A 230,686-nucleotide genomic window follows, 5' to 3' on the forward strand; every position below is an offset into this window, starting at 1 on the left:
TATACCGTTTTATTACCCTCGCGAACAAAATACCCTTTTTTATTAGCCTCTTCTCCTTTTTTTGCATCTCCTAAATAAGGTTTGTCTCTTGGAATGGTTAATGAAAAGGCCTCAACTTTTTTTACTTTGCTCATAATGTGAATTCTTTTTGAGTGTATTTTGAAAGGTTTTTAAGCTGAAAGTCTATTTCCTTTTTATCTAAATCATCTAATTCTGGAAGTGGCGCTCTTACAATAGTGTTTTTAAAAACACCTTTTCTCGTTAACACATACTTGGTAAGCCTCATTCTGTATATGGCCTGAATAATGAGCAATGGAAGTGATTGTGTATATATTTCTCGTGATGTTTCGATATCTCCAGTCTTAAAAGTGTTCCACATCATGACATGTAAATCGGTAATTTCTGCGGCGGGCATCGCCCCAATAACACCACGGTTCATTTCATCTATAATATATCTGGCTCCACCACCCCCGATAACACCTACTAGGTGTTTTGGAGCATTATCTATTAGTTCAGTAATTCTAGCTCCAGACGGCAGTGTTTCTTCTTTTATATATTTTACCTGCTCAATTTCAGCAGCAATTCTACAAATAGCCTTTGGCGATAGACCTGCTCCTATAGGTGTTGGTGCATTTTGAAGAATGATGCTTACTTTTGGAACTCGCCTTGCTATTTCGGACATAAAATCAAGTGCTCCTTTTTCGTCATTTGCGTATTGATTAGGAATTAAAATCATAGCTGCATGACAACCAAAAGGTTCCGATCGCGAAATGTTTTGCGCTATGGTTTCAGCATCTCCTTTGCCCCCACCACAAATAAGAGGCAGTCTGCCATTGTTAACTTCATGAATTTTTTTTAGTAAAGCTAATCTTTCTTCTGCTGTTAAATAGTCATATTCACTAGCAACCCCAGGAAATACTAGAGCACTTGCACCAGACTCGATACAAAATTCCGTTATTTTTATAATTGAAACCTTGTCAACTGTTCCATCTTCGTTATAAGGTGTTGGTATAACTGGAAGAATACCATTTAGCTCTATTCTATTCATTATTTACTATTATAATATTTGATTAACACTATTTTTTAATACTACTATTTTATTTTTAAAAGCTGAAGATTACAATTATTCTTCAAAACTAAAAGCCCCAGTTCATTAGTTCCGAGATTAATTTTTTTGACATTAATAACTTCTCCTTCAACAAAAAGACCGCTATCAATGTTAGCCAGACTTTTTAAACCATTCTTTTCCTGCAATAAACAAAGACCATAACCCGCATCTTGTCTCGGTGTTTCCACTTCAAAATCGTACATATTTCCAAAAAGAAGCGCATCTTGTAAGCCATTCCCATTCAAATCATGATTTATAATGTTCTTGATTGCTGTGGTTTGAGCTAACCCATCTAAAGGCTCTATAGAAAATGTTCCCTTTCCATCATTTAAAAGAATACTATTGGCAAACCAATAAGCATTATATTTTAAAGCGTCTTCAATATTATCAGAACCATAAACTTCTTCAAGTTCTGCCATTGCGAAAGAATGATAACTAGGGTATTTTTTCTTAATAAACGGCATTTGTTGCGAACTACACTGCCTCCCTCTTAAAGGGTAATTTTTTCCATTTTGATGATAGCCTAATACTATGTCTAAGGTTCCTGTTTCATCAAAATCCTTAGCATAAATTTGGAAAGGTTTCTCTTTTGAAGCTTGATATTTTGAGTTTAACCCCAAATTGCCCACTATAAAATCCAAATCGCCATCATTGTCAAAATCGCCGCTACTTAATCCAAACCACCAACCAACATAGTTCTCCAATGCTTTATTGCTCAAACTTTGCGATAAAACGCCGTTGTTATTCTTAAAAACGACAATAGGCATCCACTCCCCAACTACAACCAATTCTTTAGAGGTGTCAGAATCTAAATCTACCCATTGGGCATCTGTAACCATACCAATTTTTTCAAGGCCAAGGTTCTCAAGTTTTACAAATTTTAACTCATCCGTTGAAGAATCATTTCTAAGTAAATAGCTAGTTCCTGGCAGCGGGTATTGCCCTGGATTTTGTCTTCCTCCAATAAAAAGGTCTATATCTCCATCGTTGTCAAAATCATAAGGGCGCACTACAGAACCACTAAATCTCAATGTATTAGGAAAAGGTATTACAGCCTTCTTAAAAATGCCTCTTTCGTTAATGTACAACCTATCTATATAAAACTTTGACTCTAAATCGTATTCATTGCCGCCGCTGACCACATATAAATCTAAATCCCCGTCATTATCGGCATCAAAAAATAAAGCGTCTACATCTTCAAAATCTTCATCAGACTTAAAAAGTGCTTTATTTATTTTTGAAAAAGTACCACCTTTCTGTTGCAGGAACAATGCTCCTGAAAAACCTTTTGCTCCGCCAACATAAAAATCGTCAAAACCGTCATTGTTTATATCTCCAACAGCCAAGGCTAAATTTTCTTCAGACATTTTATGAGGTAATAATGATTCTCTTTTAAAATCATTAAAGTCATTTTGGGAAATAAAATGATTTAGTCCACTTGATCTTGTAATATCTTGAAACTTATATAATGGTTTTATAGGAGTCCTATCCCGTTTAGAAGCTTCATCATATTTTAGTATTACTGTTTGATTGGACTTAACATTATTAATTTCTTGCGAACTACCATCTGGCCAAATAACCTCCAATACTTCTATATTTCTCTCATCACCTAAACCAAAATGTAAAATGGAACTTACAGAAGACTGAAACCCTCTAGTAAAATATTGTTCCTGTGTTTGCTCTCCACTTGTAGTCTTTAAAACGATACGCGCTCCAATTCCAAATAAATTATTTTTGGCTCCTTTAAGTTTTACCTTTAAAAAATTTCCAAAACCATTTTCTACACTATTGTTTTTATAGATTGAAGCAACATCATCCATATTATTTGTAATGATTTCAACATCGCCATCGTTGTCTAAATCGGCATAAGTCGCACCGTTTGCAGCAGTTAATTTTTCTGAAATCCAAACATTGTTCTTTTTATGAAATGATAAATCTCCTAAATTCTCAAAAAAGTAGTTTTCCTTTTTTCTGGATGGCATTCTACGAAGAATTCTATCATCCCTTTGTTGCTCTAATAAAGGAATAACATTCTGAGGCGCCTTTTTTATTTTTTCTAAAAATTCAGATTCTTCTTTTTGACGGTAATGAATAAAATCTACATTCCTAAAATCTCTTTTAATTCCGTTGGATACAAATAAGTCTTTATCTCCGTCATTGTCCATGTCAAAAAACAGTGGCCCCCAACTCCAATCTGTGCTAGAAACTCCGGATAAAAAAGCAATATCAGAGAATAATGGCGTACTATCTCCTGACATGACACCATTGTTTAACTGAAGGGTATTGTACATATATTGATGATGGAAACCTTTCTTAACAAAGCTTTTAAAACGCTCTGGATTCATACCACTCATACTGGCTTTAATACCATAATTATCCTCCGAAACCATATCCAAAGTCATAAAATCCAACCAACCGTCATTGTTAAAATCGACTATATCATTACCCATTGAAAAGTTTGATGTATGCCCTGTTGCCTCTTTACAAACCTCTTTAAATGTGCCATTTTTTTGATTCAAGTAAATCCTATCACTAGAGGCAAAATCCTGACTTACCAAAATATCGGGCCAAGAATCATTATTTAAATCGCCTATTGCCAAACCTAGACCAAAACCAATTCCATCGTTAATAATTCCTGCTTTATCAGATACATCAATATACTTTCCCTCAACATTCTCAAACAACCGATCACTTGTAAAAGGAGATTTTCTTTTTTTGTAACCATCTAAATTATAAAGGACTTTGGTATCTGTATTATGATTTATTAAAAACATATCCAAATCACCATCTTTATCAAAATCAAAAAAAGAGGCTTGCGTTGAATAATGAGGTAAATTAAGCTGGTATTTTTTTCCTTGCTCTTCAAAAACAGGCACACCATCGTTGTTATTCCCTAAATTAATATAGAGTTTATTTTCTCTTGCCTGAGATTGAATAAAAGGTCCTGAACGGCAAACATAAATATCAAGTAATCCATCAGAATTTATATCAACAATTGTAGATGCCAACTCAAAACCAGGAAATCCTTGAACATTGGCTGTTTCGGTTACGTCTTCAAATTTTAACTGCCCCTTATTTATGAATAACTTATTACTACCTTGATTAGATATAAAATATAAATCAATTAAACCGTCGTTATTAAAATCACCCGCAGAAACGCCAGCACCATTATACATATAATCATAGTTCAAGGCATTCATTTCAAAACTCTCTTGAAGTTCATTAATAAATGAAACACCACTTATAGAGTCGCTTACAAATTGAAATAAGCCTGTTTTTACTTTAATTTCTTTGCCCTCCATTTTAGCAGGTAAACTGTTGTTTTCTTTACAAGAAAAAACTATTAGAAATAGAAAACCAATTACAATCCAATCTTTTTTTATCCTAAAGAATGTAACACCCATACTCTAATAATTAAACTTATAAATTAGATAGGGGGCAATAGTTGCCCCCTAATTACTTACTAACTAAAATCAAAATGATTTCTAAACAAAAAACTAACTTTTAATAATTTGGGTTTTGAGGCATTTGTAAGCCATTACTCTGAGCAGCCTGAATTTCAGCATCAGGTATTGGCCATAAATAATCTCTATCAGCATTAAATACCCTAACTTCCAACTCTCTATAGTCTAAATTACCTTTTTCAACTCTTGGTTGAGATGGAGCCCCAGGATAAGTCGCAAAATCATCTTGATCAATATCTGGAGTTAATCCTAAGTCCCCGCCAATTTTACTAAAACCATTAGCAGGACTTCCAAACGCGATAGTATTTAAAACTTTTTCTGCAATCCGCCACCTTCTAATATCAAATAAACGGAACCCCTCATCAGCTAATTCTACTTTACGTTCTCTACGAATTATTCTTCTAAGCTCGGATTGGTTCGTGGTTGTAACTGCGGGATATGTAATACCAGAACCTCTATATGCTCGCTCTCTTATTTGATTAATCGCGTCCAATACAGTTTGATCAATTTGATTGGCTTCAATTTTAGCCTCGGCATAGGTCAATAAAGCTTCTGCGTAACGCATTATAATAACAGGGTGTTCACCAACACCTGCCCATATTCCTGTTTCACCTGTTAATGTAGGTTCGTCAGAAAATTTCTTCCAAAAATAGCCTGTAAAAGACACAAAACGATTTGCTCCACCGGAGCTGTAACGATTGCCGCTAATAGGATCAACGATACTTACTCCTGCTGGATTAGTTGAGTTAGGGTTATACACTCGCTCTGTTTTAATTCCGTTCTCTACTTTCCATGTTGCTAAACTATCACTATGCGTTTCGATAACATGGCCAGACCAGACTTCTTGAGGTACTGCTATAGAGGCCTTTAATCTTGGGTCTCTATTTTCAAATGGGTGAGCAGGATCAAAACTTGGATCTTCATCTATGGGCAACCCATTTATGGTCTCGTAAGTATCAATTGTTTGTTGTGTTGGTACAAATTGACACCATCCTCCAAAACGACTGCCTTGTCTAACAGCTAATCCATGAACCTTAGTCCCTGTAACATACTGCAAACTTAACAACGCTTCTGAATCATTGATCCCATTTGCGCTAAACAAGGATTCGTAATCATTAGCTAATGTAATACCACTATCCATCACCAATTTCGCTTTTTGAGCCGCTAAAGCGTAATTCCCATTATAAAGAGCTATTCTTGCTGCAAGCGTATTAGCTGCATTTGCAGAAGCCCTTCCCGACTCGGCAGGGTTTAATGGTAAAACCTTAGCTGCATCATTTAAATCGCTTAATAAATTGGCTACTATTTCAGCCTTTGGCATTCTTGGTAGAGGGTCTTGAGAAGACACCGTCATTTCATTATGGAAAGGCACATCTCCGTACAACTCTATTAAATAACTATAAAACATTGATCTTAAGAACAATGCCTCACCACGAATTTCTTCAAATCTTACGGGAGCAGAATTATCTTCTGCTCGTTCCATATTTGCTAACAAAGAATTAGCTCGTTGAATACCTGCATAAAAACTATTCCAAAACCCACGAACTAGGTTATTTGTAGAGGTTAATCCTCCAGTTGTTACCGTCGCAGTTTCCGCTACGTTACCTCGGCTAAAACCTAGATCGGTAGCATGATCCAGAACCTGAGGAAACGGAGTGGCATTTACATAATTTAGTGATTCATAAACGCCAACCAACGCTACTTCTAACTCCGCTTCTGTAGAGAAAAAAGATGAACTATTGGGTGTTCCGGGGTCTTTTAAATTCAATACCTCGTCTGCACAACTCGCCATAGCTATAACTAAAAGGCAAAATGCACATAATTTTTTGATTCTTTTCATTGTTATAATCTTTTTTAATTATTAAAACCCAATGGTCAATCCCATTGTATAAATTTTCATTACCGGATAAAAACCACCATTAGTAAAGTCTGGAACCGTAGGATCCACTCCATCAGGCATTTTATCAAAAGTTAATAGGTTTTGACCAGATAAATACAATCTGAAGTTCTTCAATTTAATTTTATCTAAAAAATCTCTAGGAAGTGTATACCCAATCGTTAAATTTCTCAGCCTTGTATAAGCCCCATTAAACATGTAGGTTTCGTTTACCCTCCAGTTAGGAGAGCTACTATCTGCAATTGCACGTGGATAAGCCGCACCTGTATTTTGCGGCGTCCAATAATCTGTTTGCCACTGCTGAATTTTACCCGCGTTATAGAAAGACCAACCAGCATCTTCCAGCAACACTACATCCCTACCCGATTCTCCTATAAACGATACAGAAAAATCAAAATTCTTGTAAGCCGCTTGAAAATCAACTCCCCAAAAAGTGTTAGCTATTGTACTTCCTATTATTGCTCTATCATCATTATTTATGGTTCCATCTGGCATTCCTGTTAAGTTACCCTCCGTATCTCGTCCATTGGTATCAACATACTTTATGTCTCCTGGTTGCACTGTTCCAAATGCAGGAACTGGCAAATCACTATTCAATACTCCATCTGTAAAATCACTCTCTTGATACAATCCAGCCGATTGTAAACCAAAAATAGAATTCTGCATTTCCCCAACTCTATTTATTGTATTACCAATAACAGGTAGCTCTGTTAATCCATCAGCAAGACCAGTAACTTCATTATTAAACGTAGAAAAATTACCAGTAATACCATAATTAAAGTCTCCAATATTGTCTCTCCATCCTAAAGAAAAATCTATACCTGAATTTGTTACATCACCTGCGTTTCTAAAAGGGACGCCTAAACCTGCACTTGGCGCCACCGTACCAATTTCTAGGATAATATCCTTAGTAGTTCTTTTATAATATTCTGCTGTTAATTTTAATTTACTAGAAAATAAGTTAACATCCAAACCAACATTGAAGTTTTCTCCAGTTTCCCATACCAAAAGTGGATTAGCTAATTGTGTTTGTGCTCCACCAACCTGAGAAGCCCCTCCTAGAACAGTGTCAGCATTTCCTATTCCAAACTGACTTGCATAAATAAAATTCTCAGCTACAGGATTACCATTCGCGTCCGTGGTGAAAATTTCTTGATTACCCAATTGCCCCCAAGAAGATCTAATTTTCAAAAATGTTACGACATCGTTTTCAGGAAAAAAACCTTCATTTGAAATCACCCAACCAGCAGAAAACGAAGGAAATGTTTGCGCCCTGTTACTTGCAGCAAACCTTGAGGAAGCATCTCTTCTTACATTAGCTTCAAGTAAATATTTATCGTTATACGTATAGTTTAACCTACCAAAAACAGATTCTAAACCAAACAAAGTAGCTGAACCTCGGTTAGTCGCACTTTCTGCATTACCGTTGTTTAGGGTTCTAAACTCAGGAACCACAAAAGTTCTTCTAAAGGCACCCCAATTTTCCGATTGCGTTTTTATAGATTCATAACCAGCTAAAGCCGTTAAACTATGATCTCCAAAGCTCTTGTTAAAATTAACTAAGAAATTAAAGTTATCTATAAAAACCTCTGAGGTTGACTTATTTAAACTATTATTAGTAACTAGTTCTGTGTTAGGTTCAGCATCTGAGTTTTCTTTATAAATATAACCAGCAATAAAAGCATCCCGATCTCTGTCCGTATATTGAGGCGAATAAGAAAGTGATATTGCTAATTCATCAATAGGTTTATACGTAGCTTTTAAAATTGCTCTAAAATAATTAGTTATATTTCTATCTAAAGATGTTGAATTAACTATGGCTAGCGGATTATTTCCATTAAAACCAGGCCCCCAACTACCATCGTCGTTAACAGCTACAAATAAAGGCTGATATCTGTATGCTTGTCTAATTGTATTTTCTAATGCTCTTGGTTCATCTCTAATTTCTCTTCTAAAGTTTAAATCAAAAGCAACATCTAGTTTATTACTAATTTTTATATCTGAATTAAATCTACCTGAATACCTTTTAAATTCATACCCTGGCACATTACCCTCTTGATCGAGATAGGAAATAGACCCTCCTAATTTCAATTTATCTGTACCTGCATTAACCCCTACACTATGATACATTTGTAATCCTGATCTCGAAAATATTAAATCAACCCAGTCTGTATCCGGTAATTTCTCTGTACCTACTCCGCTGCCATTCCTATATTTTTCTAAGGTTTCCTCGTCAAAAGAACCAGGTATAGCATCATTAAAGGCCTCCATATACCCCAGAGATCCTAGGAAATCTAATTGTTGAGCAGGAGATTGAAATCCTACATAAGTATTATATGTTGTTGTCACTACTCCTTCTTTACCTCTTTTAGTAGTGACCAAAATAACACCATTTGCTCCCCTTGAACCATAAATAGCTGCTGCTGCCGCATCCTTTAGTACCGAAATCGATTCAATATCATTAGGATCGACACCATTTATATTATCAGGTATGCCATCAACTAAAACTAACGGATCATTTTTTCTGCCATTACCAAGTGTCCCAATACCTCTAATTCTCAAAGTTGCATCATCTGCACCTGGCTGTCCGCTATTTTGAGTTACTGTAAGCCCGGGAACTAATCCTGCAAGGGCTTGCGACGCTTGTGCCACTGGCTGCTTAGTTATTTCCTCTGCTTTCACAACCGATACAGAGCCCGTTAGGTTAACTTTTTTCTGCGAACCATAACCTACAACAACAACTTCATCAAGTTGCGCTGCGTCTTCAAATAAGGTGATTTTAATAGTTGTCTTACCGGCAGTACTAATACTTTGTTTTAGCATACCAATATAAGAGAATACTAAAATTGCGTTTTCTTCAACATTAATTGTAAAGTTCCCATCAAAATCAGCCTGAGCTCCATTTGTTGTTCCTTCTTCCAAGATGTTTGTTCCCGCAAGGGGAATCCCTTGTTCATCTATAACAGTACCAGTAACAGTTTTTTGTTGCGCCCATCCAGCAAAACAAAAACTCAATAGCACCATTACTATGATGTAATTTAGTTTCATAAATTTCTATGTTTAGTTAATTAATTGCGATTAAAATTAGACTTACCACAGCTTGAAAACTGATTTTTTGGAAAAGAAAAAAAAAAACCGTTTCCGAAACCGTTTCCGAAAACCGAAACCGTTTCCGAAATCAACATTTCATGAAAACATATGAAACTTCTAACCCTCTAACTTATATTTATATAGAACAAATAATTATCCTTAACTCAATTTACATCTGGAATTTATTAAGCCTCAATTTCATTTTGTAAGCCAGTTTTTAATCTAAAAAAAATAACATTTGGAATAGTTTTCGGAAATTTTAAAACTTTATGTCAATGATTGCGGAATTGGTTTGGCAAGTCCATAAATACTTATAAAAATGAAACACGTAACTATCAAAGATGTAGCGAGATGCTTAAACGTATCAGTTTCTACTGTATCTAGGGCTTTTAATGACAAATATGACATTAGAAAAGACACCAAAGAAATGATCCTAAAAACTGCACATGAAATGGGCTATTATCCCAATCCGATAGCTAAAAAGCTCAGTCAAAATAGGTCATTAAATATTGGAGTTGTAGTACCCGAAATCATGAATGGTTACTATTCTGAAGTTGCTATTGTTCTGCAAGAATTTTTTATATCTAAAGGCTATCAAGTCCTATTAATGCAGTCAGATGAAAATGAAGATCAGGAATTAAAAAATGTTAAAACACTAATAAACAATATGGTCGACGGCTTAATAATTGCACCTACCATTGGATACAAAAACGCCAGCTACTATATAGAAAAACACAATGAAGGCTACCCTATAGTATTCTTAAACAGAATTGATGAGACTTTACAAGCCTCTAAGGTCATTTTTAATAATGTTAAATGGAGCTTTTTTGCAACAGAACATTTAATTAGAGAAAAATATAAAAAAATTTATCACTTATCAGGTTATAAAAACCTCTGTGTTTCTTCTGAAAGAATCCAAGGATTTAAAAAAGCGATGAACAAACATAATTTCCCCAAAGAAAACTATAAAATAATTGAGACAGGACTTCTAGCCAAAGAAGGAATGGATGCCATTGAAGATCTTATCTTTCAACAAGATTTACCTGATGCCTTTTTCTGTGTTAATGACATGGTCGCCATTGGTGCCATGAAGAAGTTAAAAGACAATGGCTATAAAATACCAGAGGATGTTGCTTTCGTAGGTTTTACTGAAACCAGAATAGCAAAGCTTGTAACTCCAGAACTTAGTAGTGTTAAACAGCCAACATACGATATGGCAAAGAAGTCAGGCGAAATGTTATTATCTCGAATTAAAAACCCAAATTCCGAAATAGAAACAGTTATTTTTAATGGCGAATTTAATATAAGAAAATCATCTGTCAGGGATTCTTCAATTCCAGCTACATGAAATGATTACTTTACCATATAGTGTCTTTAAAAAATATTTTCTTTTAAAGTCATAAATATTTACACGTATATCAGTCTATTAAATTATTTTAAAATCTGTAATTATTGGATATCAAAACTTTACGATAATATAAATTTCAAAATTCAAGGATAAATCAATTCTAGTTGTAGAAAAAAGATATTACTTATAAAACAAAAAAGCCGAAGATAAATCTTCGGCTTTTCCTTTTATGAAGTGCGGGCGGAGAGACTCGAACTCTCACACCTCACGGCACTAGATCCTAAGTCTAGCGTGTCTACCAATTCCACCACGCCCGCAAAAGGACTGCAAATATAAACAAGATTTTTAAATTGCAAACTTTATAGTATTAAAAAACTATCTTTTTTATACTTTTGAGTACATCCTTAATTATACTTCAATGAAACATATTCAATCTTATATTTCAGAACATAAAGAGCGATTTTTAACTGAACTTATTGATCTACTTAAAATTCCGTCAATAAGCGCCGATTCTACATACAAAAATGATGTTTTAAAAACGGCGGATACTATTAAAATAAGTTTAGAAAAAGCAGGATGTGATTCAGTTGAAATTTGCACTACAGACGGATACCCCATTGTTTATAGTGAAAAAATAATAGACAAAAACTTACCAACTATTTTAGTGTACGGACACTATGATGTACAGCCTCCCGACCCAATAGCTCTTTGGGATTCACCTCCTTTTGAACCTGTTATTAAGTCAACAGAAAAACATCCCGATGGCGCCATTTTCGCTCGTGGTGCGTGTGATGACAAGGGACAAATGTATATGCACGTAAAGGCTATGGAGTTTATGACTTCCACCAATCAATTACCTTGTAACGTCAAATTTATGATTGAAGGTGAAGAAGAAGTAGGAAGTGCTAATCTTGCAACCTTCGTAAAAAACAATCAAGAGAAACTTAAAAACGATGTCATTCTTATTTCTGATACGGGAATGATTGCGAATGACGTACCTTCGATCACTACTGGACTTAGAGGTTTAAGTTATGTTGAAGTTGAAGTTACAGGACCTGATCGTGATTTACATTCTGGTTTATATGGTGGCGCTGTAGCCAACCCTATTAATATATTAACCAAAATGATAGCTTCTCTTCATGATGAAAACAATCATATTACTATCCCAGGGTTTTATGATAAGGTGGAAGAACTTTCAAAAGAAGAACGCGCTGAAATGGCAAAAGCACCTTTCTCTTTAGAAAACTACAAAAAAGCACTTAATATTGATTCAGTTTACGGAGAAGCTGGATTTACAACAAACGAGCGAAATTCTATAAGACCAACCCTTGATGTTAACGGTATTTGGGGAGGCTATATTGGTGAAGGTGCTAAAACGGTTATAGCAAGTAAGGCTTATGCCAAAATATCTATGCGTTTGGTGCCTCACCAAGATTGGGTTGACATCACCCAACTTTTTAAATCACATTTTGAAAGTATTGCTCCAAAAGGCACAACGGTTAAAGTAACCCCTCATCATGGCGGTCAAGGATATGTAACTCCAATTAACAGCATTGGCTATCAAGCCGCAAGTCAAGCTTATCAGGATACTTTTGGAAAAACACCAATTCCACAGCGTAGTGGCGGCAGTATTCCTATTGTTGCTCTTTTTGAACAAGAATTAAAGAGTAAAACTATTTTAATGGGCTTTGGTTTAGATAGTGATGCCATTCACTCACCCAACGAACATTTTGGTGTTTGGAATTACCTGAAAGGAATAGAAACCATTCCATTGTTTTATAAGTATTATACTGAATTATCTAAATAAAAAAAGGGATTGTATTTAAATACAATCCCTTTTTTTAATCTATTTAGTTATAACTTTCACAGCTCTATAAAGTCTTGAATCGTCGGGGCCAGCAACATTTTTTTGATATTCATCAAAGAAGCCATCTGGAAATGGTGTACCATCTTTATGTCTTGGGTTTAAGGCATCACTTAATTTAGAAAACAAATTATATGAATATGCTTTATAAGGAAATCTTTCTGATTTGGGTTCTAAAATAACAGCATTTCCCCAGCCCAATCTTTTTGATTTACCAGCATCCATATCTGCTTTAAATAAGGGTTTAATTTTATTAGCTTCAAATTCAAAATGCCATTTTAAATCCTTTACATTGTGATACTTTATTCTAACAAAATTAAAATCATCTCCTGTAGCACTTGGCGCTTGAATGTGATTGTTTAAATCTTTTAGTATAATCATATCCGTTGAAGTGCTCATACCTCTGGTTTCCATATCCTCCATTTTTACATCTGGAAACAGGTCTGTAATACCTCCCCAATTAATTCTTTTGTCAATATCTGTAAAGCCATTAACAATTAGAATATTTGGTTCATTTTCCAAATCTGTTCCACCTATACGAACAAAAACACCCCAAAAATCCATGTTTCCTTTATCAATTTCACTCTGGGCAAACTTACTCCAATACTCAACTTCCCTTTTTAAAACCTCTTCCATGTCTTGTTCAGCTACTCTTCTATGCATATGCACAGAGATACTTTGTGCCTTCATAAAAAGACTACTCATCATAAAAGCAAATAAAATAATAATTGATTTTCTCATAATAAATGAAATTTAGTTGGTTAAAAATTATTAATAACGATTAAAATATTAAATACCAACACATAAATTAATTATAGAAACAAGTCGTTTAAAAAAAGTGGAATAATTTAATTGCCAGTTTTTTTATATAATAACGCAAATAAGGAGCAACTATTAATACTTTAGTATTTGAGAGGGAATTATAAATATACTTTAAAAAAGAACACAAATAAAAAAAATACCTTAATAAATTAGTTAATAAAAAAGATAAATACCATTTTTTTGTTAAAAACGAAAGTTTTACTACTAGGTTTGGAGATTATCTTATTAGTTTTGAGCCAAAACGACTACCAGCCAAAAGCTAACCACTACTATCGCTAACACATGTTAGCTACAAAATATGAAAAACCAACACACAAAAAATATACTGGAACTTAGTTTTGCTACATTTCTAATAAGTTCTGCTGGAGTTTTAGGTAAATATATCGATATGCCCACAGCTGTTATTATATGGTGGCGTGCAATATTAGCTTTAGTTATTCTATATCTGTTCTGCAGATTAAAAAAAATTAATCTTACAATAAAAAACACTAAAGATAGAAGTACATTTTTCTTTAGTGCATTATTTCTAGGAGCACATTGGATTACTTATTTCTACTCCATTAAAATTTCAAATGTTGCCATTGGAATGCTATCCTTATATACTTTTCCAGCAATAACCGCCATATTAGAGCCTTTATTAACTAGAGCAAAATTTAATAAGGTACACTTACTTTTAGCTATATTAGTCTTTGTTGGAATCTACATTTTAGCTCCAGAGTTTAATTTTGAAAGCTCCTATTTTAAAGGGATCATTTGGGGTATAATTTCAGCTGTTTTGTTTTCTCTCCGAAACATCATTTTAAAAAGAGGCTCGACAGGATATAATGGTACTATGGTAATGTTATACCAGCTTTTAGTAGTTACTATTTCACTACTACCAGTTTTATATTTCTTTGATACTTCAAATATTAAAACACAATATCCGTACATTATTATGCTAGCTTTAGTAGCTACAGCTATTGGGCATTCTTTATTCCTTAAAAGCTTAAAACACTTTTCAGTTAGTACAGCAAGTATCATTTTAAGTACACAACCCATTTTTGGAATTATATTGGCATACTTCTTCTTAAACGAAATTCCGGCTTCAAACACCTTTATTGGCGGTACTTTAATTATTTCTACAGTTATTATTGAAAGTGTCAGGTCTAGGAAAGCATAAATATCAATAAATTTTGGTTCAAATTATGTAACAAAAAACGAACTTCGACGTTCTAATAGTCAATCATCAATCAAAATCAATCATTATGTTAAAGCAATTCTTCATTATTTGCTCAGGAGCAGACACCGATATTTTAAATCAATGCTCAAAAGGTGAACAAAATAAATATGCAGGCGTAGGAGCAACTGTTTTCTTCACTGCAGTTATGGCTTTTATAGCATCAAGTTATGCTCTTTTCACGGTTTTTGATACTCTGTATACTTCAATTTTCTTTGGTCTCATTTGGGGGTTACTCATATTTAATCTAGATCGTTATATTGTTTCCTCAATCAAAAAAACGGGACATGTTATGGACGAGTTGATACAGGCAGTACCTAGAATTATTCTAGCTATAATTATAGCTGTTGTTATCTCTAAACCTTTGGAGCTAAAGATTTTTGAAAAAGAAATTAACCAGGTACTATTAGAGCAGAAAAACGAATTAACACTAGCTAATAAAAATCAAATCGGCGAGCAATTCTTACCAAAAATTCAAGATTTAAAAAATGATATACTGAGGCTACAAACAGAAATAAATACCAAAGAAACTGAAGTTAACTCATTGTATGACACCTATATTTCTGAGGCTGAAGGAACAGCTGGAACAAAACTATTAGGCAAAGGACCTGTCTACAAAGAAAAACGAGAAAAGCATGACGCCTTATTAAATGAACTAAATCAGCTTAAAACTGATAACAGGTTAAAAATAATTGCTATTGAAAATCAAATAGTCCAGCTTAATGCGAATTACGACGCGGAGGTTGCTAACTCTCAACCCATAATTAATAATTTTAATGGCCTAATGGCACGTGTAAATGCATTGCAACGATTACCTTGGCTACCCTCATTTTTTATATTTCTATTGTTTCTAGCCATAGAAACCTCTCCTATTTTAGCAAAATTACTTTCACCTATGGGAGCCTACGACTTCAAATTAGAAGATCAAGAAATGGCGATAAAAACAAGTGTCTTACAAAACAAAAATCAGCGTGAAGCTATGCTTCAAACTGATTATGTTATAAACGATCGTATTTATAGCGATATTAAGGAGGAAGACGAATTATACACCTACAAGCGCAAAAAAGCGAGGGAACTTATGCAATTGCAGTCGGATGCATTTTACAAACGACAAAAAGATATACTGTAAAATAAATTTATGCTGCCGTACCAGTCTTAAAATGATCGTAAAGTTCTTTACAACCATAACCAATAATTGAAAATCTTTTATTTTTCATCAAAGCCTCTTCATGAAGTTGCGCAATGGCACTAACACCATATTTATCCATACTTTCAATATCTTTAATACTGATCGTAAGATCATTTACCTCGTCAAAAATATTATTAAACTTGTTTTGAAAAAGAGCAACATTACTTTTATTAAGAATACCTTTTACTTTAAAAAAACTGTTGCAGTTAGTGATTTCTAAATCCATAATTAAGTGATTTAAAGGGTTAATAGCTAAATTTGAGGGAGAACAATCATTTTTCGATTGCTTGATAAAAATAATAAAGTTAATAAGTTTACACACTATTTTTTCGACCAATAGATTTTTACTTTAGACAAAACATAATTTAATGTCAATTTCATCGATGATTAACTCAATAAAACAATATTTTGTTACATTTACTTCTTAAATTCATAATAACCTCAAAATTTACCCAATAAACATGAAAAAACTAATTATACTTCTTTGCATGGTTTGCGCATTTGGTGGTTACGCTCAGAATAATGAAGAAGCAGACATTAAAGCCATTAACAAGGTTTTAAAAAAGCAGCGCATAGCTTGGTCAAACAATGATCTTGAAGGTTTTATGAAAGGTTATTGGAAGAGCGACTCACTAAAATTTTATGGCGCAAACGGAGTAACCTATGGTTGGGAAAATACTTTGGAACGCTATCAAAAAGCTTACCCAACTGAAGACCATACTGGTAAGTTAAGTTTTAAAATTAATGATATTTCTCCAATAAGCGAAGGTGCTTACTATGTTTTAGGAGAATACCATATTAAACGAGAGGTTGGTAATGCCGATGGTATTTTCATGATTATCTTTAAGAAGATAAATGAGGAATGGAAAATTATTGCTGATACATCGTCTTAAACCACTTTTAAATTCGAATTTGCAGAAGAAACATGACTGCCAAATCTTAATACCCTCTGGAATCACTAAAACAATGTATATCTAATCAAGTAAGTGTAGACGATTTTAGTTTGGAAGTCATACTATCATCATTTTACACCATAGATTTAAAGAAAGGTAGCTATTTCCTCGAAGCTGGAAGTTTATGCAAAGAAATGGCCTTTATTGAGTCTGGATACCTAAGGATGTTTGATCTTATAGATGGTAAGGAAATAACTTTTTGGATTGGAAGTAACGGGAAATTTATAACCTCACTATCTAGTTTTGTTTTTGAAACCCCTAATTTTTGGAATATTCAGGCAGTCACAGATTGTACCTTACATGTTATCGATAGAGATACACATTCTAAACTTTGCAAAACCCAACCTAAATGGTTGGAGTTTGATAATATTTTACTTGCACACTCCTTTGCGCTTTTAGAACAAAAAATGCTATCTCAACTTCATACAACATCACAACAACGATTTAACACCTTATTTAAGGAACATCCACAACTCTTTAACCATGTTCCACTTCAATATATTGCCTCTATGCTTGGTATTACTCCAGAAACTTTAAGCAGATTAAGACAGCATTCAAATTGATATTATTTCTTGATATTTATCAAGTGTTTATTCTAAGTTACTTCTGAACTTTGTTTAAAAGAAACATCATGAATCAATTACAAAAATCTTTACGCATTAACGCTTATTTTTCTGGAATTTCCGGGATAATACTCATTATTTTCAACAAGCAATTCGCTGATTTATTAGGTATTAGCACTTCTCCTTTTTGGATAACTGGGCTTGTTCTAATCTTTTTTATGGGTACCATTATTTATGAAATAAAAAAACAAAGGAGACTCGCCATTTTATGGATTATAACTCAAGATTTAATTTGGGTATCCACGAGTTTATTTATTCTAATAGCTAAGCCATTTGGGATAACAAGAGCAGGTCACTATATTATTGGATTTATTGCTCTTATTGTATTGCTACTGGGGATGAATCAAATTATAGCACTGCAGAATGAACAAAAAACTAGTTAACTATTTACAGGCTTATAAACCACATTTGTAGACACCGGGTGTTTTTCAAGTAGACGTTCTGGGCGAATAGGTCGTTTTTCAAAACCACCTCCACAATTTGGACATACTTGATTTAATATGTGATCTACGCAATCTTTACAGAACGTACATTCAAATGTGCAAATCATGGCCTCCTCTGAATCGAAGGGTAACAATTTAGCGCAATTCTCGCATGTTGGTCTTATTTCTAGCATATTTATGTGTTGAAAGATTGAAAGGTTTTCTTTTTCATGCTTCTCTAAATTTCGAATTAAAGTCCTAATTTGAGCGATACTCGATACTTAATGAAGCACTAAAACGCATTGCATATAAAAAGATATAAAACAAAATCGGACCTATAGGTAACACCCAAATATTACAACTTTTTAACGTAATCTGTAATGATAACGATTTGTTGCACACCTACTTTTCCTTCTATATACTTCGCGTTTTCGCGATCCAGTCGAATATTTCTAACCGCTGTACCCTGCTTAGCGACCATACTTGAGCCTTTTACTTTCAAATCTTTAATAAGCACTACAGCATCTCCATTTTCTAAAATAACTCCGTTTACATCTCTATGGATAATTTTTTCACTTTCATCTTTATCTTCTCCCGTTGCTCTGGCTAAAGCTAAGACGGAATCATCGAGATACATCATATCCAGCAAATCTTTTGGCCAACCTTCATTTCTGAGTCTCTGTAACATACGCCATGCCATGATTTGTACAGCAACGTGTTCATTCCACATGCTATCATTTAAACAACGCCAGTGATTTGTATTCATTTCTACATGGCCTTCTACCTGATCTAAACAAATTTTGCAAATTAAGATATCATTCGCTACATTTTCGTTTAGAGAAGGCGGAATGGTATATTGCTTTAAATCTTGCGTTGAATTACATAATTCGCAGCTATTGTTACTTCTATCTATCAGGGTTTGTAATACACTCATCTACGTTTTTTTTAACTCTACAATAATACGCTTAAAAAAATTATTACAAGCTTGATTGGATGAAACAAAAAGGCACTTCTACTAAGGAAGTGCCTTTTTAAGCTTAATATTTCAATACCATTATTTATTGAGTCCAGCTACAAACTTATATACAGCATCACCATGTACACCTGTAAAATATTTATTAACTTTTTTCCATCTCGCCTTTCTTACCTCTTCGTCTGGCCATGCTTCTTTCATAAGATCTTCAAGCCCATCAAACATTTTATCTAAATCTGTCATGGAATCTAAAAAATAAGCCTCCATTATTTCTGTACCATCTTTTCCCCAAGCATGTCTGTGAGGGTAATATCCTTTAATTAACGGGTTGTCTTTTATTAGTTTATCAAAATTTTCACCCATTAACATTTTTATTTCGTCATTATCCCCATCATCAGGAAAAGCTAAATGTGAAGTGCGCACATAACATATCATATCTTTAGAAACATCTTGTAATGGTTTTACAAGCGGTAACGTTGCATAAATTTCATCTGAATGATCACGATCATAATAAGCATTTTGTTTCTTAAAAAAAGCCTCTCGATCTGCTTCATCGGGCCATGCCTCCTTGGCTAATTCTGCATCTCTATCACTTGCCTTTTCAATAGCATCCCAAGTATTGTATACCCGCACATAAACAAGTTCACGATTATCTGGTGTTAATTGATGCAAATAAAAAGACGAGGCGGCAACATGTTCATTCTTAGCTGTTACATTATCTAAATACTCCTTTTCAACAGATTTCCATGTATCCATATCAAAGTCTTCATAATCCATATTCCAATGCAAGGTAGTAAGCGTTAGGTATTGCGGACCTTTCTCTTCTTTTTCTTCTTGTGCAAAAATGTTACTGAAACTGAGTAGCAAGAGAGATAATACTATTGCTACAAAAAATTGGTTGGCTTTTTTCATAATCATTTAAAAATTAAAGTTAATATATTGGTTAATTAAATACGACTTTAAGATTTAAGGCTACTTTGATTATGCTATTAATAAGTGGCTGAAAAAACAATGAAATATAAATATACAACAAATAAATGACGTTTTAAAAGTTCGCTAAACTATTTCTCATTTTCTTAGTCATACCTTTTACTACCATATCATAAGAATGATCGATAAGTGTTTTAATAAATTCTGGTCTTAATTCACCTTCATGAAGATAAAGTGTATTCCAATGTTTTTTGCTCATGTGATATCCAGGACGGATACTATTATAATCTGCGCGAAGTTGTTCTGAATACTCCGGATCTGCTTTTAAGTTTATTACTGCTTCTCCACGCTCCCACCATTTTAATGAAGCTAAAGCAAACATTTTACCTAATACTTTAAACACTAAAGTATCGGCGTCAAAAGGAAAATCTTCTGTGGTTCCTTTTTTATTCAGGCAATAGGCTCTAATTTGCTCTATATCCATTATTTAAGTTTAGCTACTATACCTTCCTCTATTTTAAGATCTGAATAATCTAGTTTCCAGCCAATGGTTTCAACTATGGTCTCAATAAGTAATACAGTTTCTAAAGCCTCTTTTTGTGCCGCTTGAATAAGACCACTTTCAGGAATTTTATCTTTAATATGCAGTTTCGCTTCATTATGCAAACCTGTTAAATCGGCTGCATCAAATTTATTAAATAGACCATCAGACTTATCATAATAATTTAAGTTGGTTTCTATAGATAATACTTCCGGTTGTGGGAATTGTTCTAGAATAATTTTCCTTTTAGCATTATCCGCTCGTAGCACAATTTTTGATAAATCAAATCCTACATGCGCCTTCGCATTAATAACTACCAATGCTTTCTTTCTGCTAGAAACCAATTTTAATAGTCGCTGTTTTACATCTTGATAATGATATATTTCTGCAAAATCGCCTTCTACAGTAATCAATTTACAAACTGTTTTAATTTTATCTAAAAGTATAGTTGACTGTGAATCAACCAACTGTTTTCGTTTTAATGTTTGATAATAGGCAAATAATCCCCAACCAAATAAAACGCCTATTAAAATCCCTAAAATTGCATCCATTTATTCAATTATTTTATATAAAATAGGCTTACTTGGGGATGCATCATTTTCAAAAGGAGCGATTTGTAAATTCAAAAAATACTTACCATCATCCACTTTATTTGAGACATAAATAAGCTCTGTTATTGTCGCATCCATCCTTAATTTTCCTTTGGTATTCCAAAAGGCATTATGCGCAAGAAGTTCGCAGTTATCTTTCTCTTTGTCAATACTTGGCAAATCAATTAAAAGGTGTTTAACCCCCTTTTCTTTCAAATAAACAGCTGCATCTTTCATTAAATAAGGCGGATTTGTATTTGAATACTGCTTAGAAAACTTTTCTCTTCTTGTATTAGGAATTGTTCTAATTACTACGGCATCTCGCTTTTTGTTACCTAAAGCAAATTGTATTTGTTTTTTTGAAATAACCAAATCCTCATTGAAACGCTCTGGCGCAACGGTTATTACCTCTGCTAAAAAGAAATACTGCTTCAAATTATCATTTATAGAATGTACCTCCTCGGTTATATGACCAACACACTCGGTATGTGTGCCATGAGCGTGTGGGTTAAAAAAAATATTATTAAAATTAATACAAGCCCCTTCTTTTACACTAGCAATCCATTTACCGTCTTTTGCCGGTTCAATTTTAGGTTCATCAACATACCAAGCATTAACATTACTCTTTGAAGCCCTTAGCGGCATTGAAATATCAATAGGTTTGTTTAAATTAATTTGAAGTTTTCTTGAATTGTATTGAATAGCTGCGATCATACTCAAATATAATCAAATCAAAAATAATTCTGAAGCAATTCCATCAACTAAAAATTTTCCTTTTTTAGTTACTTTTAATGTACTAGTATGCTCCTCTTCTAAAAAATTAGTTAACTCAAGTAAATCTTGATTTATAAATTTTAAAGATGAAACTTTTAAATGCTGAAGGACATCTAAACCAAAATCAGTCTCGATTTTTTTAAATGAAACTCCCCAAATGGTGCGCAAACCGGTCATAACATATTCATTAAACTGATCTTGTTTTGAAAGCAACTCGGTAGTACTTGGCAATTTTCCTTTTTGAATAGATTGAATGTATTTGGTGTTATTCGAAACATTCCAACTGCGCGTATTACCATAAAATGAATGCGCCGATGGGCCAATCCCTAAATATGACTTCCCTTGCCAGTAACTCGTATTGTGTTTTGAAAAATAACCAGGTTTTCCAAAATTTGAAATTTCATAATGCACAAACCCATTCGTTTCAATTTTAGCGACTAAAGCGTTAAAATGTTGCAATGCCAATTCTTCATCAATTGGTGGATAAATTCCTTTTTTAACAAAAGTATCTAGAGCTGTTTTAGGCTCGACAGTTAAGGCATAACTCGATATATGATTCACTCCAAAACTTAAGGCCTTATCTAAATTTTTATTCCATTTTTCTAAACTCATATCTGGAATCCCATAAATGAGATCAATCGTAATATTATCAAAATACTTTGATGCATATTCCAAACATACTTGCGATTCGCGAGCATTGTGCGCCCTATTCATACTTTTCAAATCATCATCAAAAAAAGATTGTATACCAATACTCAATCTATTTATTGGGCTTTCTGACAATTCGATTATTCTGTTTTCGGATAAATCGTCTGGATTGGCTTCTAAGGTAATTTCTGGGTTTTCTATTACCGAATAATGTTTCTTAATACTTTCAATAAGTATTCTTAATTCTTTATTAGTTAATAACGACGGGGTACCCCCTCCAAAATAAATGGTTTCAATAACATTGTTTTCTAATTCATGACACCTGAGTTCAATTTCCTCTATTAAACACTTAATTAATGTATCCTTTTTCTTTAGTGACGTTGAAAAGTGAAAATCGCAATAAAAACATGCTTGCTTACAAAATGGAACATGAATATAAATACCCGCCATTATTAAATTAGGACTAGTCAATTTTTTTAGGATTCTGCTTTACAAACGCATCCCAACCAGAATAACTTTTACCAATATTTACGCGTCCTGAGTTATAAAAATGGCATACTGCAGCTGCCAAACCATCGGTGGCATCCAAATTTTTTGGTAACGTTTTAATCCCTAATAAACTCTGAAGCATTTTTGCGACCTGCTCTTTACTAGCATTACCATTACCAGTTATAGCCATTTTAATTTTCTTCGGCAAGTACTCTGTTATTGGAATTTCTCTGCTTAAGCCTGCCGCCATAGCAACACCTTGAGCTCTTCCTAGTTTTAACATACTTTGCACATTCTTACCAAAAAAAGGCGCTTCAATAGCTATTTCATCAGGGTTATGGGTATCAATGAGCTCTACAGTACGCTCAAAAATGAGCTTCAATTTTAAATAATGATCATCGTATTTCTTTAGATTTAACTCATTTAGTTGTAGCAAAAACATTTTTTTACCGACAACTTTTATAAGCCCAAATCCCATAATTGTTGTTCCTGGATCAATTCCTAAAATAATTCTTTCTTGCATTAATCTCGACAATAATAACAACCACTTAGCGAAATAGACGCACCTATAGTTACTGTTAACAAATTCCCATTGAATGATCCAAATCCATTTGATAATGGGCTAAATTCTTTTCCAAATCCTAAAACATAAGATGTATCTAAATATATTGATAACTTATCTGAAATGCCATAATGAAATTCAAGCCCTCCCATTCCGTTTAGATAAGAAGTTTTATTATCTCCATAATTCCCTAGAGGTTTTACAATGGATATACCTGGCCCAGCATGAGCAAACGCTCCTATTCTTCCTAAAAAACTTATGAAACCCGATAAATCGTAAACAAACTGACCATTTATGCGTGTATAATTTGTTTTAAAATCCAAAGAATTATCAGTATTTCCAAATCGATTGTAGCCAAGGTCTAATTTCGCTCCCATTTTAGAAGCAAACATATACTGAATACCTAAGTTAATTGTTGGGAAATTAATGGTATTTGCTTCAAATCCATCAACAAAACCCTCTGAAGAAGGATTATTAACTCCTAAAGCAAATTGAACTTTTACGGTTTTTGTTTCTCCTTGAGCTCCCCCTAAAAAAGAATAAGAAGCAAAAACCATTATCAGTATTAACTTCTTACAATTTCTTTTAATTTTTAATATCATTAAGTAATATTAGTTTAATTTGCAGCAATGGCTGCTCTTACCCTATCATACAAAACTAATCAATTATTCTTTAAGCTAATTAAGATAGGCATAGTCATTATAGCTTTTTATTTTATCTACTATAAATTAGTAAATAATGATGAAATAACACTTCCTGAACTCATCAATATCATTACAAGCCATAATATATTGTCGTTAAAAAACAGCCTTATTCTACTGTTACTAACTAGTATTAATTGGCTACTAGAAATAGTAAAATGGAAAACACTTATTAATCCAATTAAAAAGATTTGTTTTAAGGAAGCTCTAGAGCAAAGTCTTGGCTCACTAACGGCATCAATATTCACACCCAATAGAATTGGAGAATACGGAGCAAAAGCGCTCTACTACAAATCCAACTTTAGAAAACCCGTATTACTTGTTAACCTAATAAGCAACTTGTTACAGCTAACTGTTACCATTGGTTTGGGCTGCATTGGTTTGAGCTTTTTCTTATTAAAACACAACCTGGTTTCAACAAATTATATTAAGCTCATATCTTATATGTTAATTATTCTAGTAGCAATAATAATTGCGGTGCTAATTAGCATTAAAAGTAAATTCATTTTAAAAAGGTTTTCTGCAAAAAAATTAAAACAATTCATTATCAGCTACCCAAAGAGCATAATAGCAAAGGGATTGTTTTATTCTTTTGGTAGGTATATGACTTTCTCTTTTCAGTTTTATGTATTACTCCAGTTGTTTCAAATTTACATAGGTTATTTTGAAGCCATGACTGTTATAACAGGCATGTACCTTATTGCTTCTGTAATTCCTTCAATATTTATTTTTGATATTGTTATAAAGGGAAGTGTTGCAGTATATTTATTTTCATTCCTCGCAATTAACGAACTAATAATATTAAGTATAACGACTATCATGTGGGTTTTAAATTTTGTTTTACCGAGTATAATAGGCAGTTATTTCGTACTAAATTTTAAACTTGTAAAAAACACAGAGTCATAATGATGGTATTTGGTATACTTATAACCCTATTATATTTAACCTTAATAGGCTGCTTTGTTTATGGTTTCGATAAAATAAAAATGTTTCATTTAAATAACATTCCCTCCAAAACAAGGTTTTCAGTTGTAGTCCCTTTTAGAAATGAATCCGAAAATCTACCTTCATTATTGCAATCTATTCAAGAACTCAATTATTCCAAACATTTATATGAAGTGATTCTTATTGATGATGCCTCAGAAGATCATTCTATAGAAACCATAAAACCTTTTCTTGAAAATTCTAATAACTCCATCCAAATAATTCCTAATGTAAGACGGACAGAGTCTCCGAAGAAAGATGCCATTACATTAGCAGTTGCTCGGGCCAAGAATGAGTGGATTATTACAACAGATGCTGATTGTGTCCTTCCTGAATATTGGCTTGACAGTTTTGACGAATATATTCAACAGTCAAATGCTTTATGTATTGCTGCTCCAGTATCTTATAACAGTAAAAACTCCTTTTTAAATCGTTTTCAAATATTAGATATTTTGAGTTTACAAGGCGCCACTATAGGTGGATTTGGCATAAACAAGCCTTTTATGTGCAATGGTGCAAATTTTGCTTATCAGAAAACACTGTTCAATGAACTTCACGGGTTTCATGGCAATGCAAAAATAGCCAGTGGTGATGATATTTTTCTTCTGGAGAAAATAGTGAAGGCTTACGGAAAACAAGTACATTATTTAAAATGTTCTCATGCTATTGTTACCACCTCATCAGAACCTACTTGGAACACGCTAATATCGCAACGTATTAGGTGGGCTTCTAAAACCAAAGCTTACAATTGGTTTGGTAAGACCGTGGGGAGTATTGTTTTATTTATAAATTTATTTTTAGTCTTGGTTTTACCTTTCATATATGTTATAAACCTAAAAATCTTCATTTATATTTTGATTCTTAAATTTAAGATCGACTTCTTTTTGATATATAAATCGGCTATTTTTTTTAATAAAAGGGAAGCCCTAAAAACATATCCTTTAGCTTTTTTATTATATCCCTTTTTCACCACTTATGTAGCCTTAACATCTTTGTTTTATGGGTATACATGGAAAAATCGCCAATTTAAATAACAAATTAATTGACACTTATAATAATGGGCAAGTCAAATTCGGTAGTAACGGGCTGATTTCTTTTAATAGCAGCAAAAATTTTAGGCAAAGAATCTAAACTTTCCTGAAGTAGCTGTTCAATATTTGGAATTTCTTGTACAATGGCGCAATCTATATTAGCCTGCATCAACTCCAAATGCCCTAATTTATTTACTTGAAATTTCAAGAGTATTGTATCACTAATGTCTTGAGTAACAACAATGACTTCCTTTTGCAAATAACTAATAACATGATTTACTAAAGTATTTTGAAAACAGGTTTTTCTCTCCGTTTTAGTTTCTGAAGTATTGCATAAATCAAAACTTGGGTACTCATCAACGTCTTCCCAATTGAAGGTGTATAACTCTTCTTTTAAAATATCTTCAGAAGATGTTTTTTTTACATTAAAATACTCGCATGATACGAGCATCAAAATTATAATAAAAACATAAAGTTGTTTCATCGATTAGAACTGAAACCGAAAAGTACAATTTTTTTAGTTTTTAAATACTTAAAATGAAAAAAACCGAAGGTCGAGCTCCGGTTTTTCATCTTCAGAAATATTAACCTTATCATTTCCAATTTAATCTGCTACTTGAAAAACTATAGGTAATGAATATGGCACATTAACGGTTTTTCCCTTTTGCTCACCTGGTTTAAATTTTGGTAATGTTTTTATAACTCGAATGGCTTCTTCTTCTAGGCTAGGGTGAGGAGCCCTAGAGCGCACACCTACAACATCACCATTTCTATCTATTTTGAAAATAACATTAATGCGTTGTCTCCCTTTCAATTTAAGACTATCGGCTAATTTTGTGTTGAAATTTTTGTTTACATGGCTGGAAATATTTTTAGACATACAATCCCTTCGCTCTTCGTTAGTTGTTAATAATTCGCAACCTGGAAATATGGGAACGTTTTCAATAACAGAAAATGGAACTTCTATTCCTTCATTTTTAAATTCTTTTTTTAATTTCAAAGGGATATCCAACTTTTGTTTTTCAGTTTCTAATAACGCGCTCCTATTATCTAAATAATCCCTATAAAACTTGGCGTCTCTAAAATAAGATATACCCTCTAAAGAGTGAACTGAAAATAATTTAGGGTCAAGCCCTACAGGATATTCATCATTTATAGAATGGATACTATATGAAGTTGTTTTACTTTCTTCATCCTTTATCCCCCAACTTACATATTCTTTATAATTTGCTTTAAAAAAAGCTTCATGCTTACCTTTAATTGCTTTATTTTCTTCGGACATATTCTTTAGCTCTTCTCCAAATTTCAAAGTATAATTATATTGACTTAAATCTGAGGCATCAGCTGGATTAATTTCATTTTGATTTTCGCAAGACGTATAAACCAACATCCCAAAAACAAGAGGAATTAATAAAACATACTTAAATAAACTTACTTGTTTTGATTTTGATTTTTGTAACATAATGATTCGTTTTTTGATTAATGATTGTTTAAAAAATGGATTGATGAATGAGACGTTTCTGGTTTCAAAAACTTGAGATAATAAACTTTGATAGTATTGATTTTTATTGTGCGTTTTTACAGCTTCGCGATCTGCAATAAATTCATGAAGTGAACTTATCCTGTATTGATACATATAAACCAAAGGATTAAACCAAAATAAAACACGTAAAACTTCAAAAAATAATAGATCTAGACTATGCATTTGTTTTACATGAATGATCTCATGCTTTAAAATGGCTTTTTTCTCATCATGATATAATAAATCACCTAAAAACACAAAATGGAAAAATGAGAAAGCCACATTACTATTTATAATCTTTACGAGAGTTAATTTTCCAGAATTAGTTTTAGGGTTTTTAAATATGAGAAGTATGACTTTTGTAAACTTATATAAAAATATTAATACGGCTACTAATACACCTATGTAGAAGACAATTTGCCAGTACGGCAAATTAGTATTAATAACAGCAGGATCCTGTGCTACGAAAAGATCTGTATTTAATTCCGTATGTCCCAGGACCACTTCGGGAAGAGACACAATATAATCTTTAGGCATTATAGATTTAAGGCTATTTATTTTTATAAAAGGTAAAATAATAGATAATACCGCTGTGATATTTAAGTATATCCGATTCCAATTAAAAAAAGTTTCTTTTTGTAAAAACACATCATATATCAACAAGAAGAACAACTGAAATGCAATGGTTTGCAAAAAATAATGTAACATAATTTATGATTGTTTTTTATTAATCTCCTTAAACACAGACTCTAAGTCTTTTACACTCATATCATTTTTTTTTATAAAAAAAGACACCATACTCTTAAAGGAACCTTGAAAATAATTATCAACCAGTTTATTTATAGACTGATTACTATAATCATGTTTAGCTACTATGGGATAATACACATGACCTTTACCTGCTTTTTCGTAATCAACAAAACCCTTACTTTCTAAAATCCTAACAATAGTTGATACTGTATTATAAGCTGGTTTTGGTTCATGAAACTTTTCTATAATTGTTTTCACATTGGCTTTTTCTAATTGCCAAAGTATTTGCATAATTTCTTCCTCTGCTTTGGTAAGTTGTTTCATTTTATTATACCTTTTAATTATTCAACTAAACTTTTAGTTAAACTAATATAACTAAAAAATTAGTTTAAACTAATTTTTTAGTTTAAAATGTAACAGATTACATAATTTCACGTCTTATTTGTAAGTAAACTAAATAGATTATGGATATCGTTTTAATTATCATTGCAGCTCTAATTATGCTTTTAGGAATTATAGGTAGTTTTCTACCTATTATCCCTGGACCACTCACTAGCTGGCTTGGTCTTTTAATTCTTCATCTTACGGAAACAATACCAACTAATACATCTTTTTTAATAATTACAGCCATTATAGCCATTCTTATCTGGGTATTGGATTATATCATTCCTGCCTTGGGCACCAAACGATTTGGGGGCACTCGATATGGTATGATTGGGACTTCAATAGGATTAATAATTGGATTAATAGCTCCTATTCCTGGCGGAATTATTATAGGTTCTTTTGTAGGAGCCTTAATTGGAGAACTGCTAAACAAAAATGACACAAAAGCTGCAACTAAGGCTGCTTTTGGCTCCTTTATTGGTTTTTTAACATCAACCTTTATAAAGTTTATTGTTACATTAATTTACCTTGGACTTTTTATTGGCATCCTTTGGGATTATAAACAGGCTTTATTTCAATTTTAAAAAAGAAACCCTGCGGGTCTCTCACCTCCGCAGGGTATTGTAAATTGCTATTATCAACAAAAATAATTGAGGGATTAATTAATTCTTGAAGTGTTGATAATCAAATATAACGATATACTTTCTTTTGAAACTGCGGGAAACCCGTAACAACTTTACGGGTAAATAGTAGTCTGTAGCGGTAGCAAGACATTTGAGTAGCCAAAAAAATCATGTTTTTTTTAAAAAAACTACAACAAATAAAATTTAATAGTAATTGACTTACACAAAACCTTTTTTTCGGGCTTCGCTAAGCAAAGTTTCATCTTGACCATCTCCTACTTCAAATATTTCTCTAAGTTGTTTTTTACGCTTTTCGATAGCACTTAGAGAAATGCCTAAGTGTGCAGCCAAATTCTTTGTTTTAACTCCTTGCGATAACAAATGAAGTATTTTCCTGTTTTTATCATCAATAACGAGGTCACTTGTAATGGTTTTTCTAATATGACTATTAACTGTTCCACTATAAAATGGCGGGTTATTTAACACGGCTTGAAAGGCACTTGCCAATTCGCTTGATGTTAGGTCACTTTTTATCAAAAACCCCTCAGGATCAATGGTTTTAATGATATTGTGAATTCTAAATGATTCGTTAAACATCGTTAAAATAATAATTTTCGCATTTGGCAATATTTTTCTAGCGTATTCCGCTAAATCTTCTCCAGAACTCATAGAACCATCTGTAGATGGCGGTAGACTAATATCAACAAACAAAATATCATAAGGTATATTTACCTCAACCGATTTATCCATGGCCTTAATAGCCTCATCACAATTATTTGCTATATCAATTAATAATTCTTGACTCTCTTTTTTAGTAAAAAGTAATGTGTTTTGGTACCCTTCTATAATCATTGGGTGATCATCAATCATTAGTATTTTAATTTTCTCTGTCATCAATATGGGTTTACGCTATTGGGACTTCAATTGTAACTCTAGTACCAATACTTAATTCAGATGTTATCTTTATAGAGCCTTCTATTTCCTTGATTCTTGAGTTCATATTTTTTAAGCCAATTCCAGACTTAGCTTTAGCAACGTCAAACCCAGAGCCATCATCCTTAAGCATCAAGCAAATTACATTTTTTTTAAGTTTAAAACTAATATCAACATGTGAAGCATTGGCATGTTTATATATATTATGCAATGACTCTTGAACAATTCTATAGATATGAATCTTTTTCTTGTTAGATAACTCATCCCAGATTATAGCATCATCATGTTTTAAATCATAACTAAGACCATAGGCCAAAGCTTGAGTTTCTATTAAGGTTTTTATAATATCAATAAATCCAGAACCCGAAACAAAATCTGTATTAAGCTCATGAGATACTTTTCTAATATCTTCTTCAATCGTTTTTAGCCCATCAATATACTCACTCCGACTTTTTACAGCCTCGACACTATTATTCATATTTAAACTATCTAAACTTAAACGTGTACCAAATAACCGCCCTAAAACCCCATCATGTAATTCTTGAGAAATTCTCTTTTTCTCTGTAGCTCTTGCCTCTTCAATAACTTCATTTTGAGAAAGCATCAAGTTATAAATTTCTTCATTAGTTTCTTGTTGCTTTTGAACAAACTGTAACTCCCTATTCTTATTTCGTTGTGCAATTACAATATATAATAGAAAAGAAGCAATAATAACAACTACTGATATTATTAATAACCATGAACGCTCTTTCGCTATTTGAATATTTTCCTGCTCTATTTTTTCAGTTTCGTAATGAATTCTTGCAAATTTATTTCGTAAAACACGTTCCTTTTTTTGTAAACTATCACTTAGTTTTATGTAGGCATCATAATGCTTAACCGCAATACTATCATCCTCAATTTTGGAAAGAAATAATAAAGACAATAATAAATCATCTTTATAGTATTTTTGGGATACCATTTTTGCCCTGTAAGCATAGTATTTTGCCGAATCTTTTTTATTATTATCATTATAATACTCAGCCAGATATAAATTAATTGGTATTGACCTAGATTTACTATCTATACTATCACAAATTTTCAAAGCATCCAAATACAATTTAGGAAGTTGCTGATACTGTTTAGTCAAATAAAGTGTATGCGCATAGTTCGCTAACACTGAAACATATAAACCAGGATTTTTTTTAATCAAATTTTCAAAATCCAAAATCTCGGTATAATAATTCAGGGCTACATCATAACGTTTTGAATCTCTATAAACATTGGCCAAATTACTTTTCTGTCTTGCAACAGCCATACTTTCATCACCATACAATTCTGTATGAATGTCAATAGCTTTATTATGGTAGAAAATAGATTCTTTGCGTTGCTCTAATTGATTAAAAATCAAAGCAAGATTATTATAAAAATAAGATTTATATTTTATAACCTCCAGAGTTTCTTCCAAGTCATCTAATAAAGAAAGCCCATTAATAGCTGTTAATTCACTTCCTGTATAATCTTTGTCGTTATATTGTAATAAAGAAATATCCAATAACACGACTGCCCTATTAAATTTATCGTTTAAAATTCGAAATAACTTCTCTGCCTTAGAATTATAATAATATGCACTATCAATTATTTTGTCATAATAAAAATACCCCAATTTTTTATTTACTAAAGCCAATACCATAGAGTCATTAATCTTTCTTGCTAGTTTCAAGGATTTATGACTGTGCTTTAAAAACAAAGCATTTTCTCTGTTGCTAAAATAAGCCGATGAGAGATTTACCCCGCTCCGTAAAATTAAGGAATCAATTTTGAGTTTCTCAGATAAAGCTTTTGCTCGTAGCGAAAAATGAATGCTAGATTCTAAATTCTTCGATGTAATCTTTTTTGAATGATGCAAATAATATTGAATGCTGTCCAAGTCAGATTTAATATCCTTTTGCGAAAAAAGAACCATGCTATAACAAGCAAATAAAAGGAAAAATTTAAGATTCAATGTAATAAAACAGTTAGACTCTCAAATGTATCCATTATTTTTTAATTTAAACAACAGATAAAGCCCTTATCTTAGGATAAAGGCTTTAATTAATTTATTTTAGGATGATACTATCTGAACTGTTCCTCTCCAGCTTTAGCTTCGATTTCTGGGTTAACCAAAACATCATCTTCAGATAGATCTTGTTTTGTACAAGATGTTAATGTTCCGATAAGTACTGCTAGAATTAAAGTAATTTTTAGGGCTTTCATATTTTGCTGATTATTAGGTTAAACTATTTTTTCTCTTTGGTTTAAATAAATTCAAATACATGTTTAGAAGACTTTGAAAAATCAAAATCTTTAAACGAGGGAAAAAATGGATAATTAACTTAAAATCGAATGCAAACTATGCACACCAATTTTTATACTTTTATTTTTGAGGGAATATCGACTTCGTAATAAAGTCGTAAGGGATTAATTAATAATAAATAAACTTAAGGGAATAATTTAATATGGCGCTTATTTACAATGCGAAATAACCACTTAGGCTTTATTTCAATAAAAATAATCGACAAAGTGATTTATTTTATCGATGAAATGCATCGACGAAATACATATACTTCCCGATCTATAACGTTGATTTGTTTTTTATAAGGCTTGTTTTAACAATTTTCGTCTTCATATCTTGATCTGAAGATATGTTCTCAATTCTGTTGATAAGAAGATCGGCAGCATTTGCTCCAATAATTTTAGCATGCTGCCTTATTGTTGTTAATTTCGGAAACGTATGATTTGAATCTGATTTACTTGCAAAACCAATTACCGATATATCCTTTGGTATTTTCATACCCAAGTTAGCAGCCATATTAATTGCTATAATGCCAGAAGAGCTATCGGCAGCAACTACAGCATCTATCTTATTTTTTTTAAAAAAGGCCTTTATCTTTTTCTGATGATCATCCTTCTTCTTAATTTTTAAAACGATTGGATCTTGTTTTCCATCTTCCAGAATAGCTTTGTTATAACCACGTTCACGTAATTTACCAACACTAATATCATTAATATTGCTAAAAAAAGCTATGTTTTTTCTGTTTTCCCGTAACAAGTTTTTAGTTGCATTATATGTAGCATCAAAATCATCCACTATAACTTTATCGCACATCACATCATGTGCTACTCTATCAAACATCACTATTGGTAAACCTTGATTTATTGTTCTCTTAAAATGTTCAATCTCATTATTAACCTGAGATTCTTGTGCAACCGATAAAATAAAACCATCTACACTTCCACTGCCTAACAATTGCAAACTCTCTTTTTCTTTTTCTAATGATTCATTAGAGATACAAGTAATGATATTGTAACCGCGTTTTGTGGCTTCCCGCTCTATTCCAAAAAGCACTTTGGCTAAAAAGCGATTAAGAATATTAGGAATAATAACACCAATGGTTTTTGTTTTATTTTGCTTTAAACTTAAAGCCATTTTATTCGGCCTATAATTATACAAATCAGCAAGTTCCTTTACACGTCGTATTGTTTCTTCACCAATTTCATCACTATTATTTAGCGCTTTTGAAACTGTTGATATTGAAACGTTTAATTCTTTTGCTAACTGTTTTAATGTAACCATATTAATAATCCGCGTATTAGAGGAAATGCAATTTACAAAATAAGTGCGTCCAAGTAAAAAATAATTATAACCTAAATGATAAATACTTTTAAACTTGTATCAACACACTTAGTCTTACCAAAAATTAAACAAAACTAAATTATATATACATTTGCTTGCTTAAAATATAAAGGCGAATTCAAACCGAATAACTTTAAAATTATAATGAGACAATCATCAATACTTCTACTCTTTTTGAACCTAATAACCTTTTCCCTTTATGGCCAAATTACAGGCAAAGTTATTGATAGTTCTACTGAAGCTCCTTTAGAATACGCTACCGCTGCATTGTATAAAACATCCGATCGGTCATTAGTTTCTGGTGTTATCACGCTTGCAAATGGTAATTTTAATATTGATAATGTGGTTAAAGGCAATTATTATTTAGAAATTTCCTTTATGGGCTATGAATCAAAGACTATAAAATCTATTAATGTAAACAAGAGAAATTCACTTGTACATACTGGCACCATTGGTTTACTTTTAAATAACGATGAATTAGATGAAATCCTTATTAAAGCAGAAAAGTCTGCCGTTATTCATAAAATTGACAGACAAGTTTATGACTCAAAAGCCTTTCAAAATACTCAAGGCGGTTCAGCAACAGATATTGTAAGAAATCTGCCTTCCGTAACCATAAATAGTCAAGGAGAAATTAATGTAAGAGGCGATCAAGGTTTTGTTTTGCTAATTAATGGTAAACCAATTCAAGGTAGTCCTTCGGATTTTTTAAATCAAATCCCAGCTAACGCTATAGTACGCGTAGAAATGATTACAGCACCTTCTGCAAAGTATGACCCCGAAGGGCAATCTGGTTTGTTAAACATCATCACCAAGAAAGGCACTATTAATGGTAGTTTTTCACAAATAAACTTTAATGCAGGGTTTCCCTCCATTGAAGATTATGATAATAAAGAACCTATTCACAGGTATGGTATTGACGCTATTTATAACATTAAAAAAGACAAATGGAATATTTCTCTCGGAGCAGCTTACCAAAGAAAAGATATTAGTGGCAGACGAGAAGGCTTTGTTTACACTATTGTTGATGGCGTATACACTGAATTCCCATCTGATGGGGAACGAAGTTTTGATGAAGAAAACTATTCGGGACGTTTTACCATAGACTACACACCTAACGAAAATAATGATTTTTCTTTTGGTTTTTATGCTGGAAAAAGAGATAAAGCGCGCACCGCAGATATTATTTATAACAACCAAGCTTACCCTGTTGGAGACCCCGATAATAAAATATTTGAACTTACATACTTGAACGAAAATTTAAGAATTAGGCGTGGAGATTTCATTCTGGGAAGTCTAGATTATACTCATACTTTTAAAAATGAATCTAAGCTTTCTGCATCAGTATTATATGAGTACACACAACTTGGGGGACCTACCACCAACAGAAACTTGAACTATCCAGACACTGAAAATCTTATTCAAGATGAATATAACACCAATGACAATCCTTTAAATGGATTTAGAACTCAAATAGATTATGCACTGAAACCCTTTTCTTTTGGAACCCTTGAAACCGGCTACCAATTTAGAACACTAAACAATAGAGGTGATTTTTATTACGGAAGACGATATAATTATGATGATGATTTTGAGCGTGTTGATTTGTTTTCTAGTGATATTGACTTAAAAAGAAATATTCATTCTGGGTACATTCAGTTAAGTGGTACAAAAGACAAATGGGATTATTCAGCTGGCTTACGTTTAGAAGTATTAGATAGAGAATTAATACTTGCTGATAAAGCTGAAACCACTGAAGAAACATTAAATTATAATTATGAAAAATTATTCCCATCGGCACAACTACAATACAATTTAAATGAGACCACAGCTTTAAAAACTGCTTATAGCAAACGTGTAGATAGACCTAGTGCCTTTAAACTAAATCCGTTTAGAGAACGTGAGCACTCTGAGACTTTAGAGCAAGGTGACAAAAACTTACTCCCAGAATTCACAGATTTAGTTGAATTAGGCATAACTAAGAAATTAGGAAAAAACAACTCGCTCTTCGCAACTGCATACTTTAAACATGTCGAAAATTTAGTAAACCGTGTTAATCAGGTTTATGATGGTCCTCCTATTGATCCACAAGACCCGAGGTTTGATAATGTTGTGCTGGACAGGATATACTCTAATGTTGGAACTGGACAATCCTTAGGAGTTGAGTTTGGTTCTAACTTCAACATAACAGAAAAGTGGTCCAGCTTTTTAGGTGCGAATGTTTATAATTTTAAACTTGATGGTCAATACAATGGTAAAGTTGTAAAAGGTGATGCCACTCAATACTCTCTAAACCTGAATAGTAGCTATAATTTTAATGATACAGCTACTTTACAATTCACCTTTAATTATTTATCAGAAAGAAAAACGGCTCAAGGCGAAGATTCACGGTTCTACTCACCTAATTTAAGTTTTAAAAAGAGTTTTCTTGATAATCGGGTTGTAGCTACTTTGCAGTGGCAAAATATGGACCTAGGATTATTAAACACCAACGAACAACGTATTACAACAGCTGAACCAGGGTCTTTTTTCACGACTACAAATTATGTTTATGAAGTCGATATGATTATTCTAAACGTTGCATACACGTTCAGAAATACAAAGAATAAATCTAAATTCATCGATAGTGAATTTGGAAAAAAAGAGTTTTAGCTTACTGTAAACCCCGATTGCTCAACTTTAGCGAACAATTAACAATATAACTAAAAAGGCGCCTACATAATGTAAGCGCCTTATTAGCTATTAATATCTCTAATTCTAAGTAAGAATTTAGAACTACATAATTACGATTATTAAAAAAACCTTTATGTAACAATTGTTACATAGTGAATTGATCCCTTTCGTAATCATTTCAAAACTAAACCTTAATGAATATTTTTTTCTTATACATTAAATACGCTAAAAGCACATAACACAAAACAACTGATAATGCATAAAGCAATGAAGATAATTCTAGACTCATAAAATCATGTACAAAAACATACTTATATATGGCACTATGCAAATTAACACCTTCCTTCATCTCTATTAAATACATACATTTAGATATTAAACTGGATAAAAAATAAATAGTAATTCCATTTACTCCCACATATTTAAAAATCATTCCCCAACTATGCCCTTTCACATCCTTTAAGTAATAAATAATAGCCAACAAAAAGGTAGCCCAACCATTGGTTACCAAAACAAAACTGCTACTCCAAATAGATTTATTAATAGGGAAATAAATGCTAAAGACGTAACCAAGTATAAAAAATGCAATAGTAATTAGAAATAGATTTTTTAGTGGCTTAGTGGTATCCAACAATTTCCCTATTAAAATTCCCGAAATACAAGAAACTATAGCTGGCAAAGTACTTATTACGCCTTCAGGATCATAATCTGGCATCCACATATGCTTCCCCAAAATTTTCGAATCTATAAAATTAGACCAATTATTAGATGCTCTTTCAAAGGTTGGCATTAAACCATCTTCATTTGGAAAAGGCATAAAACCAAGAAACAACCAGTATCCTAGTAGGATAACAAAGCAAATAAAAATCAAAGTTTTCCAATGATGGTTAATGTATAAAATTGAAGACACAAAAAACACGACGCCTATCCTTTGTAATACCCCTGGCCACCTAATTGTTTCTAAATCTTCAATAAATGGAAAGTAAGGAAGAAATAGGTTTAAAAACACACCTAATCCAATAAGCTTTAAACTTCTAATAAGAATTTTATAGTAAACACTCCTAGATGGCAATTTATTCTTATAAGCGAAATAAATAGAAATCCCCACGATATAAAGGAAAAACGGAAAAATTAAATCTGTTGGAGTTAACCCGTGCCACTTGGCATGTAATAAGGGTGAATAAACATGTCCCCAATCACCGGGGGTGTTCACCAATATCATGGCCATAATAGTTAAACCTCTTAATACATCAACAGATTCAACGCGCTTTCTAATTTCCATATTAAATTAAACTAAGCCTTTTTAAGACCCACTTTATGACCATAAAAAGCATAATAAAGAATAATGACATAACAAGGCAATAAAATCCAATATCCAAAAGATGCTGCTTGTGCCGTTGCCGCAACTTCCTCTATCCCACCATTTATTAATTGTTGTTTTTGACTATCAACCATGGCACCATATAGAGGTGGAATAATTGCTCCCCCCGAAATAGCCATAATAAGTAATGCAGATGCCGTTTTAGTAAACTTCCCTAAGCCATTTAAAGCTAAAGGCCAAATAGCTGGCCAAACTAATGCATTCGCAATTCCTAAAGATGCGACAAAAAGTACAGATGTAAATCCGCTTGTAAAAACAATACAAAAAGATAAAATCACACCCAATATGGCACTAGCCTTTAGTGCTAGCGATTGACTAATATACTTGGGTATTAAAAACACACCTAGTGCATAAGTTGCTACCATAGCCATTAAAGTAAATAAAGTAAAAAACTTAGCTTCACTAGCTGGAATATCCAGCGAAATACCATAAGAAATAATGGTATCTCCAGCTATTACTTCAACACCTACATAAACAAATAAAGCTAGAACCCCTAACCATAAATGAGGAAATTGAAATATACTTGACTTCGTTTTTTCTCCATGTTCCGATTCTTCAATGGGTTTAGCTTCAACATGAGGCAGAGGTGCCTTTCTTATTAAAAAACCAAGTAATACCAATACTATAGCCATTGCTATATAAGGTGTTATGACACTATCGGCCATGGTGTTAAGCAAGTCTGCCTTTTCAGATTCGTCAACAATGCTTAATTTTTCTTTTATACCATCAATTCCTGATAACAAAATGGCTCCAAAAATCACAGAGCCCAATGCACCTGCAACTTTATTAGCAATACCCATAATCGCAATACGCTTTGCAGCTGATTCAATAGGCCCCAAAATAGTGATATACGGATTAGAAGCTGTTTGCAGCAATGTCATACCGGCACCTTGAATAAATATGGCGGTTAAAAACATCCAATAGGTTCTTGCATTAGCCGCTGGTATAAAAATTAAAGCGCCTAAAGCCATAATTATTAACCCTAGAGACATTCCCTTTTTATATCCTATTTTATTAATTATATAAGAGGCTGGCAATGCCATGACAACAAAAGAAATATAAGAAGCCGAAGCTACTAAATAAGACTGAGCATCCGTTAATTCGTTAATCGTTTTCATAAATGGAATTAAAGCTCCATTTATCCAGGTTACAAACCCAAAAATAAAAAATAGTCCAGCTATAATAAGTATTGGAACTAGGGTGTTTGTGGTATCTTTAGAAGGTGTTTCTTGATTAATAGACATAATTATTCTTAAATTCTGATGGGTTTATTTATTTTCTTTATCGTCGTTTATATTAAAAATACGCTCTTTGGCTTGTTTGGTATAGTTTCTTCCAATGGGTATTTTTCTATTAGAAATTTCAACTGTATTGCCTTCTAATGCCACTATTTTATTAATGGAGATAGTATACGATCTATGAATGCGCATAAAATTAGATTGAGGCAATTCTTCAGTAATAGCAGAAAGTGACTTATGTACCACATAATCGCCTAATGTTGTAAGAACTTTAATATAGTCTTTAAGACTTTCTATGTAAAGTATGTCATTCAAGTTTATCTTAATCAGTTTCTTATTAACCTTTAAAAAAATATGTGGTTCTTGCTGAAGACTTGCATCTGTAGACGCTGTATTCACATAAACTTGTTGGTATATTTTATTTACCGTTTTTAAAAAACGATTAAAAGGGATGGGTTTTACTAAATAATCTAGAATGTTTAACTCAAAACTTTTAACAGCATATTCTCTATAAGCCGTTGTAATAACAATAAGCGGCTTATAACTCAGATTGTCAATAAAAGCAAAACCTGTCATTTGAGGCATGTTAATATCTAAAAATATAACATCAATCTTCTCCTGCTCTAAAATTCGGTACGCCTTTAATGGGTTATTAAAGGTTTCAACAATCTCCATATGATCAAAATTCTTTAAATGATTTTCAATCACCGAAATAGCTAGAGGCTCATCATCAATAATAATGCACTTAATTTTCATGACACCGGTATTTTTAAAAACAATTTATAAACATCACCTTCAACACTTGTATCTAAGACATAATTATTAGAGAACAATAAATTCAGTCTACGTTTGGCATTTTCATTCCCTATACCATTGTTCTCCACACTTAAAACATCGGGGTTAAAATTGTTCGTTAACGTAAATTTTAGATACTCGTTATTAAGCATTTCAAAACTCATCATTATCTTTAATTTATCATTTCCTTTCATTCCATGTTTAAAACAATTCTCAACAAACGATAACAAGAGTAATGGTGGAACCTTAACATCGTCAATGGTTCCTGTAATATCCAATTCTGCTTCTACTTTATCTTTAAAACGTAGTCGTTCAATATCTATAAAGTTATTAATATGATTAATCTCTTCAAGTAAATTGGCTTTCGAACTTTTTACCTCATATAAAATATATTGCATCATATCTGATAACTTAATTACTAATCTTGGAGCATTGTCAGATTTTTGTAAAGTTAAAGCGTATAAATTATTCAAGGTATTAAAAAAGAAATGTGGCTGAATTTGAGTTCTTAAATACTTTAGCTCTGTACTCATTTGAAGTTTAGCTAAATCTTCGTTCCTCTTTTTTTCAATAGACCATTCAATAACAATTTTAATAGCAGTTACAAAACCAATCACATAGAGCTCTCCTAAAATAACAGCTATAATATGATTCAACTCCATAAATTTTGCGGGGTCCTCGGCTTCAGGCCAAATCTCTTTAGTTACTAATAAGTAGTTAAGCCCCGTTCGCACTAGATACACTAAAACTAACATCATTGCAAGAGATAATATATAGTTCCAGTATTTTTTTCTTAGAATAAACTTTGGGATGAGATAATAAATATTGATGTAAACTATAATAATATGAATAGGAAACTCTACGAGGTTTGATTTTAACGAATACCAATAATCATCAAAATAACTCCCCCATCTCACAAAATTAAAAAGGAAGTACCCCAACCAGAATACAATATGATATTTGATTGGAATAGTTAATGGTATTTTTTTGCTATCAGATGAGATAATTTTAAATTTAAGCAGGTTTTAATAGAAAAACCTTATTAATATTCAACAATTTTAGTGATATATTCATTAATTAACAATTAAATATACTATAGTTTATTTTATCAAAATCACTTATCGAACCTAAAATGTTGTCTATGTGTAAATCCATGTCGTTTATATAAATTTTTTCTAAACAAATTTTATAATAGATAGTTTGGCTCAACTAAAAAACAAAATGATCAAATTATGAAACAAAACTTACAAACACTTTTCTTAGTTTCTTTTCTACTCTTGACCGTTCAATTATCATTTGGACAAGAGAAAGAAATTACAGGAACGGTAACTTCAAAAGTAGATGGTATTCCACTTCCCGGAGTTAATGTAACAGTACAAGGAACCTCGAATGGTGCACAAACAGATTTTGATGGAAATTATTCCCTAACAGTAAATGTTGGTGATATTTTAAATTTCTCGTATTTGGGTATGACCTCTGCACAAATCACAGTTGGAGATTCTAGTGTTATTAACGTGCAATTAGAAGAAGACGCAGAACAACTTAATGAAGTCGTGGTAACGGCATTAGGTATTAAAAAGGAACGTAAAACGCTTACTTACTCGGCTCAAGATGTTAAAGGTGATGATTTAACAAAAGTTAAGCAGGTAAATCCAATTAATAGCTTATCGGGTAAATCGGCCGGTTTAACTATTACAAGAAGTTCCTCTGGAGCTGGTGGGGCAACTAAAGTTGTGTTAAGAGGTAATTCCTCAACAACCAACAACGACCCTTTATATGTTATAGACGGTATTCCCATGCTAAACAATGGTAACGGTCAAAACGGAGAAACACCAGGGACAAATGTATTTGGTAGTCAGACCGGAAATAGAGATGGCGGAGACATTACATCTTTAATAAATCCTGATGATGTAGAGAGTATGACCATACTAAAAGGAGCATCTGCTGCGGCACTTTACGGTAGTCAGGGTGCTAATGGTGTAATCCTTATAACTACCAAAAGCGGTAAGGAAGGTCGTGTAAAAGTTAACTTCAACACCACGTTAACGGTTGACAATGTGGTATCATTACCAGAATTGCAAACGCAATATCAATCTCTGTCTGTTGGCGAGCCTATTGCGGAAAACGGTAGAGTAGCTGATCCTAAATCATGGGGAGCTGCAGCAAGTGGATTATCAAATACAGTCGATGATTTTTTCAAAACTGGTTTTACAGCAATCAATGCGCTTTCATTAAGTGCAGGAAACAAAAAAGCCCAAACTTATTTCTCTTTTGCTAACACCAATGCAACTGGTGTTATGCCAGAAAACAGCTTAAATAGGAACGTTTTTAATCTTCGTGAAACAGCTAACTTCTTAGATGATAAAATACAAGTGTCTGCAAATATTAGTTTATCAGACCAAAGAATTCATAACAGGCCAGGTAACGGTTTGTACTCAAACCCATTAACTGGATTATATCTTAACCCTGTTGGTATTGATTTAAATGAGTATAAAAATAAATTTGAATATTTTAACTCAGACATCAATATGATGGATCAATACGCAACATCATTTGATGAAAATATTCAACAAAATCCTTATTGGTTAATTAACAGGAATCGTAGTAAAGATATTGTACAACGTGTACTAGCAAGCGTTAGCGTAAAATACCAAATCACTGACCATTTTGCTTTACAATCTAGAGGAAGTTACGACAAATCGTTCTTCACTTTTGATAAAAGACTTCATGCAGGAAGTGACCCTACATTTGTACCTGCTACAGGTCGTTATATTCTTGAAAAAACAGAAAACACACAACAATATTTAGACTTAATAGGAACTTATAATCGTGAATTATCTGAAGATTTTGATTTTGGATTAACCGTAGGTACGAGTTTAACAAAATATAAAATTGGTGATCAAATTCAGCTAGATTCTGGTCCTGAAGGCTTAAAATTCCCTAACGAATTTACTATTGCTAACTTCGAATCTACTAACGGTATAAGACAGCAAGTTGCAAATCGCGAAGTGCAATCTGTTTTTGGGGCGGCTAACATTGGCTACAAAAACATGCTATATCTAGACATTACTGGTAGAACAGATTGGTCTTCAACATTAGTGAATACAGATTCAAATTCATTCTTTTATCCTTCTATTGGTTTAACTGGCATTTTAACCGAGGCTTTCGATATGGGAGAATCGATCTCTTTTGCTAAAGTAAGAGCTTCTTATGCCGAGGTAGGTAAAGACATTCCTGTTTATGCCACAGTACCTTTAAGAACAATAGGAACAACAAATTCAGGCGGTACAATAGGATCTGCTAATCAAGCAACATTTGCACCAAGAGAAGGTGAAACATTAAAACCTGAGAGACAAAAATCTTTTGAGATAGGTACAGAATGGCGCTTTCTTGGAAATCGATTAGGACTAGATCTTACGTATTATGATTCAACAACCGAAAATCAAATATTCTTCATAGCAGCTCAACCTAATATTCAAGGATACACTCAAAATATTGTTAATGCGGGTGAAATTTCAAATAAGGGTATTGAGTTAGTTCTTAACGGAAAACCTATTATGAATGATAATTTAAAATGGAACACCGCCATTAACTATGCTTCAAATAAGAACAAAGTAGTTTCTGTGCATCCCTCACTTGAAAATGGTGAAGCTATTTTAACGGCTCCTGGAGTAAACGGTTATGGTTATTCTTTAGTTGAAGGTGAAGACTTTGGTAGTATTAAAGCACGCTCGATAATAAGAGACAACAATGGCACACCCATAGTTACTGACGATGGGAGTGGTAATTTAACTGTAGAAGCAACAGACTTTGAAACAGTAGCTCATGCACAACCAGATTTCACTTTAGGATGGAACAATACGTTCGATTTCAAAAACTTCACAATTAACTTTTTAGTAGATGGTAAATTTGGTGGAGACGTAGTAAGTGTTACGGAAGCAATAAATGATTTCTACGGAGTATCTCAAGCCTCTGCGAACACGAGAAACACTAACGGCGGTTTCGTCAATGTTGTTACAACAGATGGAGCTCAGGCACAAATGACTGCTCAAGACTACTATACAAAAACAGGTGGTAGAGCTGGTTTGTTAGGAGAATACGTTTACAATGCTACAAATGTAAGTTTAAGAGAGTTTTCTATTGGATATACCATTCCTAAACCAGGAGAATTCTTTGAATCTATTAAATTTTCTCTTATAGCAAACAATCTATTTTTCTTTTACAAAGATGCTCCATTTGACCCAAATATTGCATCTAGTACTGGAATAGGATTACAAGGTGTTGACATTTACGGTCAACCATCAACAAGAAGTATAGGATTAAACATTAACGTAAATTTCTAAGAAAATGAAGAATATATATAAATACGTACTAGCTTCTTTAATGGTAATTAATTTTGCTAGTTGTACCGATGATTTTGAAAAAATCAATACCGACCCTAATGGAATTACAGAGGAGAGCTTAACACAAATGAATAATAATGTAGGAAATGAGTTCCCTCCTATGTTTCTAAATGTTTTTAACGTAACTCCAGCTTGGAACTACCAATTACAACAAGGCCTAATGGGCGATGTGTTCTCTGGGTACATGACAGCACCAACGCCCTTTGCTGGAAACGTAAACAATCAAACATATGCATTGGTTGATGGATGGAATACTTTCCCTTGGAACAATGCTTATGGAAGTGTTATGCCTCAAGCTTTAAATGTTAAAAATGCAGTTGAGTTAGGAGGAGATCCTAATGGTATCAAATTTGTTCATCTGGCTAACATAATTAAGGTTACCGCAATGCATCGTGTGGCTGATATTTACGGTCCAATTCGTTACACAAAATTTAACGATTTTGAAACTACAGGAGAATATGATGCTCAAGACGTAGCATACAAAGCCTTTTTTGAGGACCTAACAACAGCCATAGATGGCCTTGAAGCCTATGAAGGTGATGTCCAATTTGTTCCTTTTGATATGTCAAACCTTGCCGGTGATATTGCTGCTTGGAGGCAATTCGCAAATAGCATTCGATTACGCTTAGCGATTCGCATATCTAAAGTAGATCCTGCTCTTGCTAAAACACAAGGAGAACTAGCACTTTCTGCTAGTAGCCCAGGGTTAATGGAAGATTCTGACATGGTAATCAACACAGGGTTCCCTCACCCAATAACCGTAATTAGTGGCTCTTGGGGTGATGTTAGAATGGGAGCTGAAATGGAATCTATTTTAACTGGATACGACGACGGTCGAATTGACACTTATTTCAATCCTTCGGCAGATGAAAGTTTAGCGGGAGATTATAAGGGCATAAGAATGGGTATTGACATTACAGCTAAAAGTGAATATGGAGATCATGCCTCTATAGGAAGTGTAATTGACGGAGAAACCTTAACATGGTTAACGGCTGCTGAAGTTCATTTCTTAAAAGCAGAAGCCGCTTTAAGAGGATGGGCTGGAGCAGGCGATGCAAAAGCAAATTATGAAGCTGGAGTTACAGCATCTTTTGCGCAGCATGGCGTTTCTGGAATTTCAGACTACCTTGCAGATGCAACAAGTACACCTGCTGATTTTGTTGACGCGCTAAATGACACTAATGATATTGCCTATGGCAGTGATGTGAAAATTGCATTCAATGATGCAGGATCTAATGAAGAGAAGTTAGAACAAATCATCACACAAAAATGGATCGCCATGTTCCCTGATGGTCAAGAAGCTTGGTCTGAATTTAGACGGACTGGCTACCCAAAACTCTTTCCTGTAGTTGTGAACAATAGTGGTGGAACTATTGATACCAACATACAAGTAAGAAGAATAAATTTTGTAGAAAGTGAACGAAATACCAATAGCGCTAATGTTGAAACGGCTATTGGATACTTAGGTGGTCCTGATAACGGAGGAACCCGACTATGGTGGGATACAGGAGCAGCTAACTTCTAAAATTTAAGTTGAATTAGTTTAGTTAGTTTGTAGTTGTGCAAGCGGAAAAATCGCTGTTTTCCGCTTGCTATTACTAAAGAATGAATAACAGAAAACACTTTGTATTGTGAAAATTGCAAGTCATAAAAATATAGCATATTCAAAAGCTGGGAAATTTGAAGAAACCAGATTTGAAAAAATACACAATGTTATTTTCAAAGACTCAAAAGAACCTTCTATTCTTGTTGCTCAGGAAATAGCAAGTTTAATAAGAGAAAAGGAAAAACAAAATAAACATTGCGTACTAGGATTAGCTACAGGATCGTCGCCTATAAAAGTCTACGAAGAACTGGTAAGAATGCATAAAGAAGAAGGTTTAAGTTTTGCAAATGTGATAACTTTTAACCTCGACGAATATTATCCCATGGAAAAAGGGAACTTACAAAGTTACTTTTACTTCATGCATGAACATTTGTTTAATCATGTTGATATTTTACCAGAACATATAAACATCCCAAATGGAACTGTGAGTTCAGAAGACTTATATCAGTATTGTATTGACTACGAAATGAAAATTAAAGCTGTTGGAGGTTTAGATTTTCAACTCTTAGGAATAGGAAGAACAGGTCATATTGGATTTAATGAGCCCGGATCTCATTTAAATTCTGGCACAAGAAGCATAACTTTAGACCATATTACTAGAGTTGATGCAGCTCCAGCTTTTCTGGGCATTGAAAATGTACCACGAAAAGCAATAACAATGGGTATTGGCACCGTACTTGGCGCTAAACGCATTGTGCTTTTAGGGTGGGGTGGCAATAAAGCTGAAATCCTTAAAGAAACTATTGAAGGTAACATAAATTCTGAAGTCCCGGCTACTTATTTACAAAATCATAACAACACTTCCTTTATAATAGACGAAGCAGCAGCCTCAGAATTAACACGAGTAAAAACACCTTGGTTAGTTACTAACTGTGTTTGGGATGACTCACTAAAACTAAAAGCTGTTGTATGGCTAAGTGAGTTAACCAATAAATCTATTTTAAAATTAACAGATAAAGATTACAACAATAATGGTATGTCTGGCCTTTTAACCGAAGAGGGTACTGCTTATGATTTAAACATAAAAATGTTTAACAAGCTACAACAAACTATTACTGGTTGGCCAGGTGGAAAACCGAATGCCGATGATTCAAACCGGCCAGAACGCGCAAATATTCCTCAAAAAAGAGTCATTATTTTTAGTCCTCATCCAGATGATGATGTGATATCCATGGGGGGCACTTTTGATAGACTCGTAGAACAGGGACACGATGTGCATATCGCTTATCAAACCTCTGGAAATATCGCAGTATCTGATGAAGAAGCTTTAAAGTTTGCAGAAATCACACAATCACTTTGCCCAGATTGCGAAGAAACGCAAAGCATCATAAATTTCCTAAAAATCAAAACAGATAATGATATAGATTCTGCCGAGGTTCGTCAATTAAAAGGATTAATTAGACGTAGTGAATCATTAGCTGCAACACGGTACTTAGGCCTAAAAGATGAAAATGTACATTTTTTAGATTTACCTTTTTATGAAACCGGAACGATTAAGAAAAATAATATTTCGCAAGATGACATTGATATTATGTGCCGTTTAATAGACACTATTAAACCTCATCAAATATATGCAGCTGGAGATTTAGCAGACCCTCATGGTACACATAAAGTATGTTTAGATTCGCTATTTGAAGCCTTAAAGAAATTAAAACCAAATGATTACATGAATGATTGTTGGGTATGGCTTTACAGAGGCGCATGGCACGAATGGGAATCTTTTCAAATTGAAATGGCGGTCCCCATGAGTCCAGACCAAGTACTAAGAAAACGCCACGCCATATTTTATCATCAATCGCAAAAAGATGGTGTTATGTTTCAAGGTGGAGATTCTAGGGAGTTTTGGGTAAGAGCAGAAGACAGAAACAGATTAACAGCAAAAAAATATAATGATTTAGGTTTAGCTGATTACGCAGCTATAGAAGCTTTTAAACGTTATCATTTTTAGTATTTATGAAATCAATCATTTTAATAGCCCTCGGCATCACCTGTATTTTAAGCTGCAAAAAACAATCCAATAAGATTGAAGGCACTTGGAAAATGGTATACGCCGAAACTATTGAAAATGATTCGTTAAAAATCAAAAACCTAAGTAACACCAAATTTATAAAAATTATAAACGACACCCATTTTGCTTTTTTTAATCAACAAGATGGAAGTAGTGAAAACTTTTATGGAGGCGCAGGAACATATGTGTTCGATGGATTTAATTACGAAGAAACTTTAAATTTCACCTCTGTTCTTGTTCTTCGGAATCATAAGTTTCCATTTACTATTGAGATAAAAGGAGATAGTCTAATTCAAACAGGGTTAGAACGAATTAAAGAAGCCGGTATTGACAGAAGAATTACTGAAAAATACGTACGAATGGATTAAGCTTCAAAAAAGACAAACCATGAAAAAAATCATATTTCTCATTTTACTAACTGGCCTTTTTGGGGTATTGAGCTTTGCTCAATCTCCTATGTCGAGCACATATGATTTAATGCCATGGCCAAAGGAAATAAAAAAAAACTCTGCTAAGTTTATTATTAATAGCGACGTTACGATCTCCATAAACTCTGAATATTCAGAACGGGTTCGTAATGCCGCTATTAATTTCTTAAGACGCTTGAGTCAAAGAACAGGTGTTTTTTTAAAAGAAGGATTTCCTAAAAAAAATAAAGATGCCACGATTCAAATCACTTATGAATCTATTGCTAAATTGGATGTTAATTGTGATGAGTCCTACACCTTAGAAGTCAGCAATTCTTATATTAAAATAGCGTCCAAAACTGATATTGGTTCGCTTAGAGCATTGCAAACTTTATTACAATTAACCAAAAATAATGATACAAGCTATTACTTCCCTGGAGTAATTATTAATGATACCCCGCGTTTTATATGGAGAGGATTAATGATAGATGTTTCTCGACACTTTCAACCTGTAGAAGTTATTAAGAGAAATCTTAATGCTATGGCATCGGTAAAGATGAATGTTTTTCATTGGCACTTAACAGACGACCAAGGATTTAGAATTGAATCAAAAACCTATCCAAAACTACAAGAACTAGCCTCAGATGGTCTCTACTATACTCAAGCACAAATTAAAGACATAGTAGTTTATGCCGACAATTTAGGAATAAGAGTGATTCCTGAAATTGATGTTCCTGGCCATGCTTCGGCTATTTTAAGCGCTTATCCAGAACTTGGTAGTAATGCAGATTATAATTATTCTATAGAGCGATACTCTGGCGTTTTTGATCCTACGCTAAACCCTACTTTAGATATTACCTACGAGTTTCTTGAAAACTTATTTAAAGAAATAACACCGCTATTCCCTGATGATTATTTCCACATAGGAGGCGATGAAAACGAAGGCAAGCATTGGTCTGAAAATAAATCTATCTCAAAATTCAAGGCAGAGCACAACCTAAAAACCAATCATGATTTACAGACTTATTTCAACATTAAACTTGAAAAGATCTTAAAAAAACAAGGTAAACAACTTATGGGCTGGGACGAAATTATGACTCCAGACATGCCTACTACAGCCGTGATACATTCATGGCGAGGAGAAAATGAAGGTCTACCCAATGGAGGCTCCCTTATTAGTGCGGCAAAACAGGGCTATCAAACAGTATTATCTAATGGATTTTATATTGACAGAATGTTACCTGTTGAACATCACTATACCATCGAACCTATTGGTAATATTGAATTAACCCATGAAGAACGTAAAAGAATACTTGGAGGAGAAGCCACTATGTGGAGCGAATTAGTTACGCCTCAAACTATTGATTCTCGAATTTGGCCTAGAACAGCAGCTATTGCAGAACGCTTATGGTCTTCAAGGACTGTCACTGATGTTGACAATATGAAGACTAGACTTAAAACTATTTCTTTTCAATTAGAAGAATTGGATATCACCCACATTAGAAACAGGGATGTCATTTTACGAAGTATGACTAACAATCAAGATATCTCATCACTTATTACTTTATCCAAAATTTGTGAGCCACTAAAAATTTATGCCCGCAACAAGGATGGTATCGAATACAAAACTTATTCACCATACGCATTATTTGCAGATGCCTGTGTTGTAGATGCAGAAGATGCATCTACTTTTAATTCGGTTGTATCAAATTATAAAAAAGAACAAACACCAGCCCTTAGTGACGCTATTCTATATTATTTACGGAACTGGAGTACTAATTATTCTAACTTTTCGAAGCTAAGAATGAATCCTAAAATAAGCACGCTTCAACCACTATCACAGAACTTATCAATAGCATCTAACATACTGCATAATAGTATTAAAAACCATAATATATCGAGTAATGAGCTTGAAGAATTAAAACATGCTATTGCTATTCTAAAGCAAGAATTTGTAGATATTGAACTAGCTATTATTAACAACTTAGAATGGCTTACCGGACATTGCGAAACAAATTTCAAAATCAATTAGAACATGGTAATTATAGCTGACAGCGGATCAACAAAATGCGATTGGATTATTTGTGATCAAAGTAAAAAAGAGCCCATAAGAGTTATAACCAAAGGCCTTAATCCAGCCATCCTAACCAAAAAGCAATTTGAAAAAGTTATTTCTGGATGTGAAATACTAATGTCTCATAAAGAGCATATTACTGATATCAAATTTTTTGGTGCAGGCTGCGGTACAAAAAAAAACCAGAAAAAGGTAAATACCATTTTAGAGTCTTATTTTGAAAACGCTATAGCATATACGAATGAAGACACCATGGCCGCTGTTTTAGCTACAACTTCAACACCTGCAGTTGTTTGTATTTTAGGCACAGGATCAAACTGCTGTTATTTTGATGGTAAACATATTCACTTAAAAACGCCAGCATTAGGGTATTCTCTTATGGACGAAGGAAGTGGTAATTTTTTAGGCAGAGCCTTACTACAGGCCTATTTTTATGAACACATGCCAAAAGATTTAAGGAGTTTATTTGAGCAAGAATATAATTTAAAGGAAAAAGAGATTATAAAAGGCCTATACAAATCAAAAACACCAAACAAGTATTTGGCTTCCTTTGCTCCCTTTTTATTCAAGCGTGAATCTCATGAGTTTTGTCAAGATTTAATTTATAAAAGCATGAAAATATTTATTGAAAATCATGTTCTTAAATACAGAGACACCTTAAAACATGTACCCATACATTTTGTTGGATCCATTGCCTACTATGCTCAAGACTATATAAAACGCGCACTTAAAGAAAGAGGCATTCGCTCTGGTAAATTTATAAAAAGTCCTATTGATAATATTATTGAGCAGCAATTTGAAGTATATTAAGGTATTACAATCAAAAAAAGATGCCAAACGTAAAGCATAACATATTACAAGTTTTATATAAATACCCTTTCCTTGTTATCCTCTTATTTTGTTTCAATTGTAATGAAACCGATAACAGCAAAACTGTAATAAAAACAAATACGCTTTTTACATTAATAGATTCGCAGCATAGTCATGTTAATTTTTCTAATCAAATCGAGGAAAATTTATACTTTAACTTTATAAACTATGCCTATATCTATAACGGAGGAGGCGTTGCCGTTGGAGATATAAATAATGATGGTTTAGAAGATTTGTATTTCTCTTCAAATCAACAATCCAACAAACTATACTTAAACAAAGGAAAATTCATATTCGAAGACATTACCAATCAAGCTAAAGTTACAGATGATACAGGTTGGACAACAGGTGTGTCAATGGTCGATATAAATAACGACGGTTGGGTAGATATATATGTCTGCAAATCTGGCTCATTAAAAAATCATGAACTTCGCAAAAACAAACTATATATTAACCAGAAAAACAACACCTTTAAGGAAGAAGCCTCAAAGTATGGATTAGATCATTTCGGTTTTTCGGTACAAGCCTATTTTTTCGATTATGATAATGATTCTGATCTAGACATGTATTTAGTTAATCATAGAGCAGACTTTCAAAACAATACAGTAATAAATCCTCAAATTCAAGCTCAAAAAGAGCCCTATTACTCCGATCAACTTTTTCAGAATAATGGCAATTCTTTTTCTAATGTTACAAAAGAAGCTGGCTTAGAAAATAAAGCTTGGGGGCTGAGTGCCAGCATTGGGGACTTCAACAGCGATAACCTACCTGATATTTATGTAGCTAATGACTTTTTAGAACCCGATTTCCTTTATATAAATCAAGGTAATGGCACATTTAAAGATGATATTTTATCTAGACTTAAACATATTTCTGCCAACAGTATGGGTTCTGATTACGCCGATATTAATAATGATTTAAACCCCGATTTAATTGTTTTAGACATGATGGCCGAAGACCACATACGAAGTAAAGAAAATATGGCTACCATGAGCTCCGAAAACTTTAACCTAATTGTTAAAAGTGGTTATCATCATCAATACATGTCCAACATGCTTCAACTTAATAATGGCAATGGCACCTATAGTGAAATTGGTCAGATAGCAGGAATAGCAAAAACGGATTGGAGCTGGGCGCCACTAATTGCCGATTTTGATAATGATGGATACAACGATTTGTTCGTAACTAATGGTATTGAAAACGACCTTTCAAATCAGGATTTTCGACAAAATATGCGTACCAACATCCAGAACAGAAAAAAAGTATCTCTGGATGAAGCCATAAATATGATGCCGTCGGCCAAATTGAGTAATTATATGTTTCAAAACAACCAAGCTCTAAAATTTAAAAACCAAACTGAATTATGGGGGCTAGATGAAAAAGTAAATTCAAGTGGAGCCGTATATGCCGATTTAGACAATGATGGAGATTTAGATTTGGTTACAAATAATCAAAACAGTAAGGCTTCCCTTTACAGAAACAATACTAAGAAAAACTATATACGACTTAGTCTTAATGGCCCTTCTAAAAACACAACCGGCATAGGCACTAAGGTTATTGTTTATGCTCAAAATTCACAGCAAGGAAAAGAACTTTATACAAACCGCGGGTTTCAGTCGTCAGTTACAAAAACCGTGCATTTCGGACTAAGTAATTATGGCCAAGTGGATAGTCTTTGCGTGACATGGCCCGACCAACGTGTACAGACCCTAACAAACATTAAGGCAAACCAGACTATTCAACTCGATTATAAAAATAGTCTAAAAAAAGGTAGACATAAACCTCAAATCACTCCCCTGTTTAAAGATATATCTCCCTCTGAACTTGGTATTCATTACAAACAAAAAGAAAATCTATTTGATGATTTCAGTCTTCAGGTTTTACTACCACAAAAGCAATCAGAAAAGAGCAATCAATTGGCAGTAGCTGACGTAAACAATGATGGTTTAGCTGATTTATATCTAGGAAATTCGGCAGGTTCATCTGGCTACATGTATGTTCAAACTATGGCAGGAACTTTTACCAGAACCAATACAGACTTATTTAAATCCGATAAACAATTTGAGGATATGCATACCTTGTTTGTTGATGTAGATAATGATGACGATATGGATTTATACATAGCTTCAGGTGGTTATGAAATTCCCAATAAAAGCGCATTATTACAAGATAGGCTCTATATTAATGACGGTTCAGGAAACTTTAAAAAAGGACAGCTTCCCCAATTACTAATGAGTACCCAAAAGGTAATATTCGCAGACATTGATAAAGACAAAGATCTAGATGCTTTATTAATTGGAGGTGTTATTCATGGGAAATATCCTTTAGCTTACAGTTCTAAACTATTAGTTAATAAAAGTGGAACCTTAAAGGAATTAGTCAATTCTCCAAATGAGTTTCCAAAATCACATTTGATTAACGACGCCATTTTTTCTGATTATGATTTAGACGGAGATCAAGATTTAATTATGGTTGGTGAATGGATGGGTATACTCTTTTTTGACAACACAAATGGCACATTCAAAAGAAAAGACATACCAGAACTAAATAATTTTAGTGGATGGTATCAAACCATTAAAGAAGTTGATTTTGACAAAGATGGGCATCCAGATTATCTTGTTGGTAACTGGGGTGAAAACAACAAATTTAAACCCTCTGCCGAAAAGCCATTGCACATTTACGCTGATTATTTTGATGGCAATAGTTCCTTTGATATTGCACTTAGTAAAGTATCCAAACACGGTAATTTGCTTCCTGTAAGAGGTAAAGAATGTTCTGCACAACAAACACCCTTCATAAATAAAAAACTAAAAACCTATAAAGCATTCGCAGCATCAACACTACCCGAAATATATGGCCTAGAAAAATTAAATAAAGCTTTTCATTTTCAAGCCTCTAACTTTAGCTCTGTACTGTTAAAAAACAATAGTGATGGCTCCTTTGAAATTAAGAGGCTTCCCGTTCAAGCTCAATTTAGCCCGACCTTAAGCTTTGAAGTTTTTGACTTCAATGAGGATGGTTATTTAGATGTATGGGGCGTTGGGAATGTTTATGAAGCAGAGGTAGAAACGATTCGATATGATGCATCAAAGGGCTATATCTTATTGGGTAACAACGATGGCTCATTCGATTATTTAAATGATCTGAGCTATCTTAATTCAAATGAAGCGCGATTGATAAAAAAGATTGATATAAACAATCAGACACACTTTATTATTCACAACAAGAATAGTGAGATAAAACTTCTAAAATTTAATAGATAAAAAGGAATATCATGTTAAGCATAATGACCACAGAAAATAAGATCCCACGACTTCAAAACTCGAATTATTTAAAGTTAGAGAGCACCAAAAAGATAACAAATAGATCCTTATTTAATAAGTATTTAAATTGGGTAAGTGGTGAGTTTGAGTTATACTTACAAGAACATTCCAACGGGTTGAAAGTCTATTTTCCTGGAGGCCTACTAATCATACAAAGCATAGAATCAAATTCGAATGAAGTCAAATTCAAAATTGTTGTTTCAAGCAAGAATAAACAAAACGCTTTGTCTATTAAGAATACTGCCGAAACTATTTTGTCTCACTTGATTTTATTGGAACAATTAAAGTAAAGATAAACGCTCTAAGAAGTTAAAACCGCCCTAAAACAAAAAAGCATCCCCATTTTCTGTAAAGAAAAAAGGAACCCTTATCCATTGGATTACCAAATTACTTTGGTAAACTACATCCTAGATCTCTCTAGGAACAACACAACTTCTTACTATTGCCAAAAAAAGCCCTAATTTCTCAGAGCTTTATTGTTGCAATTTTAGCGGTCTGGACGGGACTCAATATTCTTAAGAATTATCAAATATTTTTGCTCTAAGTTCTTTAATTATTTTAGTTCAAAAGCTGCTTTTTCTTCTTCAGTATTTTGCCTATTTTAATGGCTATACAGGGGATTTTATATTCAATTTGATTGGCATATTTTATTTATCTTTTTTATGGGCTTTATGAGCCTAGAATCCACATCTTTTATCATTTAATTTTTCGTTTTAATTCTAGTGTTAGGATGGTTTTTGTTTTTATAAGATTAATTAAAATAATGTATATATGCGTCTATATTATATATGAGATTTATTGATTTTTAGTTTGTGATAAATGTCAAAAACAAAGAGTTAATTAAGCCTTTTGGGGGAATCTTAAAAGAATACGAAAGGAAGCTGGTCTATCACAAGAGGATTTAGCTAATGACGCTGATATTCCATTATCCCAAGTTGGTAAGAGTGAAAGAGTGCAAATTAATACTACAATTTCTACTGTTTATGTATTAACAGAAGCCTTAAAGTTGAAATAATAGACCTCTTTAATTTTGATAAAAAAAGTTGACAACTTGACTTTGACAAGTGAATTCAAATCAATATAGTTAGTATACTTATCTAGGTGAATTCCTGATTAAAACTTTTTACTTCAATACACTTAAAATAAAAAAACCCACTCTATTAAGAATGGATTTATGATTTTATATAAACATGACTTTGAATTATAAAAGGAGATTATTTACCCATATGTAGGTGGTGTATCTTCTCCATCACAATCAGTCAAGTCAACTTTAAAATACATTGCCCAACTATTTCCCCCAAAATCTTCTCCCTCTGCCCAAGCAGTTTCTTCAGATAGTCCATCTACTTCAGCATGTCCAGCAAAACATAATTCACCTGTTATTTCTCCAATATCTATAATGTAAGTTACTTGTGTCGTGCCATCTTCATGTTCGCTTGCATAATCAAAATGACCTATTTTAGGGTTGTTAGCTCCTGTAGTTGGAAAACCGTCTTCTTCACAACTAGTAATATGCAAATGCGTAGCATTTAAAACCCAATCGCCAGTTGTATTGTAAGTCACTGTTAAAATATCACCATCAACATCTATAGTAACTGTTCCAATGTCATAATGCTGTCCTGCAATTAAACTAACTGAATGACAATGTTCATCTGATGTATTATCAGAAGAGCTATCACTTTCCTCAACGTCAAAATCTTTATTTTTTTTGGATGATTTTTTCTCTGTTAATGTTTGACTTTCAGATTGTTCTAGATTCTCAATATTACATCCAAAAACAATTACGCACAAACTCAAAAGAGATACTTTTACAATATTCTTCATAACATTTTATTAAGTAGGTTATCAATTCAAATATAGCCTTAATCAGACAATACGTAAAATATTTTCGTTGAAAAGCAGTTGTTTTTACAAAAAAGAAAGTTAAATATTACAAAACAAAATTAACTCCATAAAAAACCCACTCGTATAGAATGGGCTTGATTTTTAGCTAGTTCTCTTTTAACCTTAACTTACTCTAATTCTAATATTATATTTTCTAAAAATTCTACATTACCAACTGTAACGGTTATTTCTGTTGATGTAAAATCTAAATAACCTTCTTTTGTGATTTTTAGAGTATAAGTCCCTGCTTCTAGTCCTTGTACTACAAAATTTCCATTTTCATCAGTTAATGTATCTTTAACTAAAACATCATCTGTAGAATAAACTTCTACTATTTGATTAATTATTGGTGTTTCAACCTCTTCTACAATTTCAATTACCTTACCGCTTATAGAACCAGAACTAATTTCTGCATTTACTTTAATTACAGGTTTCAGAATATACTTCCCAGAGTTACCTGCTTTAACAATAGATTTTTGTACATCCCAATCCAAGATGAATGAATACACAAATCCTGCTTCTAATTCTTCATCTAAATTAAGTTTTAACCCAGATTGCTGTGCACTAGGAGTGTCCAAAGGTATAAGCTCTTCTTCCCCCTCAATTTTTAAAGTGTTATTATCACTTAAAACAAGTCTTACTTGCTTTAAAATACCAATAGGTACAATTTCATCTGAAAGTAATAGACTATTACCTGCAATAAGCTCTGTAATATCAACATTTATAGGGAACCCTACTTCTGGTGTAAAACTCTGCCATCCTTCATCTTCATCAGACTGGTACTGAATATCTATTATTTGAATATTCACTTCTTCATAATCCCCTGGTTCATCAACTAACTTTAATTGAACTCTAGCTGTTTCATTTGTTTCACTACTATTATTATCCTCACAGTTTACAAATAGCAACGCTATTAAAATAAATGTAGTAGCTAGTATTGATTTTAAAAACTTCGCACTCATAACTTTCTATTTTACAGGTTTTAACAAAAATAATGTTTGATTTAAAGATATACGTGTAGAGTACCTCTATTTGGTGTAATTTATTGCTACATTTTCGTTGAAATGCACAACGTAGATTTCATGAAAAAGGCTAACCACTATCTTTCAATTTATTAATCTCCAAACTAATCCTCTTTTCCACAACTTTGCCATAACTTTCTTGCGTGGTCTGTAACTTGCTATGACCTAACAATCTACTCACAACTTCCATTGGCACATTATTAAACAATAATACAGTACTAGCAAATGTTTTTCTAGCTATATGATGGGTTAAGTTAAATTCTATACCAACTACATCAGCAATCTCCTTTAAATAAGCATTAAACTTAGTATTACTCATCCTTGGAAACACATACTCACTAGCTTCATCATCATACTTATCTTTAATTTCCTTCGCTTTAGGTAATAAGGGTAATTTATAGCTTCTAGTTGTTTTATTTCTATAAATGTTTAACCACAATTCTCCATCAAACTCAGTGGTGATATTTTGCTTCTTTAGATTCACCATTTCTTTAAAACCTAAGCCAGTATAACAGCAGAACACAAACATGTCTTTAATCTGTTGTATTCTCTTGATTTTAAAACTAGTTTCTTCCAACTTTTTAAGCTGTTCTGGTGATAGAAATAACACCTCTTTTTTAACACGTTTTGCCTTGTACAACATGAATGGGTCTTTAGCTAGATAATCTTCTGCAACAGCATATCTAATCACTCTTCTAAACCTCTGAATAGCCTTGTTTAAAGTGCTTTGTTGGAGCTTTTTCTCTGTTTTAAGGAAATACTCATAATGCTCAATAAAACTCCTTTTAAGAGCCTTTAATTGGATGTCTTTTTTCTTATATTTATGTTTAATAAAGCTCTGTAAATGTCTACCAGATTCAATGTATTTAGTATAGGTTACCATTTGGATATCTATACCTATTAATTTCTTGATTCTAGCACTATGCAAGTTATAAACTTCCATAACACCAAATTCCTTTTTAGGGGTCTCACCTTTGTACTGTTTGTAGATATCATCTACACTAAAATCACTTCCTCTAACTTGTAGAAATAAAAAAGCCTGAGTAAGATTTGTTCTTATCAGGCTTAATTGTGTTTCTATTAAATCAGAATCAGGTTCTTCAGGTTTTATAGCTTGTTGTTTACTCAACCAACTCTGTGGATTTATAAATTGTCCAGTTGAGAATTCTTTACGTTTATTATTATAAGTTACTCTGCATCTAACTGGACATTTACCTGTAGAATTAGTCTTAGCCTTATACAATAAGAATAGTATATTTAATTTCATGATTATTAATATTTTAGTTAGAAAATTAATGGTACACCTTTGTAGAAATGGGTACACCTAATAGGACACCTTTTTTGAGAACAGAACCTCCCTAAAACAAAAAAGCATCCCAATTTTCTTCACAGAAAAAAGGAAAGCTTTCCATTGGATTACCAAATTGCTTTGGTAAACTACATCCTAGATTTCTCTAGGAACAACACAACTTCTTGCTATTGCCAAAAAAAGCCCTAATTTCTCAGAGCTTTCTTGTTGCAATTTTAGCGGTCTGGACGGGACTCGAACCCGCGACCTTCGCCGTGACAGGGCGACATTCTAACCAACTGAACTACCAGACCGTTGCATTATTGCGGTTGCAAATATACACGCCTTTTTTAATATCTCAAACCTTTTTTGAGTCTTTTTTTAATAAAATTTTTATCAAATAAACTTCTGCCGTTCTATCATGTAGGTAGTGAGGATGTTATTAAATTCCTTATTGATATCTGCTTCGACATATTTTATTTTATATTGAGCACATTTTAATCGCAATGCACCAAAATATTCTTCAACCAGTTTACTATAGTTTTCTTTAATAGAGTTTGCATATAAATTCATATAGGCCCCGGTCTCCACATCAATAAAACGTTTCGGGCTATTATCAAAATCAAATTTCAGCTCTTTCTCTTTGTCGAACACATGAAATAAAATCACTTCATGCTTATTATATTTTAAATGTCGTAATGCTTCAAATAGTTTAACCTCATTTTCAGACGTTTGAAACATATCTGTAAACAAAAAAATCATAGACCGTTTATGAATCTTTTCGGCTATTTCATGCAAATACTTATAGGTTTCTGTTTGTTTTTTTTGAGGTTTAGACACCACAGCATCACTTAAGTGATTTAAAAGCATTTGATGATGCCTTTCGCTCCCTTTTTCTGGTGCATAATAATCGTAATTATCACTATAAATACTCAACCCTACCGCATCGCGTTGTTTCTTCAATATTTGCATTAAAGATGCGGCAGCTAAAGCAGAAAACCCCACCTTATTTAGGCTTTTAATAGAAAACGAATCTAATTTTGGGTAGTGCATAGAGCTACTATTATCTAAAATAATATGACACCGTAGATTGGTTTCATCATCATAACGTTTGGTATAAAGTTTATCTGTTTTAGCAAATAACTTCCAATCAATATGCCGTGTGCTTTCTCCTTGATTATAAATTTTATGCTCAGCAAATTCTGCCGAAAATCCGTGAAACGGGCTTTTATGCATCCCTGCTATAAAACCTTCAACCACTTGTTTAGCCAGAAGCTCGAGATTCTTAAATCCTTCTACTTTATTTAGTTCACTTCTTAGATTCATCTGCCTGTTCTCTTATCAGTTTTGCTCTGTAAACACCATCGGAAGCCTGCAATAGTTTATTTTTTAAAACTACGGGGAAATCTGGCTTATCATTAAGAAATTCCTCAAGCGTATCATATGCATATGCAGAAGTGTAATTTCCAATTGTGGCATTTAGCCATGCTTTAGGGAAAAAAATATCTCCTGTTAGTTGAATTTCCTCAACCAAATCCAAACATAGTCGCAAATGTTTTTGTGATACTTCTTGACGCAATGGGTGATTAATATAATACAAAGCAGTTACTACCCAGCTTTCCTTTTCTCTATTTTTAGCTTGAGTTAAAGATAACACAAAATCATCTCTTGTTTTTTCATCAATAGATAATGATGGCATTAAAAACTCAAAGCGCTTTTTTCTATCGGGATTAGAAATATCTTCTAACGCCTTTTGTAAAATATCACCAGCATGGGAATGGTTATAAATAGCTAAGATTGCTGCTAGTTTTGTATAATCATTCTCATTTAAATTTAAATTTTCTATAACTAGCGATTTATTCCAAATACGATATAACAAATCTTTACCATGTTCAGAATAGGCTATACTTTTAAATAAACCAAATAGTGTTTTTTTATAACTTGGTAAAAAGCCCTCTTCATTCAATAATTGAAACAATAAAGTCTCTAACCTACCTCCAATAGCTACACGTTCTTCTTCTGAAATATAATCCCAAAAAAGGGTTGTTATTTTCCCACCAATGGAATTTAAAATGAGTTCTTCTTTTTCAGAAGAAACACCATCTATAAAAACGGTTAATGCTTTTTGAGGTTTAATATTTCCAGAAAGTACGTTCTCATATAAATTCACATAACTGTAGCCTCTTGCCAAATCGTTCTTTATTGCTGGTATTCTATTAATATCGTCAACAGGAAATACGCCATAACCAAAAGCATTATAATTATATATGATTGATTTTGGCCTCGTTAAGCCCACAAAATCATTTAGTACTTGCTTATCCTTACTAAGCTTCACAGGTATAACATGAACACTGTCGGTATACACCAATCCTATATCAAAGCTTTGTGGCCAAATATGAGGGCTACCATCTTCAGCTTTCTGCAAAATTTCGAAACGCTGGATGACATTATTACGATAGGTAATACGATCTGAAATTATAGGTCTTCCTGACTTATTCACCCACACAGCACTCCAAGATTTTAAGTCTTCTGGAGTCTCTTCATCCAAAATACCAATTAAATCATCCCAATCGGCATTATCATTAGCATAAGTTTTTATATAATTCTGCATGCCTTTTCTAAATGCCGATTCCCCAACAAGGGTCTCCAATTGGCGCATCATAATAGGTGCTTTATTATAAATTATACGGCCATAAAGTGTTCCAGCATTTTTCAAATTATCCAAATGCTGCTTTATGGGCGTACTGCCTTGTGTTCTATCTACACTATATGCACTCCCGTAATGATCACTCATAAAACTAAGGTCGTGGTTGATGTTTGAAAAATTGGTAGAAGTGATTTTATCAGCTAAAAAATTAGCAAACACCTCTTTTAGCCAAACATCATCAAACCACTTCATGGTAACCAAATCTCCAAACCACATATGTGCGGTTTCATGTGCTATTAATCGGCTTCGATTTAGTTTCTGATTTTGGGTGGCATTATTATCTAAAAACAAAGATGCCTCTCTATACTGTATGGCACCAACATGCTCCATACCTCCATATTGAAATCCTGGAATTACTGCAAAGTCTAACTTCTGAAACGGAAATTTATATTGGGTGTAATTCTCTAAAAACACAACAGAATTATCATGAAGTCTAAAAATCTCGTCCATGCTTGCTGCAAGCTTTTCCTCGTTGTTTTCACGATACAGCATACGCATATTTAAGCCACCCATATCTTGATTAACCTTAAAGAATTTACCTGCCACAAACGAAAACAAGTAGGTACTCATTTTATCAGACTCTTTAAATTGATGTCTAATAAAATCACCTTGAGTTTCTTGCGCTTCAATATAAGAACCGCAAAGCACCTCCCAATCTTTGGGAGCTGTAATATCTAATATGTAATTTGCTTTTATGTCAGGCTGATCAAAACAAGGGAACAAGGTACTTGCCCGATCCGGCACTAAAAGGGTGTATAAATAATCTTCATTTCTGTTAAGTGATAATTCGCCTGCATCAAATTCTATCTCTAAAACATTATCCCCAAGTGTTAAGTGCTTCTCATCTATAATAATATGCTCTTTTTGATGATTAATTTCAACCTTATCATGATTAACCAAAACACTTTTAAGATATGAACTTGCTTCATTGAAATCTAAATATAGCGGGTGATCTAAATTTTTAATCTCCAAATTCAATTGTAGTCGAGATTTTATTTTATCTACCTTACTTTCTGGTATTTCAAAAGATAAATTATAAACAACATCTGCTACTTGTTGTTTTCTATATGTTGCCAATTCTAAAGAAATTCCTGGGCTTAATAAATCTATCCGCTCCGGTTTATCATGACAAGATGTTACAAACACAAGCACTAGAATAGCGTAAATAAAAGGCTTCATAACTAACAATTTAAATTAAAAACAAAGAGAGGTTTAGTAAAATCTAGACCTCTCATATCTTGTTAAATTAAATAACTATATCACAGCATCTACGATCCCATAGGCCACAGATTCATCTGCACCCATCCAATGGTCGCGATTAAAATCTTTCATCACTTTGTCAAAGGTTTGCCCACAATTATCGGCAAGTATTTGAGCACTCAATTCCTTAGTAAGTACAATCTCTTTAGCCGTAATTTCAATATCGCTAGCCTGACCTCTTGCTCCACCACTTGGCTGATGAATCATCACACGCGCATGCCGCTGAATAAACCGTTTCCCTTTTACACCAGCCGATAAAATTATTGACCCCATTGACGCTGCAAAACCAGTACAAATTGTAGACACCTCACTGTTTAAAGATTTAATACAATCGTAAATAGCAAATCCAGAAGTTACATAACCTCCAGGGCTGTTTATATATAAATGGATATCTTTAGTATCCAAAGCATCTAAATATAATAATCTATCTATAACATGTTTGGCCGATGCATCATCTACCTGCCCCCACAAAAACACTTTTCGTTGCTCTATCAATTTACTATCAATGGCTTCTTGCACTTTGTTTATTTCGCTCATAAATTTAAATTTTAGTCTAAAATAAAAAAAGGTTCACCAAAACGGCAAACCTTTTCATTTTTCTTTTTCTATAATTTATTGTGTCTTATAGCAAACCGTCTATAGCTTCAGTATATGCAGTCTTTGGCGCTACACCAACTTGTCTACCAACAACTTCTCCGTTTTGAAAAACCAAAACAGTTGGAATGTTACGCACACCATATTTAGCAGCAAACTCTTGGTTAGCATCAACATCTACTTTACCTACTACAGCTTTACCATCATACTCGTCGCTAATTTGTTCAATAATTGGTCCAACCATTCTACAAGGCCCACACCAAGCTGCCCAAAAATCAACTAATACCGGTTTATCACTTTTTAAAACCGCTTCTTCAAACGTCGCATCCGTTATCTCTAATGCCATAATATTTATATTTTAATGTGTTCTTAATTTATTAACACAAAATTAGTCAAAATATTCTCGAAAGCTTACAAATCAACAATTTGTTTTCCCTATAATGGCATCAATTGGTTTTATTTCATTTTTTTGGGCGCCACCACAAGGGTCGGGCTATCCGTTAATAGTTTTGACTCGATGCTCGCCTCGTCAAAAGCTACCACTTCTATCCCTGGCGCAATACCGAATTCAATTAAAAAATTTAAATTAAGCAACTAAAAAGTTGCATATACAGAATATTTATTTTAGTTTAGCAACCGTAAAGTTGCATATAAATTTTAAAATAGAATAATTATGAAAGATTCAATCAAAAAAGAAGTCTTATTTAATCACAACATAGACCAAGTCTGGAATGCTATAACCAAAGCCGAAGAAATCTCGACATGGTTTATTAAGGCTGATTTTAAAGCAGAGCAAGGATACAAATACACCTTTACAGCAGAACCAAACGAAAAAGGCTGTACTATAATTCACGGCGAGATTAAAAATGCAAATCCTTATAAGCTTGTTTACACCTGGGTAGTTGCCGATACAAAAACCGAAACTACAGTAACATGGGAGTTAACATCAACCAAAAACGGCACGAAACTAAATTTAGAACATTCTGGCATTACAAACTATGCCGGCGAAACAGCAATAACCATGTTCGAAAGTTTTAATGGCGGATGGGACAATTGTATTTCTGGCTTAACCTCCTATTTAAAAGAAGAAGTTAATGCAGGATAAAATAACCAAACTATTTAAAGCCATTGCAGATCCAACAAGGCGTGATATTTTTCATGCCTTGGTTATTGCTAGTTCAGCATTATCAATTACACAAATCTCAAATCAGTTTGACATGACCAGACAAGGTGTTACCAAACACATTAAAACTTTAGAAGAAGTAGGTTTGGTATATATCGATTCCCAAGGAAGAGAACGTTTTTGCAATGCCAACCCTAAAGAACTAAAAGAAGTTACAAAGTGGTTAAAATTCTATGAACAATTCTGGGATGATAAATTAGGTCGTTTAGGCGATTATTTGGATAGTAGAGTTTAATTAAAAGCGTCATTATAAGGAGGCACGACATAACAATCTGGGAAAATAAAAAATCAGAACTCGAAGTCATCGCCAAACAAATTCTCAAACTTTTTTTCTAATGAAAAAGCTCAGAATGACGCATCAATTCAACTTAAACCGAACATCCTGTGCCTCCAAACCATTCAACAACTCTTGAGACACCTTCACTTTTTGCCTTCTACTAGGCATTGTTAACTTCATTTTTTCTTTGGTATCATATACCAAGAAATTTAAGGCTTGATTCCCAGGGTGCATATGCAACAACTCTTTTAAAGCCATTATTTTCTGTTCGTCTAAATCTTTTATATCAACTTGTATAGATAGCTTTTTAGCATATTGTTCCATCACATCATGCAGTAGCTGAAAACTATTAAATTGTAATCTAGGGTCACTCTTTTTACCAGTATCTTTATTTGTCCAACCTTCACGAACAAAACTCTTTACAAACACAAAATTATTCTGCAATAAAAAATGCCTTTGCTTTAAATACTCCTCTCCAAAAATTCTAAACTCGTAGCTATCTGTATAATCTTCAATAGTAAACATAGCCCAACCTTTACCCTGTTTACTTACACGATGTTGCACATCGGTAACTACACCTCCAAATACTAACTCCCGATTTACATAAGGTTCTAAATGATTAAACATTCCAACCGTAGCATTACAAAAGGTTTTCATTTCGGTTTTAAAATCATCTAAAGGATGTCCTGAAATGTATACTCCAACAACTTCACGTTCTTTACTTAAAGTTCTCATGGTACCCCATTCTTCACATGGTGGTACTTCGGGTTCAGAAAACTGTACACTACTTTGTTCTCCAAACATATCAATCTGCGCAGAATTCTTATTCTCTTTATACTTCTGTGCAAACTTAATAGCCTTTTCTAAAAAGGTAATCCCATCGCCATCATCATGAAAATATTGTCCACGATGTATATCTCCAAAACCATCAAATCCGCCAGCATAAGCTAAATTTTCAAATGCTTTTTTATTGGCTGCTCTCAAGTCAATACGCTTTGCAAAATCAAAAATAGAACTGTAATGACCATCTTCTTTTCTATTATCAACAATCGTCATTACCGCACCATGACCAACACCTTTTATAGCACCCATTCCAAAACGTACCGCACCATCCTTATTTACCGAAAACTTATAGTAACTTTCATTAACATCTGGTCCTAAAACGTCCAATTTCATACGTTTACATTCTTCCATAAAGAAAGTAACCTGCTTAATATCATTCATATTATTAGACAGTACCGCAGCCATATATTCCGCAGGGTAATGTGCTTTTAAATAAGCCGTTTGGTAAGCAATCCACGCATAACATGTGGAGTGCGATTTATTAAAGGCATAACTTGCAAAGGCCTCCCAATCTTTCCATACTTTCTCCAAAACTTTAGCATCATGCCCATTAGCACTTGCCTGCTCAATAAATTTTGGTTTCATTTTATCAAGTACCGCAATTTGCTTTTTACCCATCGCCTTACGAAGTACATCGGCTTCACCCTTGGTAAAGTCTGCTAAACTTTGTGACAATAACATCACTTGCTCTTGGTATACCGTAATTCCGTAAGTTTCTTTTAAGTACTCTTCCATTGCTGGTAAATCGTACTCAATCTCTTCATCTCCATGTTTTCTTCGAACGAAACTTGGAATATATTCCATTGGTCCCGGACGATACAAGGCATTCATCGCAATTAAATCTTCAAACACCGTTGGCTTTAAATCGCGAAGGTGTTTTTGCATTCCGGGAGATTCATACTGAAATACCCCAACAGTTTCTCCTCGCTGGAATAAAGCATAGGTCTCCTCATCATCTAATGGAAAACTTTCAGGGTCTAATTGAATATCATGTTTTGCTTTTACGATTTTAACGGTGTCTTTAATTAAAGTCAGCGTTTTTAATCCCAAGAAATCCATTTTCAATAATCCTGCATCTTCTACCACCGAGTTATCAAACTGAGTAACATACAAATCAGAATCTTTCGCCACAGATACAGGAACGAATTTGGTAATATCGTCTGGAGTAATAATCACACCACAGGCATGAATTCCTGTATTTCTTACCGATCCTTCTAGTGTTTTAGCTAGGTTTACAGTTTCAGCTTGTAAATCTGAACCATCAGCAATATTTAAAAGTTCGTTGACTTTTTCTAAATCTTCAGCTCTAAATTTCTTTCCGAGTTCTTTTTCATCTAAACCAAAAATCTTATTCAGCTTAGACATATTAGGAATCAATTTCGCAATTCTATCGGCATCAAATAATGGCAAATCTAATACACGTGCTGTATCTCGAATAGACGATTTTGCAGCCATGGTACCATAAGTAATAATTTGAGCCACCTGATTAGCACCATATTTTTCAATAACATAGTCCATGACACGACCTCTACCTTCATCATCAAAATCGATATCAATATCGGGCATGCTAATACGATCTGGATTCAAGAAACGCTCAAAAAGCAAATCGTACTTAAGAGGATCAATATTAGTAATCCATAAACAATATGCTGCTACAGAACCAGCAGCAGAACCACGCCCTGGTCCCACAGACACATCCATGTTCCTGGCTTCTCGAATAAAATCTTCAACAATTAAGAAATATCCGGGATACCCTGTATTTTCAATAACGTTCAACTCAAAATCTAAGCGTTCAGTAACTTCTTCTGATAATGGTTCACTGTAACGTTTTTTTGCACCTTCGTAGACCAAATGCTTTAAATAAGCATTTTCCCCTCGTTTGCCGCCATCAGCTAAATCTTCATCATGCTTAAATTCATCCGGAATATCAAAAGCAGGTAATAGTACATCTCGCGCCAGTTGAAAAGCTTCAACTTTATCAACAACCTCCTGTACATTCAAAATCGCTTCAGGCACATCCTGAAACAATGTTTTCATTTCCTCAGGCGACTTAAAATAATACTCTTGATTTGGTAATCCGTAGCGATAGCCTCGTCCTCTACCAATTGGTGTGGTTTGTTTTTCACCATCTTTTACACATAATAAAATATCATGTGCATTAGCATCTTCTTGTTTTCTGTAATACGTATTATTTGATGCAATTAATTTTACATCATGTTTTTTGGCGAGTTTTATCAGAGTTGGATTTACACGATTTTCATCCTCTTGATTGTGACGCATCAGCTCCACATATAAATCATCTCCAAAGGCTTCTTTCCACCAAAGTAAAGCTTCCTCTGCTTGATTCTCACCAATATTTAAAACTTTACTAGGGACTTCTCCGTATAAATTTCCTGTAAGAACAATAATATCTTCTTTATACTGCTGAATCAGTTTTTTATCAATTCTTGGCAAATAATAAAACCCATCAACAAAGGCGTGTGATGATAATTTTGCCAAATTATGATAGCCATTTTTATTTTTAGCCAAGAGTACAATTTGATAACCGTTGTCTTTTCTGGTTTTATCAGTATGATCTTCACAAACAAAAAACTCACAACCAACAATAGGCTTTATCAATTTTGCATCTGTAGTTTCTCCTTTTTCTTCTGCCTCGGCTATTTTTGCTTTTACACCTCCATTAAATTTGTTTACAGCATTTACAAAATGAAATGCACCCATCATGTTCGCATGATCTGTAAGCGCTACGGCAGACATATTATGCTCTCCTGCTGCTGCAACAATATCAGACACACTCATTGTAGATTGTAATACCGAAAATTGTGAATGGTTATGAAGATGCACAAAATCTACATCAACTAAATCTGATGCGTTTTGCTTGATATCTTCCGAAGAAATTCCCGACTCAGCTTTTTGTAAACGCGCTTGAATTTTAGCACTCTCCTTTTTAAGATTGATGTGCTTTAATCCAATAAGCTGAATAGTATCGGGATTCTCTTTTTTGAAATTCTCAAAATAATCTGGCTCAACATCTAGCTGTTCTTTTGTGTATTCGCCTAAACGAATCAACTCTAAAAAACAACGTGTAGTGGCCTCTACATCAGCAGTTGCGTTATGAGCTTCAGAAAACGGTACATTAAATAAAAACTCATGTAATTCTGTAAGCGTTGGTAATTTAAATTTACCATAGCGCCCTCCCGGAATCTGACATAAACCCGCAGTATGTTCGGTACAAGTATCTAATACAGGAAGTTCTTGTAATGGGTTTTCAACAGCTTCACGCACAAATTCTGCGCCCATGATATTCAAATCGAACTTCACGTTTTGACCAACTACAAATTTGGTCTTCCCTAAGGCTTCATTAAACTTTTCTAAAACCTCGGCTAAAGGCACACCTTGCTCCTGAGCTAATTCCGTAGAAATACCGTGAATTTTCTCTGCATCATAGGGGATATTAAACCCTTCTGGTTGCACCAAATAGTCTTGACTTTCAACACAGTTACCCATACCATCGTGGAGTTGCCACGCAATTTGAATACATCTTGGCCAGTTGTCGGTATCTGTAATTGGGGCATCCCAACGCTTTGGTAATCCGGTAGTTTCTGTATCGAAAATTAAGTACATTCTTTATGTTTATCTGTTGAATCGTTTATTTGCTTAATCACAAATGTCGAGCATATAAAAATAGGTAGAATTTGTACTTTTTTAAAATGAAGTTATAAACAATTGTAAACAAACTTATTTAATTTAAAAACAATACTTTTGAATCTCTTATCAAAACTATTTTATGAGACTCAAACTGTTATTTTTTGGATTTACATTTGTTTTTTTGAGTTCTAAAGCTCAAAACATTGATCTTTATGTTGGAACTTATACAAAACGAGATAGTAAAGGAATTTACAAGCTAAATTTTAACACTGAAACCGGAGTGTTAAATAATAAAAAACTAGTTATTCATGCAGACGATCCGTCGTTTTTAACATACGCTCCAGATAGAAAGTTTATGTATTCTGTTAATGGGTCTGGGTTTGTATCTTCTTATAAAATAAATGAAGATAAAAGCTTATCACTTCTAACACGTATGAGTAGTAATGGTAAAGGCCCATGCCATATTGCTATAAATAAAGAAGGTTCTAAAATTGTAGTTTCTAATTATGGTGCGGGTACCGTTTCTATTTACCCAATAAAAGAAAACGGGTATCTTGGTGAGGCATCTCAAGTTTTTAACCACAACAAAGGTGAAAAACCAGCAAGAGCTCACTCTGCGCAATTTCATGAAAATGATTTATACGTTGCTGATTTAGGTAATAACGCTGTTTACCATTATGAACTAGACGGGGATAAATACAAGCTAAAATCTGATAGTATTGTTAAAATGGAAGGTAATCCTGGTCCTAGACATTTTGTTTTAACTAAAGACGACCAATACATCTATATAATAAATGAATATGGTGGCTCTATAACATCAGTTAAGAAAACAAAAAAAAGGTTTGAGCAAATTGATTTCGATAGCACTTTAGATGATGATTACAAAGGACAAATTTCTTGTGCGGACATTCATTTATCTAAAGACGAGCGTTTCCTTTATGGTTCCAACAGAGGCGAAAATTCTATTGCTGTTTTTAAACGAAATACAGAAGACGGCACTATAGAACGTATTCAAAATATGTCTGTTTATGGTGATTGGCCTAGAAACTTTACACTAGATCCAACAGGTAAATTTCTTTTAGTGGCGAACAGAAAAAGTGACAATATTTCGGTGTTTAAAATTAACACTGAAACTGGTAAATTATCTTTTTTATATTCGATAGATATGCCAAGTCCTGTTTGTTTATTATTCTAGATTTTTAACTTACTGATATTCAGCGATTAAAAATTAACATTTCAAAACAAAAAAAGCTATTGTAATTCAAAAAATGTAGTATATTTGCGCTCTCATTAATAACCGAGGTCGTGAACCTCAACTAATTAATTATTATGCCAGTAAAGATTAGATTACAAAGACATGGTAAAAAAGGAAAACCTTTTTACTGGATCGTTGCAGCCGATGCACGTTCAAAAAGAGATGGTAAATACTTAGAGAAATTAGGTATCTACAATCCAAACACAAACCCAGCAACTGTTGAATTAAATGTTGATGGTGCTGTAACATGGTTGCAGAATGGTGCACAACCAACTGATACTGCTAAAACTTTATTATCTTACAAAGGTGCTTTATTAAAAAATCATCTTGCAGGTGGTGTTAGAAAAGGCGCTTTAACTGAAGAGCAAGCTGAAGCTAAATTCGCTGCTTGGTTAGAAGAAAAAACAGGTAAGATTCAAGCTAAAGCTGATGGTTTATCTGAAGCTGATGCTAAAGCTAAAGCGGAAGCACTAGCAGCCGAAAAAGCTGTAAATGAAGCGAGAATTGCTGCTGCAGCTCCTATAGTTGAAGAAGAAGTAGCTGAAGAAGAAGCTCCTACTGCTGAAGCTTCAAACGAAGAAGAATAAAAAATATTTTTTTATACTTTTAAGCTCCGATAGAAATATCGGAGTTTTTTTATGCAAAACAATTTTGCATAATGCTGAATTATTTCAGTATCACATATAAAACTGAAAGATATAAGATCCTGAAACAAGCTCAGGATAACAAAATAATTGTCATGAAAAAAGAAGATTGTTTCTACCTTGGTAAAATTGTAAAAAAATATAGCTTTAAAGGCGAAGTATTAGCTAAACTAGATACCGATCAACCAGAAATTTACGAACATCTAGATGCTATCTTTTTAGAATTAAGAAACAACCTAGTTCCTTTTTTTATAGAAAATTCACAACTACACAAATCAGAATTATTACGTATAAAATTCGAAGATGTTGATGCTGAAGCAGATGCTGATGCTATTATGAAAAGTGGATTATACCTACCTCTAGATTTACTCCCCAAACTTGAGGGCAACAAGTTTTACTTTCATGAAGTTATAGGCTTTACCATTAATGATAAAAACTTTGGAGAAGTTGGCATTATAAAAAGCATAAATGACTCTACTGCACAGGCTCTTTTTGAAATTGATCGCGATGGTACAGAGATATTAATTCCTATGAATGATGAGTTCATAGAAAAAGTTGATAGAGACAATAAAACTATTTTAGTTAAAACACCAGAAGGGTTAATCGATTTATATCTTTAAAAAAAATAATAATTTATAACAAGTAGCTTTTAAAGCTAATTAAACCACAAAAGCCTCCTTATGTCTTTGGAGAGCAACCATACCTTGTTCAATAATATCTCGTTGTCTAATTAACATTTTACAGGTAGAAAGCGGTAAACTCATTTCGCTCAACAACTCATTATATTTTTTAATACTCAAGGCCTTTAAATTACAAACTTCTTGAAGCAAATTTTTTTCATCTTCAAACAACAGAAGATTTCTCAGGTTCATCCAGTATTTATATAAATCACTTCTTCTATTCTCAGAATAATTAGGTTCCCCATTAAGCTTCAAAATCTCTAACTTTAAATCTTTTGAGAACTCATTTCTTTCAAACCCGCTTTCTCTAAAAGTAGCTTTTAAATCTTTCTCAATTGTATCCTCGACAAGCTCAAAATATATTTTTTCTGCTTCCCCATTCATGATCAATAAATCATTCATTTTCTCCAAAATACGCCCTAATCTTTTCATAACTCATTATTTTTAGCCGAATCACAATATTTGATGTACATCAAATATTATACTTTCCCTTTGCAAAAATAAAATGGATTATTGTGAGGGAATTTTATTTAACAGAGTTTAATAAAATTTAGACTATTTTAACGTAAATTCATCTATGGTTTTCTTAAAATTTTAACACAACAACCTGACGTAAAACTACTTACACCATAATCAAAACAACAAATTTTAATTTGCCATGCGTAAAAATTGACTAAAAGCATCTTGGTTTGACTTTACAGAAATTAAGCTTTTTTCAAGCACAGTTTTCTGCTTTAAAAGTACATTTACAATACTCTCAGGAAAATCCACTTTATTCAAACTTTCCTCATATTTATCTATACTCCAGGTTTTAATTCTAATAAGCTCATCGACTAGGGCTTTATTATCATTAACACATACCGTATATTTAAAATTAGACCACAATATATCGGACTTATGTCGTATATGGTCTGGGTACTTGGGCTCTCCGCCTTGCTGAATAATTTCGGCCCCTATATACCTGCAGAACTCATTTCGTTCAAAGGCCATTGCCCTGCAAAAGTGTTTTAAATAATCGTTTTTAACTTCATTTAAAGCGTCCAAATAAATTTTTTCCGCATAATAATTTAGAGCCAAGAGCTCATTTAATTGGGAGATAATTAGTTTTGAGTTTTTCATAATCTTGGGGTTTTAAGATCGACATAATCACGTTTAGTTTGTTTGTAATCAGAATATTAAGATACTAAATTAATCGAAATTATCCATGCCCAAATGATGTTAAATTTTCACGAAAGTTAATTCACCATGAAATTCCTTATTCTCCTACACTTAAAATTTAGCCTTAATTCACTAGTTTTGAACTCCAATTATTACCTATGTCTTCAACATCATTTTCGTTTAAACATTTTGAAGTAAACCAAGATAAATGTGCTATGAAAATTGGCACAGATGGCGTGCTATTAGGCGCATGGGCATCTTTAAAAAATCAGCCTTTCTCAATTTTAGATATTGGAGCTGGAACGGGTATATTGTCTCTTATGATGGCACAACGTAGTCAATCAGAAGTTATTGACGCCCTTGAAATTGAAGACCAAGCTTATGAACAATGTGTAAATAATTTTGAACAGTCGCCCTGGGGAGATCGCCTTTTTTGTTATCATGCCTCCCTCCAAGATTTCAGCGATGAAATTGAAGACTCCTATGACCTGATTATCTGTAATCCTCCCTTTTATTCCGAAAGTTACAAAACCGAAAACAGCCAACGTGATTTAGCGCGCTTTCAAGATGCGATGCCTTTTGATCACTTAATTAAAAGCGTTTCTGTATTATTATCAGACCATGGGACATTTTCTGTTATCATTCCGTTCAAAGAAGAAGCCCATTTTATAGATAAAGCTAAAAACATGAAACTATTTCCTAATAGAATACTTCGCGTTAAAGGTCAACCATCATCTGAAATCAAACGCAGTTTAATAGAGTTCTCTTTCCGCGAAAGCGCTATTAACATAAGCTTCTTAACTATTGAAATTGGCAGACATGAATACACTCCAGAATACGTTGAATTAACCAAAGATTTTTATTTAAAAATGTAACGAATTTGATAAAGATTAATTAAATTTGAGAGATAAAATTGATGATTTGACAACAAAAACAGTTTTTTGTTAATTATTTTCTTTAAACCTCTTTAATTTAGTCTTTATGAAACCAGACCTATTTGAAGCTCCAGATTATTACGACTTAGATGAATTACTTACCGAGGAACACAAATTAGTTAGAGGTGCAGCACGCGAATGGGTAAAACGCGAAATATCTCCTATTATTGAAGACTATGCCCAAAAAGCAGAATTTCCAAAACAAATTATAAGGGGTTTAGCCGAAATTGGTGCTTTTGGTCCATACATTCCCATGGAATATGGAGGCGCTGGGTTGGATCAAATTTCATATGGATTAATTATGCAGGAAATTGAACGCGGTGATTCTGGTATTAGAAGTACGGCCTCTGTACAATCATCATTAGTTATGTATCCTATATGGAAATATGGAAATGACGCGCAACGCAAAAAGTACTTACCAAAATTAGCAAGCGGCGAATGGATAGGCTGTTTTGGATTAACCGAACCAGACCATGGTAGTAATCCTAGTGGCATGACTACAAATTTTAAGGATAAAGACGACCATTATTTATTAAACGGAGCTAAAATGTGGATTAGTAACGCGCCCTTTGCGCAAGTTGCTGTAGTTTGGGCTAAAGATGAAAATGGACGTATTCATGGGCTTCTTGTTGAAAGAGGTATGGCAGGATTCTCAACTCCTGAAACTCACAGTAAATGGTCATTACGAGCTTCGGCTACTGGAGAACTCATTTTCGATAATGTTAAAGTTCCAAAAGAGAATTTACTACCCAATAAATCTGGCTTAGGCGCACCCCTTGGATGTTTAGATTCTGCCAGATATGGCATTGCTTGGGGAGCTATTGGAGCAGCTATGGATTGTTATGACACAGCCTTGAGATATAGTAAAGAACGTCAGCAATTCGGCAAACCTATTGGCCAGTTTCAACTACAACAGAAAAAATTAGCTGAAATGATTACCGAAATTACCAAGGCGCAACTTTTAACTTGGCGGCTTGGAGTTTTAAGAAATGATGGCAAAGCCTCTTCAGCTCAAATTTCAATGGCAAAACGCAATAATGTCGAAATGGCTATAAATATTGCACGAGAAGCTAGGCAAATTTTAGGAGGTATGGGCATTACTGGAGAATACAGTATTATGAGGCATTCTATGAACCTTGAAAGCGTAATTACTTACGAAGGCACACACGATATCCATTTACTTATTACTGGATTAGACATTACTGGGCTAAATGCTTTTAAATAAGCCTTTTCTACGCCCCTTTTACGCAAACGTTTTCTTAAAAAATTATAAGGAAGACTGACTTTTGACAGGTTTTTTACGCCTATCTCATTATAACTTTGCCTCTGAACCTGAATACTATCGGTATTCTAACTTTTAAATATCATGCAAGAATCAAGAAAAGACATTATTCAGTTTATCAATTTACAATTAGCTGCCATAGGACAGCCCATTTTTAAAGACAAAGAAGATAGCCAAGAAAAATTTTGCGACCCTGAGTTCGAAAAAACTACCCGAGCCCTTATAATGAGTCTCCGAGAAAAATCAAGACTTTTAGCAAATCACTTATCTCCTGCCGATTCAAGAATTCAGAATTTTATTGACACTTACTTAAAAGACGTTTCAATTGGCAAGCCAACTAAACTTCCTAACAACACCTTAATTCTATCTAAAAAAGGACAAGCAAGAGAGGCAAGTTTACCTCCAGATGGTAATTCTTTTGAAAGCGATTTAGTAAATTCGAAACGACTTAAACAAGGGATTTTAAATAACCCTTTGCACGATAAAAGAACAACCAAGGGTACTTTTCATATAGTTGAAGGTCCTTTACCTGTTCCCTTAGACAAAAAAGAAGTTCCTAAAGTAGTTTTGGCACATTTTATCAATGAAGCCTTTAAACCTACAGATGATTTAAATACACTCCCATTCACATCTAACCAAGAAGAGAAAGCCAAAACCATGGTTTCTATGCTTTTAAGACCTGTTGTATGCCCAGAGGTGAAAGGTGTTGTTAGCGAAAAAAGATTAGAAGTGAGATTCTTTGCTCCAGGGTCGTTGGTAAGTAATTTAGATTTTGTTGAAAACATTTTTGGTAATGCAGGAAATCCTAATTTAGCACATAACGACGCCGCTCTCGATCCAGAGCATTGGACGGGCCATACGGGATGTATTATTCTTGCGCCACATTTATTAAAGCTCAAAAAGAAAGATGTGGGCCTTCCTCATTTTGATGATGCAACAGATCGTCAGAAAAGAGATGGCATGTGTTGGATAGAAGAGAATGAACTTTACAATAATGGAGGTGCGTTTAAAATTACATGTAGAGATGAAAGTGGTGTAGTTATTACTTTAATTGCCGATAACTATTATGGGTATTCTAAAAAAGAAATTAAAACCCAAATAAGTTATTCTGCAAACCTTTATGGAATGCTGGAAGAAGAGCATGCTGGGGGCGCCATTGCTTATGCTAGACGAGTTATGGGTGACACGGTAAATTGCAAGGACTACAATCAGTATTATGGCTTAGACCATACCTTCGAAGATGTAAAAACCCTATTAGGAGAACGCATTACTATTAAACCTGAAAACTATGCAATAGATAATAAATACCCAAATATCGTTTACATTCCAGAATCGTCTTACTTTAATACCAATACGAATAGCATTACTTGGAATTATAAGGGCAAGGAGCAAAAACTAAAGTTATCACCTTTTAAAACCTATATCCATCCATCTGGTAACAAACTAAGGTTAGAAAAACACAAGTCTATCAATTTGTGGCGTATTATAGAGACCTATCCAGAAGGTGTATTTTGCCATAAACCTTGTACAGTTTCAGGAGGTGGTAAATCTGAGATTTCTAAATCTATGCAAAATGCGATCACTTATGCTAGGTTTAATATTCACAACATAGAGGAAGACTTTAAGAAAGCTGATGAAATTATCGAGTTCGATTACTCCACCAGATGGAAAATCAAAGACCCTAACAGACCAAAGTCAAGATCATTCTTAAGTGAAAAAAGAACTTTAGGTTCGGTTGTAAAACTATTAACTCCTTCTGACGAAAACTCAGATGAATTTAATAAATGGCTAGAAAATATTCCGGTACATATACGTTCGCTAGTTTTATTCGTAAAACGCTTATTTAGACAGGCTCACGGCGCTAACCTTAACTGGAAAGATTTAATGAGTGTTGATATTATCAATGGGGTTAAAGGTACATCTCTGTTATACAACAATAACCCTGTTGTGGGTAGTTATGTTCGTATAGGATTCAATCAACAAGGCAATTGGATGCTTAACAAGTTACGCTCTGATTTTTCAGCTAGTGAAAAAATTCAAACTGAAGATGACATTTCTGCTTCAATCACCCTTCCAAGAAATCAGTTTAAAGATCTAAATCCAGAATACACAAATGAGAGTGTAAAAGTTCTTGTTAACTGTGAAGCTCATTTATTCCAAAGACCAGATGAGGCTATCGTTAGAGGATATGACAAAGGTGCTGAGCTAGATATTATTTCAAATGGTAGATTCTTAACCAATTATGAAATGTTAACTAAAAAAGATGCTATTGAAATTTATGAAGACACCATTAGTTATGACAAATACACCCAGCCAGTTCAAGACTTTATAAAGGAAATTATTGATAGCGATGACGAGAACATACAGTTTGTATTACCATCTCACCCCAGAATTATAGAAGATGGTTTACCAACTAAAAACCCTCGTTATTTAGAACCAAATAGATTTTATCATGAAACCGAAGCCTCGTACATCTCGGATATGGGTGTTCGCTTAAAGAGAAAGATAAAACTTAGTGATCCTGTAATTCATACTGTGAATGCCGTTTTACCAGGTAGAAGGAACAACCCAGCAGATAGAGAAGCGGGCATAAGACCATTAGCGGTGTACAACCCAATACATTATCAGGAAACTCCCGAATTATTTATGGACTTTATTTGTAGTTTAACAGGTAAATCGCCATCAACTACCGGAGCTGGATCTGAAGGCGCATTAACTAAAGCTCCGTTTAATATGTTGACACCAACAACAGATTTAAACAATGCCTTACTATCGCATATCTTAACAGAATCTAATGGATTTAGTACCGCTGCTGGGTATGTAGGTGTAGAAAACAAGATTGACCATGATGTGAGTTTATTAATCCCAGAAATTTGGGCCAGAATGGCACCCGAAGATAGAGATCCTAATAATTTAATTGCCAACGGATCTTTAGAAAAAATTGAAGATTTCGAGCATAACGGAGAGAAAGTATTAGCGAGCCGTTTAGGTTATAGAATAACGAAAACATTCTCATTACTTTGTTTAAATAGATTGTTTGATGAGCCTACAGCAGTATTCAATGAGCGTATGCTAAAACCAGAACTACAAAATTTAGAAGATTATGTTGATGGTATAGCGAACATAGTTGAAGCACAACAAAAAGTGGCGCTAAACTATTTTAAAGATGGAAGTATTGAAGCAGCCATTCCTCCTTTGAAAATTCTACTAAATATTATGGCTTATGGAAATTACGAAGGTAAGGACATTAGTGATCCAGAATTAAGAAAATATTTTGACAGAGACTATGTATTAAGCACAGATTGGTACAAAGAGAGATTAGCATTAAAACAACAAAAGGATATTACATATTATGGTTCTCAGATTGACTACTTAGAATCATTTATAAACGATTCTTATAATGATATTTTGGTGGAAGACATGCAATTAAATGCACGCCTTGATGCCACTAGAAAATTATATAACGATGTTAAATCGTCTGATTATTTAAATCGTCTGGTTGGAACAATAGGAGTAGACCCATTATACAAAAAATAGGTCTTTAATTTAGATAATGAAAAAGCCCCTATCATGGGGCTTTTTTTATTTCTTGTTTTCAGAGACCTCTTGAAATTAATTGTGTTCTTTTTTAAAAAACTTGAAGCTTATATGGAGATAACATAAACTTACAATTAAAGTCTTCTTCTCTTGGTTTTTCAAATTTCAATAAAATACTATACTTTAGTTCGACGCTTAACGTATTCTAAAATGTCACACCGTTTACTCAAAGAAAACATAAAAAAACATGTTCGAATTAATAGTAAAGATCTTGATACTATTTGTAGTTTTTTTGAGCCTAAATATATAAAAAAGAAAGAATTTTTATTAACGCAAGGAGACATCTATAAATTTGAAGGTTTTGTATTAGAGGGTTGTTTTAGGGTATTCACCATCGACAAAAAAGGTAATGAAAACGTACTTCATTTTGCTTCGAAAGATTGGTGGCTCATGGACATAGATAGCTTTATGAATCAAACCCCATCTCACTTGAACATTCAAGCATTAGAAGACAGTCAGGTCCTCCTCATTAGTAGAACGGACAAACTTGCGCTTTATGAGTCAGTTCCTATAGTCGAAAAATTATTTAGAATCATGTCTCAAAAAGCCATAGTTGCGTGGCAACGCCGGCTAATAAGAAACCACAGTTTAACAGCCCAAGAACGCTATATACACTTTATTGAAAATTACCCGAAAATCGCCTCAAAACTTACCGACAGGCAAACCTCAAGCTATTTGGGCATTACCCACGAATTTTTAAGCAAAATTAAGCGTTCCAAAAAATAAGTTTTATAATTTGTTGAACAAGTTCAACCTTTCTAAAATTTTAAAATAAGACCTTTGGGCAAAATTCAAAAGACTATCTTAAATGAAGAATTTAAAAACACAATTATCTATTTGCATCCTTTTTTTTGTGATAAGTTTTTTCTCGGCTCAGGCGCAAATTTCAAACGACCTTACGCATGAAGAAGCTATGGAAGTTTTACTAGCAGCAAAAAAGAAAGCTGAAGATCAAGGAACCAAAATGAATATTGCTGTAGTTGATGCAGGTGCTAACTTAAAAGCATTTATCCGTATGGATGGTTCATACTTAGGAAGTATTGACGTAGCCATAAAAAAAGCAAAAACAGCACGTTATTTTGATATAGACACAGGAAAATTAGGGGAATTAACACAACCTGGAGGTATTATTTATAATATAGAACATTCAAACGGCGGATTAATAACCTTCCCTGGAGGTGTACCTATTATAGACGAAAACGGTACCGTTATTGGAGCTATTGGCGTAAGTGGGGGCTCAATTGATCAAGACCGAGAAGCAGCACAAACAGGAGCTAAAGTAATTCTAGAATAATCTTAAAAGTTTAAAACATGAACATTATAAAACGTTACATTTTAATAAGCACTTTGTTTATATCTCAACTCTGTTTAGCGCAGACTTCTGAAGACTTAATGCTATATCGAAAAGATTTCAAGGGTATATCTGGTAAAAACACGGTTTCTGTTACAAGTTATGAAAAAGATGGTTCTCATTATGTATATGCCGGCGGTATAGGCAATGTCGATGTTTACAGTTTAAATAAAGATGGGATACTTACCCCAATTAGTAATCATGAATTACACATGAAAAAAGGACCTGCTAGAGGTATGGTTGCTGACAATATTAACGGTACCGATTTTTTATTCATTGGAAACAAACATGGCAATGTAGTTGAGACTTTTAAAATATTAGATAACGGTTCATTGGAGCGGGTTGCACTAGTTGAAGACACTGATGAAACGCACATTGGTGTTGCCATTACTTTACAAGTGGTTCACATGAAAAAATCATCATATCTATTTGTTGGTGGTTTAGAAAAAACACCTGGCTTAACTTGTTTTAAAATACAAGATGATGGAAAACTAGACCATGTTATGTCAATAAAAGACGATGATAATATCCATACCGATGGTATTATTGGCATGTTTGTCCATAAAATTAACGGTAAGACCTTTTTATACACAAGCGGATTTCAAGATAATGGCGTAAGCAGCTTTAGAGTTTATGAAAACGGTAATTTCAAAAACGTCAATAATATTAGTGACAATACCACCGACAGATATTTAACTGGTGCATACCCCGTAACCGGTGCAACTTTAGATGGAAATCATTATGTGGTGGTTGGTCACAGACATCATAAATATTACAAGAGAGGTGGTTTTATTAAAAGACCAGACTTTGTTTATCACGGTGATGGTGTTAGTGTTTTTAAAGTGAATAAAAAAGGGGCTTTAATCCCACATTTTGTTTTAAAAGATGATGAAAACACAAAACTACAAGGACAAACCAGAATTGAAATTGTTTCAACTGATAATAACGAAGCTGTTTTGGCAGTGGGAACAAGAGATGATGCTAGTATTCAATTGCTCAAATTGGATAAAGAAGGTATTCTAAGCCCAATAAATTATTTAGAAACGGGTTTCTCTATTTATTACGGTTTGAGATCGCATAAAATAGGCGATGATAACTTCCTTATTGCAGGATCTTTTAGAATGGATTTACATAAAATAGCCAGCTATAAAGTTGCACCTAAAATCGACAGAAAAGGCAAAGTAATCAAACATGTTGTTCATTTAAAATACAAAGATGAAGCCACTGAAGCTCAAGTTGAAGAAGCTGTGCAGGCTTTTGTAAATCTTCAAAATGAAATACCTGCTATAGCAAATTTTGAATGGGGTGAAAATGATAGCACTGAAAAGCATGACAAAGGATTAACACATTCGTTTGTAATCACTTTTAAAGACGAACATGCTAGAGAACAATACTTATTTCATAAAGCGCATATTGAGCTAGTTAATAAATATGCGCCGCTTTTTGCTGATGCAGTTGTGATGGACTATTGGACAGAGGAGTAATACATACTATTTAGAAATCAGAAAAATGAGTAATCTAAAAAATAAAAAAGCCATCATAACTGGTGGCGGCAGAGGTCTGGGAAAAGCAACGGCCTTAGCATTTGCAAAAGAGGGTATTGATGTCGCTATAACGGGAAGAACAGAAGAGGTATTAAAAGCAGTTGTCTCTGAAATCGAAGCTCTAGGTGTAAAAGCTACTTATGCTGTGTTTGATGTTGGAAATTATGAAGATGTAAAACCAAGTATTAAAAATTTAATAGATACTTTAGGTGGAGTAGATATTTTGGTAAATAACGCAGGAATCTGCACAGTAGGATCATTCAATGACATGCCTGTTGAGCAATGGAGCGCTATGATACAGGTAAATGTAATGGGCATGTATTATGTAACTAAAGAAGTATTACCTCATCTCATCAATCAAAATGAAGGCGATATTATTAATGTATCTTCGACCGCTGGTTTAAATGGCAACCCTAATATATCGGGATATTCTGCTTCAAAATTTGCAGTTATTGGTATGTCAGAATCTTTAATGAAAGAAGTTAGGAAAAACAATATTAGAGTAAATACACTAACACCAAGCACTATAGAGACTGACATGACACTTGGTTTAGATATGATGGAAAAAGGTTCAGAACACATTTTACAACCCGAAGATTTTGCAGAATTGATTGTTGCTGGCTTAAAATTACCAAGAAGAGCTATGTTGAAAGGCGCTTCTTTGTGGACCACAAATCCATAATTCATCCCTATTAAAAAATAGTAATTATTAAAAGCGTTTCAGAGTTGAAGCGCTTTTTTCATTTTATAATTTAATGACAAAGCCTTATCTTTAAATAAAAAAATGAAAATGAGACTTGCCTTTCTATATATTAGTTTAGGTGTTTTTTTATGGTTTGGATGTACTGGGAATACTGAAGTTGATGTAGGCCTTGAGAATTCTGAAATTATTGAGGACACTGAACAAAATCAAGAAGAAGAAGAAGAAGAAGAAGAAGAAGAAGAAGAAGAAGAAAAAACTGAGTCTGAAACTGAAACTGAAACTGAAACCGAAGAGGGAGAAGAAACAGATAAAGAATCCACTGAAGAACCAACAGTAACTAATGAAGAAAACAAGAAAACATATAAAATTCTTTCATTAGGCGACAGCTATACTATTGGAGAAAGCGTATGCGAGGCTTGTAAATTTCCTGAACAATTAAAAAGCAACCTGATATCCAAATTTAACGACAGTATGGAGTTTAAACTGCAAGTTATTGCCAAAACGGGTTGGACTACCTCATCCTTAATCTCAGCTATTGAAACTAAAAATCCAGAAAAAGATTTTGATTTAGTCACCTTACTAATTGGTGTAAACAATCAATTTCAAGGGCGTCCTTTTTCTATTTATGAATCTGAATTTCCAAAACTAGTGAATACAGCTATTACAAAAGCTAAAGGAGATAAAACAAACCTTATTGTAGTATCTATCCCCGATTATGCTTACACTCCTTTTGGAAGGGGGAATACAACTATTTCTGAGGGTATAGACAAGTATAATGATTTTGCAGAATCCTACTGTAGCCTAAACAACATTAGTTATGTATACATTACAGACATAACAAGAAATGGACTAGTTGATATGAACCTAGTGGCTTCAGATGGCTTGCACCCTTCTGAAAAAGCTTATGGTAAATTTGTTGAAAGACTTATCCCTGAAGCTTTAGAAAAGCTAAGTGATTAATTTTTTTTAGAATATTTTTACTTCTGAAGAGTTCATTCTTACTATGATATTTTGTTTACATTTACGCTATGTTTTCCTCTAAAAAAAGGCTAAATAAAGCGTATGAAACGGCTAAAATCATTGATTTTGATGATGATAGCAAGTTCGTACTATTTAGCGATTGCCATAGAGGTGATAATAGTTTTGCAGACGATTTTGCAAACAACCGAAATATCTATTTCCATGCTTTAAAACATTATTACACAGAAGGTTTCCAGTATTGTGAATTAGGCGATGGCGATGAACTTTGGGAAAACCTCTCATTCAGCTCTATTTTTAATGCCCATAAAAATGTTTACTTGCTTATGAAACAATTTCATGAGGAAAACAAATTGCACATGATATGGGGAAATCATGACATGGTTTACAGGGATCCAAACTTTGTAAAAAAACACCTTTCTACATATTTCGAGCACAAAACAGGAGAAAATCAAGCCCTATTTACAGATATAAAATTCCATGAAGGCCTTGTTTTAAAACACTGCAGAACGGGGCAAGAATTGTTTTTAACTCATGGCCATCAAGCCGATTGGTGGAATTATATATTTTGGAAATGGAGCCGGTTTATGGTTAGAATCCTTTGGAAGCCCTTAAATGTTATGGGGATTGCAGACCCAACAAGTCCTGCGAAAAATTATAAAGAACTGATTAAAGTAGAACGCAGAACCAAAAAATGGATATCCGAAAATAACAATATAATGACTGTAGTTGGACATACCCATAGACCTCGTTTTCCCGAACCAGGAGACATTGCTTTTTTTAATGATGGTAGCTGTGTGCATCCAAGAAGCATTACAGGGATTGAAATTGAAAACGGCGCCATATCATTAATTAAATGGCAAATTGCCACCAGAGAAGACGGTACATTACAGGTTGTGAGAATACTTTTGGAGGGGCCTACAAAGTTAGAAAATTATAGAACAGATTAAATTCTTAAATGATTAACCACCCTCAAAAACGATATGAAGGCTTTCTAAAGACACCATATTTATGGCAAAACGATACCGTTTTTGGCTTAAACCAATTTGAACTCGATTCTAGGCCTTCAAAATTTGATATTTTAATTGAAGACAACCTAAGACTAGGTAAATACATTGAGCGTTTAGTGTCTTTTGAATTACAGCAACAAAAAAAAATATCGATACTTGCGGAAAACGTTCAAATTCAAAAAGACAAATTAACTTTAGGGGAATTGGATTGTTTACTTTTGAAAGACGAACAACCTATCCATTTAGAAATTATTTATAAGTTCTACTTGTACGATGACACCGGTGGCAATACAGAAATTGAACATTTTATTGGCCCGAACAGAAAAGATTCTTTAATTGAAAAACTAAATAAACTCAAAGAAAAACAACTACCTCTAATCTATTCTGATAGTTGCAAACCGTATTTAGATAAATTAGGTTTAAGAGCTTCGTCTATGTCACAACAAGTATATTTTAAAGCACAATTATTTGTACCGTTTTCTAATACTGAGATTCAACTTAGAACTTTAAATAATGACTGTATTGTTGGATTTTATATCAATCAAAAAGATTTAGAAAATTTTACTCAGTGTAAATTTTATATTCCCGTTAAAAAAGACTGGTTAATAACACCTCATAAAAATATAAAATGGCTGAATTTTAATAAATTCAAAACTGTAACTAAAAACTATTTTGAGCAACACTATTCTACATTATTTTGGATAAAATTTAAAAGTGGTACCCTAAAAAAAGTATTTTTGGTATGGTGGTGAATTAGCGGTTTCAATGGAAATTCAAACCTTGATTTTGTTAAAAAAAATAGTAACTTCGTTTAACATTCGATATAGTTCATTAAACCGGAACCATATTTCCACATTATAGCGCATTTGAGAAAACTCTCGAAAAAAAGAGAAAGTCACTTAAATTTTAGCTGCTTTTTCGCCTATTTCTTTGTATACCTTTTTCATTTCCTTTCCGAAGTTTGGACAAAATTTTGAATATTGTTTTTTTATTGTATCATCTCCATTGATAGGTTTCATTACACGATTGGTCTTTTCTAAATAACTAATATAATTTCCCCAATATTGCTCTTTTGATTTAGAATATCCAGTTTCAGATTTTGGGTCAGGTTTATAAATCAATCTTCTTTTCGCACCTTTGTAAGTAAATCTTATAAAAAGCCTTTCTTCAAAAAGACTATGATTCTTATTCTCAGGTTTAACTGCAAAATGAACACCTCGTTTAAGAGCTCTTTTCATACTTCTATAAAACTTGGAGAAACCAACAGTTTTTACTTTAACTTTTTTTCCATCGTATTAAAACCCTAAATATTAAAGATGTTTATTTGAAGATAACTCCTGTCCTTCACTAAGAATACCGCCAACAAATTCATTTTAAAAGAAATAAAACAGCATGTCTAAAGATTAAAGAAGAAAGAACTACCTTAATAGATTATATAAGAGTCTACAAAATAAAAAGCTTTAATTTATTTAACCATATAATTATGTGTAAAAGAATATTTGTACCCTTACTGTTATTTTTTTTCTCTTTTTTAGCAGCTGCTCAAAAAGAGAAACCAAACATCATCTATATCATGTCTGATGACCATACATCACAGGCTATTGGAGCTTATGGCGGCAGGCTTTCAGAATTAAACCTAACACCTAACTTAGACAAGCTAGCAGAACAAGGAATACGATTTGAAAATGCCTTTTGTACTAACTCTATCTGTACACCAAGTAGAGCGTCTATAATAACTGGTCAGTATCCACAAACCAATGGCGTTCTTGATTTAGATCAAGAATTGGATGTAGATAAGCAATATTTGCCCATTGAATTAAAAAAACTTGGTTATTCTACGGCTATAATTGGGAAATGGCATTTAAAAAAGGAACCAGCAAATTTTGATTACTACAAAGTTTTACCGGGTCAAGGAAAATATTTTAATCCTTCATTTTATGAAAAAGGTAAAGGTGAATGGCATAAGAATGAAGTAAAAACAACAGGACATTCTACAGATGTAATTACGGATGCCTCTATTGATTACCTAAAAAACCGTGACACCTCTAAACCATTCTTTTTGTTGCACCATTATAAGGCGCCACATGATATGTTCGAGTATCCACCAAGGTATGAAGAGTTTTTGGCGGACACTGAAATTCCTGAGCCATCAAGCTTATACTATCAACCGAATTGGGGATCTGAGGGTACTCGAGGCAAAAACGATTCACTTATTAATTATATAGGCACATCCGTCTCTGACAGACATATGTATCGCAATTACAACAAGTTTTTTCATGAAGACAGCCTAAAAGGGCGCTCGAATTCGGCTCATGTAGCCTATCAAGATTATTTAAAGCGTTATTTACGATGCGTTAAAGGTGTAGATGATAATCTGGGGAGACTCTTCGATTATTTAAAATCTGAAGGCCTTTGGGAAAATACGGTTATCATTTACACAGGAGACCAAGGTATGATGCTTGGTGAACATGATTTACAGGATAAACGATGGATGTATGATGAATCTATGCGCATGCCTTATATTATGCACTATCCTAAAATGATTCAACCGGAAAGCGTAACTGATTTGCTTATCAACAACACGGATTATGCACCTACGATGATTGAGCTTGCTGGGGGAAAAACACCGGATTATATGCAGGGCAAAAGTTTCATTAATACCTTACAAGGAAAAGAAGAAACAGACTGGAGAACCTCAACATATTACAGATATTGGATGCATATTATCCATCACTACGTACCAGCGCATTTTGGTGTGAGAACAAAAGACTATAAATTGATGTTTTATTATGGCAAGCACTATTTACCAGAATCTGAATTTGGAAAACATTACTGGGCTAAGAGTTATTTTGGAATTGAGCGCGAAACACCACACACCTGGGAGTTTTATGATTTAAAAAACGACCCTGAAGAATTGCACAATCTATATAATAATCCAAGATACAAAGAGATTATTGCTCAACTTAAGGAAGAATTGAAACAACAAAGAGAAGCCCTTAATGAAACTGATGAATCGTATCCTGAGATTCAAGCTATTGTTGACAAACATTGGAATGATTAAATTTAACATCCTAAACTAAATAAAATGAAATCACTAACTATTACCCTTTGTTTCACTATACTTTTGCTTTCTTGCAAAGAACAAAAACAAGTTGATTCCTCTGAAATCATTTCAGAGCAATACACTCAAGAGGATTACGATTTCTTAGCGATCGGGAATCCTGAAAAAATGAGTTCAGCATCCAAAAGAGCGCTCAGAAATAATTACCATAAAAATGAAGAGTGGTTTGGCACATTTCGTAATCATGAACTAAAAGGTGATGTGGGTTATGAAAAAGGTGTTATTCGTCGTGATCCTACAATGGTCATTCAGGTAAATGACTTGTATTACACATGGTATTCAAAATCTGTTGGAAAAACTTATGGATTTGGTACTGGAGACCCAGAAAAAAAAGTATTCCCTTGGGATAAAACTGAAATTTGGTTCGCCACTTCAAAAGACGGTTGGGTTTGGAAAGAACAAGGCGTTGCTGTAACCTTTGGCCCAAAAGGTGAATACGATGATAGGTCTGTTTTTACTCCTGAAATCTTAGCGCATGAAGGGAAGTATTATTTGGTATATCAGTGTATTCAATTTCCTTACTTAAATCGTTCTTTTAATACTGTTGGGATGTCTATTGCAGATAGTCCAAATGGTCCTTGGAAACGACTAGCGACTCCTATTTTAGAAGCTTCAAAGGATGGTGAATGGCTTGGAGAAGAAGATAGTAGGTTTGCTGTAAAATCACAAGGTAGTTTTGATAGTCAGAAAGTTCATGATCCAACTTTGCTATATTATAAAGACAAGTTCTATTTATATTACAAAGGTGAGCGCATGGGAGAAAGAAATACTGCTGGCGGACGTGAAATTCGATGGGGTGTTGCAATCGCTGATAATATTACAGGGCCCTATGTGAAATCAGAATACAACCCTATTACACACAGTGGCCATGAACTCTGCGTATGGAAATACATGGATGGTATTGCCATGGTATCTTCTGCCGACGGTCCTGAAAGACAAACCATTCAGTATGCGCCGGATGGTATTAATTTTGAAATCATGTCCTATGTAAATCAGGTACCATCAGCCATGGGCTTGGTCACCACTTTAGATAATGATAAACATCCAACAGAAGCTTTAAGCTGGGGGCTGCAGCATTTATCAAAAAATTATCCTGGTAAACCTTGGTGGGCTGGAGATCAGTATTTAGCACGATTTAGTTTCAGCAGAAATAGAAATACCAAATCTGAATTTGCAGAGAGTAAAAAAGAGTCTGATCAATAGGGCATTCTTGGTACTATTAACAATTGTCTTAAACGTAGGCTTCTAGCGTTACCTATAATGAAGAGTAAAGACCTAGCGAATTCGGAAAAAACAGTAGCAATTCAGCTTACTTTAGATGGGTTAAAAATAAAAATATCACCAAAATAAATGAAAAAATTTATAATGACAATTACAATAGGGCTTTTAGTTATAAATCTAATAGCTCAAAGCGCTCCTGAAACGTTTAAGAATCCAATTTTATCGGGGTTTTATCCAGATCCTTCCATATGCCGTGTTGGAGACACTTATTATATGGTGAATTCTAGCTTTGAATGGTTTCCTGGTTTACCTATCCATAAAAGTAAAGATTTAGTAAACTGGCAAAAAATTGGACATGGATTACACAGACCTGATCAAATTATATATAAAGATAAACTTAAGAATTCTAATGGAATTTTTGCACCCACAATTAGATACCATAACGGTACATTCTATATAATTACAACAATGGTTGAGCAACGAGGAAATTTTATCATAACGGCTAAAGATCCTACTGGCCCTTGGAGTGATCCTATGTGGATAAGAGATGCACCAGGAATTGACCCCTCATTATTTTGGGAGAATGATAAATGCTATTACACTGGTGCTGGACTTATTGATAATGCATCAAAATCATGGCCAGGTAAAAATGGTATTTGGATGCAAGAAATTAACCCCGATAAAGGTATATTACTTGGTGAAAAAAAAATGTTGACTTATGGTCATGCGTCTAATGCTCGTTGGGCAGAGGGTCCACATTTGTATAAAATAAATGGAGAATATGTTTTACTTATTGGAGAAGGCGGCACCAGCGAATTTCATGCAGTTACAATGTTCAATAGTAAAAATTTATGGGGTCCATACATTCCTAATCATGCAAACCCTATTTTAACTCACCGTCATTTAGGATATACCTACCCCATTATACAAACAGGGCATGCAGACTTGGTACAAACACAAAATGGTGATTGGTGGAGTGTAATGTTGGCTAAAAGACCCGTTGATGGATATTCTGTTTTAGCTAGAGAAACATTTTTAGCAAAAGTAGATATTACCGAACAAGAAAGTGGAGTAACACTTATTTACAATCCAGGAAAAGGCTTAGTACAAACAGAGCAAAAACGGCCTAATTTACCTTGGACACCAGTAGTTGAAATTCCAAAATTAGATGACTTCGTTGCTGAAACTTTAGATTTGGAATGGAATTTTTTAAGAACACCTGATTTAAAGGATTACTCTCAGCAAAATGGCAAACTCAAAATAACCTTAAAACCTGAAACCCTAAGCGAATGGAAAAATCCTTCTTTCATTGCCAGAAGAGTGAAGCATCACAATTTTGAAGCCTCAGCAGCAATGACTTTTAAGTCTGGAAAAGTAAATGAAAAAGCAGGTTTGGCATTGTATCGAAAATCTTCAGTACATTATCAACTTTTAATGCGGAAAAACGAAATTGTACTGTTAAAATCAACCGCAAAAGAAATTAATAATGAAAGAGGGATTGAAGAGGTTATCGCCACTGTTCCCTATAAAGGTAATAATGTTGTTTTTAAAATTTTAGGCGAAGGTATAAAAGCAAAATTCTATTTTGGTTCAAACCAAAACCAGCTACAACAAATAGGAAACACACAAGACTTATCACATTTTGGTGATGAAATTGCTTGGGGCTTTAATGGTACTTATGTCGGTATGTATGGCACAACTTCTGGAGTATTATCAAAAAAAGAAGTATGGTTCGATTGGTTTAATTATCAACCTACTAACTAAAATAAAATATAAAAGCTCAAGGATAATTATTATCCTTGAGCTTTTATATTTATCGCAAAATCTTTCTACTTATTCTTTTGGCAATCTTTCATCAATCATCTTTAATGGCATACCTTCCATTAAACCAAACACATCAATAATACTTCTAAAAGTATCTTCTTCTTCGGATTGCTCGGCAATGAACCACTGTAAGAATACTTCTGAAGTATAATCATTCTTTTCTCTAGCTGCTTTAAATATTTTAAAAATAGATTCTGTTACCCCTATTTCTTGTTCAAGACCTTTTTCATAAATACCTCTTAAGCTTTCAAAATCATTAGTAACATGAGTAACATTAGGAGAAACTGCTGCGCCACCATTATCATTAATAAAGACGAAAATTTTCATAGCATGTTCTCGCTCCTCTTCCGCTTGTTTATAAAAGAATGATTTACTATTAAGTAGTTCGCGTTGATCACACCAAGATGCCATTGCCAGATATGAAGCAGAAGCTTTCATTTCCATGGCAATCTGATTATTTAATAAATCCATTACATCTGGATGAATGGACATTTGTTTTCTAATAGCTGTTGTATTCATAACTCTCCGGTTTTTAACAAAGTTACGATAAAAGGAAATCGAAAAAACGGATATTGAAATTTAAAAAAAATCTAAATAAGCTTAGTATTAAACTAAAATCATCTCAGGACTATAAAAAAATGACATGACTTCTTCTTGAAGTTTCAGTAACTGCGGAATATCTAAATAGACAAGATGTTGCCTATCTGCAACAAAAAGCAATACAAAATTATCAGTATTTATAATGCTGCTTAAAGAATCAAAAGTTGTTAAGTCATTCAATTTACGTCTTAACTCCAACACTTGAGGGAAATTTAAATTGATTTCCTTATTAGGTGTAGTTAAAACATATTTACAAAACGTAGTTTGCTTAATTTGATAGGGATATATTGGGGTATCTTCGATTTGCATCGGGCAAATATAACCTTTATTTAGAATAAATAAAAATTAACTTTCTGGAGCTAATTCAACTTCTAGCCCTTCCATTTCAGGAGTCATTTGTATTTGGCAACCCAAACGACTATTATCTTTTACATCAAAAGCTTCAGATAACATGGCCTCTTCATCATCACTCATTTCCGGTAACTCTGTATCGCTATTTACATAACATTGGCAGGAAGCACACATAGCCATACCCCCACAAACACCAATAGTGCCCTCTGGAGCAAGCTCATAAGACCTTACTACCTCCATAAGATTCATAGCCATATCGGTTGGCGCAACTATCTCGTGAGTTACACCATCTCTATCTGTTATTTTGATATTAATATCTTCCATTATTAAATTTTTATACTTCAAGATAAAGCACATCTTTTTTTGTGCCACAAATTTAAACTTTAAAAAGTATTTTGAAACAGGTTTGTCTATTATTTTAGTAGGAATTTAAAATAATACCAATTAAGCATCTATATTAATCACTTCCTCAATTTGGGGCACGTATTTTTTGATAGTCATTTCTACCCCAGACTTGAGTGTCATTTGGTTAACGCTACAGCCTACACAAGCGCCTTTTAATTGCACCTTAACTAGCGTGTCGTTATCTTCTATACCCAATAATGTAATATCACCTCCATCACTTTGCAAGAAAGGTCGAATCTCATCAAGAGCTTTAAGCACGTTGTTTTTTACTTCTTCTGATGTCATATCTTATTTTTTAACAGCTGAACAACCTGCCATAGTTGTAATTTTAATTGCTTCGGTTGGTGGTAAATCATCATTTCGTCTTACTACTTCTTGAACCACATTTTGAGTTAATTTTTCAAAAGCTTGCTCCAAAGGCGTTGCAGTCTGTAATGCTGCAGGGCGACCTACATCTCCAGCCTCCCTAATGCTTTGAACTAATGGTAACTCACCTAAAAACGGCACATTCAAATCTTCAGCTAAATTTTTAGCTCCCTCTTGACCAAAAATAAAATACTTATTATCTGGCAATTCGGCAGGTGTAAAATACGCCATATTTTCTATAATCCCTAAAACAGGTACATTAATACTATCTTGCTGGAACATAGCTACTCCCTTCTTAGCATCTGCCAATGCAACATTTTGAGGTGTACTAACTACTACTGCACCAGTAATTGGTAATGATTGCATAATGCTTAAATGAATATCTCCAGTGCCTGGTGGTAAATCTAGAAGTAAAAAATCTAGTTCGCCCCAATGCGCATCAAAAATCATTTGATTTAATGCCTTTGCCGCCATTGGCCCACGCCATACTACAGCCTGATTGGGTTGCGTAAAAAACCCAATAGATAACACTTTAACGCCATAATTTTCAATAGGTTTCATTTTAGATTTCCCATCAATATTGACCGCTAAAGGTTTTTCAGCTTCAACATCAAACATAATTGGAATTGAGGGGCCGTAAATATCAGCATCTAAAACACCAACTTTAAAACCCATTTTCGAAAGCGTAACTGCTAAATTAGCTGTTACTGTAGATTTACCAACCCCTCCTTTACCTGATGCTACTGCTACAATATTTTGAATACCTGCAATTGGCTTTCCTTTTATAACATTAGCTTTTGGTTTTTCAGGAGTTTCTACCTTTACATTCACCGTAATTTTTGCTTTTTCGTAAACCAACTCATGGATGGTTTTTAAAATATCAACCTCAGTACGTTTTTTAGCTTGAAGACTTGGATTTTGAATAGTAATATCAACAATCACTTCATCTCCAAAAGTAATTACATTTTTTACAGCTCCACTCTCAACCATATTTTGTCCTTCTCCAGGAACAGTAATGCTTTCCAGTGCTTTTAATATATCTTGTTTATTAAGTTTCATGTTTTTTATTAAGAATCATTCTAAGAGCAAAGATATGCAATAATAGGGGAAGACGGATGGTAGATGTTATAAGTTTTGCCTATAATAAGATTTATCAAATTGCAATATAATTATGAATAGCAAATAGCTATTTTCTATTATTTAGACATTTAGCTTTTAAAGTGTTTCTACGAAAAAAGCATCATTAAAAAGTTAAAAATAAACAACATCGCTAAATACCAACAACCATCTTACTGTGAGCGACTTATAAATAAAATTAAAGAGCATATTGAAAAGGAAATGCAACTATTAAAAACAGGTTCTTTTTAAAAATGACGCAGACTTGCTAAGCAAAGCAAAGATCGCTTTCGAGAAAAAATAACAAGCCACTTATAATAAAGCGCATTTTTAAGTCTAGCTAAAATTATGATCAAAATTCTAATTCCTTGGCTGGATTCCAAAACAAAGTATCTAAATCTTGAATTTGATTATCAATCACTTTTACGCCTTCGCTTTCTAAAAGTTGCTGCATGAGGTTGGTCCCATCAAAATGATGCTTACCTGTTAGTAATCCTTTACGGTTTACCACGCGGTGAGCAGGAATATCTTTCCCAGAAGAACCATTCATGGCATAACCTACCATTCTTGCACTTCTTGGCGCTCCTAAATACATAGCAATTGCTCCATAGCTTGTAACTCTTCCGTAAGGAATACATTTAGCCACTTCATAAACTTTATCAAAGAAATTCAGGGTTTCTGGTTTCATAACTTACACATCGTTTAAAATATTGATAAGCGTTATAATAGAAATAATACCAGTAACACTTCCAATGATACGGTTCATGTTTTTCTGAGAAGTAAAGGTTTTACTTTTAATCTTATCAAAAAAGTATATATATAAATAGAGCGGCACAAAAGTCCCAATGATACCCCCGCACAAATATGTAATAATATTACTATTTTCGAAAGTCATAATACCCAAAGAGGCTAACGTAATAGTCACATACGCGTGATACGGAATGGGGAACACGTTAATTACAGCTAAAAATGCGCCCTGAAAAAACCGACTATGCTTACTCTTTATTTTTGGATCAATCTGTTGTTTAGGGTTTGATTTAGCTATAAAAAAAAAGTAAATAGTAATTAGAATAAAAATTGCTAATCCAATAACTCTCAACACACTTATAACTTCAGGATGCTTACTCAAGTATCTTGAAAAAATAGCTGCCAAATACATCTGAAAGAGATTAATAACACAAACCCCTATTGAGAAAACCACACCTCTAACATGCCCTTCCTTAAGACTTATTTTTGCGGCTGTCATATTTAACATTCCAGGAGGCATTGCACCAATAAATGTTAAAATGAACGCCAGAAAAAAAACAATGGTAAGATCCAAGTTTAATTGATTTTAAAACGAATATACGTAATTGGTTTATCTTGCTCGAGGTATTGAGACTCATAAAAGGTTTGGATACTAGTTACTTCCTCTGGACTCCCTTCTTGTTTGTAAACATTATGATTTGCATAGAGTACTTCATGTCCAGCACCATGCAACAAACCAAGTGTGTACCCATGCATAAACTCACTGTCTGTTTTTAAATTAACAACCCCATCAGGTTTTAAAATCTGCTTGTAACGCCTTAAAAACTCTGCATTTGTCATTCTGTGCTTTGTACGCTTGTATTTTATTTGAGGATCGGGGAAGGTAATCCAAATTTCATCTACTTCATTTTCGGCAAAGGCATGATCAATAAGCTCGATTTGGGTTCGTAAAAAACCAACATTTTCAATATGTTCTTCAATAGCAGTTTTTGCGCCTCGCCAAAATCTAGCCCCTTTAATATCCACACCAATAAAGTTTTTATTTGGATACTTTTCTGCTAATGCCACAGAGTACTCTCCCTTACCACAACCCAGTTCTAATACTAAGGGATTATCATTTTTAAAGAATTTTGATCTCCAGTTTCCTTTTAAATTAAAATTAGATTCAACTAGCTCATCTCTGGTTGGCTGAACCACGTTTTTAAAGGTTTCGTTTTCCTTAAATCTTCTGAGTTTATTTTTACTTCCCAAGGTTTAGTAAGTATTTCTTAATATTATTTTATTTTTGGTAAAATTAAGGAAATATATCAGAGCGTTTATACCCTTATCTTTGATTTTATCTAAAACTTGCGTTAGGGATTAAGTAGTTGTTGGAGCACCTTGCAAAGAGTAACTTGTGTAAGCTCCACTTGAGATAACGAAAAACGCGCCGTAATATAAAACATGAAAAAGCGAATTTTAGTTGCGCCTTTAAATTGGGGGTTAGGTCATGCTACACGATGCATCCCAATTATTAATGCCTTACTTGAACATAATTTTGTACCAGTAATAGCAAGTGATGGAAGGGCTCTAACTTTGCTTCGTAAAGAATTCCCTAATCTCTCTTCTATAGAATTACCTTCATACAACATTACATATGCTAAAAACAGTAAGCTTTTTAAGCTGAAACTCCTTAAAGATTCTCCAAAACTTTTAAATGCGATAAAAGACGAAAAAAAAGCGATCTCAAGAATTTTAGAACGGAATGATATTGCAGGTATTATTTCTGATAATAGATTAGGTGTGAGAAATAAAAAAGTCCCTTCTGTATTTATAACACATCAATTACATGTTTTAAGCGGTAGCACTTCTTGGTTAAGTACTAAAATGCATCAAAAATTTATAAAAAAATTTGATATCTGCTGGGTACCTGATGTTGATGGTGATATCAATTTAAGCGGAAAACTAGGTCATACCAAGTCTTTTGATATTCCAGTAAAATATATAGGCCCTATTAGCAGGTTTTCGGCAAGTAATTTACCTATTAGAAATAATTTAATGGTTATAATTTCTGGCCCTGAACCACAGCGCGAACTTCTTGAAAAAAAGTTAATAAATGAATTAATAAACTACCCAGGAAAAGTCATTTTCGTAAAAGGGGTTATGGATAGAGAGCAAGCCATTGAGCATTTGGGAAACATGTCCATTTACAATTTTATGACTTCAGAGCTTCTTGAAAAAACCATAAAAGAAAGTGCTTTAATTATTTCACGCTCTGGGTATACGACTGTGATGGATTTAGCTAAATTGAATAAAAAGGCTTACTTTATACCTACTCCTGGGCAATTTGAACAAGAATATTTAGCCAAAAGGCTTACAGAGATGAATTTGGTTCCTAGCTGTAAACAAGATGATTTTACTTTAAAAAAATTAAATGAAGTCCCTGCTTTCGAAGGCTTAAAAGCTTTTAATTTTCAAACAAATTATAAGGAATTATTCAGCCTTTTCTAAGGTAAAAGAAAACTCGCTTCCAACGCCAAACTCGCTTTCCACATATATTTTCTCTCTATGTGCTTCAATAATATGTTTAACGATTGAAAGGCCTAAACCAGAGCCTCCCTCTTTTCTAGAGCCGCTTTTATCTACACGGTAAAACCGCTCGAATAATCTTGGTAAATGCACTTTACCAATACCTTCTCCATTGTCTGTAATTCGCACAATAACTTTATTCTTGATAAGGTTTTCAATACTAATTTCAGTAGTTCCTTTTTCACTACCGTACTTAATTGAGTTTACAACTAAATTAGCTAAAACCTGCTGTATACGTTCCTTATCTGCCCTAACCATTACGGGATTATGATAATCTCTATCAAAAGTAAATGTGATTTTTTTCTTGTTAGCTTTCATCTCTAACATTTCAAATACATTTTTGGCTAATTCCACAATATTAAAAACCTCGATGTTTAAACTTAAATCACCAACTTCTAGTTTGGTAATCATATCTAAATCTTTAATAATATACCCCAACCTTTCAATTCCCTTGCTTGCTCTTTGTAAATACTTTTCTCGGATACTTTCATTATTTATAGCACCATCCAATAAGGTAAGAATATAACCTTGTACTGTAAATAAAGGTGTTTTTAATTCATGAGATACATTACCTAAAAACTCTTTTCTATATTCTTCTCTAACTTTAAGAGTTTCAATCTCTATTTTCTTATCTCTAGCGAACTTATCAATTTCTTCGGTAAGCATTTGCATATTTGTGGTAATAGGGCCTTGGCTCAAATTGGCTGATTCAAGAAGTGTTAAATCATCATAAATCTTTTTCACTCGTTTATAAATGAAACGTTCAACACTAAACTGAATAATTGCAAATGCAAATAAAAAGATACTTAAGGCAAATGGGAGTAAGTAAAACCACTCCAATTCATTCAGATAATATAAAAAAACACCCATTAAGAGTGTTGTATACAAGGTTATATAAAGCGATGTTCTTACCGCAAAACGGTATGATTTCTTAAATTTTGTCTGCATACATATCTAGTCTACAAACTTGTACCCCACGCCTTTAATGGTTTTAAAGCTATCGTCTCCAAGTTTTTCACGTAGTTTTCTGATATGAACATCTATAGTTCTACCACCAACCACGACTTCGTTACCCCAAACCGTATCAAGTATTTCGTCTCTTTTGAAAACTTTACCTGGTTTAGATGCTAGTAAAGATAGTAATTCAAATTCTTTTCTTGGAAGAATTAACTCTTTTCCTTTAGAGATAATCTTGTATTCATCTCTGTTAATAACCAAATTACCAACCTTGAGCGTATCAACAACATTTTCTTCTTTAAATCGTCTTAAAAGAGCCTTTACCTTACTCACTAAAACCTTTGGTTTTATAGGTTTTGTTATATAATCATCTGCGCCTGCATCAAAACCTGCAACTTGAGAATAATCTTCACCTCTAGCGGTTAAAAAAGTAACAATCGTATTTTTTAAGTCTGGATTTTTCCTAATAATCTCACAAGCTTCAATACCATCCATTTCAGGCATCATAACATCCAAAATAATCAAGTGCGGAAGCTCTTTCTTTGCCTTCTTTACCCCTTCCTGACCATTTTCAGCAGTAATGACTTGATAACCTTCATTCGATAAATTATAACCTACTATTTCTAAAATATCTGGCTCATCATCAACTAATAATATCTTAATATCCTTTTTTTTCATTCTTACTAAAATTCTTTGGTTGAAGTAAAGATAAAACTTAAAACATTATTTAATCTAATTAATAAAATTAATAACGTTAAAGTAACAAACACATTACATACTCTTAAACTATTCGACCAACAACGCGAACCTTTAACACTATTTTGGCACTACTTTTGTAGTAGTTTACTACTTTTACTAATCAAAATAATTGGTTTGAAAAAAAACTACTTTTTCTTTATAATTACTATTATTGCCTTATTTACGGTGCAAGTTCATATTGCTCAAGATAGAGGCAACCAAAACCCTATAGAACAAAATATAGAAGGGTTATCCATATACCCCAACCCAGTAAATCATACTCAAAATTCTATTTATATCACCTCAAAATTAAATAGTGTTAGGTATATTGAGTTCTATGATGTATTGGGTAAAAGAATTTTTACTTCTAACATTAGAAGCAAAGAATTAAACATTTCTAGCCTTAATAAGGGTGTGTATATTTTAAGAATTACCGAAAATGGTAAACGTGAAACTCGAAAATTAATAATCAAATAATCTATAAATAAACTTATTTTTGAGAGCATTGTCTATGGCAATGCTTTTCTATTTTATATACTTTTGCCTCTTAGCTGTTTTATGATTGACACCAAAGCCATATTCAATATAAAAACCCAAGCCGAATTTGAAGATTTAGCTTTGCAAGTCTTTAAATTCCAATTTGAAAACAACCGCGCATATAGATCTTTTTGCGATTTATTATACAAACACCCCAGTGAGGTTAAAACTATTGAAGACATTCCTTTTTTCCCCATTCAGTTTTTTAAAACAAAGACCATTATTAGCTCTACTGATAACATAGAAGCAACTTTTACCAGTTCTGGAACTACAAGTGTAGAAACAAGTAAGCACCATGTTACCAATCTTGATATTTATACTGACAGTTTTAGCAATGGTTTTGAGCTGTTTTATGGTCCTATTGAAGATTATGTCGTTCTTGGCTTACTTCCTTCCTATTTAGAGCGCCAGGGATCGTCTTTGGTTTATATGGTTGATAACATGATCAAAAAATCTAAACATAAGGAAAGTGGTTTTTACCTCGATCATACTTTAGAATTAAGTCTCACTTTAAAAAACTTAGATGCTCAAGGAAAAAAGGTACTATTGATTGGAGTTTCATTTGCTTTGCTTGATTTAGTTGAGAACTCCCCAATTCATCTTAAAAATACAATTATTATGGAAACCGGTGGTATGAAAGGTAGACGAAAAGAATTGATAAGATCTGAGCTTCATGCTATTTTAAAAACTGGTTTTGGAGTTGAATACATCCATAGTGAATATGGGATGACCGAACTTTTAAGTCAAGCCTATTCCAATGGAAATGGTATTTTTAATTGCCCTCCCTGGATGCAAGTTTTTACCAGAGATACAGAGGATGCATTGAGCCTGCAAAAAGCAGGTAAAACAGGAGGCATTAATATTATTGATTTGGCCAATATCAACTCATGTTCCTTTATAGCGACTCAAGATCTAGGTACTACACATATAAATGGATCATTTGAAGTTATTGGCAGGTTCGACAATTCTGATATTAGAGGATGCAACCTTATGGTACTTTAGTGGATGTAAGTTCTTATCGAAATTTAGACTTACTATAAAATTATTATCATGAAAAGTCTCATATTTTTATTGGTAATTGCAAGCACCACCTTAACCGCTCAAACTATAGATTATAATCTAAAAAAAGGATTCATGGCAAAGGGTTATGATGTTGTCTCTTATTTTAATGGAGTTGCCCTTGAGGGACAGATAAAGTTCAACACGACTTTTGATGGTGTAAAATACAAGTTCTCTTCTTTAGAAAACCTGAATAAATTCAAAGAAAACCCTAAAAAATACATGCCTCAATACGGTGGGTACTGTGCCTATGCGATTGCTTTTAAAAGTGAAAAGGTTTCAATAAACCCGGAAACTTTTTTAGTTGAAGATGGAAAACTTTACTTATTCTATAATGCTTGGGGCACAAACACTTTAACACTATGGGAACAAAGTAATGTGAGTAACACCATGAGCATGGCAAATGCAAACTGGGAAAAAATAAAATTTAAAAAATAATTATAAATTTCTGTAAGTGATTAGATAGACTTTCGACAGAAATAGCAGCTTTGAAAAAGAAAAATTTAATTTAGTTTGGTTGGTTAAGAATAAAGTCTGGTTTTTAAAACCAGACTTTTCTTTTTTTTAAACCATTTGCAAAACAAAATAATTCTTTTTTCCGCGCTGCAATAATACAAACTTACTATTGATTAAATCTTTCGAAGTAATACGGTAATCATCTTTTACCTTTTCTTTATTAACCGAAATTGAGTTCTCCTTTAGTGCTCGTCTTGCCTCTCCATTAGATTTTAAAAACCCTCCTTTTTCAGCTAAAGCCCCTATAATATCCAAACCATTTTCAATTTCAGATTTAGCAATTTGAGTTTGCGGAACACCATCAAACACATCTAAAAAAGTAGGTTCATCTAAAGCTTTTAAATCTTCACTTGTCGACTTTCCAAACAAAATACTACTGGCTTTTATGGCATTTTCTAGGTCTTCTTTTGAATGAACCATAGTGGTTATTTCTTCAGCTAGTCGCTTTTGTAATAAACGTAAGTGCGGTGCCTCCTTATGTTCTTCAATCAAAACATTAATTTCAACTTTATTTAAAAAAGTAAAAATCTTAATATACTTTTCGGCATCTTCATCACTAGAGTTTAACCAGTATTGATAAAATTTATAAGGTGATGTTCTATTGGCATCCAACCAAACATTTCCGCCTTCAGACTTCCCAAATTTAGATCCATCAGATTTTGTGATTAAAGGGCAGGTAATGGCATATCCCTTTCCTCCAGAAATTCTTCTAATTAACTCTGTCCCTGTAGTGATATTTCCCCATTGATCGCTACCTCCCATTTGAATGGAACAATTATTAGCTTTATATAAGTGCAGAAAATCATAACCTTGAACCAATTGATATGTAAATTCGGTAAAACTCATTCCCTCCGAAGAATCTGATGAAATTCTATTTTTAACGGAATCTTTAGCCATCATGTAATTAACAGTAATATGCTTTCCTACATCACGAATAAATTCAAGAAATGAAAAGTCCTTCATCCAATCATAGTTATTAACCAATTCTGCTGCATTTGGAGCATCACTTTCAAAATCTAAAAAATGTGCCAATTGCCCTTTTATGGCTTCTTGATTATGTCGCAAAGTATTTTCATCTAGCAAATTACGCTCATTTGATTTGCCTGAAGGATCCCCAATCATTCCAGTAGCTCCACCCACTAAAGCAACAGGTTTATGCCCACAACGCTGATAATGAGCCAAAAGCATAATAGGCACTAAATTCCCTATATGTAAAGAATCTGCAGTAGGATCGAACCCCACATAAGCACTGCGCATGCTTTCCAGTAAATGTGCTTCGGCCCCTGGCATAACCGTATGTATCATGCCTCTCCATGTTAATTCTTCAACAAAATTCTTTATCATTTCCTTTAAATTTTTACAAAACTATGCAAAGATAAAAATACAGGTATAATTACTTATGAATTCTGAATAATTCTTTAATTTTGATATATGATTTTAGTAACTGGAGGTACAGGTTTAGTAGGAGCGCATTTACTTTACAAACTTGCAAGTAATAACGAAAAAGTTAGAGCTATTTATAGAAATGAAAAGAAACTTTCCAATACCAAAAATGTATTTTCCTGTTATACCAAAGACTATGAATCTATTTTAAAATCTATTCATTGGGTAAAAGCCGATTTATTAGATATCCCTTCCCTGACTGATGCTTTCGAAGATATTAAACAAGTATATCACTGTGCTGCTTTTGTGTCTTTCGAACCAAACAAATACCATCTTTTAAGAAAGACCAATATTGTAGGAACAGCTAATATTGTAAATCTTTCAATAAGCCATAAAATAAAAAAACTCTGTTATGTAAGCTCAATAGCTACTTTAGGAAAGCCTTTAAACAGCAACATACCTATTGATGAAGAAACGATTTGGAACCCGGAAGCCGACAACCACGTTTATGCGATTACGAAGTATGGTGCAGAAATGGAAGTATGGCGAGGCACACAAGAAGGGTTGTCTACAGTAATTGTAAACCCTGGACTCATCATGGGTGCAGGTATTTGGAATTACGGATCTGGCAGCTTGTTTAAAAAAGCAAAAAAAGGTTTAAAATTTTACACAAAAGGAACTGTAGGGCTTGTTTGCGTTGAAGATGTTGTTCATATTATGACCAGCCTTATGAAAGGAAAAATAACAAACAAACGCTTTGTTTTAGTTGCCGAAAACTGGACATATAAAGATTTTTTAGTAGCTCTAGCAAGCGCTGTTAATTCTAAGCCTCCACAAAAATTAGCCTCTACAACACTATTAAATATAGCATGGAAATTGGACTGGCTTAAACATAAAATGACAGGCAAAAGAAGAGAATTAACTAGACATATTGCGAAATCTCTTTCGACCAACGACTGTTTTAGTAGTGAACAAATAAAAATAACTTTAAACTATAAATTCAAGACTATGGACAAAACAATTAATGCTGTTGGTCTATTGTATCAAAAACAGGAGTGATTAAAGACTCGTTTTTTTGATCCTTTATATCAGACAGTATCATTTTTAAAGAGTCTAAGTTAGCTACCACTTCTAATCCAAGTGAATCTTTTAATTTCCTCATAAGTTTTAGAGAATCTTTCTCCTTAGCGATCAGTTTTAAAGAATCTTCTTCTCTTTTAGTCTGCTCTTTCCATTCTTGAGCTTGTAAATCCTTTAATTCAATTTCTAACCTCTCTAAACTATCAAGTATTAAAGTATAAATTTCCTCATATTCATCCACATGAAAGGCATAATAACTATTACTTAATGCAAATTGCAAGCTATCAATCTTATGTTTTTTATAAATATAAGTCGTCATATCAACATTACTATCCCTCATAACCCCTTTCGTCGTTGTATTCCCTACTGTCAAAAGTTTAGAATCAATTAAAATTGACACCATTTTTTCTTTAGGAATTAAATTCTCTGGTTTAGAAGGACCATCAAACCGATTACAAGCCAGCACCATTAAAAACAGAAAAATACACCATATGAATCGTTTCAAAATCATCTATTAAAAGTTAGTCGTTTTGCCGCTTTTACATCTTTAAACTTTCCGTTTTTATAAACTAATGTTCCATTTAAAAAAGTATCTGTAATTCTTGATTTAAAAGTAGCTCCTTCAAAGGGAGACCAACCGCATTTATAAAGAATATTGTCTTTTTTAACGGTCCATGGGTTATTTAAATCAACCAAAACTAAATCTGCAAAATAGCCTTCCTTAACATAACCACGCCTTGCCACATCAAACAATATGGCAGGATTATGACACATTTTTTCAACTATTTTTTCCAAAGAAATTTTTCCCTTGTGATACATTTCTAACATAGCGGGTAAAGCATGTTGCACTAAAGGCCCACCAGACGGCGCACTAGTATACACGTTTTGCTTCTCCTTTATGGTATGCGGAGCATGATCCGTAGCAATTACATCAATTCTATCATCAAGTAAGGCTTCCCATAATTGCTCCCGATCAGTTTTTGTCTTAACAGCTGGGTTCCATTTAATAAGTGTTCCTTTTTCATCATAATCTTCCTCAGAAAACCACAAATGATGAATACAAACTTCAGCTGTGATTTTTTTATCCTTTAAGGGAATTTTATTTGTAAATAAGTCCGTTTCTTTTCCTGTAGACAAATGAAAAACGTGTAATCTTGCTCCTGTTTTTTTGGCTAATTCAATAGCTCTTGAAGAAGATAAATAACAGGCTTCCTCACTTCTTATTTTTGGATGAAATTTCACCGGGATATCATCACCGTACTCATCATGATATGTCTTGAAATTCTTTTTTATGGTACCCTCATCTTCACAATGCACAGAAATTACCATATTGGTATTCTCAAAAATTTTTTCTAAAACTTTAGGGTCATCGACTAACATATTACCTGTTGAAGAACCTAAAAATAGTTTTAAACCTGCAACTTGGTTTTCATCAAGTTTTAATATTTCCTCTAAATTATCGTTCGTTCCACCAAACATGAACGAATAATTCGCTGAAGATGTTCTAGACGCTATTTCAAACTTCTCTTCTAATTTTTCAATAGTGGTCGTTTGCGGATTCGTATTAGGCATCTCAATAAAAGAAGTGATTCCTCCTGCAATTGCTGCCTTTGATTCTGTAGCGATATTGGCTTTATCTGTTAATCCAGGTTCCCTAAAATGTACCTGATCATCAATGGCTCCAGGTAAAACATACTTCCCCTCTGCATCAAAAACATGTACATCTGCTGATTTCGCGCTTATGGAAGCTCCAATTTCTTTTATGTATTCGCCTTCAATCAATATATCTCCACTAAAAATAGTACCTTCATTAACTATTTTAGCATGTTTAATAAGTGTTGTTTTTTTCATCATAGTAATCTTTTATTATGATCTTTTAAATATACTTTTCAATTTCATCGAAATAACACCAAATATAGCCTCTGAAATAATTCCAGAGCTTAATTTAGATTCCCCCTTAGTTCTATCGGTAAAGATAACAGGGATTTCAATAATTTTAAATTGTTTTAAGTAGGTCTTAAATTTCATTTCAATTTGAAAAGCATATCCAATAAACTTTACGGCTTTCAGATCTATCGCTTCTAATACTTCTCTTTTGTAACAAACAAAACCAGCCGTAGTGTCATGAATTTTCATTCCAGTAATTAACCGTACATATTTTGAAGCTAAATATGACATAAGCACCCTACTCATAGGCCAATTCACAACATTTACACCCGTAATGTATCGCGAACCTATCGACATATCTGCACCTCCTTTATGGCAAGCGTTATAGAGTTTTAAAATATCGCTTGGATTATGAGAAAAATCAGCATCCATTTCAAAAATATAATGGTAAGCACGTTCCAAACACCATTTAAATCCATGTATATAAGCAGTGCCTAAACCCGCTTTTTCTTGGCGTATCTCTAAAAATAATTTTCCAAGAAATTCCTTTTGAAGCTCTTTCACTTTTAAAGCTGTTAAATCTGGGGAATTATCATCAACTATTAAAACATGTAAATCATCAGATTGCGCAAACACAGCTCTAACTATAGCTTCAATATTCTCTATTTCGTTGTAGGTTGGAATTATAACAACAGTATCGGGCATAGTTCTATTTTCTTGAAACCTTTTTAGTTTTAGCAAATGTACAGTATTAAGGCTTTATTTTTTTTAAATATTTCCTAATAATAAGCGCCAATATTAAAAATTATAATAATTTTATCCCATGCTTCGCAACATAGTTTCAAACGAATTATTTACGGTACTAATGGTTATTAGCTTACTTATAATCGCCCTAGCTAAATTAGTCTCACCAAAACGTTTTGACGATTTTATACTCGTAATAGGTAACGACAAGTATCTCAAAATATATTCTAGAGAACAAAAATTCTTTGATAATTTTGATGCTTTATTATTTAGTAACTTAATACTATCGGTATCTGTTTTCTGTTTTATTATTTATAGATTTATTAATGAATCAAACAAAGTACCTATTAATGATTTGTTTAAATTGTCTATTGGGATTACCGTATTTATTTTGATTAAAGTTTTGGTAGAACGCTTAATTGGAAGTCTTTTTGAGATAGATAAATTTACCGACCTTTATATATTTCAAAAAATAACTTACAAAAACTATTTGGGTGTTTTATTGCTCCCAATAAATGCTATTTTAATATTCACTTTTCAACCATCAATGAATATAATTTATGGCATTGTTATTTTATTATTAGGAATTAACATTATAGGGTTAATTAGCTCTTTAAAAACACATCAAAGTTTAATAAAAAACAACTTTTTTTATTTTATTTTGTATCTTTGCGCTCTTGAAATTGCACCCTATATAATTTTGTATAAGGTGTTCGTTACCAAATAAAGACAAACTACTTGCGCTTATGAAAGTGAAAACAATTTTAGTATCTCAACCAGAACCTAAAATAGAGAACTCGCCTTATTTCGATTTAATTGAAAAGCAACGCGTAAAAATAGACTTCAGACCTTTTATTCATGTAGAGGGTGTTGCTGCTAAAGAAATTAGACATCAAAAAATTGATTTAAACAACTACACTGCTATAATTCTAACGAGTAGAAATGCTGTTGATCATTTTTTCAGAATCGCTGAAGAAATGCGCTTTAAAGTGCCAGACTCCATGAAATATTTCTGTCAGTCTGAAGCGGTTGCATATTATTTACAAAAATATGTGGTATACAGAAAACGAAAAATTTATGTTGGAAAACGAACTTTTGCTGAGCTTTCTCCTTTAATCAAGAAATATAAGGAAGAAAAGTTCTTATTACCTAATACGGATAAGGTAAAACCTGCTGTTCCTGAAATTTTGAATGCACTGGGTGTCGATTGGAAACAAGCTACATTTTACAAAACTGTTGTAAGTGATTTATCTGACTTAGCGAATGTATCATATGACGTGCTCGTGTTTTTTAGTCCTTCGGGAATTGAATCTTTATTTCAAAATTTCCCTGATTTCCAACAAAATGAAACGAGAATAGCCGTTTTTGGCAATACAACTATAAAAGCTGTTCAAGAAAAAGGACTACGTGTTGATATTTCTGCACCAACACCAGAAACGCCATCTATGACCATGGCTCTTGAAAAATATATTGAAAAAGTAAATAAAGGAAAATAGTATTTTTACTAGTATAAACTAAAAAGGAGCGAACCTATGTTCGCTCCTTTTTAGTTTATACCATATATTTAATTTTACTCCTCTATCTTCAGATTCACTGAAATTTCATTATTCTCCTGCATTTTTATGTAATTACCATTAGCAATAATTAAAACACCTACAATTAGAATTGCTAAACTAATACCTAAAAAAGTTTTACTTTTTTTAGATGCCCCTTTCCATTCTTTAGTTAAAATCCCATTAAAAGTCGCCACCATAATAGCTCCTGTTTCTAAAATTGCAAATCCAACCGAAGTTCCTAATTCTCCTAAATGGTAAGCCGCTAAACCATATATAACTAGTGCAGAATCATGAAAAATAGCCATGGCTATAACTAAAATTAAGGCTGTCAAGGCTCCTGACTTTGTATAATTACCCCAGGTTTTATTTTTTGTTAGTCGATAGCTAAAAAACAGCATAGTTGAAATTGTTGCGCCCATAAAAATGGGTAACAAAACTGCTAAACGTGCAATCCAAGGTTCGTTTCCAAATTGAACTTCGGCAATTTCACCAATACCTCCCAGATTATTTCCAGTATGGTAGGATAAATTAAATCCCGCCGCACAAATAGCTCCTAAAACACAAAATAAAATGCCTTGTCTTACCGTTTTGGTATCCTTTTTATCGTTTTCCTTGCCTTTGCTTTTATCTCTTAAAATACCAGCGTAACCATTTAACGCTATTCCAGAAACGATAATGGCAATACCAATCAACATTATATTGCCAATCTCTGTTCCTATAACACTCTCCTGACCTTCTGGAACCAGAATTAAGGGTAAAATAGTATCAATAGAAGTTATTACGCCTAAAAACAAACTAAACGCAAGCGCCATTCCAATTGAATTAATACTATAACCCCACAACATATTACCTATACCCCAACAAAAGCTTAATCCAAACATAGTGAAGAATACCCAAGAAGGAATCTGCTCGTAAATTGCCCATAAATCTTTTACTAATAAGAAAGTGATAATAGTAGGGATAACGAACATTCCAAAGAAGAAAAAGCCTCCCCATGTATTTTCCCAAGCAAAACTCTTTGTGTATTTTGACGGAAGTGCATAAACACCTAATAAAACGGCAGATAAAAGAGCGAATAAAATTCCAGAAATCATATATTATATATTTTTATTTCCCGAATATAAAAAAACACCATGACTTTGGTGCTTTTTTATTTACTGATATTAATTTTAGTCTACTTTTTTAAAATGCATAACGTTGTGGTCCACCTCGCCTTATTTCTTCATTACAATGTGCCTCAAACTTTTTAAAGTTTTCTCTAAAAGCATTGGTTAACTTAAACGCAGTGGTATAATAAGCTTCATCATCATTCCAAGTTGCTCTAGGACTTAGCACACTAGTAGGAACACCAGGGCATGATCTAGGTTGAGCCACTCCAAATACAGAGTGAATATGATAATCATCGTAGTTATATAAACCCAAATCGCCATTCAAAACCGCGTCAATCATTGCTCTAGTATACTTTAATTTCATTCTGGTACCAACTCCGTAAGGTCCACCTGTCCAACCCGTATTTATTAACCAAACATTCACCCCAGCCTTAATCATTTTATTACTTAACATTTCTGCATATTTTGAAGGATGTAATGGCATAAATGGAGCTCCAAAACATGCTGAAAAACTGGGAACAGGTTCAACAACACCAGCCTCAGTACCAGCAACTTTAGCCGTATAACCAGAAATAAAGTGATAAGCTGCTTGACTTGGCGTTAGTTTTGAAATTGGAGGAATAACCCCAAATGCATCAGCTGTTAAAAAGAATATATTTTTTGGATTTTTTCCAATGGAAGGCACCCTAATATTTTCAATATGATTAATTGGGTAACTTACTCTTGTATTTTGGGTAATTGATGTATTTTTGAAATCAACCTGTCCATTCGTATCTAAAACCACATTTTCTAGTATGGCTCCTTTTTTTATAGCATCATATATTTCAGGTTCATTCTCTCTAGATAGGTTAATTACCTTTGCGTAACAGCCACCTTCAAAATTAAAAACCGAATTTTCATTGGTCCAGCCATGCTCATCATCACCAATTAAACTTCTATTTGGGTCTGTAGATAAGGTTGTTTTTCCTGTTCCAGAAAGCCCAAAGAAAATCGCAGTATCTTCATGCTTACCAACATTAGCACTACAATGCATGGGTAATGTGTTTTTAAACACTGGAAGAATAAAATTCAAAGCTGAAAAGATTCCTTTTTTAATTTCACCTGTATAGCCTGTCCCTCCTATAAGGGCAATTTTCTTGGTGAAATTTAAAATGGCAAAATTATGCTGACGCGTACCATCTTCAGCAGGATTAGCCATAAACCCTGGAGCATTAACAACTAACCACTCGGTATCAAAACCTTCCAATTCTTCTTCCGTTGGTCGCAAAAACATATTAAAAGCAAACTGGTTGCTCCAAGGAAACTCATTAATCACGCGAATATTAAGCTTATAACTTGTATCAGCACAAGCATAACTATCGCGTACAAAAACCTCTTTTTCTGATAAATACTCTGTTACTTTATCATAAAGTGCATCAAACTGATTTGAGTCAAAAGGAATATTAATATCTCCCCACCAAATACGATCTTTTGTTATATCATCTTTTACAATAAACCTATCTTTAGGGGAACGTCCAGTAAATTCTCCCGTATTAACAGCCAAAGCGCCAGAAGATGCTTCAACACCTAGACCTTTTTCAATTGCTATTTTATGCAACATCTCTGGAGATAATTGATAGTTAACCTGGGCATTTGTAATTCCATATTGCTCCAACGAAATCGTTTTCGTAATTTGATTATAATTTCTCATAAATCACTATAAAATTATTTATTCGACAAAATTAAAACAATTATTTTAAGTAATACATAAATATTAATGCTTTTCAGAAGGTATTTTTAAGAAATTCACAATCATAAAAACCCAAGCTGCTATAAGTAATAATCCACCAATTGGAGTAACAAATCCTATAATTTTGAAATTAAAACTGGTCAATACATTGGTAGCTAACCCATAGATAGAAAAAGAAAAAAAGAATACACCTATAACTACTAAATAGAATATTACTTTTTTCGTTTTTTCTCTAATAAAATCTGTATTGCCAACAAATAGCAGCAATAACGCATGATACATTTGATAACGCACACCTACTTCAAAAGTCTGTAAAGCCTCTACTCCAACTAAAGCCTTTAGCGCATGAGCTCCAAATGCTCCTAAAACAATACTAAGTACACCAAAAACGGCACCCGAAACCAAAATAATTTTATTCATATTTTTAAATTATTCTCAAAAAACACTCTAGATATTTATTAATTTCGTAAAACGAAAAACGATTAAATCTGTTAACAAAGCTACTCAACTCATCCGAATATGCGAAAAATTTTAATCATAGGTTCTGGAAAATCCACATCATACCTTCTAAGGTATTTACTGGACAAATCGGGTTCTGAGAATATATTTATAACCGTTGGGGATATAAATACTCAAAATGCAAAAAAGATTATTGCTAATCATGAAAATGCAACCGTACTAAAATTAGATGTCTTCGATTCTGATTCTAGATCCAAAGCTATAAAGCATGCAGATATTATTATATCCATGCTACCTGCAAGGTTTCACATTGAAGTTGCAAAAGATTGTATAGCACTCAAAAAGCACATGGTTACAGCTTCTTATATAAGTCCCAAAATGCAAGCTCTTGATGCTGACGCTAAAGCCAATAACATCATACTTATGAATGAAATTGGTGTTGATCCAGGTATAGACCATATGAGTGCCATGAAAGTGCTTGATTCTATTCGAGAAAGAGGAGGCAATATAATTTTATTTGAGTCCTTTACCGGCGGACTTATAGCCCCAGAAAGCGATAATAACCTCTGGAATTACAAATTCACATGGAATCCAAGAAATGTGGTAACCGCAGGTCAAGGAGGTACTGCCAAATTTTTACAAGAAGGCACGTATAAATACATTCCATACAATAGGTTGTTTAGACGAACTGAATTTTTGGAAATTGATAATTATGGCAGATTTGAGGTATACGCTAACCGAGATTCCTTAAAATACCAAAACATTTATGGGCTAGAACAGGTTAAAACATTATATAGAGGCACCATTCGCAGAGTTGGTTTTAGTAGAGCTTGGAATATTTTCGTCTCACTAGGAATGACAGATGATAGCTATATTATTGACGATAGTGAAAATATGAGCTATCGCGATTTTATTAATGCATTTTTACCCTACAGCCACTCAGACTCGGTAGAGCTCAAATTAAGACATCAACTTAAAATAGATCAGGACGATATTGTTTGGAGCAAACTTGTTGAACTAGATATTTTTAATGACAAGAAATACGTCGAATTAAAGAAAGCTACCCCAGCTCAAATCTTACAAAAAATATTAATGGATAGTTGGACACTTTCCAAAGACGATAAAGATATGATTGTTATGTATCATAAATTTGGCTACGAACTCCATGGCGAAAAATACCAAATAGATTCCAACATGGTAGTTATTGGCGAAAACCAAACGTACACAGCCATGGCTAAAACCGTAGGGCTTCCAGTGGCAATGGCTGCCCTTGCCATTCTGAATAAAGAAATAACTACTCCGGGTGTTCAAATACCTATTACTCCCGAAGTTTATAACCCCATATTAAAAAAACTCCAAAACCATAATATTAGTTTTAACGAAAAAGAAACACCTTATTTAGGTTATAATCCGCTTAATAATTAGCAGGGCGTTACCACAAGGGTCGGGCTTTTCCCTACAATCTTTTTGTTTCGAAAAACACAAAAAGGATTTCCACTACAATCCCTAACGCAAAAAACACTTTCAATTTAAAATCAAATTGTTATTTTTACATACAAATTTATAACTCACATGAAGAAAAACAAGGTGGTAACTATCGATGGAATTGACAAAAAAATACTTCGCGTATTAACAGAAGATGCCAGAACCCCCATTTTAGAAATCGCAAGACACGTTGGAATTTCTGGAGCTGCGATTCATCAACGCCTGCGTAAATTAGAAAAATCTAAGTTGCTCAGTGGTTCAAAATTTGTTTTAAATGCAAAAGTACTAGGCTACTCAACTACAGCTTTTGTTGGCATCTATTTAGATAAAGCCGCAATTACAGATGATGTTATAAGAGCTTTAAAGCGGTATCCTGAAGTCTTGGAATGTCATTATACAACAGGAAACTATAATCTCTTCGTAAAGTTATTAGCCATAGATAATGAACACTTAATGCATTTGCTAAATAAAAATATCCAGTCTATTGATGGTGTCTTAAGAACAGAATCTCTTATTTCCCTCGATCAGCAAATTGATCGGCAAATTAAAGTATAAAAAAACTCAAGCTCGAAAGCTTGAGTTTTAAAAATTTTGAATTTCTAAAATTTATTTCATTTTCATTAGCCAAGAACGTACATCTACGTCTTCTTTTATAATTTGTCTTAAATCATCTATTTTAACACGCTCCTGCTCCATAGAATCTCTATGCCTAATGGTAACCGTGTTATCTTCCTTGGTATCATGATCTACTGTAATACAAAATGGTGTCCCGTTAGCATCTTGCCTTCTGTAACGTCTTCCAACAGCATCTTTTTCATCATAAATTACATTGAAGTCCCATTTTAATTCCTCAATTATTTGTTTAGCGATTTCAGGCAATCCATCCTTTTTCACTAAAGGCAAAATAGCTGCTTTTACCGGAGCTAGTACACTTGGTAATTTTAAAACGGTTCTCGTCGTACCATTCTCCAGTTCCTCTTCTTGCAAAGCATTTGAGAACACGGCTAAAAACATACGATCTAGACCTATAGAAGTTTCTAATACGTAAGGCACGTAACTTTTATTCTCTTCATGATCAAAATATTGTAATTTTTTTCCCGAATATTCTTCATGCGCTTTTAAATCAAAATCTGTTCTTGAGTGAATTCCTTCTAATTCCTTAAACCCAAATGGAAATTTAAATTCAATATCGGCAGCTGCATCAGCATAATGCGCTAATTTATCATGGTCATGAAAACGGTAATTATCGGCCCCCATACCCAAAGATAAATGCCATTTCATTCTGGTTTCTTTCCAATGCTCATACCATTTTTTTTGACTTCCTGGTTTAATAAAGAACTGCATTTCCATCTGTTCAAACTCGCGCATTCTAAAAATGAATTGTCTTGCCACAATCTCATTTCTAAACGCTTTACCAGTTTGAGCAATTCCAAAAGGGATTTTCATACGCCCAGTTTTCTGAACGTTTAAAAAATTAACAAAAATACCTTGAGCTGTTTCAGGTCGCAAATATAAGTCCATTGCACTCTCGGCAGAAGCTCCCAATTTAGTACCAAACATTAAGTTAAACTGCTTAACATCGGTCCAGTTTTTACTCCCGGTTAAAGGGTCCGCAATTCCTAGTTCTTCAATGAGAGCTTTTACATCGGCTAAATCTTCATTCTCCAAAGATTTCCCCATTCTTGCCAGAATAGTATTAATCTTATCTTGATAACCTAAAACCCTACCATTAGTAGAAACAAACTCTTCTTTATTAAAAGCTTCTCCAAAACGTTTTGCGGCTTTTTTAACTTCCTTTTCAATCTTAGCTTCAATTTTAGCACAGTAATCTTCAATTAAAACATCTGCTCTGTACCTTTTTTTTGAGTCCTTATTATCAATTAAAGGATCATTAAAAGCATCAACATGCCCTGAAGCTTTCCAGGTAGTTGGATGCATAAAGATAGCAGCGTCAATTCCTACTATGTTTTCATTCATTTGCACCATGGCTTTCCACCAATAGTCTCGAATGTTTTTCTTTAGTTCAGCTCCATTTTGCGCGTAATCATAAACCGCGCTTAAACCATCATATATTTCACTACTTTGAAATACATAACCGTACTCCTTTGCATGTGATATTACTTTCTTAAATTTATCATCTTGATTTGCCATAGGTGCAAAAATAAAAAACCGTATAAAACTAGCGGGTATTTGATGAAAATTAATTTTGGCAATGATATATTTATGTAACCCAAAAAAAGGAGTGCGGATAAACTAAAGCAATCAAATCAGTAGCTTAGTCTTTTTTCTTAGGAGATTTAATAGTCTTTTTTAAGGTTTCCAAAAAACCTTGGTCTTTATCCTCTGGTTTTATTTTAACGTCCTCTTTTGGTCTTAGAGGGTCTTTATTCTTCTTCTTGCTCATTTGGTAAGGAAATGGCTTTTAAATTTACTTTTTTACTTGGTGTTCCTTCTTTTAAAATCACTTCTTTAGCTTCTTCAATTAAATATTGAGATTTTGCTTTATCGTGATAATAATTAGTTGCCGACTTATAAGGTTTTTCAAATAAATGCCTATATGTTAAAGCACAAAACACATCTGACTTATTCGCTAACTGATAAAAGGTTTTATAATCTGCAGTTAGTATAACATCTGCTTTATTTGATGCGCCAGACATTATAATCATAAAATCTCTAGTAATCCATTCTCTAGCCATCATGAATTCGTGTGATTTAAACCCATATGATTCAGCTAGTTTATTAAGGGTTTTACTCCCAAGGTGTGGATATAATTGGTTATTAAACAAAAGGCTAGTTTCTAAATCAAAATCAACAAACTCAACATTTTCACTATCCAAAACCCTTAAAATTTTCTTTATTTTTTCAGAATCATTTTCTCTAGTTAATATCTCGGATATAACGATTGAAGAAACCAAAAATTTTCTTGGTTTTTTATCACTTGCATTTGAGCTATTCAGATAGTCAATTAATTCTCGAGTAAATAATACTCTATCATCAGTAACACCTTCTTTTTCAGATGTAAAAAGAGCGAGGATTATGCTCGTATCAAGCATTATTACTTTCCAATCTAAAATACCTTTATCAATTATTGCCATAAATTGCCTCTATTATACCGTCTAATGAGTTTAAATTGTTTATTTTTTCAAAAGGTATATATCCTTCATTTTTTAAATTTTCAGACAAAGTAAGCTTGCCTACCTTCTTAAAATCAATCATTTCAGCCTCAAGCACACTTCCTTTTTCAAATGTTCTTTTTATTCTGATTTTTACTGCCAATTTCTGAGTTCGATAAAAGTCTTTTAACTTTAAGTCTAAATCTTTAGATATTTTTATTTGATATGAATAACCATCAATAATAATATGCTTGCTTTTGGAATTTAAAGTTTTACCACCTAGTTCAGATAAGTAGCCATATATTGTTTTTTGAGTATAGTAATACTTAATACTTTTTCCAGTTTTTATCTCATTAATAGACGCTATTTTATTTTTGTTTTCATCATAAGCATTAACATAAAACTTGCCGTCCATTACTTTTTTTAGTGTTTTTGCATAATTTCTTTGCTCAAAATTTAAATCTTGAATAGATGCCCCTTCTATATTTCTATGAACAACTTTAAAACGCTCTAAATGAGTTTTATGGTCGCTTGAAAAATCCAATGCATAGCAATTTCCTCTTATACTACTTAAAGTGCATTTAACTCCATCTTTCAAGTCAATCGCTTTGTATAAGTCCTTTAATAACTCCGCAATTAAGTTCATAGAAATTCCATTCTCAGCATTTAGAGAATGTTCTTTGTCGTCTATCTTTATTGAAAAATTATACATTCTTTATAAGGCTCTTATATGTTAATTTTTGAGTTGCATTAGCAATGCATACATCAAATTTAGAACCATCAGTCATTTTTCTGTTATTGTACCTGAATGTGTATTCATTTACATATTTAGCTAAATGCTTATCGCTTACATGATGGTAAATACCATCAATTCCTCTTTTTAATAACGACCAAAAATTTTCTATGTTGTTTGTGTGAACTGCACCGTCAACGTATTGATTTGCAGAATGTTTGATAAATTGGTGATCGTATTCCTTAGCCAATATACGATAACTTTTCCATTCGTCAGTAAAAACTGTCGCTCCTTTCGATAGCTTGTTTTCTATTATCGGCATGATGGTTCTTGTTTTAGTATCAGCAACAGGTAAAGCATAAACCTTACCGTCTCTTTCTAAGATCCCTAATACAGGTGTCTTAGTTTTTGCGCTGCGTCCTTGCGTTCCTTTTATCCTTTTATTCATATGCTTGTTTTTTTCTTTTCCACCCATATAAGTTTCATCAATTTCAACAGCGTTTTTAAAAACCTCTTTAGTTGGCTCAAAAGATGTTCTAATTCTCGAAAGCATGAACCATGCGGTTTTCTGAGTTACTTTAATGTCTTTTGCTAATTGATGTGAAGAAATACCTTTTTTGTGTGCTGCAATTAAGTATATAGCAACAAACCACTTTCTTAAAGGGACTCTGCTATCTTCAAACATAGTGCCAACACGAACACTAAATTGTTTTCTACATTTAGAGCATTTCCAGTTTTTACGACCAGTAGTTAAACGATAAGCTTTGTCGTTTGCACAATATGGACATTCTACATCACCATTCCATTTAACCTTAGCTAAATAGTCTATACATTTTTCTTCTGTAGTGAAGTAATCAAGCAACTCAAATAAACTATCGAAATCTCTAATATTCATTGTTTTAGCACACATAATCTTATCTTTTAAGATATAGTAAATATACAATTTTATTTCTTAATTTACAACTATAACATGTTATTATTGTATATTTGTTTTATGAGAACATATAAAGAAAGACAAGAGGCTAAAAAGTATTACGTTTTATTAGAGAATAAAGACGTTTTAGGAGTTTTTGGAAGCTTAAAAAGTGTATGCGAATTTATTGGTGATAAGTTTCCTAGCTATTGGACTTTGGTTAGAAAAAAAACTAATAAATTTGAGTACGGTAATTATTCACTTCAAATTATAAAACACCATGTACAATAGAGATTTAAACGACCCGAAAGAAATTAGAGTAGATTTAGAAGATGTTATTAGTAGAGTAGAATCTTTGGAAGGTGAAATTCACAACTACAAAAAGAAGATTAAGCAGTTAGAAAGTTATATAGAAGAACATATTCATTAATTTGGGTTACATAAATATATCATTGCCTTAATTTTTTACTTTATTGCCTTAATATACTAGTGATGTTTAACAATAACCGAATGTTGCCAGAGTGCCCTACACCCCATAGAAGTAGTGGTTATTAATCCTTAAAAGATGGTATATCCTAAAATCAAAGAAAAACCTTTATAATTAGAAGTCAATTCAGGAGTTGAAAAAAGATCAGTAGAAGGCGTATCTAATCTAAACTCTATGCTATATTTATTATTATACTTATATCCAATACCACATGAAAAATATGTGCTATTTGTAATATCAAATTCTCTAATAAAAGGATTGATAAATATTGTATTGCTAAAATCTTGAATGAATTTTGAATTAAAAGGCACATCTAACACATAAAAACCGTTAATAAAAAGTTTAGACTTTTTACTTAGGAAAAAATAGTGACGAACTCCTAAACCAACTTCTAGAGACTGATAATCAATTTTAGTCGGAATATTAAATCTGCCGCTTTCTTCTAATTCAGAATTAAACGAATTATAGTTCAGTTCAACAATAAAAGCCCACTTATTTTTATTAAATGGCAATATAAATTCTACTTCTAACCCTAATTCAAAATTAGTTTTAGTCCCAAAATCATAAGACTCTAAAACATCGTTATGCTTTATTGTAAATGAATTATTGCTTAATCGTGGTTTTAAGCTAAGATTAAGCCAGTCTTTTTTACTATTATTTTCAAACGATACGGGTTTATAATTTTTACAATTGCTATACTTTAAAAAGACACTTACCAGGTCTTTTTTATTATATTCCACAAGCTCTATATCAGACAAGGTAATGACGTCACATTTTAAATTGTCCCATATTTGGCTCCTAAAAAATCTATTATACTTTATTTTACCTTCAGGAGTTTCATAACTATTAAAAATTAGTTGTTCTATTTCATTTTCGTTAACACTAAAAAAAAACCTCAAACCATTAGCTCCATCATAAGAGTATAAATTAGCTTTCCCTTCCACAAGCACTTTTAAAAAAAGTTTCTCTTGCTTAAACTGGAGATTTCTTTCCGTACCTAAATTTGAGGACTCTTCAATCTTAACATTAGCCTTTATATATTTTAAAACATTATATATTCCAAATTCTTTTAAATCTTTAACTCCAGTAGTCTTAACATCTCCATTTAAGGAGTCTTTATACTTTAAATTAGAAGAGGCATGCGCTAGCCCTCTATCTTTAATAAAGCAATCTACCTTATTACCAGAATTATCAATAAAATATCCTTCTTCAAAAGTGACTTGAGAAAAAATCGGAGATGAGACAAAAATTAGCGTAATCAGAACACATATATATTTCATAGTCAAAAAAATATTGATTAAAGCATTGAACGAATATAGGTATTTTCTCACAAAAAAACTATTATAAAAACCTTTATTTAAGTATCCAATCACATTAACATTTTGTTATTTTCTTTAAATAGAGATTATAAGATGTTTGATTGTAAGTCTTCCCACTCTAAACGCGCACTTTTTAATTCTAAAATCATACAACACTTTAAAAACTCATAACATAGATAGAATTATTTATCTTTTTTTAACTAAGTTTACAAGAAGCCCTTTATTATTATATGCTCAAATCATTAGTCAATTTATTTTTCCCAAAAGTCTGTTACGCCTGTCATAATTTATTAGGAGATCATGAAGACACTATCTGCGTAACATGCAGACACGACTTACCAGTTACCAACTTTCATTTTGACAATAACAATCGTGTTGAAAAAACACTGTATGGACGTGCTCAAATTAAAACAGGAACGGCACTTTTTAGATTTGAAAAAAAAGGGAACGTGCAACAACTTATTCATAACCTAAAATACAAAGGCTATGAAGATATAGGCTTTGTTTTAGGTAATTGGTTAGGAAGTGAATTAAAAACCCTAAAAATATATGAAGATGTTGACATGGTCATTCCGGTTCCTTTACACAAAAAGAAACTAAAAAAGAGAGGCTATAACCAAGTTGCTAAATTTGGTCAGCAAATTGCTCAAAACTTAAAAGCTGATTATAGAGATGATTTACTAGTTAAAATAACCAATACCAGATCGCAAACTAAAAAAGGTCGTATTTCTAGATGGATAAATCCCGTAGAATTATTTGCTCTAAAAAACATGAATACTATTGACGCAAAACATATCTTATTGGTTGATGATATTATTACTACAGGAGCCACACTTGAAGCTTGTATTCTAGTATTAAAGCAAATTAACAACGTTGAAATAAGTATAGCCACTATGGCAATAGCCTAAATACTTAAGCGTTTATATCTTTAAAATTATGTAGGTTTGTAAAAATTTAAAATAGTTAATGAGTAAGAGCCTTTCAAACTTTATTTTAGCGATTCTTATCGCCATTCTTTTTATAAACTGTGCCAATAGGGGCAGACCAGAAGGTGGCCCAAAAGATGAAACACCACCTGTTATTTTATCATCTTCACCCGAAAACTATTCAACCAATTTTGAAGGTAACGAAATCAAGGTATATTTTGATGAGTACATAAAAATTAAAGATTTACAAAAGCAACTCATCATTTCACCTCCAATGAAAACTCAACCCGAGGTTTCACCTTTAGGAGGTGCTAGTAAGTACATTACCATAAAAATTAACGACACCTTACAACCTAATACAACCTATGCCTTTAATTTTGGGAACAGTATAACTGATAATAATGAAGGAAACCCTTATCCATATTACCGTTATGTTTTCTCTACGGGCGACTATATTGATTCGCTTACGGTTAACGGCCAAATCAGCGATGCACTTTTAACAAAGCCAGAAACTTTTGTAAATGTTGCCTTATACGAAGTAGATTCAACTTTTACCGATTCTATTATTTATAAGGAAGTTCCAAAATATATTACCAATACACTAGATAGTGTTACCTCTTTCTCTATTGAAAATATTAAACCAGGTAAGTATTTGTTAATGGCGTTGAAAGACGGTAATGGCGACAACACGTTTCAACAAAAAACCGATCAAATTGCCTTTCATAAAAATTTCATTGAAGTTCCAACCGATTCGTTGTACACACTTAGATTATTTTCTGAAGAACCAGACTTTAAAGCAACCAGACCAAAACTGCTGTCTGGAGAAAAAATAGCTTTTGGTTATGAAGGAGATTTCATGGATATGTCAATAAAAATTATTTCGGAAACCCCAGAAGATTTTGATTATAGAATTTTCAAAGACAAAGAAACAGATTCTTTACTGTATTGGTACAAACCAAAACTGGAGGTAGATTCTCTTGTTTTCAAAGTCACACATCCTAATTTAGAAAAAGAATTTACGGTAAGAATCAATGAACAAGAAAGGGACTCCTTATTGCTTTTTGCAGAACCTAATACCACTATAGGTATTGAAGAAAATTTTAAAATATCGGGTAATACACCTTTAGTTACTTTTGATGACTCTAAAGTCTTTATCATGGATAAAGATTCATTAGAAGTCAATTTCACCACTAAATTTGACAGTATTAAAAATACTTATGCTTTTAATTTTGAAAAAACCGAGGCAAACTCCTATAATATAAAAATACTTCCTGAAGCACTTGTTGACTTTTTTGACAACAAAAATGACACACTTTTTTATTCATTAAGTACTAGGAAAGCCTCTGATTTTGGATATGTAAGATTTACATTAATTAATGCAGAACTCCCTGTAATAATTCAGTTAACAACTTCAAGCGGAGAAGTTAAAATAGAAAAAGTAGTATCTCAAGATGGTGATATTGACTTTTTAAACGTATCACCGGGGATTTATTCGATACGAGTTATACACGACGCTAATAGTAATGGTAAATATGACACAGGTATCTACCTGAAAAAAATCCAACCTGAGCGTGTTAGTCATTTTCAAGATATTGAGATTAGAGCCGATTGGGGAATTCAAGAAACTCTTCAATTTAATTAATAGCAAAGGAATCTTTATCATTTAAAAATTTAAGCTTGCTTCTGTAAGCTTCAACATGTCTTTTTTCTAAAGTCACAGTTTCAACTTGTTCCTTATTCGGGGTCATGGAAGTCTTCACATTCCCTAAAACATCATAAACTGCAGAATGACCCGAATATTCACTATGTACACCATCCACTCCAACTCTGTTTACCCCAATACAATAACACATATTTTCAATTGCTCGAGCTTTCAATAAAGTATCCCAAGCGGACACTCTAGGTTTTGGCCAGTTAGCTACATAAATTAATACATCATAATCTTCTGTATTTCTTGCCCAAACAGGGAATCGCAAATCATAACAGATTAACGGACAGATTTTCCATCCCTTGTAATTTATAATTAGCTTTTCATTTCCAGCAGTATAAGTTTCATCTTCTCCAACCAAGGTAAAAGTATGCCGTTTATTATAGTAGGTGATGTTTCCAGAAGGCTCCACAAAGAGTAATCGATTATAAAAACTATTTTCATCAGCAATAACTAGACTTCCTGTAATCGCTATATCTTTTTTTGAAGCTAAATCTTTCATCCACAAAACCGTTTCACCTTGCATAGATTCGGCAACAGCAGAAGCATTCATAGTAAAACCGCTTGTAAACATTTCGGGTAAAACAACTAAATCAACATCATCATTGATCTCCTCTATTTTTTTTGTGAAATTTAATCGATTTTGTTTTGGTTTTTCCCAAATCAAATCGGCCTGAATTAAAACAACCTTTAAGTGATTTTGCATGTCTTAAAATTACAATTTTATTAATAGGTCTAAAATAATTAAGTAATTTTAACCATATCCTAACTGCATTTATATTATATGAAAGAATTCAAACCTTATTTAAGTGTCATTTTTGTCTTTTTTATCCACTATTTCTTGGCAGCTCAAATCGATTATTTCCCAGAACGCCATACCAATTGGGAAGAAAAATCAGCATCATACTTCAACATAAACTCAAAATATCTAACAGAAGCCATAAACTTTGCTAAAGACAATGAATACTCAGGATCTAGGGATTTAAGAATCGCTATTTTAAAAGGCTTTGCAAAAGAACCATTCCATGAAATTCTTGGGCCTACTAAAAAACGAGGAGGGCCAGCTGGCATTATAATAAAAGATGGGTTTATTATTGGTAAATGGGGAGATACTAAACGTGTAGATATGACCTTTAGCGTTACGAAAAGCTTTTTATCTACAGTGGCAGGTCTAGCTATAGACCAAGGATTAATAAAAGATGACACCGACCTTGTTAAAGACTATGTCTGGGATGGCACTTTTAATAGTAACCACAATTCAAAAATTACTTGGCAACATTTATTACAACAAAACTCAGATTGGTCTGGCGAACTTTGGGGTTGTAAAGATTGGGCAGATAGACCCCCAAAAGAAGGCGATTTAGATGACTGGAAAAACAGAACATTTAAAGAACCTGGTACATTTATGGAATATAATGATGTACGCGTTAATGTATTAGCCTACTCTCTGTTACAAGTTTGGAGAAAGCCATTGCCCCAAGTTTTAAAAAATAACATTATGGATAAAATAGGAGCATCAACAACATGGCGTTGGTTTGGTTATGACGATGCTTGGACAACCATTGACGGTATTCAAATGAAATCGGTAACAGGAGGTGGCCATTCTGGTGGCGGTATATTTATTTCAACTGAAGATATGGCTAGGTTTGGTCTATTGTTTTTAAATGAAGGAAAATGGAGAAATCAATCAATCATTAGTAGTAATTGGATAAAAAAAGCTACAATGTCATCAAAACCTAATATCAATTATGGTTATATGTGGTGGCTCAACGAAAAAGGTTCACGCCTTTGGGAACATGTATCTGATAAGATATTTTACGCAGCGGGCTTTGGAGGCAACTTTATTATTATTGATAAAAAACATAATGTGGTTGTGGTAACTCGTTGGCTAGAACCAAAAAAAGTTGAAGAATTTATGCAGAAACTAACTAAAGCATTAGACTAAATACTATTTAATATTTCGGCAGCTTTTTTCAACGTCTCGTCTTTCTTTGCAAAACAAAATCGAAGGACTTTATTGTCTAAATTGTTCTCGTTAAACACCGATAAAGGGATAGAAGCCAGTCCTGACTCAACTGTTAATCGTTTAGCATAATCTAAATCATACTCTTGCGTTATGTTAGAATAATCCAAGACTTGAAAATACGTCCCACTTGATGGTTTAAAACTAAATCTAGAATGTTCAATTAAGCTTAAAAACAAATCCCTTTTATTCTGATAAAACTCTGACAAACCCATATAATGTTTAGGTTCTTGCATGTAATCTGCAATTCCTTTTTGAGTAGGGTGATGCACACAAAACACACTAAATTGATGCACTTGCATAAAAAGCTTCATGAGTTCCTTTGGTGCACAGCAATATCCAATACGCCAACCTGTATTATGAAAGGTTTTACAGAATGATGCCACAACAAAACTTCTAGATTTCAAATCCGGGAACAGACATGCACTTTGGTGTTCTTTACCATCATAAATCATATGCTCATACACCTCATCACTTAATACAATAATATCAGTTCCTCTGGTAATCTCATGTAATTCCAGCAAGTCTGCTTTTGAAAACACCATTCCAGAAGGATTGTGCGGTGTATTGATAATAATCATTTTGGTTTGATTATTCACCTTTTGTTTTACCTCTTCCCAATCTATGCTAAAATCTGGAGCTTGAAGTTGTACTGCAATAGGTATCCCTCCATTTAACTTTATCCCCGGTTCATAACTATCATAAGCTGGTTTAAAAATGACAACCTCATCATTTTTATTAATAAAAGTTGTTATTATGGTTGATATAGCTTGAGTTGCCCCTGCAGTAACTGTTATTTCATGTTCAGGATGATAACTTGAATTATACAAAGCTTCCATTTTTTTAGAAATAGCTTTACGTAATTCTAAACTACCAGCCATGGGCGCGTATTGATTATAACCTGAATTCATAGCCTTACTGACCAAATCTATAAGTTTTTGATCACTGCCAAAATCCGGAAAGCCCTGCGATAAATTAATAGCATCATGGGTTTTTGCCAATCCACTCATCACAGAAAAAATAGTAGTTCCTACATGTGGTAATTTCGATTTATGCTGCATATTCATAAAGATAAGAACTTCTTAATTGATATGCACAAACATAACGAGAAGGCTAAACAATATCCATCTTTTTTAAAAGAAATGAAGCGTTCATATTCTGACATATCCCTTGCTTCAACTTATAATCAAAATGAAGTTCGTCTTCTATAATTTCAGCATCAAAATAGTAATTTTTAACATCTTCCAATTCCTGCTCAACTTCACATAAACTCAAATCGTGAGTCGCTATAATTCCAGTAGCGTGAGAAGCCACCAATTTCTCAACAAATTTTCTTGACCCAATAGCCTTATCTGTACTATTGGTTCCTTTTAAAATTTCATCGAGAATAATGAAGTAAGAATCCTCTTGAATAACGTCTACAATGTATTTTAACCGTGTTAATTCAGAAAAGAAATACGAACTATCATCGGTTAACGAATCTGATGTCCGCATACTTGTAATTAATTTGATAGGCTTATAAACACTCGATTTTGCACATACAGGCAACCCCATATTAGCCATAACAATATGTAATGATACGGTTCTTAAAAAAGTACTCTTGCCAGCCATATTTGCACCAGTAACGATAAAGAACTGCTCTTTATCAATACACAAATCACTATCAACCCTTTTATTATTGTCCAACAATGGATGTCCTAATTCTTTTGCCTTTATAGTTGCTCCCTTTTCCACCAACTCCGGATATTCAAAATGAGGATGATTATATGCATAAGTACCTAGCGAATTATAAGCATCAAAAAACGAAACTACCTCAAACCAGTCACTCACTTTACTTCCGTACTGGTTTATCCATTGTTCAATTTGATAACTATTTTTTAAATCAATTAGAAATAGCCCATTTCCAAAAATGGCTCCTATCAAATTATTCCGATTATCTAAGGCGTCTAAATACTTAGAGAACGCTTTAAAAATATCGGATGCTTTTTTATCCCCTGCTTGAATTTCTTTTTGTTTTTGAACTAATAATTCAGACAAAAACGTTTCGTTTTCAATTAAGTCTAACAATTGAGCATATTGACGAAAAGTATCTCTCACCTTATCCGTATTAGAAGCCAGCACATTTATTTTCTTAAGGTAAATTCCCGAAACCCCTAAACCTATTAAGAGCCAATACCCTATAATTTCTGGACGGGTAATAACGCCAAAGTAAGTCAACCCTATTATCAAAACGGATACGGCACTAAATACTAGTGGCAGCCATAACATCACACGAGGCAAAAAGTTTTTATGAGTGTTAAGCCAACTTATAATTTGCTTTGCAGGAGTTTCAACAGTCACTAAATTCGATGTCGCCGAATAATATTGTCGCCATTGTGGCTTTTCATTTAATTCTTTAATAGCATTTTGCCTGGATGCAATTTCTAAAATATCGTTAGCTTTTAAAGACTCCGCTAACTTAACGGTACCCTCTTTAATGCTCGTTCTATTAATGAATTGAAAAAAAGACCCTCTTCCAAACAAATCAATATCTAAACTATAAAAATGCTTAGGGTCTTGAAACTGAAGCCCTGAATCTCTATCATAAAAATTACCATTCGCAATTTCTATTTCATCTTCATTTATATGAATAAGGGCTCTATTAAATGCGCGTTGATGTTTTAAATCTGTATACTTTGAAAGCAAATACAAAAACAAGACTACACCCAAAACAAGCATGGGAATCATAATTTGTAAGGCATTAAAAAATAGATAAACGCCAAAGCCAGACACCAAAAAAACTAGCAAACGCAATACACTAAAAGATGCCATACGTTTTCCCAAACGTTTAACTTCAGCTTGGTATTTCTCTACATGTTCTTGATAATATGTAACGGGATTCATTTTTAAATTTATTGGGAAGTAAAGAAACGAAAAAAGCCCTGAATACATTCAGGGCTTTCATCATATTTTTTTGTTAAAGCTCTTCAATCTCTTGAAAGAAAAATGCTCAGTACGTACCAAAATAAAAGCATTAAAGAAGCAAATAAGCCTAACGCCGCAGGAATATAATCTTCATTTGAATATTTATTCACCAAATTTGATGTTTGATATAATATAGAGCCAGCTGCCAAAACGCACATCCCTACTGAAAACCACAACCCTAAATTAAACCCAAAAAGGGTACCCGCTAAAATTAATCCTAAGGCAATAAAAAAGCCAACCGTTAAAGCAGATCTCAAAAACGAGAAATCTTTCTTTGTAACCAAAACAATAGCCGAAAGCCCTGTAAATAAGGATAAAGTAACAATTGCAGCTTGATTTAATAAATCAAAACTTTCCGTATAAGCAATAGCTATATAAATTAAAGGCACAAAAATAAAGGCCTCGGCTAAAATGTAAAGCCCGTAAGCCAAATACTGCTTATTCTTGTCGGGTGTTTTAAGCGCCATCCCTTCAGCATAATTGGTGATAAACATAAATCCTCCTAGCATAATCAACCAACGCCACCCTTGGGTCATTGATAATGCAAAATTGACAATAGTTTCGCTTTGAAGTAATAGATATTCAAAAAGAATGAATATCAAAACGCCTCCTGCCACATGCGCGTACGTTTTTTTATAAAAGGCCACTTTATCGGCTTCAGCCAACTGACCTACCATTAATTTATTTTCAAAACTGTTTTCCATAATCGTTTAGTTGTGTTTTATTTTCTCACGACAAGATATAAAAAAAGCTCCGAATTTTATCGAAGCTTTATTCATATTTTGCGTATTTCCAACTAATCTCGGCCTCCAAATACCTGAAGCGCCCAATATAAAAGATTAGCCAGAGCACCAATTGCAGCTACTAAATATGTTCTTGCCGCCCATTTAAGTGCATCTTCAGAACCTTTATATTCCTCTGGGGTAACCATATTTTTATTCTTTAACCATGCCAAAGCTCTATTACTCGCATCGTATTCCACAGGTAAAGTCACAAAACTAAATACAGTAGCGAATCCCATCATTACCAAACCAGCAACGGCTACATAATAACCAAAACCTAAGCCGACAGCAGCACCTAACATCAAACCACCAATAACCACCCATTGCGACATTCCGGAAGTTACACTAACAACAGGAACCAAAGCAGAACGCATTTTTAACCATTCGTAAGCTTGCGCGTGTTGTACCGCATGCCCACACTCATGAGCAGCCACTGCCGCAGCTGATGCGTTTCGTTGGTTATAGACAGCTTCACTTAAATTAACCGTTTTATTTTTTGGGTTGTAGTGATCTGTTAAACGACCCGGTGTTGAAATGACTTCTACATCTCTAATCCCGTGATCTGCCAACATTTTTTCAGCAATCTCTGCACCACTCATACCATTACGTAATTGCACCTTAGAGTACTTTTTAAACTTACGCTTTAACGTGTTACTTACTAACCAACTTACTAAAGCTATGGCACCAATTAATATATAATATCCAATCATTTTTTCTTCTTTTTAAATTGTAATTTCTTTTATAAATATAGCAAAAATAACGCCAATGTTTTTATGTGAAATTTTGTCAGGAAACAGTTAGTTTATTCCCAGTTTTCAAGAAAATGAAAAACGCCTAAACCTTAAAATTTAAGGTTTAGGCGTTTACCAATTACATTTTTATATAGGCTATAAGCTCATTTCAACATCAAAAGCTTCAGCTATTTCTCTGTAAACGATCTCTCCTTTTACTATGTTTAATCCTTTGGCTAAAGATGCACTATTTTTACATGCTTCTTCCCACCCTTCATTTGCCAATTTAATAACATAAGGTAATGTAACGTTAGTTAGCCCTACAGTAGAAGTATAAGGTACTGCACCTGGCATATTAGCAACCGAATAATGTACCACATCGTCAATAATATACGTAGGCTCTTCATGAGTTGTGGGTCTTGTTGTTTCAAAACATCCACCCTGATCTACAGCAACATCCACAATTACTGTACCTGGCCTCATAGCTTTTAACATATCTTTTGTAATTAATTTAGGTGCTTTGGCCCCTTTTAAGAGCACACCCCCAATAATTAAATCCGAATCTGCAATATGTTTTCTAATATTATATTCACTTGAGTACTCACTAACTACGTTATTAGGCATCACTTCACTTACATGCCTAAGTGCTTTCATATTAATATCTAAAACATATACACTAGCTCCCAAACCTGAAGCCATTCGTGCTGCTTGCAAACCAACTACTCCTGCTCCAAGAATTAATACTTTAGCGGGAGGTACTCCAGGAATACCACCCAACAAAATACCCCGACCCATTATAGGTTTTTCAAGATATTTAGCTCCTTGTTGAATAGACATCCTACCAGCAACCTCAGACATTGGTATTAATAATGGTAAAGAACCATCTTCATCCTCAACCGTTTCATAAGCAATACAAACTGCCTTGGTATCAATCATAGCATTGGTTAACACCTCACTTGAAGCGAAATGAAAATACGTAAATACCACCTGATCTGGTTTAATCAATTTATATTCTGGCTCAATCGGTTCTTTAACCTTAACAATCATTTCAGCAGTAGCATAAATCGCTTCAATGCTATCAAGAATGGTTGCACCAGCTTTAACATAATCTTCATCTAGAAAACCACTATTAGATCCTGCATTTTTTTGCACGTAAACCTCGTGGTTTCGCTTAGTTAATTCAAAAACCCCAGAAGGTGTCATACCCACTCTGTTTTCGTTATTTTTTATTTCAATAGGAACTCCAATTTTCATAAACATGATATTTTATTTGTAAAAATCGGTGTAAAATTATAATAAAAATTTTAATATTATAACCAAATCAACTTTTTTGTTAATTTTTTTTCATAAAAAAAAGCATATTACTAATTAAACAATAATTTAAATTAATTTAGTATAGGTTTACTTATAAACGGAGAAAAGCCTATTTTTTAGAGTACTTTATCTTAAAGTACATCAATAAAAATGAAGATAAAACGGTGATGCTATTTGCAAAAATCATCGATGGGCTATCCTTCAAAATCCCATACCACAACCACATCAAAATACCAATAAAAAAAATCACCAACATAGGCAGCGACAAACTAGATACATCTTTAGTACGCCACGTTTTATAAACCTGCGGCAGAAATGCCGCCGTAGTTAAAATAGCAGCCAAAAAACCAATAATTTCAGTATAATCCATGGGTTTTAAAAATTTAATAATTTGAGCGTTACCCGAAAAGGGTCGGGCTATTCGTTACAAGTCCTCGCTTCTGCGCTAAGGCGCAAAAACTTTGGGCTTTCCTCTTCTATCCCTAACGCTAAACTCACTCCTATTAATAGGGTTTCACCATTTTTAGGAAATAAGAAATCACATAAACAAATTCATTATAAATAATGCGATGTCTCAATCGAACCTCATATCGACATGACTAAAAACAATCTTTCTGTCATTACTGCGAAAGCTGGATTAACAAAAACCTTACCCAACAATATTAACAATCTTTCCAGGTACCACAATCACCTTTTTAGGTGTTCTACCTGCTAATTGCTCTTGTGTTTTTTCGTTTCCTAAAACCGCTTCTTCAATAGCATCTTTACTCATATCTAAAGGTAACTCCATCGTAAAACGCATTTTACCATTAAATGAAATTGGGTAGTTCTTACTACTCTCTACTAAATGACTCGCATCAAATTCTGGAAACTCCGCTGTTGAAATAGATTCACTATGACCTAACTGATTCCATAATTCTTCGGCAATATGGGGTGCATATGGAGAAATTAAAACTAGTAATGGTTCTAAAACAGCTTTGCTTGTACACTTTTGTGAGGTTAACTCATTAGCTGCAATCATAAAAGTAGATACTGATGTATTGAATGAAAAGTTCTCAATATCTTCCTGAACCTTCTTAATGGTTTTGTGTAGTGTTTTTAAATTATCTTTTGTTGGCGCTACATCTGTAACTTTTAATCCATTATCGTCAGCATATAATTTCCAAAGTTTTTTAAGGAATGAATGTACACCGGTAATACCAGCCGTATTCCAAGGTTTGTATTGTTCCAATGGACCTAAAAACATTTCATACAAACGTAAACTATCGGCCCCGTAATCTGCCACAATATCGTCTGGGTTTACGACGTTATATTTGGATTTGGACATTTTTTCTACTTCACGTTTAACTTTAAACGTTCCGTCCTCTTCAGTTATAAATTCTGCGTTTTTATATTCTTCTCTCCAGTTTTTAAAAGATTCCGTGTCTAATTCATCGGAAGCATTTACAAAAGAAACATCTGCGTGTAATTTTAAAACATGAATTTGTTCGGGGATGCCAAATCCTGTTTCAAGTCCTAAACTTTCTGTAACTATTTCGGCTAATTCATTCAGGCGATTTTTTATTTGAAAATACAACTTTTCATTTTCGGCTAAAAGAGTATCATTATCAATTTGCTCAGCTGTCGTTTTTGAGACAAAAATATTAGATGTAAATATACCTCTTGTTACTTCTTTCTCAGATTTATTAGATTGATTTTTACCAATCATAGGTTCAAAAAACACTCTATAAACAAAAGCACTAGTCCCCAAAATCATCCCTTGATTAATCAGCTTTTTAGCATATTCATCAACAGGTACAACACCTTTATCGAACAAGAATTTTTGCCAAAAACGAGAGTATAACAAATGCCCTGTGGCATGCTCACTTCCGCCAATGTACAAATCAACGTCCTTCCAATAATCCATAGCTTCTTTTGAAGCGATTTCATTTTGGTTATCCGGATCCATATAACGCATAAAATAGTATGAACTTCCTGCCCAACCAGGCATAGTATTCAACTCTAAAGGATGAATCGTTTTATTATCAATCAAATCATTTGAAACAACTTCATTCTTTTCGGTGTCCCAAGCCCAAACGGTAGCGTTTCCTAATGGCGGCTCACCTGTTTCGGTTGGCAAATATTTTTCAACTTCTGGGAGTTTAATTGGTAAATGAGCTGCATCAATCATTTGTGGTAAACCATTCACATAATACACCGGAAATGGTTCTCCCCAATAACGCTGACGTGAAAATACCGCATCACGCAAGCGGTAGTTCGTTTTGCCCTCACCTTGTCCCATTTGCTCTAACTCATAAATAGCACGTTTGGTTGCTTTTTTGTAATTCAACCCGTTAAGGAAATCACTATTTCCAATAACCGTTTTTGCTTTATCTGAAAAGGCTTCTTCCGAAATATCTACACCTTCAAAAATATTAGGGATTGGAATATTAAAGTGCTTTGCAAACGCATAATCGCGCTCGTCTCCACATGGTACCGACATAACCGCTCCCGTACCGTAACCTGCCAACACATAATCGCCAATCCAAATCGGGATTAGTTTTTCTGTAAAAGGATGAATAGCATAAGCTCCAGTAAAGGCTCCTGAAATGGTTTTTACATCTGCCATTCTATCGCGTTCACTACGCTTTGCAGTGGCTTCAATATATGCATCAACCTCTGCTTTTTGCTCAGGAGTTGTTATTTGCGATACCAATTCATGTTCTGGTGCTAGGGTCATAAACGACACACCAAAAATAGTATCTGGGCGGGTTGTAAACACATCAATAACCGCATCGTAATCATTCACCTTAAAAGATACTGACGCACCTACCGATTTTCCAATCCAGTTACGCTGACTTTCTTTTAATGAATCGGTCCAATCTATTTTATCTAACCCCTGTAGTAAACGTTCGGCATAAGCCGAAATACGCATACTCCACTGAGTCATTTTTTTACGAATTACAGGATGACCTCCACGTTCTGAAACCCCGTTCACAATTTCATCGTTAGCCAAAACCGTTCCTAAAGCAGGACACCAGTTTACTTCGGTTTCCGCTAAATATGTCAGTCTGTATTGTAATAATATTTGTTGTTGCTTTTCTGAAGAAAATCCGTTCCAATCTTCAGCAGAAAATGATTCTATGTTTTCATCACAAACCGCATTTACTTTAGTATTCCCCGCAGAAGCAAAAATCGCTTCTAATTCAGATATATCTACCGCTTTATCTTCATCAATATCATACCATGAATTGAACAATTGAATAAAAATCCACTGCGTCCATTTATAATAGGCAGAATCAGACGTTCTTACCTCCCGAGACCAATCAAAAGAAAATCCAATTTGATCTAATTGACGACGGTAAGTTTTAATATTCTCAGCCGTTGTAATAGCAGGGTGCTGACCTGTTTGAATAGCATACTGCTCTGCAGGTAATCCAAATGAATCATACCCTTGCGGATGAAGCACATTAAACCCTTTATGACGTTTATAGCGCGCATAAATATCACTAGCAATATAGCCTAACGGATGTCCAACATGTAAACCCGCACCACTAGGATAAGGAAACATATCCAAAACATAATATTTTGGCTTCTCACTAGTATTCTCTGCTTTAAAAGTTTGGTTTTCTGCCCAATACTTTTGCCATTTGGCCTCAATTTCGTTGAAATTGTAATTCATTACTTCGGTCTTTAAAATCTATAATGTCATTGCTAAAGAGTCACAACTAAGGCATTTTTTTAAATATTCATTTAAAATTAAACAGATTCCTGCGCTTTACCCAGAATGACAAATTCGGTGGCAAATTTAAACTTATTATAACACTATTAAAAGTTTAAACGTTGTTATACTGTGTGAAACACTAATCTTTATTATTTTTACCTCATTAATCCAATTATTTTATGAGTTCATCATTTGAAAAACACCAAAAGCGCAAGCTTATTTCTTCTTACTTTTCAGTAGTTTTAAGTATTGCCTTAGTATTGTTTTTATTAGGATTATTGGGCATGCTTATATTGAATGCACAGAAAGTGTCGGACCATTTTAAAGAACAAGTGGTTGTTACTATTTATTTAAAAGACTCTGCCAAGGAAGTAGAAACCAAACAACTTGAAAAAAGTTTAGCTATGGCAGATTATGTAAAGTCTACTGAATATGTTTCAAAAGAACAGGCCGCGGAAATAATGAAAGTAGAAAATGGTGAAGATTTTATGGACTTTGTGGGTTACAACCCTTTGCAGAATTCTATAGACGTTCATCTCAAAGCAGAATATGTAACCTCTGAACACCTGGAAAGCATTTCTACTGACGCTTTAAATAAAGATTTTGTTGAAGAAGTTACCTATGATAATGACTTGGTTAACCTGATGAATGACAACGTAAAAAAAATTAGTTTTTGGGTTCTTGTTATCAGTGGTATTTTTACATTAATTGCAGTGCTGCTAATTAATAGTTCTATTCGTTTGGCCGTATATTCAAAACGATTTACCATAAAAACCATGCAAATGGTTGGGGCTACCAAACGATTTATTAGGCGACCATTTATATGGAAAAGTGTAAAGCTTGGTATTATTGGTGCGGTTTTGGCATTAATTGGCATGGCCATTGTACTTTATTATTTAAACGAATCCTTTACCGAATTAGAACTACTAAGCAACCCTATTCTGGTAAGTTTACTATTTGTTATTGTATTTGGTTTAGGAATTATTATTACCTGGATAAGCACTCATTTTGCTACACAACGCTTCTTGAATTTAAAAACTGATGAGTTGTATTATTAGATACTAAATTGATTTATTTTTCGTTTATTTCATTAACTCATCCAGTCAGGCATTTATAATCATGAAAAAGTTTGCCGTTTTTTCTTTATTAGTTTTATTATCGTTAAACTCTTGCATAATAAAAGATCCAAAACCTGAACAATGTATTGTTCAAACAAAAAAAATAACAACTATTAACCAAGGAGCTTCTTTTGATATTATATTTAGTGATTCTCAGGGCGACCTTTACTATATTAATAGAGGTTTAGAACGTGGATTAAATTTAGACTCTCTTAACACAAAAGTTTTAAATAAAACTGTTACTTTGCACCTAGCTAAAGTTTTTGGAGGTTTGGCAACTTCTGAACATATCGCGCAATTATCAGTTGAAAATAAGATTATTTTCACGGAATTTAAATAATCATGGGAGAAAAAAAACGTAAAGAAGCAGCAAAACCAACCTTTGTGTTTGGCAAGAAAAACTACAAATTTATGTTTATTGGATTAGCAGTTATTGCTTTAGGTTTTGTACTAATGTCTGGTGGCGGAAGTGACGACCCTAATGTTTTTAATCCAGAGATATTTAGTTGGAGGCGTATTCGTTTAGCACCAACCTTAGTCTTAATTGGTTTTGGAATTCAGATTTATGCTATTCTCTTAAATCCTGATAAAAAGTCATCATAGATAAACTTCAAGCAATTTCGCTTTAGTCCCAATTAGCTTTAGTTTATTTAAAGCTGCTGGAATAACAATAGTTTCGCCCATTTGAAGACTATATTGATTATTATGATATTCCACCTTTAAACTTCCCTCAACACACATATAAATAACAAAGCTGTCAATTTTGGAATAATCTTTACTTATTTCATTAGAAACACTAATAATATTTGTTTTAAAATATGGAGAGTAAACCAACTTATTTGAAACATTCTCTTCTAAATCATATGCCGTTCTGTAATTCTCAAAATGATTAAAATCGATAGCATCCATAGCTAAATCGGTATGAAGTTCTCTTTTTTCTCCTGTTTTAACGTCTACTCTATCATAATCATAAATTCGATAGGTAATATTCGAAGTTTGCTGAATTTCCGCCAATAAAACCCCCGTTCCTATGGCATGCACTCTCCCTGTTGGAATGTAAAATGTATCTCCTTTGGCTACCTTTTCAATATTTAAAATCTCATTAAGTGTGGCATCCTTAAGATGCTTAATATAACTTTCCTTTTCAATGGTTTGATTAAACCCTACAATTAATTCGGCATCATCTTCAGCTTGCATAACATACCACATCTCATTTTTACCAAATGAATTATGTCTTTCCTTGGCCAATTCATTACTTGGGTGTACCTGAATAGACAGTGGTGTTTTAGCATCGATAAACTTTATCAATAAAGGAAAGTCTTCACCAAAGTTTTTATAGACATCATGACCTACAAACTCTCCTTTAAACTCTTTTATTAAGTCTTTTAAAGATTTTCCCTGTAAAGCACCACTACTCACAAGGGTTTCGTTATTCTCAACATCAGAAACCTCCCAAGACTCCCCAATACATTCTTGACTGTAATCTTTATTTAAAATCTCTTTTAGCTTATTGCCACCCCAAATACGATAACTATAAACAGGATTGAACTTTAAAGGATATAGTTTCATAATTATATTCTAATAATTTTATGTAAGATTATTGTTTTAAAACTTCACTAGCAAATTTTTTAGCTATTTGCTCAACATAGCTTCCTCCATGAACCATGGCATCCTCTAAATTTTTCGCATAATGCATTACAGCATCACCATAACTTATATCAAAATCTTTGGGATTAAAACCTTCTAAATCTATAGCTCCACAGAATGCAGCTACTTTAATTTTATTCGCTTTCGCGGAAGACATTACACCTTTAATTGTTTTTCCAGACATAGTTTGAGTATCTAATTTCCCCTCACCTGTAATAATCCAATCTGCTCCTTTAATTAGATTATCAAAATCGGCTAAGTTTTTTATAAGCTGAATCCCTGGTTCCAAATTACCTTTCAAAAATACTTTAGAAGCAATACCCATTCCTCCAGCCGCACCAGCTCCTTTAACCGACTGGGCATCTACATTAAAAACCCCACAAATTATTTTGGACATCGATTCTAATCCTTTATCAAGTATTTCAATATCTTTTTTTGAAGCCCCTTTTTGTTCGGCATAAACATATGCTGCCCCATTTTTTCCATATAAAGGATTAATAACATCACAAGCTATTTTGAATTCTACATCATTTAACATAGGATTTACATTAGTTACATCTAAGGACCTAACCTCAGATAAATTAGCCCCAATAGGTTTTACATCTAGATTATCTTTATCTAAAAACCGATACCCTAAGGCAGTCGCCATACCTATACCACAATCGTTAGTTGCACTACCTCCAATACCTAAAATAATTTTTGAAGCGCCTTTTGTAATAGCATCTACAATCATTTCACCTGTCCCTAAAGTTGTTGCATTTTTACAATCAAATTCATGGGGATCTAACAACTTAACACCTGAAGCTTCGGCCATTTCAATGAATGCTGTTTTTGTGTCTTCGGAATATAAATAAGAAGCTTGAATCGGCTCAAAAAAAGGATTACTTACAACTACATTAATAACCTCTCCTTTTAAATAGTAATTTACCACTTCAATAGTTCCATCTCCTCCATCAGCTAAAGGGAGTTTTACGATGTTAACATCAGGCCGTATTTGATTTATACCTGCTTCAACAGCAATGCAAAATTCTAATCCTGTTATAGAGTTTTTAAACTTATCTGGTGCGAGTACTATTTTCATATATTCATTTAGCGATAATCTAAAATTACATTTTATTATTTTGTCGATACGACCTATTCTATAAGTATTTTAATATTTTTGCGCCATGGAAATTATAGACGCAATTATTTTAGGAATTATTCAAGGCCTTACAGAATTCTTACCGGTATCATCCAGCGGACATTTAGAATTAGGAAAAGCTATTCTTGGAGACAACTCTGTTCCAGAAGAAAGCTTACTTTTTACCGTTGTTCTTCATTTTGCTACGGCTTTGAGCACTATTGTTGTATTCCGAAAAGATATACTTGACCTTATAAAAGGAGCTCTTAAATTTGAATGGAATGATGACTTACAATTTATTTCAAAAATTGCAATATCCATGATTCCTGCTGTTATTGTTGGTTTATTTTTTGAAGAACAACTAGAAGCTCTTTTTGGAGGTAATATTATTTTAGTAGGCTTTATGCTTTTAGTAACTGCAGCTCTATTATTTTTTGCAGATAAGGCTAAAGACACAGATAAAAAAGTATCTTTTAAAAATGCTTTTGTTATTGGTATTTCGCAAGCTATTGCTATGCTTCCAGGCATTTCACGCTCAGGAGCTACCATATCCACATCTGTATTACTTGGGAATGACAAAACCAAAGCTGCACGTTTTTCGTTTTTAATGGTTGTACCTTTAATTTTTGGAAAAATTGCTAAAGATATTCTAAGTGGTGATTTATCATACGATAGCGGAAACATAACCGCGCTTTCCATTGGTTTTGTTGCTGCCTTTGTTGCTGGTTTGTTCGCTTGCACTTGGATGATCTCATTAGTAAAGAAAAGTAAACTCACTTACTTTGCTATTTACTGTGCTATTGTTGGCTTAATTGCCATTGCTTTTTCATTATTTTATTAATATGAAAACTTTAGAAGACTATCTTGCAGGACAAGTACTTTTGATTGACAAACCTTTAAACTGGACTTCCTTTCAGGTGGTTAACAAACTACGCTGGGAAATACGTCAAGCTTTTAACATTAAAAAAATTAAAGTAGGACATGCAGGCACATTAGATCCCTTAGCAACAGGATTATTAGTTATTTGCACAGGCAAAATGACCAAACAAATTGATACGTTTCAAGGTCAGATCAAAGAATACACAGGAACCATTACTGTTGGCAGTTCTACTCCTTCTTTCGATCTAGAAACCGAAATTAATGAAACTTTCCAGACAGATCATATTACTGAAAATTTAATTCATAAAACAGCACAACAATTTATTGGAGAAATCCAACAATATCCTCCCGTTTTTTCAGCCCTGAAAAAAGATGGTAAACGATTGTATGAATTTGCTAGAGCAGGAGAAAAAGTTGAAATCAAACCTAGAACTATTCATATTTCTGAATTTGAAATCACAGCAATTAATGGATTAAAAGTCTATTTTAGAGTCGTATGTAGTAAAGGAACTTATATTCGTTCATTGGCTAATGATTTTGGAAAAGCATTAAACTCGGGCGCTCATTTATCTGCTCTTAAAAGAACCAAAATAGGTGCCTTCAATATAAAGAACGCCTTGTCTGTAGAAACCTTTATTGACAGCCTAAAGAACTAATTTATCTTATTTTACGTATATTTCGTATAACTATACGTTTAATTAAAACGATTTGCGCCTAACAGATCAACATAAAGCCCTACTTATTACATTCCTTATTTCAGGAACTGTAATCTTATCTGTTTTCAACTTAAGTTTGATACAAAAAGATGATATAAGCTCGGAGAGCTATTATGAAATGGAACCAGAAAAGGAACTCACAGAAGAAGATGTTAAATTACTTGAAGCTCTAGAAAAGCTAAACAATTCAAAGGCTGAAACCAATAAAGCGTTTAATGAAAGTCAAGAAGAACAACATTTTGCACAGGCCTTTAAAAAGATTGCTCCACCTGAAGATTATGTTCCTCCCACTAGCACTAGTGGTTCTGAAAACTCCAGTATCCCTAATAAGAAGTTTGACTCTACTGAATCTAAATTAAACGAAGAAGAGTTATCAAAGTTTAGTAAGGTTAATGAATTATTAAAAGAAAAACGCTCGGAAAACAACAATGCAAGAAGCTCAATTAGCTTTTCATTAAAAAATAGAAAAAAAATCTACCTACCCATTCCTGTTTACCTTTGTGAAGTAAATGGTAAAATTGTAGTAAATATTGAGGTAAATTCTAGAGGAGATGTTACAAACACATACATAAACTCGGCATCAACATCTAATAACGAATGTTTAATCGAACGTGCTTTGGAGTATGCCAAACAATCTCAATTTAGCCCTGATTATTCAAAAGAAGAACAATTAGGCACCATCACCTTCCTTTTTATTGGTAAACGCTAGGTTCTAACAGACTCAAAAACTGGGTAACATCTTCAATTACATTTTGCCCTTTGTCTCCATTATACCAATGCTGTAAATCTGCTTTAAAATCTGGTGTTAAAGCGCCATGTCTTGCTTTAAATCGCTTTACATAATTTGTAGCCTCAGTAGGCCTAGGACCATACGTATGAATAACTTCACCTGTTTCATCATCAATACAAATAACTTTAGGAACCGACCTATTACCATTGGTCAAAAAATCATCCATTAATTCCGGACTCACATCTCGTAAAACCAATCTTAAAGTAATATTTGTATTTAAAACTGCAATCTTATTCAATACTGGAATAACATGTGCCGCATCGCCACACCAACTTTCTGTAATAACCAACCAAGTTATTTTATGTTGAAACTCAGCAATTCTTTTCAAAGCGGCCTTTGACACTTTAACGGTTTTATCCCAGCGCTTCATGCGCTTATCGTTAAGCTTAGTGTAATGTGCATAGGTTTTAGTTTTCTCCAATCCAGTATTAGAATTGTCTTCCGCCAATTGTTTTACCAAAGCTCTATAAGATTGATAAGACATGCTTCGTTCTAGGCTTGATTTTATTGTGGCATTCATAATCTTAAAATTTACTAATGGAAGAAAATCCAACAAAGCAAATTTAATTCGCTAGTATTTCTTTTAAGATGATTTTTGTCATACTTTCAATCTTTCCTAAGGATTCCCTAATTTTTCTCCTAGAAAATCAAAAATATTTGCATTTTTAAAAAGCATAAAAAGATAAAAAAAGCGTCAAACTTAAGTTTGACGCTTTTTTTAAACACACATACCTGGTTCAAATTGACATAGCTTTTGAGTGATATCCTCAATAATATTCTGTCCCTTGTTTTTATTATACCAAAACTGAAGTTCTTCTTTGAATTCGGGAGTTAACTTTCCATGTTTAACTTTATAGTCATTCACCATATTTGTTGCTTCGCTGGGTCTCGGCCCAAACGTATTTACAACTTCACCAGTCTCATCATCAATCATTAATAATTTTGGAATTGCTCTTCCTCCATTGGTAAGGTACATATCCATTAATTGACTATTTTCATCGCGAAGCACAATTCTTAAGTTTATATTCTCATTGAGTTCTGCTAGCTTGTTTATTACTGGCACAACATGGGCAGCATCCCCACACCAACTCTCCGTAATGACTAGCCAAGTCATTTTATGACTAAAATCCGATACTAATGCCTGAACCTGCTCAGATGTTTTTATAGTTTTATCCCATCGCTTCATACGACGCTGATTTAGCTTTGTATAGCCAATTAAGGCTTCTGTTTGTTCTGGCCCTGTTGTTCCTTCTGTTTCGGCCAACCTATTTATCAAATCGTAATACATTTGATAAGACATACTTTTTTCTAAACCTTCTTTTATAACTGGATGTTGCATTTGTTACTTTTTATTGGAGCAAAAGCTCGATTTTTTTTATTCTTTGTCCGTAAAGTGTATATTTCCTTACTTCGATACTACAAAATAACAACAGCTTGATTTAATAGAACGTAACAATTGTTTCACAAAACCCTCTAAATGAATTTAAGGATTTACAGTTATTGTTAGGGCTCTATTAATACAAACTCAACAAAGCTTTAATTTTTTGAAAAAATGCTATTATTATTGTATTTTTCAAATCCTTCTTAAAAACTTAACATGAATCATATAAGCCGCTTTTCTTCTTTCATAATTTTACTCTTCCCTTTTTTATTATGCGCTCAAATCACCTATGAATCTGCTTTTCCAAATATAGGGTTTCATTTTCCAGTTGAAATTCAGTCTCCATTAGATGGCACCGACCGTATGTTTGTTTTAGAACAATCTGGCCAGATAAAAGTATTCCCCAGAAGCGAAAACGTAACACCTGCTGAGGTAGACACCTTTTTAGACATTTCAGACCGAATATACTTTATTACAGGTCAAGAGTTAGGCTTACTTGGATTAGCTTTTCATCCTAATTACGCTAATAATGGTTATTTATATGTATACTACACAGCCAATAGCAACGTTCCTGGTGTTAGTGTAAAAATAGTATTGTCTAGATTTACAGTAAACAGTGTCAACCCAAATATTGCGGATAAAAACACTGAACTCATTATTTTTCAATTCGATAAAAACCAATTTAATGGCAATCACAATGGAGGCAAAATAGCATTTGGTCCAGATGGTTATCTATATGCTTCTTTTGGAGATGGTGGTGGTGGTAACGACCCTGCGAGTAATGGACAAAATAAAAATACCGTTTTCGGAAGTATCTGTAGAATTGATATAGACATTGATGGCAGTAATCCTATTGAAACTAACCCAGCTTTACCAAACGGAAACTATGAAATACCTAGTGACAACCCCTTTGTTGGACAAAATGGATTGGATGAAATTTTCGCCTATGGTATTCGGAATACCTGGAAATTTTCCATTGATAAAATTACAAATACTATTTGGGGAGCAGATGTTGGACAAGGTGCTTTTGAAGAAGTAAACATTATTAAAAATGGTAAAAATTACGGATGGAGTCGTTTTGAAGCTGAATCTATCGCCAATAGCAATGTCATAATAAATGAACCAACAGAATTTCCAGTGTTTTTTTATAACCGTTTGCAAGGTGATAGATCTATCACAGGAGGACATGTATATCGAGGGTCGGAAATCACAAGTTTAAATCCTGATATAAATACCAAATATATTTTTGGCGATTATGTTAGCGGCAGAGTTTGGGCATTAAATTATAATGCCACAACAGGAGACTCAAATAGCACTTTACTATTTAAAACAAATGGGCTATTTATTTCTTCCTTTGGCTTAGATCAGAACGGAGAATTGTACTTTAGTGATTATGGCAATAATTCAAAACTCTATAAATTAGTTGATGGCACAACAACCTCATCAGCAAATCAAGTGAATGGAATTGGAGCTTGGAATAATTTACAAGAAGGTATCAATGGTGTAGTCAGAGCCATTGAAACAAGTCCGAACGGAAATGTATATTTCGGAGGAACATTTAATCAAGCTGGTTCGATTAATGCAAATAACCTCGCCGTTTGGAATAAAAGTTCTGGCTGGCAAAATATAGGAGATACAAACGGAGTAATAAATGCTTTAAAAATTGCTCCAAACGGACGTTTATATGCTGCTGGTAATTTCTCAGAAATTGGTGGCATTTCTGCAAATAACATTGCGGTTTGGGATGAAAACTCTTGGGAACCTTTGAGCACTGGAATAAATGGAACGGTAGCCGCTCTGGAAATAGACCATAATGGAAATCTTTACGCAGGAGGAGTTTTTGAAAACATCAATAATATTATTGTCAAAAATATTGCGGTTTGGGATGGAACTTCGTGGTCTGCTTTAACCGATTCTAATAATGCCATTTCCGGAACAAACAATGAAATACGATCGTTGGCTATAGACGAAAATAACATACTATACGTTGGAGGAAACTTTGATGAGGCTGGCGGAAATATGGCTAATAGGATTGCAACATGGAACGGTACCAATTGGGGCACGCTAGGGTCAGGCACAAGTGGTTTTGTTGAAGCTATTACAGCCACATCAGATCATATTTATATAGGGGGGAATTTTGCCATAGCTGGAGGCCAAACGGTTAATAGAATTGCAAAATGGAATAAATCAAATAATAATTGGTCTGCTTTAGGAAACGGTGTTAATAATATTGTAAATAGTTTGATTCATGATGGCTCAAATTTGTATGCTGCTGGAGCTTTTGACAATAGTAATTTAAATGCGGATAATAGTATTGTAGTAAATAATATAGCACGATGGAACGAGAGTGAAGGCTGGAAGGCACTAGGGACTGACACCAATGTAGGGGTAGACATTAAAATTAATGCTATATCTTTTTCTAAAGATAGTGATGGTACAGATAGAATATTTACAGGAGGTAATTTTAATACTGCAGGTATGATAAATGCAAATAGTACCGCACAGTGGCTTTCAGAAAATTTGCTAAGTGTAGATCAAAACTCTGAGAAAACTAGTTTTTATTTTTATCCTAATCCAACAAGTGGCAATGTATTTTTAAATACAAAACATGAATGGACTATTTATAATGTCGTTGGAAAAATTATGAAGCACGGACATAGCAAGACATTTTCTATTTCTAATTTTGCTGCGGGTCTGTATTTCTTAAAAATTGAAAATGGGTCTACCCTAAAACTTATTAAAAAATGATGAATAAAAAACACAGATGCGCTTGGTGCGAAGGAGATGCTTTGTACGAAGCTTATCATGACGAGGAATGGGGTGTTCCTGTATATGATGACGACACTTTGTTTGAATTTTTAATTTTAGAAACTTTTCAGGCAGGCTTAAGTTGGATAACCGTACTTCGAAAACGTGAAAACTTCCGAAAAGCATTTGACAATTTCAATTACAAATTAATTGCCAAATACGAACAAAAAAAAATAGATACACTCTTACAAGACGCAGGTATTATCAGGAATAAACTAAAAGTAAATGCCACAGTTACCAACGCCAAAGCTTTCATAGAAATTCAAAAAGAATTTGGAAGCTTTAGTAAATATATCTGGAAATTTACTGATGGTAAGCCAATAAAAAATGCATTTAAAACAATTAACGACGTTCCTGCAAACACGCCTTTAAGCGATCAAATAAGTAAAGATTTAAAGAAAAGAGGTTTTAAATTTGTAGGCACCACAGTAATTTATGCTCATATGCAGGCTACAGGCATGGTAAATGACCATGAAATGAATTGCTTTAGATATGAAGAAGTATAGTTCTAGTTATTATTTTACCTTCTATCTTTTTGGGTTCTCACAGATTAGAACGAAAAGGAAGAGCGCATTCTAAAACATAGATTCCCTAGAGCTCACATAAATACCTTAACGGTATCACTGATAAGGTGAACTATTAAACCTTATAAAGAAACCTGATGGATGTAAGAAAAGTTATGTAGTCTGTCCCCTTTTAAATACTGTTCATGTACCCGTTGAAAAATTTCGCACAGTCCAATTTCATTGGCAGTGGCAAAACTGGTCTTGATGTAAAATATAGGGTTTCAAAAAAGTACAGCATGGCTTTTTTTATTACGATCTCGATATACACTTTTTAAAAACAAGAACTTTGCTTGTAATCAAAGTCAAATACGTTTTATTCATTTTTCAACATATAATTTTAATTACAATCATAATATTAGTTTAGGAATTAATTAAAGAAACCAAGATTTTTTGCAATTAACTTTACCTAACTGGTTCCTTAAAACAAGATCTTCTATCAATAATTACCATAACTATTGGAATACGTTTTTTCATTAAAAACTATTCTTATTTACCAATAGTAAACTTTGCCAATGGAGCCATTCTCGCTTTATTTAAATGTAAAACACCATTGACCACAGTATAGTTATCTGCTTTTTGAATTACTTCCATAAATTGGGTAGCCACATCCATATTGTCACATGCCATAAGGGTATTCATCATTTGACCAACTTCTATTCGCCCGCCTGACTTAAGGCTATACCCGCCCGAAAACAAATTACAGCTATTATTACCAGACATTCTTGTTTCTTTAGATTCAAACATCACAAACGCAGGTTTTCCATCTTTTGAAGATTTCACTTCTTTCCCCATAAGTTCTGTTAGTACCCATTTTTTGTTTTCTAAATTAGAATCACTTAAATTTTTCATAAGTCTATATTTTACTGCTAGATCGCCTTCTATTTGATTACCTGCTTTGTCTAAATAAATCAATACGTTTTCACCAACTTTATAACTTTGCTTAGCATTTCCTTCATCAATTATGATAACTGCCCCTCCTTCATCCCAAACAAACGCACCATTATCTTTAAAGGAACTATCAGGTTTTTCCAAATATTCCATTATCCTCACATACTTATTCCCCTCCAATAAGGTGATACTGGTTTTAATACCTTCACAGTCAGCACAGGGTATTGTACCCTTATAAACACCCTCCCAATCAAGTGTGTTTTGACTACTATGCCCGTCAATTTTCTGAGACACCGCAACTGACTCATTAGCTTCAGGCGAAATATTTATCGTATCATTCGTTTTCTTGGTTGTATCATCACAACTGAATAATGCGAAAACAAATACTATGGAGCAATACTCTAAAAACTTTACTTTTTTCATTGTTATAAATTATTTAATTTTTACTTTTTTAACAACCACAATACCCCATAAAATCTTTTTTCAAAATGGTACCGTCATCAAATTCCAAAATTAATTTACCGCTTTTGTAAACTAATTCATGATCTTTTTTTCCGATTTGGTAAAATCAATCTTCATCACAAAATCCTTTAAGTCTCCCGATTTAGACCATTTAACCAAACTCCCGTTTATTGAAATCATTTTGAAATCACCCTCTTCATTAACCATACCATATTTTTCAAGATATAAAAATTCTTGGTTTTTATATCCATTTTCATCTAAGGAAAAAGCACAGCTACAACCTACAAATCCGGATGGATATCCTTTTATAACAGATCATGTTTTAGATTCTCTATTAATTTTAGCCCTATCCTTACAGGAGTAGATGGTTACCACAACTAATATAAACAGCACATACCTTTTCATAAATTAGTCGGTCTTTTTAAAAGTCAATAAAACATTTGAGCCTTTAAACAAAGTTAGTATTCCTTTTTCAGTTTTGTATTTATTTGCCTTTCTCAAATTTTCAACAAATTTAAAAGACAACTCTTGATTAGAGCACGCTATTTCTGCGGACACATGACTTCCAAAAACAATCAGTTCCTCTTCAATAACTTCAAGATTTCCATTAAAATTATTACAGCCATCGTTACCCAAGTATTTATTAGAACTCAATAGAACTTCTAGGTATGGCAATCTTTCAAAAGTTTTGGTTACAGGTTTACCTTCAATAGTTTCTAAAACCCAAATGTCGTTTATAGACAACCTTTTATCCAATACCTTATTTATAACATTAATCAAAGTATACTTTAAGGACGACGCATCAGCAACAATTTGATCTTCTGGAATATTCTCAACAGAGACTTCAATGGTATATAAAAATCCTGGTTCATAATCAAAACCTTCTATTTGATTATAAAAATTCGTCCATTGGCTATCCTCGGGTGATTCTTTAACCTGTAAACAAGACATTGGAGCAACTCCCGTGCAAGGTGTTTTAAAACTATTTACAATTAAAGTCTTAGTTTCTTTATCTGTATTAGAAGTACATGATAGTATTAGGCAGGTTAATAGAATTACAAATTGTTTCATGGCATCACTTTTAACTCATTAGAACCTAAATTTATAAATATTCCATAAATTTACCTCTTATAATTTCTTCGGCTCCTAAGCTTTCCAAATGATTGGTGTAAACCTGGCAATCAATTAACTTATAATTTGTATTCTGAACAAAACTGATAAAAGCAACCTTACTGGCATTACTCTCTTTAGCAAACATACTTTCTCCCGAAAAAACATTATTCCCTAAATCTACGCCATACAGCCCCCCAATAAGCTTTTTATGGCTCCAAACTTCAACTGATTTAGCATAACCCTTTTCATGTAATTGAAGATAAGCCTCCATCATACTATCTGTAATCCATGTTCCTAATTGTCCATGACGTTTTATCTTTGAGCACTCCGTAATTACACCTTTAAAATCCTTGTTAATCGTAACCTCATAGTCTTTATTTCTCATTACTTGTTTCATACTCTTTGAAACTTTTAATTTTTCAGGAAATAACACAAAACGCGGATCGGGTGACCACCATAAAATTGGGGTATCTATTTCATACCATGGAAAAATTCCGCTTTTATAAGCAAGTAACAATCGTTCTGAAGATAAATCTCCTCCAATAGCCAGCAAGCCATCTACTGTAGCCTCATCAACATCTGGAAACCATAACTCTTGGGTTAAGTAATGCATGAGTTAAAAATAAAAAACCTCAACGTTAAAATAAACATTGAGGTCTAATTTTTCCAATTTCTGTTTTCACAGAAAAAGTTCTTTTAATTAAAATGGCAAATCATCATGATCATCTTCTTTTAAATCCCCAGCAGGTTCAAAAGCATCTGCAGGTGGCACTGGTGGCATGCTGTCACCAGATGCTTCAGATTGTACAGTTTCAATTCTCCATCCTTGAATAGAATTGAAATATTTAGTTTCTCCTTGAGGATTAACCCATTCTCTTCCTCGTAAATTAATATTAATCTTTACCTGTTGCCCAACTTGGTAATTGTTCAACAAATCAGTTTTATCTTGTACAAACTCCACCATTATATGCTGTGGATATTGCTCTTCAGTAGTTACTACAATTTCTCTTTTTCTGAACCCATTACTACCAAAAGTTTGAGTTTCTCCAACCATTTTAATTCTTCCTTGAACTTCCATTTACTTGTATTTATATTTATTTAATCGTTTTGTTTTAACTTAATAATAATTTCCATGCGCTTTGTACATCACCAAAACTCAAATAATTCCTTGCCAGTTTGTGTTTTTCTCTATGCGTTGCCCTTTTTATATTAGGATATCGTCCACCCACCTCTTCAATAAAAACTTCAACACTTTTTTTACTGGGCAATAATTCAACATTTGCCAACATACCCAAATCATTCCCTGTCAAAACCATACTGTTTTTAACATGATCTGGAAAACTATCAACTCCAATTCCAATATTTGATAATGGCTTAGGAATTTCAAAAAAACCTTTTCTTGCACGAGTATAATAACTCCCTCCAGCTCTGGCAACTAAATCTAACTTTTTCTGATTTATAGTTTCATTCTCATCTAATACATCATCATCAATATGCAATTTAACCACTTCACATATAATCAAATTCCCTGCTCCTCCTTCGGTTCCAAGTTTAACAATGTCATTTATCCTACACTCAAATTGAACAGGAGATTCGGCTACTCTAAAAGGTTTAACTAGGTCTGATTTAAGCATCGTTAAACCCGATTTTTCAAACTCATTAACCCCTTCTGGGTATTCTGAGCTACTTAACGACATTTGATGAACCATATCATAATTCACCACATTTACGACTACTTCTTTAGTAATTTCAGCATTACGTAAGGTATGCTTAATCGAATTATCTCTTACCCTTCTTGCAGGCGAAAAAATAAGCACCGGTGGATTTGCACTAAATACATTAAAAAAACTAAATGGCGCCAAATTAGGGTTTCCATCGCCATCAATAGTACTGGCAAAAGCAATCGGTCTCGGCGAAACAGCACTTAGCAAATAACTATGCAATTTACTCGTTGACAAACTTTTTGGATCGATTGAGGGCATTCCGCTTAATTACTTTTCACAAAACTAATCAAAAAAAACATGAAAATTTAAACTAGTTTTCAACATTAGTTTGCCTCTATCAACAATTTACAAATAATTCCATTAAAAGAAATGTAACCCATTCAAAAACTGATTTACTGACCAGTTGAGCAATAATATTAACAGATTTACATTATATTAGAAATCAAATTTAATGGTTCATGATTTTTGCAAAACATAGCAATGCTTTTCGTTGGATTATCATCATAGCATCCTTTACTATTGTTTCTCTTATTTTATGGAAAACTTATGAGTTTTTTCAACATTTCAAGGAAGAGGAACGGACTAAAATGGAAATTTTGTCTTTCGCTCAAACTGAATTAATCAATACAAACACCAACACCAATCTTGATCTTACACTTAAAATATTAAACAGTAATTCTAGTACTCCGGTATTAGAAATTAAAAATGATGGCACTATTGGTAGCCATTTAAATATTGATGATTTTAAAATAAATAATAAAAAGAAGGTAGAAAAGCTTATCGCTCTATTTAAAGATGAAAACACCCCAATTGAGGTATTCTTTGAGGGTCGACTACATAGCACCATTTATTATGGAAATTCACCATTACTTAATAAATTAAAGTATTACCCGCTTGCTTTATTACTCATTGTTTTTCTTTTTGGAGCCTTGATTTTCTTCTTTTATAGCAGTACTAAAAATGCTACTCAGAATAAATTATGGTCTGGTATGGCCAAAGAAACCGCACACCAAATAGGCACTCCATTGTCTTCTCTAATTGGCTGGACAGAAATTTTGAAAACTGAAAACATCAACCCCGATTACATTACTGAAATTGAGAAAGATGTAGATCGATTAAAAACAATAACTGAACGTTTTAGTAAAATAGGATCTTTACCTACTCTAGAACAAGCGGATATTATTAAAGAAACTCTTGAATCTTACGAATACCTTAAAGCGAGGTCTTCAAAACTTATTGAATTTGAAATAATTACTCCTAAAGGAGAAATAATAGTAGATCTTAACAAGCAACTTTATAGTTGGACTATTGAGAATTTAGTTAAAAATGCTATTGATGCCATGAAAGGCAGAGGCCAATTAACTATTGAAATATCTCAGCTTGAAAACAACGTAAAAATATTAATTAGGGATACCGGAAAAGGTATATCAAGAAAGAATTTTACTAAAATATTTGAACCAGGTTTTACTTCCAAAAAACGTGGCTGGGGCTTAGGTTTATCTTTAACAAGACGAATTATAGAAGATTTTCATAATGGAAAAATCAAGGTATTGGAATCTGAGAAAGGAAAAGGTTCAACTTTTCAAATTAGTTTAAAACGTAAAGTTTAAACATGTCTGAAACATTTATAGACATAAAAGAAGTTGCTATAAACAATAACTGTCCGGAATGCTACAGTAAAGATGGTCTGCGCCTAAAATTCAAACAAAAATGTATTAACACTAAGCTGTACAAATCAATTACTTCCGAAATAAAACACGAAATTGCTTGTAAAACTTGTAATTCCTTAATTTATCCTGTGCAATGGACAGACGATATCGAACGGGTCTTTGAGTACCAAAAAAGAGCTTTTACTCCAAAAGCAAAATCGACTTATTTAAAAAAAACATCTTGGCTTATTATCGGAATCATGGCTATAATATGTTTCATCATAGCCGGTATTATTATTTACACCCAACTATAACTGAGCATTTATAGCTGCTGCTAGTTCTTGAAAATCTTCTGAAGATAATGTTACTTTTTTAATAAAGCGCGCATCATCCATAGAATTTAAAGGGATTAAATGAACATGAGCATGAGGAACTTCTAAACCAATAATACTCATCCCAATACGATCGCATGGAATAACTTTTTTTAAAGCTAACGCTACCTCTCTAGAAAAAGACATTAAACTATTATAAGTCTTCTCGTCCAATTCAAAAACCTTATCAATTTCTTTTTTAGGAATACAAAGCGTATGTCCTTTTGTGTTTGGAGCAATATCTAAAAAAGCCAAAAAATCATCATTCTCAGCGACTTTATAACATGGAATTTCGCCGTTAACTATTTTAGTAAAAATGGAAGACATCGTTTTTATTTAATTAAGCTTTCTCCGAAAAAACATTATTATTTAACGTGATATTTCAATTACATCAAACTTCATAACACCATTTGGCACTTGAATTTCAGCTACATCACCAACCGATTTCCCTAAAAGACCTCTGCCTATAGGAGAATTCACAGATATCTTACCAGACGCCAAATCTGCCTCACCATCAGCTACCAATGTATAATTCATCTCCATACCATTGGTTTGATTTTTTATTTTCACTTTAGAAAGCACTAAAACTTTTGAGTTGTCTAACTGAGACTCATCAATTACGCGAGCTCCAGCTAAAGCATCTTCTAATTTCGAAATTCGCATCTCAAGCATACCTTGCGCTTCTTTAGCAGCATCATATTCGGCATTTTCGCTTAAATCCCCTTTATCTCTAGCTTCGGCAATTGCTCTTGAAGCCTTTACACGCTCTACATCTTTAAGTTGTTGCAACTCATCTCTTAATTTTTTTAATCCCTCTGGTGTATAGTATGATACTTTACTCATAACTTCATCGTTTTATTTAATAAAAGATGCTGAAATAAATTCAGCATCAAAAAAATCCCGTTTGCACGAGATTGAATAACAAATATACAAAATATTCCAGTCAGTTTACTTTTTGTTGTAAATTGCCGCTTTAATTTTCATATCAATGAGGTCATTTTTAATTCTCTTTTCTGTCCTGCTAGTAATCTCTTGTAGCAGCAACTCTAATAACGACCCTGAGTGCAACTTTTTATTAGATATTGGAGTAAATTTTAATATCAATTTAAGCCTTCCACAATATAGTCAACTAAATTTCGCAGGCAATTCTATTTATATCCCTAATCAAGGAAATGCTGGCGTAATCATAGCAACTACAGGAGCTGATTTTTATGCTTGGGATGCTGCAGACCCAAACCTCGAACAATCTGCGTGCTCTGTAATAGATCCTGATGGGTTATTTGGAGAAAGTAGTTGCGATGACGGAAATAGATATGATTTTATTACTGGAAGACCACAAAACAATGATGGCTTAAGATGTTCCTTAAAAAATTATAGAATTGAAAAATCGGGAAATATCTTAACTATCTTTAATTAAAATTTAAACGCGTTTTTCTGCCATTTTCTTTTTCCATTGAAAATAGCCTACAAAAGAAAACACAAAATACACAAAAGTTAAAAATGTGTAATAGTTTAAATCTCGATTTAAATACAAGACAATAGTTACGGCATTAATTACAATCCAAAACTTCCACGATGCCAGCTTTTTTTTAGCTTCCAAATAACTTGCAATAAAACTAAAAACCGTTGTATGGGCATCTAAATAAGGCATTTTGGCGCTGGTATAATTATCAAACCCAAAAGCTAGCAACAAAGACAATATTTCACCTATGAAAAGCAATAATAAATAAGTACTTAAAGGATAATCGCTAACTAGAAAATCCTTATTATTCTTGGAAGACTTCTTCCAATGGATAAAGCCATAAATACCTATAAGCACATAATAAATGCATAAAATGGATTCAGAATAAAGGCCCGTTCTATAAAACAAGACAATACTTGTTAAAGACCCAAGCACACCAAATACCCAACAAATAATTTTTTCTTTTATCAAAAAAACCAAATAGGCTAACCCGAATACTACGGCTATAATTTCTAAATATATATCCATCAAAACAAAGATAAGTAGTCATTAAAATAAGTTTCACTTGAAAAATTTAAACCTTGAAACTCAATATTTATATCAGGTTTAGGTATTGAAAAAAATGCAAATGAAAATCGCTCTTTAGGCATCCCCGAGAAATCAACCTGATGCTCTAAAGCTTTATATTTTCCATTAGTAAGATATTCTAACAAGTACCCCGGAAATATAAGAACATCATCTGACGCAAAAAGCGCTTCACTCTTTTGGTGTTCTTTTTGAAAAACAAATCCTTCATCAATTCCAAAAACAAAAACTGTAAACAGCGATACGTCAATGTGTTTAGACAGCCTTAACGCATCTGTAGAAACAGTCTTTTCTACCACGGGATAATAATTACAGGACAACATATGACCTACTGAATTCCCGTAAAACTCTAGCAAGCCATCCACATTTAATTTTTGAATTAGGTTCAATTCGATGCTCTCAATTTTCGAAATTAAATTGGTCCACTCTGCATTGAAAAAACCACGAAATTCAGATGGGAATTTTTCAGTTTCTGAAAACTCAGATAACACAAATGAATGTAATAAATCTGTATCATATTGATTACTACTATCTTTTTGCCCCATATACGAATAGCCATCAAAACCAGTATTAAAATATGCCTGTAGAAATTGTTTTCTATAAACTTCTGGCTGCTTTAAGAAATCCGAAAAAGAATGTTTCAGTAACATATCAGAAGATTTAGGAACTGTAGTTTTAACAATCCCTAAATCCTGACTAGATATATTTTCTCGATTAGTAATGCGCTTAAAATTTCAAAGTAAGTCCTGCCAAAAAATTAGTAGTTGCTTGGGGATAATACCCCGCAAAATATCCTGTTGTTACGCCTGAAGGGCTAGAAGAATCATCATAATCAAAAGACCCAAAATACCCATTAGACACATACTTTACATTAAAAATATTATTTACCAAAGCAGATAATACAATAGACTTAAATATTTTATTAGGTTTAATTTCATAGTTGATATTAAAATCGTTCACAAAATAGCTATCAAGTTTTGATTCATCATTATCAATATTACCCATATACTGTTCTCCCACAAATTTACTCAATAGCGAAAGTTGTAAGTTTTCAATAGGATAAAAATTAAACGCATTTCCCAAAACAACTTCGGGAGAAAATGAAATATTTGTATCGCCCAAATTCACTAATTCTCCATTTATGGTCGACCTAAAATCTTTATTTTTATTACTACTCAGAGCTACATTTAAACTCATATTAAAATTTTCAGTAAACATAATATTTCCATCAACCTCAATACCTAATCTATAACTTTTACCACTTGTAGCTCTAATTGGACTTCCTACATCATCAAGTTCTCCGGTTAAAACAAGTTGGTTTTGATAAAACATATAATATAAATTTGTATTCACCCTAATTCTATTCTTATTGAATCTCCACCCTAGTTCAATATCGTTAAGTGTTTCATGTTCCGTCACACCTGCTTTAAAATCATCTCGATTGGGTTCCCTATTAGCACGAGCATAAGACGCATAAAGGCTATTAAAATCATTAGATTTATATGTAAAACCTCCTTTAGGGTTGAAAAAGCTAAAATTAGCATCAGTAATAAAGGGAACGCCATTTGATTCTAATCCATTCGTTTTGTAGTCTACAAAACGTCCTTGTATATCTACAAACCCCGTAAACTTATTAGTCAGCTTAAACGTAGCTTTTGAAAACACACTTAAATCATTTTTAGTCGCATCTCCTTGATAATATCTATCTCTAATATTTGCATCTTCCGAAAACTCTCTTGCCCAAATAACTTCGCCAAAATGGTCTCCCGAATATGTGTTAAACGATACACCAGATATAACCTCGAAAGCATTTTTCTTATAAGTTACATTAGCGTTAATAACGTAAAAATCGTTATCCAACCAACGGCGTCTTATAACATCAGTAATTGGGTTATTATCTTCGTCTACATCAGTTGCAAGTACAATCCCATTATACAAATCAATCTCATCTGTACCCTCTTCAAATTGTTCAAAATACCCCTTTCCTTTTGTATAATTCAGTCCTAAGGTCGTAGACCAATTGTTATTTAAACGTTCGTTCCAATGTAGCTGATAATGATCTTGCCAATAATTATCAGTCTCATTATCGTAGGTATAAGGATTTTGCCTTCTATTTTCTTCTAGCTGATCTGCTGTTAAACCAAACCATGCCTGATACGTTTGTTCCTGACCGCCAAATGTTATAGCCTTAATTAAAGTATTATCATCTTTATAGACACCTTGTAAGAAGTACGATTTTAAATCTGTAAAAGCCCTATCAATATAACCATCAGAATAAATTTTTGAAAGTCGTCCGGAAATTTCAAAATGATCGTTTAATAAGCCTGTACTCATTTTAACAGTATGCTTTCTCGTATTGTAACTACCAAAGCTATTTGAAATCTCTCCTGAAGCTTCATCTGAATTTGCATCGGTTAATAGGTTTAAACTTGCTCCAAAAGCTCCAGAACCATTTGTAGAAGTACCAACACCGCGTTGCAACTGCAAACTTTCTGTAGAAGATGCAAAATCACCCAAATTAACCCAAAATGTTCCTTGACTCTCAGGATCATTATAAGGTATTCCATTGATAGTAACATTTACGCGTGTCGCATCTGTACCACGAACACGAATTCCTGTATAACCAACACCAGCGCCAGCGTCACTGGTAGTAACAACTGATGGCAAGTAATTTAACAAAACAGGTATATCCTGCCCTAAATTTCGTTTTGCAAGTTCTTCTTTAGACACATTGCTATGTGTAATTGGAGAATCTGCATCAACTCTTACTGCTTTTACTAAAACCTCATCAAGTTTTTCTGTTTTAGTTGAATCTTGTACGGTTTGATTTTGTTGTGCATTAGCACTGACTGATAACACTAATAGTGTTAAAAAAAGAAATAAATTTTTCATTACGATTATTTAAAATCGAATAAAAAGAGGTCATTATTCTTTAATAGTTATTAATAAATTTTGAAGCACTATGCTTCGTTTTACTTGAGCTTATGTTAAAACTATCAAGTTAAAAACTCCATAGCAGTAACTTAAAAAGGTTTAACACTTTTTTAAACTCATATCCCTAAACAGCATTACCTGTTCTAGGTTCATTGGGTATGATCTCAGCCGATAATAGGCACCCCTTTTTTGAGAACGCTGCAAAAGTAACAACGATTTATGAAATATGAATTATGAATTGAGAATTATTTTTAATCTAAGTCTGGTTTTCTTCTATTTACCTTTTTATCTGAAAGAAACTTTTTATTTTTAAGCCGTTTTCGAATAACCGATTTTGGTGTTTTAGTAGAAATTCTTTTTTTAGGAATAATCAATGATGCTTTTATCAATTCTAAGAACCTTTTTATAGTAAGTGTTTTATTTTTATGTTGACTTCTACTTAAACCGCATTGCAAAACCAGAACACCCTCTTTTGATAATCTATTTTGAAGTTTCTTCTTAAGGCGTTTTTTTTGATCTTCATTAAATACAGACGATTTATTTAAGTCGAATATTAACTCAACTTTTGAAGCTACTTTGTTTACATGCTGCCCACCACTACCTGAACTTCTAATGGCTTTAAAACCTAATTCCTGTAATAGATCTTCTTCATTAAACATTATGATGCTTGATGGGCAGGTTTTAATAAATCGTTAACCGTTTTTACTGGATTAAAAGTTTCTAACGGTACTTCAACAAAAATGGAATTCCAATACGCCATACTTCCATTCCATAAACCAGGAAGTTCGAGCGCCTTAATATCAACACCATTTTGTGTTTTCATGGTAATAAATGCAGCTTCTGGATCAACAAAGTCTTTCAAATTAAACTTTTCTCCTTTATAATTTTTAACACCACAAACCAAATCTGTAGGGTTAAAATGAGTTGCCTTATAAACTAACCCTTGCTGGTTTTTTCTTCTAAAGTCAATTTGAGCGAACTCAACAATTTGAAGTGATACATTACCATCTTGATCCTTTACCCAAAAGGGTCCACCTCCTGGCTCTCCTTCATTTTTAACCATACCACACACTCGAATGGGTTTATTTAATTTTTCTTTTAAATACTTCGCCTTTTCTGTTAATGAGTAACTCTCAAAATCCACAGTTACCGGAACATTTAATCTATACCGCAAAAATAAAACCATGACCTTTAAATCGGCTTCAGAAACATCTTCGGTATCCAATTTCTTCAAATAAGAAAAAATCTTTTGTTGTGCCTCAAGTAATACACCAGCCAATAGTTTCTTATAATTAGACACATGGATATTCTTTTTTGAAACAACAATGTTATCTATATTTTTAATAAAAATGATGTCATTATCTAAATCATTCAAATTTTCAAGAAGGGCTCCATGTCCTGCTGGTCTAAATAAAATTGAACCATCTTCATTTCTATAAACCTTTCCTTTTTTTGTTAAAGCAACGGTTTCAGTAGCTTCTTTTTGATAAGAAAAAGATACTTTAAAAGATGAATTTGTCTCATTCTCTAATTGCTTTTTAAATCGATTGAATTCTTCAATAAAATACTGATGATGTTTTTCGGAGACTGTGAAATGAAGATTCGAAATATTATTAGAGGACGCATACAAAGTAGACTCAAACAAATGCTCTTGAAAAGCTGTAATGGCATGATTACCATATTTATGAAATGGCAATAACCCCTTAGGAAAAAAGCTGTAATTCAACCCATCTTGATCTAACATGGTTTTTACAAATTCATAACACTTTTCGCCTTCACTTAATGATTCAAAATTAGAATTTGTTGCTACAGCTCTTTTTACAACATCATCATAAAATGGAAACTGATTAAGGCTAGCGACAAAATTTTCTAATAATCCGTCATTTTTTCGTTCAATATGGGTTTTCAGATTATCCTTCAAAGGGTCAAAATCCTTCAAAAATTGAAATAAAAACTTAAACATTCGCGTTGCCGCACCAGAGGCCGGAACGAACTTTAAAATTGATAAAGACTCTTTATTATCTTCAAAAAACTTAACAAGCTCTAGAGTTTCTTTTTCATCATAACTTTCAATTCCTTTTCCTATTGTCGCTGCAGAAATTAAATTAGAATAAGACATACCGTCCTTCAAACGTTTAATTTGAGAATTAACCTGATCTATACTTATTCCTTTATTTTGTATTTGCTTAATATCTTTATCTGTAAACATTAGCCTTTTCTTTCAATAGTTTATCAATCTGCGCAACCGCATTTTTAAGACGTTCTTCTTTACTTCCTTTTAACAAAAAAAAAGGTCTCTTGTGTCGAATTAGTGTCTTTTGAAAAGCTTCAAACATTTTTAATCTTTCCTCTGGTTTATCTCTTAAATCATCAGCTTCCCAGGGGGTATCAATATAAGTTAAAAAATACAAATCGTAAGTATTTTCCAATGCATATTTTTCAAGAATTGGATCGCAACTGCCTAAGTAATAAACTTCTGAATACACTTTAGTTTCTAATAAATCTGTATCACAAATTAAAACAGAATTCGCCTTCTGAGCCAAATCGTTTTCAAGACGCATCTGCCCCTCTGCAATGGGTAACAAATCATTCGGTTCACAGATTTTTCGTTCATTATTCCATTTGTTTTGAAGATATTCTCTAGCATACTCAGGTACCCAAACTGAATTGTAGTGTCTTGCTAATTGTTTTGATAGAGTTGTTTTCCCAGTAGATTCTGGTCCAAATAAGACTATTTTCAAACAATTTGCTGCGTCTTGTTTATACTTCTTTCCCATACTAAATAATCAAAAACAGGTAAAGAATATTCCTTTATAATACGATGGTAATATATCAATAGTCTCATAATCGACATTTTGCAAAAAATAATCAAAAATGAGGTTCATAATCTTGTCTGTCAGATTTTACTATTTTCATATAAAGCAACCCTTTTTCAATAAGTTCAAAGGCTTCTTTTATTTCCGTTGAAAGCAAATGCATGACTTCATCATACTCTCCATAAACTTGCGTACTTAAAGGATTTTCTAAAACCCTCAAATTCGAAGCCCTAAGCTTTTTTATGAAATGAATAATTGCTGGTTCAAAATCATCTTGAAGTGGCGTTAAGGTTAATTCTACAGATATTTTCATTCGTTTCTCTTTTTTATAACATTCAGACAAATTTACTTCCGCAATTCATCAAAAAACAATTCATCTTCCTCAAAAGCCGTACCAATTACCGCTAAATCTGCACCTGCATTAAAAACAGTATCCAATTGTTTTCTATTTCTTATTCCTCCTCCTACAATTAAAGGAACATTTAATTCATTTTTCACACGCATAATAATCTCTGCCGATAAGAACTCCTGTGCTCCACTACCTGCTTCTAAATAAACAAGTTTCATTCCTAACAACTCTCCGGCACAAGCTGTATCTGTAATATTTCGAATAGTATTTCTAGACAAGGGCTTAGTATTTGTAACCCTTTCAACAGCAGCAACTTTCCCACTTTCAATTAAAATATACCCTGTTGGAATAATTTCCAAATTAGAACCTTTAAGCTTAGAGACAGCATCAACATGCTTCCCAATTAAGTAATCTGGATTTCGTCCTGAAATCAAAGATAAAAACAATAATGCATCGGCTTTATTTGTAATTTGAGTCACATCTCCAGGAAATAAAACAACTGGTAGTTCTGTATATTTTTTTATTTCATGAACTAATTTCTCAGTAGCTAAAACTTCCACAGTACTACCTCCAACAAAAATATGAGTTGCAATTGATTCATTTACCTTCTCAAAAAAACTAGAAGTATTTTCTAGAGAAAACTTATCGGGATCAATTAAAACAGCTAAAAGCTTTTGTCCTTTCTTAATGGAATATAATATGTCTTGATAAATAGTCATTAAGCAATGGTATAAGCACAAGTAAAACCTTCAAATTCTAAAAAGTGAATTGTATACCTATACTTTTTGTTTTCATAATCAATCCAGGCAACAGTCTGATCATCATTAAGCGAAAAAGGAATTACCAACAAACAGTTCTTGAAACTCAATCCGGGTGTTGCAAAAAGCTTATACAAGGACTCTTTTACACACCAAATAGCAGTAAGTTTTTTAATATAATCTGGATGGTTTTCATTTAAGTAATCGAACTCATAACCAATAAATTTATGTGCGATTATTGTAATTTTGTCTCGGTGTTTTTCAATATCAATCCCAACCGTTAAATCACCTATAATAACTGCAGAAAAATTAAATGAATGCGTAATTGATATTTGCTTACCATTCTTTAAATGCGGCTTTCCGTTTTCGTCATAAGACAAATCCAGATCAGTATATCCGAACTCACGCAACAAATGCCTAACACTTAAAAAACCACGTTGATGCAATACACTTTTCATCCCCAAAACACGTTCTAAAGTATTTGGTTTTAAAGTTAGTGGCTTTATCAAATCATCAAAAGACTCCTCAATCTTCCAAATTTTAACAGTAGTTTGTGAATTTGCAACAATGGTTTTAAATAGAGGCATTTACTTTTCTGAAAGTTATTGGTTATCTTTGCACCGCCTAAAGCGAATGTAATATTATGGTTAGCGAATTTAAGTATTTTAAGTACTAATCACAATGAAGTTTAGATTTTAAAACAAAAAGAAAAAATTGATATGAGCACAAAAACAATTCCTTACGTAGCTAGCAAAGTAAAAGACATTACTCTTGCAGATTGGGGACGAAAAGAAATAGAATTAGCTGAAGCAGAAATGCCAGGTTTAATGAGTCTTCGTGAAGAATACAAAAACGAGCAACCATTAAAAGGTGCCCGTATTGCTGGATGTTTACACATGACTATCCAAACAGCTGTTTTAATTGAAACTTTACAAGCTTTAGGTGCTGAAGTTACTTGGAGTTCTTGTAACATATTTTCAACACAAGATCAAGCTGCTGCTGCCATTGCTGCTGCTGGAACCGCTGTTTATGCCTGGAAAGACATGACAGAAGAAGAATTTGATTGGTGTATTGAGCAAACTCTATTTTTTGGAGAAGACAGACAACCACTAAACATGATTCTTGATGATGGTGGTGATTTAACTAATATGGTATTAGATAAATACCCAGAATTAGCTGCAGGAATAAATGGTTTGTCGGAAGAAACAACTACTGGTGTTCACAGACTCTACGAACGTGTAAAAAATGGCACTTTACCAATGCCAGCTATTAACGTTAACGACTCTGTTACAAAATCTAAATTCGATAACAAATACGGATGTAAAGAATCTGCAGTTGATGCTATTCGTCGTGCAACCGATATTATGCTAGCCGGAAAACGTGTTACCGTTTGTGGTTATGGCGATGTAGGAAAAGGTACAGCCGCTTCTTTTAAAGGTGCTGGAAGTATTGTAACAGTAACCGAAATCGATCCTATTTGTGCGCTTCAAGCGGCCATGGACGGTTTTGAAGTTAAAAAACTAGAAACTGTAATTGGTAATACTGATATTGTTATTACAACTACAGGTAATAAAGATATCGTTCAAGCCCGTCACTTCGAAGCTTTAAAAGATAAAGCCATTGTATGTAACATCGGACATTTTGATAATGAAATCGACATGGCTTGGTTAAACGAAAACCACGGTCATACTAAAAATACTATTAAACCTCAAGTAGATAAATATAACGTAAACGGAAACGACATTATCATTCTTGCTGAAGGCCGTTTAGTAAATCTAGGTTGCGCTACAGGCCACCCAAGTTTCGTAATGAGTAATTCATTTACAAACCAAACTTTGGCACAAATAGAACTTTGGAATAATGCTGATGCGTACAAAAACGATGTATACATGCTTCCTAAAGCATTAGACGAAAAAGTGGCAAAATTGCACTTAGCAAAAATTGGCGTAGAATTAACAGAACTTCGCGACGACCAAGCAAGTTATATAGGTGTAACTGTAGAAGGCCCATATAAGCCAGAACATTACAGATATTAAGAAATTGTCATACTGAACTCATTTCAGTAACACACAAAATATAGAATCCCAAGCAGAAATGTTTGGGATTTTTTTTACTTGTGCGTTACCCACAAGGGGTCGGGCTTTCGGGAGTCGCTCCCTCCTGCATCGGGGAGCTTCAACAAATCCCTCAATCCCTAACGCGAAAACGCATTACTATTCATCAACCATATCTTCTTCAAAATACCACCACAAACTGGAGTCAATAGAAGTTTTCATTTTATTAATATCTGCGTCCTCATTTATAAATACGGTAATATTTTCACCAACTCTATTCTGTCCTTGAGTTTCTCTAAGCTCAATCATTTCTATTTCATTAAAGTGCTCTAAGTGCTTTTTTATTCTTTCAACTAATGATTCATCACTCAAATAAATTTTAATGGTAGGGCGCGATGGGGAATTTCTAATTTCAGATCTAAACGGCAGCATAATCATGTAATTTTAAGTCAAACAATCTGTGATTGCGAATGCAATACTCTAAAGTTAAGAATTTAATTAATATCTTTTAAAATAATTTTGGGTCATGACGGAAAAACGTACAACTACTTTAATCAAATTATTAAGTGCAATTGAAACTAATATTCCACATTTCGAAAAAAGAAATTCATCAGTTTCTCAGGTTACCATTGGCTGGCACTTAAACCATACCTTAAAAGTTATAAATCGAGTTACAGCAATTTTAATTAAGACTAACCCAGAGAAATACAAAAAGAAGTTCAATTTAATGCGAGCTACACTATTCCCATTGTGCTATATTCCACGCGGCAAAGCCAAAGCTCCTAAAGTAGTAATCCCATCAAAAATCATTACTAAAGAAGATATAATCAATCAGCTTCAAGAAGCTAAAATTCAAATAGAAAAAACAAAGTCACTACCAAAAAAGTCCCATTTTATACATCATATTTTTGGCATGCTCTCAAAGAAACAAACCTTATATTTTTTAGAAATGCACACCAAACATCATTTAAAAATCGTCAACGATATTTTGAATAAATAAAAAACCCTTCCTGTTTCCAGAAAGGGTTTTATAATCTTTTAAGAAAAATATTTCCTAAGCTTCAAAAGGCTCAATAGAAACATAAGATTTATTATCTCTTTTCTTAGTAAACTTAACTACACCATCAACTTGTGCGTGTAAAGTATGATCTTTTCCTTGGTATACATTCTCACCTGGGTGATGTGTATTACCACGTTGTCTTATGATAATATTACCAGCTAATGCAGCTTGACCACCAAAAATCTTAACACCTAAGCGTTTCGATTCTGATTCTCTACCATTTTTCGAACTTCCGACTCCTTTTTTATGTGCCATTTTATTTCGATTTTAATTTTTATAATTAACTTAAAGCAGCAATTAAATCAGCTTTCTTCATAGAAGAAATACCTTCAATACCTCTTTCTTTAGCGATAGTCTTCAATTCAGCAACTGTTAATTTGCTTAAATCTTGAGTTTCTTCAGCTTTTGGAGCTGTAGCTTCTGCTTTAGCCTTAGGTTCTGCTTTCTTTTCTGCTTTTTTTACTGGGGCAGCTTTCTTAGCTCCAGAAGCAGCAATACTTTCAATTACAATTTCAGTTAAAGACTGACGGTGACCATTCTTAACACGGTAACCTTTACGTCTTTTCTTTTTGAAAACTATAACTTTATCACCTTTAAGGTGCTTTAAGACTTTTGCTCCTACTTGAGCTCCGTCTATAGCCGGGGCGCCTACAGTTACATTGTCACCATCACCAACTAAAAGAACATTATCGAAAGAAACTTTCTTACCTTCTTCTGTTTGCAAACGGTTAACAAAAACTTTTTGGTCTTTTTCAACTTTAAATTGTTGCCCTGCTATCTCTACAATTGCGTACATAGCGTAACGTTTTTATTAATTTATTTGTTTAAAAAATGAGTGCAAATATACTCCTAATTAATTAAACTACAAACGTTTTATTGATTTTGAGGAATATTTCTGGTGTTTTTAAAAAACTGCATAACCGTGAGCGCAGAAACCACACTAGTAGCTATACCCATTATAGCTACAACAAAGGTTACCATACCTACGTCTGCATTAAAACCACCTTTAATAGTTTGTAATAATTGTGGAAGAAATTCAAGATTAACTTCTGTGGTATAAAACAAGAAAAAAGCAGTAAAAACTAAGGTTGCTATAAAGCCCGTAATTATGCCTGTTTTAAAACCTTCTCCATAAGAAAAGCCAGAAGGATTTTCAAGTTTACTCAAACGCACCGCTTCATAAACACCTAAACCTGTAATGATAGCATTTACAAAACTAAATGCTGGATTAATGTGCTTATTCACCATGGCTAAAACTAAAAAATACGCTATTAAAACTGCTCCGGTTACCAAACCAAAACGAATAGGGAGTGATATTTTTTTCATAATAATCGTTGAGTTAATTCTTTTAAATTTCGTGAAAATTCCTGAATAAAAATAATTTAAGCGCATAATTCTTGATTTCCAAGCAGCTGATTTGAAGTATTATGCGTTAATTTTTGGCTGTTTTTTATGAGACAAATACACTCCAAACAGAATAATTAAACTCGCTAACGCTTGAAGCCAACCAAAAGTTTCACCATCAATAAAACCCCACATTAAAGCCACAATTGGCATAATATAAGTTACAGAGGAAGCAAATACAGGTGTAGACATTTGAACCAACTTATTAAATAATATCTTAGCCACCGCAGTTCCAAAAAATGCTAAAATAGTAACGTACACCATCGACATTTTAAAATTTGGATGACTCAACGTCCTTTCAGAGAAGAAATCTGTACATAGCAAAACTATAACCGCTGGAATAAATATCCCTACAAAGTTACCTGTTGCTATGGTTAATGGTTTTACGTGCTGTAAATAGCGCTTAATGATATTCACATTAGCAGCGTACATAAGGGTAGATAAAATTACAAAAATGGCATACAAATAATTTTGCCCAGGATTTAAATCAGCGCCCTTCAAAATTAAAATAGTAGTCCCTAAAAATCCAATAATTACACCTAACATCTGTCTTTTGGTCGAAGCTAATTTGAATACGGCAAAACCCAATAAAATAGTATTTAAAGGCACTAGCGAATTTAAAACAGAAACTACGGCACTATCTATCTGCGTTTCAGCAATAGCAAAGAAAAAAGAAGGAATTAATGACCCAAAAACTCCAGAAATAACAATCCATTTCCAGTCAGACTTCTTTATGGTTTTAATAGTTCTATACCCCAAAGCAAACAAAAAGAGACCCGTTATTATAATTCTTAAAGCTCCGAGCTGATAAGGTGTTAAGCCCAAAAGCGCCTTTTTAATCAAAATAAATGAACTTCCCCAAATCAAGGACAAAACAAAAAGATAAAGCCATTTTCGGTTTATACCGTTCATATAGTTGATTTTAAAATCACAAAACTCAGCTTTTTAATGCAATAAACGGCATTATTTATTAGATTTGTGACTATTATTTTAATAACATACCCAATGAAAAACATAAAACATATTTTAGTATTTGCACTAATAGCAACGTTTACTTTTAGTTGTAAAAACAATACCAAACCTGAGGTTAAGACTGTTGAAGTTGAAACTGAATCTGAAGTAGTAAAGGAGCTTGACACCAATGCTACTTATGCCAAAGCAGAATTCACCATTGACGGAATGACCTGCGCTATTGGATGTGCAGCAACTATTCAAAAGAAAATTGCTAAAATGGATGGTGTTAAATCTGCTACCGTTGATTTTGACACAAAGCTTGCCATGGTTGAATATAATGAAGCTAAAGTAACGCCAATTACGTTGGAGGAAGCTGTTGGAAAAGTTTCTGACACTTATAAAGTAAGTGATATGAAAACTATTGAAGACTTCTCGACCAAAAAGTCCTCTTCGGATGATTGCAAAAAAGAATGTTGTAAAGCTGGCGTAAAGGGTGAAGAAAAAATGGCTTGTAAAGCAGATTGTAAAAAAGTGTGCAGCGCTAAAAAAGAAGCTTAATTAAAAAAGCTTCTGAATAAAGACTAGAAAAGGTTTCTCATTGAGGAGCCTTTTTTTATTTCCAGGTCACGCTTTCCATAATGCGCTTTATATCTTTTTGTAAATAATGCGCCGCTGGAAGAATAGAATCGTAATTGGGTTTTGCATAAAAATACAAGGACCCTGTTAAAAAATGATTAACACTATCGGTAACATAAAATTGCGCAGGTGATGCTACATTACCCTTCACTTCAGCAAAAGCACCATAAACCTTGCGTTCCTTATTTTCATATGGAGTTACCGGTATCTCATCAGCCTTTACAGTATGCTTTTGTGTTAAATTCTGTGCATCTCTTAAAAAATCTCTAAGATTCTTTTCATCCTTATTGATTCCTTTATAGGTTAAAAATATAGTCCCTTTTAATTCAGGATATTCTAAGTTCAAACCATAGCTCTCAGTAGACGCTTTTACTTTTTTCAATGTAATATCTGAGGCTAATTCGTTAATCTCAAAAGAAAAAGGTAATTCTAAATTAGACTCAGTATATTGTGCTTTGGGGTATTCTAATCGTAATTCCGCTTTTGGTTTGGGCACGTAATCGCCTCCGCACGAAAAAGCAAATAAAATTAAAAAAAGGATATTGAATGATTTTGTCATTAGGTAATTGTAAATTTTACAAGTTTAATTCGCTTCTTATCTAAGGCTTCAATAGTAAAAACATAATTTTCAAAATTTATCTTACTATTCAATTTTGGAAAACTTCCTGATGTCTCTAAAACAAAACCCGCAATAGTTTCCGCCTCACCTTTATTCTCCTCAAAAATAGCATAATCTTCAATCTTTATTATTTTATAAAAGTCTTTTAAAGCTGTTTTTCCTTCAAACACATAGTTATTATCATCTAACTTGGAATACGTTAAATCTTCATCATCAAACTCATCGCTTATATCTCCTACTATCTCTTCTATAATATCTTCTAAAGAAATCAATCCAGAAGTCCCCCCATATTCATCTACAACGACAGCCAAATGCACTTTCTTTTCTTGAAACTCCGCCATCAAATCATCTAACTTCTTATTCTCAGGTACAAAGAAAGGCTCACGAATAAGAGTGGTCCAGTCAAATTGTTTTCTATCAATGTAGGGTAGTAAATCCTTCACATAAAGAATACCCTCAATTGTATCTACATTATCTTTATACACAGGAATTCTAGAATACCCGTTTGTAATAATATCCGGCATAATCTCTGAATAATTTTGTTCAATATTCAGCGCAAAAATATCAATACGCGGTCTCATAACCTGTTTTGTATCTGTATTCCCAAAAGACACAATACCTTGTAAAATCTTTTGTTCTTCTGTAGTGGTATCTTCCTCACTTGTTAATTCCAAGGCTTGAGATAATTGGTCTACACTAATATTCGATTTTTGTTTACCCAGTTTATTATGAATACCCAAAGTCACGCTTCGCATAGGCAAACTTACTGGCGACAGAATTACATCTAAAAACCGAAGCGGGTAAGCCATAAAAGTAGCGAATTTTACATTATTTCTACTCGCATAAATTTTAGGAAGTATTTCTCCAAAGAGCAATATCAAGAAAGTAACGACAACTACTTTTACCAAAAACTTCACTTCAGGACTTGCTATATTACCAAACATAACATCTCCCAAAAAGGCGAATAAAAGAACTATCGCTATATTGATGAAGTTATTAGCCACCAATATGGTTGCTAGTAATTTTTTAGGACGATCTAATAGTTTAGAAATTATTTCTATGCGCTTGGACTTTTGTTCTAACCCTTCTTCAATATCAGCAATATTTAGTGAAAAAAAAGCTACTTCAGCACCAGAAATAAGTGCAGAACAAACTAAAAGCAGAAACAGCAAAGCAAAACTGAAAACAACTGAAACATCAATTGCCATTATTAGAATCAATAAACTCGCGGGGTCAGGATCCAAATACTTCTGGTTTAGTTAAACATAGTGCTTTGACAAACATCAAAAACATTCTTAAAATGGTAAATCATCATTATCATCTACAGCAGGTTGTTCACTAGCTGGTTTTTGTTGAGCCGCAACAGGATTTTGAGCTACAGGCGCTGTACTTTGGGCATTATTATTAGCACTTTCTTTTTTAGTTGACAGAAAGGTAAAATCGTTACATTGAATTTCTGTAGAATAGCGTTCATTACCCTTATCATCAGTCCATTTTCTGGTTTTCAATCTACCTTCAATATATACTTTATCGCCTTTACTTAAGTACTTTTCGCAAATTTCAGCACCTTTATTCCTAACCACAATATTATGCCATTCGGTATTTGTAATACGCTCGTTAGTTTGCTTACTGGTATAAGTTTCATTAGTAGCTAAAGGAAAACGTCCAATGCAACCACCACCTTCAAAATAATGCATTTTTATTTCATCTCCCAAATGCCCAATAAGCATTACTTTATTTAAAGTTCCTGACATAATTATTATCAAATTAGAAAAGCAAAATTAGTTAATTACTTCACATGTCTTTAAAATTAATAAAAAAATATGATTGTAATAACTAAACTACTCAAAATTAAAGGCTTCAATAAAATTCTCAATTAAAATAGGCACTGGATAGTCCCGAACACGTCTTAAATCAATCCCTTCTGTATCAACACTTTTGGTGTTCACAATCCAAAATCTTGTATATAAATGTTGATGCGATAATTTGTGTACAATAGCGTCCTTATTATATAGTACTAATTCAAAAGATTTATTTCTAACATAATTACTTTTCTCAACAGCTTCAGAAATAGTTGCTGGAGTTACTACCTCAGTCGTTTCTATTAAAGGAAACTGATATAAGTTTTGCCAAATCCCTTTGCCTTCTCGCTTTTCTAAAATCGTTTTTCGATCTTCAGAAATAAAGACTATAAAATTAAAAAACTTATTCTTTGCTTTCGCTGATTTAATTTTAACTGGCAATTCTCCAATACGGTTTTCACTGAAAGCAATACAGCTATTCTGAAACGGACAAATATGGCAATCTGGGTTTTTAGGTTTACACTGCGTAGCACCAAATTCCATAGCCGCTTGGTTAAAATCAGCCGGATTCTTAGCATCAATAAGTTCTTGAGCTAAAGCCTTAAACTCCTTAACTCCTTTTGAAGAATTTATTGGCGTATTAATCCCAAAATATCTGGATAGCACTCTGTAAACATTCCCGTCTACTACGGCAGCCACTTCATTAAAACAAATAGAGGCAATGGCACTTGCTGTATAATCACCAACGCCTTTTAGTTTTTGCAAGTCCTTATATGTATTTGGAAATTCTCCTTTCAGATCATTTGCAACATATTTTGCAGAAGCATGTAAATTTCTTGCCCTTGAATAATACCCCAACCCTTGCCATAATTTTAAAACATCACTTTCATTGGCATTCGCCAAGTCAAAAACGGTTGGGTAATTACTAACAAAAGCTTCATAATATGGTAACCCCTGTTTCACTTGTGTTTGCTGTAAAATAATTTCAGACAGCCATATATAATAAGGGTTTTTAGTTTCTCTCCAAGGCAATATTCGCTTATTATTTGAGTACCAGCGTATTAAGGTTTTCGAAAATATCATTAATTCATTTCATCAGACACACAAAAATAAACGTTTATAATATTAAATTTTAGTGAATTAGGTTTGAAATATTGAATATTAAATGCATATATTTGCATCCCTTTTATAATTTATAGTAACCCAATAAAATAAAATATTAAAAATGACGAAGGCTGATTTAGTAGCAAAAATTTCTGAGAAATTAGGAATTGAAAAAGGTGATGTTCAAGCAACTGTTGAAACATTTATGGAAGAAGTAAAAACATCTTTAGAAGGTGGTGATAATGTTTACTTAAGAGGTTTTGGAAGCTTTATAATTAAAACAAGAGCTGAAAAAACGGGTAGAAATATTTCAAAGAATACTACTATCAAAATACCTGCTCATAATATCCCTGCATTTAAGCCTGCAAAAGTTTTTGTAGAAGGCGTTAAGACAAATGTAGACGTTAAATAAAACAGACACGTGCTGAATTTGTTTCAGTATTAAAACCGAATTATTAATTTAAAAGACACTATTTATGCCAAGTGGTAAAAAACGTAAAAGACATAAGGTAGCGACGCACAAACGTAAAAAACGTAGACGCGCTAACCGTCACAAAAAGAAAAAATAAATCAAAAAAGTAGTTAGGTTAACTACTTTTTTTGATTTAAAAAGTAAGAAGTTCTTTGAAATGAGTTCATTAATTTTTTTAGCACCAAAAGGTGTATTTTGAACTCCACGGATTAAATCCTGTGATAAAAAATAATGTATAATCCATCTGTTACTTATTTATTAGTGATAGATTAAAATTAACACAATGGATAAAGAATTGATCATTCGATCTAGTTCCGACAATGTTGATTTTGCCTTATTAAAAGATGGAAAACTTATTGAATTACAAAAGGATGAAGATAGTAACGACTTCTCTGTTGGTGATGTGTTTATAGCCAAAATAAGAAAAGCCGTTCCTGGACTAAATGCTGCATTTGTGAATGTAGGTTATGAGAAAGATGCATTTTTGCATTATCATGATTTAGGGCCAAAACTACCTTCGCTTTTAAAATTCACAAAACGTGTAAGCACAGGTAAACTAAAAGATTTTTATTTAAAAGATTTCCCATTTGAAAAAGATATTGAGAAAGACGGCAAAATTGTCGACGCCTTAAAATCTAATCAATCGCTATTAGTACAAATCGTAAAAGAACCTATATCAACCAAAGGCCCTAGAATAAGCTCAGAGCTTTCTATTGCTGGTAGATATATTGTTTTAGTTCCTTTTTCAAGCCGAATTTCTATTTCGCAAAAAATAGAAGATCGCGAAGAAAAAGACAGACTAAAACGTTTGGTAAAGAGTATTACTCCCCAAGGTTTTGGAGTTATTGTACGTACGGTAGCACAAGGCAAAAAAGTAGCTGAGCTAGATAAAGATTTACAAAATTTGCTTAGTCGATGGACGGCAATGTGTAAAAAGCTACACCGAGCACATCATCCCAGTAAAGTATTGGGAGAAATGAATAAAGCCTCGTCAATTTTACGAGACATATTCAATGATACCTTTACGGGAATAACTGTTGATGATGAAGAGCTCTATTATCAAATCAAAGATTACGTGCAAGAAATTGCACCTCAAAAAGAATCAATAGTTAAATTGTATCAGTCTAAAAATCCAATTTTCGAAAAATTTGGAATTGAAAGACAGATAAAAACCTCGTTTGGCAAAACAGTATCTATGGCCAAAGGTGCATATTTAGTAATAGAACATACTGAAGCACTCCATGTTATAGATGTAAATAGCGGAAACCGCTCAAATAAAGCCAATAATCAAGAGGATACAGCATTAGAAGTTAACTTAATAGCCGCTACAGAAATGGCACGCCAATTACGTTTACGTGATATGGGTGGTATTATAGTAGTAGATTTTATTGATATGACCAATGCTGAAAATAGGCAAAAGCTTTTTAATCACCTTCGCGATGAAATGAAGGATGATAGAGCAAAACACAAAATATTGCCTCCAAGTAAATTTGGATTGATACAAATAACAAGACAACGTGTTCGCCCGGAAATGAACATTAAAACCCGCGAGGAAAACCCAGACGGAATTGTTAATGGCGCTGAGGTTGAAGCCCCAATTGGGCTGGTACAAACCATTAATCACGATCTTGAAAAACTATTTAAAAAAGACTACAAAAAGGTGACCTTAAACACGCATCCTTTTATAGCTGCCTTTTTAACAAAAGGTATTCCATCTATACGTTCTAAATGGTTTTTAGAACACAAAAAGTGGGTGAAAATTTTACCTAGAGATGCTTACACATACTTAGAATATCATTTTTTCGATAAAGATGGTAATCAAATTAAATAATTAAAAAACCCTTACTTGTAAAAGTGAGGGTTTTTTGCTTTTATCTAGTTTTGTAACTTCGAGTAATCCCATTTTTCTATAAAAAAAAAGAATGTCCTTGCCATATTGTTAAAATATTTAAAAGATTCTTCCATTATAGCGCGTTTCAATTTCCATTACGTTTTTTCCCTCTTCCCAGTTTATAACCAATCGCTAATTTCGCCTTAGTCAAGTTAAACCTATATTTATTATCATAACCCAAATCGGTAGAATAAAAACCTCCTCCATAAATTAAATTAATATAATAACGTTCCATATTATAGCCTAATGCCAAAGCATAATCAACCTTTAAAAGTAAGTGATTAGATGGCTTATAGCTGGAATCTGCCAAAGTAACATGTTTATACATCAATCCAACCCCTGGCATAATATTACACGTTGCCGTAATATTATATGGTAATCCAAATACCGATAGAAGACCTCCCAAAACTCCGGCAGCAGCACTATTATAACGTTTAATATGCGCCTGTTCATTAAAAAACATATCACTATTATCTCCTAAAATGTCCTGTTCTGCCGAAAAGTAATCGTAAAAGGCAAATGCCCCAAAACCCCCAGTAATATAAACCTTCCTATTTACATTATCCAAACCAGCTTTTAACATAGAATAAGAGAATTCAATATCTGGTACGGTACGTAATGTATTAATACCAATAGTTACCGATTTGATATCATCTCGAAACACCGTTGGTTGATCAAAATTATTTTTAACATTATACCCTTTATAGCTCTGAACATAAAAATTAACATAATTCTTTTTCCCTATAATAGTAGTGCCTTGCATATCAAATCTTCTAGTAACATCTTCGTGTTTAGTTTTAATATTAAAAGCAATATCAATTAACACCTTACTGCTGGCAAAACCCAAACCTATACCATATTTATTATTAGGCACATACCGGGATTTAAAATCGCTATTTCGAATTGCAAACCTCTTAACCTTATAGTTTGTAAATACACGTAGAGAATAATTAGCAAGTTCATGATCTACAAACCGCTTATCCACAAGTTCAATAAAGTTTAAAGAATCTAGTTCCTTCAATATTTGAGCCTGTGCCGAAACAGAACTCACTATGAATAAAAATAAAATGATAAATTTTTTAATCATGTACGCAAAAATTCTCAAGCTGATTTGATGGGTTAAAAATATACTAATTCTAAACGCCAAAGACTTTTAATTCGTTTAATATCAAGTCAGAATCTAATACCTACTAATTAAAAAGCCATAAGAAAACCAAAAATTATGTTGGAACAAAACGTTTAAGTAGCCGGATTAGGAATCATTTGATGTACATCATTGATTTGATCTAAAACAGCATCATTTAAAGTCATATCAATACTTTCAATATTCTCTCTAAGCTGTTTTAAATTCGTAGCACCTATTATATTACTAGTTACGAAAGGTTTCTGGTTTACAAATGCTAAACTCATTTGAGCTAAACTCATATTATTAGCCTCTGCAATTTCTAAATAACGTTTTGTAGCTTCGGTTGCTTGATCTCCACTATATCTGGCAAACCTTGGAAATAATTTAAGTCGTGTATTTTCTCCAGCATTGCCTGTAATATATTTTCCAGATAGTACCCCGAAAGCCATTGGAGAGTATGCGAGTAAACCAACATTCTCTCTTAGCGATACTTCGGCTAAATCTGTTTCAAAAGTTCTAGCAAGCAATGAATAAGCATTTTGTATAGTAGAAACACGAGGTAAATTATGATATTTAGACTCCTCTAAATAACGCATGGTTCCCCATGAATTTTCATTGGATATACCAATATTTCTAATTCTACCTGCTTTAACCTCTTTATCTAAACTATTTAGAATTTCATTAAAGTTATCTTCCCATTTAGCATCTAATTTATAATCTCTTATTCCAAAACGGTTAGTATCACGTTCTGGCCAATGTAACTGATATAAGTCAATATAATCAGTTTGCAACCTGCCCAGTTCAAGATCGATAGCTTCCTTTATAGAAGCAGGAGTAAAACCTGTAGTTCTAATATGGGCAGTATAATCACCTCCTCCAGCAATCTTAGACGCAATAATCACTTTATCTCTGTTTCCTGATTTTTTATTCCATGTCCCAATAATTTTACTGGTTCGACCACTCATTTCTGCAGATGCTGGCACTGGATATAACTCGGCCGTATCAATAAAATTAACACCACGCTCAAGCGCATAATCTAACTGCTCATGTCCTTCTGATTCCGAATTTTGATTTCCAAAAGTCATGGTGCCTAGACATATTTTACTAACTTTTATATTGGTGTTTGGCAGCGTAGTATATTTCATTATCATTTTTTAAAACTAAGTGGATAAAGATAAAAAACCTTTAAAAGCCCTAATAGGTTTTTAAAGGTTTTTTAAGCGTTAAGGATTGATGTATAACCTTTAGTTTCTAGTAAAGAACGACTACCAAAAACCCAACCCTTTATGGGTAACGTTCAAATTTTCGAAACAACTTTTAATTTTCATTTAATAATTTAGAAAGCTCATCCAACTTTGGAGTTAAAATCACCTCTATACGCCTGTTTTTAGCTTTACCTTGCGGGTTATCATTTGATGCTATAGGAGCAAACTCACCACGACCAGCCGCTGTTAAATTTTCAGGATTTATATTGCTATTTTGTCTTAAAATATTAACTATTGAAGTAGCACGCTTTGTTGATAGATCCCAGTTACTGGTTAAAGTCCCGTTGCCTTTATAGGGAACATTATCTGTATGACCTTCAATCAAAACGGCAATATCTGGATTATCTCCAAGTACACTACCTAGTTGTTGCACTGCTCTACGTCCTTCAGAACCTACAGCCCAACTTCCTGAGCTAAATAACAGTTTGTTTTCCATAGACACATATACTTTACCATCGCGTTGCTCTACGGTTAATCCTTTACCTTCAAAATCAGTTAACGCACTAGAAATCGCATTTTTAAGCTTTGTCATGGCTGCATCTTTAGACGCTATCACCTGTTCTAACTCAGCAACTCGGTTTGAACGGGCTTCAAGCTCTTTTTTAAGCTGTTCAAGTCTAGTTATTTCAGCTGACAGGGCTTGCTCTTTAGCCTCAAGCTGAGCTAATAATTCTCGGTTCTTTTGAGAGTTTGCAGCAATAGAAGCCGAACTATTCTTTTCCAAAGCACTATAAGATGCTTTTAAGTTATCTAAATTTGCCTTTGTAGCATTATAATCTGCCTGTAATTTATCACGCTCTGTAATTGCTTCATCATAAGCTGAATTCAATTGTTTGAGCTCATTTTCAGCAGTATTCTTTGTATTTAAAAGGTTTTCGTTTTCAGAAGACAACTTTCTGTTTTCTTCTTTTAAATCGGCATACTTTGCTTCTAAATCTTTATAAATTTTAGGAGACACACAGGAAGCCAGGACCGCCATGGTGACTATTGAACATACAATTCTTTTAATCATGTTACTTAGGTTTATATATTTTTTATTTATCTATTTCTACTAGTATTGGACAATGATCGCTATGCACTGCTTCAGTAAGTATAACGGCTCTTTTAATATTTTCTTGCAATGGTTGCGAAACCATAGCATAATCTAAACGCCAACCTTTATTATTAGCACGCGAATTAGCGCGATAACTCCACCAACTATATTGCTGTAATTCTGGGTTTATGTACCTGAAAGAATCAATAAATCCGCTATCAATAAAATCCCCAATCCATTTGCGCTCAACAGGTAAAAATCCAGAGACACCTTTCATTTTTGGATTATGAATATCCATTTCTTCATGACAAATATTATAATCACCACAAATTACAAGGTTTGGAATTTCTTTCTTAAGACTATTAACATACTCTTGAAACATATCCATATACTCAAGTTTATGGTTTAATCTGGCATCATTAGTTCCTGAAGGCAAGTACAAACTCATTACAGAAACACCATCAAAGTCTGCCCGAATATTGCGACCTTCAAAATCCATAGATTCAATTCCTGTACCATATTCAACATGTTTTGGCTCCGTTTTACTTAGTATAGCTACGCCACTATAACCTTTTTTTTGTGCACTAAACCAATAATGGTAATTATATCCGGCATTCTCAAAAAGACTTAAATCTAATTGCTCTTTCATGGCTTTTATTTCTTGAAGGCAAATCACGTCAGGATCTGCTGCTTTAACCCAATCAATAAAACCTTTGTTTAAAGCGGCTCGAATACCATTAACGTTATAGGATATAATTTTCATCTTAATTTTTTGTTTAAAAATTATTGATTTTTATAAAGTAAACTACTTTTCTACTGAAAGCAAATCTAATTTTAGCTAAAATAAATAATACGTTACTTTTACACTATTAATTTTAAGCAGATTTATCATCTTCTGTTCATAAAATATTTTAAACTATTTTCAGTTTAATTTCTAATGAAGTGTCTTACCTATACCTTTTTATTTCTTATTAGTTTTTATGGCTTTTCGCAGAGTCAGACTTCTAATTACAGAACAAAAAAAGTAGCTACAAAAGACACTATTCAAATTGATAGTGTTAGTATCAATTCTAGTATATTTACTTTAAGAAGAAAAGACAATTCAATAATTGACACTTCCTATTATCACGTTAATTTCTCTAAAGCCCTCTTAACTTTTAAAAAACCTATTGATAGCGATTCGTTAATAATTCATTACCTGAAATACCCCCATTTCCTTACCAAAACGTATCAGCAACTTGATGAAAGTATTATAGTCGAAAATAACGATAACAATCAAACTTTATACAAACTAAAACAACCTAACTCTGATAAAAATTTCATCCCTTTTGACGGATTAACAACCTCTGGAAGTATTTCTCGTGGGGTTACTATTGGTAACAATCAAAACTCTGTTTTAAATAGTGAATTAGACTTACAAATTACCGGAAAACTTAACAATAAAGTGTCTTTACGCGCCTCTATTCAAGATGCCAATATTCCTTTACAAGAAAGTGGGTACTCCCAGCGTTTAGACGAATTTGATCAAGTTTTTATTGAACTCTTTAGCGACCGCTGGAATGTTAGAGCTGGGGATATAGATTTAGTAAATACCAACTCATATTTTTCAAGTTTTTCAAAAAGGGTTCAAGGATTAAATTTCAATATTAAGTTAGGTGAACAAGAAAAACAAACTACACTTTTTGCTGCTGGAGCTATTGTGAGAGGCCAGTTTACTACCGACCAGTTTACAGCCCAAGAAGGTAATCAAGGGCCCTATAAACTTAAAGGGCCTAATGGGGAACTATTTGTGCTTATTGTTTCGGGAAGTGAAGTTGTTTATGTTAACGGTGTTGTTGTAAAACGTGGTGAAGACCAAGATTATATTATAGATTACAATGCGGGAGAAATTATTTTCAACTCTACCTTTCCCATTACTTCTGAAATGAGAATTTCAGTAGACTATCAATTTACCGAGAGAAACTATACGCGATTTGTTGGTTTTGGAGGTGGCAAGTTTGAAAGCAAAAAGTTAGATATTGGGGTTTCGGTTTATTCTGAAAGTGACGCCAAAAACCAACCTTTACAGCAAAACTTATCTGAAGAACAAGTTGCAATTTTAGCAGATGCTGGTGACGATATGAGTAAAATGGTAGCACCATCAGAAATTAGGGAAGCTTATAACCAAAATAGGATTTTATATAAAAAAGAACTGGTTAATGGCAGCGAGGTATTTGTATTTTCTAATAATCCTGATGACGAATTATATAGTGTTACTTTTTCACTACTTGGTGAAAACCAAGGCGATTACAACTTAAGCAGCATTACTGCGATTAATAATATTTATGAATATGTCGGAGAGAATCAAGGAAGATTTGCCCCAGTAATTCAGCTTGTTGCACCTAAAAAACTTCAAATAGCGATTATAAACGGAAAATATAAGCCTTCTGATAAAACCAATATTTTCTTTGAAGTTTCAGGGAGTACATACGATCAAAATCAGTTCTCTACAATTGATAATGATAATAATGAAGGATTTGCTGGAAAACTGAATATCAATCAGACCATTTTCACACAAGAAAACGGTTGGAAACTTAATGTTTTTGGGGACACCGACTTAATTAGTGCTGATTACAGAAATATAGAAGGACTTTACAATGTAGAATTTAATAGAGATTGGAATTTAGATCAGCCCCCAGGCAGACAAATAGCTAGTGACCTAGGGGATCAAATTCTAGTCAATTCTGGTTTCTCCTTAGCACATCAAAATAAAGGAAGTCTTAACTATCAACTTCAATTTCTAAATTTCTCTGAAGGCTATAGCGGAAATAGACATTTGGTTAATACCAATTTAATTTTAGATAAGTTTAATATATCTTCAAACTCAAGTTTTTTAGATACGGAGTCAAATACAAAAACGTCAACCTTTATAAGATCACATAATCGAGTAACTTACAGTATGACTAAAAGCTGGATTGGTGCTAAACTTTCTTTGGAAGACAATGAAGAACGAGAGAATATCACGCAAATTTTAACGCCTTTAAGTCAAAGGTTCACCTCCTACGAAGCCTTTGCAGGTATTGGTGATAGCACAAAAGTTTTTGCAGAAATAGGTTTTAAAAACCGGGTTAATGATAGTTTAAAAAATAACGAGATACGAAAAGTAAATGCTTCAAATAGCATTTATATTAACTCGAAACTTATACAAAACAAAAATACCAACTTAATAGTATTTGCCAATTACAGAACTTTAAAAAGTGAAGATCCGGATATACAGAATGAAAATTCGCTAAACTCAAGGTTTCAATTTAGTCAAAAATTATTTAAACAAATGGTATTATGGAATACCGTTTTTGAAACTAATTCGGGAACTTTACCCATTCAAGATTTTACATATGTTGAAGTCGAACCAGGACAAGGTACCTATACCTGGATTGATTATAATGAAAACGGTATTCAAGAGCTAGAAGAATTTGAACTAGCTCAATTTCAAGATCAAGGAACTTTTATTAGGGTCCTATTGCCTAATAGAGTTTTCGTAAAAACTCATCAAAACAGACTTAGTCAAACAATTACAATCAATCCTGTACAATGGTCTGTATCCAGCAAAAAAGGGCAGCGGTTTTGGTCACACTTCTACAATCAATCGAGCTTTTTGGTAGATAGAAAATTAAAACGCGAAGGGAATGACTTTAACCTGAACCCCTTTGAAGGAGAAGAAGATAATGTACTTGGTCTTCAACTCAATTTTAGAAATGTATTATTTTTTAATCGAGGCAAACAACATTACACAACGTCTTACACCTATTTAAAAAATACTACCAGAAATATTTTATCCATAGGCTTTGTTGAAAATGGCTTAAGCAGCCATCAACTTAATTTCAATCATAAAATTGCGGTAAACTGGTTAGCAAACATTTTAGGTTCTACTGGTAAAAATGAAAGTATTAGTCAGAATTTTACCAGTAAAAATTTCAACTTAACAGAAACTCGCTTTAATCCAAAGTTGTCCTATCTTTTTAATGACAATTCTAGCGTTGATGTATTCTACCAGCTCACTAAAAAGGATAATACCACGGGAGAAATGGAATCTTTAAAACAACAAAACTTTGGTGCATCTTTTACCTTAGGAAGCGGCGTTAAAAGTGCTATAAGCGGCATCTTTAATTACTATTCCAATACATTTGACGGCAATCCAAATACACCTGTGGCATATCAAATACTAGAAGGCTTACAACCAGGAAAAAACTTTACATGGAGTTTATTGGCACAAAGAAAACTTACCAAGTTTTTAGACTTAAACTTAAGTTATTTCGGAAGAAAAACAGAAACAAGTAAAACGATTCACTCTGGGTCTATTCAATTGAAAGCATATTTTTAAAGTTTTATATCGTCAACTTTTTTAAAAACTGAAAGTATCGTTTTTACAGCATCAACATAAAAATCTGGTTGAATATTTTCAAAAGTATCGGTAGGTTCATGGTAGTCTTTATGATCTTCAACACCAAAGTATAAAAAAGGCATTCCTTTTTTATGAAAGCTGGCGTGGTCTGATGAGTAAATCCAATTGTCTAAACCATCATAGCCATCATGTCCCAACTTTAGCTTTATTTTAGATGAGCATTTATGTCCTTGTAGCACCTCCTTTAAAACCTTATTATCAGAAGCACCAACAACATACAATTCATTCTTCTCACTCCTACTAATCATGTCCATGTTTAAATTAAGAACGATATGCTTGGAATCCACTGTACTACTTTTTACAAAATATTTTGACCCTTCAAGTCCCAGTTCTTCCGCATCAAAAGCAGCAAAAATTATAGAATGTTTTGGCGGGTATTTTTTTAAGTATTCAGCAATACTGAATAAAGCACTTACGCCGGAGGCATTATCGTCGGCTCCGTTAAAAATCTCTCCTTGTTTTATTCCTTCGTGATCATAATGTGCACTAATTACAATATAGTCTTTAGGAAAGACTGTTCCTTTTAAATAACCCAAAATATTTACCCCTTTATAATACTCACGCTTCTCAATAAAATCAAAATTTTGTTTATAGCCTTTTAAAAGTGGCAACACACCTAAAGCATGAAATTGATTTATTATATATTTTTGGGTTTTTTCTGCGCCTTGAGAACCCGTTCTTCTGCCTTCAAAGGCATCTGAAGATAGCGACTTTATGTGTTTAATTAAATTGGTTTTACAGAATAAAACAGAATCGCAAGTCTTATTTTGAGCAAGGGTTTTTATGGGAATGACTAATAATAAAAAAAGAATTATTCTAAACATTGGAACCTAAATATAGTAAATAAATTGGACCTATTTTAAAACCAAAAACCCATATCGTTTGATATGGGTTTTTAATATCTATCTTTAAAAAAACACTAATTATTTAATAGCCGCCTTCATAAGTTCTCTATTCATTCTAGCAATGTTATCTAAAGAAATACCTTTAGGACATTCCACTTCACATGCTCCTGTATTCGTACAGTTTCCAAATCCTTCCAAATCCATTTGAGCAACCATATTTTGTACACGGTCTGCAGCTTCAACTTGCCCTTGAGGCAGTAAAGCATACTGAGACACTTTAGCACCAACAAACAACATGGCACTCGAATTTTTACAGGTAGCCACACAGGCACCACAACCAATACATGTTGCAGCATCCATGGCCTCATCAGCAGCATGCTTTGAAATAGGAAGGGAATTTGCGTCTTGTGTATTTCCAGAAGTATTCACAGAAATATAACCTCCTGCTTGTTGAATACGTTCGAAGGCCATTCTATCAACAACTAAATCTTTAATTACCGGGAAAGCTGCTGCTCTCCATGGCTCTATTGTAATAGTATCCCCATCCTTAAACATCCTCATATGCAGTTGGCAGGTAGTAATACCTCTATCTGGTCCATGAGCCTCTCCATTAATATATAATGAGCACATCCCACAAATACCTTCTCTACAGTCATGATCAAAGGCTACAGGTTCTTCTCCTGTATTTACCAATTGTTCATTCAAAACATCCATCATTTCAAGAAAGGACATATGCTCTGAAATATCATTAACTTTATAATCGACCATTTGACCCTTAGCAGAAGCGTCTTTTTGTCTCCAAATTTTAAGTGTTAAATTCATAATGTCAATCTTATTTATATGAACGTTGTTTTAGTTCAATATCTTTAAATTCTAATTCTTCTTTATGTAATACTGCATCAGCAGGTGCTCCTTTATATTCCCATGCAGAAACAAATGCAAAGCCTTTGTCATTACGTTTTGCTTCTCCTTTTTGCGGTCCATCCTCTTCAGCAGATTCTTCTCTAAAATGACCTCCACAAGATTCTTCTCTTGTTAGGGCATCTTTTGCGAACAACTCTCCTAACTCTAGGAAATCTGCAACACGTCCTGCTTTTTCCAACTCAGGGTTCATTTCATTAGAACCTCCCGGAACAGATACATCTTTCCAGAACTCTTCGCGAATGGCTTTAATTTCAACCATTGCTTCTTTCAAGCCTTTTTCGTTTCTAGACATCCCACATTTATCCCACATGACTTTACCAAGTTTTTTATGGAAATAATCAACAGATTTAGTTCCTTTATTATTTACAAAGAAATCTATTTTATCTTTTACTTCTTTTTCAACTTCATCGAACTCTTTGGTATCAGTAGGAATTTTACCAGTTCTAATATCATCAGCTAAGTAATCACCAATTGTGTATGGCAACACAAAATAACCATCGGCTAAACCTTGCATTAAAGCAGAAGCTCCAAGTCTATTTGCACCATGATCGGAGAAATTAGCTTCGCCAATGCAATACAATCCAGGAACTGTAGTCATTAAATTATAGTCAACCCAAACACCTCCCATAGTATAGTGCACCGCTGGATAAATCATCATAGGTGTTTTGTACGGATCCTGATCTACAATTTTCTCATACATTTGAAATAAGTTTCCGTATTTCGCTTCTACAATAGCCTGACCTAATTCGTATATTTTAGCATCTGAAGCATTTGCTATATTATGAATTTTAGCTTGCTCTCTTCCGTAACGGTCAATTGCAGCAGCAAAGTCTAAATACACCGCTTCACCAGTTGCATTTACCCCATAACCAGCATCACAACGCTCTTTAGCAGCACGCGACGCTACATCACGAGGCACTAAGTTTCCAAAGGCTGGATAACGACGTTCTAAATAGTAATCTCTTTCGTCTTCAGATAAATCTGTTGGTTTCTTACTTCCATCACGTATAGCTTTTACATCATCAATGTTTTTAGGCACCCAGATACGGCCATCATTACGCAATGATTCAGACATCAAAGTTAATTTAGACTGGTAATCACCCGAACGAGGAATACATGTTGGGTGAATTTGAGTGTAACAAGGATTAGCAAAAAAAGCGCCTTTTTTATGTATTTTCCAAGCCGCTGTAACATTACTACCCATGGCATTTGTTGATAAGAAATAAACATTTCCATAACCTCCTGTTGCCACAACCACAGCATGAGCTGAATGACGTTCTATTTCACCAGTAATTAAATTTCTTGCTATAATACCTCTTGCTTTCCCATCTATTTTTACGACATCAAGCATTTCGTGACGATTGAACATTTCAATCTTTCCACGAGCAATTTGACGATTCATTGCAGAATAAGCACCTAGTAATAACTGTTGACCTGTTTGTCCTTTAGCATAAAAAGTTCTTGATACTAGTACACCACCAAATGAACGGTTATCTAAAAGCCCACCATAATCACGTGCAAAGGGAACACCTTGAGCAACACATTGGTCAATGATATTTGCAGAAACCTCAGCTAAACGATAAACATTAGCCTCGCGTGAACGATAATCTCCTCCTTTTACAGTATCATAAAACAATCTGTAAGTCGAATCTCCATCACCTTGATAGTTTTTTGCTGCGTTAATACCTCCTTGTGCTGCAATAGAGTGCGCACGACGCGGAGAATCTTGATAAGCAAATGCTTTTACATTATATCCTAACTCAGCTAATGTTGCAGCCGCAGAACCTCCTGCTAAACCTGTTCCTACAACTATAATATCTATATGACGCTTATTTGCAGGATTTACTAAGTTGATTTTATTTTTATAATCTGTCCATTTATCTTTAATTGGACCTTTTGGTACTCTTGAATCTAAAGCCATTTTATTTAAGATTAATGGTTAAAATGATGATAAACTGCTATAATTATAAATGCCAAAGGAATTATAATTGAATATGCCTTACCTATTTGTTGCAATGTTTTTTTACGTCCAGCTGTTACACCCATAGATTGAAAGGCTGAAGTAAACCCGTGAGCTAAATGCAATCCTAATAGAACAAAAGAAACTACATACGCTCCAACTCTTAACGGACTATGGAATTTCTCTACTAATTCATGGAAATATCGGTAGTTCCCATGGTGCATTCCAGACATGTCTCCAATAACATATTTCGTATTCAATTCTGGAATCCAGAAATCAATGAAGTGAAGTACAATAAAAGCCAAAATGACTAGACCACTGTAAATCATATTTCTACTCACCCAAGACGAATTAGCAGCACCATTGTTTCGTGCATACTTAACACCAATTGCTTTTTTGTTTTTTAACTCTAATACAAATCCCATTACAAAATGAAATACGACACCAAAAATTAAAACTGGCTGTAATCCAAATTGAACTAAAGGATTGGTTCCCATAAAATGAGATAATTCATTAAACAAATCTTCACTAAAAAGAGATGTAATATTTACCGCTAAATGAATTATTAAGAAAAACATAAGGAAGAATGCAGAAAGCGCCATAGCTACTTTTCTCCCTATCGAAGATTTAAAAAATCCGCTCATTATTTTGAAGTTTTTTTAAGATTCCCACAAAGGTAACCTAGGAATGGATGATAGGCAAATAACAAATGTCATGTTTTGACTATTTAGAATGGTTTTAAGTAATAAGATGAAATCTTAATCAATCAATAGCTTGCTTGAAATAATTCCGCTATCTGAAAGTAGATTAATCAGATACATGCCTTTAGAAACACCCTTCAAATTAATTGTGATAATGGATTCATTGGTAATATCTTTACCCAAAATTACTCTTCCACTTACATCATTAATAAAAACCTTTTCTAAATTAATTGAGGACCTGTTTTTAATATAAAAAATACCGTTTGTTGGATTAGGATAAATACTAATTACATCAACCAATTCTTCTTCTTCAACACTTAACTGGCAGTCAAATGCTGACATTGACGCTTTGCCTGAAAAACATGAAACAGAAGGAACACCTGACTGACTCCTATCCTGCACATTAGTAGCCGCTAAAACATTTTCTAAAGACAAAACCCTCAGCTGTTCACCAAAGCCTATAGAGTAATGCATTACATCATCATTATCATCTATTACATGACCAAGTTGATGAGCATGCCCTATCTCATGTAATGCCACACTTTGAAAATCAATTTCAAAACCAGGCAAACCATTACCAAAATACCACGTCTCACCATCATCAAAGACCATATCTATCTCTTCCACAAAAACCTCATAATTATTGAGACTAGTCCCGCAGCCTTGAAAAGAATAAGTAGTTTGTCCGAGCACACCATCTTCTAGTTCCCCAGCATTATCAAATCTTATTACATTAATACCATCAAAAACAGCCTCATCCACCGATGTAACTTCCCCGAAACTAAAATTAAGTCCAGTCTCGCAGCGCCATGTATCTAGTGCCTTCATAAAATCAGCCTTTGAGCCTGGGTGCTCAGACTCAGCATCAAAACTTTCCTCCATTTGCAATACATAACCTCCACTACCATCATTATCAACCATCCTAGTGGGGTATGCGTAAGTTTTTGTTTCACCGCCAATGGTAAAAGTTGCATTAACGTTAAGCTCTGCATATGAAATCTCTAAATTGGTAGAAGAATCTATTACATTTTGAGAAGCATCCACAACCCTTATATTACCAGTACCTGCATTTGAGGGCACCTCAACAGTAATAGAATTTGTTGACCAATTAATTACTTGAGTATCTAAAGCATCAATATAATCTGACAACCCATTATCTACGCCTCCAGAATCTGCATTCCTAAAACTGACCTTCCCTTGCTCACTACCAAAATTCCCTGTAGCACCATCTGGAACCGTTATTGTAATAGTTTCCTTTGTTCCAGCAGACACTAATGTTGGAGAGAATGTAATTGACGTAGGAACTAAAGAACCTTTTAACTGCCTAAACCTTGAAGCTTCACCTTTTACACTAAAAGTCATTACATCAAAATATTTTTTTTGGGTGATATCCATCAGCTCTTTATAAAACACTTCCGATATCCCTTTTTTAAAACCCACTAAGTTTACAACTAAATCATCATAGAGATTATACTTATAAAAACCCTGCGAACCGCTATAAACTCTAAAAACGTCACTTAATAAACCTCCATTAATGGAATACCTTCCACTTTTTTCCAAATTAAAAACCCCTAAATCCCCAAGTTCCAATTTAAGTGAATGGGTAACCAATTGAATTCTCGACCCAACAGAACCTCCCTTAGTCACAACATTAACATAAGGCAATCTTTGACCCTTAAACGCCTTATAAACCTCCACCTTATTTATAGTGTAAACGTTGTTATCTTCATCCAAAAATGACTCTTTAAAAATTACTTTTCCCTCAACAACTAATAAAGAATTCTGAACTTGCTGCTTTAATGATATTTCCCTAACTAGTTCTTGACCACCACAGAGGGAGACGAAACTTAAACAGGTCATAGAAGCAATAAACAATTTTACAAATATACTCTTACGCATAACAAAATTTTTCACTAGAAAACCAAATATAACGATTTATCCACTACCGTTTGAGCAGATTTACTACATTTATCAAACATAACACATTCGTAACATGAAATATTTACCAATTGACAATAAGCTCTTTATAAAGAACCGAAAGAAATTTACAGCTCAAATGAAACCAAATAGTTTGGCTGTTTTTAATTCAAATGATATTTACCCAATAAGCGCAGATAGTACTTTGCCATTTGAACAACACAGGGATATTTTTTATCTAAGCGGCGTGGACCAAGAGGAAAGTATTCTCGTATTATTTCCTGATTGTCCAAAAGAAAAACATCGCGAAATATTATTTTTAAAAGAAACAAACGAACATATTGCTATTTGGGAAGGCGAAAAACTTACGAAAGAGAAAGCTTTTGAAACTAGCGGAATAAAAACGGTATACTGGCTACAAGACACGGAAAAAGTGTTATTTGAAATCATGACACAATGTGAAACTATTTATATTAACACTAATGAACATTATAGATCGAATGTAGAAACCGAGACTAGAGAAGATCGCTTTACAAAATGGCTGAAAGAACGCTATCCCGCTCATAAGGTTGCAAAAAGTAATCCTATCTTACAGCGTCTTCGCTCTGTAAAAGAAGATATTGAAATTGCCTTAATTCAAAAAGCTTGCGATATTACTGAAAAAGGCTTTCGCCGTATTTTATCCTTTGTTAAACCAAATGTTTGGGAGTACGAAATTGAAGCAGAGTTTATGCATGAGTTTTTACGTAATCGTTCAAAAGGATTTGCATATACGCCTATAATAGCCTCTGGAAACAACGCTAATGTTTTACACTATATTGAAAACAACCAACAATGTAAAGCAGGAGATCTCATCTTATTCGACACCGCTGCAGAATATGCAAATTATTCAAGTGATTTAAGTAGAACCATACCTGTTTCAGGCACTTATTCAGATCGCCAAAAAGCTGTTTACAATGCCGTATTAAGGGTTAAAAGTGAAGCAACAAAAATGCTAACCCCAGGCACTATATGGGCAGATTATCATATTGAAATTGGTAAGATAATGACTAGTGAGTTATTAGATTTAAACCTGATTGATAAAGCAGATGTACAAAACGAAAACCCTGAATGGCCAGCCTATAAAAAATACTTTATGCACGGCACATCTCATCATATGGGGTTAGATACTCACGACTATGGGATTTTAACAGAACCTATGCAGGCCAATATGGTTTTTACCGTTGAACCTGGTATATATATTCCCGATGAAGGCTTTGGTATTAGATTAGAAGATGATGTCGTGATTCAAAAATCTGGAGCCCCCTTAAACCTTATGAAGAATATCCCTATTGAAGCAGAAGAAATTGAGGATATTATGAATTCTTAAAAAAACAAAAGGGACGTTTATAACGTCCCTTTTTTGCTAACAACACTAATATATTATAATTATAGAGTGACTAATTCAAATAAATAATCGTTTAGTTTTTGTAGCGTATTAATTTTGTCATCTGTATCAATTAAAAGTGAGATATTATTTTTACTCCCACCGTAAGAAATCATTCTGATTTTTACATCCTGTAATATTTGAAACAGCTTAAAAGTATCTTGATGATTTACAACTGAATGCCCAACTAAGCATACAATACTCTGTCTTTCATCAACTTCAATTAATGCAAATTTTTCAAGTTCATTTAATATTTTATCAAGGTTTCTATCATCATCAATTGTTAATGATACAGCTACCTCTGAAGTTGTAATCATATCAATTGACGTTTCATAAGTCTCAAAAATCTCAAAAACTTTCTTTAAAAAACCATGAGCCTGCAACATTCTTGCAGATTTAATCTTAATAGCGGTAATACCATCCTTGGCAGCAATAGCTTTAATACCTCCTTCAGAAGTCTTACTAGAAATTAAGGTCCCATGTGCAATAGGGTCCATGGTATTTTTCAACCTTACAGGAATATTATCTGCCCTTACCGGAGTAACCGTTTGAGGATGCAAAATTTTAGCTCCAAAATATGCCAACTCAGCAGCCTCATCAAATGATAAATTAGATATTGGGTTTGTGTTTTCAACATATCTTGGGTCATTATTATGCATCCCATCAATATCCGTCCAAATTTGCACTTCCTCAGCTATGATAGCAGCACCAATTATGGTTGCCGTATAATCACTTCCTCCACGTTGGAGATTTGAAACTTCATCATTCGCATCTAAACAAATAAAACCTTGAGTAATGTAAATATTAGCGCTTTCATTCTCTTTTAAAACAGTTTTGATGTTATTTTTAATGTAATCAATATTTGGTTCCTTATTCCCATCAATTCGCATAAAATCTAACGCTGGCAATAATGCAGAATGAATTCCTTCTTGATTCAAATAACTATTAAACATGTAAGTTGAAAGTAATTCTCCTTGAGCAACAATTTGGTTTTCTAAAGCATCAGAAAACACCTTAGAGACACATGCTTTTAGGTCTTCAAAAATACTTATCACATATTCCCTAACAGATTTATTTAAATCCGAATCCTCCAATAATTGATCGATAGTCTCAAAATAAACTTTCTGAAGCTCACTAATTTTATTTTCCGCTTCACTAAGATTTACATCCTTTATATCTTGCGAAATAGCAACAAGTTTATTAGTAGTCCCGGACATAGCAGAAAGCACGACTATTTTTTTATCGCCATCGTTAATAATATTCTTAACGTTGCACATATTTTCAACCGAACCCACAGAGGTTCCACCAAACTTTAATACTTTCATTTTCAACAAATTTGAGTGCTAAATTATGACTCATTTATCTATCCGCTATGTTTATTAAAAAAAAAGCTTATTTTTACACAAATTGTTAAATAATTAACATTAATAGCATTAAAACAGATGAAAACAGTATCAAACTGTGTTGAGGATATTTTAATAACACAACCTTATCTAGAGGAAGCCCTTTCAAGAAACATTATAAATTTCAGTGCACTTGCCATTGAACTGGTAGAACCTATTAGTAAAATGTTAAAAAAGGATGTAAAACCAGGAGCTATCATGATGGCTTTAAGGCGTTACAACCCGCCAACAACTTTATCCAATTCGGTTAAAATGAAACGCGCTATTCAAAATTTGGGCGACATTACAGTGCGATCAAACTTAACTGATTTTACAGTAAGAAATTCAGAAAGTTTGATTAATAATCACGCCAAGATTCTTGAAAGAATACATCTGGAGCCAAAACTCTTCTATACATTTACTAGAGGAATTCACGAAAGCAATATTATTATTTCAAGCAGTTTAAATGATTTTGTTAAAAGCGAACTACAAAATGAATCTTTCCTTGCTATTCAAGAAAGTCTTACGGCAATAAGTATTAATTTACCCAAAGACAATTCGAAAATAGCTGGACTTTATTATCACTTTTTTAAACGTTTAGCTTGGGAAGGTGTCGTACTTTATGAAGTTATTTCAACTACTAATGAATTTACAATCTTGGTTGAAGATGAGTTTGTCGATAAAGCATTTGCCGCAATTAAAAGAGTAAAAATTTAATTTCTTTAATCATTTACCTTTTCAAATAAATTTATAAAAATGAAAATTATCATAGACGGAAGTAGCCATTCTAAATTTTGGCTCGCTAAAGGCATAATATTATTAATAAATTCCAGTTTATAATCATCTATAATAAATCCCAAAAAATCAGGAATACTAAAAATAAAAGTTATTGCAATGACCCATCTAAAAACTAATTTTGAAGCAAAACCAAACACAAAAGTTTCCTTAGTATTATTCATGGTATGATTTTATCTTTGCCTAATATAATTCATAAAATGAATATAGAATACAAAGGCGTAAATATTTTTTATACCGATTCTGGTAAGGGACATACCATGGTTTTACTTCATGGTTTTTTAGAAAATAGTAATATTTGGAGCCCTTTTGTTCAAGATCTCTCAAAAAAAAATAGAATTGTATGTATCGATTTGTTAGGTCATGGAAAAACAGAATGCTTGGGATATGTGCATACTATGGAACAAATGGCGGAATGCGTAGAAGCCGTTCTAAAACATTTAAGAATAAGACGATCAACCTTTATTGGACATTCTATGGGAGGCTATGTGGCTCTGGCTTTCGCCGAACAAAACCCAGATGCTCTTAAAGGCCTATGTTTGATGAATTCGACCGCCAGTGCAGATAATGCAGAAAAGAAACGAAATAGAGACCGAGCTATTTTAGCGGTTAAACAAAGCCATAAAACCTTTATAAGGATTGCGATTAATAACTTATTTAGACCAAAAAACAGAAAGCTATTTAAATCAGACATAAAAAAACTTATAACCGAAGCGCAAGAAACACCTTTACAAGGTATAATAGCCGCACTTGAAGGTATGAAAATAAGGCAAGACAGAGAAGCCTTACTGCATTTCACGCCATTTAAAAAAATGATGATTGCAAGCAGAAAAGATCCTGTTTTGAATATAGAAAACTTACGAGCTCAAACTCAAGGCACCGCAGTAAAACTTGTTGAATTTCCGGATGGACATATGAGTTTTATTGAAAATAAAGAAGAATTATCATACACATTTATGCATTTCATCGAAAATTTATAGCTTTTTAACGATTTATTAGTTTAGTTTTCATAATTTTAGCATAGTAAAAATATCTAGAACCATGAAAAAATCTACTAACAAACCTACTTTAATACCAAAAATGTATTGCAGTATCTTTGGGCATGATTATCAGGTAACTAAAAGAGTAACCTATCATGTTAAAGAATACACATGCAGACATTGCCAAAAACAATTAACCACCAACAGCAACGGTAGTCTTACTGAACTAACTCCAAAATTTAGAGAAATCAACGCTATCCTAGAGCGTATCTATGCTTCGAGAACCGAACGTTTAAAGAAAAAATCACTCAGTTCATCGATTTATTAATATTTTAAGAATATTGTTTTGTTCCTTTTTTATATTTTAACGGTCTCTCCAGTAGTTAAAAACTAATTAAAAGGATTAAAAGCAAATATGAAACACATCCATTGTAAAGTGTTTGGACATGATTATGAAGTTACCCGTCATGTTACAGCCCATGTTAAAGAGTACACATGTAAAAACTGTAAAGAACAATTAACTACAAACGTGAATGGTACTCTTACAAAGCTTACTCCAAAATTTAAAGAAATTAATGATGTTTTAGAGCGCATACATCGTAAAAAACATCGTGTTAGATTGAAGACGACTCCTGCCAATCCAGAGTTATTAGTTTTTAGTCATTAAAATTTTTCCAGCCTTGTGCTTTTATTGGAATACGTGTGTCCGCTCTTGTAACTAAGTGTATACCCTCTGTAGATTCTTTCATAAATCCAATTACTGACAAATTAGGGTTTCCCTTTATTTTTAAAAAATCGTCTTGAGAAACGGTGAATAGAAGTTCATAATCTTCACCACCATTCAAAGCAACTGTTGTACTATCAATATTAAATTCTTCGCAAGTAGAAATCACTTGTGGATCAAGAGGAATTTTATTTTCATATAAATCACAACCTAAACCACTATGCTTGCACAAATGCATAATTTCTGAAGACAACCCATCACTCACGTCAATCATTGATGTTGGTTTAACATTAAGATCCTTCAATAATTTACTTATATCCTTTCTAGCTTCTGGCTTTAATTGCCTTTCAACGATATAGGTATACGGTTCTAAATCTGGTTGATTATTAGGGTTTACTTTATAAACTTCCTTTTCTCTTTCTAACACCTGTAGGCCCATATAAGCTGCTCCTAAATCTCCAGTAACCACCAATAAATCATTAGGTTTTGCTCCTTTTCTGTAAATCTCATTATCAGCCTCAACTTCACCAATAGCTGTTACAGATATAAGTAATCCAGTATTTGATGATGTCGTATCTCCGCCTACCACATCAATATCATAAATTTTTGCAGCAGTTTCAATTCCAGCATATAAGTCCTCCAATGCTTCCAACGGAAAACGATTTGATACAGCTATAGAAACCGTGACCTGTGTAGCTTTGGCATTCATAGCATATACATCAGATAAATTTACAATAACAGCTTTATACCCTAAATGCTTTAAAGGCACATAACTTAAATCGAAGTGCACACCTTCAACTAACAAATCTGTAGTAACCACTATTTTCTTATTCTCAAAATTCAGAACGGCAGCATCATCGCCAATACCTTTAATTGTTGATGACTGCTTAATTTTAAAGTTTTTTGTTAAATGGTCGATTAGACCAAATTCACCTAAATCACTTAATTGTGTTCTCTGTTGATTTTTATCTTCTATCATGATGCAAAAGTAAGAAGCTAATTTTGTTTTTGCTATCTTTATACTAAAACATAACCTATTTAAGTTATTATTAAAAACCGCTATGAGACTCTTAAAAATCACTAAGACAGCTATAGTCTGTTGCTTCGCATTGATATTAGTCAGCTGCAGTAAAGATGAAACACCAGCTCCCCCCATTAATCCTGACGCTATGTTTCTATGCCAAAATGGTTTTGCTAGTATTTACCCGTGTAGTAATTATGATTTAATGGGCTTTATTTCAATTGATGAATTAGGCGGCCCAGGATCAAGAGGCAACGATTGTTGGGGATGGGTAGATCCGATGACTCAAAAAGAATATGCCTTATTTTGCGCAACAACAGGAGTCGCTTTTGTAGATATTACAGCCCCAAAAACACCTATCATAATAGGAAAACTCCCAACAGCTACCATAAGTAGTCCATGGAGAGATATTAAGGTATATAAAAACCACGCCTATATTGTTGCAGACGCAGCAGATGCCCACGGGATACAAATTTTTGATTTAACCCGTCTGCGAAACGTTTCAAATCCTCCAGAAATTTTTTCAGCCGATAATCGTTATACTGGTTTTGGTAGCGCACACAATATTGTAATTAATGAAGATTCTGGTTTCGCCTATTCAGTAGGTACAAGCAGACTTGAACCTTTTGCTGGAGGTCCGCTATTTATTAATATACAAAACCCATTAGCCCCCATAGATTCTGGTGGATTCCCCGGGTATTCGCATGACGCGCAAGTGATTACTTATACTGGTCCGGATACAGAACACAATGGAAAAGAAATTTTAATTGGCAGTAACGAAATAGAAGTTGTAATTGTTGATGTTACCGACAAATCTAATCCTGTAGAAATTTCATCAATTAGTTACTCCAACGTTGGCTATACCCATCAAGGTTGGTTCACTGAAGATTTGAATTATTTCATTTTAGGAGATGAGATTGATGAACAACGAACCGGAACAAAAACCAGATCTATAGTTTTTGATTTTACAGATTTAGACAACCCTAAACTTCATATGGAATATTTTGGCCCTTCTGAAGCTATAGACCATAACGGTTATGTTAAAAATGACTTATTTTTCTTAGCGAACTATACCGCAGGTGTGAGAATTATCGATGTCTCTAATATTGAAAACAAATCAATGACTGAAATAGGTTATTTCGATACCCACCCCGAAAACAATAATGCTAACTTTAACGGCGCATGGAGTGTTTATCCATACCTCCCAAGTGGAAATATTATAATTAGCGATATAAATAAAGGACTGTTTATAGTGAAGAAAAATTCTAATTAGCACTCCCCTTTTATGCTGAATAATACCCCATTAATCCTTTCATTCATCCTCTTAATTGCTTTTTCCTGTTCAAAAACAGAACCCATTGGAAAGCCAAATACTCCTACACTAAATATTGACTTTGTAAAAACCTTAGGAGGTTCATTAAATGAAAGAGGCGAATCCATAATCAATACTAATGATGAAGGTTATGCCATATTAGGTTACGCCCAAAGTAACGATGGGGATCTAATTAACAAACCCGACAATTCGTTTGATTATTGGTTATTAAAGTTTGATAAAAATCATAATCTTGAGTGGCAACGCACATATGGAGGAAGCGATGATGACAGAGGTGCTCATTTTATACAAACCAATGATAATGGATATGCCCTCATTGGCTATAGTAAAAGTAATGACAGAGATTTAACAGAAAACAATGGCGCTAATGATTTTTGGGTCTGTAAACTTAATGTCTCTGGCGATATATTATGGAAAAAGTCATTTGGTTTTTTAGGAGCAGATAATGGTAATGCTATCATCCAAACTCAGGACAATGGGTTTTTAATTACTGGAGTTTTAGATGTTTCGGCATCAAATGGTCAAGGCAATAGCAAGGCAACAGGCACTAAACGTCATGCTGGCGGCGACTATTGGGCAATAAAACTTAGTAATTCTGGAGAAAAACAATGGAGCAAATTTTTCGGGGGTACTTTTACAGACACCCCTTTTGATGTGATTCAAACCAAAGATAAGGGGTATATCTTAATAGGATCATCTGATAGTGAGGATGTCGATATACAGGACAATAAAGGCTCCTACGATTTTTGGGTAATTAATATATCAGAAACGGGAATGCTGCTTTGGGAAAAATCGTTTGGCGGCTCTCAAATTGATGAAGCTCATGCCATCTGTGATTCTGGTGATGGTAATTATTTAATTGTTGGAGATACAAGAAGTAATGATTTTGACGTTAGTAGTAATAATGGAGCTGCTGATTTATGGTTAATTAAAATGTCGCCCGAAGGTGATTTAATTTGGGAGCAAAATTACGGAGGTGTTAGTTTTGATGCTGGCCGTTCTATTTCAAAAACTCAGGATGGTAATTTTTTAATATCTGGAAGCTCCAGAAGTTTAGATGGTGACCTTTCGGAAAACAAAGGACAAAACGATGCTTGGTTATTAAAAATTAATCCTGAAGGAACCCTACTTTGGCACAAAACAATTGGTGGCTCAAATATTGATTTCGCATACGATGCCATAGAGCTTAACGATAAAAGCATAATTACTATTGGAGAATCCAGTAGCAATGACGGAGATATATCTACTAACAAAGGGTTTTCAGATTTGTTAATTATTAAAACAAAATAAAAATGATAAAAGCACTCACTTTTACTTTTATATGCTTTATCTCATTCTATTCTTGTAGTGAAGATAAAGATGATAAGGTAACACAAGCCAATATCACGCTAAATTTTAATCATTCCTGGAATAATACTCCAGTTACAAATATGGGTTTTAACACAGTACAATTTATAAATGAAAATGGAGAAGAACTTAGTATTACTAAACTTAGATATTTAATATCACGAATAAGCTTAGAAAACACCCTTGGTGAAAAATTCACCTTAAATGGCTATAATTTAGTTGATGTAACCAATAACTCAAATTTATCTTTCACTCCAACTAATACCATTCCAACTGGCACTTACAACAAAGTTTCTTTTATTTTTGGTTTTAATAATGAAGACAATTACAATAATAACTACCAAGATTTGAATTCCGCTTCATGGTTTGTTCCCACTATGTTAGGCGGTGGCTACCATTACATGCAGCTTGAAGGGAAGTTTATTGACAACACAGAAACCGAGACAGGATATGCCTATCATGCTATTCGAGCGATAGACAATTCAGGTACAACCCCAGTTTTTAAAGACACTTTTTTTGAAGTTAACTTAGGAGAAATCACTATTTCGAACGACACACAACTCAACATTAATATGAATATTGCTGAATGGTTTAAAAACCCTAAAACTTGGGACTTAAACATTTTAAACAATATGCTTATGCCTAATTTCGATGCACAAATATTAATGTTTGAAAACGGCCAAAGCGTTTTTAAATTAAAATCTATAAATCCATAAATTTTGAAGACTTGGAAATTTTATATAAGTATCTTTTTCATTTCTAGTAATATAGCTTGCTCTAATAAAGATGAAACCCCTTATATCCCTACACCAAGCCCTTTAAATATTCCGGAATTATTTGAAAACAATATTTTAGCCCCTATAATTCCAGTTAACAACCCTCAAACCACAGAAGGAGTTTTGCTGGGCAAGAAATTGTTTTTTGATCCTATTTTATCGCAAGATAATTCCCTAGCTTGCGCAGATTGTCATGCTGCAGAAAATGCTTTTTCAGACTCTAATCGATTTAGTGAAGGTATAGATGGAAGTTTAGGAAACCGGAATTCCATGCCGCTTTTTAATTTAGCTTGGAATTATGACGAAAAATTCTTTTGGGACGGCAATACCTTCAGTCTCGAACACCAAGCCTTTGTTCCTGTTACTGACCCCGCTGAAATGAAAAGCACCTGGAATCAAGTAGAGCAAAAATTACAGCAACACCAAGAATATCCCAAATTATTTCAACAGGCGTTTGGAACCTCAATAATAGATTCTACGTTAGTAACTAAAGCCATAGCACAATTTGAACGCACCTTAATTTCATCAAATTCAAAATTCGACAAGTATCTTTTAGGTGAAGTCGAGCTCAGCCCCCAAGAACTTAATGGTTTTAACGTTTTTATGGATGAAACCCGGGGCGACTGTTTTCATTGTCACGGAAGTGATAAAAACCCCCTCTGGACAGACCAAATATTTCACAATAATGGACTAGATGAAACCTTCTCTGATTTAGGTCTAGGATTAATCACCGGCGACCCTGCCGATAATGGTAAATTCAAATCACCTTCGTTACGTAATTTAGCATTTACAGCGCCCTACATGCACGATGGCAGATTCACAACTCTAGAAGAGGTTATTAATCATTATAGCAAAGGCTTAAAAAACTCATCAACCATTGACCCCTTAATGAAAAAGGTGGCTCAAGGCGGTGTCAGTTTAACAGCACAGGATAAGGCCGATTTAAAAGCTTTTTTACTAGCCCTTTCTGATTACGAATTTATAAGTAATCCTGCATTTAATAACCAATAACAAAAAACTATATATTAATATAATGTTAGGTTATATGGTAATCGGTGACTTAAATTGTATATTTGTGGTCTATTTAGAAACTGTCTTAATAAAAACAAAATTAATTCACAACTAAATTTAAAAAAAAAGAAATAATATGATAAAAGTCTCTGAAACAGCTAAGAAGAAAGTGGTTGAGCTTATGACCGAAGATGGTTTTAATGCTACAACAGACTATGTTCGCGTAGGTGTTAAAAGTGGCGGATGCTCTGGATTATCTTATGATTTAAAATTTGACAAAGAACATCAAAAAGAAGACAAAGTTTTTGAAGACAATGGGGTGAAAATCATTGTAGATAAAAAAAGCTTTTTATACCTGATAGGAACCACTTTAGAATATTCTGGTGGATTAAACGGAACGGGGTTCGTTTTTAATAATCCTAATGCAAACCGAACTTGCGGTTGTGGCGAATCATTTTCACTTTAAAAATTAAAACGAATTATGTCGAAGTATACCGAGGATGATTTACGCGAAGAGCTAAAAACCAAAGAATACGAGTATGGGTTTTATACCGATATAGAGTCAGATACATTTCCTAATGGATTAAATGAAGATATTGTACGTGCTATTTCTCAGAAGAAAGAAGAGCCGCAATGGATGACAGATTGGAGACTTGAAGCATTTCGTGTGTGGAAAGATATGGTTGAGCCAGAATGGGCTAATGTTCATTACGAGAAACCAGATTTTCAAGGTATATCTTATTACTCCGCTCCAAACAGCAAACCTAAATACGATAGTATTGATGAAGTCGATCCTGAACTACTAGCCACGTTCGAGAAGCTAGGCATTTCTCTTGATGAACAAAAAAAATTGGCAGGTGTTGCTATGGATGTAGTTGTGGATTCAGTTTCTGTGGCTACAACCTTCAAAAAAACACTAGGAGAAAAAGGTATCATTTTTATGAGTATCTCAGAAGCTATTAAAGAGCACCCAGAACTTGTTAAAAAATATTTAGGAACCGTAGTCCCACAAAAAGACAACTTTTATGCAGCACTGAATTCTGCTGTATTTAGTGATGGATCTTTCTGTTATATCCCAAAAGGTGTTAAATGCCCAATGGAACTCTCTACATACTTCAGAATTAATCAAGCAGGAACAGGGCAGTTTGAAAGAACACTTGTTATTGCAGACGAGGGAAGTTATGTGAGTTACCTTGAAGGTTGTACGGCTCCAAGTAGAGATGAAAACCAATTGCATGCTGCCGTTGTTGAACTCATTGCTCTTGATGACGCAGAAATAAAATATTCAACAGTACAAAATTGGTATCCAGGAAACGCTGAAGGTAAAGGTGGTGTTTTTAACTTTGTAACAAAGCGTGGTCTCTGCGAGAAAAACGCAAAAATCTCATGGACTCAAGTTGAAACAGGTTCCGCGGTGACTTGGAAATACCCTAGTTGTGTTCTTAAAGGTGATAATTCTGTGGGCGAGTTTTATTCTATCGCAGTAACTAATAATTACCAACAGGCTGATACGGGTACGAAAATGATTCATTTAGGAAAGAACACTAAGTCTACTATCATATCAAAAGGAATTTCAGCAGGTAAATCTCAAAACAGTTACCGTGGTTTAGTGCAAGTAAGTTCTCGAGCAGAAAACGCACGTAATTTTTCGCAATGTGATAGTTTACTCATGGGTAATGAATGTGGAGCACATACCTTCCCATATATTGAAGCTAAAAATAAATCAGCCAAAATTGAACACGAAGCCACCACTAGTAAAATTGGTGAAGACCAAATTTTCTATTGTAACCAACGCGGCATAGATACTGAAAAAGCTATAGCATTAATAGTAAATGGATTTAGCAAAGAAGTGCTTAATAAACTTCCAATGGAGTTTGCAGTTGAAGCTCAGAAATTATTAGAAATTAGTTTAGAAGGTAGTGTAGGTTAAAATATCTCAAATGAAAAAAGTATTATTTATTGCATTAATATTGACAGTAATTTATAGCTGTAAGAATGAAACCAAATCAAAAGACGCTCAATTAATAGAGGCTGAAGTAACTGAAGAAGCAACACTTTTGAAAGGTAATTTTGTGTATTATGATGGAGCAGCTGTTTTACAAACAGCTAACGAAATTTATGGTGTTTTAGTTACTGAGAAGATGCAGGAGCTAAACAAAAAAGCCGAAACTTTTAAAACAGAACCTACAGATATGGTTCAAGTTGAAATAAAAGGAAAAATCACAAACCAAAAGAATGACAAAATTCTTTGGGAAAACAAAGTAGAGATTGTAGAAATACTTAGTGTAAAACCAGTCTCGAAAGAAGAAAACAACGTTGTAAAATTAGGAAAAGAATAGTATGTTAAAAATAGATAACTTACACGCAAGTGTTGAAGACAAAAGTATTCTTAAAGGTATTAACCTTGAAGTGAAACCAGGAGAAGTTCATGCTATCATGGGACCTAATGGCTCTGGAAAAAGCACCTTGGCTTCAGTTATAGCGGGTAAAGAAGATTACGAGGTAACAGAAGGAAACATTGAGTTTGACGGTGAAGATATCGAAGAATTAGCTGCAGAAGAACGCGCTCATAAAGGTGTATTTTTATCCTTTCAATACCCAGTTGAAATCCCTGGTGTTTCTGTTACTAACTTCATGAAAACAGCTATCAACGAATCTAGAAAAGCAAAAGGCTTGGAAGATATGCCGGCTAAAGATATGCTTAAGTTAATTCGAGAAAAATCTGAATTATTAGAAATCGACAGAAAATTCCTTTCGAGGTCTTTAAACGAAGGGTTTTCGGGAGGTGAAAAGAAACGTAATGAGATTTTTCAAATGGCCATGTTAGAACCTAAATTAGCTATTTTAGATGAAACAGATTCTGGTCTTGATATTGACGCCCTTCGTATAGTTGCAAATGGTGTTAATAAACTTAGAAGTGAAGATAACGCGGTTGTTGTGATTACACACTATCAACGTTTACTTGATTATATCGTTCCTGATTTCGTTCATGTTTTATACAACGGTAAGATCGTTAAGTCCGGCACTAAAGAGTTAGCGCATGAACTTGAAGAAAAAGGTTACGACTGGATTAAAGAAGAAGTGAACGCTTAATATCAAGCAACGAATGGATTTAAAAGAAAAATTAGTTTCATCATTTTTAGCCTTTGAAAATAAAGTTGACCTGGACAGCTATGTACATGATGTAAGATCTGAAGCAATAAAAGTATTCGAAGAAAAAGGCTTTCCATCTAAAAAAGAAGAAGCCTGGAAATACACCTCTTTAAATAAAATATTAAAAGAAGATTACAGTGTTTTTCCTAAACAAGAAAACGCTCTAGATTATAAGGATGTTAAAAAGTATTTCATTCATGATATTGATTCATATAAAATCATATTTATTGATGGTAAATACTCATCGCACCTTTCTGAAACAACGCATGATGGGATAGATGTATGCTTAATGTCTGCGGCTCTAAATAAACCAAAATACCGTTTAATTATTGAAAATTATTTTAATAAAGCAGCATCAAAAGACAGTCTTTCATCTTTAAACACGGCATTTTCAAGTGAAGGAGCTTATATCCATATTCCTAAAAACAAAATTGCAGATAAGCCTATTCAAGTCATTCATTTTTCAACAGGAAATGAATCGGCATCTTTACTACAACCACGTAATTTGATTGTAGTAGAAGAGAATAGCCATGTTCAAATAATAGAACGTCATCAAAACTTAACAGACAACCCTGTTTTAACCAATAGCCTTACTGAGGTTTTTGCTAAAAAACGAGCTATTGTTGATTATTATAAAATCCAAAACGATACCTCTAGTGCCTCATTAATAGACAATACGTTTATTAAACAACAACGAGAAAGCATCGCATCGGTGCATACGTTTGCTTTTGGAGGTAAATTAATTCGAAATAACCTTAACTTCTACCAAGAAGGAGAACGTATCGATTCTATTTTAAAGGGTGTTACAATTTTGAGTGATAAGGAACATGTAGACCATAACACATTAGTACATCATATCGAACCAAATTGTGAGAGTCATCAAGATTATAAAGGTATTTTTGGAGACAATTCCACGGGGGTATTCAATGGTAAAATCATTGTTGAAAAAGAAGCTCAGAAAACAAATGCATTTCAGTCCAACAATAATATTTTGGTTAGTGACAAGGCCGCTATAAATACCAAACCGCAATTAGAAATTTTTGCTGACGATGTAAAATGTTCTCACGGTTGTACTATAGGTCAACTTGATGAAAGCGCCCTATTTTACATGCAATCGCGTGGTATTCCTAAAAAAGAAGCCAAAGCTCTATTAATGTATGCCTTTAGTAATAATGTATTAAGCTCGGTAAAGATTCCTGAAATAAAGCAGCGTATTAACAAAATTATTGCTAATAAACTAGGTGTGGATATCGGGTTTGATTTATAAAAATATTAGAAGCCATTTCCCGCTATCCGCTATATCTTTTTTAGAAAAAAAAAGGATGCCGCTACTATCGGGGCTAAATTATCTGCTATGTTTAATGTAGAAGACGTACGAAAAGACTTTCCCATTCTTTCTAGACAAGTAAATGGTAAACCCTTAGTGTATTTTGATAATGCCGCAACATCACAAACTCCTCAACAGGTTATTGATGCCATTGTTGACTACTATTCGAATTACAATGCCAATATCCACAGAGGCGTACATACTTTAAGCCAGGAAGCTACAGATTTGTACGAACAAGCTCGCCATAAAATACAAACACATTTTAATGCTAAATTTTCCCATGAAATTATTTATACTTCTGGGACTACTCATGGCATTAACCTTGTTGCTAATGGATTTTCATCACTCTTAAAAAAAGGAGATGATATTATGGTTTCAGCTTTAGAGCATCATTCAAATATAGTACCCTGGCAAATGCTGTGCGAGCGCACGGGAGCAAACCTTAAGGTTATCCCAATGAATGAGGAAGGAGAATTAGTAATGTCTGCATACGCTGATTTACTTTCAGAAAACACCAAACTCGTATTTGTTAATCATATTTCAAATGCATTAGGCACAATAAACCCTATAGAAGACATTATCAAACGGGCGCATAATGTTGGGGCAGCCGTTTTAATTGATGGCGCACAATCAAGCCCACATATTAAACCAGATGTTCAAAAATTAGATGTTGATTTCTATGTAGCCTCAGCTCATAAAATGTGTGGTCCAACAGGAGTTGGTATGTTGTACGGTAAAGAAGAATGGTTAAAAAAATTACCCCCTTATCAAGGCGGTGGTGAAATGATCGCTGAAGTGACGTTTGAAAAAACTACCTATGCAGATTTACCGCATAAGTTTGAAGCCGGTACCCCAAACATTGCAGGTGGTATTGTGTTTGGAGCAGCAATAGATTATATGAACTCGATAGGGTTTGAAAATATTGCCGCCTTTGAAAATGAACTTTTAGAATACGCTACGGATAAACTTCTAGAAATTGAAGGACTAAAAATTTACGGCAATTCTAAGCATAAAACATCGGTAATTTCTTTTAATTTAGAAGGCATTCACCCCTACGATGTTGGTACTATTTTAGATAAACTTGGTATTGCCGTTAGAACAGGTCACCATTGCGCGCAACCCATCATGGATTTTTATAAAATCCCGGGTACAATAAGAGCATCGTTTGCTTTTTACAACACCAAAGACGAGATTGACGCTCTAGTAGCAGGTGTAAAAAAGGCAAAAATGATGCTGTCTTAATTTTTAGGCATTCTTTTTGTACATCTAACACAAAATGATCATTATGAAATTAGCAGTCATCCTATTCTGGAATATTTTTCTATTCACCTCATGTGGCTGTTTCAATAAATCAAAGTCTGACGCCGTTGTTACAAATATTGAAACAACACGCGTTATAACGCAAGAGCAGCCTATATCATTTGAATATAAAGCTTCCACAAGGGGGTATTATCAAAAAATTATTATTACAAAAAGTAAAATTCTTCAAACTAAGAAAAGAGGCGGTAAGCTTAAGAACTTTTCATGTACTCTGGAAAACTGGAATAACCTTATATCACTTTTAAAAACCGTTAATTTGGAACAAATTGCTGAGTTTAAACCTCCAAGTAAAGACTTCCAATTTGACGGAGCTCCATTGACCCGGTTAAAAGTTGTTTCAAGCGAAAAGACCTATGAAACGCAAGGTTTTGACCATGGCAACCCTCCAAAGGAAATTGCGGCTTTAGTTAAAGAAATCTTATCAATTTCTGAAAATATTGAATAGCAACTTTTGTTGTTGTATTTTTGTTTAAAAATTTGTAATTGTGAGTATTGAAGACATCCAAAACGAAATAATAGACGAATTCTCAATGTTCGATGACTGGGAAGAACGCTACCAATATATGATTGATTTAGGGAAAGATTTACCCTTAATTAACGACCAATACAAAACAGACAGCAATATTATAAAAGGTTGCCAAAGTAAAGTATGGGTTCATGCCGAAATGAAGGATGATAAAATAGTTTTTACTGCTGATAGTGATGCCATAATTACCAAAGGCATTATAGCTATTTTAATAAGATCTTTTTCAAACCAGCATCCAAAAGACATCATTAATGCGGAAACAGATTTTATCGATCAAATCGGTTTAAAAGAGCATTTATCGCCTACTAGGGCTAATGGCTTAGTAAGTATGGTGAAACAATTAAAAATGTATGCTATAGCATATCAAACACAGTTAAGTTAAAATGAGTGAAGAATTAAATACTATAGATTTAGGAGAAAAAATTGTAAACGTGTTAAAAACGATTTACGATCCTGAAATCCCTGTAGACATCTACGAATTAGGTTTAATTTACGATGTTTTTGTTAATGAAGATTCTGATGTAAAAATCTTAATGACCCTAACAACACCTAATTGTCCTGTAGCAGAAACTTTACCCTTAGAAGTTGAGGAAAAAGTAAAATCATTAGATGAAGTGAAAGATGCAGAAGTTGAAATTACTTTCGATCCACCTTGGACACAAGAATTAATGAGTGAAGAGGCTAAGCTAGAGTTAGGAATGCTCTAACATTATCTAGCTTTAATTTTTTAGATTCTACCTTATAGTTATAATTATGAGTAATGGATATTACAAGACAGAAGTGTCCGTTAAGGAATATATTAAATTGGCAAAAGACGTTAATGGAGCTGAGCTTATAGAAAAACTAAAACCATTTCTCTCTTTAAACTCAAGTATTTTAGAAATTGGTTCGGGTCCAGGTAGTGACTGGGAAATTCTTAAACGACGGAATAACAAGGTTGTAGGTTCTGACAATTCAAAAGAATTTTTAAACCATTTAACTTCCAAATTTCCAAATGGTGAATTCCTGAATTTAGATGCTGTTAGTTTAAATACCAATTTAAAATTTGATTGCATCTATTCCAATAAAGTCATGCATCATTTAACTGATGAAGAATTAGTTAAATCCATTAAAAAACAAAGTGATATTTTAAACGCTGAGGGTATAATTTGTCATTCCTTTTGGAAAGGAGAAGGCTCCGAAATTTTCAAAGGCCTTTTTGTAAATTATCATGAAAAGGAGGATCTATTTAAGTTTTACGACCCTAGTTTTGAAATTCTCTTTTTAGATTTTTATACTGAATTTGACAAAGAGGATTCAATTTTATTAATTGGAAAGAAAAAATAAAATGGCAGACGAAATTATTAATCGCGTTGCAAATAGCAAACTAGTTACTATCGACCTTGAAGATTTTTATCCTCAAGGAAAACGTGTTCTGTTCGATATCAAAGATTGGCTTTACGAAGGCTTTGTACTTCGCGAAAAAGATTTTAGAACTCAAGTTTCTGAATTCGATTGGGCTCAATATCAAGATTATTATATAGCATTAACATGCAGTACTGATGCTATTATACCTGGTTGGGCTTACATGCTTTTAAGTATTAATCTAGAACCCCACGCAAAAAAAGTAATTGTTGGTAATTTAGAACAATTGGAGACTTCTATTTATCAAGATATCATCAACAATCTGGATTTTTCAGAACACCAAGGAAAGCCTATTATAATAAAAGGTTGCTCGAATAAACCAGTACCTCAAAACGCTTATATATTTTTAGCCAATAAGCTTAAGCCTATAGCAAAATCTATTATGTATGGCGAAGCCTGCTCTTCAGTACCACTATATAAAAATAAGTGATTTTTCATATTCTTGAGTCATTTACATTGTGTTTTAGATCTCATCAAAAATCACTTTTTTAACGTTGATAATTCTTTCAACTTAAAATTAAACTTATCTTTGAGCGCATTTTATTAAATATCAAAAAAATGAAAAAAACGCTATTAATCATGACATTATTCATTGGAATCATTTCAATGAATGCACAAACTAAGGAAGAATTAGAAGCTCAAAAAGCCGAAAAGCAAGCTGAAGCTGATGCTGCCACAAAAGAGGTAGAAGCTATACAGGCCCAAATTGATGCCTTACCTGGCTGGCATTTAAGTGCTTTTGGTACTATTGGAGGAAGTTTTTCTAGTTTCAACAATTGGTATGCTCAAGGCTCTCCAAATAATGATGCCGGAAGTATTGGTTTTACGGTAAACGCCAACGCGAACTTAATTCAACCAAAATTCTTTTGGAGAAATGCATTAACCACAAATTTAAACTGGGTAAAACTGGATGACAGGGATGACCCAACAGATGAAGCTGGGTTTGTTCCAACTACAGATGTTTTTAATATTTCATCCCTTTACGGTAGAAATATATCTAAAACATGGGCCGTTTCTGCTTTAATGGAATACAGAACAACGCTATTAGATAACTTTAACAATCCTGGATATTTAGATTTAGGTGTTGGTATGACTTGGACACCAATAACTGATTTAGTTGTTGTTATTCACCCTTTAAACTACAATTTTGTTTTTGCTGATGATGATCTTATTTTTGAATCTTCATTAGGTGCTAAAATCATGGTAGACTATAACAAAAAGATTGGTGATTTAAATATTAAATCAAACCTTTCAGCATTTCAAAGTTATGAAAGTAGTGATTTATCAAACTGGACTTGGACAAACTCTTTAGGTTATACAATCTGGAAAGGTATTGGTATTGGTTTCGATTTTGGACTTAGAAGCAACAAGCAAGAGGCTCTTAATTTTGCTTTAGCTCAAGACCCACCAACAGCGACTGGATTTGATGATGTAGACAATAAATTACAATCATTTTATACAGCAGGCATTAGCTATAAATTCTAAAACCAAGATTTATAAAACATTAATAAAGCGCTTTTTTAAGGCGCTTTTTTAAATCACTTTAAATTATATCACAAATGAAATTTAAGCTTTTACTAATTCTAACATTGTTTCATTATTGAAAACACTCATGCTCAAGACAATACAAAATCTACAGATACTATTCCCGATGGCTTGAATACCGATGGAAAAATAACCTTTTTAATAAACCAATCTGCTTTTTCTAACTGGCAACCTGGAGGAGATAAGAATTTGGCTGGTAATGCCTCCTTAAATTATGATTTTAATTATGACAAGGGACCTTGGTCTTGGGACAGCAAAATTTTGGCAAGCTATGGTGTAACCATTAATGATGATGATGGCACGCGTAAAACCGATGACAGACTAGAACTAAATACAGTTTTAGGAAGAGCTATGAAAAAGAAATACTGGAATTTTTCATTTTTCATGAACTTCAGAACACAATTCAGTAATGGATTTAATTATAATGAAGATTTTGCAGGTAATAATGAAGATTTTCCCACTTCAGGTTTTTTCAAACCAGCATATTGGACTTTTGGACCAGGTTTCTTATGGAAAAAAAGCAATACTTTAAATGTAAACTTTGCTCCACTATCGTCAAAATTCACCTTTATAAAAGATGAAATATTTACTATAAATGATGATGATAGCAACAATGTATTTTACGAATCAAGTAATGATGTTGAAACTTATGGTGTTCCTGCAGGAAAATCACATTTGTATGAATTTGGTCTTAACATACGTGGCTATTACAAATTCAATATTATGGAAAATATATCCATGGAGAATATTATAAACTTATATTCCAATTATTTAAACAAACCTAAGAATGTTGATATTGATTATACGATGAACTTGGTTATGAAAATCAATGAAGTTTTCTCAACCAATTTAACCTTTCAAACCGTTTATGACGATAATGCCTTTAGAGGGTTTCAAGTTAGGGAGGTATTTGGTCTTGGCATAAATGTTAATTTGTAAACCTTTAGACTTATAAAAAAAGCACTTCAAAAGAAGTGCTTTTTTTATACTCATCATTTATTTCCTTTAAACTTTTTTGTTTTCTTCTTTTTACTGAATAAACGCTTTAGAAAGGTGTCTTTCTTTTCAGGAGAACAATTCAAATCCATAAGCACCTGTTCTGATGGTTTTTCAAATCGAGCATTAGTAATCGTATTAAACTCAGAATCAGCATTTAATTTTTGATAAAACTTTGCAAAAACTGGTAATGCAGAATTTGCACCTTGCCCCAAACCTGTAGTTTTAAAGCCAATACTATGATTATCATTCCCAACCCAAGTAACCGTAACTAATTTTGGAGTAATACCAACAAACCAACCATCTTTATTATCTTGAGTGGTTCCTGTTTTACCTGCAATATCATTTTTAAGATTATAAGTACTTCGAAGTCTCGTGGCAGTACCAGAATTCACTGTAGATTTCATCATTTCTAATAAAACTTGCCGAGTATGATCGTTATATGCAGGTTCTTTGGCAACCTTAGACTTAAATTCTACAATTAGGTTGCCATTTCTGTCTTCAATCTTAGTAATGTAGAACGGTTTTACTGGCTTCCCTTTATTTACATAGCTAGTGTAAGCACCTGCAACTCCTTTTAAACCTATTTCGGCTACACCCAAAGCTAAAGATGGCTCATTAGGTAGCTGGTCAGATAATCCTAATTTTTTAGCTTGCTCTAAAACCTTTGGTATACCTACCTTGTTTAAAACCTTAACAGCGACAGTATTTACAGAATTACTAAGTGCTTTTTCTAAATTATAGTTAACATACTGATCATCCTTACTACTTCCAGAATTTGATGGTGTCCAGTTATTGTAATTAGTATATGTGACTTCAGCCAAAGAAAAATAAGTACATGGATCCATGCCATTTTCAATAGCTGCCGTATAAACAAAAGGCTTGAAAGTTGATCCCACCTGCCTTTTACTTTGTGATACATGATCGTATTTAAAAAACCGATAATCTATGCCTCCAATATAAGTTCGCACTGCACCTGTAGACGGATCAACCGCTAACATCCCAGTATTTAAAAATTTCAAACAATGTTTAATACTATCTTTTACGGTTATACTTTTAATAGTATCACCTTTCCAACTGAACAAACTAACATCCCTTTTTACATTTAGAGAATCTTCTATTTGTTTATTAGATAAACCTTTGGTTTTATACGATTTATATTGAGGTGAGTTTTCATAAACTAAGGTAATCAACTTATTATTTTTCAACCAGGGCGCCGACTTACCATAAGATGTTTCAAAAGCATTCTGTAATTTCGACATATGTTCTTGCATGGCAGATTCTGCTAATTCCTGCATCTTATAATCTAAGGTGGTATGTACAACTAATCCATCTTTATATAAATTATATGATTTCCCATCAGGAGATTTAATAGAATCCAGAATTACGGCCAATTCCTGCTTAACCGCTTCTCTAAAATAAGGTGCCACACCTACATCATGGTTAAACGAGCGATAATTCAATATCAAATCTTGATCTACCAAAGTGTCAAGAACGTTTTCATTTAAATAATTATATTTAGCCATTTGTTGAAATACGACATTCCTTCTCTTCCTACAGTTTTCAGGATTCCTTCGCGGATTGTAAAAACTATTCGCTTTAAGAGTACCAATTAATGTTGCTGCTTCACTTATGGACAAGTCTGATGCTGGCTTATTAAAAAACTTTCTAGAGGCACTTTCTATACCATAGGTGTTATCTGAAAAAGGAACCGTATTTAAATATAGGGTTAGAATTTCATTCTTGGAATAGATTTCTTCAATTCTTGTAGCTACTATAGATTCTTTAAACTTATTAATGACCGTACTAAACAAGTAGAAATTTTGTCTGCCAAACAAATTTTTAGCCAACTGCAAGGTAATGGTACTTCCCCCTCCTGCGGATCTATCCTGTAATAAGATACTTTTTACAAACACTCTAAGCAGACTTACATTATCAATACCGTCGTGATCATAAAAGCGAACATCTTCGGTAGCTACCAAGGCATCAATTAAATGCTCTGGAAAATCTTCAAATACTAAAGGCTGCCTATCGTAAACGTAATATTTCCCAATTAAAGCACCGTCTTTATCTAAAACTTCTGTGGCTTGATCCTGTTTAATAGAACTTAAACGCTCAACGGTTGGCAACTTACCAAAAAAACCTAGGTAAATACTAAAATACAAACCAACAAAAAACAACAACACAGAGGCCACAGCAACCAACAACCATTTCAACCATTTAGCTCTAAGTATGCCAGAAAATTTATTAATCATAAAACAGAAAGTCGATTAACTATCCGATTCTAAATCAGGATAAAGAAAGTGATTATAAGGAAATCGTGTAACATGAATTTCTCTGACCTCCGCATAAACACGCTTCTTAAAATCTTCCAAATTTTGTTTATTAAGTGCAGAAATAAATAGAGCATTGTTACCAACTTTGCTCATCCAAGTGCCTTTCCATTCTTCCAGTGAATAATGCCTTGGTGTGCGCTCAGTTTCCAAATCATCATCATCAATATATTCTTGTTGATAAGCATCTATTTTGTTAAACACCATTATAGTGGGTTTATCACCGCTCTTTATTTCGCCTAAAATTTTCTCAACAGATGCTATATGCTCTTCAAAATTAGGATGCGATATATCTACTACATGAAGCAACAAATCGGCCTCGGTTACCTCATCTAAAGTGCTTTTAAAACTATCTACCAATTGGGTAGGTAATTTCCTTATAAATCCAACCGTATCAGACAATAAAAAAGGAAGATTCTGTATCACAACTTTTCTCACCGTTGTATCTAAAGTGGCAAACAATTTGTTTTCAGCAAACACTTCACTTTTACTTATAACATTCATTAATGTAGATTTCCCAACATTAGTATACCCTACTAGCGCCACTCTTACCATTTTTCCACGGTTACCGCGCTGCACAGCCATTTGCTTATCGATAGTTTTAATACGCTTTTTTAGGAGCGCTATTTTATCACGTACAATACGCCTATCTGTTTCAATTTCTGTTTCACCAGGTCCGCGCATTCCTATTCCCCCTTTTTGGCGTTCCAGGTGGGTCCACATACCTCTTAATCTTGGCAATAAATATTCACATTGTGCCAATTCAACCTGTGTTCTAGCATAACTGGTTTGGGCACGTTGCGCAAAAATATCGAGTATTAAATTGGTTCTGTCTAAAACCTTTACATCAAGAATTTTACTTATGTTTCGTTCTTGGGCTGCAGACAATTCATCATCAAAAATAGCCGTATCAATATGATGCTCATTGATATACTGACGGACATCTTCCATCTTACCCGTTCCTATAAAAGTTTTTGGGTTAGGCATGTCCATTTTTTGAGTAAAACGTTTCACCGCATACCCGCCAGCTGTAAAGGTTAAAAACTCAAGCTCATCTAAATACTCTTTAGACTTAACTTCGTCCTGATCCTTGGTAATTACTCCTATTAAAACTGCTTTTTCTAAACCCACATTGTTCTTTTAAATCTCAAATATAAATATGTGCAAAGTTACACAATTGCTAGCATTTTAATATTTATAATTTTAGACCTATTTTTGATTTATGACAGAACCCTTTGAAGATATTCCTGTACGCCAAGACATGCAAACTATTGCATTTTATAATCTTGAGAATTTATTCGATTTAAAAAACAACCGACACACCAACGATAACGATTTTTTACCGACATCGGTTAAAAAATGGACGCCAAAACGTTACGGCAATAAACTTAGAAAACTAAGCTATGCCATCTCGAATATTGGTAGACGAGAAACGGGTAAACACCCAGCATTGGTTGGATTAGCAGAAGTTGAAAATGCTAAAGTGATTGAAGATTTATTGCGCTCAAAACATTTGGAAGATTACAATTATGGTTTTGTGCACTTTGATTCGTTAGATGAACGCGGTATTGATGTCGCGCTATTGTATGATAAAAATGTTTTTAAAGTATTAACTTCTGAACCATTTACAATTGAATTAACCGATGAGGACGGATCGGCTGATTATACTAGGGATATTTTATTAGTTTCTGGTTTATTAGATAGCCAAGAAGTTCATGTAGTTGTTAATCATTGGTCTTCTAGACGAGAAGGTGAAAAAGAAACCGAACCTAAACGTATGGCATCATCTCATCAGGTTGGTGAAATTATTTCAAATTTAAAATCGGATAACGTTGACGCTAAGATTATAGTTATAGGTGATTTTAATGATGACCCGCATAGTAAAAGCATTAAAAACTTAGTTGATAATTTCGGCATTTATAATCCGTTTGAAACTTTACGTGCCTACAATAGAGGTTCTGTAAAACATAGGCGCCAATGGTTTTTATTTGACCAAGTTTTAATTTCCACCAATTTTTTTAAGAGTTCAGATAATCAATTTGAATTCTTTAAAGCTAACATCTTTGATGAAGACTTCTTAAAACTCTTTAAAGGCCCTTTTAAAGGCGCGCCATTTAGAACCTATGTTGGCAAAAAGTATAAGGGCGGCTATAGCGATCATTTTCCAGTGTATGCTATTTTAAAAAAATAGAAGAATTTATAAAATAATTTAGGTCGCTTGAAAGACTATATACGCCAAACCCAGAATAATGAATGGAACAAACCAGAGCATCCAAATATTATAATTCAGCTTTTTGTTTTTAAGCATTTTGGCACCTCTAACTTTAAGTTTCTTGCCGCCATACTGCATCCAATTTTTAAAATATAGAAAGACTACGGTTAGAGCAAACAAGGTCCACGCTTTTGTAGGTGACATGGTATCTACGTGCATTTGTTTGAAAAACCTAGCAAAAAAAACCCCTAGAAGCAATAACAAACTGCTTTGTAAAAACGTAATATAGAAAGTGGCTATACTTTGAGCTTTTTTATTCTTTTTTGATTTATAATGTGCTAAAAAATGAAAGAAAAAATTATCGAAACTAGTCATTTGGCTAATGTAGCAACTCAGACTAATTAATCAAAATTACTCTTAATAATCAATACTTATTTCGTCCAACTCATAAACGCCATCAAAAGAAGATTGACCACTACCTGTATATTTAAATGCAATATAAATCGTTCCTGTTTCGCACGATAAATCAATAATTCCTGAATTAAACCATTCGGCAAAAGAATCTGTGTCTTTTACAACATAAGCCGAAGATATTACACCCCAGGTTGCCGATCTAACGGTTTCTTCGTTGCCATCCCAATCAAGAGAGAACAAAACTTCCATAAAACTACTGTCTGCTAAACTATTGGAAGTTTTAAAACGAAGTGTCTCTCCATCTTGAGTATCCAAATTTATGGGTGGTGTAATAAGCCATCCTATGTTACTTATATCTCCGGAGCTCGACGATTGAAATCTAGCCGACCTACCCAAAGAAGCATTTGAGGAGGAGGAAGAATACCCTTCCCATGCTTCAGAACCAGTTTCAATAAAATTAGTCCAACCATCAATAGCGATGGGCTTGTTGTTTTTTTGAGGCTCAAAATCTTCAAATAGTAAATTGTTAGCCCCAGTAACAGCAGCAATACCGCAATTAAATTCCACTGGGTCACAACGCTCACTATCTTCAAAAACAACATTGGTAGAACTATTAATAACTAATACATTAAAATTATCACGAAAGTCTCTGCTAAATACGCCAGTTATGCTTCCTTTATTTTGCGGCACAACTAAGGATTTAAAGTCGGAAAAAGTACTGGTTTGCATAATCATAGAAATACCCGAATCACAACTTTCCAATAACCTAAGACCATCAAACTCATCAAAAGATTCACTGGCAAAAGTCGCCCCCAATTCAAATCTATTCAGTTGCATATTTTGAAGCTGAATTAATGTATTTTCATCAAGAGGTGTTAAATCTTGTAAAGCCACAATTTTTGGTATGATCTCAACAACTTCATTACTTCTAATAACAATATCTTTATACTCCGACTCCTGAATTTGCTCTACTTGGACTCCATTGCCCTTTCCAATAGTAATCACTCCACTAGCTTCACCAATAGTAAGCCCATTTATTTTAACATAAACTTTTTGACCAAACTGATAAGTATCAGAAAGGTTACTGGCATTAATATCTATTTTAAACCCCAGCCTTGGATCGTTATCAGGATTACTATCATCTGTTTTATTCTGAATGATTAATTCTTCAAAAAAATTCCCAAACTTATCTGTTGATACTACGTAAGCTTCAATATATAAACTTGGTGCGTCATCAATAATTACGGTTGTATTCCCGTCAATTAAAGCCTGATCGTAAAGGGATTTTATAGCTTTAAAAGTTGTTATACTTTCCGGAGGAATTTCAAGTTCTTTAAAGGTTATATCTGGCACCTCATAATCATCATTCTTAACACATGACGTCGCCAAAAGGATAATAATTATAAAATTAACCCATACTTTTATTTTATATGTTTTTCGCATATTGACTCCATTTTTATTTGACTAGCCCTTTAACTAGATAACTATATATTAAAAACTTAAATTTAAATTAAGGAAATAGGTTGTTCCTCTACCATACCAATACTTAGAACCAAACACTGGAGTTTCCAGAGCTTGATCATCCCTTAATTCCCTATAATTTGCATTTCTTCTTTGCTCAAAACCACCTGTTTTGTAAACTTCATCTAACAAATTATTAACGCTTGCGAACAACCCTAGATAATATTTGCCCAGTTTCCATGATTTTCCTCCTATTAAGTTGATTGCTATATAATTATCAAACTGTTCTTGTCTCAACAATTCTTTCGCCAATTCTTCATCATAATCTGGAAAAGGGTTCCCATCGAAATCCAAATTGAAATTAGATGTTCTGGTTAAAGGGTTTATGCTTAAATAAGTACGGGAAAAAAAGTTGGCGGTAGCACCAAACCACCAAAAGTCTGGGTCATGATATTCAAAACCAAAAGAATAGGCATTTTGAGGACCATTGCCCAATCTATAATTTTTCAGGTTAGAAGTGCCAAAATCCTTAAACCCGTCAACAAATCCAGCTTCTTTTGAGGCTTCATTCGGTTCTGTTGTTAAAAATAAATTAGGATTATTATCATAAGTAAATTGCCCCATAGCAACAACTCCCTTTAATTTGATTGTTGACGTTACCTGTGCTTCCACACCCAACTCTACCCCAAAAAACTTTTTATCAATACCTTGCAAAATCTCCTGAACAAAAATGGAGTTATCTCCGCCAACACCATCAGCAAAATAAAAAGCAATTTGATTTGCATCGGCAATTTGAGTAAAATACCCTGTTAATTTTGCTTTTACTATTGATGATCTTAACAAATAAGTCGCATCAAAAGACAAAATGTTTTCTTCAGAAATATTAGGAACTACATTATGGTTTTCTCTGGAATTAGAATATATATTTTGAATAAATGGCGCTCTAGAAATAAAACCTGCATTCCCATTAAAAACATGCTTACCTGATAATTTATAAGTTATCCCGCCTTTTAAACCAAAACCTGTAAAGGATAATTTCTCTCCAATACCCAAAGAATTATCAGGAAAACCACCATTTTTAAAGATCCCTTCTCTTTGATAGTTAGTATTAGTAACACTTCCTGCTAAGAAGAAATCAATAGTATTATAAGAAAATTGGCCTTGAGCAAATGCCTTAAGCGACGTCGACATTATATAGTAATGGTACTTAAATTTATCACCTACTCTAACAACTCTATTTGGATTTAGGAGATCATTCTGAGCATCATCAATGGAATTAGTAAAAGGATCAATATCTAAGTAAGTAGAAGCTCCTAGTAAATCTTCAACCTGAGCAAAGTTTTCAGATTTTAAAGAGCTATAGTTAATACCTACATTTAAAAGCACGTTATCATTTATAGCGTAATTCAATATAGAATTTATTGTTAGTTGGGTATCATCTACTCGATCATCATAAAGTGCATATATAGCATTTCCTCCATTTTTCGAATTATCAATATTGGCTTGGTACATGGCATTCCAATTAATTTGTCCATCCCTTTGAAATTCTTTCAAAGCTAAATATGCTAGACCCGGATTATCTGGAAAATTTCGCTCAAAATAACTAGGGAGTTTTTGATAATAAGTTGGACTTGGGTTTGAGCCACCACCTTGTGGGATGTTATCAATTAAATCTGTACCATTGTAATCCAAACGGCTGTTGCTAAGTTTTCCAAACTGATAACCAACGTTAGTGTTCAGATCTGTTTTTTTACTTATAGACCAATAATGATTCAACATGAATAGAGGCTCAATAACAGTCTTAATTCTTGAATTCCTCTTATTCCCTTCTTGCCAGCCCCAATAAGAATTATATTTAATATCTTTTAAATCATAAACCTCTTGGGTATTGGGAGATGATTTCCCTCGTCTATTTGGTGTATATATCCCGGTAAAGTTTAAACTGTGGTCATCACTTAACTTCTTTTCTAAGGCAACATATAGTGAATTGGAACTATATAATGTAGCATGTTGATAGCCTTCGTCTCCCCAACGTCTTCCAATTGAAACTGTATACGCCCAATTATTTTTTAACAATCCAGAACCATATGTAGCCATGATTCGATTAGAATAGCTTCTATTTGATGATGAGTATGTGACTCTGCCACCAGGCCTAGATTGCGATGCCCTAACATTTATATTTGTGGTGCCAAGTACTCTTCCAAAACTGTAGCTAGAAGGAGACCATCCAGAAGCTAATTCTTGATTTCTTAATACATCATTTATTCCTCCCCAATTACTCCATTGGGGACGACCATTAAAAGCTTTATTCATTTCAATACCATTAATCAGAATAGCTCCATTATTAGAATCAAGACCTCGGGCCCTAAAAAAAGATGCACTAAACTCAAAAGCAACTGTTCTTTGAAATACATCTAAAGAAGAAGCTAATAACCCTGAAATATTATCAGCACCGCTAGTATCAGCATTAAGCTCATCATCAGATAAGGTTATTAAGAATAAATCGTCAGTATTTGAAGCATCTTTTTCTAAGGTCATATCAGTGATGTTGACCGTATTCCCTTGGTTTACGGTAACAGGAAACCGTTTTGAAAGATATCCCAATTTTGAAATTAGTAAAACTTGCTCACCTAAAGGTACATCAGCATTAAATTCAAATTCACCTAAAACGTTGGTAAAAACGATAATCTCCGTACCTTCTATAGTGACTTTCACACGTTCAATTGACTCAAAAGTATCGGCATCAATAACACTTCCTTTCAGGAGTGTTTGCTGTCCATAAAAGGATATAGAAGAGAAGCAACAGAAAACAAAAAACAACATGTTCTTCATCTTAAATATCATTTATTTTGTTTTAAAAACTTACTTTAAAGTAGTAAAATACATAATTTATACAAAAAATACTTACATTAGAAATATATTTTGTAATAAATATTATACGTTTTAAAGATTAATAGTATGTATTACCAAAAACTATCCTTTTTTATATTTTTTTTTGGATTAGTCTTCTCACTAGATGCACAAGACAAAAAATTTAAAATTCACACTCTGGCATTCTATAACCTGGAAAACCTATTTGATACAATTAATGACCCTATTAAACTGGATGAATATAGTCCTATAATGGAGTTGAAATCGAGTAAAACCGAAGCCTACAAACAGAAAATTAAAAACATGACTAAGGTTATTGCGAATATCGGCTATACTGATACGCAAAATACTCCAAGTATTCTGGGAGTCTGTGAAGTTGAAAACAAAATGGTTTTAGAAGATTTAGTTAATGATTCGTTACTGGTAGCTAAAGATTATGGCATTATCCATTATGAATCTTCAGACTCTCGCGGTATTGATGTGGCTTTGCTTTATCAAAAAAAGACATTTACTCCATTAAAAACAAGCGCACACGAATTAAAAATTTATGATGATCAAGACCAAAAGCGCATTTATACTAGAGATCAACTTTTGGTAAGCGGAAAACTTGAAGGTGAGCTAATGCATATCATTGTTAATCATTGGCCATCAAGAAGAGGAGGTGAAGCCCGAAGCAGACCTAAACGTGTTGCAGCAGCAAAGTTGAACAAATTCTTAGTAGATTCTTTACAAGCCATTGATCCCTATGCTAAAATTTTTATCATGGGTGATTTAAATGATAATCCAAATAACGCTAGTGTAAAACATATACTAAAGTCAAAAACAGATAGCAATAGAGTACCTTTAAAGGCGCTTTATAATCCATTTTCAGATTTTTATAAGAACGGTTTAGGTACAACTGCTTATAGAGATAATTGGAGTTTATTTGATCAAATTATAGTTACAGCGCCTTTACTTAAAAAAGACTACAGCTCATATAGATTCTATAAGGCAGGGATTTATAACAAGCACTACCTTGTACATCAAAAAGGCAGGTACAAAGGTTATCCTTATAGGAGTTGGTCAAGCGGATCGTTTACAAACGGGTACAGCGACCATTTTCCTGTATACATTTATCTTATTAAAGAAGTCTATAAAGAGTAATTTAGCCTACCCAAGAGCTCCAAGGAATTCTAGATAAAAACAACACCAGTGCTATGGTATAGAAAACAGCAATTGTCTTCAATTTAGCATGCGATGTTAATTTCTTTTTATGTTTTGAATAACCAATTGTAATTAAAGCAACCGCAATAATATTTACAAAAGGGTGTTCAACCAAATACAACCTATTCACAGCGTCTTTCATAACACCTCCCATACCTAACTCGCTAAACATTTGTAAACGTGGAGACACAAAATATAGCACTAACCCAATTAACAATTGTATGTGAGATACGATTAAAGCAAACAGCGACCGTCTAAAATCATTAGCTTCATATTCTTTATCACCAAAAGTTTTAACTAAAGCATTCACGGTTGCAATAAGTAAAACTAATAGTACTAAATATGCCCAATAGGAATGAACTGTTTTTACAATGTCGTACATGATTATTTTATTTAAAAAATTAAAAAACAAATGTAGTAATTAATAACATAAAAAAACCGCTTCAATTTGAAGCGGTTTCTATAAATTTCAGAGTATCGACTAAATCTAAGACTTGCTCTTATAATAATTTAACAGATTGGCTGTTGAAGAATCATGATCCCTAACTGGATCATCACCAAACTCTTGTAATATTTTGCTAGCCAATTGTTTACCTAACTCCACGCCAAACTGGTCATAACTAAATATATTCCATATAATACCTTGTACAAATATTTTATGCTCGTACATAGCAATAAGTTTCCCTAAGCTTTCTGGAGAAAGCTTATCAATAAAAATAGTATTGGTTGGTTTATTTCCTTTGAAAATTTTATAAGGAATGATAGACTCGTTAGTACCTTCTGCCACTACTGCAGCTTCAGTTTTACCATTTAACAAAGCTTCGGTTTGAGCTAAGAAATTAGATGTTAACTTATCTTGATGATCTTGATTTCCATGTAAAGACTTAACAAAACCAATAAAATCTGCTGGAATTAATTTTGTTCCTTGATGTATTAATTGGAAAAACGCATGCTGTGAATTCGTTCCGGGTTCTCCCCAAATAATAGTACCTGTTTGGTAGTCAATCGGGTTTCCATTTCTATCCACGCTTTTTCCATTACTCTCCATAATACCCTGCTGTAAATATGTTGCAAACTGATTAAGGTATTGAGAGTAAGGAATGATAGCTTCACTTTCTGCATTAAAGAAATTGTTATACCACACACTAATAAGTGCTAAAACAACTGGAATATTAGAGTCGAAATCTTCAGTTTTAAAATGCTCATCCATTTCGTTAGCACCTTTTAACAAGCTATCAAAATTATCATAGCCCATAGCTAAACTAATGGTTAAACCAACCGCACTCCAAAGCGAAAAACGACCTCCAACCCAATCCCACATTGGAAAAATATTATTAGCATCAATCCCAAAACCTTTTACCTTTTCAATGTTTGTAGACACCGCTACAAAATGTTTTGCTATAGCGTTCTCAGTTGCCGATTCTAAAAACCACTTTTTTAATGTATTTGCATTTGAAAGTGTTTCCTGTGTCGTAAAAGTTTTCGAAACAATTACGAATAAAGTTGTTTCGGGATCTAGATTTTTAATAACCTCATTAACATGGTCGCCATCTACATTACTTACAAAATGCGTAGTTAAGTTATTTTTATAATATTGTAATGAATCTACAACCATTGCAGGCCCTAAATCTGATCCTCCAATACCTATATTTACAACATCGGTAAAAGCTTTTCCTGTAAAACCTTTTCTATCACCGTTTACAACTTCATTGGTAAAGCCTTCTATTTTCTCTTTTACGGCATAAACCTCTGGCATTACATTAACACCATTCACTTTAAAATTAGCTGATTTAGGTGCTCTTAAAGCACTATGCAAAACCGCTCTCCTTTCTGTTTGATTTATTATTTCACCTGAAAACTGACTTTGAATGGCTTCCTTCAACTTAACATCATCAGCTAATTCCAGTAAATATTTAAAGGTTTCTTCTGTTATTCTATTTTTTGAAAAATCTAGGTAAAAATCGTTCCATTTGATAGTGAACTTATTTGCTCTTTCTTGATCCTGAGCAAATAAATCTTTCATTTGAATATCTTTTATAGTTTCAAAATGCGTTTGTAGTTTTCTCCACGCATTCGTGGTAGTCGGGTTAATACTTGGTAGTGCCATGATTAATGGTTAAGTGATATAGAATTGTTATTTTGTTTTATTATATGTTCTGGTTGATTTTGCTCTTCGAAAACATCTTCTAAAAAATGAATATCGTCAAGCTGTTTTCTAATAGGCTGTATAAAGTCAAGGTATTTAACTTTCAATGAATCAGATATAGGTTTGGCCTCAGGTAACTTCTGCTTAAACGGATCAACCTGCCTACCATTTACCCAAAAACGATAACATACATGAGGTCCACCCGTGTTCCCAGTCATCCCAACCCATCCAATTACATCACCTTGTTTTACAAACTGTCCTACTTTTACATTACGTTTTCTCATGTGTAAGTATTGAGTTTCGTAAGTCGCATTATGTCTTATTTTTACATAATTACCATTTCCGCCACGTCTTTCAGATTTTGTTACGGTTCCATTAGCCGTAGCCATAATTGGTGTACCTATTGGAGCTGCAAAATCTGTTCCTTTATGGGCTCTTACCCTATAACCGTAAACGGCAATTCGTCTTTTTAAGTTGTATCTCGAAGAAATTCTACTAAATTTAACTGGCGCTTTTAAAAAGGCTCTACGTAAATTTTTTGCCTCTTCATTAAAATAATCTTTTATCTCCTTAACAGAATCAGTCATAAACTCAAAAGCATAAAAAGCCTCCTTGTTGTGCTCAAAATAAGCGGCCTTAATATCATGGACTCCAGTATAAATACTATCATCAATGTACTTGTCTGTGTAAATTACTTTAAAACGATCTCCTTTTTGAAGTCTTCTAAAATCAATAGTCCATGCATAAATTTCGTCGGCAAGCTTATAGGCTAACCTCGGACTTAGCCCTTGCTCTTCCAGAGTTAAAGAAATACTACTATTTATAACCCCTGTCGCTACTTTTTCGATGTATGTAATAGGCTTTTTACTGGTATAGGCATGTATGGAATCTTTAAAATTAATAACAACATATTCCTCTAGGTTAGGCTGATAAATAAAAGACTGAGGTAATTCTAAAGAATCCTTTGAGCATAAAAGGGTATAAGGTTTTCCCACCTGTAATCGTCTTATATCAAAAGTATCCTTAGCTTTTTCAGCAATATGAAATATTTTAGGATAACCAACATTATTTCTTTCTAAAATCTCACCAAAACTATCTCCACTTTTAATGGTATCTCTTTTTACAACAAAATCATCTAAATTAAAGCCGAATTCAACAACCTCTTTTACAGGTGCTTCAACCACCGCTTCCTCTTCAACAATTTCTTCTTTTGGATCTTCTTTACATGCCCATAGAACTAAGGCAATAAGTACTAGTATTATATATTTGTTCCCCAATCTGCTGTTTCTTTCTCTGTCCATAAATCTGGAAAAAATATTCTTTTTTGATATTTTGGATGCATATATTTCACCCACTCGCTTCCCCCAGTAGCTTCGGCAGTTTCGCCACCAATATTTAAATAATGATTTGCCGTATTATAATGAGCCATGACCCATTTTATATTGACAGTAAAGTCATAATGTCTCATAGCTTTTATCAAATCTTTATTAGTTTGAGCATCTTTGGGTAAGCCCTTAAATTTGCTCCATAAATTGTTAGTTTGATAAAATTTGGTAAATCTAATAAATTCTTCCTTATAGCGCTCTTCAAATGCTGTTAAAGTATAGGTCTTTTTACCTGTTTCGTAGTCTTTCCCTGCGGCTTGCCAATACAAATGCTCAAAAGCATGCTCATAAGACGAATTTCTATCAATAGTAGCACGAAATCTTTTATCAATAAGGTTAATTAATTCTGTAGACGCAAACTCAATTTTCCGGTATTGGGCACTTTGAAATCCACTTGCTGGCACCAATGTTGTTCTAAATTGGTTATATTGATCGATATCCATACCATCCTTCATGATACTAAATGATGATGTGAGTACATCAAAATACCTACTCACACGCATAATTTTATCTGTAAAAGTAACAACTGAAATATCATGATTTTTAGCCACTTGCTCAATTTCACTAAGAATCATTTTGAAAAGTAACTCAGATATTTGATGATACATGATAAAGACTTTCTCATCTGGAAAAACCGTGCGTTGCACTTGCATGTTTAAAAGCGCATCGGTTTGAATATAGTCCCAATAATTAATGGGTTTGCTATGTAATAAACCTTCTAAATGTGTTTCCACATCTTGGTCTATAGCATCGTATTTGTCTTTTAGCTTTTTGGAAAGTTTAGCACTCAAATTCTCAATTATTAACAACTATTTTAAAAGGATGTTTCAACCCTTTATAAGCTTCTAAATCGGCTCTTAACGAGCCCACAGCTAAGTCTGCTTTAATACGTAAAGGTACTTTATTTTTATCTTTAGACACCCATAGCGTTAAACTTTCTTCCTCTTTAAAAACACGCCCTGCCATAACATAAGGCCTAAATTTTAAAGACGCAACGGTACCAAATTCTGTTTCAATAATTTCCTCGCCAAGGTATTTTAACTTAAAACCGTAATTCTCTTCGTCAAAAAACATATCTATTCGCACTTCATCACCTTGCTTAAGATTATTAGTATCAAGATTATTACGTAAATAATAAAATGTAGATACCATGTCCTGAATATTAGGTTTGGTATCAATGGTTTTTATGGTTTTGTGTTTTCTATTATTTACTTTGGCTTTGTTTTCTTTTTGGTCAAAATCGATAACTATATCCTTAGTGTGCCCACCTTCGTCAATATTTCTAATAAATTTATATGGCATAATAGAATCCTTATCCATATAGCTTTCGTAGCGATCTTTTACTTTAAAGAACCATTTTATCATACCTGTAGTCCAGCCTTTGCCTACCACATGATACACCTGCTTATTATTTAAGTTTGCATGTTTTACTTGCAATGTGGCATTACCAGCTTTCAACCAGTTACTATAACTCATTTTAAACTTAAACCACTCACCTGCACCGAAAGCCGAATCTTGCTGAGCAAATACCGCTTGCATCGAAAAAATTAAAGAAAAAACTAATACTGCCTTTTTCATGATAGTTGGGGTAATTTCTAAGTAACTCTAATAATTACAAATTATTGTGAATAGTAGAAATACAATTACTATTCCAAAAATAAAAATTTAATTGATTTAGACGCCTCTTGGAATGTTATAGTTCTGTTAGAATTGTTATAATTACTAATTATTTGGGCGTTCTCACTACGGTCAGGCTTTCTGGTATATCTTTTTATAGTGTCTCAAAGAAGGATACCCCTTTAATCCTTAACGCAAAAAAACCTGCCAATAAATTCAGCAGGTAAAACTAACACTTAATTTAGGGCTATAATGTTCCTCTATAAGCCTGTTCTCTTTCAATAGACTCAAACAAAGCCTTAAAATTTCCTGCTCCAAAACCACGAGCCCCCATACGTTGAATAATTTCAAAAAACAAAGTGGGTCTATCTTCAACAGGTTTAGTGAATATTTGCAATAAATAGCCTTCCTCATCGGCATCAATCATAATCCCCAGGTTTTTTAAAGTTTCAATATCCTCCCTAAGTTCATGACTATATTCCTCCAAACGCCCGGGAACTGCTTTATAATATGCTTCAGGAGGTTTTGACAAAAACTCAACACCAGATTGTCTTAGTTGCGATACGGTATTAATAATATCATCAGTGGCCACAGCAATATGTTGGACACCTGCACCTTCATAAAAATCGAGATATTCTTCAATCTGCGATTTCTTTTTGCCTTTTGCCGGTTCGTTTATCGGAAATTTTATCCGTCCATTACCATTGCTCATCACTTTACTCATAAGCGCAGAGTATTCTGTATGTATTTGTTTATCATCAAAAGATAAAAAATTCTCAAACCCCATAACATCTTCATACCACTTTACCCAAGTATTCATTTGCCCCCAACCAACATTACCAACCATATGGTCTATATATTTTAAGCCTGCTGATTTAGGGTTATAATCAGATTTCCACTCTATAAATCCTGGTAAAAAAGCCCCTTTGTAATTTTTCCGCTCTACAAACATATGTACCGTTTCTCCGTAAGTATAAATACCTGCTCTAACTACTTCGCCATATTCATCGCTTTCAACAAAAGGCTTCATATACGATTTTGCCCCTCTGCTTGTCGTTTCTACATAAGCTTTCCTAGCATCTTCAACCCAAAGAGCTATTACTTTTACACCATCACCATGTTTTACAATATGCTCATTTAAAGATGATTTACTCGTTAAAGGTGTTGTTAAAACCAATTTAATTTTATCTTGTTTTAGCACGTAACTTACTTGATCTTTGGAACCTGTTTCTAGACCTCTATAAGCATAAGATTGAAAACCAAATGCTGTTTTGTAAAAATGCGCAGCTTGTTTGGCATTACCCACATAAAACTCTACATAGTCGGTTCCTAGAAGCGGTAAAAAATCTTGTGCACCTTCAAATATTTTTTCTAATCCGTAGTTTACTGATTTTATGTCTTTACTCATTTTCTTAATGTTATTTATTGATAAGTTAATTGTTTATTCGTCAAGTAAAAACCTAACGATTGGTTTTTAGCCCTGATTGCAGTGGCATCCTTTTTTGTCTTTCTCAAAAAAGATATAGCGAAAAGCAGGAACAGCTCCAAAAAAACTATTATAACCATGATTTATAATAATCTTCATCTGCTATTTGCATGGCATCTTCAGTGACCATTAACGGTTTAAAAGTATCGACCATAACGGCTAATTCTTCGGTCTCCGTTTTACCTATACTGCGTTCAGTGGCTCCTGGATGTGGACCATGAGGAATGCCTGCTGGGTGTAATGATATATGACCAGCTTCAATATCATTTCTACTCATAAAATCGCCATCCACATAATATAAAACCTCATCACTATCAATATTGCTATGATTATATGGAGCAGGAATAGCTTGTGGATGATAGTCGTACAATCGGGGCACAAAACTACACACTACAAAAGCATCTGTTTCGAACGTTTGATGCACTGGTGGCGGTTGGTGTACTCGTCCCGTTACAGGCTCAAAGTCGTGAATAGAAAACGCATACGGATAATTATAACCATCGTAACCAACCACATCAAAGGGATGCGATGCGTAAACCATTTCAATAATATCGTCTTGCTTTTTAACTTTAATTAAAAAGTCTCCAGACTGATTATAGGTTTCTAACTCTTCTGGCCTACGAATATCTCGCTCGCAAAATGGCGAGTGTTCTAGAAGTTGCCCAAACCAATTTCTATATCGTTTTGGCGTATATATGGGCCTGCGAGATTCAACGATAAACAATCTATTATCTTCAGTATCAAAATCTATTTTATAAATACTCCCTCTAGGGATTAGTAAATAATCGCCATATTTAAAATCTAGATTACCAAGCATGGTTCTTAACTTTCCCGAACCTTTATGTATAAATAAAAGCTCATCGGCATCTGTGTTTTTATAAAAATAATCTAACGTTGATTGTTTAGGCGCAGCCAAAATAATCGCACAGTCGCTATTTATTAATATGGTTTTTCTACTTTCTAAATAATCCTTTATTGGTTGTACTTGGAATCCTTTTAAACGATACGACTTTATATTATTTTTTAAAGCAATTTTAGGCGCAACATTATATTGTTTCCTTATGGATTTTACTTGCGTAGGTCGTTGCTCATGATAACTATTTGTTGACATACCATCGAAACCGATAGTACCAAATAATTGTTCGTAATACAAGCTACCATCGGGTTTCTTAAATTGGGTGTGGCGTTTATGTGGAATACTTCCTAATTTATGATAAAAAGGCATACTTTTTTTATTTTAAAAATTAATTATTATCTACTATTTAAAACTTGCTTAAATAGTTAAATAGCTAATACATATAAAGATACAAAAAGTATACTCACTCAGGATTGCGCTTGATGAGGTAGTGAAGAAATGCTAATAAGTCTTTCCAGAAAAGATCCATAGTGATACAAATATCGGGAATTTATTTAGAAAACAACCCATATGAAATTTTGAAAGGTTCTCATATTCATATAATTGACAACTAAATTGTCAAAACCAAAATCCAACATTAAAAAACCATGTGCTATTTTTCTGTTCAGGAGAATAACTATATTTTATTTGAACAGGACCTAAAAAGGTTTCTAGCCCATATCCCAATGCATAACCCCTATAATCTGGCAAGGTAAACCACTCTCCTGTTTCAAAAATATTATCAGCTATATTTGACCAATTCCCCTCCAAAGTTATGTGATGCTTTTTAAAAACCTCATAATCTGCCACCGCAGATGCTTTAACAAAACTGTTCCCTGTTAAAGACACAAAATCATAACCTAAAAACGGTATAAAATTATTGATGAAATTACTTCCATAGCCGCCTAAGGCAAAGTCTAAAGCTTGTGTTGATGTATCTCCTATTTTAAAACCACCCCCTGTTTGTAGATTAAATGCTAACTTATCGGTTACACTAAAAGCATAACCCATATTAGCTTTGGCTATTGAGAAATTCTTAAAATCATCTCCTTGACTCGATGACAAGAAATAAATATGCAAATCTCCATTGAAATAAACTCCTCTCTTGGGAAAATACATATTGCTGTAAGTATCTAGTTTCAACTCACCAAACAGGCTTAAAAAATTTGTACTTTCAAAGCTTAAATTCGTATTTGAATTATCTCTAGAAATAGTCTCTGTATCTATTTCTAAGTTTTTATGTTCAACTCCCATACTTAAAGCAAAATCTCTTAAAAATAGGGTTTGCAGATAAAATTGATTGGTAAAATCTTTTAGCTTAACATCAATTTTGCTTACTCCTCCTGCATTCAACAAAACGGGATCATCAATTAATAACAGAGGGTTAATATTTCTATCAAATTGATTATACCTAGATTTCACACCAATACTCCAATAAAAACCTCTATCAACTAAATACTCAAAATTATATCTAACATTATCTCCGAGAATAAAGTCTAAAGATGCCACATCATTTTTAAAAAATAATCTCTTTTTAGTAACATTAACTAGAGCAGCACTCTTGTATAACTCATCATAATGAATTCCTAGTTTTAAAAATAAACTTTGTTCAGTTTCTGTAACTATTGTATTGATATCATAACCTTCTTCTCCTTCAACTTTTATAAATTCATATTTTATGGCATCAAAGTTATTGGTTGCTTCCAAACGATTCATCCCTTTTTTTAAATCCTTATAGCTAACCTTTTCATTATCCTTTAACCTCAATTTCCCTAACACATAAGCTCTTGTATATTTGTTATTCCCTTTTAAATGCACATGATTTACCTTAATACTATCGATGGGTTTTGGCTTTACTTCTGAAATTAAATCATTACTTTCTTTACGAGTCAAAGCACTCAGTCTACTTAATTCTTTCATGGCAGCCACTTTACCGTTCGCAATAATTTGATTGCCTTCACTAAAAGAAACCACGTTAAATCCAATAATATCAGGCTTAACATAAATATCGGTTTTTTCAGCTTTTAATTTCATATCATTAATTGTTCTGAAATTATTTATTTGTATGAGCACATCTGGTGCTGATTCTAATTCTTCTCGATTTCGAAGCCCATCTTGTACATCAACACCTATAATAACATCCATACCTTTGGCACGTAACTCATCTATAGGATAATTATTAGCAACACCACCATCTATTAATACTTGATCTTCAATAATAACGGGTTGAAAAACTGATGGCAATGCACCACTTGCCAATATGGATTGAGGTAAATCTCCCTTATCTAAAATAACTTGTTCTCCAGTTTCAGCATCTGTTGCTATACAAAAAAATGGAATGGGTAACTTCTCAAAATCGTGAATTTGACTCACATGAATAAGCGACTCTAACAGCAAACTATATACATTATAACCCTTAGAAAGTGCAGAAGGTAATTTAACTTTAAGTCTATCAAATGGAAGTTTTACAGCATACTTATCGTCGTTACCACGTTCGTAAGATGTTTTTGAAACCCTTGGCAAATCGTCATTTATAACTTTATCAAAATCTAAAATTTGAAATATAGAATCCAACTGGTTTCCTGTATAACCAGAAGCATACAGCCCGCCTATTATTGCTCCCATACTAGTTCCTGCTACATAGTCAATTTTAACACCAAGGCTATCAATAACCTTTAAGGCTCCAATATGTGCTAATCCTTTTGCGCCACCACCACTTAAAACTAAACCAACTTTTGGGCTATTCGCTTCTGTTTTATGTTGCGCTTGCACGGAAAATAAAGAAAGTAGACATAAAGTTAATATGATAAAAAAGTACTTCAAAATATAATTTAGAAATGCGTTATTTTATTTCTCATGATAATAGTTATAAACCTTTTCTGCTCGGGATACGCCAACTACAGCCTCTAACTCATCCAACTTAGCATTGGCAACGCGCTTAGCAGATTTAAAATGTCTCAACAATTCTACAACTGTTTTTTCTCCTACGCCTTGAATCGTTTCTAGTTCTGTATTTAACGCTGTTTTACTTCGTTTATTTCTATGATGTTCAATGCCAAAACGGTGTGCTTCATTGCGCAATTGTTGAATAATCTTGAGTGTTTCACTTTTCTTATCTAAATATAGCGGAATTGGGTCTTCTGGATAAAATAACTCTTCTAAACGTTTAGCAATTCCGATGATAGCAATCGTACCTCTCAACTTTAACTCATCCAAACTTTTTAAAGCCGAAGATAACTGCCCTTTACCCCCATCAATAATAATAAGTTGTGGCAAAGGTTGATTTTCTTCAACCAAACGCCTGTATCGTCTATAAACCACTTCTTCCATAGATGCAAAATCATCTGGTCCTTCAACGGTTTTAATATTGAAATGACGATACTCTTTTTTACTAGGTTTTCCATTTTTAAATACCACACATGCCGCCACCGGATGTGTACCTTGAATGTTTGAATTATCAAAACACTCAATATGTCTTGGTTCTTCTGAAAGTCTTAAATCTGCTTTCATTTGAGCCATAATTCTATTTGCATGTCTATCAGGATCAACAATCTTCATCTGTTTGAAACGGTCCATTCTATAATACTTTGCGTTTCTTAATGATAAATCTAGAATGTGTTTTTTATCTCCCAATTTAGGAATAGTCACTTTCACATCTTCACCTAAAGCTATCTTAAAAGGGACGTAGATTTCTTTTGAGTTGGAATTAAAACGTTGCCTAATTTCAGTAATGGCCAGTCCTAGTAACTCTTCATCTGTTTCATCCAACTTCTTTTTAATCTCTAAGGTATGAGAACGTATGATAGATCCGTATGACAATTGCAAAAAGTTAACATATCCATAACTTTCGTCACTTGTAATGGAAAACACATCTACATTACTTATTTTTGGATTTATAATGGTCGACTTTGCCTGATAATTTTCTAGAACCTCAACTTTTTCTTTTATTTTTTGAGCTTCTTCAAACTGCATGTTTTCTGCAAAAGCTTTCATTTGGGTTTTAAACTGAGAGAGAGAGTCTTTAAAATTACCTTTTAATATTTCTTTAATGGCTTTTATATTCTCGTTGTATTCCTCTATGGTTTCATAGCCTTCACATGGTCCTTTACAATTACCTAGATGGTATTCTAAGCATACTTTATACTTTCCAGCTTCAATTTTTTCCTGAGCCAAATCATAATTACACGTTCTTAAACTATACAAACCCTTAATTAAGTCAAGTAACGTATGAACCGTTTTTCCGCTAGTATAAGGCCCAAAATATTCACTGCCATCTTTAAACACACGACGGGTTGAAAACACTCTTGGAAAGCGTTCATTCTTAATACAAATCCAAGGGTAAGACTTATCGTCTTTTAACAATACATTATATCTTGGTTGATATTTTTTTATCAGATTGTTCTCTAATAAAAGAGCATCAGTTTCGGTATCTACTACAATATGCTTTATATCTGCAATTTTTTTTACAAGAACTCTTGTTTTACCATAATCATGTGTTTTTGTAAAATAAGAACTTACGCGTTTTTTTAAATTTTTGGCTTTTCCGACATAGATAATCGTACCCTCCTTATCGTAGTATTGATAAACTCCGGGTTGATTAGGTAAGGTTTTTAATTGTATCTCTAAATCGGGGGTATCCATTATGGTAAAGGTATATACTAAATAGTAATTATCTAAAAATCAGCAGGCCTTTTTTTAGTATCTTGCATATAACATTACAAATACCTAAAGTATTTAAAACAACTTTAAATAATCTTAAGCAGAACTACTTTAAGTACTTTTATGAATATAGTCATTCTATCCAGAAACCCTCAATTGTATTCTACAGAGCGCCTTGTAGAAGAAGGTAGTAAGCGAGGCCACGACATTGAAGTCATAGACCCTCTAAAATGTGATATCATTATTGAAAAAGAAAAACCTACCATTTACTACAAAGACCGTTACTTAGATTATGTTGATGCCATTATCCCTAGAATAGGAGCTTCCGTTACCTTTTTTGGATGCTCTGTAGTCAGACAGTTTGAAATGATGGGCGTTTTTACTATTGTAACCTCTGACGCTATCCAACGCTCAAGAGATAAATTACGCAGTTTACAGCGTTTAACCAAAGCTGGAATTGGTATGCCTAAAACGGTTTTTACCAATTACTCTAGAGATGTAGAAGAAGTTATAGATCATGTTGGCGGAACACCAGTAATTATCAAACTGTTAGAAGGCACACAGGGATTAGGCGTTGTTTTGGCAGAAACAAAAAATGCAGCAGAATCGGTTCTGGAAGCCTTTAATGGATTACAGGCGAGAGTTATTGTTCAGGAATTTATTAAGGAAGCCGGTGGAGCAGATGTGCGTGCTCTAGTAGTTGACGGACAAGTTGTTGGCGCTATGAAACGCCAAGGAAAGGAAGGTGAGTTTCGTTCTAACCTGCATCGGGGAGGAACAGCAAATATTATAAAACTTAATCATGATGAATTAAAGCTGGCTATGAATGCTTCAAAAGCATTAAATTTGCCCGTTTGCGGAGTAGATATGCTACAATCGTCTAGAGGTCCATTAATATTAGAAGTAAACTCAACCCCCGGACTTGAAGGCATTGAAACCGCAACAGGAAGAAATATTGCTAAATCTATAATTAGATTTATTGAAAAAAACGCCAAATAAATGTCCGAATCAACAATTGACATATTACATATTTTAGGAGAAACCGTACTCCCTGGTGAAAGTAAAGAAGTAAATTTTGACGTCGCTAATTTGCATACATCTACACCTGTTAATGTTCCTTTAATTATTGAGCGTTCTAAAAAATCTGGACCAATAGTTTTGTTCACAGCTGGAATCCATGGTGATGAAGTAAATGGTGTTGAAATAGTAAGACAACTCATTTCTAAAGGAATAAACCAACCCAAAATAGGCACCATAATTTGTATGCCAGTAATCAACGTTTTTGGGTTTATAAATCTGAAACGCGAATTTCCTGATGGTAGAGATTTAAATCGGATGTTTCCAGGTAGTCCTTCTGGTTCTTTAGCAGGACGCGTAGCGCACAAACTTATTAATGAGGTCATCCCGCATGTAGATCTAATTGTTGATTTTCATACAGGTGGTTCAGGTAGATTTAATACTCCCCAACTTCGCTACGAAATAAACAATAAAAACCTTGAGGACTTAGCCATGGCTTTTGCCCCTCCTTTTGTACTATATTCTAAAAACTTATCTAAATCATTTAGAGCGACCTGCAATAAATTAGAAAAACCCTTGCTACTTTTTGAAGGTGG

Annotated in this window: 220 protein-coding genes, 2 tRNA genes and 1 riboswitch (2 of these 223 cut by a window edge); of the genes, 96 read left to right on the forward strand and 126 right to left on the reverse strand. The window is 33.4% G+C overall.

Annotation, left to right across the window (positions count from 1 at the left end; genetic code table 11):
- From Q0857_RS00975 to Q0857_RS00995, 5 genes are all read right to left on the reverse strand, one after another.
- Positions 1-134: the beginning of a mandelate racemase/muconate lactonizing enzyme family protein gene (locus Q0857_RS00975; RefSeq protein ID WP_298530831.1), read on the reverse strand. 1,030 nt of this gene lie to the left of the window's left edge; only the first 134 of its 1,164 coding nucleotides appear in the window; the start codon lies at positions 132-134; its stop codon lies beyond the left edge, outside the window.
- Positions 131-1,048 carry a dihydrodipicolinate synthase family protein gene (locus Q0857_RS00980; protein WP_298530834.1) on the reverse strand — a complete coding sequence of 306 codons (918 nt, stop codon included), beginning with the start codon at positions 1,046-1,048 and terminating at the stop codon, positions 131-133. Before Q0857_RS00980 ends, Q0857_RS00975 begins: the two co-directional genes overlap by 4 nt.
- A 44-nt stretch (positions 1,049-1,092) precedes the next feature.
- The gene (locus tag Q0857_RS00985) at positions 1,093-4,512 is read right to left on the reverse strand and encodes a VCBS repeat-containing protein (protein ID WP_298530837.1); all 3,420 of its coding nucleotides are present in this window, start codon (positions 4,510-4,512) and stop codon (positions 1,093-1,095) included.
- A 100-nt stretch (positions 4,513-4,612) separates the two neighbouring features.
- Positions 4,613-6,412 carry a RagB/SusD family nutrient uptake outer membrane protein gene (locus Q0857_RS00990; protein WP_298530840.1) on the reverse strand — a complete coding sequence of 600 codons (1,800 nt, stop codon included), beginning with the start codon at positions 6,410-6,412 and terminating at the stop codon, positions 4,613-4,615.
- A 21-nt stretch (positions 6,413-6,433) separates the two neighbouring features.
- Positions 6,434-9,517 carry a TonB-dependent receptor gene (locus tag Q0857_RS00995; RefSeq protein WP_298530843.1) on the reverse strand — a complete coding sequence of 1,028 codons (3,084 nt, stop codon included), beginning with the start codon at positions 9,515-9,517 and terminating at the stop codon, positions 6,434-6,436.
- Between the two features lie 361 nt (positions 9,518-9,878).
- Between Q0857_RS00995 and Q0857_RS01000 the strand changes: the two genes are divergently transcribed.
- Entirely contained in the window at positions 9,879-10,907 is a 1,029-nt protein-coding gene (locus tag Q0857_RS01000) for a LacI family DNA-binding transcriptional regulator (RefSeq protein WP_298530846.1), read from the forward strand.
- Between the two features lie 235 nt (positions 10,908-11,142).
- Here the strand turns inward: Q0857_RS01000 and Q0857_RS01005 are convergent.
- A tRNA-Leu gene (locus Q0857_RS01005) sits at positions 11,143-11,224 on the reverse strand.
- A 101-nt stretch (positions 11,225-11,325) separates the two neighbouring features.
- Here Q0857_RS01005 and Q0857_RS01010 point away from each other — a divergent pair.
- The gene (locus Q0857_RS01010; protein WP_298530849.1) at positions 11,326-12,714 is read left to right on the forward strand and encodes a dipeptidase; all 1,389 of its coding nucleotides are present in this window, start codon (positions 11,326-11,328) and stop codon (positions 12,712-12,714) included.
- A 39-nt stretch (positions 12,715-12,753) separates the two neighbouring features.
- Here Q0857_RS01010 and Q0857_RS01015 read toward each other — a convergent pair whose 3' ends face one another.
- Positions 12,754-13,512 (reverse strand): hypothetical protein, encoded by a 759-nt coding sequence (locus Q0857_RS01015; protein WP_298530852.1) that lies wholly within the window; start codon positions 13,510-13,512, stop codon positions 12,754-12,756.
- 379 nt (positions 13,513-13,891) lie between these two features.
- Between Q0857_RS01015 and Q0857_RS01020 the strand changes: the two genes are divergently transcribed.
- Positions 13,892-14,752, forward strand: coding sequence for a DMT family transporter (locus Q0857_RS01020; protein ID WP_298530857.1), 861 nt, complete (start codon positions 13,892-13,894; stop codon positions 14,750-14,752).
- Between the two features lie 85 nt (positions 14,753-14,837).
- Complete coding sequence (locus Q0857_RS01025; RefSeq protein WP_298530859.1) at positions 14,838-15,938, forward strand: DUF4407 domain-containing protein; 1,101 nt, start codon at positions 14,838-14,840, stop codon at positions 15,936-15,938.
- 7 nt (positions 15,939-15,945) lie between these two features.
- Here Q0857_RS01025 and Q0857_RS01030 read toward each other — a convergent pair whose 3' ends face one another.
- Positions 15,946-16,224 (reverse strand): STAS domain-containing protein, encoded by a 279-nt coding sequence (locus tag Q0857_RS01030; RefSeq protein ID WP_298530861.1) that lies wholly within the window; start codon positions 16,222-16,224, stop codon positions 15,946-15,948.
- 235 nt (positions 16,225-16,459) lie between these two features.
- Here Q0857_RS01030 and Q0857_RS01035 point away from each other — a divergent pair, with 235 nt between their 5' ends.
- The 3 genes from Q0857_RS01035 (at position 16,460) to Q0857_RS01045 (ending at position 17,957) form a co-directional block, all read left to right on the forward strand.
- Positions 16,460-16,891 (forward strand): nuclear transport factor 2 family protein, encoded by a 432-nt coding sequence (locus Q0857_RS01035; protein WP_298530863.1) that lies wholly within the window; start codon positions 16,460-16,462, stop codon positions 16,889-16,891.
- Between the two features lie 110 nt (positions 16,892-17,001).
- The gene (locus Q0857_RS01040; RefSeq protein WP_298530865.1) at positions 17,002-17,514 is read left to right on the forward strand and encodes a Crp/Fnr family transcriptional regulator; all 513 of its coding nucleotides are present in this window, start codon (positions 17,002-17,004) and stop codon (positions 17,512-17,514) included.
- A 68-nt stretch (positions 17,515-17,582) separates the two neighbouring features.
- Positions 17,583-17,957, forward strand: a complete 375-nt coding sequence (locus Q0857_RS01045) for a hypothetical protein (RefSeq protein WP_298530868.1) — start codon at positions 17,583-17,585, stop codon at positions 17,955-17,957.
- On the opposite strand, the gene Q0857_RS01050 is transcribed toward Q0857_RS01045, so the two are convergent.
- The 9 genes from Q0857_RS01050 to Q0857_RS01090 form a co-directional block, all read right to left on the reverse strand.
- Positions 17,954-18,190, reverse strand: coding sequence for a DUF1272 domain-containing protein (locus Q0857_RS01050; protein WP_298530870.1), 237 nt, complete (start codon positions 18,188-18,190; stop codon positions 17,954-17,956). The genes Q0857_RS01045 and Q0857_RS01050 overlap by 4 nt on opposite strands.
- Before the next feature lie 161 nt (positions 18,191-18,351).
- Positions 18,352-18,930 (reverse strand): alkylphosphonate utilization protein, encoded by a 579-nt coding sequence (locus tag Q0857_RS01055; protein WP_298530873.1) that lies wholly within the window; start codon positions 18,928-18,930, stop codon positions 18,352-18,354.
- A gap of 120 nt (positions 18,931-19,050) precedes the next feature.
- A complete protein-coding gene (locus Q0857_RS01060) occupies positions 19,051-19,881 on the reverse strand; it encodes a hypothetical protein (protein ID WP_298530876.1) in 831 nt (276 codons plus the stop codon).
- Positions 19,882-20,014: 133 nt separating this feature from the next.
- A complete protein-coding gene (locus Q0857_RS01065; protein ID WP_298530879.1) occupies positions 20,015-20,383 on the reverse strand; it encodes an MmcQ/YjbR family DNA-binding protein in 369 nt (122 codons plus the stop codon).
- Positions 20,383-20,991 (reverse strand): DUF4230 domain-containing protein, encoded by a 609-nt coding sequence (locus tag Q0857_RS01070; RefSeq protein WP_298530882.1) that lies wholly within the window; start codon positions 20,989-20,991, stop codon positions 20,383-20,385. The genes Q0857_RS01065 and Q0857_RS01070 overlap by 1 nt, the downstream gene beginning before the upstream one ends.
- Positions 20,992-21,744, reverse strand: a complete 753-nt coding sequence (locus Q0857_RS01075; RefSeq protein WP_298530885.1) for a cyclase family protein — start codon at positions 21,742-21,744, stop codon at positions 20,992-20,994. It lies immediately after the preceding gene.
- A gap of 12 nt (positions 21,745-21,756) precedes the next feature.
- Positions 21,757-22,902, reverse strand: coding sequence for a radical SAM family heme chaperone HemW (gene hemW / locus Q0857_RS01080; protein WP_298532145.1), 1,146 nt, complete (start codon positions 22,900-22,902; stop codon positions 21,757-21,759).
- Positions 22,903-22,915: 13 nt separating this feature from the next.
- Entirely contained in the window at positions 22,916-23,464 is a 549-nt protein-coding gene (ruvC, locus tag Q0857_RS01085; RefSeq protein ID WP_298530888.1) for a crossover junction endodeoxyribonuclease RuvC, read from the reverse strand.
- On the reverse strand, positions 23,464-24,105 hold the full coding sequence (locus tag Q0857_RS01090) for a cell envelope biogenesis protein OmpA (RefSeq protein WP_298530891.1): 642 nt from the start codon (positions 24,103-24,105) through the stop codon (positions 23,464-23,466). The genes ruvC and Q0857_RS01090 overlap by 1 nt, the downstream gene beginning before the upstream one ends.
- A gap of 27 nt (positions 24,106-24,132) precedes the next feature.
- Between Q0857_RS01090 and Q0857_RS01095 the strand changes: the two genes are divergently transcribed.
- A complete protein-coding gene (locus Q0857_RS01095; protein ID WP_298530894.1) occupies positions 24,133-25,110 on the forward strand; it encodes a lysylphosphatidylglycerol synthase domain-containing protein in 978 nt (325 codons plus the stop codon).
- 80 nt (positions 25,111-25,190) lie between these two features.
- A complete protein-coding gene (locus Q0857_RS01100) occupies positions 25,191-26,222 on the forward strand; it encodes a glycosyltransferase (protein WP_298530897.1) in 1,032 nt (343 codons plus the stop codon).
- A gap of 4 nt (positions 26,223-26,226) precedes the next feature.
- On the opposite strand, the gene Q0857_RS01105 is transcribed toward Q0857_RS01100, so the two are convergent.
- From Q0857_RS01105 to Q0857_RS01115, 3 genes are all read right to left on the reverse strand, one after another.
- On the reverse strand, positions 26,227-26,703 hold the full coding sequence (locus tag Q0857_RS01105; protein WP_298530900.1) for a hypothetical protein: 477 nt from the start codon (positions 26,701-26,703) through the stop codon (positions 26,227-26,229).
- Between the two features lie 120 nt (positions 26,704-26,823).
- Positions 26,824-28,449: a M56 family metallopeptidase gene (locus Q0857_RS01110; RefSeq protein WP_298530903.1), complete on the reverse strand. Its 1,626-nt coding sequence runs from the start codon at positions 28,447-28,449 to the stop codon at positions 26,824-26,826.
- Positions 28,450-28,452: 3 nt separating this feature from the next.
- Positions 28,453-28,815 carry a BlaI/MecI/CopY family transcriptional regulator gene (locus Q0857_RS01115; protein WP_298530905.1) on the reverse strand — a complete coding sequence of 121 codons (363 nt, stop codon included), beginning with the start codon at positions 28,813-28,815 and terminating at the stop codon, positions 28,453-28,455.
- A gap of 140 nt (positions 28,816-28,955) precedes the next feature.
- Here Q0857_RS01115 and Q0857_RS01120 point away from each other — a divergent pair, with 140 nt between their 5' ends.
- Positions 28,956-29,459 carry a DUF456 domain-containing protein gene (locus Q0857_RS01120; protein WP_298530908.1) on the forward strand — a complete coding sequence of 168 codons (504 nt, stop codon included), beginning with the start codon at positions 28,956-28,958 and terminating at the stop codon, positions 29,457-29,459.
- 258 nt (positions 29,460-29,717) lie between these two features.
- Here the strand turns inward: Q0857_RS01120 and Q0857_RS01125 are convergent, their stop codons facing one another.
- From Q0857_RS01125 to Q0857_RS01140, 4 genes are all read right to left on the reverse strand, one after another.
- On the reverse strand, positions 29,718-30,392 hold the full coding sequence (locus Q0857_RS01125; RefSeq protein WP_298530910.1) for a response regulator: 675 nt from the start codon (positions 30,390-30,392) through the stop codon (positions 29,718-29,720).
- A gap of 10 nt (positions 30,393-30,402) precedes the next feature.
- The gene (locus Q0857_RS01130; RefSeq protein ID WP_298530913.1) at positions 30,403-32,133 is read right to left on the reverse strand and encodes a sensor histidine kinase; all 1,731 of its coding nucleotides are present in this window, start codon (positions 32,131-32,133) and stop codon (positions 30,403-30,405) included.
- A 392-nt stretch (positions 32,134-32,525) separates the two neighbouring features.
- Positions 32,526-32,666: a hypothetical protein gene (locus tag Q0857_RS01135; RefSeq protein WP_298530916.1), complete on the reverse strand. Its 141-nt coding sequence runs from the start codon at positions 32,664-32,666 to the stop codon at positions 32,526-32,528.
- 358 nt (positions 32,667-33,024) lie between these two features.
- A complete protein-coding gene (locus tag Q0857_RS01140) occupies positions 33,025-34,026 on the reverse strand; it encodes a LacI family DNA-binding transcriptional regulator (RefSeq protein ID WP_298530918.1) in 1,002 nt (333 codons plus the stop codon).
- 204 nt (positions 34,027-34,230) lie between these two features.
- On the opposite strand from Q0857_RS01140, the gene Q0857_RS01145 reads away from it, so the two are divergent.
- On the forward strand, positions 34,231-36,738 hold the full coding sequence (locus Q0857_RS01145) for a TonB-dependent receptor (RefSeq protein ID WP_298530920.1): 2,508 nt from the start codon (positions 34,231-34,233) through the stop codon (positions 36,736-36,738).
- 205 nt (positions 36,739-36,943) lie between these two features.
- On the opposite strand, the gene Q0857_RS01150 is transcribed toward Q0857_RS01145, so the two are convergent.
- From Q0857_RS01150 to Q0857_RS01165, 4 genes are read right to left on the reverse strand one after another with little or no spacing between them, the layout of a single operon-like run.
- Positions 36,944-38,041 carry an acyltransferase family protein gene (locus tag Q0857_RS01150; RefSeq protein ID WP_367278046.1) on the reverse strand — a complete coding sequence of 366 codons (1,098 nt, stop codon included), beginning with the start codon at positions 38,039-38,041 and terminating at the stop codon, positions 36,944-36,946.
- An 11-nt stretch (positions 38,042-38,052) separates the two neighbouring features.
- Positions 38,053-39,384 carry a sugar MFS transporter gene (locus Q0857_RS01155; protein ID WP_298530923.1) on the reverse strand — a complete coding sequence of 444 codons (1,332 nt, stop codon included), beginning with the start codon at positions 39,382-39,384 and terminating at the stop codon, positions 38,053-38,055.
- 24 nt (positions 39,385-39,408) lie between these two features.
- Positions 39,409-40,134, reverse strand: coding sequence for a LytTR family DNA-binding domain-containing protein (locus tag Q0857_RS01160; protein ID WP_298530925.1), 726 nt, complete (start codon positions 40,132-40,134; stop codon positions 39,409-39,411).
- Complete coding sequence (locus Q0857_RS01165) at positions 40,131-41,114, reverse strand: sensor histidine kinase (protein WP_298530928.1); 984 nt, start codon at positions 41,112-41,114, stop codon at positions 40,131-40,133. The genes Q0857_RS01160 and Q0857_RS01165 overlap by 4 nt, the downstream gene beginning before the upstream one ends.
- Positions 41,115-41,405: 291 nt before the next feature.
- On the opposite strand from Q0857_RS01165, the gene Q0857_RS01170 reads away from it, so the two are divergent.
- From Q0857_RS01170 to Q0857_RS16920, 9 genes are all read left to right on the forward strand, one after another.
- The gene (locus Q0857_RS01170) at positions 41,406-44,516 is read left to right on the forward strand and encodes a SusC/RagA family TonB-linked outer membrane protein (protein WP_298530930.1); all 3,111 of its coding nucleotides are present in this window, start codon (positions 41,406-41,408) and stop codon (positions 44,514-44,516) included.
- A gap of 4 nt (positions 44,517-44,520) precedes the next feature.
- Positions 44,521-46,101 (forward strand): RagB/SusD family nutrient uptake outer membrane protein, encoded by a 1,581-nt coding sequence (locus Q0857_RS01175; protein ID WP_298530932.1) that lies wholly within the window; start codon positions 44,521-44,523, stop codon positions 46,099-46,101.
- A 106-nt stretch (positions 46,102-46,207) separates the two neighbouring features.
- Positions 46,208-48,130, forward strand: coding sequence for a glucosamine-6-phosphate deaminase (gene nagB, locus Q0857_RS01180; protein ID WP_298530935.1), 1,923 nt, complete (start codon positions 46,208-46,210; stop codon positions 48,128-48,130).
- Positions 48,131-48,135: 5 nt separating this feature from the next.
- On the forward strand, positions 48,136-48,558 hold the full coding sequence (locus Q0857_RS01185; protein WP_298530937.1) for a hypothetical protein: 423 nt from the start codon (positions 48,136-48,138) through the stop codon (positions 48,556-48,558).
- Positions 48,559-48,577: 19 nt separating this feature from the next.
- The gene (locus Q0857_RS01190; RefSeq protein ID WP_298530940.1) at positions 48,578-50,629 is read left to right on the forward strand and encodes a family 20 glycosylhydrolase; all 2,052 of its coding nucleotides are present in this window, start codon (positions 48,578-48,580) and stop codon (positions 50,627-50,629) included.
- 3 nt (positions 50,630-50,632) lie between these two features.
- Positions 50,633-51,481: an N-acetylglucosamine kinase gene (locus Q0857_RS01195; protein ID WP_298530943.1), complete on the forward strand. Its 849-nt coding sequence runs from the start codon at positions 50,633-50,635 to the stop codon at positions 51,479-51,481.
- 20 nt (positions 51,482-51,501) lie between these two features.
- Positions 51,502-54,804, forward strand: a complete 3,303-nt coding sequence (locus tag Q0857_RS01200; protein ID WP_298530946.1) for a VCBS repeat-containing protein — start codon at positions 51,502-51,504, stop codon at positions 54,802-54,804.
- Between the two features lie 11 nt (positions 54,805-54,815).
- Positions 54,816-55,154 carry a hypothetical protein gene (locus tag Q0857_RS01205; protein WP_298530949.1) on the forward strand — a complete coding sequence of 113 codons (339 nt, stop codon included), beginning with the start codon at positions 54,816-54,818 and terminating at the stop codon, positions 55,152-55,154.
- Positions 55,155-55,783: 629 nt separating this feature from the next.
- Entirely contained in the window at positions 55,784-55,879 is a 96-nt protein-coding gene (locus Q0857_RS16920) for a hypothetical protein (RefSeq protein WP_367278058.1), read from the forward strand.
- 203 nt (positions 55,880-56,082) lie between these two features.
- Here Q0857_RS16920 and Q0857_RS01210 read toward each other — a convergent pair whose 3' ends face one another.
- The 8 genes from Q0857_RS01210 to trxA all read right to left on the reverse strand — a co-directional run bounded on the left by Q0857_RS01210 (position 56,083) and on the right by trxA (position 63,965).
- Positions 56,083-56,688 (reverse strand): hypothetical protein, encoded by a 606-nt coding sequence (locus Q0857_RS01210; RefSeq protein ID WP_298530951.1) that lies wholly within the window; start codon positions 56,686-56,688, stop codon positions 56,083-56,085.
- A 188-nt stretch (positions 56,689-56,876) separates the two neighbouring features.
- Positions 56,877-57,710: a DUF4382 domain-containing protein gene (locus Q0857_RS01215; protein ID WP_298530953.1), complete on the reverse strand. Its 834-nt coding sequence runs from the start codon at positions 57,708-57,710 to the stop codon at positions 56,877-56,879.
- Positions 57,711-57,840: 130 nt separating this feature from the next.
- On the reverse strand, positions 57,841-59,037 hold the full coding sequence (locus Q0857_RS01220) for a site-specific integrase (protein ID WP_298530955.1): 1,197 nt from the start codon (positions 59,035-59,037) through the stop codon (positions 57,841-57,843).
- Between the two features lie 261 nt (positions 59,038-59,298).
- A tRNA-Asp gene (locus Q0857_RS01225) sits at positions 59,299-59,372 on the reverse strand.
- Positions 59,373-59,454: 82 nt separating this feature from the next.
- Complete coding sequence (locus Q0857_RS01230) at positions 59,455-60,384, reverse strand: DUF58 domain-containing protein (RefSeq protein WP_298530958.1); 930 nt, start codon at positions 60,382-60,384, stop codon at positions 59,455-59,457.
- On the reverse strand, positions 60,368-62,944 hold the full coding sequence (locus tag Q0857_RS01235) for a M1 family aminopeptidase (RefSeq protein WP_298530960.1): 2,577 nt from the start codon (positions 62,942-62,944) through the stop codon (positions 60,368-60,370). The genes Q0857_RS01230 and Q0857_RS01235 overlap by 17 nt, the downstream gene beginning before the upstream one ends.
- A 75-nt stretch (positions 62,945-63,019) precedes the next feature.
- On the reverse strand, positions 63,020-63,562 hold the full coding sequence (locus Q0857_RS01240) for a ClpP family protease (protein ID WP_298530963.1): 543 nt from the start codon (positions 63,560-63,562) through the stop codon (positions 63,020-63,022).
- Positions 63,563-63,647: 85 nt separating this feature from the next.
- On the reverse strand, positions 63,648-63,965 hold the full coding sequence (trxA, locus tag Q0857_RS01245) for a thioredoxin (protein WP_298530966.1): 318 nt from the start codon (positions 63,963-63,965) through the stop codon (positions 63,648-63,650).
- A 327-nt stretch (positions 63,966-64,292) separates the two neighbouring features.
- On the opposite strand from trxA, the gene Q0857_RS01250 reads away from it, so the two are divergent.
- Together Q0857_RS01250 and Q0857_RS01255 are read left to right on the forward strand one after the other, a co-directional pair.
- The gene (locus tag Q0857_RS01250) at positions 64,293-64,724 is read left to right on the forward strand and encodes an SRPBCC domain-containing protein (protein ID WP_298530969.1); all 432 of its coding nucleotides are present in this window, start codon (positions 64,293-64,295) and stop codon (positions 64,722-64,724) included.
- Entirely contained in the window at positions 64,714-65,037 is a 324-nt protein-coding gene (locus Q0857_RS01255) for a helix-turn-helix transcriptional regulator (RefSeq protein ID WP_298530972.1), read from the forward strand. The genes Q0857_RS01250 and Q0857_RS01255 overlap by 11 nt, the downstream gene beginning before the upstream one ends.
- A gap of 123 nt (positions 65,038-65,160) precedes the next feature.
- On the opposite strand, the gene dnaE is transcribed toward Q0857_RS01255, so the two are convergent.
- A complete protein-coding gene (dnaE, locus tag Q0857_RS01260; protein WP_298530975.1) occupies positions 65,161-69,546 on the reverse strand; it encodes a DNA polymerase III subunit alpha in 4,386 nt (1,461 codons plus the stop codon).
- 163 nt (positions 69,547-69,709) lie between these two features.
- On the opposite strand from dnaE, the gene Q0857_RS01265 reads away from it, so the two are divergent.
- The 3 genes from Q0857_RS01265 (at position 69,710) to rimM (ending at position 72,089) form a co-directional block, all read left to right on the forward strand.
- Entirely contained in the window at positions 69,710-70,765 is a 1,056-nt protein-coding gene (locus Q0857_RS01265; RefSeq protein WP_298530978.1) for a lactonase family protein, read from the forward strand.
- Positions 70,766-70,899: 134 nt separating this feature from the next.
- Positions 70,900-71,412 (forward strand): 30S ribosomal protein S16, encoded by a 513-nt coding sequence (locus tag Q0857_RS01270; RefSeq protein ID WP_298530981.1) that lies wholly within the window; start codon positions 70,900-70,902, stop codon positions 71,410-71,412.
- A gap of 152 nt (positions 71,413-71,564) precedes the next feature.
- On the forward strand, positions 71,565-72,089 hold the full coding sequence (gene rimM, locus Q0857_RS01275) for a ribosome maturation factor RimM (protein WP_298530984.1): 525 nt from the start codon (positions 71,565-71,567) through the stop codon (positions 72,087-72,089).
- A 39-nt stretch (positions 72,090-72,128) separates the two neighbouring features.
- Here the strand turns inward: rimM and Q0857_RS01280 are convergent, their stop codons facing one another.
- Together Q0857_RS01280 and Q0857_RS01285 are read right to left on the reverse strand one after the other, a co-directional pair.
- Positions 72,129-72,581 carry a DUF2383 domain-containing protein gene (locus Q0857_RS01280; protein ID WP_298530986.1) on the reverse strand — a complete coding sequence of 151 codons (453 nt, stop codon included), beginning with the start codon at positions 72,579-72,581 and terminating at the stop codon, positions 72,129-72,131.
- Between the two features lie 216 nt (positions 72,582-72,797).
- Entirely contained in the window at positions 72,798-73,268 is a 471-nt protein-coding gene (locus tag Q0857_RS01285; RefSeq protein ID WP_298530989.1) for a DUF2383 domain-containing protein, read from the reverse strand.
- A 197-nt stretch (positions 73,269-73,465) separates the two neighbouring features.
- Between Q0857_RS01285 and Q0857_RS01290 the strand changes: the two genes are divergently transcribed.
- The 10 genes from Q0857_RS01290 (at position 73,466) to Q0857_RS01335 (ending at position 85,459) form a co-directional block, all read left to right on the forward strand.
- Complete coding sequence (locus Q0857_RS01290; protein WP_298530992.1) at positions 73,466-74,182, forward strand: methyltransferase; 717 nt, start codon at positions 73,466-73,468, stop codon at positions 74,180-74,182.
- 106 nt (positions 74,183-74,288) lie between these two features.
- Positions 74,289-75,467 (forward strand): acyl-CoA dehydrogenase family protein, encoded by a 1,179-nt coding sequence (locus Q0857_RS01295; protein WP_298530996.1) that lies wholly within the window; start codon positions 74,289-74,291, stop codon positions 75,465-75,467.
- A gap of 141 nt (positions 75,468-75,608) precedes the next feature.
- Positions 75,609-79,061: a hypothetical protein gene (locus Q0857_RS01300; RefSeq protein ID WP_298530998.1), complete on the forward strand. Its 3,453-nt coding sequence runs from the start codon at positions 75,609-75,611 to the stop codon at positions 79,059-79,061.
- A 210-nt stretch (positions 79,062-79,271) separates the two neighbouring features.
- Positions 79,272-79,847: a Crp/Fnr family transcriptional regulator gene (locus Q0857_RS01305; protein ID WP_298531001.1), complete on the forward strand. Its 576-nt coding sequence runs from the start codon at positions 79,272-79,274 to the stop codon at positions 79,845-79,847.
- An 82-nt stretch (positions 79,848-79,929) separates the two neighbouring features.
- Positions 79,930-80,415: a heme-binding protein gene (locus tag Q0857_RS01310; protein ID WP_298531004.1), complete on the forward strand. Its 486-nt coding sequence runs from the start codon at positions 79,930-79,932 to the stop codon at positions 80,413-80,415.
- 17 nt (positions 80,416-80,432) lie between these two features.
- Complete coding sequence (locus Q0857_RS01315; RefSeq protein ID WP_298531007.1) at positions 80,433-81,956, forward strand: Dabb family protein; 1,524 nt, start codon at positions 80,433-80,435, stop codon at positions 81,954-81,956.
- A 25-nt stretch (positions 81,957-81,981) separates the two neighbouring features.
- Positions 81,982-82,698, forward strand: coding sequence for a 3-ketoacyl-ACP reductase (locus Q0857_RS01320; protein ID WP_298531009.1), 717 nt, complete (start codon positions 81,982-81,984; stop codon positions 82,696-82,698).
- Positions 82,699-82,806: 108 nt separating this feature from the next.
- Positions 82,807-83,679, forward strand: a complete 873-nt coding sequence (locus tag Q0857_RS01325) for an SGNH/GDSL hydrolase family protein (RefSeq protein WP_298531012.1) — start codon at positions 82,807-82,809, stop codon at positions 83,677-83,679.
- Between the two features lie 68 nt (positions 83,680-83,747).
- On the forward strand, positions 83,748-84,647 hold the full coding sequence (locus tag Q0857_RS01330) for a metallophosphoesterase family protein (protein WP_298531014.1): 900 nt from the start codon (positions 83,748-83,750) through the stop codon (positions 84,645-84,647).
- Between the two features lie 8 nt (positions 84,648-84,655).
- Positions 84,656-85,459: a DUF1853 family protein gene (locus tag Q0857_RS01335; protein ID WP_298531017.1), complete on the forward strand. Its 804-nt coding sequence runs from the start codon at positions 84,656-84,658 to the stop codon at positions 85,457-85,459.
- Positions 85,460-85,606: 147 nt separating this feature from the next.
- Here Q0857_RS01335 and Q0857_RS01340 read toward each other — a convergent pair whose 3' ends face one another.
- Positions 85,607-85,945, reverse strand: a complete 339-nt coding sequence (locus Q0857_RS01340; protein ID WP_298531020.1) for a hypothetical protein — start codon at positions 85,943-85,945, stop codon at positions 85,607-85,609.
- A 245-nt stretch (positions 85,946-86,190) separates the two neighbouring features.
- Between Q0857_RS01340 and Q0857_RS01345 the strand changes: the two genes are divergently transcribed.
- From Q0857_RS01345 to Q0857_RS01355, 3 genes are all read left to right on the forward strand, one after another.
- The gene (locus tag Q0857_RS01345) at positions 86,191-87,768 is read left to right on the forward strand and encodes a sulfatase (protein WP_298531023.1); all 1,578 of its coding nucleotides are present in this window, start codon (positions 86,191-86,193) and stop codon (positions 87,766-87,768) included.
- A 24-nt stretch (positions 87,769-87,792) separates the two neighbouring features.
- Positions 87,793-89,031 (forward strand): glycosyl hydrolase, encoded by a 1,239-nt coding sequence (locus Q0857_RS01350; RefSeq protein ID WP_298531025.1) that lies wholly within the window; start codon positions 87,793-87,795, stop codon positions 89,029-89,031.
- A gap of 147 nt (positions 89,032-89,178) precedes the next feature.
- Positions 89,179-90,813: a glycoside hydrolase family 43 protein gene (locus Q0857_RS01355; protein WP_298531028.1), complete on the forward strand. Its 1,635-nt coding sequence runs from the start codon at positions 89,179-89,181 to the stop codon at positions 90,811-90,813.
- 69 nt (positions 90,814-90,882) lie between these two features.
- On the opposite strand, the gene Q0857_RS01360 is transcribed toward Q0857_RS01355, so the two are convergent.
- From Q0857_RS01360 to trmB, 8 genes are all read right to left on the reverse strand, one after another.
- On the reverse strand, positions 90,883-91,392 hold the full coding sequence (locus Q0857_RS01360; RefSeq protein ID WP_298531031.1) for a ferritin: 510 nt from the start codon (positions 91,390-91,392) through the stop codon (positions 90,883-90,885).
- A gap of 87 nt (positions 91,393-91,479) precedes the next feature.
- Positions 91,480-91,782 carry a hypothetical protein gene (locus tag Q0857_RS01365; protein WP_298531035.1) on the reverse strand — a complete coding sequence of 101 codons (303 nt, stop codon included), beginning with the start codon at positions 91,780-91,782 and terminating at the stop codon, positions 91,480-91,482.
- A gap of 36 nt (positions 91,783-91,818) precedes the next feature.
- Positions 91,819-92,148 (reverse strand): 2Fe-2S iron-sulfur cluster-binding protein, encoded by a 330-nt coding sequence (locus tag Q0857_RS01370; RefSeq protein ID WP_298531038.1) that lies wholly within the window; start codon positions 92,146-92,148, stop codon positions 91,819-91,821.
- A 120-nt stretch (positions 92,149-92,268) separates the two neighbouring features.
- Positions 92,269-92,514 carry a NifU family protein gene (locus tag Q0857_RS01375; protein WP_298531040.1) on the reverse strand — a complete coding sequence of 82 codons (246 nt, stop codon included), beginning with the start codon at positions 92,512-92,514 and terminating at the stop codon, positions 92,269-92,271.
- A 3-nt stretch (positions 92,515-92,517) separates the two neighbouring features.
- The gene (locus Q0857_RS01380) at positions 92,518-93,654 is read right to left on the reverse strand and encodes an Mrp/NBP35 family ATP-binding protein (RefSeq protein WP_298531042.1); all 1,137 of its coding nucleotides are present in this window, start codon (positions 93,652-93,654) and stop codon (positions 92,518-92,520) included.
- A 409-nt stretch (positions 93,655-94,063) separates the two neighbouring features.
- Positions 94,064-94,399: an MGMT family protein gene (locus Q0857_RS01385; RefSeq protein WP_298531044.1), complete on the reverse strand. Its 336-nt coding sequence runs from the start codon at positions 94,397-94,399 to the stop codon at positions 94,064-94,066.
- A 3-nt stretch (positions 94,400-94,402) separates the two neighbouring features.
- Entirely contained in the window at positions 94,403-95,032 is a 630-nt protein-coding gene (locus Q0857_RS01390) for a LysE family transporter (RefSeq protein WP_298531047.1), read from the reverse strand.
- Between the two features lie 2 nt (positions 95,033-95,034).
- Positions 95,035-95,709, reverse strand: a complete 675-nt coding sequence (gene trmB / locus Q0857_RS01395; RefSeq protein ID WP_298531050.1) for a tRNA (guanosine(46)-N7)-methyltransferase TrmB — start codon at positions 95,707-95,709, stop codon at positions 95,035-95,037.
- A gap of 192 nt (positions 95,710-95,901) precedes the next feature.
- Here trmB and Q0857_RS01400 point away from each other — a divergent pair, with 192 nt between their 5' ends.
- Positions 95,902-96,948: a glycosyltransferase gene (locus Q0857_RS01400; RefSeq protein WP_298531053.1), complete on the forward strand. Its 1,047-nt coding sequence runs from the start codon at positions 95,902-95,904 to the stop codon at positions 96,946-96,948.
- Here the strand turns inward: Q0857_RS01400 and Q0857_RS01405 are convergent.
- Together Q0857_RS01405 and Q0857_RS01410 are read right to left on the reverse strand one after the other, a co-directional pair.
- A complete protein-coding gene (locus tag Q0857_RS01405; protein ID WP_298531056.1) occupies positions 96,931-97,974 on the reverse strand; it encodes an ATP-binding protein in 1,044 nt (347 codons plus the stop codon). The genes Q0857_RS01400 and Q0857_RS01405 overlap by 18 nt on opposite strands.
- Before the next feature lie 6 nt (positions 97,975-97,980).
- On the reverse strand, positions 97,981-98,661 hold the full coding sequence (locus Q0857_RS01410; protein WP_298531059.1) for a response regulator transcription factor: 681 nt from the start codon (positions 98,659-98,661) through the stop codon (positions 97,981-97,983).
- A 195-nt stretch (positions 98,662-98,856) separates the two neighbouring features.
- Here Q0857_RS01410 and Q0857_RS01415 point away from each other — a divergent pair, with 195 nt between their 5' ends.
- From Q0857_RS01415 to Q0857_RS01425, 3 genes are all read left to right on the forward strand, one after another.
- Positions 98,857-99,198, forward strand: coding sequence for a T9SS type A sorting domain-containing protein (locus tag Q0857_RS01415; protein ID WP_298531062.1), 342 nt, complete (start codon positions 98,857-98,859; stop codon positions 99,196-99,198).
- A gap of 81 nt (positions 99,199-99,279) precedes the next feature.
- A complete protein-coding gene (locus Q0857_RS01420) occupies positions 99,280-100,260 on the forward strand; it encodes an acyl transferase (RefSeq protein WP_298531065.1) in 981 nt (326 codons plus the stop codon).
- A 48-nt stretch (positions 100,261-100,308) separates the two neighbouring features.
- Positions 100,309-100,755 carry a YHS domain-containing (seleno)protein gene (locus tag Q0857_RS01425; protein WP_298531068.1) on the forward strand — a complete coding sequence of 149 codons (447 nt, stop codon included), beginning with the start codon at positions 100,309-100,311 and terminating at the stop codon, positions 100,753-100,755.
- 126 nt (positions 100,756-100,881) lie between these two features.
- Here Q0857_RS01425 and tyrS read toward each other — a convergent pair whose 3' ends face one another.
- Positions 100,882-102,177, reverse strand: a complete 1,296-nt coding sequence (tyrS, locus tag Q0857_RS01430; RefSeq protein ID WP_298531073.1) for a tyrosine--tRNA ligase — start codon at positions 102,175-102,177, stop codon at positions 100,882-100,884.
- Positions 102,178-102,264: 87 nt separating this feature from the next.
- Here tyrS and Q0857_RS01435 point away from each other — a divergent pair, with 87 nt between their 5' ends.
- Entirely contained in the window at positions 102,265-103,275 is a 1,011-nt protein-coding gene (locus Q0857_RS01435) for an NAD-dependent epimerase/dehydratase family protein (RefSeq protein WP_298531076.1), read from the forward strand.
- On the opposite strand, the gene Q0857_RS01440 is transcribed toward Q0857_RS01435, so the two are convergent.
- From Q0857_RS01440 to Q0857_RS01450, 3 genes are read right to left on the reverse strand one after another with little or no spacing between them, the layout of a single operon-like run.
- Complete coding sequence (locus tag Q0857_RS01440; RefSeq protein ID WP_298531078.1) at positions 103,238-103,807, reverse strand: DUF4296 domain-containing protein; 570 nt, start codon at positions 103,805-103,807, stop codon at positions 103,238-103,240. The two genes, Q0857_RS01435 and Q0857_RS01440, sit on opposite strands and share 38 nt — an antisense overlap.
- Positions 103,804-105,147: a dihydroorotase gene (locus Q0857_RS01445; RefSeq protein ID WP_298532152.1), complete on the reverse strand. Its 1,344-nt coding sequence runs from the start codon at positions 105,145-105,147 to the stop codon at positions 103,804-103,806. Before Q0857_RS01445 ends, Q0857_RS01440 begins: the two co-directional genes overlap by 4 nt.
- A gap of 15 nt (positions 105,148-105,162) precedes the next feature.
- Entirely contained in the window at positions 105,163-105,888 is a 726-nt protein-coding gene (locus Q0857_RS01450; RefSeq protein WP_298532155.1) for a polyprenol monophosphomannose synthase, read from the reverse strand.
- Positions 105,889-106,006: 118 nt separating this feature from the next.
- On the opposite strand from Q0857_RS01450, the gene Q0857_RS01455 reads away from it, so the two are divergent.
- Positions 106,007-106,654, forward strand: a complete 648-nt coding sequence (locus Q0857_RS01455; RefSeq protein WP_298531081.1) for a DUF4271 domain-containing protein — start codon at positions 106,007-106,009, stop codon at positions 106,652-106,654.
- Positions 106,655-106,673: 19 nt separating this feature from the next.
- Positions 106,674-107,423: a uroporphyrinogen-III synthase gene (locus Q0857_RS01460; RefSeq protein WP_298531083.1), complete on the forward strand. Its 750-nt coding sequence runs from the start codon at positions 106,674-106,676 to the stop codon at positions 107,421-107,423.
- 74 nt (positions 107,424-107,497) lie between these two features.
- Here Q0857_RS01460 and Q0857_RS01465 read toward each other — a convergent pair whose 3' ends face one another.
- The 3 genes from Q0857_RS01465 to Q0857_RS01475 form a co-directional block, all read right to left on the reverse strand.
- Positions 107,498-108,577: an L-rhamnose/proton symporter RhaT gene (locus Q0857_RS01465; protein ID WP_298531085.1), complete on the reverse strand. Its 1,080-nt coding sequence runs from the start codon at positions 108,575-108,577 to the stop codon at positions 107,498-107,500.
- Positions 108,578-108,665: 88 nt separating this feature from the next.
- The gene (gene pckA / locus Q0857_RS01470) at positions 108,666-110,282 is read right to left on the reverse strand and encodes a phosphoenolpyruvate carboxykinase (ATP) (protein WP_298531088.1); all 1,617 of its coding nucleotides are present in this window, start codon (positions 110,280-110,282) and stop codon (positions 108,666-108,668) included.
- A gap of 63 nt (positions 110,283-110,345) precedes the next feature.
- Positions 110,346-110,741: a DUF423 domain-containing protein gene (locus Q0857_RS01475; RefSeq protein ID WP_298531091.1), complete on the reverse strand. Its 396-nt coding sequence runs from the start codon at positions 110,739-110,741 to the stop codon at positions 110,346-110,348.
- A 99-nt stretch (positions 110,742-110,840) separates the two neighbouring features.
- Between Q0857_RS01475 and Q0857_RS01480 the strand changes: the two genes are divergently transcribed.
- Complete coding sequence (locus Q0857_RS01480; protein WP_298531093.1) at positions 110,841-112,205, forward strand: saccharopine dehydrogenase C-terminal domain-containing protein; 1,365 nt, start codon at positions 110,841-110,843, stop codon at positions 112,203-112,205.
- A gap of 147 nt (positions 112,206-112,352) precedes the next feature.
- Positions 112,353-112,820 carry an Lrp/AsnC ligand binding domain-containing protein gene (locus Q0857_RS01485; RefSeq protein ID WP_298531096.1) on the forward strand — a complete coding sequence of 156 codons (468 nt, stop codon included), beginning with the start codon at positions 112,353-112,355 and terminating at the stop codon, positions 112,818-112,820.
- Positions 112,821-112,871: 51 nt separating this feature from the next.
- Here the strand turns inward: Q0857_RS01485 and Q0857_RS01490 are convergent, their stop codons facing one another.
- The 5 genes from Q0857_RS01490 to Q0857_RS01510 form a co-directional block, all read right to left on the reverse strand.
- Entirely contained in the window at positions 112,872-114,416 is a 1,545-nt protein-coding gene (locus Q0857_RS01490; protein ID WP_298531100.1) for a glycine--tRNA ligase, read from the reverse strand.
- A gap of 124 nt (positions 114,417-114,540) precedes the next feature.
- The gene (locus Q0857_RS01495; RefSeq protein WP_298531103.1) at positions 114,541-114,669 is read right to left on the reverse strand and encodes a hypothetical protein; all 129 of its coding nucleotides are present in this window, start codon (positions 114,667-114,669) and stop codon (positions 114,541-114,543) included.
- Positions 114,650-115,360, reverse strand: coding sequence for a hypothetical protein (locus tag Q0857_RS01500; RefSeq protein WP_298531105.1), 711 nt, complete (start codon positions 115,358-115,360; stop codon positions 114,650-114,652). Before Q0857_RS01500 ends, Q0857_RS01495 begins: the two co-directional genes overlap by 20 nt.
- Complete coding sequence (locus tag Q0857_RS01505; protein WP_298531108.1) at positions 115,347-116,090, reverse strand: hypothetical protein; 744 nt, start codon at positions 116,088-116,090, stop codon at positions 115,347-115,349. Before Q0857_RS01505 ends, Q0857_RS01500 begins: the two co-directional genes overlap by 14 nt.
- Positions 116,083-117,006, reverse strand: coding sequence for an IS1595 family transposase (locus Q0857_RS01510; RefSeq protein ID WP_298531110.1), 924 nt, complete (start codon positions 117,004-117,006; stop codon positions 116,083-116,085). The genes Q0857_RS01505 and Q0857_RS01510 overlap by 8 nt, the downstream gene beginning before the upstream one ends.
- Positions 117,007-117,105: 99 nt before the next feature.
- Here Q0857_RS01510 and Q0857_RS01515 point away from each other — a divergent pair, with 99 nt between their 5' ends.
- Together Q0857_RS01515 and Q0857_RS01520 are read left to right on the forward strand one after the other, a co-directional pair.
- On the forward strand, positions 117,106-117,315 hold the full coding sequence (locus Q0857_RS01515; RefSeq protein ID WP_298531111.1) for a hypothetical protein: 210 nt from the start codon (positions 117,106-117,108) through the stop codon (positions 117,313-117,315).
- Positions 117,305-117,454 carry a hypothetical protein gene (locus tag Q0857_RS01520; RefSeq protein ID WP_298531114.1) on the forward strand — a complete coding sequence of 50 codons (150 nt, stop codon included), beginning with the start codon at positions 117,305-117,307 and terminating at the stop codon, positions 117,452-117,454. Before Q0857_RS01515 ends, Q0857_RS01520 begins: the two co-directional genes overlap by 11 nt.
- Before the next feature lie 128 nt (positions 117,455-117,582).
- Here Q0857_RS01520 and Q0857_RS01525 read toward each other — a convergent pair whose 3' ends face one another.
- Positions 117,583-118,791, reverse strand: coding sequence for a hypothetical protein (locus tag Q0857_RS01525; protein ID WP_298531117.1), 1,209 nt, complete (start codon positions 118,789-118,791; stop codon positions 117,583-117,585).
- A 269-nt stretch (positions 118,792-119,060) separates the two neighbouring features.
- Between Q0857_RS01525 and Q0857_RS01530 the strand changes: the two genes are divergently transcribed.
- Both Q0857_RS01530 and Q0857_RS01535 read left to right on the forward strand, forming a co-directional pair.
- Positions 119,061-119,738, forward strand: a complete 678-nt coding sequence (locus Q0857_RS01530; RefSeq protein ID WP_298531120.1) for a ComF family protein — start codon at positions 119,061-119,063, stop codon at positions 119,736-119,738.
- A gap of 58 nt (positions 119,739-119,796) precedes the next feature.
- Positions 119,797-121,398: an Ig-like domain-containing protein gene (locus tag Q0857_RS01535; RefSeq protein WP_298531122.1), complete on the forward strand. Its 1,602-nt coding sequence runs from the start codon at positions 119,797-119,799 to the stop codon at positions 121,396-121,398.
- Here the strand turns inward: Q0857_RS01535 and Q0857_RS01540 are convergent.
- Positions 121,391-122,170 (reverse strand): amidohydrolase, encoded by a 780-nt coding sequence (locus Q0857_RS01540; protein ID WP_298531125.1) that lies wholly within the window; start codon positions 122,168-122,170, stop codon positions 121,391-121,393. The two genes, Q0857_RS01535 and Q0857_RS01540, sit on opposite strands and share 8 nt — an antisense overlap.
- 78 nt (positions 122,171-122,248) lie before the next feature.
- On the opposite strand from Q0857_RS01540, the gene Q0857_RS01545 reads away from it, so the two are divergent.
- Positions 122,249-123,409 (forward strand): serine hydrolase, encoded by a 1,161-nt coding sequence (locus Q0857_RS01545; protein ID WP_298531130.1) that lies wholly within the window; start codon positions 122,249-122,251, stop codon positions 123,407-123,409.
- On the opposite strand, the gene Q0857_RS01550 is transcribed toward Q0857_RS01545, so the two are convergent.
- The 7 genes from Q0857_RS01550 to Q0857_RS01580 all read right to left on the reverse strand — a co-directional run bounded on the left by Q0857_RS01550 (position 123,406) and on the right by Q0857_RS01580 (position 132,939).
- On the reverse strand, positions 123,406-124,548 hold the full coding sequence (locus Q0857_RS01550; RefSeq protein WP_298531132.1) for a methionine aminotransferase: 1,143 nt from the start codon (positions 124,546-124,548) through the stop codon (positions 123,406-123,408). The genes Q0857_RS01545 and Q0857_RS01550 overlap by 4 nt on opposite strands.
- 52 nt (positions 124,549-124,600) lie before the next feature.
- A complete protein-coding gene (locus Q0857_RS01555; protein ID WP_298531135.1) occupies positions 124,601-126,370 on the reverse strand; it encodes a DNA mismatch repair protein MutS in 1,770 nt (589 codons plus the stop codon).
- An 83-nt stretch (positions 126,371-126,453) separates the two neighbouring features.
- On the reverse strand, positions 126,454-127,155 hold the full coding sequence (locus Q0857_RS01560; protein ID WP_298531138.1) for a Bax inhibitor-1 family protein: 702 nt from the start codon (positions 127,153-127,155) through the stop codon (positions 126,454-126,456).
- 92 nt (positions 127,156-127,247) lie between these two features.
- Positions 127,248-127,943 (reverse strand): zinc metallopeptidase, encoded by a 696-nt coding sequence (locus Q0857_RS01565; protein ID WP_298531140.1) that lies wholly within the window; start codon positions 127,941-127,943, stop codon positions 127,248-127,250.
- A 177-nt stretch (positions 127,944-128,120) separates the two neighbouring features.
- A complete protein-coding gene (ald, locus tag Q0857_RS01570) occupies positions 128,121-129,218 on the reverse strand; it encodes an alanine dehydrogenase (RefSeq protein WP_298531143.1) in 1,098 nt (365 codons plus the stop codon).
- Between the two features lie 169 nt (positions 129,219-129,387).
- Complete coding sequence (locus tag Q0857_RS01575; RefSeq protein ID WP_298531147.1) at positions 129,388-129,648, reverse strand: SemiSWEET family sugar transporter; 261 nt, start codon at positions 129,646-129,648, stop codon at positions 129,388-129,390.
- 279 nt (positions 129,649-129,927) lie between these two features.
- Positions 129,928-132,939: a leucine--tRNA ligase gene (locus tag Q0857_RS01580; protein WP_298531150.1), complete on the reverse strand. Its 3,012-nt coding sequence runs from the start codon at positions 132,937-132,939 to the stop codon at positions 129,928-129,930.
- Positions 132,940-133,160: 221 nt separating this feature from the next.
- Between Q0857_RS01580 and Q0857_RS01585 the strand changes: the two genes are divergently transcribed.
- The 3 genes from Q0857_RS01585 to Q0857_RS01595 all read left to right on the forward strand — a co-directional run bounded on the left by Q0857_RS01585 (position 133,161) and on the right by Q0857_RS01595 (position 134,702).
- A complete protein-coding gene (locus Q0857_RS01585; RefSeq protein WP_298531153.1) occupies positions 133,161-134,039 on the forward strand; it encodes an ABC transporter permease in 879 nt (292 codons plus the stop codon).
- Between the two features lie 61 nt (positions 134,040-134,100).
- Positions 134,101-134,439: a hypothetical protein gene (locus tag Q0857_RS01590; RefSeq protein WP_298531156.1), complete on the forward strand. Its 339-nt coding sequence runs from the start codon at positions 134,101-134,103 to the stop codon at positions 134,437-134,439.
- Positions 134,440-134,441: 2 nt separating this feature from the next.
- On the forward strand, positions 134,442-134,702 hold the full coding sequence (locus Q0857_RS01595) for a DUF3098 domain-containing protein (RefSeq protein WP_298531159.1): 261 nt from the start codon (positions 134,442-134,444) through the stop codon (positions 134,700-134,702).
- On the opposite strand, the gene Q0857_RS01600 is transcribed toward Q0857_RS01595, so the two are convergent.
- Both Q0857_RS01600 and Q0857_RS01605 read right to left on the reverse strand, forming a co-directional pair.
- The gene (locus Q0857_RS01600; protein ID WP_298531162.1) at positions 134,697-135,668 is read right to left on the reverse strand and encodes a type I phosphomannose isomerase catalytic subunit; all 972 of its coding nucleotides are present in this window, start codon (positions 135,666-135,668) and stop codon (positions 134,697-134,699) included. The two genes, Q0857_RS01595 and Q0857_RS01600, sit on opposite strands and share 6 nt — an antisense overlap.
- A 28-nt stretch (positions 135,669-135,696) precedes the next feature.
- The gene (locus Q0857_RS01605) at positions 135,697-136,827 is read right to left on the reverse strand and encodes a glycerate kinase (RefSeq protein WP_298531164.1); all 1,131 of its coding nucleotides are present in this window, start codon (positions 136,825-136,827) and stop codon (positions 135,697-135,699) included.
- Positions 136,828-136,912: 85 nt separating this feature from the next.
- On the opposite strand from Q0857_RS01605, the gene Q0857_RS01610 reads away from it, so the two are divergent.
- The 3 genes from Q0857_RS01610 to Q0857_RS01620 are packed head-to-tail and all read left to right on the forward strand — an operon-like array spanning position 136,913 to position 139,170.
- On the forward strand, positions 136,913-137,707 hold the full coding sequence (locus Q0857_RS01610) for an undecaprenyl-diphosphate phosphatase (protein WP_298531167.1): 795 nt from the start codon (positions 136,913-136,915) through the stop codon (positions 137,705-137,707).
- A gap of 1 nt (position 137,708) precedes the next feature.
- The gene (truB, locus tag Q0857_RS01615; RefSeq protein ID WP_298531170.1) at positions 137,709-138,401 is read left to right on the forward strand and encodes a tRNA pseudouridine(55) synthase TruB; all 693 of its coding nucleotides are present in this window, start codon (positions 137,709-137,711) and stop codon (positions 138,399-138,401) included.
- A 52-nt stretch (positions 138,402-138,453) separates the two neighbouring features.
- Positions 138,454-139,170, forward strand: a complete 717-nt coding sequence (locus Q0857_RS01620; protein WP_298531173.1) for a hypothetical protein — start codon at positions 138,454-138,456, stop codon at positions 139,168-139,170.
- Here the strand turns inward: Q0857_RS01620 and Q0857_RS01625 are convergent.
- Positions 139,154-139,771, reverse strand: coding sequence for a thioredoxin family protein (locus Q0857_RS01625; protein ID WP_298531175.1), 618 nt, complete (start codon positions 139,769-139,771; stop codon positions 139,154-139,156). The genes Q0857_RS01620 and Q0857_RS01625 overlap by 17 nt on opposite strands.
- Positions 139,772-139,969: 198 nt before the next feature.
- Positions 139,970-140,590 (reverse strand): thioredoxin family protein, encoded by a 621-nt coding sequence (locus tag Q0857_RS01630; RefSeq protein WP_298531177.1) that lies wholly within the window; start codon positions 140,588-140,590, stop codon positions 139,970-139,972.
- A gap of 258 nt (positions 140,591-140,848) precedes the next feature.
- Here Q0857_RS01630 and Q0857_RS01635 point away from each other — a divergent pair, with 258 nt between their 5' ends.
- Together Q0857_RS01635 and Q0857_RS01640 are read left to right on the forward strand one after the other, a co-directional pair.
- A complete protein-coding gene (locus Q0857_RS01635; protein ID WP_298531180.1) occupies positions 140,849-143,380 on the forward strand; it encodes a PQQ-dependent sugar dehydrogenase in 2,532 nt (843 codons plus the stop codon).
- The gene (locus Q0857_RS01640) at positions 143,377-143,946 is read left to right on the forward strand and encodes a DNA-3-methyladenine glycosylase I (RefSeq protein WP_298531182.1); all 570 of its coding nucleotides are present in this window, start codon (positions 143,377-143,379) and stop codon (positions 143,944-143,946) included. The genes Q0857_RS01635 and Q0857_RS01640 overlap by 4 nt, the downstream gene beginning before the upstream one ends.
- 546 nt (positions 143,947-144,492) lie before the next feature.
- Here the strand turns inward: Q0857_RS01640 and Q0857_RS01645 are convergent.
- Positions 144,493-145,317: a copper resistance protein NlpE N-terminal domain-containing protein gene (locus tag Q0857_RS01645; RefSeq protein ID WP_298531185.1), complete on the reverse strand. Its 825-nt coding sequence runs from the start codon at positions 145,315-145,317 to the stop codon at positions 144,493-144,495.
- Positions 145,318-145,435: 118 nt separating this feature from the next.
- Between Q0857_RS01645 and Q0857_RS01650 the strand changes: the two genes are divergently transcribed.
- On the forward strand, positions 145,436-145,720 hold the full coding sequence (locus Q0857_RS01650; protein WP_298531188.1) for a hypothetical protein: 285 nt from the start codon (positions 145,436-145,438) through the stop codon (positions 145,718-145,720).
- Positions 145,721-145,764: 44 nt separating this feature from the next.
- On the opposite strand, the gene Q0857_RS01655 is transcribed toward Q0857_RS01650, so the two are convergent.
- The 4 genes from Q0857_RS01655 to Q0857_RS01670 form a co-directional block, all read right to left on the reverse strand.
- Positions 145,765-146,427: a DUF4377 domain-containing protein gene (locus tag Q0857_RS01655; RefSeq protein WP_298531191.1), complete on the reverse strand. Its 663-nt coding sequence runs from the start codon at positions 146,425-146,427 to the stop codon at positions 145,765-145,767.
- Between the two features lie 31 nt (positions 146,428-146,458).
- Positions 146,459-147,082 carry a leucyl/phenylalanyl-tRNA--protein transferase gene (aat, locus tag Q0857_RS01660; protein ID WP_298531194.1) on the reverse strand — a complete coding sequence of 208 codons (624 nt, stop codon included), beginning with the start codon at positions 147,080-147,082 and terminating at the stop codon, positions 146,459-146,461.
- A gap of 87 nt (positions 147,083-147,169) precedes the next feature.
- Positions 147,170-147,547 carry a DUF3127 domain-containing protein gene (locus Q0857_RS01665; protein ID WP_298531196.1) on the reverse strand — a complete coding sequence of 126 codons (378 nt, stop codon included), beginning with the start codon at positions 147,545-147,547 and terminating at the stop codon, positions 147,170-147,172.
- A 34-nt stretch (positions 147,548-147,581) separates the two neighbouring features.
- Positions 147,582-148,451 (reverse strand): flavin reductase family protein, encoded by an 870-nt coding sequence (locus Q0857_RS01670; protein WP_298531199.1) that lies wholly within the window; start codon positions 148,449-148,451, stop codon positions 147,582-147,584.
- 200 nt (positions 148,452-148,651) lie between these two features.
- Here Q0857_RS01670 and Q0857_RS01675 point away from each other — a divergent pair, with 200 nt between their 5' ends.
- Together Q0857_RS01675 and Q0857_RS01680 are read left to right on the forward strand one after the other, a co-directional pair.
- Positions 148,652-149,803 carry a PAS domain-containing sensor histidine kinase gene (locus tag Q0857_RS01675; protein ID WP_298531202.1) on the forward strand — a complete coding sequence of 384 codons (1,152 nt, stop codon included), beginning with the start codon at positions 148,652-148,654 and terminating at the stop codon, positions 149,801-149,803.
- A gap of 2 nt (positions 149,804-149,805) precedes the next feature.
- Positions 149,806-150,156 carry a hypothetical protein gene (locus Q0857_RS01680; protein WP_298531205.1) on the forward strand — a complete coding sequence of 117 codons (351 nt, stop codon included), beginning with the start codon at positions 149,806-149,808 and terminating at the stop codon, positions 150,154-150,156.
- On the opposite strand, the gene Q0857_RS01685 is transcribed toward Q0857_RS01680, so the two are convergent.
- Positions 150,151-150,540 carry an HIT family protein gene (locus Q0857_RS01685; RefSeq protein WP_298531208.1) on the reverse strand — a complete coding sequence of 130 codons (390 nt, stop codon included), beginning with the start codon at positions 150,538-150,540 and terminating at the stop codon, positions 150,151-150,153. The genes Q0857_RS01680 and Q0857_RS01685 overlap by 6 nt on opposite strands.
- A gap of 42 nt (positions 150,541-150,582) precedes the next feature.
- Positions 150,583-151,056, reverse strand: a complete 474-nt coding sequence (gene greA / locus Q0857_RS01690) for a transcription elongation factor GreA (RefSeq protein ID WP_298531210.1) — start codon at positions 151,054-151,056, stop codon at positions 150,583-150,585.
- A gap of 145 nt (positions 151,057-151,201) precedes the next feature.
- Between greA and Q0857_RS01695 the strand changes: the two genes are divergently transcribed.
- Positions 151,202-151,630 carry a hypothetical protein gene (locus Q0857_RS01695; RefSeq protein ID WP_298531213.1) on the forward strand — a complete coding sequence of 143 codons (429 nt, stop codon included), beginning with the start codon at positions 151,202-151,204 and terminating at the stop codon, positions 151,628-151,630.
- Positions 151,631-151,633: 3 nt separating this feature from the next.
- On the opposite strand, the gene pnuC is transcribed toward Q0857_RS01695, so the two are convergent.
- The 9 genes from pnuC to Q0857_RS01740 all read right to left on the reverse strand — a co-directional run bounded on the left by pnuC (position 151,634) and on the right by Q0857_RS01740 (position 159,704).
- Complete coding sequence (gene pnuC / locus Q0857_RS01700) at positions 151,634-152,203, reverse strand: nicotinamide riboside transporter PnuC (protein ID WP_298531218.1); 570 nt, start codon at positions 152,201-152,203, stop codon at positions 151,634-151,636.
- On the reverse strand, positions 152,203-152,910 hold the full coding sequence (locus Q0857_RS01705; protein ID WP_298531219.1) for a 2OG-Fe(II) oxygenase family protein: 708 nt from the start codon (positions 152,908-152,910) through the stop codon (positions 152,203-152,205). Before Q0857_RS01705 ends, pnuC begins: the two co-directional genes overlap by 1 nt.
- 76 nt (positions 152,911-152,986) lie before the next feature.
- Positions 152,987-155,152: a TonB-dependent receptor gene (locus Q0857_RS01710; RefSeq protein WP_298531221.1), complete on the reverse strand. Its 2,166-nt coding sequence runs from the start codon at positions 155,150-155,152 to the stop codon at positions 152,987-152,989.
- Positions 155,153-155,298: 146 nt separating this feature from the next.
- Positions 155,299-155,390, reverse strand: a riboswitch (TPP riboswitch).
- A gap of 55 nt (positions 155,391-155,445) precedes the next feature.
- Complete coding sequence (arfB, locus tag Q0857_RS01715) at positions 155,446-155,853, reverse strand: alternative ribosome rescue aminoacyl-tRNA hydrolase ArfB (RefSeq protein WP_298531223.1); 408 nt, start codon at positions 155,851-155,853, stop codon at positions 155,446-155,448.
- Entirely contained in the window at positions 155,853-157,403 is a 1,551-nt protein-coding gene (locus Q0857_RS01720) for a DUF4301 family protein (protein WP_298531226.1), read from the reverse strand. The genes arfB and Q0857_RS01720 overlap by 1 nt, the downstream gene beginning before the upstream one ends.
- A complete protein-coding gene (locus Q0857_RS01725; RefSeq protein ID WP_298531229.1) occupies positions 157,390-157,971 on the reverse strand; it encodes an ATP-binding protein in 582 nt (193 codons plus the stop codon). The genes Q0857_RS01720 and Q0857_RS01725 overlap by 14 nt, the downstream gene beginning before the upstream one ends.
- 91 nt (positions 157,972-158,062) lie before the next feature.
- Positions 158,063-158,323, reverse strand: a complete 261-nt coding sequence (locus Q0857_RS01730; protein WP_298531232.1) for a thiamine-binding protein — start codon at positions 158,321-158,323, stop codon at positions 158,063-158,065.
- 32 nt (positions 158,324-158,355) lie between these two features.
- The gene (locus Q0857_RS01735) at positions 158,356-159,078 is read right to left on the reverse strand and encodes a geranylgeranylglyceryl/heptaprenylglyceryl phosphate synthase (RefSeq protein WP_298531234.1); all 723 of its coding nucleotides are present in this window, start codon (positions 159,076-159,078) and stop codon (positions 158,356-158,358) included.
- Positions 159,078-159,704, reverse strand: a complete 627-nt coding sequence (locus tag Q0857_RS01740) for a 4'-phosphopantetheinyl transferase superfamily protein (RefSeq protein WP_298531237.1) — start codon at positions 159,702-159,704, stop codon at positions 159,078-159,080. The genes Q0857_RS01735 and Q0857_RS01740 overlap by 1 nt, the downstream gene beginning before the upstream one ends.
- A gap of 132 nt (positions 159,705-159,836) precedes the next feature.
- On the opposite strand from Q0857_RS01740, the gene ahcY reads away from it, so the two are divergent.
- A complete protein-coding gene (gene ahcY, locus Q0857_RS01745; RefSeq protein WP_298531239.1) occupies positions 159,837-161,153 on the forward strand; it encodes an adenosylhomocysteinase in 1,317 nt (438 codons plus the stop codon).
- A 177-nt stretch (positions 161,154-161,330) separates the two neighbouring features.
- Here the strand turns inward: ahcY and Q0857_RS01750 are convergent, their stop codons facing one another.
- On the reverse strand, positions 161,331-161,603 hold the full coding sequence (locus Q0857_RS01750; RefSeq protein ID WP_298531241.1) for a hypothetical protein: 273 nt from the start codon (positions 161,601-161,603) through the stop codon (positions 161,331-161,333).
- A 94-nt stretch (positions 161,604-161,697) separates the two neighbouring features.
- Between Q0857_RS01750 and Q0857_RS01755 the strand changes: the two genes are divergently transcribed.
- The gene (locus Q0857_RS01755) at positions 161,698-162,171 is read left to right on the forward strand and encodes a DUF1569 domain-containing protein (RefSeq protein ID WP_298531243.1); all 474 of its coding nucleotides are present in this window, start codon (positions 161,698-161,700) and stop codon (positions 162,169-162,171) included.
- 54 nt (positions 162,172-162,225) lie between these two features.
- On the opposite strand, the gene rpmA is transcribed toward Q0857_RS01755, so the two are convergent.
- The 4 genes from rpmA to Q0857_RS01775 form a co-directional block, all read right to left on the reverse strand.
- Complete coding sequence (gene rpmA, locus Q0857_RS01760; protein ID WP_298531245.1) at positions 162,226-162,486, reverse strand: 50S ribosomal protein L27; 261 nt, start codon at positions 162,484-162,486, stop codon at positions 162,226-162,228.
- A 25-nt stretch (positions 162,487-162,511) separates the two neighbouring features.
- Entirely contained in the window at positions 162,512-163,027 is a 516-nt protein-coding gene (gene rplU / locus Q0857_RS01765) for a 50S ribosomal protein L21 (protein WP_298531247.1), read from the reverse strand.
- Positions 163,028-163,104: 77 nt separating this feature from the next.
- Positions 163,105-163,557 carry a DUF4199 domain-containing protein gene (locus Q0857_RS01770; RefSeq protein WP_298531250.1) on the reverse strand — a complete coding sequence of 151 codons (453 nt, stop codon included), beginning with the start codon at positions 163,555-163,557 and terminating at the stop codon, positions 163,105-163,107.
- Positions 163,558-163,656: 99 nt separating this feature from the next.
- Positions 163,657-164,547, reverse strand: coding sequence for an EamA family transporter (locus Q0857_RS01775; RefSeq protein ID WP_298531253.1), 891 nt, complete (start codon positions 164,545-164,547; stop codon positions 163,657-163,659).
- Positions 164,548-164,640: 93 nt separating this feature from the next.
- Here Q0857_RS01775 and Q0857_RS01780 point away from each other — a divergent pair, with 93 nt between their 5' ends.
- Positions 164,641-165,147 (forward strand): heavy-metal-associated domain-containing protein, encoded by a 507-nt coding sequence (locus Q0857_RS01780; protein ID WP_298531256.1) that lies wholly within the window; start codon positions 164,641-164,643, stop codon positions 165,145-165,147.
- 55 nt (positions 165,148-165,202) lie between these two features.
- Here Q0857_RS01780 and gldD read toward each other — a convergent pair whose 3' ends face one another.
- The 4 genes from gldD to mutY form a co-directional block, all read right to left on the reverse strand.
- Complete coding sequence (gene gldD, locus Q0857_RS01785; protein ID WP_298531261.1) at positions 165,203-165,784, reverse strand: gliding motility lipoprotein GldD; 582 nt, start codon at positions 165,782-165,784, stop codon at positions 165,203-165,205.
- Positions 165,784-167,088, reverse strand: a complete 1,305-nt coding sequence (locus Q0857_RS01790) for a gliding motility-associated protein GldE (RefSeq protein ID WP_298531264.1) — start codon at positions 167,086-167,088, stop codon at positions 165,784-165,786. Before Q0857_RS01790 ends, gldD begins: the two co-directional genes overlap by 1 nt.
- Positions 167,089-167,139: 51 nt before the next feature.
- Positions 167,140-167,598 (reverse strand): single-stranded DNA-binding protein, encoded by a 459-nt coding sequence (locus tag Q0857_RS01795; protein WP_298531267.1) that lies wholly within the window; start codon positions 167,596-167,598, stop codon positions 167,140-167,142.
- Positions 167,599-167,685: 87 nt separating this feature from the next.
- Positions 167,686-168,729, reverse strand: coding sequence for an A/G-specific adenine glycosylase (gene mutY, locus Q0857_RS01800; RefSeq protein WP_298531271.1), 1,044 nt, complete (start codon positions 168,727-168,729; stop codon positions 167,686-167,688).
- A 142-nt stretch (positions 168,730-168,871) separates the two neighbouring features.
- Here mutY and Q0857_RS01805 point away from each other — a divergent pair, with 142 nt between their 5' ends.
- Together Q0857_RS01805 and Q0857_RS01810 are read left to right on the forward strand one after the other, a co-directional pair.
- Entirely contained in the window at positions 168,872-169,162 is a 291-nt protein-coding gene (locus Q0857_RS01805; protein ID WP_055442767.1) for an HU family DNA-binding protein, read from the forward strand.
- Positions 169,163-169,505: 343 nt separating this feature from the next.
- Positions 169,506-171,053, forward strand: a complete 1,548-nt coding sequence (locus Q0857_RS01810) for a ribonuclease E/G (protein ID WP_298531275.1) — start codon at positions 169,506-169,508, stop codon at positions 171,051-171,053.
- A gap of 145 nt (positions 171,054-171,198) precedes the next feature.
- On the opposite strand, the gene Q0857_RS01815 is transcribed toward Q0857_RS01810, so the two are convergent.
- From Q0857_RS01815 to Q0857_RS01830, 4 genes are all read right to left on the reverse strand, one after another.
- Positions 171,199-172,200, reverse strand: coding sequence for a DUF4421 family protein (locus tag Q0857_RS01815; RefSeq protein WP_298531279.1), 1,002 nt, complete (start codon positions 172,198-172,200; stop codon positions 171,199-171,201).
- Positions 172,201-172,352: 152 nt separating this feature from the next.
- Positions 172,353-173,384 (reverse strand): aldo/keto reductase, encoded by a 1,032-nt coding sequence (locus tag Q0857_RS01820; RefSeq protein WP_298531281.1) that lies wholly within the window; start codon positions 173,382-173,384, stop codon positions 172,353-172,355.
- A 172-nt stretch (positions 173,385-173,556) separates the two neighbouring features.
- Positions 173,557-174,516, reverse strand: a complete 960-nt coding sequence (locus Q0857_RS01825; RefSeq protein WP_298531283.1) for an OmpA family protein — start codon at positions 174,514-174,516, stop codon at positions 173,557-173,559.
- Positions 174,517-174,538: 22 nt separating this feature from the next.
- Complete coding sequence (locus Q0857_RS01830) at positions 174,539-175,300, reverse strand: exodeoxyribonuclease III (RefSeq protein ID WP_298531285.1); 762 nt, start codon at positions 175,298-175,300, stop codon at positions 174,539-174,541.
- Positions 175,301-175,474: 174 nt separating this feature from the next.
- Between Q0857_RS01830 and Q0857_RS01835 the strand changes: the two genes are divergently transcribed.
- Positions 175,475-178,897 carry a hypothetical protein gene (locus Q0857_RS01835; protein ID WP_298531287.1) on the forward strand — a complete coding sequence of 1,141 codons (3,423 nt, stop codon included), beginning with the start codon at positions 175,475-175,477 and terminating at the stop codon, positions 178,895-178,897.
- Here Q0857_RS01835 and Q0857_RS01840 read toward each other — a convergent pair.
- The 5 genes from Q0857_RS01840 to Q0857_RS01860 form a co-directional block, all read right to left on the reverse strand.
- Entirely contained in the window at positions 178,894-179,802 is a 909-nt protein-coding gene (locus Q0857_RS01840) for a M28 family peptidase (protein WP_298531290.1), read from the reverse strand. The genes Q0857_RS01835 and Q0857_RS01840 overlap by 4 nt on opposite strands.
- Before the next feature lie 99 nt (positions 179,803-179,901).
- The gene (locus Q0857_RS01845) at positions 179,902-180,645 is read right to left on the reverse strand and encodes a succinate dehydrogenase/fumarate reductase iron-sulfur subunit (protein ID WP_298531292.1); all 744 of its coding nucleotides are present in this window, start codon (positions 180,643-180,645) and stop codon (positions 179,902-179,904) included.
- Positions 180,646-180,655: 10 nt separating this feature from the next.
- Positions 180,656-182,668, reverse strand: coding sequence for a fumarate reductase/succinate dehydrogenase flavoprotein subunit (locus Q0857_RS01850; RefSeq protein WP_298531294.1), 2,013 nt, complete (start codon positions 182,666-182,668; stop codon positions 180,656-180,658).
- A gap of 11 nt (positions 182,669-182,679) precedes the next feature.
- On the reverse strand, positions 182,680-183,351 hold the full coding sequence (locus tag Q0857_RS01855; protein ID WP_298531296.1) for a succinate dehydrogenase cytochrome b subunit: 672 nt from the start codon (positions 183,349-183,351) through the stop codon (positions 182,680-182,682).
- A gap of 114 nt (positions 183,352-183,465) precedes the next feature.
- Entirely contained in the window at positions 183,466-185,307 is a 1,842-nt protein-coding gene (locus tag Q0857_RS01860) for a T9SS type A sorting domain-containing protein (RefSeq protein WP_298531298.1), read from the reverse strand.
- A gap of 94 nt (positions 185,308-185,401) precedes the next feature.
- On the opposite strand from Q0857_RS01860, the gene Q0857_RS01865 reads away from it, so the two are divergent.
- Positions 185,402-186,694, forward strand: a complete 1,293-nt coding sequence (locus Q0857_RS01865) for an aminopeptidase P family protein (RefSeq protein ID WP_298531301.1) — start codon at positions 185,402-185,404, stop codon at positions 186,692-186,694.
- 59 nt (positions 186,695-186,753) lie between these two features.
- Here the strand turns inward: Q0857_RS01865 and Q0857_RS01870 are convergent, their stop codons facing one another.
- Entirely contained in the window at positions 186,754-188,076 is a 1,323-nt protein-coding gene (locus Q0857_RS01870; protein WP_298531303.1) for an aspartate kinase, read from the reverse strand.
- A gap of 117 nt (positions 188,077-188,193) precedes the next feature.
- Between Q0857_RS01870 and Q0857_RS01875 the strand changes: the two genes are divergently transcribed.
- Complete coding sequence (locus Q0857_RS01875; protein WP_298531305.1) at positions 188,194-188,850, forward strand: hypothetical protein; 657 nt, start codon at positions 188,194-188,196, stop codon at positions 188,848-188,850.
- A 5-nt stretch (positions 188,851-188,855) separates the two neighbouring features.
- On the opposite strand, the gene Q0857_RS01880 is transcribed toward Q0857_RS01875, so the two are convergent.
- Positions 188,856-189,092, reverse strand: a complete 237-nt coding sequence (locus Q0857_RS01880) for a branched-chain amino acid transport system II carrier protein (RefSeq protein WP_298531307.1) — start codon at positions 189,090-189,092, stop codon at positions 188,856-188,858.
- A 36-nt stretch (positions 189,093-189,128) separates the two neighbouring features.
- Here Q0857_RS01880 and Q0857_RS01885 point away from each other — a divergent pair, with 36 nt between their 5' ends.
- From Q0857_RS01885 to Q0857_RS01895, 3 genes are all read left to right on the forward strand, one after another.
- A complete protein-coding gene (locus Q0857_RS01885) occupies positions 189,129-189,908 on the forward strand; it encodes an alpha/beta hydrolase (protein ID WP_298531309.1) in 780 nt (259 codons plus the stop codon).
- 61 nt (positions 189,909-189,969) lie between these two features.
- Positions 189,970-190,236: a hypothetical protein gene (locus Q0857_RS01890; protein ID WP_298531313.1), complete on the forward strand. Its 267-nt coding sequence runs from the start codon at positions 189,970-189,972 to the stop codon at positions 190,234-190,236.
- An 87-nt stretch (positions 190,237-190,323) separates the two neighbouring features.
- Entirely contained in the window at positions 190,324-190,575 is a 252-nt protein-coding gene (locus tag Q0857_RS01895) for a hypothetical protein (protein ID WP_298531315.1), read from the forward strand.
- On the opposite strand, the gene thiL is transcribed toward Q0857_RS01895, so the two are convergent.
- Entirely contained in the window at positions 190,565-191,611 is a 1,047-nt protein-coding gene (gene thiL, locus Q0857_RS01900; RefSeq protein WP_298531317.1) for a thiamine-phosphate kinase, read from the reverse strand. The two genes, Q0857_RS01895 and thiL, sit on opposite strands and share 11 nt — an antisense overlap.
- Before the next feature lie 82 nt (positions 191,612-191,693).
- Here thiL and Q0857_RS01905 point away from each other — a divergent pair, with 82 nt between their 5' ends.
- From Q0857_RS01905 to Q0857_RS01985, 17 genes are all read left to right on the forward strand, one after another.
- Positions 191,694-192,926: a choice-of-anchor B family protein gene (locus tag Q0857_RS01905; protein WP_298531319.1), complete on the forward strand. Its 1,233-nt coding sequence runs from the start codon at positions 191,694-191,696 to the stop codon at positions 192,924-192,926.
- A gap of 12 nt (positions 192,927-192,938) precedes the next feature.
- A complete protein-coding gene (locus Q0857_RS01910) occupies positions 192,939-194,276 on the forward strand; it encodes a hypothetical protein (RefSeq protein ID WP_298531321.1) in 1,338 nt (445 codons plus the stop codon).
- 2 nt (positions 194,277-194,278) lie between these two features.
- Positions 194,279-195,049: an MbnP family protein gene (locus tag Q0857_RS01915; RefSeq protein ID WP_298531323.1), complete on the forward strand. Its 771-nt coding sequence runs from the start codon at positions 194,279-194,281 to the stop codon at positions 195,047-195,049.
- Between the two features lie 3 nt (positions 195,050-195,052).
- Positions 195,053-196,120 (forward strand): cytochrome-c peroxidase, encoded by a 1,068-nt coding sequence (locus Q0857_RS01920; RefSeq protein WP_367278049.1) that lies wholly within the window; start codon positions 195,053-195,055, stop codon positions 196,118-196,120.
- Positions 196,121-196,256: 136 nt separating this feature from the next.
- Positions 196,257-196,586 (forward strand): iron-sulfur cluster assembly accessory protein, encoded by a 330-nt coding sequence (locus Q0857_RS01925; protein WP_298531325.1) that lies wholly within the window; start codon positions 196,257-196,259, stop codon positions 196,584-196,586.
- Between the two features lie 15 nt (positions 196,587-196,601).
- Positions 196,602-198,050, forward strand: coding sequence for a Fe-S cluster assembly protein SufB (gene sufB / locus Q0857_RS01930; RefSeq protein WP_298531327.1), 1,449 nt, complete (start codon positions 196,602-196,604; stop codon positions 198,048-198,050).
- Positions 198,051-198,060: 10 nt separating this feature from the next.
- The gene (locus Q0857_RS01935) at positions 198,061-198,459 is read left to right on the forward strand and encodes a hypothetical protein (RefSeq protein WP_298531330.1); all 399 of its coding nucleotides are present in this window, start codon (positions 198,061-198,063) and stop codon (positions 198,457-198,459) included.
- Between the two features lies 1 nt (position 198,460).
- A complete protein-coding gene (gene sufC, locus Q0857_RS01940; protein ID WP_298531332.1) occupies positions 198,461-199,213 on the forward strand; it encodes a Fe-S cluster assembly ATPase SufC in 753 nt (250 codons plus the stop codon).
- Positions 199,214-199,226: 13 nt separating this feature from the next.
- The gene (sufD, locus tag Q0857_RS01945; RefSeq protein WP_298531335.1) at positions 199,227-200,540 is read left to right on the forward strand and encodes a Fe-S cluster assembly protein SufD; all 1,314 of its coding nucleotides are present in this window, start codon (positions 199,227-199,229) and stop codon (positions 200,538-200,540) included.
- Between the two features lie 87 nt (positions 200,541-200,627).
- On the forward strand, positions 200,628-201,842 hold the full coding sequence (locus Q0857_RS01950) for an aminotransferase class V-fold PLP-dependent enzyme (RefSeq protein ID WP_298531340.1): 1,215 nt from the start codon (positions 200,628-200,630) through the stop codon (positions 201,840-201,842).
- A gap of 43 nt (positions 201,843-201,885) precedes the next feature.
- Positions 201,886-202,365 carry a hypothetical protein gene (locus Q0857_RS01955; RefSeq protein ID WP_298531343.1) on the forward strand — a complete coding sequence of 160 codons (480 nt, stop codon included), beginning with the start codon at positions 201,886-201,888 and terminating at the stop codon, positions 202,363-202,365.
- Between the two features lie 40 nt (positions 202,366-202,405).
- Positions 202,406-202,828 (forward strand): SufE family protein, encoded by a 423-nt coding sequence (locus Q0857_RS01960; RefSeq protein ID WP_298531346.1) that lies wholly within the window; start codon positions 202,406-202,408, stop codon positions 202,826-202,828.
- A 1-nt stretch (position 202,829) separates the two neighbouring features.
- On the forward strand, positions 202,830-203,153 hold the full coding sequence (locus Q0857_RS01965) for an SUF system Fe-S cluster assembly protein (protein ID WP_298531349.1): 324 nt from the start codon (positions 202,830-202,832) through the stop codon (positions 203,151-203,153).
- 46 nt (positions 203,154-203,199) lie between these two features.
- On the forward strand, positions 203,200-203,772 hold the full coding sequence (locus tag Q0857_RS01970; protein WP_298531352.1) for a trans-aconitate 2-methyltransferase: 573 nt from the start codon (positions 203,200-203,202) through the stop codon (positions 203,770-203,772).
- A gap of 1 nt (position 203,773) precedes the next feature.
- The gene (locus Q0857_RS01975; protein WP_298531355.1) at positions 203,774-204,280 is read left to right on the forward strand and encodes a DUF2480 family protein; all 507 of its coding nucleotides are present in this window, start codon (positions 203,774-203,776) and stop codon (positions 204,278-204,280) included.
- 128 nt (positions 204,281-204,408) lie between these two features.
- Positions 204,409-205,335, forward strand: coding sequence for a DUF3078 domain-containing protein (locus tag Q0857_RS01980; protein ID WP_298531358.1), 927 nt, complete (start codon positions 204,409-204,411; stop codon positions 205,333-205,335).
- Positions 205,336-205,506: 171 nt separating this feature from the next.
- Entirely contained in the window at positions 205,507-206,334 is an 828-nt protein-coding gene (locus tag Q0857_RS01985) for a DUF3078 domain-containing protein (protein ID WP_298531361.1), read from the forward strand.
- A 53-nt stretch (positions 206,335-206,387) separates the two neighbouring features.
- Here the strand turns inward: Q0857_RS01985 and Q0857_RS01990 are convergent, their stop codons facing one another.
- Together Q0857_RS01990 and hflX are read right to left on the reverse strand one after the other, a co-directional pair.
- The gene (locus Q0857_RS01990) at positions 206,388-208,646 is read right to left on the reverse strand and encodes a transglycosylase domain-containing protein (protein ID WP_298531364.1); all 2,259 of its coding nucleotides are present in this window, start codon (positions 208,644-208,646) and stop codon (positions 206,388-206,390) included.
- Between the two features lie 15 nt (positions 208,647-208,661).
- Positions 208,662-209,855, reverse strand: a complete 1,194-nt coding sequence (hflX, locus tag Q0857_RS01995) for a GTPase HflX (protein ID WP_298531367.1) — start codon at positions 209,853-209,855, stop codon at positions 208,662-208,664.
- Between the two features lie 91 nt (positions 209,856-209,946).
- Here hflX and Q0857_RS02000 point away from each other — a divergent pair, with 91 nt between their 5' ends.
- The gene (locus Q0857_RS02000; RefSeq protein WP_298531372.1) at positions 209,947-210,915 is read left to right on the forward strand and encodes an endonuclease; all 969 of its coding nucleotides are present in this window, start codon (positions 209,947-209,949) and stop codon (positions 210,913-210,915) included.
- Positions 210,916-210,933: 18 nt separating this feature from the next.
- Here Q0857_RS02000 and Q0857_RS02005 read toward each other — a convergent pair whose 3' ends face one another.
- From Q0857_RS02005 to Q0857_RS02015, 3 genes are all read right to left on the reverse strand, one after another.
- The gene (locus tag Q0857_RS02005; protein ID WP_298531375.1) at positions 210,934-211,155 is read right to left on the reverse strand and encodes a hypothetical protein; all 222 of its coding nucleotides are present in this window, start codon (positions 211,153-211,155) and stop codon (positions 210,934-210,936) included.
- Positions 211,156-211,353: 198 nt separating this feature from the next.
- Positions 211,354-212,793 (reverse strand): DUF5689 domain-containing protein, encoded by a 1,440-nt coding sequence (locus Q0857_RS02010; protein WP_298531378.1) that lies wholly within the window; start codon positions 212,791-212,793, stop codon positions 211,354-211,356.
- Between the two features lie 48 nt (positions 212,794-212,841).
- Complete coding sequence (locus Q0857_RS02015; RefSeq protein WP_298531381.1) at positions 212,842-215,655, reverse strand: TonB-dependent receptor; 2,814 nt, start codon at positions 215,653-215,655, stop codon at positions 212,842-212,844.
- A 114-nt stretch (positions 215,656-215,769) separates the two neighbouring features.
- Here Q0857_RS02015 and Q0857_RS02020 point away from each other — a divergent pair, with 114 nt between their 5' ends.
- Positions 215,770-216,825, forward strand: a complete 1,056-nt coding sequence (locus Q0857_RS02020; protein ID WP_298531384.1) for an endonuclease/exonuclease/phosphatase family protein — start codon at positions 215,770-215,772, stop codon at positions 216,823-216,825.
- A gap of 1 nt (position 216,826) precedes the next feature.
- Here Q0857_RS02020 and Q0857_RS02025 read toward each other — a convergent pair whose 3' ends face one another.
- The 9 genes from Q0857_RS02025 to uvrC form a co-directional block, all read right to left on the reverse strand.
- Positions 216,827-217,267, reverse strand: a complete 441-nt coding sequence (locus tag Q0857_RS02025; protein ID WP_298531387.1) for a hypothetical protein — start codon at positions 217,265-217,267, stop codon at positions 216,827-216,829.
- A 105-nt stretch (positions 217,268-217,372) separates the two neighbouring features.
- Entirely contained in the window at positions 217,373-218,992 is a 1,620-nt protein-coding gene (gene pgi / locus Q0857_RS02030; protein ID WP_298531390.1) for a glucose-6-phosphate isomerase, read from the reverse strand.
- A gap of 2 nt (positions 218,993-218,994) precedes the next feature.
- The gene (locus Q0857_RS02035; protein ID WP_298531392.1) at positions 218,995-220,332 is read right to left on the reverse strand and encodes a peptidoglycan DD-metalloendopeptidase family protein; all 1,338 of its coding nucleotides are present in this window, start codon (positions 220,330-220,332) and stop codon (positions 218,995-218,997) included.
- Positions 220,290-221,207, reverse strand: a complete 918-nt coding sequence (locus tag Q0857_RS02040) for a tryptophan 2,3-dioxygenase family protein (protein WP_298531394.1) — start codon at positions 221,205-221,207, stop codon at positions 220,290-220,292. The genes Q0857_RS02035 and Q0857_RS02040 overlap by 43 nt, the downstream gene beginning before the upstream one ends.
- Positions 221,208-221,211: 4 nt before the next feature.
- Entirely contained in the window at positions 221,212-221,994 is a 783-nt protein-coding gene (locus Q0857_RS02045) for a DUF3108 domain-containing protein (RefSeq protein ID WP_298531397.1), read from the reverse strand.
- Positions 221,995-222,280: 286 nt separating this feature from the next.
- Positions 222,281-223,441, reverse strand: coding sequence for a 4-hydroxyphenylpyruvate dioxygenase (gene hppD / locus Q0857_RS02050; protein ID WP_298531401.1), 1,161 nt, complete (start codon positions 223,439-223,441; stop codon positions 222,281-222,283).
- A 148-nt stretch (positions 223,442-223,589) separates the two neighbouring features.
- Positions 223,590-224,744, reverse strand: coding sequence for a homogentisate 1,2-dioxygenase (locus Q0857_RS02055; RefSeq protein ID WP_298531404.1), 1,155 nt, complete (start codon positions 224,742-224,744; stop codon positions 223,590-223,592).
- A gap of 249 nt (positions 224,745-224,993) precedes the next feature.
- On the reverse strand, positions 224,994-227,237 hold the full coding sequence (locus tag Q0857_RS02060; RefSeq protein ID WP_298531407.1) for a patatin-like phospholipase family protein: 2,244 nt from the start codon (positions 227,235-227,237) through the stop codon (positions 224,994-224,996).
- A 24-nt stretch (positions 227,238-227,261) separates the two neighbouring features.
- Entirely contained in the window at positions 227,262-229,055 is a 1,794-nt protein-coding gene (gene uvrC / locus Q0857_RS02065; RefSeq protein ID WP_298531409.1) for an excinuclease ABC subunit UvrC, read from the reverse strand.
- 141 nt (positions 229,056-229,196) lie between these two features.
- On the opposite strand from uvrC, the gene rimK reads away from it, so the two are divergent.
- Together rimK and Q0857_RS02075 are read left to right on the forward strand one after the other, a co-directional pair.
- Positions 229,197-230,072 (forward strand): 30S ribosomal protein S6--L-glutamate ligase, encoded by an 876-nt coding sequence (gene rimK / locus Q0857_RS02070; RefSeq protein WP_298531411.1) that lies wholly within the window; start codon positions 229,197-229,199, stop codon positions 230,070-230,072.
- Positions 230,073-230,686, forward strand: partial view of a succinylglutamate desuccinylase/aspartoacylase family protein gene (locus Q0857_RS02075; protein ID WP_298531414.1) — the 5' portion only. Its footprint extends 361 nt past the window's final position; only the first 614 of its 975 coding nucleotides appear in the window; its start codon is at positions 230,073-230,075; the stop codon falls past the right edge of the window.

It is taken from the genome of uncultured Algibacter sp., from assembly GCF_947495925.1.
Taxonomy (GTDB): domain Bacteria; phylum Bacteroidota; class Bacteroidia; order Flavobacteriales; family Flavobacteriaceae; genus Algibacter_E.

Bases quoted from the DNA above. Each gene is read 5' to 3' on its own strand.
- Q0857_RS00980 (WP_298530834.1), bottom strand. From the start codon at position 1,048: ATGAATAGAATAGAGCTAAATGGTATTCTTCCAGTTATACCAACACCT.
- Q0857_RS00985 (WP_298530837.1), bottom strand. From the start codon at position 4,512: ATGGGTGTTACATTCTTTAGGATAAAAAAAGATTGGATTGTAATTGGT.
- Q0857_RS00990 (WP_298530840.1), bottom strand. From the start codon at position 6,412: ATGAAAAGAATCAAAAAATTATGTGCATTTTGCCTTTTAGTTATAGCT.
- Q0857_RS00995 (WP_298530843.1), bottom strand. From the start codon at position 9,517: ATGAAACTAAATTACATCATAGTAATGGTGCTATTGAGTTTTTGTTTT.
- Q0857_RS01000 (WP_298530846.1), top strand. From the start codon at position 9,879: ATGAAACACGTAACTATCAAAGATGTAGCGAGATGCTTAAACGTATCA.
- Q0857_RS01010 (WP_298530849.1), top strand. From the start codon at position 11,326: ATGAAACATATTCAATCTTATATTTCAGAACATAAAGAGCGATTTTTA.
- Q0857_RS01015 (WP_298530852.1), bottom strand. From the start codon at position 13,512: ATGAGAAAATCAATTATTATTTTATTTGCTTTTATGATGAGTAGTCTT.
- Q0857_RS01020 (WP_298530857.1), top strand. From the start codon at position 13,892: ATGAAAAACCAACACACAAAAAATATACTGGAACTTAGTTTTGCTACA.
- Q0857_RS01025 (WP_298530859.1), top strand. From the start codon at position 14,838: ATGTTAAAGCAATTCTTCATTATTTGCTCAGGAGCAGACACCGATATT.
- Q0857_RS01030 (WP_298530861.1), bottom strand. From the start codon at position 16,224: ATGGATTTAGAAATCACTAACTGCAACAGTTTTTTTAAAGTAAAAGGT.
- Q0857_RS01035 (WP_298530863.1), top strand. From the start codon at position 16,460: ATGAAAAAACTAATTATACTTCTTTGCATGGTTTGCGCATTTGGTGGT.
- Q0857_RS01045 (WP_298530868.1), top strand. From the start codon at position 17,583: ATGAATCAATTACAAAAATCTTTACGCATTAACGCTTATTTTTCTGGA.
- Q0857_RS01050 (WP_298530870.1), bottom strand. From the start codon at position 18,190: ATGCTAGAAATAAGACCAACATGCGAGAATTGCGCTAAATTGTTACCC.
- Q0857_RS01055 (WP_298530873.1), bottom strand. From the start codon at position 18,930: ATGAGTGTATTACAAACCCTGATAGATAGAAGTAACAATAGCTGCGAA.
- Q0857_RS01060 (WP_298530876.1), bottom strand. From the start codon at position 19,881: ATGAAAAAAGCCAACCAATTTTTTGTAGCAATAGTATTATCTCTCTTG.
- Q0857_RS01065 (WP_298530879.1), bottom strand. From the start codon at position 20,383: ATGGATATAGAGCAAATTAGAGCCTATTGCCTGAATAAAAAAGGAACC.
- Q0857_RS01070 (WP_298530882.1), bottom strand. From the start codon at position 20,991: ATGGATGCAATTTTAGGGATTTTAATAGGCGTTTTATTTGGTTGGGGA.
- Q0857_RS01075 (WP_298530885.1), bottom strand. From the start codon at position 21,744: ATGATCGCAGCTATTCAATACAATTCAAGAAAACTTCAAATTAATTTA.
- hemW (WP_298532145.1), bottom strand. From the start codon at position 22,902: ATGGCGGGTATTTATATTCATGTTCCATTTTGTAAGCAAGCATGTTTT.
- ruvC (WP_298530888.1), bottom strand. From the start codon at position 23,464: ATGCAAGAAAGAATTATTTTAGGAATTGATCCAGGAACAACAATTATG.
- Q0857_RS01090 (WP_298530891.1), bottom strand. From the start codon at position 24,105: ATGATATTAAAAATTAAAAGAAATTGTAAGAAGTTAATACTGATAATG.
- Q0857_RS01095 (WP_298530894.1), top strand. From the start codon at position 24,133: ATGGCTGCTCTTACCCTATCATACAAAACTAATCAATTATTCTTTAAG.
- Q0857_RS01100 (WP_298530897.1), top strand. From the start codon at position 25,191: ATGTTTCATTTAAATAACATTCCCTCCAAAACAAGGTTTTCAGTTGTA.
- Q0857_RS01105 (WP_298530900.1), bottom strand. From the start codon at position 26,703: ATGAAACAACTTTATGTTTTTATTATAATTTTGATGCTCGTATCATGC.
- Q0857_RS01110 (WP_298530903.1), bottom strand. From the start codon at position 28,449: ATGTTACATTATTTTTTGCAAACCATTGCATTTCAGTTGTTCTTCTTG.
- Q0857_RS01115 (WP_298530905.1), bottom strand. From the start codon at position 28,815: ATGAAACAACTTACCAAAGCAGAGGAAGAAATTATGCAAATACTTTGG.
- Q0857_RS01120 (WP_298530908.1), top strand. From the start codon at position 28,956: ATGGATATCGTTTTAATTATCATTGCAGCTCTAATTATGCTTTTAGGA.
- Q0857_RS01125 (WP_298530910.1), bottom strand. From the start codon at position 30,392: ATGACAGAGAAAATTAAAATACTAATGATTGATGATCACCCAATGATT.
- Q0857_RS01135 (WP_298530916.1), bottom strand. From the start codon at position 32,666: ATGAAAGCCCTAAAAATTACTTTAATTCTAGCAGTACTTATCGGAACA.
- Q0857_RS01140 (WP_298530918.1), bottom strand. From the start codon at position 34,026: ATGGTTACATTAAAACAGTTAGCAAAAGAATTAAACGTTTCAATATCA.
- Q0857_RS01145 (WP_298530920.1), top strand. From the start codon at position 34,231: ATGAGACAATCATCAATACTTCTACTCTTTTTGAACCTAATAACCTTT.
- Q0857_RS01150 (WP_367278046.1), bottom strand. From the start codon at position 38,041: ATGGAAATTAGAAAGCGCGTTGAATCTGTTGATGTATTAAGAGGTTTA.
- Q0857_RS01155 (WP_298530923.1), bottom strand. From the start codon at position 39,384: ATGTCTATTAATCAAGAAACACCTTCTAAAGATACCACAAACACCCTA.
- Q0857_RS01160 (WP_298530925.1), bottom strand. From the start codon at position 40,134: ATGAAAATTAAGTGCATTATTATTGATGATGAGCCTCTAGCTATTTCG.
- Q0857_RS01170 (WP_298530930.1), top strand. From the start codon at position 41,406: ATGAAACAAAACTTACAAACACTTTTCTTAGTTTCTTTTCTACTCTTG.
- Q0857_RS01175 (WP_298530932.1), top strand. From the start codon at position 44,521: ATGAAGAATATATATAAATACGTACTAGCTTCTTTAATGGTAATTAAT.
- Q0857_RS01185 (WP_298530937.1), top strand. From the start codon at position 48,136: ATGAAATCAATCATTTTAATAGCCCTCGGCATCACCTGTATTTTAAGC.
- Q0857_RS01190 (WP_298530940.1), top strand. From the start codon at position 48,578: ATGAAAAAAATCATATTTCTCATTTTACTAACTGGCCTTTTTGGGGTA.
- Q0857_RS01195 (WP_298530943.1), top strand. From the start codon at position 50,633: ATGGTAATTATAGCTGACAGCGGATCAACAAAATGCGATTGGATTATT.
- Q0857_RS01200 (WP_298530946.1), top strand. From the start codon at position 51,502: ATGCCAAACGTAAAGCATAACATATTACAAGTTTTATATAAATACCCT.
- Q0857_RS01205 (WP_298530949.1), top strand. From the start codon at position 54,816: ATGTTAAGCATAATGACCACAGAAAATAAGATCCCACGACTTCAAAAC.
- Q0857_RS01210 (WP_298530951.1), bottom strand. From the start codon at position 56,688: ATGAAGAATATTGTAAAAGTATCTCTTTTGAGTTTGTGCGTAATTGTT.
- Q0857_RS01215 (WP_298530953.1), bottom strand. From the start codon at position 57,710: ATGAGTGCGAAGTTTTTAAAATCAATACTAGCTACTACATTTATTTTA.
- Q0857_RS01220 (WP_298530955.1), bottom strand. From the start codon at position 59,037: ATGAAATTAAATATACTATTCTTATTGTATAAGGCTAAGACTAATTCT.
- Q0857_RS01230 (WP_298530958.1), bottom strand. From the start codon at position 60,384: ATGAATCTAAGAAGTGAACTAAATAAAGTAGAAGGATTTAAGAATCTC.
- Q0857_RS01235 (WP_298530960.1), bottom strand. From the start codon at position 62,944: ATGAAGCCTTTTATTTACGCTATTCTAGTGCTTGTGTTTGTAACATCT.
- Q0857_RS01240 (WP_298530963.1), bottom strand. From the start codon at position 63,562: ATGAGCGAAATAAACAAAGTGCAAGAAGCCATTGATAGTAAATTGATA.
- trxA (WP_298530966.1), bottom strand. From the start codon at position 63,965: ATGGCATTAGAGATAACGGATGCGACGTTTGAAGAAGCGGTTTTAAAA.
- Q0857_RS01250 (WP_298530969.1), top strand. From the start codon at position 64,293: ATGAAAGATTCAATCAAAAAAGAAGTCTTATTTAATCACAACATAGAC.
- Q0857_RS01255 (WP_298530972.1), top strand. From the start codon at position 64,714: ATGCAGGATAAAATAACCAAACTATTTAAAGCCATTGCAGATCCAACA.
- dnaE (WP_298530975.1), bottom strand. From the start codon at position 69,546: ATGTACTTAATTTTCGATACAGAAACTACCGGATTACCAAAGCGTTGG.
- Q0857_RS01265 (WP_298530978.1), top strand. From the start codon at position 69,710: ATGAGACTCAAACTGTTATTTTTTGGATTTACATTTGTTTTTTTGAGT.
- Q0857_RS01270 (WP_298530981.1), top strand. From the start codon at position 70,900: ATGCCAGTAAAGATTAGATTACAAAGACATGGTAAAAAAGGAAAACCT.
- rimM (WP_298530984.1), top strand. From the start codon at position 71,565: ATGAAAAAAGAAGATTGTTTCTACCTTGGTAAAATTGTAAAAAAATAT.
- Q0857_RS01280 (WP_298530986.1), bottom strand. From the start codon at position 72,581: ATGAAAAGATTAGGGCGTATTTTGGAGAAAATGAATGATTTATTGATC.
- Q0857_RS01285 (WP_298530989.1), bottom strand. From the start codon at position 73,268: ATGAAAAACTCAAAACTAATTATCTCCCAATTAAATGAGCTCTTGGCT.
- Q0857_RS01290 (WP_298530992.1), top strand. From the start codon at position 73,466: ATGTCTTCAACATCATTTTCGTTTAAACATTTTGAAGTAAACCAAGAT.
- Q0857_RS01295 (WP_298530996.1), top strand. From the start codon at position 74,289: ATGAAACCAGACCTATTTGAAGCTCCAGATTATTACGACTTAGATGAA.
- Q0857_RS01300 (WP_298530998.1), top strand. From the start codon at position 75,609: ATGCAAGAATCAAGAAAAGACATTATTCAGTTTATCAATTTACAATTA.
- Q0857_RS01305 (WP_298531001.1), top strand. From the start codon at position 79,272: ATGTCACACCGTTTACTCAAAGAAAACATAAAAAAACATGTTCGAATT.
- Q0857_RS01310 (WP_298531004.1), top strand. From the start codon at position 79,930: ATGAAGAATTTAAAAACACAATTATCTATTTGCATCCTTTTTTTTGTG.
- Q0857_RS01315 (WP_298531007.1), top strand. From the start codon at position 80,433: ATGAACATTATAAAACGTTACATTTTAATAAGCACTTTGTTTATATCT.
- Q0857_RS01320 (WP_298531009.1), top strand. From the start codon at position 81,982: ATGAGTAATCTAAAAAATAAAAAAGCCATCATAACTGGTGGCGGCAGA.
- Q0857_RS01325 (WP_298531012.1), top strand. From the start codon at position 82,807: ATGAGACTTGCCTTTCTATATATTAGTTTAGGTGTTTTTTTATGGTTT.
- Q0857_RS01330 (WP_298531014.1), top strand. From the start codon at position 83,748: ATGTTTTCCTCTAAAAAAAGGCTAAATAAAGCGTATGAAACGGCTAAA.
- Q0857_RS01335 (WP_298531017.1), top strand. From the start codon at position 84,656: ATGATTAACCACCCTCAAAAACGATATGAAGGCTTTCTAAAGACACCA.
- Q0857_RS01340 (WP_298531020.1), bottom strand. From the start codon at position 85,945: ATGAAAAGAGCTCTTAAACGAGGTGTTCATTTTGCAGTTAAACCTGAG.
- Q0857_RS01345 (WP_298531023.1), top strand. From the start codon at position 86,191: ATGTGTAAAAGAATATTTGTACCCTTACTGTTATTTTTTTTCTCTTTT.
- Q0857_RS01350 (WP_298531025.1), top strand. From the start codon at position 87,793: ATGAAATCACTAACTATTACCCTTTGTTTCACTATACTTTTGCTTTCT.
- Q0857_RS01355 (WP_298531028.1), top strand. From the start codon at position 89,179: ATGAAAAAATTTATAATGACAATTACAATAGGGCTTTTAGTTATAAAT.
- Q0857_RS01360 (WP_298531031.1), bottom strand. From the start codon at position 91,392: ATGAATACAACAGCTATTAGAAAACAAATGTCCATTCATCCAGATGTA.
- Q0857_RS01365 (WP_298531035.1), bottom strand. From the start codon at position 91,782: ATGCAAATCGAAGATACCCCAATATATCCCTATCAAATTAAGCAAACT.
- Q0857_RS01370 (WP_298531038.1), bottom strand. From the start codon at position 92,148: ATGGAAGATATTAATATCAAAATAACAGATAGAGATGGTGTAACTCAC.
- Q0857_RS01375 (WP_298531040.1), bottom strand. From the start codon at position 92,514: ATGACATCAGAAGAAGTAAAAAACAACGTGCTTAAAGCTCTTGATGAG.
- Q0857_RS01380 (WP_298531042.1), bottom strand. From the start codon at position 93,654: ATGAAACTTAATAAACAAGATATATTAAAAGCACTGGAAAGCATTACT.
- Q0857_RS01385 (WP_298531044.1), bottom strand. From the start codon at position 94,399: ATGAAACCAGAAACCCTGAATTTCTTTGATAAAGTTTATGAAGTGGCT.
- Q0857_RS01400 (WP_298531053.1), top strand. From the start codon at position 95,902: ATGAAAAAGCGAATTTTAGTTGCGCCTTTAAATTGGGGGTTAGGTCAT.
- Q0857_RS01405 (WP_298531056.1), bottom strand. From the start codon at position 97,974: ATGCAGACAAAATTTAAGAAATCATACCGTTTTGCGGTAAGAACATCG.
- Q0857_RS01410 (WP_298531059.1), bottom strand. From the start codon at position 98,661: ATGAAAAAAAAGGATATTAAGATATTATTAGTTGATGATGAGCCAGAT.
- Q0857_RS01420 (WP_298531065.1), top strand. From the start codon at position 99,280: ATGATTGACACCAAAGCCATATTCAATATAAAAACCCAAGCCGAATTT.
- Q0857_RS01425 (WP_298531068.1), top strand. From the start codon at position 100,309: ATGAAAAGTCTCATATTTTTATTGGTAATTGCAAGCACCACCTTAACC.
- tyrS (WP_298531073.1), bottom strand. From the start codon at position 102,177: ATGATAAAGAATTTTGTTGAAGAATTAACATGGAGAGGCATGATACAT.
- Q0857_RS01435 (WP_298531076.1), top strand. From the start codon at position 102,265: ATGATTTTAGTAACTGGAGGTACAGGTTTAGTAGGAGCGCATTTACTT.
- Q0857_RS01440 (WP_298531078.1), bottom strand. From the start codon at position 103,807: ATGATTTTGAAACGATTCATATGGTGTATTTTTCTGTTTTTAATGGTG.
- Q0857_RS01445 (WP_298532152.1), bottom strand. From the start codon at position 105,147: ATGAAAAAAACAACACTTATTAAACATGCTAAAATAGTTAATGAAGGT.
- Q0857_RS01450 (WP_298532155.1), bottom strand. From the start codon at position 105,888: ATGCCCGATACTGTTGTTATAATTCCAACCTACAACGAAATAGAGAAT.
- Q0857_RS01455 (WP_298531081.1), top strand. From the start codon at position 106,007: ATGCTTCGCAACATAGTTTCAAACGAATTATTTACGGTACTAATGGTT.
- Q0857_RS01460 (WP_298531083.1), top strand. From the start codon at position 106,674: ATGAAAGTGAAAACAATTTTAGTATCTCAACCAGAACCTAAAATAGAG.
- Q0857_RS01465 (WP_298531085.1), bottom strand. From the start codon at position 108,577: ATGATTTCTGGAATTTTATTCGCTCTTTTATCTGCCGTTTTATTAGGT.
- pckA (WP_298531088.1), bottom strand. From the start codon at position 110,282: ATGAGAAATTATAATCAAATTACGAAAACGATTTCGTTGGAGCAATAT.
- Q0857_RS01475 (WP_298531091.1), bottom strand. From the start codon at position 110,741: ATGAATAAAATTATTTTGGTTTCGGGTGCCGTTTTTGGTGTACTTAGT.
- Q0857_RS01480 (WP_298531093.1), top strand. From the start codon at position 110,841: ATGCGAAAAATTTTAATCATAGGTTCTGGAAAATCCACATCATACCTT.
- Q0857_RS01485 (WP_298531096.1), top strand. From the start codon at position 112,353: ATGAAGAAAAACAAGGTGGTAACTATCGATGGAATTGACAAAAAAATA.
- Q0857_RS01490 (WP_298531100.1), bottom strand. From the start codon at position 114,416: ATGGCAAATCAAGATGATAAATTTAAGAAAGTAATATCACATGCAAAG.
- Q0857_RS01495 (WP_298531103.1), bottom strand. From the start codon at position 114,669: ATGAGCAAGAAGAAGAATAAAGACCCTCTAAGACCAAAAGAGGACGTT.
- Q0857_RS01500 (WP_298531105.1), bottom strand. From the start codon at position 115,360: ATGGCAATAATTGATAAAGGTATTTTAGATTGGAAAGTAATAATGCTT.
- Q0857_RS01505 (WP_298531108.1), bottom strand. From the start codon at position 116,090: ATGTATAATTTTTCAATAAAGATAGACGACAAAGAACATTCTCTAAAT.
- Q0857_RS01510 (WP_298531110.1), bottom strand. From the start codon at position 117,006: ATGAATATTAGAGATTTCGATAGTTTATTTGAGTTGCTTGATTACTTC.
- Q0857_RS01515 (WP_298531111.1), top strand. From the start codon at position 117,106: ATGAGAACATATAAAGAAAGACAAGAGGCTAAAAAGTATTACGTTTTA.
- Q0857_RS01520 (WP_298531114.1), top strand. From the start codon at position 117,305: ATGTACAATAGAGATTTAAACGACCCGAAAGAAATTAGAGTAGATTTA.
- Q0857_RS01525 (WP_298531117.1), bottom strand. From the start codon at position 118,791: ATGAAATATATATGTGTTCTGATTACGCTAATTTTTGTCTCATCTCCG.
- Q0857_RS01530 (WP_298531120.1), top strand. From the start codon at position 119,061: ATGCTCAAATCATTAGTCAATTTATTTTTCCCAAAAGTCTGTTACGCC.
- Q0857_RS01535 (WP_298531122.1), top strand. From the start codon at position 119,797: ATGAGTAAGAGCCTTTCAAACTTTATTTTAGCGATTCTTATCGCCATT.
- Q0857_RS01540 (WP_298531125.1), bottom strand. From the start codon at position 122,170: ATGCAAAATCACTTAAAGGTTGTTTTAATTCAGGCCGATTTGATTTGG.
- Q0857_RS01545 (WP_298531130.1), top strand. From the start codon at position 122,249: ATGAAAGAATTCAAACCTTATTTAAGTGTCATTTTTGTCTTTTTTATC.
- Q0857_RS01550 (WP_298531132.1), bottom strand. From the start codon at position 124,548: ATGCAGCATAAATCGAAATTACCACATGTAGGAACTACTATTTTTTCT.
- Q0857_RS01555 (WP_298531135.1), bottom strand. From the start codon at position 126,370: ATGAATCCCGTTACATATTATCAAGAACATGTAGAGAAATACCAAGCT.
- Q0857_RS01560 (WP_298531138.1), bottom strand. From the start codon at position 127,155: ATGGAAAACAGTTTTGAAAATAAATTAATGGTAGGTCAGTTGGCTGAA.
- Q0857_RS01565 (WP_298531140.1), bottom strand. From the start codon at position 127,943: ATGATTGGATATTATATATTAATTGGTGCCATAGCTTTAGTAAGTTGG.
- ald (WP_298531143.1), bottom strand. From the start codon at position 129,218: ATGAAAATTGGAGTTCCTATTGAAATAAAAAATAACGAAAACAGAGTG.
- Q0857_RS01575 (WP_298531147.1), bottom strand. From the start codon at position 129,648: ATGGATTATACTGAAATTATTGGTTTTTTGGCTGCTATTTTAACTACG.
- Q0857_RS01580 (WP_298531150.1), bottom strand. From the start codon at position 132,939: ATGAATTACAATTTCAACGAAATTGAGGCCAAATGGCAAAAGTATTGG.
- Q0857_RS01585 (WP_298531153.1), top strand. From the start codon at position 133,161: ATGAGTTCATCATTTGAAAAACACCAAAAGCGCAAGCTTATTTCTTCT.
- Q0857_RS01590 (WP_298531156.1), top strand. From the start codon at position 134,101: ATGAAAAAGTTTGCCGTTTTTTCTTTATTAGTTTTATTATCGTTAAAC.
- Q0857_RS01595 (WP_298531159.1), top strand. From the start codon at position 134,442: ATGGGAGAAAAAAAACGTAAAGAAGCAGCAAAACCAACCTTTGTGTTT.
- Q0857_RS01600 (WP_298531162.1), bottom strand. From the start codon at position 135,668: ATGAAACTATATCCTTTAAAGTTCAATCCTGTTTATAGTTATCGTATT.
- Q0857_RS01605 (WP_298531164.1), bottom strand. From the start codon at position 136,827: ATGAAAATAGTACTCGCACCAGATAAGTTTAAAAACTCTATAACAGGA.
- Q0857_RS01610 (WP_298531167.1), top strand. From the start codon at position 136,913: ATGGAAATTATAGACGCAATTATTTTAGGAATTATTCAAGGCCTTACA.
- truB (WP_298531170.1), top strand. From the start codon at position 137,709: ATGAAAACTTTAGAAGACTATCTTGCAGGACAAGTACTTTTGATTGAC.
- Q0857_RS01625 (WP_298531175.1), bottom strand. From the start codon at position 139,771: ATGAATGCCACAATAAAATCAAGCCTAGAACGAAGCATGTCTTATCAA.
- Q0857_RS01630 (WP_298531177.1), bottom strand. From the start codon at position 140,590: ATGCAACATCCAGTTATAAAAGAAGGTTTAGAAAAAAGTATGTCTTAT.
- Q0857_RS01635 (WP_298531180.1), top strand. From the start codon at position 140,849: ATGAATCATATAAGCCGCTTTTCTTCTTTCATAATTTTACTCTTCCCT.
- Q0857_RS01640 (WP_298531182.1), top strand. From the start codon at position 143,377: ATGATGAATAAAAAACACAGATGCGCTTGGTGCGAAGGAGATGCTTTG.
- Q0857_RS01645 (WP_298531185.1), bottom strand. From the start codon at position 145,317: ATGAAAAAAGTAAAGTTTTTAGAGTATTGCTCCATAGTATTTGTTTTC.
- Q0857_RS01650 (WP_298531188.1), top strand. From the start codon at position 145,436: ATGATCTTTTTTTCCGATTTGGTAAAATCAATCTTCATCACAAAATCC.
- Q0857_RS01655 (WP_298531191.1), bottom strand. From the start codon at position 146,427: ATGAAACAATTTGTAATTCTATTAACCTGCCTAATACTATCATGTACT.
- aat (WP_298531194.1), bottom strand. From the start codon at position 147,082: ATGCATTACTTAACCCAAGAGTTATGGTTTCCAGATGTTGATGAGGCT.
- Q0857_RS01665 (WP_298531196.1), bottom strand. From the start codon at position 147,547: ATGGAAGTTCAAGGAAGAATTAAAATGGTTGGAGAAACTCAAACTTTT.
- Q0857_RS01670 (WP_298531199.1), bottom strand. From the start codon at position 148,451: ATGCCCTCAATCGATCCAAAAAGTTTGTCAACGAGTAAATTGCATAGT.
- Q0857_RS01675 (WP_298531202.1), top strand. From the start codon at position 148,652: ATGATTTTTGCAAAACATAGCAATGCTTTTCGTTGGATTATCATCATA.
- Q0857_RS01680 (WP_298531205.1), top strand. From the start codon at position 149,806: ATGTCTGAAACATTTATAGACATAAAAGAAGTTGCTATAAACAATAAC.
- Q0857_RS01685 (WP_298531208.1), bottom strand. From the start codon at position 150,540: ATGTCTTCCATTTTTACTAAAATAGTTAACGGCGAAATTCCATGTTAT.
- greA (WP_298531210.1), bottom strand. From the start codon at position 151,056: ATGAGTAAAGTATCATACTATACACCAGAGGGATTAAAAAAATTAAGA.
- Q0857_RS01695 (WP_298531213.1), top strand. From the start codon at position 151,202: ATGAGGTCATTTTTAATTCTCTTTTCTGTCCTGCTAGTAATCTCTTGT.
- pnuC (WP_298531218.1), bottom strand. From the start codon at position 152,203: ATGGATATATATTTAGAAATTATAGCCGTAGTATTCGGGTTAGCCTAT.
- Q0857_RS01705 (WP_298531219.1), bottom strand. From the start codon at position 152,910: ATGTTACTGAAACATTCTTTTTCGGATTTCTTAAAGCAGCCAGAAGTT.
- Q0857_RS01710 (WP_298531221.1), bottom strand. From the start codon at position 155,152: ATGAAAAATTTATTTCTTTTTTTAACACTATTAGTGTTATCAGTCAGT.
- arfB (WP_298531223.1), bottom strand. From the start codon at position 155,853: ATGTTTAATGAAGAAGATCTATTACAGGAATTAGGTTTTAAAGCCATT.
- Q0857_RS01720 (WP_298531226.1), bottom strand. From the start codon at position 157,403: ATGTTTACAGATAAAGATATTAAGCAAATACAAAATAAAGGAATAAGT.
- Q0857_RS01725 (WP_298531229.1), bottom strand. From the start codon at position 157,971: ATGGGAAAGAAGTATAAACAAGACGCAGCAAATTGTTTGAAAATAGTC.
- Q0857_RS01730 (WP_298531232.1), bottom strand. From the start codon at position 158,323: ATGAAAATATCTGTAGAATTAACCTTAACGCCACTTCAAGATGATTTT.
- Q0857_RS01735 (WP_298531234.1), bottom strand. From the start codon at position 159,078: ATGACTATTTATCAAGACATATTATATTCCATTAAGAAAGGACAAAAG.
- Q0857_RS01740 (WP_298531237.1), bottom strand. From the start codon at position 159,704: ATGCCTCTATTTAAAACCATTGTTGCAAATTCACAAACTACTGTTAAA.
- ahcY (WP_298531239.1), top strand. From the start codon at position 159,837: ATGAGCACAAAAACAATTCCTTACGTAGCTAGCAAAGTAAAAGACATT.
- Q0857_RS01750 (WP_298531241.1), bottom strand. From the start codon at position 161,603: ATGCTGCCGTTTAGATCTGAAATTAGAAATTCCCCATCGCGCCCTACC.
- Q0857_RS01755 (WP_298531243.1), top strand. From the start codon at position 161,698: ATGACGGAAAAACGTACAACTACTTTAATCAAATTATTAAGTGCAATT.
- rpmA (WP_298531245.1), bottom strand. From the start codon at position 162,486: ATGGCACATAAAAAAGGAGTCGGAAGTTCGAAAAATGGTAGAGAATCA.
- rplU (WP_298531247.1), bottom strand. From the start codon at position 163,027: ATGTACGCAATTGTAGAGATAGCAGGGCAACAATTTAAAGTTGAAAAA.
- Q0857_RS01770 (WP_298531250.1), bottom strand. From the start codon at position 163,557: ATGAAAAAAATATCACTCCCTATTCGTTTTGGTTTGGTAACCGGAGCA.
- Q0857_RS01775 (WP_298531253.1), bottom strand. From the start codon at position 164,547: ATGAACGGTATAAACCGAAAATGGCTTTATCTTTTTGTTTTGTCCTTG.
- Q0857_RS01780 (WP_298531256.1), top strand. From the start codon at position 164,641: ATGAAAAACATAAAACATATTTTAGTATTTGCACTAATAGCAACGTTT.
- gldD (WP_298531261.1), bottom strand. From the start codon at position 165,784: ATGACAAAATCATTCAATATCCTTTTTTTAATTTTATTTGCTTTTTCG.
- Q0857_RS01795 (WP_298531267.1), bottom strand. From the start codon at position 167,598: ATGTCAGGAACTTTAAATAAAGTAATGCTTATTGGGCATTTGGGAGAT.
- mutY (WP_298531271.1), bottom strand. From the start codon at position 168,729: ATGATATTTTCGAAAACCTTAATACGCTGGTACTCAAATAATAAGCGA.
- Q0857_RS01805 (WP_055442767.1), top strand. From the start codon at position 168,872: ATGACGAAGGCTGATTTAGTAGCAAAAATTTCTGAGAAATTAGGAATT.
- Q0857_RS01810 (WP_298531275.1), top strand. From the start codon at position 169,506: ATGGATAAAGAATTGATCATTCGATCTAGTTCCGACAATGTTGATTTT.
- Q0857_RS01815 (WP_298531279.1), bottom strand. From the start codon at position 172,200: ATGATTAAAAAATTTATCATTTTATTTTTATTCATAGTGAGTTCTGTT.
- Q0857_RS01820 (WP_298531281.1), bottom strand. From the start codon at position 173,384: ATGAAATATACTACGCTGCCAAACACCAATATAAAAGTTAGTAAAATA.
- Q0857_RS01825 (WP_298531283.1), bottom strand. From the start codon at position 174,516: ATGATTAAAAGAATTGTATGTTCAATAGTCACCATGGCGGTCCTGGCT.
- Q0857_RS01830 (WP_298531285.1), bottom strand. From the start codon at position 175,300: ATGAAAATTATATCCTATAACGTTAATGGTATTCGAGCCGCTTTAAAC.
- Q0857_RS01835 (WP_298531287.1), top strand. From the start codon at position 175,475: ATGAAGTGTCTTACCTATACCTTTTTATTTCTTATTAGTTTTTATGGC.
- Q0857_RS01840 (WP_298531290.1), bottom strand. From the start codon at position 179,802: ATGTTTAGAATAATTCTTTTTTTATTATTAGTCATTCCCATAAAAACC.
- Q0857_RS01845 (WP_298531292.1), bottom strand. From the start codon at position 180,645: ATGAATTTAACACTTAAAATTTGGAGACAAAAAGACGCTTCTGCTAAG.
- Q0857_RS01850 (WP_298531294.1), bottom strand. From the start codon at position 182,668: ATGGCTTTAGATTCAAGAGTACCAAAAGGTCCAATTAAAGATAAATGG.
- Q0857_RS01855 (WP_298531296.1), bottom strand. From the start codon at position 183,351: ATGAGCGGATTTTTTAAATCTTCGATAGGGAGAAAAGTAGCTATGGCG.
- Q0857_RS01860 (WP_298531298.1), bottom strand. From the start codon at position 185,307: ATGCGTAAGAGTATATTTGTAAAATTGTTTATTGCTTCTATGACCTGT.
- Q0857_RS01865 (WP_298531301.1), top strand. From the start codon at position 185,402: ATGAAATATTTACCAATTGACAATAAGCTCTTTATAAAGAACCGAAAG.
- Q0857_RS01870 (WP_298531303.1), bottom strand. From the start codon at position 188,076: ATGAAAGTATTAAAGTTTGGTGGAACCTCTGTGGGTTCGGTTGAAAAT.
- Q0857_RS01875 (WP_298531305.1), top strand. From the start codon at position 188,194: ATGAAAACAGTATCAAACTGTGTTGAGGATATTTTAATAACACAACCT.
- Q0857_RS01880 (WP_298531307.1), bottom strand. From the start codon at position 189,092: ATGAATAATACTAAGGAAACTTTTGTGTTTGGTTTTGCTTCAAAATTA.
- Q0857_RS01885 (WP_298531309.1), top strand. From the start codon at position 189,129: ATGAATATAGAATACAAAGGCGTAAATATTTTTTATACCGATTCTGGT.
- Q0857_RS01890 (WP_298531313.1), top strand. From the start codon at position 189,970: ATGAAAAAATCTACTAACAAACCTACTTTAATACCAAAAATGTATTGC.
- Q0857_RS01895 (WP_298531315.1), top strand. From the start codon at position 190,324: ATGAAACACATCCATTGTAAAGTGTTTGGACATGATTATGAAGTTACC.
- thiL (WP_298531317.1), bottom strand. From the start codon at position 191,611: ATGATAGAAGATAAAAATCAACAGAGAACACAATTAAGTGATTTAGGT.
- Q0857_RS01905 (WP_298531319.1), top strand. From the start codon at position 191,694: ATGAGACTCTTAAAAATCACTAAGACAGCTATAGTCTGTTGCTTCGCA.
- Q0857_RS01910 (WP_298531321.1), top strand. From the start codon at position 192,939: ATGCTGAATAATACCCCATTAATCCTTTCATTCATCCTCTTAATTGCT.
- Q0857_RS01915 (WP_298531323.1), top strand. From the start codon at position 194,279: ATGATAAAAGCACTCACTTTTACTTTTATATGCTTTATCTCATTCTAT.
- Q0857_RS01925 (WP_298531325.1), top strand. From the start codon at position 196,257: ATGATAAAAGTCTCTGAAACAGCTAAGAAGAAAGTGGTTGAGCTTATG.
- sufB (WP_298531327.1), top strand. From the start codon at position 196,602: ATGTCGAAGTATACCGAGGATGATTTACGCGAAGAGCTAAAAACCAAA.
- Q0857_RS01935 (WP_298531330.1), top strand. From the start codon at position 198,061: ATGAAAAAAGTATTATTTATTGCATTAATATTGACAGTAATTTATAGC.
- sufC (WP_298531332.1), top strand. From the start codon at position 198,461: ATGTTAAAAATAGATAACTTACACGCAAGTGTTGAAGACAAAAGTATT.
- sufD (WP_298531335.1), top strand. From the start codon at position 199,227: ATGGATTTAAAAGAAAAATTAGTTTCATCATTTTTAGCCTTTGAAAAT.
- Q0857_RS01950 (WP_298531340.1), top strand. From the start codon at position 200,628: ATGTTTAATGTAGAAGACGTACGAAAAGACTTTCCCATTCTTTCTAGA.
- Q0857_RS01955 (WP_298531343.1), top strand. From the start codon at position 201,886: ATGAAATTAGCAGTCATCCTATTCTGGAATATTTTTCTATTCACCTCA.
- Q0857_RS01965 (WP_298531349.1), top strand. From the start codon at position 202,830: ATGAGTGAAGAATTAAATACTATAGATTTAGGAGAAAAAATTGTAAAC.
- Q0857_RS01970 (WP_298531352.1), top strand. From the start codon at position 203,200: ATGAGTAATGGATATTACAAGACAGAAGTGTCCGTTAAGGAATATATT.
- Q0857_RS01975 (WP_298531355.1), top strand. From the start codon at position 203,774: ATGGCAGACGAAATTATTAATCGCGTTGCAAATAGCAAACTAGTTACT.
- Q0857_RS01980 (WP_298531358.1), top strand. From the start codon at position 204,409: ATGAAAAAAACGCTATTAATCATGACATTATTCATTGGAATCATTTCA.
- Q0857_RS01990 (WP_298531364.1), bottom strand. From the start codon at position 208,646: ATGATTAATAAATTTTCTGGCATACTTAGAGCTAAATGGTTGAAATGG.
- Q0857_RS02000 (WP_298531372.1), top strand. From the start codon at position 209,947: ATGACAGAACCCTTTGAAGATATTCCTGTACGCCAAGACATGCAAACT.
- Q0857_RS02005 (WP_298531375.1), bottom strand. From the start codon at position 211,155: ATGCACGTAGATACCATGTCACCTACAAAAGCGTGGACCTTGTTTGCT.
- Q0857_RS02010 (WP_298531378.1), bottom strand. From the start codon at position 212,793: ATGCGAAAAACATATAAAATAAAAGTATGGGTTAATTTTATAATTATT.
- Q0857_RS02015 (WP_298531381.1), bottom strand. From the start codon at position 215,655: ATGATATTTAAGATGAAGAACATGTTGTTTTTTGTTTTCTGTTGCTTC.
- Q0857_RS02020 (WP_298531384.1), top strand. From the start codon at position 215,770: ATGTATTACCAAAAACTATCCTTTTTTATATTTTTTTTTGGATTAGTC.
- Q0857_RS02025 (WP_298531387.1), bottom strand. From the start codon at position 217,267: ATGTACGACATTGTAAAAACAGTTCATTCCTATTGGGCATATTTAGTA.
- pgi (WP_298531390.1), bottom strand. From the start codon at position 218,992: ATGGCACTACCAAGTATTAACCCGACTACCACGAATGCGTGGAGAAAA.
- Q0857_RS02035 (WP_298531392.1), bottom strand. From the start codon at position 220,332: ATGGACAGAGAAAGAAACAGCAGATTGGGGAACAAATATATAATACTA.
- Q0857_RS02045 (WP_298531397.1), bottom strand. From the start codon at position 221,994: ATGAAAAAGGCAGTATTAGTTTTTTCTTTAATTTTTTCGATGCAAGCG.
- hppD (WP_298531401.1), bottom strand. From the start codon at position 223,441: ATGAGTAAAGACATAAAATCAGTAAACTACGGATTAGAAAAAATATTT.
- Q0857_RS02055 (WP_298531404.1), bottom strand. From the start codon at position 224,744: ATGCCTTTTTATCATAAATTAGGAAGTATTCCACATAAACGCCACACC.
- uvrC (WP_298531409.1), bottom strand. From the start codon at position 229,055: ATGGATACCCCCGATTTAGAGATACAATTAAAAACCTTACCTAATCAA.
- rimK (WP_298531411.1), top strand. From the start codon at position 229,197: ATGAATATAGTCATTCTATCCAGAAACCCTCAATTGTATTCTACAGAG.